Annotated in this window: 191 protein-coding genes, 1 tRNA gene and 1 pseudogene; 126 read left to right on the forward strand and 67 right to left on the reverse strand. The window is 33.9% G+C overall.

Translation table 11 applies throughout. The features are described 5' to 3' along the window. Window positions 1-198: 198 nt before the first annotated feature. From E0W73_RS13230 to E0W73_RS13305, 16 genes are all read left to right on the forward strand, one after another. Window positions 199-1128, forward strand: a complete 930-nt coding sequence (locus E0W73_RS13230; RefSeq protein ID WP_135222553.1) for a UDP-3-O-(3-hydroxymyristoyl)glucosamine N-acyltransferase — start codon at window positions 199-201, stop codon at window positions 1126-1128. Window position 1129: 1 nt separating this feature from the next. Next, complete coding sequence (locus tag E0W73_RS13235; protein WP_135222554.1) at window positions 1130-1492, forward strand: nuclear transport factor 2 family protein; 363 nt, start codon at window positions 1130-1132, stop codon at window positions 1490-1492. 86 nt (window positions 1493-1578) lie between these two features. Further along, on the forward strand, window positions 1579-2451 hold the full coding sequence (sucD, locus tag E0W73_RS13240; protein ID WP_115887225.1) for a succinate--CoA ligase subunit alpha: 873 nt from the start codon (window positions 1579-1581) through the stop codon (window positions 2449-2451). A gap of 139 nt (window positions 2452-2590) precedes the next feature. Beyond that, window positions 2591-3019 carry a hypothetical protein gene (locus E0W73_RS13245; RefSeq protein ID WP_135222555.1) on the forward strand — a complete coding sequence of 143 codons (429 nt, stop codon included), beginning with the start codon at window positions 2591-2593 and terminating at the stop codon, window positions 3017-3019. Between the two features lie 405 nt (window positions 3020-3424). Beyond that, window positions 3425-4036: an RNA polymerase sigma factor gene (locus E0W73_RS13250; protein WP_135222556.1), complete on the forward strand. Its 612-nt coding sequence runs from the start codon at window positions 3425-3427 to the stop codon at window positions 4034-4036. A gap of 81 nt (window positions 4037-4117) precedes the next feature. Beyond that, window positions 4118-5224, forward strand: a complete 1107-nt coding sequence (locus tag E0W73_RS13255) for a FecR family protein (RefSeq protein WP_135222557.1) — start codon at window positions 4118-4120, stop codon at window positions 5222-5224. Between the two features lie 209 nt (window positions 5225-5433). After that, window positions 5434-9159 carry a SusC/RagA family TonB-linked outer membrane protein gene (locus tag E0W73_RS13260; RefSeq protein ID WP_135222558.1) on the forward strand — a complete coding sequence of 1242 codons (3726 nt, stop codon included), beginning with the start codon at window positions 5434-5436 and terminating at the stop codon, window positions 9157-9159. An 11-nt stretch (window positions 9160-9170) separates the two neighbouring features. Then, window positions 9171-10655, forward strand: coding sequence for a RagB/SusD family nutrient uptake outer membrane protein (locus E0W73_RS13265; protein ID WP_135222559.1), 1485 nt, complete (start codon window positions 9171-9173; stop codon window positions 10653-10655). 24 nt (window positions 10656-10679) lie between these two features. After that, window positions 10680-11540, forward strand: coding sequence for a zinc-binding metallopeptidase (locus E0W73_RS13270; protein WP_135222560.1), 861 nt, complete (start codon window positions 10680-10682; stop codon window positions 11538-11540). A 33-nt stretch (window positions 11541-11573) separates the two neighbouring features. Next, window positions 11574-12929 carry a DUF4302 domain-containing protein gene (locus E0W73_RS13275; RefSeq protein WP_135222561.1) on the forward strand — a complete coding sequence of 452 codons (1356 nt, stop codon included), beginning with the start codon at window positions 11574-11576 and terminating at the stop codon, window positions 12927-12929. Window positions 12930-13237: 308 nt separating this feature from the next. Then, on the forward strand, window positions 13238-13921 hold the full coding sequence (locus E0W73_RS13280) for a hypothetical protein (RefSeq protein WP_135222562.1): 684 nt from the start codon (window positions 13238-13240) through the stop codon (window positions 13919-13921). A gap of 35 nt (window positions 13922-13956) precedes the next feature. Next, on the forward strand, window positions 13957-14142 hold the full coding sequence (locus E0W73_RS13285; protein ID WP_135222563.1) for a hypothetical protein: 186 nt from the start codon (window positions 13957-13959) through the stop codon (window positions 14140-14142). Between the two features lie 258 nt (window positions 14143-14400). Next, complete coding sequence (gene fabG / locus E0W73_RS13290; protein ID WP_135222564.1) at window positions 14401-15147, forward strand: 3-oxoacyl-[acyl-carrier-protein] reductase; 747 nt, start codon at window positions 14401-14403, stop codon at window positions 15145-15147. A 129-nt stretch (window positions 15148-15276) separates the two neighbouring features. Continuing rightward, window positions 15277-17304: a hypothetical protein gene (locus E0W73_RS13295; protein WP_135222565.1), complete on the forward strand. Its 2028-nt coding sequence runs from the start codon at window positions 15277-15279 to the stop codon at window positions 17302-17304. Between the two features lie 79 nt (window positions 17305-17383). Beyond that, a complete protein-coding gene (locus tag E0W73_RS13300) occupies window positions 17384-18280 on the forward strand; it encodes a LysR family transcriptional regulator (protein ID WP_135222566.1) in 897 nt (298 codons plus the stop codon). Window positions 18281-18354: 74 nt separating this feature from the next. After that, a complete protein-coding gene (locus E0W73_RS13305; RefSeq protein WP_135222567.1) occupies window positions 18355-19320 on the forward strand; it encodes a YeiH family protein in 966 nt (321 codons plus the stop codon). Between the two features lies 1 nt (window position 19321). Here the strand turns inward: E0W73_RS13305 and E0W73_RS13310 are convergent, their stop codons facing one another. Continuing rightward, window positions 19322-20278, reverse strand: coding sequence for a hypothetical protein (locus E0W73_RS13310; protein ID WP_135222568.1), 957 nt, complete (start codon window positions 20276-20278; stop codon window positions 19322-19324). Window positions 20279-20455: 177 nt separating this feature from the next. On the opposite strand from E0W73_RS13310, the gene E0W73_RS13315 reads away from it, so the two are divergent. Continuing rightward, a complete protein-coding gene (locus tag E0W73_RS13315; RefSeq protein ID WP_135222569.1) occupies window positions 20456-21454 on the forward strand; it encodes a zinc dependent phospholipase C family protein in 999 nt (332 codons plus the stop codon). A gap of 69 nt (window positions 21455-21523) precedes the next feature. Here the strand turns inward: E0W73_RS13315 and E0W73_RS13320 are convergent, their stop codons facing one another. Then, the gene (locus E0W73_RS13320) at window positions 21524-23665 is read right to left on the reverse strand and encodes an LTA synthase family protein (RefSeq protein WP_135222570.1); all 2142 of its coding nucleotides are present in this window, start codon (window positions 23663-23665) and stop codon (window positions 21524-21526) included. A 200-nt stretch (window positions 23666-23865) separates the two neighbouring features. Here E0W73_RS13320 and E0W73_RS13325 point away from each other — a divergent pair, with 200 nt between their 5' ends. The 11 genes from E0W73_RS13325 (at window position 23866) to E0W73_RS13375 (ending at window position 34913) form a co-directional block, all read left to right on the forward strand. Further along, window positions 23866-24528, forward strand: coding sequence for a response regulator transcription factor (locus tag E0W73_RS13325; protein ID WP_135222571.1), 663 nt, complete (start codon window positions 23866-23868; stop codon window positions 24526-24528). A gap of 2 nt (window positions 24529-24530) precedes the next feature. Beyond that, window positions 24531-25931, forward strand: coding sequence for a sensor histidine kinase (locus E0W73_RS13330; protein ID WP_135222572.1), 1401 nt, complete (start codon window positions 24531-24533; stop codon window positions 25929-25931). Between the two features lie 306 nt (window positions 25932-26237). Then, the gene (gene hisG / locus E0W73_RS13335; protein ID WP_026729805.1) at window positions 26238-27095 is read left to right on the forward strand and encodes an ATP phosphoribosyltransferase; all 858 of its coding nucleotides are present in this window, start codon (window positions 26238-26240) and stop codon (window positions 27093-27095) included. A gap of 176 nt (window positions 27096-27271) precedes the next feature. Then, window positions 27272-28570, forward strand: a complete 1299-nt coding sequence (gene hisD / locus E0W73_RS13340; RefSeq protein WP_135222573.1) for a histidinol dehydrogenase — start codon at window positions 27272-27274, stop codon at window positions 28568-28570. A gap of 82 nt (window positions 28571-28652) precedes the next feature. Then, window positions 28653-29702 carry a histidinol-phosphate transaminase gene (hisC, locus tag E0W73_RS13345; protein WP_135222574.1) on the forward strand — a complete coding sequence of 350 codons (1050 nt, stop codon included), beginning with the start codon at window positions 28653-28655 and terminating at the stop codon, window positions 29700-29702. A 162-nt stretch (window positions 29703-29864) separates the two neighbouring features. Beyond that, complete coding sequence (hisB, locus tag E0W73_RS13350; protein WP_135222575.1) at window positions 29865-31001, forward strand: bifunctional histidinol-phosphatase/imidazoleglycerol-phosphate dehydratase HisB; 1137 nt, start codon at window positions 29865-29867, stop codon at window positions 30999-31001. A 193-nt stretch (window positions 31002-31194) separates the two neighbouring features. Continuing rightward, complete coding sequence (gene hisH, locus E0W73_RS13355; RefSeq protein WP_135222576.1) at window positions 31195-31776, forward strand: imidazole glycerol phosphate synthase subunit HisH; 582 nt, start codon at window positions 31195-31197, stop codon at window positions 31774-31776. An 85-nt stretch (window positions 31777-31861) separates the two neighbouring features. After that, window positions 31862-32587 carry a 1-(5-phosphoribosyl)-5-[(5-phosphoribosylamino)methylideneamino]imidazole-4-carboxamide isomerase gene (hisA, locus tag E0W73_RS13360; RefSeq protein WP_135222577.1) on the forward strand — a complete coding sequence of 242 codons (726 nt, stop codon included), beginning with the start codon at window positions 31862-31864 and terminating at the stop codon, window positions 32585-32587. Window positions 32588-32684: 97 nt separating this feature from the next. After that, complete coding sequence (hisF, locus tag E0W73_RS13365) at window positions 32685-33440, forward strand: imidazole glycerol phosphate synthase subunit HisF (RefSeq protein ID WP_135222578.1); 756 nt, start codon at window positions 32685-32687, stop codon at window positions 33438-33440. Window positions 33441-33522: 82 nt separating this feature from the next. Then, complete coding sequence (gene hisIE / locus E0W73_RS13370) at window positions 33523-34125, forward strand: bifunctional phosphoribosyl-AMP cyclohydrolase/phosphoribosyl-ATP diphosphatase HisIE (protein ID WP_317129331.1); 603 nt, start codon at window positions 33523-33525, stop codon at window positions 34123-34125. Between the two features lie 140 nt (window positions 34126-34265). After that, window positions 34266-34913 (forward strand): hypothetical protein, encoded by a 648-nt coding sequence (locus E0W73_RS13375; protein ID WP_135222580.1) that lies wholly within the window; start codon window positions 34266-34268, stop codon window positions 34911-34913. Here the strand turns inward: E0W73_RS13375 and E0W73_RS13380 are convergent. After that, entirely contained in the window at window positions 34910-35611 is a 702-nt protein-coding gene (locus E0W73_RS13380; RefSeq protein ID WP_135222581.1) for a carbohydrate-binding family 9-like protein, read from the reverse strand. The two genes, E0W73_RS13375 and E0W73_RS13380, sit on opposite strands and share 4 nt — an antisense overlap. Window positions 35612-35776: 165 nt before the next feature. Between E0W73_RS13380 and E0W73_RS13385 the strand changes: the two genes are divergently transcribed. Then, window positions 35777-37432, forward strand: a complete 1656-nt coding sequence (locus tag E0W73_RS13385) for a M1 family metallopeptidase (RefSeq protein WP_135222582.1) — start codon at window positions 35777-35779, stop codon at window positions 37430-37432. A gap of 315 nt (window positions 37433-37747) precedes the next feature. Here the strand turns inward: E0W73_RS13385 and E0W73_RS13390 are convergent, their stop codons facing one another. Then, complete coding sequence (locus E0W73_RS13390) at window positions 37748-39292, reverse strand: hypothetical protein (protein ID WP_135222583.1); 1545 nt, start codon at window positions 39290-39292, stop codon at window positions 37748-37750. Window positions 39293-39447: 155 nt separating this feature from the next. On the opposite strand from E0W73_RS13390, the gene E0W73_RS13395 reads away from it, so the two are divergent. From E0W73_RS13395 to E0W73_RS13430, 8 genes are all read left to right on the forward strand, one after another. Then, window positions 39448-40623: a 2-isopropylmalate synthase gene (locus E0W73_RS13395; RefSeq protein WP_135222584.1), complete on the forward strand. Its 1176-nt coding sequence runs from the start codon at window positions 39448-39450 to the stop codon at window positions 40621-40623. Window positions 40624-40674: 51 nt separating this feature from the next. Next, complete coding sequence (leuB, locus tag E0W73_RS13400; RefSeq protein WP_135222585.1) at window positions 40675-41793, forward strand: 3-isopropylmalate dehydrogenase; 1119 nt, start codon at window positions 40675-40677, stop codon at window positions 41791-41793. Window positions 41794-42064: 271 nt separating this feature from the next. Continuing rightward, a complete protein-coding gene (gene ilvD / locus E0W73_RS13405) occupies window positions 42065-43738 on the forward strand; it encodes a dihydroxy-acid dehydratase (RefSeq protein ID WP_135222586.1) in 1674 nt (557 codons plus the stop codon). 53 nt (window positions 43739-43791) lie between these two features. Then, window positions 43792-45489 carry a biosynthetic-type acetolactate synthase large subunit gene (gene ilvB, locus E0W73_RS13410; RefSeq protein ID WP_135222587.1) on the forward strand — a complete coding sequence of 566 codons (1698 nt, stop codon included), beginning with the start codon at window positions 43792-43794 and terminating at the stop codon, window positions 45487-45489. A gap of 82 nt (window positions 45490-45571) precedes the next feature. Next, window positions 45572-46093: an acetolactate synthase small subunit gene (ilvN, locus tag E0W73_RS13415; protein WP_135222588.1), complete on the forward strand. Its 522-nt coding sequence runs from the start codon at window positions 45572-45574 to the stop codon at window positions 46091-46093. A gap of 73 nt (window positions 46094-46166) precedes the next feature. Beyond that, entirely contained in the window at window positions 46167-47636 is a 1470-nt protein-coding gene (gene ilvC, locus E0W73_RS13420; protein ID WP_135222589.1) for a ketol-acid reductoisomerase, read from the forward strand. A gap of 479 nt (window positions 47637-48115) precedes the next feature. Continuing rightward, window positions 48116-50023, forward strand: a complete 1908-nt coding sequence (gene acs / locus E0W73_RS13425; RefSeq protein ID WP_135222590.1) for an acetate--CoA ligase — start codon at window positions 48116-48118, stop codon at window positions 50021-50023. Between the two features lie 238 nt (window positions 50024-50261). Beyond that, window positions 50262-50693: a hypothetical protein gene (locus E0W73_RS13430; RefSeq protein ID WP_135222591.1), complete on the forward strand. Its 432-nt coding sequence runs from the start codon at window positions 50262-50264 to the stop codon at window positions 50691-50693. Between the two features lie 98 nt (window positions 50694-50791). Here E0W73_RS13430 and E0W73_RS13435 read toward each other — a convergent pair whose 3' ends face one another. Together E0W73_RS13435 and E0W73_RS13440 are read right to left on the reverse strand one after the other, a co-directional pair. Then, window positions 50792-51388 (reverse strand): 3'-5' exonuclease, encoded by a 597-nt coding sequence (locus E0W73_RS13435; protein ID WP_135222592.1) that lies wholly within the window; start codon window positions 51386-51388, stop codon window positions 50792-50794. Between the two features lie 3 nt (window positions 51389-51391). Further along, window positions 51392-53305: a DUF294 nucleotidyltransferase-like domain-containing protein gene (locus E0W73_RS13440; RefSeq protein ID WP_135222593.1), complete on the reverse strand. Its 1914-nt coding sequence runs from the start codon at window positions 53303-53305 to the stop codon at window positions 51392-51394. Window positions 53306-53967: 662 nt separating this feature from the next. Here E0W73_RS13440 and E0W73_RS13445 point away from each other — a divergent pair. The 11 genes from E0W73_RS13445 to E0W73_RS13490 all read left to right on the forward strand — a co-directional run bounded on the left by E0W73_RS13445 (window position 53968) and on the right by E0W73_RS13490 (window position 62391). Beyond that, complete coding sequence (locus E0W73_RS13445) at window positions 53968-54294, forward strand: hypothetical protein (protein WP_135222594.1); 327 nt, start codon at window positions 53968-53970, stop codon at window positions 54292-54294. 292 nt (window positions 54295-54586) lie between these two features. Beyond that, complete coding sequence (locus tag E0W73_RS13450; RefSeq protein ID WP_111369150.1) at window positions 54587-55780, forward strand: hypothetical protein; 1194 nt, start codon at window positions 54587-54589, stop codon at window positions 55778-55780. A gap of 277 nt (window positions 55781-56057) precedes the next feature. Then, entirely contained in the window at window positions 56058-56777 is a 720-nt protein-coding gene (locus tag E0W73_RS13455) for a hypothetical protein (protein WP_111369149.1), read from the forward strand. A gap of 3 nt (window positions 56778-56780) precedes the next feature. Further along, a complete protein-coding gene (locus tag E0W73_RS13460) occupies window positions 56781-57260 on the forward strand; it encodes a hypothetical protein (protein ID WP_111369148.1) in 480 nt (159 codons plus the stop codon). Between the two features lie 111 nt (window positions 57261-57371). Beyond that, on the forward strand, window positions 57372-57767 hold the full coding sequence (locus E0W73_RS13465) for a hypothetical protein (protein WP_111369146.1): 396 nt from the start codon (window positions 57372-57374) through the stop codon (window positions 57765-57767). A 103-nt stretch (window positions 57768-57870) separates the two neighbouring features. Next, window positions 57871-58047 carry a hypothetical protein gene (locus tag E0W73_RS21440; RefSeq protein ID WP_162614853.1) on the forward strand — a complete coding sequence of 59 codons (177 nt, stop codon included), beginning with the start codon at window positions 57871-57873 and terminating at the stop codon, window positions 58045-58047. Further along, the gene (locus tag E0W73_RS13470; RefSeq protein WP_208730540.1) at window positions 58040-58585 is read left to right on the forward strand and encodes a hypothetical protein; all 546 of its coding nucleotides are present in this window, start codon (window positions 58040-58042) and stop codon (window positions 58583-58585) included. Before E0W73_RS21440 ends, E0W73_RS13470 begins: the two co-directional genes overlap by 8 nt. 157 nt (window positions 58586-58742) lie before the next feature. Beyond that, window positions 58743-59264 carry a hypothetical protein gene (locus E0W73_RS13475; protein ID WP_135222595.1) on the forward strand — a complete coding sequence of 174 codons (522 nt, stop codon included), beginning with the start codon at window positions 58743-58745 and terminating at the stop codon, window positions 59262-59264. Window positions 59265-59270: 6 nt separating this feature from the next. Continuing rightward, on the forward strand, window positions 59271-60122 hold the full coding sequence (locus E0W73_RS13480; RefSeq protein ID WP_135222596.1) for a hypothetical protein: 852 nt from the start codon (window positions 59271-59273) through the stop codon (window positions 60120-60122). Window positions 60123-61185: 1063 nt separating this feature from the next. Beyond that, window positions 61186-61629 carry a hypothetical protein gene (locus E0W73_RS13485; RefSeq protein WP_135222597.1) on the forward strand — a complete coding sequence of 148 codons (444 nt, stop codon included), beginning with the start codon at window positions 61186-61188 and terminating at the stop codon, window positions 61627-61629. A 468-nt stretch (window positions 61630-62097) separates the two neighbouring features. Then, window positions 62098-62391, forward strand: a complete 294-nt coding sequence (locus tag E0W73_RS13490) for a type II toxin-antitoxin system RelE/ParE family toxin (RefSeq protein WP_135222598.1) — start codon at window positions 62098-62100, stop codon at window positions 62389-62391. Window positions 62392-62475: 84 nt separating this feature from the next. Here E0W73_RS13490 and E0W73_RS13495 read toward each other — a convergent pair whose 3' ends face one another. The 3 genes from E0W73_RS13495 to E0W73_RS13505 form a co-directional block, all read right to left on the reverse strand. Beyond that, a complete protein-coding gene (locus E0W73_RS13495) occupies window positions 62476-62790 on the reverse strand; it encodes a hypothetical protein (RefSeq protein WP_135222599.1) in 315 nt (104 codons plus the stop codon). A gap of 101 nt (window positions 62791-62891) precedes the next feature. Continuing rightward, window positions 62892-63275: a hypothetical protein gene (locus tag E0W73_RS13500; RefSeq protein WP_135222600.1), complete on the reverse strand. Its 384-nt coding sequence runs from the start codon at window positions 63273-63275 to the stop codon at window positions 62892-62894. A 75-nt stretch (window positions 63276-63350) separates the two neighbouring features. Next, window positions 63351-63767: a hypothetical protein gene (locus E0W73_RS13505; protein ID WP_135222601.1), complete on the reverse strand. Its 417-nt coding sequence runs from the start codon at window positions 63765-63767 to the stop codon at window positions 63351-63353. Window positions 63768-63906: 139 nt separating this feature from the next. On the opposite strand from E0W73_RS13505, the gene E0W73_RS13510 reads away from it, so the two are divergent. Beyond that, window positions 63907-65136 (forward strand): multidrug effflux MFS transporter, encoded by a 1230-nt coding sequence (locus E0W73_RS13510; protein ID WP_135222602.1) that lies wholly within the window; start codon window positions 63907-63909, stop codon window positions 65134-65136. A gap of 215 nt (window positions 65137-65351) precedes the next feature. Here the strand turns inward: E0W73_RS13510 and E0W73_RS13515 are convergent, their stop codons facing one another. From E0W73_RS13515 to E0W73_RS13530, 4 genes are all read right to left on the reverse strand, one after another. After that, complete coding sequence (locus E0W73_RS13515; protein ID WP_135222603.1) at window positions 65352-66617, reverse strand: NAD(P)/FAD-dependent oxidoreductase; 1266 nt, start codon at window positions 66615-66617, stop codon at window positions 65352-65354. 78 nt (window positions 66618-66695) lie between these two features. Continuing rightward, the gene (locus E0W73_RS13520; RefSeq protein ID WP_135222604.1) at window positions 66696-68030 is read right to left on the reverse strand and encodes a DEAD/DEAH box helicase; all 1335 of its coding nucleotides are present in this window, start codon (window positions 68028-68030) and stop codon (window positions 66696-66698) included. 203 nt (window positions 68031-68233) lie between these two features. After that, window positions 68234-69772: a DEAD/DEAH box helicase gene (locus tag E0W73_RS13525; protein ID WP_135222605.1), complete on the reverse strand. Its 1539-nt coding sequence runs from the start codon at window positions 69770-69772 to the stop codon at window positions 68234-68236. 109 nt (window positions 69773-69881) lie between these two features. Continuing rightward, entirely contained in the window at window positions 69882-70415 is a 534-nt protein-coding gene (locus E0W73_RS13530) for a DUF6155 family protein (RefSeq protein ID WP_135222606.1), read from the reverse strand. A 186-nt stretch (window positions 70416-70601) separates the two neighbouring features. Between E0W73_RS13530 and E0W73_RS13535 the strand changes: the two genes are divergently transcribed. After that, on the forward strand, window positions 70602-70889 hold the full coding sequence (locus tag E0W73_RS13535; RefSeq protein ID WP_135222607.1) for a DUF3817 domain-containing protein: 288 nt from the start codon (window positions 70602-70604) through the stop codon (window positions 70887-70889). Continuing rightward, window positions 70882-72138, forward strand: coding sequence for a mechanosensitive ion channel family protein (locus E0W73_RS13540; protein WP_135222608.1), 1257 nt, complete (start codon window positions 70882-70884; stop codon window positions 72136-72138). The genes E0W73_RS13535 and E0W73_RS13540 overlap by 8 nt, the downstream gene beginning before the upstream one ends. 62 nt (window positions 72139-72200) lie before the next feature. Here E0W73_RS13540 and E0W73_RS13545 read toward each other — a convergent pair whose 3' ends face one another. Continuing rightward, entirely contained in the window at window positions 72201-72614 is a 414-nt protein-coding gene (locus E0W73_RS13545; RefSeq protein ID WP_135222609.1) for a hypothetical protein, read from the reverse strand. 151 nt (window positions 72615-72765) lie between these two features. Here E0W73_RS13545 and E0W73_RS13550 point away from each other — a divergent pair, with 151 nt between their 5' ends. Then, window positions 72766-73167 (forward strand): glyoxalase, encoded by a 402-nt coding sequence (locus E0W73_RS13550; protein WP_135222610.1) that lies wholly within the window; start codon window positions 72766-72768, stop codon window positions 73165-73167. Window positions 73168-73269: 102 nt separating this feature from the next. Here E0W73_RS13550 and E0W73_RS13555 read toward each other — a convergent pair whose 3' ends face one another. Together E0W73_RS13555 and E0W73_RS13560 are read right to left on the reverse strand one after the other, a co-directional pair. Then, window positions 73270-75012: a DUF885 domain-containing protein gene (locus tag E0W73_RS13555; RefSeq protein ID WP_135222611.1), complete on the reverse strand. Its 1743-nt coding sequence runs from the start codon at window positions 75010-75012 to the stop codon at window positions 73270-73272. Window positions 75013-75051: 39 nt separating this feature from the next. Further along, window positions 75052-77028 (reverse strand): alpha-ketoacid dehydrogenase subunit alpha/beta, encoded by a 1977-nt coding sequence (locus E0W73_RS13560; RefSeq protein ID WP_135222612.1) that lies wholly within the window; start codon window positions 77026-77028, stop codon window positions 75052-75054. Window positions 77029-77213: 185 nt separating this feature from the next. On the opposite strand from E0W73_RS13560, the gene E0W73_RS13565 reads away from it, so the two are divergent. The 15 genes from E0W73_RS13565 (at window position 77214) to E0W73_RS13635 (ending at window position 90172) form a co-directional block, all read left to right on the forward strand. Beyond that, entirely contained in the window at window positions 77214-78164 is a 951-nt protein-coding gene (locus E0W73_RS13565) for an isopenicillin N synthase family dioxygenase (protein WP_135222613.1), read from the forward strand. A gap of 110 nt (window positions 78165-78274) precedes the next feature. Next, window positions 78275-78607 carry a translation initiation factor gene (locus E0W73_RS13570; protein WP_135222614.1) on the forward strand — a complete coding sequence of 111 codons (333 nt, stop codon included), beginning with the start codon at window positions 78275-78277 and terminating at the stop codon, window positions 78605-78607. Window positions 78608-78710: 103 nt separating this feature from the next. Next, window positions 78711-79580, forward strand: a complete 870-nt coding sequence (locus tag E0W73_RS13575; protein ID WP_135222615.1) for a nucleoside phosphorylase — start codon at window positions 78711-78713, stop codon at window positions 79578-79580. Window positions 79581-79623: 43 nt separating this feature from the next. Then, on the forward strand, window positions 79624-80001 hold the full coding sequence (locus E0W73_RS13580) for a VOC family protein (RefSeq protein WP_135222616.1): 378 nt from the start codon (window positions 79624-79626) through the stop codon (window positions 79999-80001). Between the two features lie 12 nt (window positions 80002-80013). Next, window positions 80014-80490, forward strand: coding sequence for a DUF4265 domain-containing protein (locus tag E0W73_RS13585; protein WP_135222617.1), 477 nt, complete (start codon window positions 80014-80016; stop codon window positions 80488-80490). A 39-nt stretch (window positions 80491-80529) separates the two neighbouring features. After that, window positions 80530-81381, forward strand: a complete 852-nt coding sequence (locus E0W73_RS13590; RefSeq protein WP_135222618.1) for a substrate-binding domain-containing protein — start codon at window positions 80530-80532, stop codon at window positions 81379-81381. Window positions 81382-81400: 19 nt separating this feature from the next. Further along, window positions 81401-82333: a transglutaminase-like domain-containing protein gene (locus tag E0W73_RS13595; protein ID WP_135222619.1), complete on the forward strand. Its 933-nt coding sequence runs from the start codon at window positions 81401-81403 to the stop codon at window positions 82331-82333. A 188-nt stretch (window positions 82334-82521) separates the two neighbouring features. Then, window positions 82522-82890, forward strand: coding sequence for a hypothetical protein (locus tag E0W73_RS13600; RefSeq protein ID WP_135222620.1), 369 nt, complete (start codon window positions 82522-82524; stop codon window positions 82888-82890). A 215-nt stretch (window positions 82891-83105) separates the two neighbouring features. Beyond that, window positions 83106-84692 (forward strand): ribosomal protection-like ABC-F family protein, encoded by a 1587-nt coding sequence (gene abc-f, locus E0W73_RS13605; RefSeq protein ID WP_135222621.1) that lies wholly within the window; start codon window positions 83106-83108, stop codon window positions 84690-84692. A 141-nt stretch (window positions 84693-84833) separates the two neighbouring features. After that, entirely contained in the window at window positions 84834-85886 is a 1053-nt protein-coding gene (locus tag E0W73_RS13610) for a linear amide C-N hydrolase (RefSeq protein WP_135222622.1), read from the forward strand. 97 nt (window positions 85887-85983) lie between these two features. Beyond that, window positions 85984-86301: an ArsR/SmtB family transcription factor gene (locus E0W73_RS13615; RefSeq protein WP_135222623.1), complete on the forward strand. Its 318-nt coding sequence runs from the start codon at window positions 85984-85986 to the stop codon at window positions 86299-86301. Between the two features lie 3 nt (window positions 86302-86304). Next, window positions 86305-86772: an SRPBCC domain-containing protein gene (locus tag E0W73_RS13620; protein ID WP_135222624.1), complete on the forward strand. Its 468-nt coding sequence runs from the start codon at window positions 86305-86307 to the stop codon at window positions 86770-86772. Window positions 86773-86776: 4 nt separating this feature from the next. Continuing rightward, window positions 86777-87157: a DoxX family protein gene (locus E0W73_RS13625; RefSeq protein WP_135222625.1), complete on the forward strand. Its 381-nt coding sequence runs from the start codon at window positions 86777-86779 to the stop codon at window positions 87155-87157. 12 nt (window positions 87158-87169) lie between these two features. Further along, a complete protein-coding gene (locus tag E0W73_RS13630) occupies window positions 87170-87727 on the forward strand; it encodes a DUF4256 domain-containing protein (protein ID WP_135222626.1) in 558 nt (185 codons plus the stop codon). A gap of 201 nt (window positions 87728-87928) precedes the next feature. After that, the gene (locus tag E0W73_RS13635) at window positions 87929-90172 is read left to right on the forward strand and encodes a tetratricopeptide repeat-containing sensor histidine kinase (RefSeq protein ID WP_135222627.1); all 2244 of its coding nucleotides are present in this window, start codon (window positions 87929-87931) and stop codon (window positions 90170-90172) included. Between the two features lie 67 nt (window positions 90173-90239). Here the strand turns inward: E0W73_RS13635 and E0W73_RS13640 are convergent, their stop codons facing one another. From E0W73_RS13640 to E0W73_RS13655, 4 genes are all read right to left on the reverse strand, one after another. Then, window positions 90240-90977 carry an SDR family NAD(P)-dependent oxidoreductase gene (locus E0W73_RS13640; RefSeq protein ID WP_135222628.1) on the reverse strand — a complete coding sequence of 246 codons (738 nt, stop codon included), beginning with the start codon at window positions 90975-90977 and terminating at the stop codon, window positions 90240-90242. Between the two features lie 78 nt (window positions 90978-91055). After that, window positions 91056-91625 carry a Crp/Fnr family transcriptional regulator gene (locus E0W73_RS13645; protein ID WP_135222629.1) on the reverse strand — a complete coding sequence of 190 codons (570 nt, stop codon included), beginning with the start codon at window positions 91623-91625 and terminating at the stop codon, window positions 91056-91058. A gap of 87 nt (window positions 91626-91712) precedes the next feature. Then, complete coding sequence (locus E0W73_RS13650; RefSeq protein ID WP_135222630.1) at window positions 91713-92063, reverse strand: DUF2200 domain-containing protein; 351 nt, start codon at window positions 92061-92063, stop codon at window positions 91713-91715. A gap of 28 nt (window positions 92064-92091) precedes the next feature. Further along, window positions 92092-92829 carry an XAC2610-related protein gene (locus E0W73_RS13655; protein ID WP_135222631.1) on the reverse strand — a complete coding sequence of 246 codons (738 nt, stop codon included), beginning with the start codon at window positions 92827-92829 and terminating at the stop codon, window positions 92092-92094. Between the two features lie 46 nt (window positions 92830-92875). Between E0W73_RS13655 and E0W73_RS13660 the strand changes: the two genes are divergently transcribed. The 4 genes from E0W73_RS13660 to E0W73_RS13675 all read left to right on the forward strand — a co-directional run bounded on the left by E0W73_RS13660 (window position 92876) and on the right by E0W73_RS13675 (window position 95085). Beyond that, complete coding sequence (locus tag E0W73_RS13660; RefSeq protein WP_135222632.1) at window positions 92876-93259, forward strand: hypothetical protein; 384 nt, start codon at window positions 92876-92878, stop codon at window positions 93257-93259. A gap of 57 nt (window positions 93260-93316) precedes the next feature. After that, window positions 93317-93982, forward strand: a complete 666-nt coding sequence (locus E0W73_RS13665; RefSeq protein WP_135222633.1) for a hypothetical protein — start codon at window positions 93317-93319, stop codon at window positions 93980-93982. A 111-nt stretch (window positions 93983-94093) separates the two neighbouring features. Beyond that, on the forward strand, window positions 94094-94492 hold the full coding sequence (locus E0W73_RS13670; protein ID WP_135222634.1) for a VOC family protein: 399 nt from the start codon (window positions 94094-94096) through the stop codon (window positions 94490-94492). A 26-nt stretch (window positions 94493-94518) separates the two neighbouring features. Beyond that, the gene (locus tag E0W73_RS13675; RefSeq protein ID WP_135222635.1) at window positions 94519-95085 is read left to right on the forward strand and encodes a hypothetical protein; all 567 of its coding nucleotides are present in this window, start codon (window positions 94519-94521) and stop codon (window positions 95083-95085) included. 3 nt (window positions 95086-95088) lie between these two features. On the opposite strand, the gene E0W73_RS13680 is transcribed toward E0W73_RS13675, so the two are convergent. Then, entirely contained in the window at window positions 95089-95637 is a 549-nt protein-coding gene (locus tag E0W73_RS13680; RefSeq protein ID WP_135222636.1) for a hypothetical protein, read from the reverse strand. Between the two features lie 100 nt (window positions 95638-95737). Between E0W73_RS13680 and E0W73_RS13685 the strand changes: the two genes are divergently transcribed. Further along, window positions 95738-96460, forward strand: a complete 723-nt coding sequence (locus tag E0W73_RS13685) for a hypothetical protein (protein ID WP_135222637.1) — start codon at window positions 95738-95740, stop codon at window positions 96458-96460. Window positions 96461-96534: 74 nt separating this feature from the next. On the opposite strand, the gene map is transcribed toward E0W73_RS13685, so the two are convergent. Next, window positions 96535-97299: a type I methionyl aminopeptidase gene (gene map, locus E0W73_RS13690; protein ID WP_135222638.1), complete on the reverse strand. Its 765-nt coding sequence runs from the start codon at window positions 97297-97299 to the stop codon at window positions 96535-96537. A gap of 240 nt (window positions 97300-97539) precedes the next feature. Between map and E0W73_RS13695 the strand changes: the two genes are divergently transcribed. From E0W73_RS13695 to E0W73_RS13705, 3 genes are read left to right on the forward strand one after another with little or no spacing between them, the layout of a single operon-like run. Next, the gene (locus E0W73_RS13695; protein WP_135222639.1) at window positions 97540-98022 is read left to right on the forward strand and encodes a hypothetical protein; all 483 of its coding nucleotides are present in this window, start codon (window positions 97540-97542) and stop codon (window positions 98020-98022) included. A 16-nt stretch (window positions 98023-98038) separates the two neighbouring features. Continuing rightward, window positions 98039-98752: a DUF6882 domain-containing protein gene (locus E0W73_RS13700; protein WP_135222640.1), complete on the forward strand. Its 714-nt coding sequence runs from the start codon at window positions 98039-98041 to the stop codon at window positions 98750-98752. Continuing rightward, window positions 98745-99284 carry a hypothetical protein gene (locus E0W73_RS13705; protein ID WP_135222641.1) on the forward strand — a complete coding sequence of 180 codons (540 nt, stop codon included), beginning with the start codon at window positions 98745-98747 and terminating at the stop codon, window positions 99282-99284. The genes E0W73_RS13700 and E0W73_RS13705 overlap by 8 nt, the downstream gene beginning before the upstream one ends. 42 nt (window positions 99285-99326) lie before the next feature. Here E0W73_RS13705 and E0W73_RS13710 read toward each other — a convergent pair whose 3' ends face one another. The 3 genes from E0W73_RS13710 to E0W73_RS13720 form a co-directional block, all read right to left on the reverse strand. Further along, window positions 99327-99554, reverse strand: a complete 228-nt coding sequence (locus tag E0W73_RS13710) for a hypothetical protein (protein ID WP_135222642.1) — start codon at window positions 99552-99554, stop codon at window positions 99327-99329. Between the two features lie 501 nt (window positions 99555-100055). Further along, the gene (locus tag E0W73_RS13715; RefSeq protein ID WP_135222643.1) at window positions 100056-100307 is read right to left on the reverse strand and encodes a hypothetical protein; all 252 of its coding nucleotides are present in this window, start codon (window positions 100305-100307) and stop codon (window positions 100056-100058) included. A gap of 189 nt (window positions 100308-100496) precedes the next feature. Further along, window positions 100497-100571, reverse strand: a tRNA-Val gene (locus E0W73_RS13720). Window positions 100572-100837: 266 nt separating this feature from the next. Here E0W73_RS13720 and E0W73_RS13725 point away from each other — a divergent pair. Then, window positions 100838-102622 (forward strand): ABC transporter ATP-binding protein, encoded by a 1785-nt coding sequence (locus E0W73_RS13725; protein WP_135222644.1) that lies wholly within the window; start codon window positions 100838-100840, stop codon window positions 102620-102622. A gap of 170 nt (window positions 102623-102792) precedes the next feature. Here E0W73_RS13725 and E0W73_RS13730 read toward each other — a convergent pair whose 3' ends face one another. Further along, the gene (locus tag E0W73_RS13730; RefSeq protein ID WP_135222645.1) at window positions 102793-103962 is read right to left on the reverse strand and encodes a proline dehydrogenase family protein; all 1170 of its coding nucleotides are present in this window, start codon (window positions 103960-103962) and stop codon (window positions 102793-102795) included. 241 nt (window positions 103963-104203) lie between these two features. On the opposite strand from E0W73_RS13730, the gene aroB reads away from it, so the two are divergent. From aroB to recQ, 6 genes are all read left to right on the forward strand, one after another. Then, entirely contained in the window at window positions 104204-105271 is a 1068-nt protein-coding gene (gene aroB / locus E0W73_RS13735; RefSeq protein ID WP_135222646.1) for a 3-dehydroquinate synthase, read from the forward strand. A 56-nt stretch (window positions 105272-105327) separates the two neighbouring features. After that, window positions 105328-105507: a hypothetical protein gene (locus E0W73_RS21445; protein WP_162847707.1), complete on the forward strand. Its 180-nt coding sequence runs from the start codon at window positions 105328-105330 to the stop codon at window positions 105505-105507. A gap of 64 nt (window positions 105508-105571) precedes the next feature. Next, window positions 105572-106975, forward strand: a complete 1404-nt coding sequence (locus E0W73_RS13740; RefSeq protein WP_135222647.1) for a type III PLP-dependent enzyme domain-containing protein — start codon at window positions 105572-105574, stop codon at window positions 106973-106975. A gap of 107 nt (window positions 106976-107082) precedes the next feature. After that, entirely contained in the window at window positions 107083-108051 is a 969-nt protein-coding gene (locus E0W73_RS13745; RefSeq protein ID WP_135222648.1) for a deoxyhypusine synthase family protein, read from the forward strand. Window positions 108052-108059: 8 nt separating this feature from the next. Next, window positions 108060-108470, forward strand: coding sequence for a DNA primase (locus E0W73_RS21450; protein ID WP_162847708.1), 411 nt, complete (start codon window positions 108060-108062; stop codon window positions 108468-108470). Window positions 108471-108605: 135 nt separating this feature from the next. Then, entirely contained in the window at window positions 108606-110723 is a 2118-nt protein-coding gene (recQ, locus tag E0W73_RS13755) for a DNA helicase RecQ (protein ID WP_135222649.1), read from the forward strand. Between the two features lie 201 nt (window positions 110724-110924). Here the strand turns inward: recQ and E0W73_RS13760 are convergent, their stop codons facing one another. From E0W73_RS13760 to E0W73_RS13775, 4 genes are all read right to left on the reverse strand, one after another. Beyond that, window positions 110925-111440, reverse strand: coding sequence for a DinB family protein (locus tag E0W73_RS13760; RefSeq protein ID WP_135222650.1), 516 nt, complete (start codon window positions 111438-111440; stop codon window positions 110925-110927). 22 nt (window positions 111441-111462) lie between these two features. Further along, complete coding sequence (locus tag E0W73_RS13765; protein ID WP_135222651.1) at window positions 111463-114048, reverse strand: phosphoenolpyruvate carboxylase; 2586 nt, start codon at window positions 114046-114048, stop codon at window positions 111463-111465. 92 nt (window positions 114049-114140) lie between these two features. Continuing rightward, a complete protein-coding gene (locus tag E0W73_RS13770; protein WP_008468989.1) occupies window positions 114141-114620 on the reverse strand; it encodes an Lrp/AsnC family transcriptional regulator in 480 nt (159 codons plus the stop codon). A gap of 77 nt (window positions 114621-114697) precedes the next feature. Next, window positions 114698-115852, reverse strand: coding sequence for a M14 family metallopeptidase (locus tag E0W73_RS13775; protein WP_135222652.1), 1155 nt, complete (start codon window positions 115850-115852; stop codon window positions 114698-114700). A 301-nt stretch (window positions 115853-116153) separates the two neighbouring features. Here E0W73_RS13775 and E0W73_RS13780 point away from each other — a divergent pair, with 301 nt between their 5' ends. After that, the gene (locus E0W73_RS13780; RefSeq protein ID WP_135222653.1) at window positions 116154-116606 is read left to right on the forward strand and encodes a helix-turn-helix domain-containing protein; all 453 of its coding nucleotides are present in this window, start codon (window positions 116154-116156) and stop codon (window positions 116604-116606) included. Between the two features lie 122 nt (window positions 116607-116728). Here the strand turns inward: E0W73_RS13780 and E0W73_RS13785 are convergent, their stop codons facing one another. Beyond that, on the reverse strand, window positions 116729-117733 hold the full coding sequence (locus E0W73_RS13785) for a hypothetical protein (protein ID WP_135222654.1): 1005 nt from the start codon (window positions 117731-117733) through the stop codon (window positions 116729-116731). A gap of 53 nt (window positions 117734-117786) precedes the next feature. After that, window positions 117787-118368, reverse strand: coding sequence for a 1-acyl-sn-glycerol-3-phosphate acyltransferase (locus tag E0W73_RS13790; protein WP_135222655.1), 582 nt, complete (start codon window positions 118366-118368; stop codon window positions 117787-117789). Between the two features lie 63 nt (window positions 118369-118431). Between E0W73_RS13790 and E0W73_RS13795 the strand changes: the two genes are divergently transcribed. The 5 genes from E0W73_RS13795 (at window position 118432) to E0W73_RS13815 (ending at window position 121406) form a co-directional block, all read left to right on the forward strand. Further along, window positions 118432-119097, forward strand: a complete 666-nt coding sequence (locus E0W73_RS13795) for a spermidine synthase (protein WP_135222656.1) — start codon at window positions 118432-118434, stop codon at window positions 119095-119097. A gap of 10 nt (window positions 119098-119107) precedes the next feature. Continuing rightward, entirely contained in the window at window positions 119108-119785 is a 678-nt protein-coding gene (locus E0W73_RS13800) for a peptidoglycan DD-metalloendopeptidase family protein (RefSeq protein ID WP_135222657.1), read from the forward strand. 6 nt (window positions 119786-119791) lie between these two features. Next, a complete protein-coding gene (locus E0W73_RS13805; RefSeq protein ID WP_135222658.1) occupies window positions 119792-120268 on the forward strand; it encodes a hypothetical protein in 477 nt (158 codons plus the stop codon). A 9-nt stretch (window positions 120269-120277) separates the two neighbouring features. Beyond that, entirely contained in the window at window positions 120278-120802 is a 525-nt protein-coding gene (locus E0W73_RS13810; protein WP_135222659.1) for a hypothetical protein, read from the forward strand. 133 nt (window positions 120803-120935) lie between these two features. Next, window positions 120936-121406, forward strand: a complete 471-nt coding sequence (locus E0W73_RS13815; protein WP_135222660.1) for a nuclear transport factor 2 family protein — start codon at window positions 120936-120938, stop codon at window positions 121404-121406. Between the two features lie 216 nt (window positions 121407-121622). Here the strand turns inward: E0W73_RS13815 and E0W73_RS13820 are convergent, their stop codons facing one another. Further along, the gene (locus E0W73_RS13820; RefSeq protein ID WP_135222661.1) at window positions 121623-123110 is read right to left on the reverse strand and encodes an aminotransferase class V-fold PLP-dependent enzyme; all 1488 of its coding nucleotides are present in this window, start codon (window positions 123108-123110) and stop codon (window positions 121623-121625) included. Between the two features lie 184 nt (window positions 123111-123294). Here E0W73_RS13820 and msrA point away from each other — a divergent pair, with 184 nt between their 5' ends. Both msrA and E0W73_RS13830 read left to right on the forward strand, forming a co-directional pair. Continuing rightward, window positions 123295-123828, forward strand: a complete 534-nt coding sequence (msrA, locus tag E0W73_RS13825) for a peptide-methionine (S)-S-oxide reductase MsrA (RefSeq protein ID WP_135222662.1) — start codon at window positions 123295-123297, stop codon at window positions 123826-123828. 21 nt (window positions 123829-123849) lie between these two features. Continuing rightward, on the forward strand, window positions 123850-125418 hold the full coding sequence (locus tag E0W73_RS13830) for a protein adenylyltransferase SelO (RefSeq protein WP_135222663.1): 1569 nt from the start codon (window positions 123850-123852) through the stop codon (window positions 125416-125418). Window positions 125419-125464: 46 nt separating this feature from the next. On the opposite strand, the gene E0W73_RS13835 is transcribed toward E0W73_RS13830, so the two are convergent. Beyond that, window positions 125465-126436 (reverse strand): YpdA family putative bacillithiol disulfide reductase, encoded by a 972-nt coding sequence (locus tag E0W73_RS13835; RefSeq protein WP_135222664.1) that lies wholly within the window; start codon window positions 126434-126436, stop codon window positions 125465-125467. A gap of 1 nt (window position 126437) precedes the next feature. Continuing rightward, window positions 126438-126914 carry a CYTH domain-containing protein gene (locus E0W73_RS13840; protein ID WP_135222665.1) on the reverse strand — a complete coding sequence of 159 codons (477 nt, stop codon included), beginning with the start codon at window positions 126912-126914 and terminating at the stop codon, window positions 126438-126440. A gap of 224 nt (window positions 126915-127138) precedes the next feature. On the opposite strand from E0W73_RS13840, the gene E0W73_RS13845 reads away from it, so the two are divergent. After that, a complete protein-coding gene (locus E0W73_RS13845) occupies window positions 127139-127672 on the forward strand; it encodes a hypothetical protein (protein WP_135222666.1) in 534 nt (177 codons plus the stop codon). Window positions 127673-127688: 16 nt separating this feature from the next. Here the strand turns inward: E0W73_RS13845 and E0W73_RS13850 are convergent, their stop codons facing one another. The 6 genes from E0W73_RS13850 to E0W73_RS13875 form a co-directional block, all read right to left on the reverse strand. Beyond that, complete coding sequence (locus E0W73_RS13850; protein WP_135222667.1) at window positions 127689-128744, reverse strand: o-succinylbenzoate synthase; 1056 nt, start codon at window positions 128742-128744, stop codon at window positions 127689-127691. Window positions 128745-128767: 23 nt separating this feature from the next. Then, the gene (locus E0W73_RS13855; protein WP_135222668.1) at window positions 128768-129949 is read right to left on the reverse strand and encodes a tetratricopeptide repeat protein; all 1182 of its coding nucleotides are present in this window, start codon (window positions 129947-129949) and stop codon (window positions 128768-128770) included. 264 nt (window positions 129950-130213) lie between these two features. Then, window positions 130214-130891, reverse strand: coding sequence for a metal-dependent hydrolase (locus E0W73_RS13860; RefSeq protein WP_135222669.1), 678 nt, complete (start codon window positions 130889-130891; stop codon window positions 130214-130216). Between the two features lie 31 nt (window positions 130892-130922). Then, window positions 130923-131885 carry a 1,4-dihydroxy-2-naphthoate octaprenyltransferase gene (menA, locus tag E0W73_RS13865; protein WP_135222670.1) on the reverse strand — a complete coding sequence of 321 codons (963 nt, stop codon included), beginning with the start codon at window positions 131883-131885 and terminating at the stop codon, window positions 130923-130925. An 89-nt stretch (window positions 131886-131974) separates the two neighbouring features. Beyond that, a complete protein-coding gene (locus tag E0W73_RS13870) occupies window positions 131975-132808 on the reverse strand; it encodes a 1,4-dihydroxy-2-naphthoyl-CoA synthase (protein ID WP_135222671.1) in 834 nt (277 codons plus the stop codon). An 803-nt stretch (window positions 132809-133611) separates the two neighbouring features. After that, window positions 133612-134463: a CvfB family protein gene (locus E0W73_RS13875; RefSeq protein WP_135222672.1), complete on the reverse strand. Its 852-nt coding sequence runs from the start codon at window positions 134461-134463 to the stop codon at window positions 133612-133614. 155 nt (window positions 134464-134618) lie between these two features. Here E0W73_RS13875 and E0W73_RS13880 point away from each other — a divergent pair, with 155 nt between their 5' ends. Continuing rightward, the gene (locus E0W73_RS13880; RefSeq protein ID WP_135222673.1) at window positions 134619-135968 is read left to right on the forward strand and encodes a M20/M25/M40 family metallo-hydrolase; all 1350 of its coding nucleotides are present in this window, start codon (window positions 134619-134621) and stop codon (window positions 135966-135968) included. A gap of 96 nt (window positions 135969-136064) precedes the next feature. Here E0W73_RS13880 and menD read toward each other — a convergent pair whose 3' ends face one another. Further along, complete coding sequence (gene menD / locus E0W73_RS13885; protein ID WP_135222674.1) at window positions 136065-137726, reverse strand: 2-succinyl-5-enolpyruvyl-6-hydroxy-3-cyclohexene-1-carboxylic-acid synthase; 1662 nt, start codon at window positions 137724-137726, stop codon at window positions 136065-136067. Between the two features lie 169 nt (window positions 137727-137895). Between menD and E0W73_RS13890 the strand changes: the two genes are divergently transcribed. Next, a complete protein-coding gene (locus E0W73_RS13890) occupies window positions 137896-139074 on the forward strand; it encodes a thioredoxin family protein (protein ID WP_135222675.1) in 1179 nt (392 codons plus the stop codon). 6 nt (window positions 139075-139080) lie between these two features. Then, on the forward strand, window positions 139081-139578 hold the full coding sequence (locus E0W73_RS13895; RefSeq protein WP_135222676.1) for a GNAT family N-acetyltransferase: 498 nt from the start codon (window positions 139081-139083) through the stop codon (window positions 139576-139578). 82 nt (window positions 139579-139660) lie between these two features. Here E0W73_RS13895 and E0W73_RS13900 read toward each other — a convergent pair whose 3' ends face one another. After that, entirely contained in the window at window positions 139661-140245 is a 585-nt protein-coding gene (locus tag E0W73_RS13900) for a glutathione peroxidase (protein ID WP_135222677.1), read from the reverse strand. Window positions 140246-141034: 789 nt separating this feature from the next. On the opposite strand from E0W73_RS13900, the gene E0W73_RS13905 reads away from it, so the two are divergent. Both E0W73_RS13905 and E0W73_RS13910 read left to right on the forward strand, forming a co-directional pair. After that, window positions 141035-141565: an RNA polymerase sigma factor gene (locus tag E0W73_RS13905; protein WP_135222678.1), complete on the forward strand. Its 531-nt coding sequence runs from the start codon at window positions 141035-141037 to the stop codon at window positions 141563-141565. Beyond that, window positions 141565-142353 (forward strand): anti-sigma factor, encoded by a 789-nt coding sequence (locus E0W73_RS13910; protein ID WP_135222679.1) that lies wholly within the window; start codon window positions 141565-141567, stop codon window positions 142351-142353. Before E0W73_RS13905 ends, E0W73_RS13910 begins: the two co-directional genes overlap by 1 nt. Window positions 142354-142701: 348 nt before the next feature. Here E0W73_RS13910 and ccsA read toward each other — a convergent pair whose 3' ends face one another. After that, window positions 142702-145923, reverse strand: coding sequence for a cytochrome c biogenesis protein CcsA (ccsA, locus tag E0W73_RS13915; RefSeq protein ID WP_135222680.1), 3222 nt, complete (start codon window positions 145921-145923; stop codon window positions 142702-142704). Between the two features lie 313 nt (window positions 145924-146236). On the opposite strand from ccsA, the gene E0W73_RS13920 reads away from it, so the two are divergent. The 13 genes from E0W73_RS13920 (at window position 146237) to E0W73_RS13980 (ending at window position 161139) form a co-directional block, all read left to right on the forward strand. Then, a complete protein-coding gene (locus E0W73_RS13920) occupies window positions 146237-146998 on the forward strand; it encodes a Rossmann-like and DUF2520 domain-containing protein (RefSeq protein ID WP_135222681.1) in 762 nt (253 codons plus the stop codon). Continuing rightward, on the forward strand, window positions 146982-147509 hold the full coding sequence (locus E0W73_RS13925; RefSeq protein WP_135222682.1) for a KdsC family phosphatase: 528 nt from the start codon (window positions 146982-146984) through the stop codon (window positions 147507-147509). The genes E0W73_RS13920 and E0W73_RS13925 overlap by 17 nt, the downstream gene beginning before the upstream one ends. A gap of 55 nt (window positions 147510-147564) precedes the next feature. Next, window positions 147565-148491: a geranylgeranylglycerol-phosphate geranylgeranyltransferase gene (locus E0W73_RS13930; protein ID WP_135222683.1), complete on the forward strand. Its 927-nt coding sequence runs from the start codon at window positions 147565-147567 to the stop codon at window positions 148489-148491. Further along, window positions 148484-149068 (forward strand): Maf-like protein, encoded by a 585-nt coding sequence (locus E0W73_RS13935; protein WP_135222684.1) that lies wholly within the window; start codon window positions 148484-148486, stop codon window positions 149066-149068. Before E0W73_RS13930 ends, E0W73_RS13935 begins: the two co-directional genes overlap by 8 nt. 12 nt (window positions 149069-149080) lie before the next feature. Beyond that, window positions 149081-149611, forward strand: coding sequence for a mechanosensitive ion channel domain-containing protein (locus E0W73_RS13940; protein WP_135222685.1), 531 nt, complete (start codon window positions 149081-149083; stop codon window positions 149609-149611). A gap of 102 nt (window positions 149612-149713) precedes the next feature. Further along, entirely contained in the window at window positions 149714-150820 is a 1107-nt protein-coding gene (locus E0W73_RS13945; RefSeq protein ID WP_135222686.1) for an AI-2E family transporter, read from the forward strand. 65 nt (window positions 150821-150885) lie between these two features. Next, entirely contained in the window at window positions 150886-152715 is a 1830-nt protein-coding gene (locus E0W73_RS13950; RefSeq protein ID WP_135222687.1) for a BamA/TamA family outer membrane protein, read from the forward strand. Between the two features lie 176 nt (window positions 152716-152891). Then, window positions 152892-153404, forward strand: a complete 513-nt coding sequence (locus E0W73_RS13955) for a hypothetical protein (protein ID WP_135222688.1) — start codon at window positions 152892-152894, stop codon at window positions 153402-153404. Between the two features lie 212 nt (window positions 153405-153616). Then, complete coding sequence (locus tag E0W73_RS13960; RefSeq protein WP_135222689.1) at window positions 153617-155239, forward strand: LVIVD repeat-containing protein; 1623 nt, start codon at window positions 153617-153619, stop codon at window positions 155237-155239. A 186-nt stretch (window positions 155240-155425) separates the two neighbouring features. Then, entirely contained in the window at window positions 155426-157957 is a 2532-nt protein-coding gene (locus E0W73_RS13965) for a PIG-L family deacetylase (RefSeq protein WP_135222690.1), read from the forward strand. A 113-nt stretch (window positions 157958-158070) separates the two neighbouring features. Continuing rightward, window positions 158071-159795 carry a sodium:solute symporter gene (locus tag E0W73_RS13970; RefSeq protein ID WP_135222691.1) on the forward strand — a complete coding sequence of 575 codons (1725 nt, stop codon included), beginning with the start codon at window positions 158071-158073 and terminating at the stop codon, window positions 159793-159795. After that, a complete protein-coding gene (locus E0W73_RS13975; protein ID WP_135222692.1) occupies window positions 159795-160283 on the forward strand; it encodes a hypothetical protein in 489 nt (162 codons plus the stop codon). The genes E0W73_RS13970 and E0W73_RS13975 overlap by 1 nt, the downstream gene beginning before the upstream one ends. A gap of 229 nt (window positions 160284-160512) precedes the next feature. Further along, a complete protein-coding gene (locus E0W73_RS13980) occupies window positions 160513-161139 on the forward strand; it encodes an MCP four helix bundle domain-containing protein (RefSeq protein WP_135222693.1) in 627 nt (208 codons plus the stop codon). Between the two features lie 181 nt (window positions 161140-161320). On the opposite strand, the gene E0W73_RS13985 is transcribed toward E0W73_RS13980, so the two are convergent. The 5 genes from E0W73_RS13985 to E0W73_RS14005 form a co-directional block, all read right to left on the reverse strand. Then, window positions 161321-162163, reverse strand: coding sequence for a DUF2911 domain-containing protein (locus tag E0W73_RS13985; protein WP_135222694.1), 843 nt, complete (start codon window positions 162161-162163; stop codon window positions 161321-161323). 70 nt (window positions 162164-162233) lie between these two features. Then, complete coding sequence (locus E0W73_RS13990; protein WP_135222695.1) at window positions 162234-162896, reverse strand: HAD family hydrolase; 663 nt, start codon at window positions 162894-162896, stop codon at window positions 162234-162236. A gap of 49 nt (window positions 162897-162945) precedes the next feature. Beyond that, window positions 162946-163665 carry a tRNA threonylcarbamoyladenosine dehydratase gene (locus E0W73_RS13995; RefSeq protein ID WP_135222696.1) on the reverse strand — a complete coding sequence of 240 codons (720 nt, stop codon included), beginning with the start codon at window positions 163663-163665 and terminating at the stop codon, window positions 162946-162948. 85 nt (window positions 163666-163750) lie between these two features. After that, on the reverse strand, window positions 163751-164407 hold the full coding sequence (locus E0W73_RS14000) for a TatD family hydrolase (RefSeq protein ID WP_135222697.1): 657 nt from the start codon (window positions 164405-164407) through the stop codon (window positions 163751-163753). Further along, the gene (locus tag E0W73_RS14005; RefSeq protein ID WP_135222698.1) at window positions 164407-165006 is read right to left on the reverse strand and encodes a DUF1684 domain-containing protein; all 600 of its coding nucleotides are present in this window, start codon (window positions 165004-165006) and stop codon (window positions 164407-164409) included. Before E0W73_RS14005 ends, E0W73_RS14000 begins: the two co-directional genes overlap by 1 nt. A 100-nt stretch (window positions 165007-165106) precedes the next feature. On the opposite strand from E0W73_RS14005, the gene E0W73_RS14010 reads away from it, so the two are divergent. From E0W73_RS14010 to E0W73_RS14045, 8 genes are all read left to right on the forward strand, one after another. Beyond that, on the forward strand, window positions 165107-166321 hold the full coding sequence (locus tag E0W73_RS14010; protein ID WP_135222699.1) for an MDR family MFS transporter: 1215 nt from the start codon (window positions 165107-165109) through the stop codon (window positions 166319-166321). Between the two features lie 166 nt (window positions 166322-166487). Further along, window positions 166488-166856, forward strand: a complete 369-nt coding sequence (locus E0W73_RS14015) for a BlaI/MecI/CopY family transcriptional regulator (RefSeq protein ID WP_135222700.1) — start codon at window positions 166488-166490, stop codon at window positions 166854-166856. A 7-nt stretch (window positions 166857-166863) separates the two neighbouring features. Beyond that, window positions 166864-168516: a M56 family metallopeptidase gene (locus E0W73_RS14020; protein WP_135222701.1), complete on the forward strand. Its 1653-nt coding sequence runs from the start codon at window positions 166864-166866 to the stop codon at window positions 168514-168516. A gap of 25 nt (window positions 168517-168541) precedes the next feature. Further along, the gene (locus E0W73_RS14025; RefSeq protein WP_135222702.1) at window positions 168542-168910 is read left to right on the forward strand and encodes a BlaI/MecI/CopY family transcriptional regulator; all 369 of its coding nucleotides are present in this window, start codon (window positions 168542-168544) and stop codon (window positions 168908-168910) included. Window positions 168911-168919: 9 nt separating this feature from the next. Beyond that, window positions 168920-170749: a M56 family metallopeptidase gene (locus tag E0W73_RS14030; protein WP_135222703.1), complete on the forward strand. Its 1830-nt coding sequence runs from the start codon at window positions 168920-168922 to the stop codon at window positions 170747-170749. A gap of 96 nt (window positions 170750-170845) precedes the next feature. Beyond that, a complete protein-coding gene (locus tag E0W73_RS14035; RefSeq protein WP_135222704.1) occupies window positions 170846-172288 on the forward strand; it encodes a serine hydrolase in 1443 nt (480 codons plus the stop codon). Window positions 172289-172351: 63 nt separating this feature from the next. Next, window positions 172352-172492 carry an SsrA-binding protein gene (locus E0W73_RS14040; RefSeq protein ID WP_135222732.1) on the forward strand — a complete coding sequence of 47 codons (141 nt, stop codon included), beginning with the start codon at window positions 172352-172354 and terminating at the stop codon, window positions 172490-172492. A gap of 76 nt (window positions 172493-172568) precedes the next feature. Then, window positions 172569-173414: an EamA family transporter gene (locus E0W73_RS14045; RefSeq protein WP_135222705.1), complete on the forward strand. Its 846-nt coding sequence runs from the start codon at window positions 172569-172571 to the stop codon at window positions 173412-173414. 76 nt (window positions 173415-173490) lie between these two features. Here the strand turns inward: E0W73_RS14045 and E0W73_RS14050 are convergent, their stop codons facing one another. Next, entirely contained in the window at window positions 173491-174045 is a 555-nt protein-coding gene (locus tag E0W73_RS14050; RefSeq protein ID WP_135222706.1) for a fasciclin domain-containing protein, read from the reverse strand. A gap of 212 nt (window positions 174046-174257) precedes the next feature. Here E0W73_RS14050 and E0W73_RS14055 point away from each other — a divergent pair, with 212 nt between their 5' ends. Genes E0W73_RS14055 through E0W73_RS14065 form a run of 3 tightly spaced genes read left to right on the forward strand, consistent with a single transcriptional unit; the run spans window position 174258 to window position 175895 of the window. Further along, window positions 174258-174791, forward strand: coding sequence for an ExbD/TolR family protein (locus tag E0W73_RS14055; protein ID WP_135222707.1), 534 nt, complete (start codon window positions 174258-174260; stop codon window positions 174789-174791). 30 nt (window positions 174792-174821) lie between these two features. After that, window positions 174822-175355 (forward strand): ExbD/TolR family protein, encoded by a 534-nt coding sequence (locus tag E0W73_RS14060; protein WP_135222708.1) that lies wholly within the window; start codon window positions 174822-174824, stop codon window positions 175353-175355. Between the two features lie 12 nt (window positions 175356-175367). Continuing rightward, window positions 175368-175895, forward strand: a complete 528-nt coding sequence (locus E0W73_RS14065) for an ExbD/TolR family protein (RefSeq protein ID WP_135222709.1) — start codon at window positions 175368-175370, stop codon at window positions 175893-175895. Between the two features lie 171 nt (window positions 175896-176066). On the opposite strand, the gene rpsA is transcribed toward E0W73_RS14065, so the two are convergent. From rpsA to E0W73_RS14110, 9 genes and pseudogenes are all read right to left on the reverse strand, one after another. Continuing rightward, on the reverse strand, window positions 176067-177842 hold the full coding sequence (gene rpsA / locus E0W73_RS14070; RefSeq protein ID WP_135222710.1) for a 30S ribosomal protein S1: 1776 nt from the start codon (window positions 177840-177842) through the stop codon (window positions 176067-176069). A 165-nt stretch (window positions 177843-178007) separates the two neighbouring features. Further along, on the reverse strand, window positions 178008-178886 hold the full coding sequence (locus E0W73_RS14075) for a hypothetical protein (protein WP_135222711.1): 879 nt from the start codon (window positions 178884-178886) through the stop codon (window positions 178008-178010). A gap of 480 nt (window positions 178887-179366) precedes the next feature. Further along, complete coding sequence (locus E0W73_RS14080; RefSeq protein WP_135222712.1) at window positions 179367-180743, reverse strand: nucleoside permease; 1377 nt, start codon at window positions 180741-180743, stop codon at window positions 179367-179369. A gap of 68 nt (window positions 180744-180811) precedes the next feature. Continuing rightward, window positions 180812-181504, reverse strand: coding sequence for a (d)CMP kinase (cmk, locus tag E0W73_RS14085; protein ID WP_135222713.1), 693 nt, complete (start codon window positions 181502-181504; stop codon window positions 180812-180814). Between the two features lie 214 nt (window positions 181505-181718). Further along, window positions 181719-182604: pseudogene (locus E0W73_RS14090) on the reverse strand (IS982 family transposase). 90 nt (window positions 182605-182694) lie between these two features. Next, a complete protein-coding gene (locus E0W73_RS14095) occupies window positions 182695-183294 on the reverse strand; it encodes a murein L,D-transpeptidase catalytic domain-containing protein (RefSeq protein ID WP_135222714.1) in 600 nt (199 codons plus the stop codon). A gap of 5 nt (window positions 183295-183299) precedes the next feature. Next, window positions 183300-184319, reverse strand: a complete 1020-nt coding sequence (porQ, locus tag E0W73_RS14100) for a type IX secretion system protein PorQ (RefSeq protein ID WP_135222715.1) — start codon at window positions 184317-184319, stop codon at window positions 183300-183302. Between the two features lie 200 nt (window positions 184320-184519). After that, entirely contained in the window at window positions 184520-186973 is a 2454-nt protein-coding gene (gene lon / locus E0W73_RS14105; RefSeq protein ID WP_135222716.1) for an endopeptidase La, read from the reverse strand. A 233-nt stretch (window positions 186974-187206) separates the two neighbouring features. Next, window positions 187207-187902, reverse strand: coding sequence for a hypothetical protein (locus tag E0W73_RS14110; RefSeq protein ID WP_135222717.1), 696 nt, complete (start codon window positions 187900-187902; stop codon window positions 187207-187209). A 170-nt stretch (window positions 187903-188072) separates the two neighbouring features. Here E0W73_RS14110 and E0W73_RS14115 point away from each other — a divergent pair, with 170 nt between their 5' ends. Genes E0W73_RS14115 through E0W73_RS14130 form a run of 4 tightly spaced genes read left to right on the forward strand, consistent with a single transcriptional unit; the run spans window position 188073 to window position 191036 of the window. Next, the gene (locus tag E0W73_RS14115; protein ID WP_135222718.1) at window positions 188073-188639 is read left to right on the forward strand and encodes an RNA polymerase sigma factor; all 567 of its coding nucleotides are present in this window, start codon (window positions 188073-188075) and stop codon (window positions 188637-188639) included. A 58-nt stretch (window positions 188640-188697) separates the two neighbouring features. Then, window positions 188698-189234 (forward strand): anti-sigma factor, encoded by a 537-nt coding sequence (locus E0W73_RS14120; RefSeq protein WP_135222719.1) that lies wholly within the window; start codon window positions 188698-188700, stop codon window positions 189232-189234. Continuing rightward, a complete protein-coding gene (locus tag E0W73_RS14125; protein ID WP_135222720.1) occupies window positions 189218-190276 on the forward strand; it encodes a DUF4097 family beta strand repeat-containing protein in 1059 nt (352 codons plus the stop codon). The genes E0W73_RS14120 and E0W73_RS14125 overlap by 17 nt, the downstream gene beginning before the upstream one ends. Before the next feature lie 19 nt (window positions 190277-190295). Next, window positions 190296-191036 carry a head GIN domain-containing protein gene (locus E0W73_RS14130; protein ID WP_135222721.1) on the forward strand — a complete coding sequence of 247 codons (741 nt, stop codon included), beginning with the start codon at window positions 190296-190298 and terminating at the stop codon, window positions 191034-191036. A 129-nt stretch (window positions 191037-191165) separates the two neighbouring features. On the opposite strand, the gene E0W73_RS14135 is transcribed toward E0W73_RS14130, so the two are convergent. The 6 genes from E0W73_RS14135 to E0W73_RS14160 form a co-directional block, all read right to left on the reverse strand. Then, window positions 191166-192473 carry an MFS transporter gene (locus tag E0W73_RS14135; RefSeq protein WP_135222722.1) on the reverse strand — a complete coding sequence of 436 codons (1308 nt, stop codon included), beginning with the start codon at window positions 192471-192473 and terminating at the stop codon, window positions 191166-191168. Window positions 192474-192637: 164 nt separating this feature from the next. Next, entirely contained in the window at window positions 192638-193447 is an 810-nt protein-coding gene (locus E0W73_RS14140; protein WP_135222723.1) for a M48 family metallopeptidase, read from the reverse strand. 83 nt (window positions 193448-193530) lie between these two features. Beyond that, window positions 193531-195930: a glycoside hydrolase family 31 protein gene (locus tag E0W73_RS14145; protein WP_135222724.1), complete on the reverse strand. Its 2400-nt coding sequence runs from the start codon at window positions 195928-195930 to the stop codon at window positions 193531-193533. Window positions 195931-196117: 187 nt separating this feature from the next. Next, complete coding sequence (glgB, locus tag E0W73_RS14150) at window positions 196118-198022, reverse strand: 1,4-alpha-glucan branching protein GlgB (RefSeq protein WP_135222725.1); 1905 nt, start codon at window positions 198020-198022, stop codon at window positions 196118-196120. Window positions 198023-198071: 49 nt separating this feature from the next. After that, the gene (locus E0W73_RS14155) at window positions 198072-199352 is read right to left on the reverse strand and encodes a glucose-1-phosphate adenylyltransferase (RefSeq protein WP_135222726.1); all 1281 of its coding nucleotides are present in this window, start codon (window positions 199350-199352) and stop codon (window positions 198072-198074) included. Further along, complete coding sequence (locus tag E0W73_RS14160; protein ID WP_135222727.1) at window positions 199342-200769, reverse strand: glycogen synthase; 1428 nt, start codon at window positions 200767-200769, stop codon at window positions 199342-199344. Before E0W73_RS14160 ends, E0W73_RS14155 begins: the two co-directional genes overlap by 11 nt. Before the next feature lie 130 nt (window positions 200770-200899). Between E0W73_RS14160 and E0W73_RS14165 the strand changes: the two genes are divergently transcribed. Both E0W73_RS14165 and E0W73_RS14170 read left to right on the forward strand, forming a co-directional pair. Continuing rightward, window positions 200900-201766, forward strand: a complete 867-nt coding sequence (locus E0W73_RS14165; protein WP_135222728.1) for an alpha/beta fold hydrolase — start codon at window positions 200900-200902, stop codon at window positions 201764-201766. A 36-nt stretch (window positions 201767-201802) separates the two neighbouring features. After that, window positions 201803-202447 carry an endonuclease III domain-containing protein gene (locus E0W73_RS14170; RefSeq protein WP_135222729.1) on the forward strand — a complete coding sequence of 215 codons (645 nt, stop codon included), beginning with the start codon at window positions 201803-201805 and terminating at the stop codon, window positions 202445-202447. Here E0W73_RS14170 and E0W73_RS14175 read toward each other — a convergent pair whose 3' ends face one another. Continuing rightward, window positions 202448-202882, reverse strand: a complete 435-nt coding sequence (locus E0W73_RS14175) for a nuclear transport factor 2 family protein (protein ID WP_135222730.1) — start codon at window positions 202880-202882, stop codon at window positions 202448-202450. 13 nt (window positions 202883-202895) lie between these two features. Then, on the reverse strand, window positions 202896-203348 hold the full coding sequence (locus E0W73_RS14180; protein WP_135222731.1) for a DUF1569 domain-containing protein: 453 nt from the start codon (window positions 203346-203348) through the stop codon (window positions 202896-202898). Between the last annotated feature and the right edge of the window lie 229 nt (window positions 203349-203577).

The raw sequence follows: 203577 nt of genomic DNA on the forward strand, positions 1-203577 counted from the left end.
AATGAGACAATCAGATAATTTTCGGATTGACACAATTTGTGTATTGATTTTCTAATTGACTCATTTTCTAATTGACAGTTTTTTTAATTAAGATAATTTGACAATGAGACAATCAGATAATTTTCGGATTGACACAATTTGTGTATTGATTTTCTAATTGACTCATTTTCTAATTGACAAATTTTCTAATTATACTATATGAAATTTCAAAAGAGTCATTCTTTACAAGAAATTGCTGATTTGCTTAGTTGCGAATTTATTGGCGACAAAGATTTTCCCGTTTTAGGCATGAACGAAATCCATGTGGTTGAGCCGGGAGATATTGTATTTGTTGACCATCCAAAATATTATGATAAAGCTTTGCAATCTGCAGCTACAATTGTTTTGATTAATAAAAAAGTAGAATGCCCAGAAGGTAAAGCGCTTTTAATTTCTGATGATCCTTTTAGAGATTTCAATATTTTAACGAGACACTTCAAACCTTTTCAATTTGCAAATGTGGCGATTGCACCTACAGCTGAAATAGGAGAAGGAACTATCATACAACCTAATACTTTTGTTGGTAACCACGTAAAAATTGGAAAGAATTGTTTGATTCATTCCAATGTTTCCATTTATGATCATACAGTAATTGGTGACAATGTAATTATTCACGCAGGAACTATTTTGGGAGCTGATGCTTTTTATTATAAAAAGCGACCTGAGGGTTTTGATCAGCTTGTTTCGGGCGGAAGAGTGGTTATAGAAGATAATGTAGGCATTGGTGCTCTTTGTACAATTGACAAAGGAGTTACTGGTGACACTACTATTGGTGCAGGAACTAAATTAGACAATCAGGTGCATGTTGGTCATGATACTGTTATCGGAAAAAAATGCCTAATTGCATCACAGACTGGTATCGCTGGTTGTGTTGTTATCGAAGATGAAGTTACGTTATGGGGGCAGGTAGGAACTACGAGCGGCATTACAATTGGAGCAAAAGCAGTTGTAATGGGGCAAACGGGGGTTACTAAATCGGTTGAAGGCGGAAAATCATATTTTGGCACTCCAATCGAAGAATCAAGAGAAAAGTTAAAACAATTAGCCAATATTAAGAAGATTCCTGAGATTTTAAGTAAATTGAAGTAATATGTCAATAAAAGAATTTGTTCAGAAATTTTATAAGTCAGATGCCTTAATTGATAGCGAAATTTTAAAAACATATTTGCATCCTGACGTTTTGCTGGATTGGAACAGCAGCAAAGGTTTTATTCAGATGGATTATGATGCCATTATTGAAAAGGCAAATGAGCTGAGCCGTGCGTATGTACGTTCTAAGGTTAGGATAAGCCACATTTTAGAAGATGGAGATTTGGTTTCTGTGCGTTATTCTCACTTTGTAAAAACAATCGAAAATCCTCGCGAAGAAATGTTATTAGCCCATTTTGCGACAATCTGGCAAATCAAAGACGACAAATTGTTTCGTGGTTATCAAATGAGTCAATTTTCTTAATATTTTTTTGACAATAAAAGGGCTAAAATCGATTACAAAACCTTATTTTTGCAACACAAATTTAAAAACTACATAAAATATATATCATGAGTGTTTTAGTTAATAAAGATTCCAAAATAATTGTTCAGGGATTTACAGGAAGCGAAGGAACTTTCCACGCTTCTCAAATGATTGAGTACGGTACTAATGTTGTTGGAGGTGTTACTCCAGGAAAAGGTGGAACAAGCCACTTAGACCGTCCGGTTTTTAATACAGTAAAAGATGCTGTTGATCAAGCTGGAGCAGATACTTCTATCATTTTCGTTCCGCCAGCTTTTGCTGCTGATGCAATTATGGAAGCTGCTGATGCTGGAATTAAAGTAATTATTGCTATTACAGAAGGAATTCCTGTAGCAGATATGATTAAAGCAAATAACTACGTAAAAGAAAGAAATTCAAGATTAATCGGACCAAACTGTCCAGGTGTAATTACACCAGGAGAAGCTAAAGTTGGTATCATGCCAGGTTTCGTTTTCAAAAAAGGAAATGTTGGTATCGTTTCTAAATCTGGAACTTTAACTTACGAAGCTGCTGACCAAGTTGTAAAACAAGGTTTAGGTATCACTACAGCTATTGGTATTGGTGGTGACCCAATTATTGGAACTACAACTAAAGAAGCTGTTGAGTTATTAATGAATGACCCAGAAACTGAAGCAATCATTATGATTGGTGAAATTGGAGGTCAATTAGAAGCTGACGCTGCTAAATGGGTAAAAGCTGATGGTAACCGTAAACCAGTAATTGGTTTTATCGCTGGAGAAACTGCTCCTGCTGGTAGAACAATGGGTCACGCAGGTGCTATCGTTGGTGGTTCTGATGATACAGCGGCCGCTAAAAAACAAATCATGAGAGACAACGGAATCCACGTTGTTGATTCGCCAGCTGAAATTGGTAAGAAAGTAAAGGAAGTACTTGGATAATAAATTCCAATATTTAAAATAACAATTCCAAAAAGTCTCAATATTTTCTTGAGACTTTTTCCATTTTAAAAGCTGAGGCAGAAAATAGAAAAACTTAGCATCTTAGTACCTCAGTATCTTAGAGGCTTAATAAAGAAATATGTATAAAGATTTAGAAAAATTCAAAGTAAGCGGCAGTTTTACTTTTACGGTTGAAGATAGTTTAGAACAAGTTTGCAATGCTCCCGAAGGAAGTGCTGGGATTTTTGTGGTTTATGCTGTTGAAGGAAATGAGAAAGAACTAATTATGGTTGGTTCTACAGGAACAGTTCAAAACGATGGGACTTTAAAAACTAAAAATGGCGGTTTGTATGATAAAATTGTAAATGGTCATCAATTTGCAAAAACAGGAAGAAAATACTCTTGGCCGGCTCAAATGAAATTAGAAGGTATTGCTTCTCTTGAAGTTTTTTGGTATGAAACTTTTAATACAGATGTAAAAGCAATTCCAACTGCAGTTGAGGGGCAGGTTTTGCAAAATTTCTTAGACAATAGCGAGAAATTGCCTAAATGGAATGTCGCATTCTAGAAATAATTTTTCATGACATTAAATAAGCCTTGCTAATTTTTAGCAAGGCTTATTTTTTTACAGCCAATTTAATGCAAAAAAAATAGTAATGTTTTTCATAATAAGAATTTATAAATTAAAATAAAGTTAATTTAAGATTAAGAAAAAAAAAGACCCTTAAAATGTTAAATTTGAAAAACAACCGCTTTTTTTATCTTTTAATTGGTTTTTCAATTTAAGCTTTTATATATTTATCGAACAAAAACAAAAAAAAATGTTAAAATTTACATTTTAAGCTATATTAATTTTTGCTGCCAAAATGTAAACTAATGTTTATTTTTCGAAACTCAACTTAATTACAGGGAGCATAGATGTTGTAATTTTTAATCTATGAACACTCTTATCTTGTTTTTAAATCCATAAATTATGAATCATACTTTGAAAAAAAATGCGGTAGACGACTTTACTCTTTGGAGTAATTTGAAAAATGATGATCAGAGGTCTTTTTCGATGCTATTTGAGAGATATTATAGCGATTTGGTTAATTATGGAAATTCTCTTTCTCCTTTTTCAGAAAAAGTCCAAGACTGTGTACAAGATGTCTTTGCTGATATCTGGCTTTATAGAAATTCGCTTCAAGACCATGTGGTTGTAAAAGCTTATTTGTTGTCTAGTGTTCGAAAAAGAATTGCACGTTTATTTGAGCGTGATCATATTTTTAGAAAAACGACCTCGACAGATGTTATTGAGTTTTTATTCGACTTTTCTATAGAAAATGATCTCGTTGAAGACGAAGTAACGGCAGAAAGAGTTTTGTATCTAAACAAGCTTTTAAACGAACTACCTTCACGTCAGAAAGAGGCGTTATATCTTCGCTATCATCAAGGGTTGTCAGTTGATCAGATAGCAGAACTTTTAAACATAAATTATCAATCTGCTAACAATTTAGTGTATCGTGGTTTATTAACGCTGCGAAAAGAATGGAAAGGCAGCATTCCGCTAATTGTACTGTTTTCAGGGGTTCTTCATATTTCTTAAAAAAATATTAAAAAAAATCACAATTTAGTGAGTATATAAAAAGAAAGCTGTCCTCTATGTTTTTGTAACCTTAATCATAAGATGCAAAAACGTAACACATATACAGATATAGAAGACTTCCTGTCTGATGAATCTTTCCAATTATGGATTTTATCCAAGGTAGATGAGCAAGGCTGGGAAGATTGGACTTTGGAGAATCGCCAAAGGGCAAAGCTGGTAGAAGACGCAAGGCTTTTACTGCTTGCTATGAAAGTTCCAAATACTGATTTGACTTCGAATCAAATTCATGAAGCACTTAAATCTACTTGGAGAAAAATTGAAGAAAAAGAAACTGATCTTCGAGAAAATACCTCTTATTCATATACCTTCAGATATTGGCTAGCAGGAGCTGCAGCAATTTTGATTTGCTTTTTATCTGTTAAGTTCTATCAACGAAATATTCTTGCAGACGATTCTGTAATAACCTATAATGAATTGATTGAAGACAACGTAGAGGGGTTAGTCGAACAGACCAATAATACAGAAAAAGCACAAACAATCACACTTTCAGATGGGAGTTCTGTTTTACTGCAGCCGGATAGTAAATTGAGCTATCCCAAAATATTTTCTGAGAACGAAAGAAAGGTGTACCTGTCTGGTGAAGCTTTTTTTGAAATCAGCAAAAATCCTAAGAAACCTTTTTTTGTGTATGCAAACGAAATTGTCACACGAGTAGTAGGAACAAGTTTTAGAATTAAAGCTTATCCTGATCAGCAAAATGTAGAAGTATTGGTTCGTACCGGAAAGGTAAAAGTAAAGTCAAATGATTTGATTGAGACATCAAAAAAAGAAGAAATTGAATTGTTTCCAAACGAAGCGGTTCGTTTTACAAGAAATAGTTTAGCCTTTAACAAAATCACCAATATTACAGAAGATCAAATCTTAGTAAAAAGTGTCGGGAATATCGAGCAATTGAGTTTTGAATTTACAGACATCCCTGTTGATCAGATTTTTAAAACAATAGAGCAGGCTTATCAAGTAAACATTGATTTTCCGAAAGACAAATTACAGGATTGTCGACTGACCACTTCGTTAAGCGACCAGCCATTACCGGAAAAACTTAAAATAATCTGTAAAAGTATTGGGAACGATACGAATTATGAAATGAACGGAAATCAAATCGTAATTACCTCGCAAGGTTGCAACTAACAAGAAAATAAAAATTTCCAAAATAAAGCTATTGTCAAAACTAAAAAAACATGTAAATGCCTATGTAAAAAACTAATGCGCTAAAAAAAGTGCCGAAAATGCTGTAACATTTCCGACACTTAAATGGAGTAAATAACTTTCTGTAAAAAGTTATTTATGATGTTTCTTAAAATACACTCGAATAGTATTAATCAAAACAAACCAAAATTATGAAAAAACCAGTTGTCAAGCAACGATTACTCCACCAAATCATGAAAATAACGCTATTTCAGTTTGTCTTAGCACTTGTATTTTCAAGTGTTACTATGGCAAATAACGTAAATGGGCAAAAAAAATTAGACACTAAAGTTACAATTACAGTTGAAAATTTAACTTTAGATAATGCATTGTCTAAAATTGAAAAATCTGCTCGTGTAAAATTTTCTTACAATTCAAGACTTCCTCAGCTTAGTCAAAAAGTCAGTATAGAGGCAGATCAGGAAACTTTATCAAGTATTCTGAGCCGCATATTAGTTCCTTTTAATATCACTTTTTCTGAAGTAAGCAATCAGATTGTGCTTCAGAAAGGAAGCGCAGAACCGTTTACAAATTTAAACAATCCAGATTCTTTGTTTGATGTTTTAGTTCCGGGACCGATTATTAAAGGAAAAGTAACAGACCAGACAGGAAGTCCGCTTCCGGGTGCAAACGTTACCGCAAAAGGAACCAAAGTGACAGTTTTAACCGATTTTGACGGAAATTTTACAATAGAAATGCCTGCAAATTCAGACAGACTTGTTATTTCATATGTGGGTATGGAGACCAAGGAAATTGGTATTTCTAATACCTCTCCAACTATAGTGCTAGCAGAATCTGGACAGAATTTAAAAGAAGTTGTAGTTACGACAGGTTACGAAAAAACTTCAAAAAGAACATTTACTGGAGCAATCAGCAAAATCTCTGCGACAGAGCTAAAGGTAGATGGGGTAGTAGACGTAAGCCGTATGATTGAAGGAAAAGCAGCAGGGGTTACAGTGCAAAACGTTACGGGAACTTTTGGTACGGCTCCAAAAATTACAGTTCGTGGATCTTCTTCTATATTTGGAGATACAAAACCACTATGGGTTATTGATGGTGTTGTTCAGGAAGATATTATAAATTTAACATTTGCAGATTTAGCTTCAGGAAACTCTGCAACGCTCTTAAGTTCTGCAGTTGCAGGTCTTAATGCAAATGATATTCAAAGTATTGAAATTCTTAAGGATGCTTCTGCGACATCAATTTATGGTTCAAGATCATTAAATGGGGTAGTGGTTGTTACAACAAAACAAGGACGCAGGGATTCACCTCTTAAAATAAATTACTCTGTTGAAAACACAGTTAGAACAGTCCCAAATTATTCGCAATATGATATTTTAAACTCTCAGGAGTCGATGAGCATCCTAAAGGAGATGGAGCAAAAAGGATTTTTAGATATGCCATCAACCTTGCAAGGAAGGTATGGTGGAGTTTATAATATTATGAGTAGAGCAATAAATACTTACAATCCAGAAACAGGTACTTATTTGGTTAATAATGATCCGGTTAGTAGGAATAATTTTTTAAGAAAGTATGAATTAGCCAATACAGATTGGTTTAAAGTTTTGTTTAGACCTTCTATCACTCAGAATCATTCCTTAAGTTTTTCTGGTGGAGGAAAAAATAATACATTTTATGCTTCTTTAGGATATTATACAGATCCAGGATGGACAATTGCAGATAATGTGAAACAGCTTTCAAGTAATATCAAAGGAACTTTCTATGTAAACGATAAGTTGAATATAACGCTTTCTACACTTGCATCGATTCGCGATCAAAATGCTCCAGGAAGCTATGACAGTCAAAAAGACGAGGTTTTTGGAAATGTAACGCGAGACTTTGACATTAATCCATTTAATTATGTGTTGAGCACAAGTAGAACTTTAAGACCGTACGACGAAAATGGTAATTTAGAGTACTACCGAACCAACTGGGCTCCAATGAACATTATTAATGAGTTAGAAAATAATATTTTGGATATCAAAGTAAAAGACATCCGTTTCCAGCTTGATTTAGACTATAAAATCAATAAAAACTTGACTTACAATCTTATTGGTTCTGCTCGTTATGCCAATACTTCAAGAGAACATAAAATTTATGAGAACTCGAATGTAGTAGGAGCTTACAGAGCTGGAACGGAATATGGAGCAGATGGGGTTAATACTACAGTTAGGAATGCTAATATTTTCTTGTATAAAGATCCAGATGATCTAACAGCTCAAGCAGTATCTGTTCTTCCTAATGGTGGATTTTTAAGAAAGTTTACCAACGATATGACTTCATATAATATTAGAAACAGTTTAACGTACAGAAATACGCTTGCAGAGAAACACGAGTTAGAAGGTTTTTTTGGAACTGAATTACGTTCTGTTGACAGAAACAGTGACAATTTTACAGCTGCAGGCTTACAATACGACCGAGGATTAACTGCATTTACAGATCCAAGGATTATAGAAAAAATCATAAACGAAGGGAATTCTTATTACGGTTTTAATGAGGAAAGAGAAAGAACGGTTGGTTTCTTTGGCAAAGTAGGTTATACTTACGATCGTCGATATACAGCTTCTATTACAGGACGTTATGATGGATCTAATAGACAAGGAGACAGTGGCTCTTCAAGATGGCTTCCGACTTATACATTTAGTGGTAAGTGGAACATAAAAGAAGAAAGTTTTATGCAGAAAAATGAAACTATTAATAATCTCGCATTAAGAGCTTCTTATGGGCTTACAGCAACTGCGGGTCCGGCAACAAATTCACTAGCAATTTATAAAAGCTTTATTACTGATCGTTTAGGAATAAGTGATAGAGAAACAGGTATTGACATCGAGGAATTGCAAAACCGCGATTTAACATGGGAAAAACAGTATGAAACCAACGTAGGTGTTGATTTAGGAATGTTTAACAATAGAATACAGTTTACTACAGATGTTTACAGCCGTAAAGCTTTTGATTTAGTAGATTATGTGGTTACTTCAGGTATCGGCGGCCAGAGAATTAAACAAGGTAATAATGCGAATATGGAAACCAAAGGTATCGAGGTTGGTTTTACTACTCAAAATATTGCTGGCAAAGATTTTAAATGGTCAACTACCCTAAATTTTTCTGTTTTCGATCAGAAAATTACAAAATTAGAAAACCAGCCGACAGCATTTGATTTGGTTGATGGAAACGGAGGAAATGCTTTAGGGCATCCAAGAAATTCCATTTATTCTTACCAATTTACAGGTTTAAATAATCAAGGTCTTCCAACTTTTATAATGAAAGATGGTGAAGAAGATAATATTACTGGTGCTAATTTTCAGGATAATGAAAACGTAACCGATTATTTGAAATATGAAGGTTCTATTGAACCAAATAAATCAATTGGTCTTGCAAATACATTTACTTATAAAAACTGGTCACTGTATGTTTTTGTAGTGGGCTCAGGAGGAAATAAAGTCCGTTTAAATCCAGCTTTCAGCAGTCAGTATGACGATTTAACTGTATTTACAAAAGATTTTACCAATCGCTGGATTAATCCTGGTGATGAGCAATTTACAAATGTGCCAGTTATAGCCGATCAGAGATTGCTTACTAATTATGATGGTTTTGATACTTTAGGACGCGCCTATAATACGTATAATTTTTCTGATGTAAGAATTGCAGATGGTGATTTTGTAAGGTTAAAAAATGTGTCGTTAAGCTGGGAGTTTCCAAATGACTTTAAAAGAAGGTTAGGCGTGAGCACTTTTACTTTAAAAGGTTCTGCAGTTAATCCATGGCTGATTTATTCAGATAAAAGATTAAACGGACAAGATCCTGAATTCCGTAATACAGGAGGAGTTGCTTTCCCAATTACGTCACAGTACAGTTTTACAATTAATCTTTCATTTTAATATAATTGATTATGAAAAATACAAAATACTTAAAAATAACATTCGCACTCTTATTACTTATCACTTTTAGCAGTTGCGATGAGTTTCTTTCAGAAATTCCAGATAACAGGACACAGATAGATACACCTGAAAAGATTTCTGAAGTATTGGTTAATGCATATCCCCAAGCATCATATCTTGATCTTGCAGAGACAATGTCTGACAATGTGGGTGATGGTGAATTGGCGACCAAAATTTTGAGAAATGAACAAAACTATAATTGGGAAACGAATACAGAAACCAATTGGGATACAGAAACATTTTACTGGGCGGCTTGTTATAATGCAATTGCACATGCCAATCAGGCTTTAAAATCAATTGAACAATTAGGAAACCCAGCAAGCTTGAATCCTCAGAAAGGGGAGGCACTTGTAGCGAGAGCATACGCTCATTTTATGTTAGTTTCTTTTTGGTCAAACCGTTATAATCCAGCAACGGCCTCAACAGACTTAGGAATTCCCTACGTGAGAGAACCTGAAACAGAATTAATAAAATCATACAAAAGAAATACTGTTAAAGAAGTTTTTGATTTTATTGAGGAAGATTTAGAAGAAGGCTTAAAGCATGTAACAAACAATTACAAACAACCAAGATTTCATTTTAATATTGATGCAGCGAGATCTTTTGCAAGCCGTTTCTATTTGGTAAAAGGAGACTGGGATAAAGTGCTTGAAGTATCTGAAAGCCTCGGGTCAAAACCTGTTGGTAAGCTAAAAGATTATGCAACGTTATCAAGCCTTGCGCCAGATATCCAATTTATAGAATATGGAAGATCGACTTATGAAACCAATTTATTGATTGTATCTGCCAGTTCACGTCTAGGAAGATCGGCAAGTACCTTCAACTTTTATCTTTCAGATGATAAGCAGACAGAACTTTTTAGAATACAGACAAATCCATTTAACAAGAATTGGCTTTTCGATTTCTACTCTTACAATAGCAGTAGAACATTGTTTACGCCAAAATTTGAAGAATATTTTAAGTACACTAATTTGACAGCAAATATCGGAGAACCGTATGTAGGTATCGTGTTGGCGTCTAATGATGAGTTTTATTTAAATCGAATTGAAGCGCTGGTCATGAAAGGAAGGATTGCAGAAGCAAATACAGAATTAGAATACTTTTTAGGCACACGTACAACAGGGTATAATCCAAATACAGATAAATTAACAGAGGCAAAAGTGGTTTCTATGTACCCAGTAATTGCCGACGAATATACTCCGTTTTATCAAATGACGCCTGTTCAGACTTCTTATGTGAAAGCAATTGCTGAAGCAAAAAGAAGAGATTTTGTTCACGAAGGACTAAGATGGTTTGATATTAAACGTTTTAATATCGTTGTAGAACATGCAACATTTGGAAAACCAGTGAATAAGCTTGTGAAAGATGATAAACGACGCGCATTACAGATTCCGTTAAGCGCCTCTAATTATGGTGTTGAAAAAAATCCTAGATAAATTTTAATTAAAATTTTTAGACCTATGAAAATAGTAAAACAATATAAAGCGATATTCTTGCTTTTCGGGGTGTTATCAATTGTATCATGTGCTCATGAAGATCAACCTGGAGAAAGCCGACTAGATTATACGCAACCTCAAAAAACGGAATTAGATAATTGGATTACGGTAAATTATCTGAATCCTTACAATATCAATGCGCAATATAGATGGAATCAAAATGCGGTTGATAATAATCGTTTCTTATTTCCTCCGATGATTGATAAAGTTCAACCAGCATTAGAAGTAGTAAAACAAATCTGGTTAGACAGCTACTCTGCTGTTGGGGGAGCTGATTTTGTTAAAAAGGTGGCGCCAAGAGAAATTGTTTTAGTGGGTGGAGTAAACTCAAACACAAACGGAACCAGAACACTTGGTATTGCAGATTCTGGGCAAAGAATTACTTTGTTTGAAGTAGATTACTTGAACAAAAAAAATCGTGCCAATGTAACAGAATTTGTTCACACTATTCAACATGAGTATGTGCATATCTTAAATCAGAACAAACCATTTGATGAACAGGCTTGGCAAAAAATAAGTCCTGGTGATTATACAGGAACATGGCATTTAGAAGTACTAGAAGACTCGAGAAATCTTGGATTTGTAACAAATTATGCCAGAAATAATGTTACCGAAGATTTTGCAGAAACAGCTTCTACAATTTTAACGAGTTCTAAGGCAGAGTATGCTGCAATTCTGGCAAGCATAACAGATCCTATTGGACGAGCAAAACTTCAGATGAAAGAAGCTATGGTGGTAAAATATTATAAAGATGCATTTAATATAGATTTTTATGCATTAAGAGATGCTGCGGAGAAAAACACAACCAATGTTATCAATAATTAAACTCATTTAATGTATAATTTAAATATTAAGTTTATGAAAGTTAAAAATATCCTTAAGTTCCTGACAGCTTGCTCGGTGCTACTGCTTTTAGGTTCTTGTAACAATAATACCGATGCGGAAGATATATTTAATAAAACTCCAACAGAACGTTTAAACGAACAGAAAAGCGAATTAAAAGACGCTTTACTTGCATCAGAATTTGGCTGGAAAGCCGTTTATTTTACTGATGACACACAGTTGGGAGGTTATACTCATTTATTCAAATTTTCAGCAGACGGAAAAGTTCAAATGGCATCAGATTTTGATGATGACACTGCAGTTTACCAAAGTGATTACAGCATAGCTCTTGGAAGTACTGTTAGCCTTTTGTTTGAAACTTATAACAGAATTCATCTTTTGTCGGACTCTAACAGCTATCCGACAACTGCTTTAAGAGGAAAAGGTTATTTGGGTGATTTTCAATTTCTGTACTATGGACAGGAAAATGGAGACATACTTTTCAAAAGTAACAGATTGGTAAGAGATATCCGTTTCGTAAAAGCAACTGCACAGGATTGGGCAGATTTATCTAAAAATCTTGTTACAGAAGAAAATCTTGTCGGAAACATCAATAGTCCGTTGTATAAATTATTGGAAATCAATGATGGAGCTAATGTAAAAAAGTACGATTTTTCATTTTCATCAATAACAAGATTTGCAGTAGCAAAATCAATTGATGCAGGTTCATCTGAAGCAATTAGTGTTGGGGTAGGTTATACACCGACAAGTATTGTATTAAGTCCAGCTTTAGAGGTCGGAAGTCAAAAATTATCTAATTTTGTATATGATGCTGCTACTTCTAGTTTTACAGCAACCGGCACAGGAGGGGTTACAGCCTCGATTAAATATAGCAATGCACCACTTGTGTTAACAGATGATTATAAAGTAGCATTACCTGCAGCAGGGTCTCCCACAAATGCGTTTGGATACATAGCTGCTAACTTAGCAAATGCACCAACGAATTCTCCGTTGTGTATTCAGTTGTTAAATGAAATTAATGCATCGCTTCCAGCTACTCAAAAAGTAAACCGCGTTCAAATTACGTTTGCACCGGGAGGAATAGCTGATATTATGTACAGTTTCACGGGAGGAAGAGCTACAGTTTACCACCGAGTAACCGTAACAGAAGACGCTGTGAATAAGACAATTATTCTTAAAAATTCATTCTGGCATAATGGAAGCGCAATTGTTACTGCGCCAGCCTTATTGAAAAATATTGATGACAAGCTATTAGATCCAAAAGGATTATACGTAATTAAGGAAAGTTTTAGAATTCAGTTTGTTAATACAATTTATACTTTCTCTGGTGCATCAAGTAGTTTTAGAATAACAACATATGCATTCCAGTAAAATTACAATTGAATAAATAATAGATAAAAAAAAAGTATAATGTTTATTTCAAAAAACAGCTCATTTACTTGAGCTGTTTTATAACTTGGAAAAATTTAATATGAGAAGCATTTAAAATCAATTACGATTTCTATCTTCTTTTGGGGCTTAATACTAATTTTCTTTTCAAATTATTATTATTAATTTGTGAGATACTTTCTCTATGCTTCTGTATTGATAATATACGATAAAGTCGCAAACAAAAAAAAGTAAGTAGTGATGACCCAGTAGCTGTTGAGTTTGTACAAAGTATTGAACAAAAAGCTTTAATGCTTATTAAGTCATATGGTGTAACAGAACAAGGAATTATTTCAGAATTTGGATCATTATATCCTGGAAAAATTGCTTTGACAGCGCAATTAATAGTTGTTGAAGAAGAACTTATAGATCAAGGTAAAACATTATCAATTTTTGCTGAAGAAGATTATTCTTTAGCTGCATTATCTTTACTAGGAATGAATTCGGTTGCAGCTCAAAGCGATACTTTCGGAGGTTGTATTGCTGATGCAATTGGAATAACTGCCGCTTTTGAAGTTATAGAGTCTGGTATAGCGGGTCTGGGAAGAAAAGGGGTTTTGAAATTGGTAAGAAAAATAGGTGGAAAATATCTTGGTGCTGTTGGTATGGTATTGGCTGCATATGACTTTGCAAATTGCATGGGATGGTTAACTCAAGTTGATGGTCCCTTACCTGGTAATGTATCATCTTGTAATGATCTTGTAATGATAGATAGAATATCGACATCTTTTCAGGCTACTTATTATATATCCAAGGAAAGTATCAGTTATAAATCTCAAGACGATTTTAAGATTGATAGACATCAACTTTATAAGGTATATAATGTAGATTTTGGAAGTTTTCAAAATCCAGAATGTAATATTTCGTATTCTAACGAAACTGTTAATGGAACACATTTGGATTTGTTAACAGTGAGAGAAATAAATTTATACTAAAGCGAAGAATAATATTAAAGAATTAATAAAAAAAAATGGTACAGTTAGTAACTTGGAATAATTTTGTATTAATGATTTATGTATTGGCAATCGTACTGAATGGATATTCATGGTTTCAATACAATAAAAATGTAACCTTAGAACAGCGAAAAAAAGAAGGCTGGACTAGTTTTTACAGAGTTTCTACTTTATTGATTATTATATTATTTTGTCAAAGATAATGTATATAAGGTAACAATTCACCAAAATTAACCTTTGGAGTGGTTAGTCAATCATTTAAATTTATTAGAAAACAAAATCCTCCTTAAAAATTTAGTTTTATTTTTTTATTTTGGAGAAGGCGGTTCAAATTTTTGAACCGCTTTTGCTTTTATATTAAGGTCTTAATATAAGAAACGGCAATTTTTACATTTCAAATTTTATTAAACGCCCAAATAATCTATATTTGTATTGAAAAAAATAAAAACGAATACCTTAATATGAAATTACTAGAAGGAAAAGTAGCAATCATTACTGGCGCTAGTCGCGGAATCGGGAAAGGAATTGCTGAAGTTTTTGCTAAACACGGAGCAAACGTTGCATTTACATACAGTTCTTCTGCTGCTTCGGCTGAAGCTTTAGAAGCAGAATTAAACGCTCTAGGCATAAAAGCAAAAGGATACCAATCAAATGCAGCTGATTTTAATGAAGCTCAAACTTTTGTAGATGCTGTTTTGGCAGATTTCGGAACTGTTGACATCTTAATCAATAATGCTGGAATTACAAAAGACAATTTATTGATGCGTATGTCTGAAGCAGATTTTGACCAAGTAATCGATGTAAACTTGAAATCGGTTTTTAATATGACAAAAGCAATTCAGAAAACGTTCTTAAAGCAACGTGCTGGCTCTATCATCAACATTAGTTCTGTTGTTGGAGTTTCTGGAAATGCTGGTCAGACAAACTACGCTGCTTCAAAAGCTGGTGCAATCGGATTCACTAAATCTGTAGCTCTTGAATTAGGTTCTCGTAACATTCGTTGCAATGCAATCGCACCGGGTTTTATCGAAACCGAAATGACTGCAAAATTATCTGAAGATGTTGTAAAAGGATGGAGAGAAGGTATTCCGTTGAAACGTGGTGGAAGCCCTGAAGATGTTGCAAATGCTTGTCTTTTCTTAGCTTCAGATTTAAGTGCTTATGTTACTGGACAAGTACTTAATGTTTGCGGGGGAATGCTTACATAATAGTTTTCAGTGTTCAGATTTTAGTATTCAGTTTTTTCCAATTCTTGAATAACTGAACACTTTAACAGTCGTAGTCACGGCTTTTTGAATCTGATCACTAAAAAACTGATTACTGAATACTAAACAAATATGACGACAAACACGATTCTTTTATTATTGCTTTCTTTAGTAATTGCTGGTGGTTTATCGTACTTTCAATACTTTTTTAAAGCCAAAAACAAATCGAATCTGATTTGGTTTTTGGCTTTTTTACGTTTTATGGCGATTTTCGGATTACTGCTTTTATTGATAAATCCAGTGATTTCTAAAAGTTCGCTCGAAATAACCAAAACACCTCTTGCGATTGCGGTCGATAATTCCAGCTCGATTGCTGCTTTAAAATCAGATAAAAAAGCTGTCGAATTATATCAAAAGCTGGTTTCGAATCCTGCCTTAAAGGAAAAATTCGAAATTCAAACTTACCAATTTGATGCTGATTTCAGGAGTTCGGATAAATTTGATTTTAAAGGAAATCAGACCAATTTAGACGAAGTTGCTAAAAATCTAAAAAGCATCAATAAAAATCTCCTGTTTCCAACTGTAATTATTACCGATGGAAATCAAACTACAGGAAACGATTACGTTTATCGATTTGATTCTGCCAATAAAGTTTATCCTTTGGTTGTGGGAGATACTACCACTTTTTTTGATTTAAAAATCAATCAACTAAACGTTAATAAATACGCTTTTCATAAAAATAAATTTCCAGTAGAAGTTTTTCTTCAATATGCGGGAACTAAATCCGTTACTGCCGACTTTACTATTTCTCAAGGAAATTCTGTTGTAGCAAAAGAGAAAATGACATTTTCTCCATCAAAAAAAACAGCTTCTTTAAACATATTGCTGCCAGCGGATAAAGTAGGTCTACAGATTTTTAGGGCGAATATATCGTCTAATGAGAAAGAGAAAAACAGCTATAACAATATCAAGAATTTTGCTGTCGAAATCATAAATCAAAAGTCAACTATTGCAATAGTTTCTTCAATCAATCATCCGGATATTGCGGCCCTCAAACGTGCCATAGAAGTTAATGCACAACGTAAAGTAATATTGGTTAAACCTAATGATCTAAGTCAGTTGCAAGAAGTTTCTGTGCTTGTTTTGTACCAGCCGAATACAGCTTTTAAAGCAATCTTTGAGAATAACAAAGTTGCAGGAAGGAATACTTTTATTATAACTGGAAATAATACAGATTTCAATTTTCTAAACCAGCAGCAGTCTAATTTAGTATTCAAAATGAGTAATCAGCGAGAGGACTATTTGAGCGAATTTAAATCTGATTTTAATCTGTTTGCTATTGAAAACATAGGTTTTGAAAATTTCCCGCCTTTACAAAATCCTTTTGGGACAATTACAACCAACGGAAATGTTTCTGTACTTCTTTCGTCAAAAATCAGAAATGTCTCTACAAATGCTCCTATGTTGGCTTTTGCTGAATACCAAGGAAAAAGAGTTGCTTTTCTTTTAGGAGAAAATAGCTGGAAATGGCGTCTACAAAGTCATATCGACAATCAGTCATTTGAGAAATACGATGTCTTTATCGATAAAGTAATACAGTTTTTAGCAACTTCGACTTCAAAAAAATCACTGGTAGTTACTCATGAAAGCTTTTATAATTCTGGAGAAGAAATTATAATCAATGCGCAATACTTTAATAAAAATTACGAGTTTGACGAAAAAGCAAGATTGACAATTTCTGTTACAAATGCCGTAACCAAACAAAGTAAAAACTATGATTTGCTGAAAGGGAATAATTCTTTTTCTGCAAACTTAGAAGGCTTGCCAGCGGGAAAATATAATTTCACAGTAAAAGAATTAAATTCAAATACTTCTTATTCAAGTCATTTTGAAATATTGGATTTTGATATCGAGAAACAGTTTGTAAACCCTGATGTATTAAAATTGAAGCAATTGGCGCAACAAACAAGCGGAAAAGCGTTTTTCGAAAATCAAGCAGATGATTTAATTAATACACTTTTGGAAAGTAAAGAATACAAATCAATCGAAAAAAATATCACTAGTAAAACCCCAATAATTGACTGGGTTTGGTTGTTGATTTTAATTGCTGTTTTATTGGCTACAGAATGGTTTGTGAGAAAGTATAATGGGTTGCTTTAAGGTAGTGCAACAAAGATTCCAAGTGAAAATGGTGACACAAGTTTGAAAACTGTCGCTGAACCAAAACAACAAAAAATAAATGGATTTCAGGTTAAAAGTATTTTACACCGTGGCAGTGCGTCTTAATTTTACTAAGGCCGCTACCGAATTGTATATATCACAGCCTGCAGTTTCGAAACACATTCAAGAACTTGAAGAAACTTATAAAACTAAGCTATTTGAGCGAAAAGGTCCTAAGATTGCCTTAACTCCTGCAGGAGAAATTCTTCTAAAATACACCAAGGCTATTTCTGAACTCTATCGTGAAATAGATTTTGAAATGAGTTCTTTCGTTAATGAACGCCAAGGTTCACTGAGGCTGGGAGCCAGCACGACTATTTCGCAGTATGTTATTTCTCCTGTACTGGCCCGTTTTCATCAGAAACAGAAAGATATAAAAGTCAATTTGCTCAACGGAAATACAGAACAAATCGAGAGTGCTCTTATTAATAAAGAAATCGAAATCGGAATTGTAGAAGGGCAATCTAAAAATCAGAGCATCAAATATATTCCGTTTTTAAAAGATGAATTGGTTTTGGTGTGCAACACTACAAACCCGCTGGCAAAACAGAACGAGATTCTTATAAATGATTTAAAATCAATGAAATTCATAACGCGTGAACGCGGTTCAGGTACACTTGAAGTTATTGAATATGCTTTGAAAAATAAAAATCTAAAACTGTCCGATTTGCAAATTGAAATGCAGTTAGGAAGTACTGAAAGCATAAAATCCTATTTGCTGAATTCAGACTGTTTTGCCTTTATGTCAATTCATGCTGTTAGTAAAGAGCTTAGGAATAAGGAGTTGATTGTTTTAGATGTTGAAAATTTGGCAATCGAAAGGTATTTTTACATTATTACCCTTCTTGGAAAATCGGACCCTTTGTCTGAATTGTTTATTCAGAATATCTCTTCTTATTATAATTTAAAGTTATAGCGGATTGTAATTTACGATTGGCAAATCTAGTATAAAGAATAGAAATTTGCAGGGTAATTATCAATTATCCTATTTTGAAAACAAGTCAGCACGCAGCGTCACAATTATTTGAAATTAATCATTATTTACAACAAGCCATTTTTGTTGTAGTAGTGCTACTGTGTTTGTTCTCAATCATTTCTCCGCCAATCGCCTTGTTGATTGGAGTGGTAATTGTAAATGTCTTCGGGAATCCGTTTATCGAATTCAATCATAAAGCAATTACATTTTTATTGCAATTTTCTGTCGTAGGTTTGGGATTCGGAATGAATGCCTCAAGTGCATTTTCAGCAGGAAAAGAAGGATTCGTACTGACAATTGCTTCAATTTTCAGTACATTGATTTTTGGTTTTTTGCTAGGCAAATGGCTTAAAACGGAGAAAAAAACCTCACATTTGATTTCATGCGGAACCGCAATCTGCGGCGGAAGTGCCATCGCAGCTATATCTCCCGTAATCAAGTCTAATGAAAATCAGACTTCCATTGCTTTGGGGGTTATTTTTATACTGAATTCTGTTGCGTTATTTGTCTTTCCTTTTATCGGACATCAACTTGGTTTGTCTCAAAAAGATTTTGGTTTATGGTGCGCCATTGCAATTCACGATACAAGTTCTGTGGTTGGAGCTGCAAACAAATATGGGGCGGAGGCTTTGCAGATTGCCACAACCGTAAAACTAGCAAGAGCATTATGGATTATTCCTATTTCAGTTTTGACAGCAGTAATTGTCAAAAACAAAAACAGCAAAATTAAGATTCCTTATTTTATTGGATTATTTATTTTGGCAATGCTGTTGAATTCGTATGTTCCAAAAATTTCTACAATTGCGCCTTATATAGTAAACATCGCTAAAATCGGATTAACCATAACACTATTTTTAATTGGAGCAACACTTAATGTGAATACTTTAAAATCAGTAGGAATAAGGCCTTTATTGCAAGGAGTTTTATTATGGGTGTTTATCTCGGTTTTAAGTTTAGCAACAATAATTTATATAAGCTGATTTATTGTTTTATTTTCGAAAACTTAACAGATGGTTTGTCAACAAGTGTATATTTTTTTCCTTTAAAAGAAAAACGTTTTTCGATGACAAAATCAAATTCTTTTTTAGTTTTTGCCATTGCAGCAATTTCTTCAGGAACGTCAACTTCATAATCGTCCTCAGTATTTTTTGCTTTTCTGTAAGTGCCAGATGTTGTAATAATAAAATCGCGAAAAAACTTTTTGCCATTATCAGTAACAATAGTATAAGAGCTTGACCAATCTGAATTAGGACTGTTAGAAAGTGAATAATAATCTACTGTCATTAAAGTCTGGTATTTACCATCAAATCCAGCGATAAGATACAGATAACCGTAGTAAGGTGCGCCTGGACCGCCATTAGAATGTCGTATGGTAAAGGCATATTGATCTTCGCCAATTTGTACCAATTTCGGTTTTGGAGATTGTGAAAAAGAGCCAAATGCTGTAATGGCAGGTTGAAAAGATTTCATTTCCCAAGAATTTCCATTTTTAGCAAATTTTGCCAAACCTAATAATCCACCTGTAAAACGACTGACTTGTGAACCATCTTCGTCACCTATTGAATGATTAAAAAACAGTAATTTAAATTGATTCCCTTTTGAATCTGAATAGTCAATTTTTTCAAGTATTCTTGTTGCAACACCTTCAGAGTAAGGAAATGATTGGTCTCCATTTATTTCATTAACATCAAGATACGTTTCAGATTTACAGGTTTTACAAATCCAGTTTATGAATGTGTTTTTGTCAGGATAATGAAATAATTTACCTGGAAACAATTTCTCTGTGGTTTTTTCAGCATTAAAAGGATCCGTGACTTTTAATGTTCTTGAAGTATTTAATATCGTATCGCTAACTTTTTTTAGATATGTTTCTTCACTTTGAGAAAGAATAGAAGTAGAAAATCCGAACAAGAAAAAAACTATATATATAAGGCGCATAAAATTTTATAAAAGTAAAAGTATTACAAAAATAGATAATTGTTTTGGAGTATAGTTTAGAAATACATCAATAAAATAACCTGAATTGATTAAAATTGAAAATATCATAATATTCGTTCCCATAATTTTGAATTATGTGCATAAATAAGGTAAATTTGGCCCCTCAAATAAAAACAAATGAAAAACTTCAAAATGAAACCAAAACTAATCGTCTTATTAGCATCAGCAATTGGTTTTTTAACCTTATCGTGGGGAATTGTTGGCCACGAACGTATTAACAAAGCAGCTGTAATGGCTTTGCCACAACATCTTAGAGTTTTCTTTTACAATCATATCGATTTTATCACTCAGGAAGCTTCTGTTCCGGATATTCGAAAATACGCTCTAAATTACAAAGACGAGAACCCAAGGCATTATTTTGATATGGAGAATTTTGGAGCTGTTGACAGTTTTCCTAAGACTTTGGAGGAAGCAAAGAAAAAGTACGATGCCAAATTTTTGAATGATAATGGAATTTTGCCTTGGTATATCGAAGATATGATGGTAAAATTGACTAAAGCATTTAAAGACAAAAATAGAGCAGAAATTTTATTTCTTGCAGCAGATTTGGGACATTATATCGGCGATGCTCACATGCCGTTGCATACCTCTGCCAACCATGACGGTCAATTAACCGACCAAAAAGGAATTCATTCTCTTTGGGAAAGCAGGCTGCCTGAATTATTTGCTAAAAACTACAAACTAAATGTTCCAGAAGCTCATTATTATGAAGATGTTCATAAAGCAACTTGGGATATGATTCATGATACGCATAGTCTGGTGAAACCTTTGTTGGATATCGATAAAAAATTGAGAACTTCAACTCCGCAAAATCAGGTGTTTAAAATGGATGCTGAAGGAAAAGTGATGAAAAGCAAATACAATACTGCTGTTTTCTCTGACCAATATGCTGAAAGATTACACAAAGAATTGAACGGAATGGTAGAAAGCCAAATGAAAAAAGCGATTACAGCTACAGCAAGTTTCTGGTATACTGCGTGGGTAAATGCAGGCAAACCAGATTTAAGTGATCTAGATTCGCCAGCGGTTACACAAAGAAACTTTCAGGCCTTAAAAGACGATGTACAGCTGTTTCAGAGCGGTAATCTTTTTGGAATGAAAAATCAGAATGATTAGATTTTGTTTCAGATTTTACTGAAACATTACAAAAAAACTCAAGTTACTAAGACTTGAGTTTTTTTGTTTTTAGTGAATCCTTGCGTATAACTTAGTATTTTTTTTGTTTAAACTTAAGTCATTAAACTGATAATCTTTTTCTTTTAATAAATAAGAAGCCGCTTGGTAGTATGAAATTGCATCATCGACTAAACTAGTTTTTTCTGATTTTAAAGGAATTTCGTCATAATAAATCTGACATTCAGGCGAGACATTAAGCTTTAGGTTTGGTTTGAGCTGAAATTGTTTTATTTCTTGTTTTGGTGACAAAACAGTCAGCACATCATCTTTTATCAATCCTAAGTCTTGATAAGTTGCAATTAGTGCTCTTGGCTGATAATCATCTTTAAGTACATCTTGTCCGAAAAATTTGCTTTCATAATCAAAATTCAGTAAACCGAACAAGGTTGGCATAAGGTCGATTTGAGACATTAATTTTGTGCATTTTTCAGCTTTTATATTTGGACTGTAAATCAAAGCAGGGATTCTGTATTTGTCCAGTGGTAGTTCTGTTTTTCCAGCACTTGAAGCGCAATGATCGGCTACAATTACAAAAACAGTATTTTGGTACCATGTCTGTTTTGCAGCCATTTCAAAGAATTTTCGCAAAGCATAATCGGTATATTTTACGCCGCCGTCACGAGATTTAATATTTCCAGGAATATCAATTTTATGGTTTGGATAAGTAAAAGGCCTATGATTACTAACTGTCATAATGTGATTAAAGAAAGGCTTGTGCTGCTTTGCTTCAGCATTCATAATTTTAATTGCTTTCTTGTACATGTCTTCGTCACAAACGCCCCACACATTTGAGAAGCTAATTTCGTCAGGATCGAAACTAGATTTATCAATAATCTGATAGCCGTTTCCGGAATAAAAATCCTTCATATTGTCAAAAAAAGCATCACCGCCGTAAAGGAATTTTACATTATATCCTTTTTCTTTAAAAACGGCACCGGTAGAAAATTTGTTTTTATTGTCTTCTCTTTTTACCACACTTTCGCCAGCCGTTGGAGGAAGACACAAAGTCACAGCCTCAAGTCCACGAACGGTTCTATTTCCTGCCGCATAAATATTGGTAAATGCAAGACTTTTTTGTGCTAAACTATCTAAGAATGGTGTAATGTTTTGTTGATTTCCGTACATTTTCATGAAATCTGCACTAAGGCTTTCAATGGTGATTAAAACTACATTTTTGCGTTTTTCGAGAGAATCATTTTTAACTTCATGTATAGTGTTAGTTCCTGAAATTGTAGGTAGTTGGTGTTTTAAAAGAGCAAATGCTTTTTGATTTGGAATGGTTTTATAGAATTTAAAATAATCAAGTTTGTTATTCTGAAAAGCCAGATAAAATTTGTAAATCCCGTTAGATTGTAATTCATTGACAAAAATATTTTTAGAATTTTCTGTTTTGGCTAAACTCGGAATTGCGAGTAAAGAGAAAGCAAACAAGGTACAGTAAACTGCAGAGATTTTTAGTTTTTCTGAAACACTTGGAATCTTATCGATATAGTTTCGGGAGTTTTTTACGATAAAGTACGTTATGATTGCAGTAATAGTAAATAGCACTGAAAAGATTGGGACAACAGGGTAAGATTGCATTATATTGCCAATAACTTCATTGGTATAAATCAAGTAATTAACGGCTATGAAATTGTATTTTACGCCAAATTCGTTCCAAAAGAAATATTCGCTTAAAGCATTTTGGAGAATCAGTAAAACGTATAGAAAGATTACAAAAGTAAAAAGCCAGAATCTGATTTTGTCACGATGTTTTGGAAGAAAAATAAATAGAGAACACAAAAACGTTTTAATTAAAACAAAAATTAATACGATTTTGGGTAAAGCGCCTCCATATTCGTCGAAAATGCTTTTTCCAGATGCAATATAAATGAGAAGCGCAATAAAACCTCCAAGAATGCTATATCCGTAAGGTTTGTTGTATTTGGAATTGGAAACAAAAATAAGATAGAGCCACAAAAATAACGAAGCCAACATAAATACAAAAAAATCCGAAATTAGGCCGAAGCTAAAGATTTTCAGGCTTTCAAGAAATGTAAATGAACTCTGCGTAATCGGATGAAATAGAAGCACTATCCTTAGGACGAAACTCACAATAAAGTACAACAGGGCCAGATTGTAAAAAGGCGAAAGTTTTTTGTAAAAAGTCATTATGAATATTTTTTTACAAAATTAATTTCGCTTGATTAACGACAGATTAAGTTTACTTTTGCCTTACTTAGAGTTGTCTTAATATTTGCTTAAGATGTTGATTTTCTTTAACTACGTAATTTTGGTTTTCATTTCTGTTTTTTAAATGTCCTATCTTTGGGGGCAAAAATCAATGCGAATCTCTTAATTTAATACGATAAATGCATATTTTAATAGTTGAGGACGAATTAGGTATTGTTCAATTTCTAAAACAGGGATTGCAAGAAGAAGGTTATCAGATAACTACTGCTGGCGATGGTTCAAAAGGCTTTGAGCTCATTCAAAACCAGAAGTTTGATTTGATTCTTTTAGACTGGATGCTTCCAAAAATTAACGGATTAGATCTGTGTAAAGCCATCAGGGTTAAAGATCAGCAGACGCCGATTATTTTTTTAACTGCCAAAGACACTGTTCAGGAAACTATTGAAGGCTTAAAAGCCGGAGCAAACGATTATATCAAAAAGCCATTTAGTTTTGAGGAGTTGGTGGAGCGCATTAAAGTTCATTTTAGGAACAAAAAACAGGCAGCAAACCTGACGCTTGGCAATATTACAATGGATTTGACCAGACACATTGTGCTAAAAGACAAAGAAGAAATAGCTTTGACACAACGTGAATTCGAACTGCTGGCATATTTAATAGAAAATAAGGGAAAAGTCTGTAACAGAAATCAGATATTGAGAGACGTTTGGGAAATCAATTTTGAATACGATACAGGAGTTATTGATGTTTTCATGAATGCAATTCGCAAAAAGCTCAATCTTAAAATCGAAGAAGATTATATAAAAACCGTTCGTGGCATCGGTTATATCGCAAACGATTAAAAATGAAGTCATTATCCTTTAAAAATAGAATTGCCTTAAATTACATTTTAACTACGGGGCTTTTAGTTTTGGTAGTTTTTTCTGCTATTTACTTTATTGTAAGACTGACTGTTTACACTCACATTGACGAGAACTTAAATATTGAAATTCAGGATCATTTAAAAGAAATCAAGGTAGAAAACGGAAAAGTGATTCTTATGGATGCCGAAGAATGGGAGGAACGAGAACATAATTCTGTAGATGTAAATCCTGTTTTTGTTCAGTTTTTAGATTTGAATAAAAGAATAATAGAGAAATCTCCAAATCTAAAGAATGAAAAATTAATTTTTCATGAAAGCAAAGAGTATTTTCAGCTTTTTGACACTAAATTATTGGGCAGTAAAATTCGCCAGATTCAGGTGCCGCTTCATGTAAAATCTCAGAAAATTGGTTACTTAATTATAGCAATGTCGCTTTCAGATTCGTCTAAAGTTCTGGATAATTTGATGGATACATTACTGATTGCTTTTCCGGTCATTTTGTTGATTTTATTCTTTCTTGCTAGATTTTTTGCCGGCAGAAGCATAAAACCGATAAACGATATTATTCAGACCTCAAAAATTATTACAAAAGACAATCTCAAAACAAGGATTCCGTTGCCAAAAACACGTGATGAATTGTTTATACTTTCTAAAACAATCAATAATTTGCTGAACCGAATTGAAGACGCCATAGAACGTGAAAAACAATTTACGTCAGACGCTTCTCACGAGTTAAGAACTCCTCTAACAGTTATTAAAGGAACACTTGAAGTATTAATTCGTAAACCTCGAGACAATAAGGAATATGAAGAGAAGATAAACTATTGCATTAACGAAGTAGATCATCTGAACTCTTTGGTGGATCAGTTACTTTTAATGGCAAGATTTGAAAACCAAAAACAAAATATAAATAGAGAAAACATCTATTTGAACGCAGCTGTTTTGGATGTCTTGACTCTGAATGGAGAGAAGATTAAAACGGCGAAAATCAATGTAATTTTAGAAGCGCAGGAAGAATTTTACGTTTATTCTGACAATTATTTAGTGGTCACTATTCTTCGGAATATTATCTCCAATGCTGTCAAATATTCTAATGAAAATACCGAAGTCAAAATTTCATTGACAAGGGAAGATGATCATATAATTTGTACTGTTTCAGATCAGGGAATCGGAATAGCAAAGAAGGATCTCGAATCTATTTTGATTCCGTTTTTCAGGTCAGACTCCTTAAATCACTCAGAAATCAAAGGAACGGGTCTCGGATTATTTATCGTCAAGCGAATGACAGATTTGCTTCAGATTAAGTTTAAAATCGAAAGCGAAATAGGAAAAGGTACAAAAGTAGTATTGGTTTTTGACGCAGATGATAATTCGTTAAAGTAATTTTAAATTTATTAAGCAAAATGGGGTCAAAACCGTTTTTTAACAATAAACTGCTGTTAAGTTAAAATAAAAATTGCTTTTTAATTATTTTATCTAGTATATTTGCAACCGAATCAAAGAAGTAAAAAACACAAATCATGATTTCATTTCAATTACATCATCATCATCTACATTATTGCTCTCAAGCGATGTGTTAATGGTATGCGTGTAAATCATCATATTTTAAAACCCGTTTGAGTACATCAAACGGGTTTTTTAATTCCACCTCTTTGTACTCAAACTATTAATCTAACAAACAACTAAAAAATGAGTACTTTAAAAATTGCAATTCAAAAATCAGGTCGTTTAAACGAAGACAGCATTCAAATTCTAAAAGACTGCGGTATTTCTATCAACAACGGAATCGATCAGTTAAAAGCAGAAGCTTCTAATTTTCCTCTTGAAGTTTTATATCTACGAAATTCAGACATTCCTCAATATTTAATCGACGGCGTTGTAGATTTGGCTATCGTCGGTGATAATCTTTTAGTAGAAAAAGGAAAAGGAATCGAAGTGGTTCAGAAATTAGGTTTTTCTAAATGTAAAGTTTCGGTAGCGGTTCCTAAAACATTCGAATACAATTCGGTACAGGATTTAGCAAATCTTCGTATTGCTACATCTTACCCTAACACAGTGAACGAATATTTTAGTAAATTCGGCTTAACTGTAGACATTCACCAGATTTCGGGTTCTGTAGAAATTGCACCAAATATCGGACTTGCAGATGCTATTGTAGATATTGTTTCGAGTGGAAGTACATTATTCAAAAATAACTTAAAAGAAGTTGAAGTTATCTTAAAAAGTGAAGCCGTTTTAGCTGTTTCTCCAAAAGTTTCTCCGGAAATCCAAAAACACATTGATACATTAAAATTCAGAATTCAGGCCGTTTTAAGAGCGAGGAATTCGAAGTATATCTTGATGAACGTTCCAAATGATAAAATTGACGCAGTTGGAAAAATCCTTCCGGTTTTAAGAAGTTTAACGGTTCTTCCATTAGCACAAGAAGGTTGGAGCAGTGTTCACTCTGTAATTGATAAGGATACTTTTTGGGATGTAATTGATCAATTAAAAGAAGTAGGTGCAGAAGGAATTTTAGTTTGTCCAATAGAGAAAATGGTACTATAAAGAAAAGAAATTCCAATATGAAAATTCCAAATTCCAGTAATCGAGTTTTAGACAACAGCTTTGCGAACTTTATTTTAGACAAAGAAAAAAAAGACCTTGCGCACTTTGCGATATAAATTTTAGACAAAGAATTGGAATTTGTAATTTAAAAATTGGGATTTAATATTTAAAATATTATGAATAAAATAGACAATCCAAAACCAGAAACCTGGTCAGAAATATTAAAAAGACCAACCAAGACTGTTGATGATATTGAGGTTACAGTAAAAGAAATCTTCAGAGAAGTTCAGAAAAAAGGAGATGAAGCTGTAGCAAAATACACTTCTATTTTTGACGGAATTTCATTAGAAAATTACGAAGTAACTCCAGAGGAAATCACAGAAGCAATTAATCTGATTCCGAGTGAATTAAAAGAAGCGATTGAATTAGCAAAAAACAATATTTATAAGTTTCACAAAGCACAGAAAACCGATAGAGTTGAAGTGGAAACTATTGAAGGTGTCAACTGCTGGCAGGAAAAAAGACCAATTCAGAAAATTGGTTTATATATTCCTGGCGGAACAGCTCCTTTGTTTTCAACGGTTTTAATGCTGGCTGTTCCTGCTGAAATTGCTGGTTGTAAAGAAATTGTATTGTGTTCTCCTCCTGACAAAAAAGGAAAAATTAATCCGGCTATTTTATACGCGGCGAATTTATGCGGTGTAACCAAAATTCTAAAAGTAGGTGGAATTCAGGCGATTGCCGGAATGACATTTGGAACACAGTCCATTCCTAAAGTATATAAAATTTTCGGGCCAGGTAATCAGTTTGTGACGGTGGCTAAGCAATTAGCGACTCAGTTTGGCGTAGCAATCGATATGCCGGCCGGGCCATCAGAATTATTAATTGTAGCCGATGATACTGCAGTTCCAGCTTTTGTAGCTTCAGATTTATTATCACAGGCAGAACACGGAACAGATAGTCAGGTACTATTAGTTTCGACTTCAAAAAAACTGATTGACGAAGTAGAAAAAGAAGTGCAAACACAGTTAGAAGTATTGCCTAGAAAAGCTATTGCAGATAAAGCGATCGAAAATTCGAAATTGATTTATGTACAAAACGATCAAACGGCTTTAGATTTAATCAATGAATATGGGCCGGAGCACTTTATTATCTGCTCGGAATACGATGATTTCTATTGCAACGGAATCGTAAATGCGGGTTCGGTTTTCATTGGAAATTATACTCCAGAAAGTGCTGGAGATTATGCTTCAGGAACAAATCATACGCTTCCAACCAATGGTTATGCGAAAAATTACAGCGGTGTAAATCTGGATAGTTTTATGAAATCGATGACATTCCAGAAAATATCTGAAAAAGGAATTCAAAATATTGGAAAAGCGATTGAAGCTATGGCTGAAGCCGAAGGATTGCAAGCGCATAAAAATGCTGTAACATTACGCCTACAGTCCTGCGAGGTTTCCAAAACCTCGTAGGTCTAAATAGATTTCCGATTTAGAAGCTTAATAAACAATACCTACAAGGTTTTGGAAACCTTGCAGGAATAAAGAAAATAAAATGAGTACGTTCGATATAAATACAATTACAAGAGAAAACGTAAAATCCTTAAAACCTTATTCTTCTGCGAGAGATGAGTTTGAAGATTTTGATACAGCCGATATGATTTTTCTGGATGCCAATGAAAATCCATATCAAAATGGGGTAAATCGTTATCCAGATCCACAGCAGAATTCGGTTAAAGCGATTTTAGCTAAAAATAATAACACCAAACAAAGTCAGATTTTGTTAGGAAACGGAAGCGATGAAGTTTTAGATTTGCTTTTCAGAGCTTTCTGTGAACCTAAAAAAGATAATATTATTTCGTTACCGCCTACTTATGGAATGTATGGTGTTTTGGCAAATATCAACGCAGTAGAAAACAGAGAAATTCTTTTAACTACAGATTTTCAGCCACAAGTTGAAAAGATTCTGGAAGCGGTTGATGAAAATACAAAAATCATCTTTTTATGTTCTCCAAACAATCCAACAGGAAATTCATTTTCAGATGAAAGCGTGGTGAAACTGCTTCAAAACTTTAATGGTTTAGTGGTGATTGACGAAGCTTATATTGACTTTTCTGAAAAAGAAAGCTGGCTGACAGAAATTGATGAATATCCAAATTTGGTCATTACGCAGACACTTTCAAAAGCATATGGTTTAGCTGGAATTCGTTTAGGAATTTGTTATGGTTCAGAGGAAGTAATTTCGATTCTGAATAAAATCAAACCGCCTTATAACGTAAACGAGCTAACACAGCAAAGAGCCAAAGAACGTTTAAAAGATTCAGAAAAAATAAAAGAAGAAATAGCTTCTATTATTGAGCAAAGGGAAGAATTACTTAAAGTTTTACTTGAAGTGAGTTTTGTCGAAAAAGTTTATCCAACAGAAGCTAATTTTATCTTAGCAAAAGTGGATGATGCCAATAAAAGATACGATCAATTAATAGAAAAAGGAATCGTAATTCGAAACAGAACAACACAGCCGTTATGCGAAAATTGTCTCCGTTTTACAATTGGAACAAAACAAGAAAATGCAGTTGTAATAAAAGAATTAAAGTTGTTGAGCTAAAAAAATATTAGCCACAGATTATAGATTAAAAAGATTTTTTATTCTGTTTGAGTTTATTTTTTCACCACGAATTACACAAATTAAATTAGTGAAAATTAGTGCAATTAGTGGCAAAAGAAAAATCCTTTTAATCTGTATGATCTGTGGCAGAAAAAATAAATTATGAAAAAAGTACTTTTTATCGATCGTGACGGAACGATTGTTTTAGAACCTGAAAATTATCAATTAGACAGTTTGGATAAATTGGAGTTTTACCCAAAAGCGTTTCAATATCTGGCTAAAATTGCTAATGAATTAGATTACGAATTTGCAATGGTAACCAATCAGGACGGATTAGGAACAGACAGTTTTCCAGAAGATACGTTTTGGCCAACGCAGAATTTTATCCTAAAAGCCTTTGAAAACGAAGGGGTTGTTTTTGATGAAATTTTCGTAGATAGAACTTTTCCTCACGAAAATGCGCCAACTAGAAAACCAAGAACCGGTATGTTGACGAAATATCTAAATAATCCAGAATATGATTTGGCTAATTCTTTTGTTTTAGGAGATCGTTTAACGGATGTTGAATTGGCTAAAAACCTTGGTGCCAAAGCTATTTTCATGAATAACACGGATGGAATTGGAAGCAATGAAATTTCAGGAAAACGAGAAGAATTGAACGAAACAATCGTTTTGCAGTCAATGGACTGGAAAACAATTTATGAGTTTTTAAAATTAGAAGCACGTTCAGCTTCCATTACAAGAAAAACAAACGAAACCGATATTTACATCAACTTAAATCTTGACGGAACTGGAAAAAGCAAAATAGATACCGGAATTGCCTTTTTCGATCATATGCTAGATCAAATCTCACGTCACGGTCAAATGGACTTAGAAATCCTTGTAAAAGGAGATTTAGAAGTCGATGAACATCATACAATCGAAGATACGGCAATTGCTTTAGGAGAAGTTTTTGCCAAAGCATTAGGAAATAAATTAGGAATTGAGCGTTACGGTTTCTGTCTTCCAATGGACGATTGTTTAGCGCAAGCCGCAATTGACTTTGGAGGAAGAAACTGGTTGATATGGGAAACGGAATTTAAACGTGAAATGGTGGGTAAAATGCCAACAGAAATGTTCTATCACTTCTTTAAATCATTTACAGACGGAGCAAAAGCAAACTTAAATATCAAAGCAGAAGGAATCAACGAGCATCACAAAATCGAAGCGATTTTTAAAGCTTTCGCGAAAGCCATAAAAGTAGCCGTAAAAAGAGATACCGAAAAAATGATTCTTCCTTCAACGAAAGGGATGCTTTAATGAATTTTGTTTCAGGTTTTTAACCGCAAAGAACGCAAAGTTTTACGCTAAAGTACGCAAGTTTCACACCAAGCTTTGCGAACTTTTTAAAGGTTTGCATAGAAAAAAATCTTGCGTTCTTTGCGGTAAAATTATACGCAAAGGTGAGCAACTTGAAACTTTAAACCTGAAACAAAACAAACAAAAAAATCAAATGAAAATAGTAATTATAAATTACGGAGCAGGAAATATTCAAAGCATCATGTTTGCTATTGAAAGATTGGGTTTTAAAGCTGTTTTGAGCAATAATCCAGATGAAATTAAATCGGCTGATAAAGTGATTTTTCCTGGTGTAGGCGAGGCGAGTTCGGCAATGAGTAAACTACGCGAAAGCGGTTTAGATAGTTTGATTCCGCAATTAAAACAGCCCGTTTTAGGAATCTGTCTCGGAATGCAGTTGATGTGCAACAAAACAGAAGAAGGAAATACAGAAGGTTTAGGAATTTTTGACGTAGATGTTTTAAAATTTTCCAACAACGTAAAAGTGCCACAAATGGGATGGAATCAGATTTATGATTTGAAATCGGATTTGTTTAAAGGGATTTCAGAAAACGAATTTATGTATTTGGTTCACAGTTTCTATGCGCCAAATTGCGAGTATGCAGTTGCTAAAACAAATTATGATGTTGAATATGCATCGGCTCTGCAAAAAGATAATTTTTACGGAACTCAATTTCACCCAGAAAAAAGTGGTGATGTTGGAGAAAAGATTCTAGGTAATTTTTTAAAAATGTAAGTTTTCAATATCAATCAAAATATCAAAAATCAATTTCAATTTTTAGAATCTAAAATCTAAAATCAGAAATTTAAAATAAAAAAGAATGAGAATAATACCAGCCATAGATATCATTGAAGGAAAATGCGTTCGTTTGTCCAAAGGTGATTATGATACCAAGATAATTTACAACGAGAATCCGCTTGAAGTAGCAAAATCATTTGAAGCACACGGAATTGAATATCTGCATTTAGTAGATCTAGATGGTGCAAAATCAAGCAAAATTGTCAATTATAAAATATTGGAGCAAATCGCAACACAAACCACTTTAAAAATTGATTTCGGAGGCGGATTAAAATCGGATGACGATTTGAGGATTGCTTTTGAAAGCGGTGCAAACCAAATTACTGGAGGAAGTATTGCCGTAAAAAACAGAGCAATTTTTGAAAAATGGATTTCAGAGTATGGTTCGGATAAAATCATTTTAGGCGCTGATGCAAAAGACGAAAAAATTGCGGTTTCTGGGTGGTTGGAAGAGTCAAATGAAGATTTAGTTCCTTTTATCCAAGATTATCAGTCAAAAGGAATTGATTATGTTATTTGTACGGATATTGCTAAAGATGGAATGCTTCAAGGACCAAGTTTTGATTTGTACAGCAAAATTTTGGCTGAAGCTAAAGGAATAAAACTAATCGCTTCGGGAGGAATTTCTACTTTCGATGAATTGCCAAAATTGGCTGAATTAGGCTGTGAAGGAACTATTATTGGAAAAGCAATTTACGAAGGCAGAATTACGTTAAAGCAACTCGAAAATTATATTTTAAATAAATAGATATTCCGCAAAGATGCACAAAGCAAAACGCAAAGATTCACAAAATTTTGCGTAGCTCTGAGAATCTTTGTGAATCTCTGTGAAACAACAAAAGAAAATGCTTGCAAAAAGAATCATACCTTGTTTAGATATAAAAAACGGAAGAACCGTAAAAGGCGTTAATTTCGTTGATTTGCGTGATGCCGGAGATCCTGTGGAATTGGCAGCAATTTACTCGGCTGAAGGCGCAGATGAACTGGTTTTTCTGGATATTTCGGCAACCGAAGAAAGACGCAAAACACTTGTGAATATGGTGCGCAGCGTGGCAGAAAAAATCAATATTCCGTTTACAGTTGGTGGTGGAATTTCATCTGTGGAAGATGTTGAAGTTCTGTTGAATAACGGAGCTGATAAAGTTTCTATCAATTCATCAGCAGTGAAAAATCCGCAGTTGATAAACGATTTGGCACAGAAATTTGGAAGTCAATGTGTTGTTGTGGCTATCGATGCCAAACAAATTGACGGACAATGGATAGTGCATTTAGTTGGTGGAAAAGTGCCAACAGAATTAAATTTATTTGATTGGGCAGTAGAAGTGGCTGAAAGAGGTGCAGGAGAAATTTTATTCACCTCGATGGATAATGACGGAACCAAAAACGGATTCGCAAACGAAGCTTTGGCTAAACTTTCAGAATTGGTAAATATTCCGATTATCGCTTCTGGTGGTGCTGGAAATATACAGCATTTCGTAGATTCATTTCAAAAAGGAAAAGCAGACGCCGCTTTGGCAGCAAGTGTTTTTCATTTTAAAGAAATTGAAATCAAAAGTTTGAAACAAGAATTAAGAAACAACAATATAGAAGTTAGAATTTGAGAAGAAATTCCAATTTTTTAAATTCCAAATTCCAATAATCTGAGTTAGAGATTAATCTAAAATCTGAACTCTAAAATCTAAAATAAAAATGGAAATCGATATCAAAAGCGCACACGGATTAATTCCGGCTATAATTCAGGATTCAGAAACTAAAAATGTGCTGATGCTGGGGTATATGAACGAAGAATCGCTTCAAAAAACAATAGAAACGCAAAAAGTAACTTTTTTCAGTCGTTCCAAACAAAGACTTTGGACAAAAGGCGAGGAGAGCGGTAACTTTTTAAATTTAGTAAGCATCAAAAATGACTGCGATGGCGATACACTTTTGATTCAGGCAAAACCTGTTGGACCAACTTGTCACACCGGTGCCGATACTTGCTGGCAGGAACCAAATGATGCGAATTATGGTTTTATTTCTCAGTTAGAAAACACCATCAAAACACGAAGAGAAAATGCTGATTCGGAAAAAAGTTATGTTGCTTCTTTATTCGAAAAAGGAATCAATAAAATTGCACAGAAAGTTGGTGAAGAAGCAGTAGAAGTGGTGATTGAAGCTAAAGATGATAATGATGATTTATTCCTTAGCGAAAGCGCCGATTTGCTTTTTCATTATCTAATTTTATTGCAAGCAAAGGGATATCAATTGAATGATGTTGTTGAAGTTTTGAAAAAGCGTCAAAAGTAATATTTAGAACAAGTTTTGTCATTTCGACCGAAGGGAGACCCGAGCGATAGCGAACAGGCGAAGCAAATCACACTAGTTAATCGACAAAGATTGGAGATATCTTTGCGGAGTTTCTAGTGTGATTTCTCCCTTCGGTCGAAATGACAAAAAAATATGTTATTTTAGTATTAAATAATATTGATATGAGATTAGTTGTATGCCTGCTTTTATTTTTAGTTCCGACTTTAAACTATGGCTTTAAAAAAAATGTTATGCCATATTCAATAGTGATTTCTAGAGCAATTTTAATTGTTGACGGAACAGTCTCGAAAGTCTCAAAAAATGATTATCAATTTACAATAAGTCAGTTCATAAAAGGGAAATCAAGTTCGAAAATCAATGTAAATATTTGGAAGGAATGGATTTGTGATTCCAGAATAAAAGAATTAAAAGCAGGTCAAAGATTAATTTTGTTTTTGGAAAAGTCATCAAATGGCAATTATTATCCAATTAATGATAGTACGGGAGAATTGTATGTAGATGATAATACTTTTCCAAATATATTTCTCCCAAAAGATTTTTCAAATCCAACAGTTTTAAAGAAAGGTATCGCTATGTTTTTGGAAACCTATACGTATTATGGAAATTTTAATGATAGATTTTATCAAAATTTGTATTTTGTACGCAATAAATCTATTTTTGAAGTTTATAGAATAGCAAAAAATAATACAGCTTTTATGTTTTTAGTTAATGATGCAGAGTATTTTAAGCCAACAGAATTTACAGCAATTTTTCTACCAAATAATTAATATTCTACAAACTCAAAAACAGCAAATTCTTCTGGTTGATGAAAACCAAATTTAGCACTGTTATACGGTTGTAAAGCTTGGTATTCAATTATTTTTCCATAATCAATCCTAAAAAGATTTCCCTTCCATTTTGTTCCGTTTTTCGGTATCTTAAAACCACTATCTTTAATTTTCACTAGACCGGCAAAAGGAATTTTTATTTCAGTGGTAAATCCGTTAATTGTTGTTTTACTGGCAGTTTCTAAGCCGGAAACATCAAAATCGATAGAGGTATTCCATCCACCGCAATCGGGCGAAATACATTTTATCAGCATATCGTAGTAGGTTGAAAAGGCATTTACGCCAATTTCAAGATAATTTTTTCCGTCTCCATCCGGATCAATAAAAATTTCAACCAAATCATCTGTTTCATAGATTTTAGAATCTTTCGGCTGTAATTTCCCTATAATTTCAGCATCTTCAACGCGATACGCTACATAAAGATTGTTTTCATTCCACGAAAGTGCAACAAAAGTATTTTGCGAGGCTTTTTCACCTGAGTTGTGAATCTTGAAAGTACCTAAAAATGGAGCTTTCCACTCTGATAAATCTCCATCGATTCTGATTTCTTTACTCGTTTTATAAATAGGGATATGCTGTGCGTAATTTGCAAATCCAGTAATTATAAGGCAAAGACAGTAGAAGACTTTAGTATTCATGAAAATGGAAAAACTTTTAAAACTGCTAAAATAGAGAAGTTTAATGAAATTTTACGTCAGGAGCTTTAAATCAAAACTGTTAAATTCTCAAAAAAATGGCAATATTGTTTACATTTGTCAGAATTATCAAATGGTATACGTTTACATTTTTTTAAAACTGCAATAATGAAAAAATATTTTAATAGCGCTTTAATTGCCTTTTTTATTGGTCTGATTTCCAACGCTCAAGGGCTTTTAAATAAATCAGAAACCGTTTTCACGCATCAGGACACATTGCGTGGCAGTATTACCAAAGAAAGAGCTTGGTGGGATTTAAAATATTATCATTTAAATGTAAAAGTAAACCCAAAAGAGAAAACAATTTCAGGATCAAATACTGTTCGATATACTGTTTTAACGGAAAACAACAGAATGCAGATTGACTTGCAGGAACCCATGAATATTACAAAGGTTACTCAAAACGGCAAAGAGCTAAAATTTGAAAGAGATGGAAATGCTTTCTTCATCACTTTAACTGAAAAACAAAAAGTAGGAGACACAAAAGAAATTGTGATTTCATACAATGGAAAACCAAAAGAAGCAGTTAGAGCACCTTGGGACGGAGGATTTTCATGGAAAAAAGATAAAAACGGAAAAGATTTTATCGCCACATCTTGTCAGGGTTTAGGCGCAAGTGTTTGGTGGCCATGTAAAGATCATATGTACGATGAAGTAGAAAATATGTTAATTAGTGTAAATGTTCCTGGAGATTTAACAGAGGTTTCTAACGGAAGACTACAAAGCGTTAAAAAAGAAAAAGACGGAACTAAAACTTTTAACTGGTATGTTTCCAACCCGATTAATAATTACGGCGTAAACATCAATATTGGAGATTATGTAAATTTTTTTGAAGTATTTAAAGGAGAAAAAGGCAATTTGGATTGTAGTTATTATGTGTTGAGAGATAATTTGGCTTTAGCTAAAGAACATTTCAAAGATGCTCCAAAAATGCTGAAAGCCTTTGAAAATTGGTTTGGACCTTATCCATTTTATGAAGACAGTTACAAATTGGTTGAAGTTCCTTATTTAGGTATGGAACATCAAAGTTCTGTAACTTACGGAAATCAATACAAACAAGGATATTTAGGAAAAGATTTAAGCGGAACCGGCTGGGGATTAAAATTTGATTTTATTATTATTCACGAATCTGGCCACGAATGGTTTGCTAATAATATTACCTATAAAGATATCGCTGACATGTGGATTCATGAAAGTTTTACCAATTATTCTGAAAGCTTGTTTTTGGAATATTATTACGGAAAAGAAGCTGGTGCAGAATATGTTATAGGCTGCAGACAAAATATCGAAAATGACAAGCCAATTATTGGTCATTATGATGTGAATAATGAAGGTTCAGGAGATATGTATCCAAAAGGTGCTAATATGCTTCATACAATTCGTCAAATTATTAATGATGATGCCAAATGGAAATCGATTTTAAGAGGTCTTAATAAGACTTTTTATCATCAGACCGTAACTTCTAAGCAGATTCAGGATTATATAAATGATCATTCGGGAGTGAACTTTAACCGCGTTTTTGCTCAGTATTTGACGACAACTAAGATTCCGGTTTTTGAATACATGTTTAAAAACGGTACTTTGGGCTATCACTGGACCAATTGCGTAGCTAAATTTGATATGCCAGTAAAAGTTAAAATCAACGGAGAAGAAACCTGGTTGATACCAACAACAGAATGGCAGTCTATCAAAACAGATAATGAAGACAGAAAACTGGAAGTAGATAAAAATTTCTATGTAACGACTTCTAATATAATCGAATAAAAAATTCGATAAATTCCAATTTTAAATCCCAAATTCCTCCCGAAGTTCAGGAGTGGAGTTTGGGATTTTTTTTACGGATTTTTGGATAAAATCCGAAAGGTTTTAATATCTGTCAGATTTGTTGCTATTAAGAGCAGTTTGTCATTTCGACCGAAGGGAGAAATCGCACTAGCATTTCCGCAAAGTAAATGACCAATCTTTGCAGAGTTTCGAGTGTGATTTCTCCCTTCAGTAGAAATGACAAAAGGTTTGAAAACTATAGTTTTTTCAAACCTTTTTGGAATTTGGATTTTTTTTATTGGAATTTTTAAAAAATCACCTATTGTTCAACTTTGCTTTTTCCTTAATGATGTCAGCAATTTTTCGGTTTTCTATTTTGCTTTCAAGCCATGAAATAATGTCAAGATACAAAAATGCTCTTTTTTCATAGGTGCTTTTTTCTAATTCAACAAAGCGGGCGTGCATTTTCTTAAACTCTTTTTTGATATCAGCTGGGTAAAAATTATTTAAGTTTCTTAAGAATTTAATGATCTCTTTTTGCACTTCATGAAGATCATTCATTTTAATCAAAAACTTATACGTGTTTTTAAGATGATTTTCTAAATAATAATCTTTTCCGATTTCGTAATGAGCAATCAATGATAACAATCTGGCAAAACACATCAGGTCTTCACGCATAGTCAAGTTCTTGTTGTTGATGATTTTGTCTAGATAGAAAATACATTCATTATATTTCTCAATCCCGAAGTAGATAGAGGCTATTTTGTAGAAAAACAACATTTCGTGATGTTCATCAAGATGGTCGCTGTGCAACTTTAGTTTCTCTAAAATTTCTGGAATTAGATATTCGCTTTCAGCGAAAGTTCCTGCCAAAATATGCAAATTCAGCTTGTTGTTATAAACATAAAGAAAAGACAACGAAGCAATATTGTCATTTACCGGAAATTTAGGGTCGACAATAGTTTCCTCCAGTTTGTTCAAATATTTTTTGAAATTAGATTTGTACTTCAGCATATAAAGTGATTCCAGAAAATAATGATTTCCTTTTAGAAAAAACACAGGATTAAGATAAATCATATTAGGATTATCATAAAACAGTGTTACCCATTTATAGGCAAATTTATAGCTGGCCAGAAAATCCTGAACCAAAAAGCTTCTCCAAAGACTAGCATTATAAAACCAGTATTTTTCTCTAAAACCAAACTTGCTTTCGTCTAGTTTTGCGATATGCCTGTTAAAATAATCGTCTATATATTTGTACTCGGCATCACTTTTTACATAACCAGTTTTCAGCATGATTCCATACAACTGAAGAGATAAATTCGATAATTTGCTTGAAATTGTATTTCGGTAATTCAATTCTTTTGCCTGAATGACAAGCTCGTCGGCTCGTCCTTGGATACTTCGAGTAATATACTGCGATTCTATTAATTTTTCGAATTCAACAATTTCATACGCCATATATTTTTCGTCATTCTCCAAAGCTTGCTGTTTTGTCTTGTCTAAAATCTTCAAACTCTGCTTGTACAACCCTTTATTGTAGAGAATAACGGCAAAATCCATTTGCTCTCGAAGTTGATAACGAATGTTCTGACTTGGAATATTCAGTCTGATGCTCACTAGAATCTGTTTGTACAGGTATGATTTTAAGTTAGATAACTGTACTTTTTGTATAATGCCACTTTTAAGAATAAGCTTTTCATCGTAAGTTTCAGATTTATCCAAAATATTAAACAATTCAATAAATTTTGTATTAGAGCTGGTTTCTAATCGGCTTGCGAAAATTTTAAATTGTCTTTTTTCTGATTTTGATAGTGATTTTATTAATACAAATAAGAAATCTTTTTGATGGTTAGCCATTGTAAAAAATAATAATATAACTTATTGATATTCAAATATTTGATATGCTATAAATTGTTTTATGAACAGTATAATTTCATTAAAATGAATTTCGTACTGCATTACTTCAATATATATTTGTTATCAAGATGTGAAATTACATTAAATAAATGAATATGAATAGAGAGAAAGTTCAAATTTTTGACACCACTTTACGCGACGGCGAACAGGTCCCAGGATGTAAGTTAGATACTAAACAGAAATTAGTTATCGCAGAACGACTAGATCAAATGGGGGTTGATATCATCGAAGCAGGCTTTCCTGTGTCAAGTCCAGGCGATTTTTTATCGGTCTCTGAGATTTGTAAAATTGTCGAAAACGCAACAGTTTGTGGCCTTACAAGAGCCGTAAAAAACGATATTGACGTTGCGGCGGCAGCACTTAAAAATGCTAAAAAACCTAGAATCCATACCGGAATCGGAACTTCAGAATCTCATATCCTCCACAAATTACAAACCACTCCAGAAGATATTATTGCTAGAGCAAAATTTGCTGTTGCGCATGCAAAATCATATGTAGAAGACGTTGAGTTTTATGCAGAAGATGCAGGTAGAACAGATAATGCTTTCTTGGCCAAAGTATGTGAAGAAGTTATTAAGTCGGGAGCAACTGTTTTAAATATTCCGGATACAACTGGATATTGCTTGCCGGAAGAATATGGAGCAAAAATCAAATATCTTAAAGAAAACGTAAAAGGAATTGAAAATGTAATCCTTTCGTGCCATTGCCATAACGATTTAGGAATGGCTACTGCAAACTCAATTGCGGGAGCTATCAACGGAGCAAGACAAATAGAATGCACCATCAATGGTATCGGCGAAAGAGCCGGAAATACAGCTCTTGAAGAAGTAGTAATGATTTTTAAACAACATCCTTACTTAAATCTTGATACAAATATTAATACGAAAGAATTAAACGCAATGAGCCGTTTGGTTTCTGAAAGCATGGGAATGATTGTACAACCAAACAAGGCCATTGTTGGTGCAAATGCATTTGCTCACAGCTCAGGAATTCACCAAGACGGTGTTATCAAAAACAGAGCAACATACGAAATCATGGATCCGCTTGATGTAGGAGTAAATGAATCGTCAATTATATTAACTGCCAGAAGCGGAAGAGCGGCTTTGGCTTACCGTGCTAAAAAAGTAGGGTACGAACTCACAAAAGTACAATTGGATATTGTATACATTGAGTTCTTGAAATTTGCGGATATCAAAAAAGAGGTTTTAGATTCTGATATTCATCAAATTATTGAGGCATCTAAGATAGAAGGAGACTTAATTAGAAGCTAATTATTAAAGTAGGAACAATAAAGGATTTAAATACATAAAGAACGAGACGTTATGAATTTGAAAATTGCAGTTTTGCCGGGAGATGGAATTGGGCCTGAAGTTATTTTACAAGCTAAGAAAGCATTATATGCTATTGCTGAAGTTTATAATCATGAATTTGTTTTTGAAGACGCACTCATGGGAGCTGTTGCAATTGATAAAACTGGAAATCCGTTGCCGGAGCAAACATTAAATCTCTGTCTAAATACAGATGCAGTTCTGCTTGGCGCTATTGGTGATCCAAAATATGACAACAATCCAAATGCAAAGGTTCGTCCGGAACAAGGATTATTAAGACTTCGCAAAGAATTGGGTTTGTTTGCTAACATCCGTCCGATTAAGCCATACAAAGCGTTAATCGAAGCTTCTCCTTTAAAAAGAGAAATTATTGAAGGAGCTGATTTTACAATTTTCAGAGAATTAACAGGTGGTGCTTATTTTGGTGCAAAAACACTGAATGAAGAAGGAACACACGCCTCAGATTTATGTGAATATACAGAAGAAGAAATCACCAGAATTGCACATCTGGCTTTTAAAGCGGCTCAAAAACGACGCAAAAAGCTAACAATGGTTGATAAAGCAAATGTTTTGGAAACTTCAAGATTGTGGAGAAAAGTAGTTCAGAAAGTGAGCGAAAATTATCCAGACGTTAAGCTTGATTTCTTATTTGTGGATAATGCGGCAATGCAGTTGATTTTAAATCCAAAACAATTTGATGTGATTTTGACTGAGAATTTGTTCGGAGATATTCTATCGGATGAAGCCAGCGTAATTACAGGATCTATTGGTTTATTGCCATCTGTATCTTTAGGAGAAAAAAATGCTTTGTTTGAGCCGATTCATGGATCATATCCTCAGGCAAAAGGAAAAAATATCGCAAATCCGATTGCTTCAATTTTAGCTGCAGGACTTTTATTAGAGCATTTTGGATTGACCAAAGAAGCGAATGTTGTCTTTAAAGCGGTAGAAAAAGCAATTGAATACAAAGTAGTTACAATCGATTTAAAGCCAGACTCCAAATTCGGCACAAACGAAGTAGGAGAGTTTGTTTCGAACTTTATTTTCAGCAAAGACGATTTGCTGTATTTTAATAATGACAATGTTACTATTGGACAATCTACAATTGTTTAATATTTTCTGTTAAAAAGTAAAGATAATAACAAGAAGTATCGAAAATGTTGAGATTTTATTTTTTTAGTTCCCTGAGTTTTTATACTTTTGTAACGCTAAAAAAATGAAATGATGCAAATCTCAATTATTATTATTTCTGTCGTTGTTGTCAATGTGATTCACACATCTGCATCGGGAATGTTATAAATATAATTGAAAAACTATATTACAAACCTTCCAAATACTGGAAGGTTTTTTTTTGAATAAAAATTAAAAAATAAAATAAACAATAATGGAATTAAATAAGTACAGCAAGACCATCACTCAAGATCAAACACAGCCTGCGGCGCAAGCGATGTTGTACGGAATTGGTTTAACTGAAGAAGATTTGAAAAAAGCACAAGTCGGGATTGTGAGCATGGGTTACGATGGGAACACGTGTAACATGCACTTGAATGATTTAGCAAAAGATGTTAAAAAAGGTGTTTGGGATGCAGATCTTGTCGGACTTATTTTTAATACCATTGGTGTCAGTGATGGTATTTCTAACGGAACTGAAGGAATGCGTTACTCATTGGTTTCTAGAGATGTAATTGCCGATTCTATCGAAACGGTTGTTGGTGCGCAATGGTATGATGGCGTAATTGCAATTCCAGGTTGTGATAAGAATATGCCTGGAGCATTAATCGCTATGGGAAGACTGAATCGCCCTGCAATGATGGTTTACGGAGGTTCTATTCATTCAGGAAAATGGAAAGGTGAATCACTGAATATTGTTTCTGCTTTTGAAGCTTTAGGAAAAAAAGTGAGAAACGAAATTACTCCAGAAGATTTTAAAGGTGTTATCCAAAACTCTTGTCCTGGTCCAGGAGCATGTGGCGGAATGTACACTGCAAATACAATGTCTTCTGCAATTGAAGCTTTAGGAATGAGTTTGCCTTATAGTTCTTCAAATCCAGCTTTGAGCCAGGAAAAAAGAGACGAATGCGCCGCTGCCGGAGCTGCAATCAGAATTTTATTAGAAAAAGATATTAAGCCAAGAGACATCATGACTCGCAAAGCTTTCGAAAATGCGATTACTATTGTGGCTGTTTTAGGAGGTTCTACAAATGCGGTAATGCACTTGATCGCAATGGCACATTCTGTTGGAATTGAAATCACTTTGGATGATTTTCAAGCTATTAACGACAGAACACCAGTATTGGCAGATATGAAGCCAAGTGGCAAATATATGATGGAAGACATTCATGCTGTTGGAGGTATTCCAGCAGTAATGAAATATTTATTGAAAGTTGGACTTATTCATGGAGACTGTTTGACGGTTACTGGAAAAACAGTTGCTGAAAACTTAGCTTCAACTCCAGATTTACAAGACGGTCAAGAAGTAATTCACGAAATACAAAAAGCCTTAAAGCCAACAGGAAATATTCAGGTTTTATACGGAAATCTTGCTTCTGAAGGTGCTGTTGCAAAAATCAGTGGTAAAGAAGGGGAGTATTTCGAAGGGCCAGCTGTTGTATTTGAAGGTGAATTTGAGGTAATTCCAGGTCTTCAAGCCGGAAAAATTAAACCAGGTAATGTAGTCGTCATTAGAGGTTGTGGACCAAAAGGTGGTCCGGGAATGCCTGAAATGCTAAAGCCTACATCTGCCATTATCGGAGCTGGATTAGGAAGCAGCTGTGCACTAATTACAGACGGTAGATTCTCGGGCGGTTCGCACGGTTTCGTGGTAGGGCACGTTACACCAGAAGCATATGACGGTGGAGGTATTGCGCTAGTAAAAGATGGAGATTTGATTGCTATCGATGCGGTGAAAAATACAATCGACCTGAAGATATCTGACGAAGAGTTTGCAGCCAGAAAAGCAGCTTGGGTTAAGCCGCCATTAAAAGTTGACAGAGGAGTTTTGCTTAAATATGCCAGATCGGTTTCAAGTGCATCTACAGGTTGCGTAACCGATAAATAATCGACAAAAAGAATGAATTTGATAAAACTCAGATTCTAAAAAATATTACCACAATGGGAAAAATAAGAATATCAGGCGCTGAAGCCGTTATTAGATGTTTACTAGAAGAAGGCGTAGATTTAATTTATGGTTATCCAGGAGGAGCTATAATGCCGGTTTACGACGAATTATATAAATTTCAAGATCAACTGCACCATGTATTAGTGCGTCACGAGCAAGGTGCAACTCACGCCGCTCAAGGATATGCAAGAGCAACAGGAAAAGTAGGAGTGGCTATTGCTACTTCGGGACCTGGAGCTACAAATTTGGTTACTGGAATTGCTGATGCACAGATAGATTCTACACCAATGGTTTGCATTACAGGTCAGGTAGGAAGACATTTACTGGGTTCTGATGCTTTTCAGGAAACTGATATTATCGGAATTTCGACTCCAGTTACAAAATGGAATTTTCAGGTTACTGAAGCTTCTCAGATTCCTGAAATTATGGCCAAAGCATTTTATATTGCACGTTCAGGCCGTCCAGGTCCTGTATTGGTAGATATCACTAAAAATGCTCAGTTTGACGAGTTCGATTTTAGTTATGAAAAATGTACTGGAATTAGAAGCTATAATCCGGTTCCGAAATTAAAATTAGATAAAGTTGCCGAAGCCGCGGCGCTGATTAACAGTGCTAAAAAGCCTTTAATCGTTTTCGGTCAGGGAATTATCCTTGGAAGAGCTGAGGCTGAATTTAAAGCGGTAGTAGAAAAATCTGGAATTCCTGCAGCTTGGACTATTTTAGGGCTTTCGGCACTTCCGACCGATCATCCTCTAAATGTTGGGATGCTGGGGATGCATGGAAATTACGCTCCAAATATTAAAACAAATGAATGCGATGTTTTAATTGCATTTGGAATGCGTTTTGACGACCGTGTTACTGGAAATTTGAATACCTACGCAAAACAGGCAAAAGTAATTCATTTCGAAATCGATCCAGCTGAGATTGATAAAAACGTAAAAACAGAAATAGCTGTTTTAGGAGATGTAAAAGAATCGTTAGCGGCGCTTTTACCATTGATCGACCAAAAATCTCATGAAGCTTGGCATAATGAATTCAAAGAATTGCATAAAATCGAATATGACACTGTAATTAAAGACGAATTGAATCCGAGTGAAGATAAAGGAATTTCAATGGGCGAAACTATTGAAATGATCAATAAACATTCAAAAGGTGATGCTATTATCGTTTCTGATGTTGGACAGCACCAAATGTTTGCTTGCCGTTACGCAAAATTCAATTCAACAAAAAGTAATATTACTTCTGGTGGGTTAGGAACAATGGGTTTTGCGCTTCCGGCGGCAATTGGAGCAAAAATGGGGCAACCTGAAAGAGAAGTGGTAGCGATTATTGGTGATGGAGGTTTCCAAATGACTATTCAGGAACTTGGAACAATTTTTCAGACACAAGTACCGGTAAAAATCGTGATTCTTAATAATGAATTTTTAGGAATGGTGCGTCAATGGCAGGAATTGTTCTTTGACAACAGATATGCTTCAACAAGAATGACAAACCCAAATTTTGTTGCCATTGCAGAAGGTTATCATATTAAATCTAAAAAAGTGACACAAAGAGAAGATTTGGATGCGGCTGTAGCAGAAATGCTTGCTTCAAAAGATTCTTATTTCTTGGAAGTTATGATTGAAAAAGAGAATAACGTCTTCCCAATGATTCCAACGGGAGCATGTGTTTCTGAGATTAGATTAAGCTAAAAAAGTTTCATGTTTCAAGTTTCAAGTTTCAAGTTCAATAACCTGAAACTTGAAACCTGAAACAAAAATAAACTAAAACAAAATGGAAGATAAAACATTCACCATATCAGTATATTCAGAAAATAATGTAGGTTTATTAAATAGAATATCAGGAATATTCTTAAAGCGTCACATTAACATACTAAGTCTAAACGTTTCAGAATCAGAAATAGAAAATGTTTCAAGATTCATCATAGTAGTAAATACTACAGAAAAATGGGTTCAGAACATTGTTGGTCAAATAGAAAAGCAGATTGATGTTATAAAAGCATTTTATCATACAGACGAAGAGACTATTTTTTTAGAAAATGCTTTGTTCAAGATCGCTTCAAGTTTGTTGTTTGACGAAAAGCAAATACAAAACATTATTAAAGAAAGCCAGTCAACGATTGTTACTGTTTCTAGGGATTTCTTTGTGATTTCTAAATCAGGAAGACGTTCAGAAATAGAAGAACTGTACAATAAATTCAAACCATATGGAATCATGCAGTTTGTACGTTCAGGCAGGATTTCGGTTTCTAAAGAAAAAATGGAAATTTCATCACTTTTAGAAACATTCAAATAGTATCATTTTACAAACAGTTTAGCTGTTATATTAATCATTTTAAATTACACAACATTAAATATTTTAAAACAAAATGGCAAATTATTTCAATACATTACCACTTAGGTTACAATTAGAACAATTAGGAGTTTGCGAATTCATGGAGCAATCAGAATTTGCAGACGGAATTGCAGCATTGGCTGGAAAAAAAGTTGTAATTGTGGGCTGTGGAGCGCAAGGTTTGAATCAGGGATTAAATATGAGAGATTCTGGTTTGGATATTTCTTATGCATTACGTGCAGATGCAATAGCTGAAAAAAGAGCTTCTTTTAAAAATGCTTCAGAAAACGGTTTTACTGTAGGAACTTATGAAGAATTGATCCCAACTGCAGATTTAGTTTGTAACCTTACACCAGACAAGCAGCATACAGCAGTGGTTAATGCAATTATGCCATTAATGAAACAAGGTTCTACTTTAGCTTATTCTCACGGATTCAACATTGTAGAAGAAGGAATGCAGATTCGTAAGGATATCACTGTAATTATGTGCGCTCCTAAATGTCCAGGATCAGAAGTTCGTGAAGAATACAAAAGAGGTTTTGGTGTACCAACACTTATTGCGGTTCACCCAGAAAATGATCCAAACGGATTTGGTTTAGATCAAGCAAAAGCGTATGCAGTGGCAACTGGCGGGCATAGAGCAGGAGTTTTAAGATCATCATTTGTAGCTGAAGTAAAATCAGATTTAATGGGTGAGCAGACCATTCTTTGCGGTTTACTTCAAACGGGATCTATTTTATGCTTTGATAAAATGGTTGAAAAAGGAATCGACGCTGCTTACGCTTCAAAATTAATTCAGTACGGATGGGAGACTATCACAGAGGCGTTAAAACACGGTGGTATCACCAATATGATGGATCGTCTAAATAATCCTTCAAAAATTAAAGCTTACGAAATTGCTGAAGAATTAAAAGAAATCATGCGCCCATTATTCCAGAAACATCAGGATGATATTATTTCTGGCGAATTTTCAAGAACTATGATGATTGATTGGGCTAACGATGATGCTAACTTGTTGAAATGGAGAGCTGCAACAGGAGAAACTAACTTCGAAAAAACAGCACCACAAGAAGCTCCAATCGCAGAACAAGAATATTTTGATAATGGCGTTTTGATGATTGCAATGGTTAAAGCCGGAGTTGAGTTGGCTTTTGAAACTATGACAGAAGCAGGAATTATCGAAGAATCTGCTTACTATGAGTCATTACACGAATTGCCATTAATTGCAAATACTATCGCTAGAAAGAAATTATTCGAAATGAATCGCGTAATTTCTGATACTGCTGAGTACGGATGTTATTTGTTTGATCATGCTTGCAAGCCGTTGTTGACGGATTACATGAAAAAAGTAGAAACAAATATCATCGGTAAACCGTTTTCAACTTCAAATGGTGTAGATAATACAGTACTTATTGCGGTAAACAAAGCAATTCGCCAACATCCTATCGAAGAAGTAGGAGAGTGGTTAAGAGAGTCAATGACCGCAATGAAAAAAATTGGATAATTAAGAAATTGGGAATTCCCGAGCTTTTACAGACCGGGATTTGCACTGTATCGTAGTTTTATATAATATTTTGAATTAGTAAGCACTTATTAATGAAATGGATATAGATGCAAAATTGCATTCACTTAACTTCAATATGTAAGTTAAGTGAAGCAGCTCCCTATCAGGAGTATATAAGTATACTTGTTGAAATTTCTGTTTTGATTAATAAAAGTGCTGCTATGTTCAAAAGATTTGTTTTGGATGCACTGTATAATATTAATTGTTATTGAAATTTGTTAAATTTAAAAGGCATAATATCATAATTATTATGCCTTTTTTTCGATTCTAATTTTGACCGAAAAAACATTTTTTTATAAAAATCATATAAATATGTCTTATTTTATTAAAGAAATGCTTTTTTTTGATAAAATTAATAGAATAAATAATTTTAAGAATACGAGCAGATTTAATACTTTTATAAAAAAATTCAACAAACGATGAGCTATTACAAAATAGAAAACTTAGAACAGTATTTTAAGCATTATAACAAGTCAATAAGAGAACCAAGAAAATTTTGGGGAAAAATAGCTGAGGAAAATTTTACGTGGTACCAGCAATGGGAAAAAGTTGTTGATTTTAATATGGCTGAAGCTGAAGTAAAATGGTTTACTGATGCCAAAGTTAACATTACTAAAAACTGTATTGACAGACATTTAAGCAAAAGAGGAGATAAAACGGCGATTATTTTTGAGCCAAATGATCCTGCTGAAGATGCTTTACATATATCGTACAATGAATTGTACGAAAGAGTTTCAAGAATGGCAAACGTCTTGCGTGATCAAGGTGTTCGCAAAGGAGATAGAGTTTGTATTTACCTTCCGATGATTCCTGAGCTTGCGGTTGCGGTTTTAGCTTGTGCAAGAATTGGAGCTATTCACTCGGTTATTTTTGCAGGATTTTCTGATTCTGCCGTTGCTGCGAGAATCAATGATTGCGAGTGTAAAATGGTGATTACTTCAGATGGAGGTTATAGAGGAAACAAAACAATTGATTTAAAAGGAATTGTAGATGAGGCGTTAAAAACTTGTCCTTCTGTTTCTAAAGTTTTGGTTGTAAAAAGAACCAATACTGAAGTAAAAATGACAGAAGGTCGCGATGAATGGCTACAGCCACTTTTAGATGCTGCTTTAGATAACAGTGTTGCTGAAATTATGGATGCTGAAGATCCGTTGTTTATTCTGTATACCTCTGGATCTACTGGAAAACCTAAGGGAATGGTGCATACTACAGCCGGTTATATGGTGTATACGGCCTATACTTTTAAAAATGTTTTCAGCCACGAAGAAAATGACATTTTCTGGTGTACTGCAGACATCGGATGGATTACAGGACATTCTTATATATTATACGGACCTTTATTAAATGGAGGAACCACTGTAATTTTTGAAGGAGTGCCGTCTTATCCTGATTTTAGCCGTTTTTGGGAAATAATCGAAAAACATAAAATTACGCAGTTCTATACTGCACCGACTGCAATTCGTTCGTTGGCAAAAGAGAGTTTAGATTACATCCAAAAATATCCACTTAAATCTCTTAAAGTAATTGGTTCTGTAGGAGAACCGATTAACGAAGAGGCTTGGCACTGGTTTAATGATCACGTTGGTGATAAAAGATGTCCAGTGGTTGATACTTGGTGGCAAACAGAAACTGGTGGCATCATGATTTCACCAATTGCTTTTGTAACTCCGACAAAACCAACGTATGCTACATTGCCGTTACCGGGAATTCAGCCTGTTTTGATGGATGAAAAGCGTAACGAAATTGAAGGAAATCAGGTAGTTGGTAGTTTGTGTATCAAATTTCCATGGCCTGGGATTGCGAGAACAATCTGGGGTAACCATGATAGATACAAAGAAACCTATTTCTCAGCGTTTCCTGGAAAATATTTTACAGGAGACGGTGCATTAAGAGACGAAGTTGGGTATTACAGAATTACAGGAAGGGTAGACGATGTTGTAATTGTTTCTGGTCATAATCTAGGAACGGCTCCAATTGAGGATGCTATTAATGAGCATCAGGCCGTTGCAGAGTCTGCAATTGTTGGATTCCCTCATGAAATCAAAGGAAATGCTTTGTACGGATTTGTAATTTTGAAAGAAACTGGAGAAGTTAGAAATAAAGAAAACTTAACAAAAGAAATCAATCAGTATATAGCAGATCACATTGGTCCAATTGCTAAACTGGATAAAATTCAGTTTGTATCGGGTCTGCCAAAAACACGTTCTGGAAAAATTATGCGTAGAATTTTACGTAAAATTGCCGAAGGTGATTTTTCTAATTTCGGTGACACAACTACTTTGTTAAATCCTGAAGTTGTGGAGCAGATTATGAACGAAAGAGTTTAATTCGTTTAATATCGATACATAAAAAACAAAAATGCCTCTTGTAACTAAGAGGCATTTTTTTTATGTTTTGATGAGAATAGATTTTCTTTTTTTTTGAATATAAATTCTCTTATTTTTTAATGATTTATCCAAAGTGTTGCTGAAAATTTAAGAAAATTTTACTTTCACAAGAAAAAAATCCAATATAATTTTCTAATAAAAAAAAACTATTTTAGCTTTAAACTTCAATAGTATTAAGATGAGTAAAACAAAAGATTTTTTAGATAGCCTTTCAGATCATGAGCTGTCATTTTTTGTTACTTACAAGTTGAGCGACTATATGTACGATACACAACAAGTAATTAAAGATTATGTTCAAGCCAGAAATTTGAGTCAGAAAACTATAAAACAATTTGTTGCAAATCCTATATCGCATAATTATGAAAATGCAAAATGTTGTCCTAGATGCGGCAGTGATAAACTTCTGAGAACTGAGGTACAATGGACACAAACGCAAAATAAATCTGAAATAACTTGGATTGAAATCGATAGATTCAACGAAGGAGGAATGGTTTATAGAGATGAAATCGTTTGTAATATCTGTAATTTTTGCCTACAAGATCCAAACCATAAAAAAAGTGGAAGAGAAAAATGGTTGTTTTGGGATTTTTTTAGCTCAATTTTTGATTAAATTAAAGCTTGAAAATTTGAAACTACTGTATTCAAAACAGAAAAAACCTTTCTGAATTTTATTTCAAAAAGGTTTTTCTATTAGTAAGAATTATAAATCTATTTAATTCCCAATCTTGATTTTAATTTCAAAAACAAAAGTCCGATTCGGTATGCATCTTCTGAAGATGAATTTCTGTCGCTTTTTGGAATCTTATAGATTTCACATAAATCATCAAGGGAAAATTGTTTGTCGTTAATATCGGTTAACTTTCTATACATCACATCAACATCCAGAGCTTCGTTTTTTAAACGTCCGCAATCTAATCTTTCCAAAGCAGCGTTCAGCATTTCGATATCAAAATTAATATGATGTCCAACAAGTACGGCATTTCCAATAAAATTTACAAATGCTTCAAGCGCATCAGACTCAGGCATTTTTATCATTTTACTTTCAATAATAAATTCGTTTGAAAGTCCATTGTCCTGTAAAAATTTATATTGAAGGAGGACAGTTTCAAAATTCTCTTTTATAACAATACTGTCGTCAATAACAGAAAAAGCCCCCAAAGACAAAATGACATCCTTATTCGGATTCAAGCCAGATGTTTCTGTTGACAAGACAACAAATTTATTTGGTTTGGTTTCGAATTTTGTCAAATAATCTTTCCAGAATTCCGGATAATCTTTATTAATATTTTTAAGCCAGTCTAGCATATTTTATGAGAATTGTGTCAATTGAAATTTACTCTTAATCAGTTCCTCAAGATCCCTCATTGGGGCTAAAGCATTTTTTAATTTCTCTTTATCTGTTTTTGACATTTCTCTTAAATTAATATATTGGCCAGAATCGTCATTTTTTAATCCTTCAACAGTTCTAAATTTCGATAACGTCAGAAAAGCTTCGGCACAGCTCAAATAAATCTCGGCATTTTTAGAATCTGTTATAGCTAATTGTTTGAATCTTAGGTAGGTATTTTGAACTCCCTTAATATTCGCATTTAATATTAGTAAACGGGCGCTATCAATTAATGGCATTAATGCGCGAGTTTTAATGTCGAATTTGTCCTTATGCGGACCATCTTCTTCAACGATAAATTTCTTAAAGAAACTTAATGGAGAATTTCTCTTTAAAGCATCATTTCCTAAGAAATCAAAAAATAAGGTATTATTTACAGCATTCTTGAAAATAACGCTTTCAATCGCTTCTTCAATTTTTGGTTCGCCAAAAACAATTTCGTAATCAAAGAATATACTGCTTAAGTCATTACTGTTTTCACCTGGAGTATTCATCCAACTGTTGTATTGTTTTGTCCAGTCACTCAATGATTTACACCATAACATATTGCTTCCCATGTGACCATTCGGACAATATTCGTAACCAACTTTTTCCAGAATTGCAGTAGTTCTTTTGGCGAGTCTCAAGAAATAATCTTTTACTTCGCGATATTTTTCAGGAGTAACATCTTCAAAAATCAAAATGCTGTCTTGGTCGGTAAGTAAAAGTTGCTCTTTACGCCCCTGGCTTCCAATACTTAACCAAGCAAAACGAGCGGGAGGAGAGCCTAAGTCTAAAATTGAAAGCTCTACAGAACGCTTAATGATGGCCAAATTTATTTCGCTGGCAATATTGCTCACATGCGAAATCGGAATATTTTTTTGAATTGAATTCTGAATTAAATCAGATAATCGATCACGAATTTGCTTTAAGTCTTTCGGCAATTGCGAACGCTTAATTTCTTTGATTAAAACGCCCGGATTACTGGCTTGTGCCACAATAAGATCGTGCTCAGAAATAATTCCTTTTACCACAGATTTACTAGTTCCGTCTTTAGTTACGCATAAATGGGTAACATTGTGTTTCAACATTAATAATTGTGCCTCTGCAAGTGAAACATTTTCGATTACAGTTACAACAGGAGACGACATTATTTTGTCAATTGTATCAGTAATCTGAAATCGACCCGTCGCAATTTTTGAAGATAAATCGGCATTTGTAACTATTCCAATCGGATGATTTTTTTCGCAAATTACAATGTTGTCAACCATAGAGTCTGTCATTAAGATAGCAACCTCTTTGATTATATGATTGGCCTCAGTTGTTAACGGAGAATTGTTGTAATTTAATGACTGAATGTATTGCATTTCAGTTTGTTGATCAATAAAGTCAACATCTGAAATAAGTTTTCCATTGTAAGAAACATTATCCTTTGTATGTCGTGAATTTACTGCAAAACTTTCAAGCAAAAAATTCAAAACATCAGAATTGTTGGCAACAAAAGGCCTAAAAACTGCGATCGGAATAGCATAAATAATGCTTTCTTCACGAGCTTTGGCCGTCATCATATAGTTATTTTTTGCAAAAAAAGGACGAAGACCAAAAATATCGCCTTCATGGCATTTGTTTATAATGGTTTCTTCGGCATCTGCAATTGTAGTAAGATTTATGACACCAGAAGCTACAACATAAAAGCTTTCGTGGAGTGGATCATTATTCTGAAAAAGCACAGCATGCTTTTCTAAATTTATAACACGGATATTTGTAGCAATATCTGATAATTCTTTAAAAGTTAAATTATCAAATGGTTTGTATTCTTTCAAAAAATCCGCAATGTGCTCAGCGACTGTATTCATACGTCTGATAATTTATTTTTGAGTATTCCATTGTAAAAATAATAAAATAAACCCTTACAATGAAAGTATCTTCCTGAGAATCTATAGATTATTAAAAAAATGTTAAAGCTGAATGTTTTTAAATGCTATAAAATCTTTTTAAAATTTATAATTCTCAAATATCGCAAGGAGAATGACCCAGTGGTTTGGTTTTAAAACTTATTTTTTTTGATTTTATTTCGTAAGCGATGAAGTTGTTAGAACAATATGTAGTAGTGATTTGATGCGGGTAATCTACGATTTGAAAATATTCTATTTTACATAATATAAATTATAGTTCATTTGTGGTATAACTAATTAACAATTACCACATGGCCTTAAAACGTACATCTTTAGAGAATTATACTCTATTACTTGTAGAATTAAACAAAATGCGTCACACAAATTTCAATGCTAAAACATTCTTGAAAAAGATGCGCCCTTTTTGTAAAACCTCACACTTAAAGTTTAAAACATTATTTCTAAGAATCCGTGGTTCAAATATAGGAATTACAATTAAAGTTTGTACGGATTGCTTTATAGTAACTCAATCTTTTTGTGTTCATGAATTCATTTTTTACTGCAATTCGCAAAAAACTTTGATTTCAAAACTTCTTAAACATAATCTCCTAATACCTTAATATATGTCTGAAATTCTAAAATTAATTCAAAAACGAGAAAATTTAATTTTTGAATTAGCCAGTTTAAATTTTGATTTGAATGAATATTCAAAAAATCCTGTGGAAACTGTAGACTTAATTGGCTTAAAATATCAGCATGATTTTATAATTAATGAAATTCAGCAGATTGCTCAGAAAATAAATGTTTTGTCCAATTCTCAGATAACTCTTTACAAAGCTAAATTCCTAGAATTTGAAAGGAAAATTTCTGAAGCAATTTCCAAAAAGCAGTTTACTGTCAATGATTTACCAAAAAATCATTATTCGTTGTGGCAAAACGTAACCTCTTAAATAAATAAGTTATGGAAGTAAAAATTTATAGAAAGCTTCATTATGAAGTATTAAAAGATATAGCGACTGAGAATTTATGTTTTTTAAAATTCAAATATAAATCTCATACTCAGGATGGTAAATTATTTTACTGCTATGAAATTAAAACTATAGGACTCCCCCAATACATTAAAGATACATTTTTCACCTTTCTAGATTGGGTCAAAAACGAATCAAAAAATTATTAGTTCAATCTTTTAGCGTTGCCGTTGGGTATAACGGCAACTAACTCACTCAAAACCTACTAAAAATAATGATTTCATATAAAGAAAGGCATCAAGCTCAAACTAAATTTAGAAACAATAATTTAAAACCTACTCTTATAAATATAGACTATTTAATTATTAATCTTGAGGGTCAGCCGTTTGGAGAATTTCCAGAAGATTCAAAATTTCGTTTAAAACCATACGAATACGGAACTAAGATTTTTGAGATTAGAGCAGACTTATATTATGAAGATTTAAAAATCGGTGTTTACACTGCAAAACCTCGTTCTGCGATTATGAGCGAACAATTTGCACAGCTTCAATTTGAAAACAATTTATTTTATACATTATCTAACGATGCCTTAAAAGGTGTCATAAATGCATTTTGCGATGAAACGAACTACTTATTTAAGTCTGTTAATAGACTGGATATATGCCTTGACAAGTCTGATATCAACAATTCTTACCGTAATTTATATAGTAATGTGGTTGCAGGTAACTACCTTATTTCAGGGCGTCCGAAAAATCTACAAAGCTATTTTGAAACGTACAAAGGAAAATCAATTCTTAACGGTTTCCAAATAGGAAAAAGAACATCAGACAAAATAATACGATGCTATAACAAAACGCTGTCTTTACAGCTAACTGAGAAACCTTATATAAATGAGTATTACGCAAACAACGGTTTGAAAAATGAGAATGTTTGGCGTTTTGAATATCAGTTAAATTCTGCGTTTTTTAGAGGTCTTAACGAACATTCCAAAGGAGATATAAAAGTTAGTCAATCAATGACTTGGGGTATTTTTGATAAAGCTAACCTTTATGAATTGTTGAAGATTGCAAATAAAGGTTTTTTTGAACTTCGTGAGAATACTGGTAAAAGCCAAATCAATAAAGAAAAGCTAATTGTTTTGTTTGATTTTGATTTTTTACAATCCCAAATTACCAAATTCAATCCTATAATAAAACGCTTGAAAAAGGTTGTTCTTTCTTCGACAACCATTAAAAAACGTCTTGCAAAATCTCTGTTTAGAGAGTATTACGCAAGTAATCAGGATATATCTTACATCGTTGCTTTAAATCTTTTACTTGAAGATTTAGACATGATTACCGAAAAACCACTTATAAATTGGTTCAGAAACAAATTACATTTCTATATGCATGAGTTTAGAACAAAGGAAAAATTAGTAAATGATTTTGATTTTGAATTATTCCACGAACACCAACTTTTATTTTTATAAGCCATGAAAACACAGAATACAAGCCAAAAAGTAACTAAAACCCAGTTAATGCATATTCTTGAATTAAGCTATAAAACGGCTTGCAAAGAATATCAAGTTATACTCGATTCCTTGGAATTAAAAAGGAGTTATTTAACTGTCCAAGACCTAATTAAGTACGGCATATTATAGGGAAAATTAGGGAAAATTGTGGAATTATAGGGAATTTTAGGGAACGTCAAATAATAGTTGCAATAACCTTTGTGAAAGAAATTTAAACAAATAAAATTTATAACAAATGAAAATTGCAACTATTACAGGCGTTACAAAATCGCCAGAATTACAAGTAACAAAAGCAATCGGTGCTTTAATTCTTTCAAGTGACCTGCCATTATCAGGCTTAACTACTGAAAAAATTAGTATTTACATTGAACGTGGAAATGGCTCGAATGTCATTTTAGCAAATAAAGTTTTGCTTAAAGATTTCATTTTAGCAAGTACTTACGGAACTGAATGTACACAGTCGGATGAAGATAATGCTTTGATTGCATTGTGTGAATTGGCTGACGAAGGTTCGATTTATCTTGCAGATAAAGAAAGTATTAAAATTACTCTTGAAGATTTAATTGCAGGTAAACGCTATGATTTGCACGGTATTGAAGAACCACAGCAAACAAACAATTTGTATTTCTTCGAACAAAAATCTGTTGCTTCTGAGGAGTTCAACAAAAAAATTGATGTTCAAGGCTTTGATTTGGCTGTTATGACTGTAGATAATTCAGTAAGTGATTTGTCTTACCAATATTCAAACGGTCAAGTGGTTAAATATCTTCCTTTTGAATTGCAGACTTTAAGCCGTGATATTGACCCAATCCAAGCTGTGCTTTCAGACGGAAAAGTTGTTCAAGGTTTAGCGGATAGATTAACCCTGCCTTTGGTGGCTGTCGTTGGAATTGAGATTAATAAGTCTCAAGGCTCGATTATTAATTTCGTCGTAAGATGTTTAAAAACTGTGTAAGCTATGGGATTTTTCAAAAAAATTGGAACAGCGATTAAGAAAAACGTTTCGTTCAAAAATTTGGTAAAGGTTGCTACTCCAATTATGGGCGCAATTCCTTTCGTTGGCGGAACTGTTCAAAATATATCGCAGAATTTGCAAGATGCTCACGAAGCTAAAAAGGCAAACAAACAAGCTGAGGAAGAATACAACAAACAACTGGCATTAAATACTGCAAGTCAAACGGTTGGTGCTGTAGCAAATGCAGGTTCTCAGATTTTTGCAAAAGCTGTAACAACTGGAATAAATGACGGTTTAAGTACTGGTTTTGTTCAGGGTTCAGGTCAGGTTGGTGCTACTGTGGTTAGTTCAACTATTAAGGTTTGGTTCGAAAGAAACTGGAAAATTGTCTTAGGTGCTGTCGCTGGTCTTATTGCATTGATTTGGTTTTTAAGACGTGATAGCAATAATTCAGGAAAAAGAGTTGCTCGAAAAAGATCGTAAGCCGAAAAATTACTATCGAATCTATCTTATTGTATTTCTGATAGATTCGGCAGTAATCATAATTAAAAAACTGGCTGAAATCATATTATTAATTAAACACATTATAAAGTAATGGCACAAAATAGAAAAAGTTATAATTACAATAATCAGAATTATAACAATAATAAGCAAAAAGTAAAGCATTCAGGCGCAAAGTATACTACTTACACCCCTGTTTCGGGTCCAAATAAAGGTGTTGAACAGCATCTAACAACTGGTTGGAGATTAGCTAAAGGAGAATTGATTGCAATTAAATGTGTGACAACAACAAAGTCAAATCTTTCAGACAAAGGTTGGTTTGGTTCGGTGGCATGCACTTTTACTAACACTAAAACTGGTGTTCAATCTTTTCATTGGGGAACAATGCAGAAAAACGGCGGTAAGGTAGTAATTGACAGTATGGCGTTTGTAATTAATCCACGTGCAAAAAACGGTGGTTATGCAGGAACATTTATTCGTTCGAACTAATGTTTAGGTTTATTTTAAAGTTCCTCCCTCTTATACTTCACGAGGGAGTTGATTTACTAAAAGAGCATTTAGAAAAAAGAAAACAATTAAAACAAAATAAGTCATGAAAAATTTGAAAGGAATTGTTTCGATAATTGGTATTATCGTTAAATATGGTGCGGTTGTTACTGCTATTTTAAAAGGTATTCAGGTTGTTTCTGATGAATTAAGCAAACTTGATTTCGGAAAAGACGAGCCTGAAACCTCTGCTAAACCTCAAATTGTAGAAGAAAATGAGTAATTTTTTAGGTAGAAAGGACTTAACACGAGGTATTCGAAATAATAATCCGGGTAACTTGGTTTTGACAAATATTGCTTGGCAGGGAAAAATACCAAATGCACAAAATACCGACAAACATTTTGAGCAGTTTACAGAAGTAAAATATGGTATTCGTGCTATGTTGCGAGATTTGACAAACGATATTGATAAAGGAAAAAATACCGTAAGAAAGCTTATAACTGAATATGCACCTCCATTTGAAAATGATACACAAAAGTATATTGAGGTTATTTCAAAAGCTGTCGGTTTAGACCCTGACCAAACAATCAAAATTGTAGATGCAAAGTTTTACATGGTTATTGCAAGGGCTATTATCAAGCACGAATGCGCTCCCGACCATAATCTAATTTATGATTCGGATATTCAGGATGCAATTGACATTATGGGAGATTACAACCTTGCGAGTGTCACAGTAACGGCTAAAAAGAAATTCAAATTCAATTATTTGATTATTCCCGTACTGCTTTTTTTTTATACTGTTTACAGCGTTACAGTCTAAACAAACGCCCAAAACGATAGAAATTATTAATTCAAAATTTAAACAAGATGTTAGATAAAATCAAACTTTTTTACGCAAACAATAAAACTATTGCAAATGTTGTATTAGTTGCTTTAGCAGGATTTTTAGCTTATAAATTATTCAAGAAAAAATAATTATGGCTCAAAGAGAGATAGTTAATAGAACAAAGAGCCAAGCCAATACTGTTTGGCTCTTTGATTTTCTGCAAAAATATTGGCTTTTGTGTGTTGGTATCATTGTGTGTTATCCATTATTGAAAAAATGGTATGCTAAATTTACACAAGATGCTGAGGAAAAAGCTTTAGAAGATGCAGAAAAAGATTTAAAAATTGCTGTTTCTAACCCAATGACGAAAGAAATCGAATTGAACAAAATTACACCTCGTAAAGAAGTTCATAACATAGCAGAATCTTTAGCGGTTTGGTTAGGAACAAATAAGCAGACGAAAGACGCTCCTTGGTACACTTGGATAACTGAACCGATGTCTAATTTCGAAAATGAAAAAGAGACGATTAATGAGTTATTAAAAGTAAAACAAGTTACAACTGTTCCATTAGTAATTGGCTGTTATTATGTTATTACAAGACGTGATTTAAAAGCTGATTTGAAAAAATATTTATCAACTTCGGACTTGAAAAAAGTTCCGTTATTTAATTAATCCAGTATGAATTTTATTCAATATATAGATGACACTTACGCTGTCAAAGTTAAAGAGATTGAATCTTCTGAGGGATATTTAATTAGAGGAATTCAAACGCCATTTTTCATTTTATCTGTATTTGTCGACAATAAACGTGTTCAGGGTGTAGATTTTTTGAATTACGATAGTTTACCTATGTTATCAGTTATTAATGATTTAGGCAATGTCGATTTAAATGTTATTCCAGAAAATTACTTTGCTACTGCATTTACAGAAATTTATTTTATCATTCCTAATGGAAGTAGCTCATCAAGTGTAGAAATTTCAAATTTTAGTGATTTTCAGAAAAAACCTTTGAGATACCTTAAAGAATATAAGCTACCTCAATTTCGTATCGATGGCAGATTTTCTCAGGGCTCAGGCTATACATTTGATCGTAGGGTTTATTCAATGCTTAATCTCGGAACAATTCAGGGGGATAACAAATTTTACATTGGTAGTTATGATACTTATCCTAATTCTACTCACGTAGATACAATTGAATTTCAGGGTGAAACTCCAAATTATATTCGAAATGGTTATGATTTGGTTACTTCATTTCCTGTTCAGAATAACGGTGGTATTGTTCAGTTTGGTGATTTTTATGTAAAAATGACAACTGGTAAAACATCATATCCTTACGGATTACGGGTTTATATATTTACAGATATAAGAACCAATGAATTTTGGGTTTTAACAAGCTATATAGAGCAAGGTACAAGTATTATCAAAAAAGGAGAATTTGACATTTCAACATTTGTTTGTGTAAATGGCGGTTTCAAAATTAAGAATCTTCTTCAAGATGTAGAAATACAAATCAGTACGATTTATGGCTAATACTACCCCTACTCCTTATAGCTGTACAATCTTTAATAAAGATAAATCTATAAGACCAATAAAAGTTGAGTTTTGTAAATCAATATTTTACTTGCATAACTGGTGTAAGAATATCAAATTCGATTACCATTATATTAATATTTATAATCGTAAAACAGGTAAGTATTTATCAAGACAGTACTTTAATGAATATATAATTGATAAGCCTTTGTATTAATTTACAAAGGTTTATTTTTTTACTGTTAGAAATTAAAAATATCGAAGTTTAATAAAGAGATAAAACATATAAAAGATATTAAACTTAATAAAGAGATAAAACTTATAAGACACATAACGTTAATTAAAGACATAAAACTTATAAGATACATAACGTTAATTAAAGACATAAAAAACAATAAAAGCATTCTTTTATATAAATAAAGTTATATATTTGTGCAAGTTTTAAATAATGACGATAAAAAAATTGTCAACTAAAGCAGTAATAAAAAGTACGGTTTTCCGTAATTTTATATAAAAAGAAAAACCTAGCTCAAAGGCTAGGCTCTCCTACTATCAGATGTATTGCAACTACATCAGTTAGTTAATAATGAAGGATACCAAATTCAACTATGTGCCATGCAAGCTTTAGAATTGAATAGGTAATTACAAGTTTTTGCCAAAAAGGCGATAGCTTTTTCATCAGCTTTAAAACTCAAGAACTTCTATCCCAAGTACTCCATTGTATTTGGGGGTTCTTGGTTTTGTAAAAATACATATTCTTCTTCTTAAATTCAAGGCTTCTATATTTCCTAATTTGGTGAATTTATCAACAATATTTTGTTTTCTTAAAATTCAGTTAAAATGTGAATTAAGTCATGTTTTTATATGTAAATTCCTGCATTTATTACTCATGGCAATTATTGCCTATGACTTATTAACAATTATCTTTTGAATTTTACTATTTCCCTTTCATTATTAAGGTATAATTATTTATTCTTTTATAGCAATTGACAAAGTGAAATTAAAATTATTGGCATTATATTTGGAATTATATTTGTAATTATAAACTCACAAACAAAACCACATGAAAAAAATTACTTTATTGCTTTTTATTATACTTTCTGTTCCTGCTTTTTCTCAGGATTCAGATATGAAAATTTTTTTAGAGAAAAAAGAACCTATTAGTATTGATGAATATGATTTGATTAAACAAGTAAATATATTTTATTCTGACATTCTGATTTCTAAAGAAGTTAAAACAAATTATAAGAATAATTTAAAAGTAAACGAATTTTTATCTGCTGAATTAATTTATCCAAATAACAGCAAGTTTAAACTTTACAATGTTACAATAATGGATAAAAGACATTTAACTTATACTTTTTTATCAAATGATGATATTTTGACTTATGGTGATGTAAGAATATTTGATGGTAAGACGGTTCGAACGTTGTATCGCTTGTCGGGTGCAAATTCATTAATGCAATATTTTGTCGATGGCAAATTGATTAATGAAGTAAAAGGATAATTTTCATTTTAGACCAATAAATAAGCCCCAATAAAACGGGGCTTTTTTTATGTTCCAAATTTTTATATATTTAGATTTCTTCAAAAATAGGGCTTTATATTACTGTTGATAAAGTTGTTAACATCTTCTTGGACATTCTGTGATTCATACTATAAATTATAGGTCAAAACGGGATAGTGGTGCTTGTAGCGTAAGGCTTCGTAAAATCAGGCTTTCTATATTGTATAATATATTCTTTATTATTTTCTCGCAAAAAACAGTGTCGGGACACTCGCTAGTGCCTTCTTTTGAGAAAACAAATAATCGATTCTAACGCAAAAGAAACATTTCAAAAAATGAATCTTTAATTGATTCTTTTCTGTCATATTTGATTGATAAAATTTGTACGAATTATTAAAAGTTAAAAAATAAGTTTATTCTTATATAAAAACAATTAAAATTATATTTGCAATCAAAAATGATAGTTAAATGAAAGTAGTTTGGTCTGAAAGAGCACAAGATACATTTGATGAAAATGTTGCGTATTTATTAAAAAAATGGGGAGAAAATGTAACTCAAAACTTTGAAAATGAGACTATAAGAGTAATCGATATTATTTGTAACAATCCTCATCTTGGGAGATTTGATAAAAAGCTAAACTGTAGTATAATAACGATTGTAAAACAGGTTTCTCTCTTTTACGATGTAATTGATGGGAAAATCGTTCTAATTGCATTCTGGGATAATAGGCAAAAACCATTAAACTACTTAGAAAAGTTTTAGAATTAAAAAAAAGCAAAGCTAAAATGAATTTTGACTTTACTTTTACTTTATATAATTTATTTTAAAATATTAAAAATCAAATATTTATTTATTTTTAACTCTTCCTTTTATTCTCTTGACCATTTCTTCATGAGAAATGTATTTTCCATCCTTAAAATCAATTTTTCCTTGCTCAATATCAGCTTGTAGTTCCATCATAAAATGCTCCTCAGGAGAAATAACTTTTGCTATTGAAAGCATTTCATCAGCAGTAAAAGCAAGTGTTTTTAATTTTCTATAAAACGATGCTTCTGGAAGACCGCATTGTTCAATAATGTAGCTCTTTTTGTAAGGGGATTTATTCATCAAATCGTCAATTTCACTAACAATTTTTTTATAAGTTAAAATCTCTGCTATCATAATTAAGAGTTTATATTTATATTTGTAGGGCAAATATACAATAAAAAATGAGAGTGCATACTAAAAATTATCGGTCAAATGGATTTACTCAAAACACAGCATTATTCATATAATTTACTTAAAATAACTTCTTTAGGTACAATATCTGCACCGCCTCGTTTTGAAAACTGCATAGCTTCATCACTTATAAATAAAACTGCGCTGGCAGAAATATTATTTTTTCCTTCAATTTTTATCTGTGCTTTATCTCCAAGTGTATAAACGACGCCGGTTATGTCAAAAATTTCAGATTGCAGTTTCTTGTTGTCGCTTACAACTTCAGCAGTTCCAGAAATTTTGTAGTTTGATTGTGCAATTGTAATTTTAAGAAAATATTCTTTACTGCAGTTCTTGCAGTTTTCTGAACTCCAGGTTCCAGTAAATTTATTGGTTTGAGAAAATGATGTTGTGGAAATTAATAACAGCAGTAAAATAAAACTTCTCATCTATTTTTTTTAAGTCTTTCAAATATATAAAAAAAAAGCACCACAATTGTGATGCTTAAGCTGTATTGCCTCAACTTATAATTTTTTCAAATAAACCGATTTTCCGTTTAAGGAAACCTCAATCTGATTCGTTTTTTCGTTGAAAGTTGTTCGTAATGCATTTCCTTTAAAAATGGTTACATCTCCATAAACTTTTCCAGTTTCATCAGATACATATTCAAAAACTACTTTTTTATTATCGGGCTCTATTCCTAGCTTATAACTGGAAAATTTTGTGCCCCTTAAGTCAAAATTTTGTTGAGAATCAATTATTTTTCCATCAGCGTAGAAATTAGTGATAGATTTGTTTAATGTGATGTCGGGATAATAACTGTTTACTTTTTTTAATAATTCATATTGCGCAATGCTCACTTCTTCGTTTTTTGACGAGATATTTTGAGCAAATGAAATATTTGTATATACAAATAATAGGAGTAAAATGCATTTTTTCATAATGTTTACATTAAAGGTTAATAAATTGATGTTTCCTGAATCAATAATTCGGATTTGTTTACTGCTTTACACAGTAAATTACCATACAATTTACGAAATCTTTACCTTTGCAGAAAATTAAAAGCCTTTTTTTAAGATAATGACAACAAAAAAATACCTAAAACTAATTCTCATTTTGGGCTCTCTAACTGCATTAGGGCCTTTTTCTATAGATATGTATCTTCCTGGCTTTTCGGGAATTGCAAAAGATTTAAATACTACAGTTGCAAAAGTTTCTATGAGCTTGTCGAGTTATTTCATCGGAATCTCTGCTGGCCAATTATTATATGGTCCGTTATTGGATCGTTTCGGTCGTAAAAAACCTTTATTTATAGGACTTCTGGTTTATATTCTTGCTTCATTAGGCTGTATATATGTAGCTGATATTGATGCTTTTATATTGCTTCGTTTTGTTCAAGCTATCGGAAGCTGTGCGGCGACCGTTGCTTCTGTGGCTATGGTTCGCGATTTATTTCCTGTTAAAGATATTCCGAAGGTTTTTTCACTTTTAATGCTGGTTGTTGGGCTTTCGCCGATGTTGGCTCCTACGATTGGCGGTTATGTAACTGAAGATTTGGGCTGGCATGCTGTATTCTTTATATTAATGTGTATGGGAATCGTGATTTTAGTTGCATCACAAATTGGCCTTCCAAATACTTATAAGCCAGACACTACTATTTCATTAAAACCAAAACCGATTATTACGAACTTTTTATCCGTTTTAAAAGAGCCTCAATTTTATACTTATGCTTTTACTGGTGCAATCGCATTTTCGGGCTTGTTTTCGTATGTGGCCGCATCACCAATCGTTTTTATGGATATTTATAAGGTTGATGCGAAAATATATGGTTGGATTTTTGCCTTTATGTCTGTAAGTTTTATTGGGTCTAGTCAATTGAATTCTATGTTGTTGAAGAAATTTTCAAGCGAACAAATGATTTTTGGAGCCTTAATTTCACAGTCTGTAATTAGTATCGTTTTTCTGATTCTGTCCTTGAATGATCTGTTAGGATTGTATGAAACAATCGTAATGTTGTTTTTATTCTTGGCGTGTTTAGGAATCTCAAATCCGAATACGGCTGGATTAACATTAGCTCCTTTTGCTAAAAATACCGGAAGTGCCTCAGCCTTAATGGGTGCTATTCAATTAGGATTAGGTGCTTTGGCTTCATTCGCCATCGGAGTTTTTGTAAAAGACTCTGTAACTCCAATGGTTGCCATTATGACAACAACGACAATTGTAGCATTTGTGATTTTGAATATCGGAAAACGTTTTATTAAAAATAAAGTAACACTTTCAGAAAGTGATGATGTTATGATTGCTCATTAAATGTAGAAATTCCAATATTAAAATTGCTTCGCCTGTTCGCTATCGCTCGAGTCCAAATTCCAAAACTTGAAAAGTTTATTTTAGTTACAATAATCGAAAAGCCGAAATCTTAGATTTCGGCTTTCTTATAACGCATTCCTTTGGAATTTGAAATTTTAGTATTGGATTTTTTACAATGTATTCCTTTAGAATTTTAAAAGTTGGAATTTTAAAAATTAGTTTTGAGTTTTCTTATCCGGTCTGATGATCATTCTAAGTGATTGGTCTTTTGCAAAATAAGCAACCATCCAATTCCAGAAAGTATTTAATCTGTTTCTGTAAGTGATCAAGGAAATTAAGTGAATGAACAGCCAAATGATCCAAGCAAAGAAACCTTTAAAATGCCATTTCGGACTTGGTAAATCCACAACAGCTTTTGCTTTTCCAATAATTGCCATTGAGCCTTTGTCTTTGTAAGCGAATGGTTTAAGTGGTTTGTTTGCAACCATGGCTTTAAAGTTTTTAGCTAGATTCAATCCTTGCTGAATTGCTACTTGCGCAACTTGCGGATGTCCATCAGGGAAATTCTTGTCTCCTGCTGTAATCGCAGTGTCGCCAATCGCATAAATATGATCTAAGCCATTAACTTTGTTAAATTCATCTGTTGCCATGCGACGCCCACGACCGTAACTTTCTTTAGGAATTCCCTCAAAAATTTTAGCAGAAACTCCAGCAGCCCAAATTAAGTTTTTGGTTTTAATCGTTTCTCCGTTTTCAAATACTACGGTATCGTCAACATAATCAACAACTTTGGTGTTTAGTTTTACGACAACCCCTAATTTTGTCAAAGCATCGTAAGTATCTTTTTGAGATTGTTTGCTCATGGGAGCCAAAAGGGCATCACCACCATCAACCAAATAAACGTTGCTTGCAGAAGTGTCTAATTCGGGATATTCTTTTAACAGAATGCTTTTTCGCATTTCGGCAAACATTCCAGAAACCTCTACTCCTGTCGGCCCTCCTCCTGCTACTACAATTGTAAGTAATTTACGTCGTTTGCGCATGTCTTTGCAAATTGCAGCCTTTTCAAGATTTTTAAGCAACGTATTGCGCATTACGATGGCATCATTTAAGGTTTTCATCGGAATGGCGTTTTTCATTACATTTTCCATACCAAAATAGCTCGTTTCTGCTCCGGTAGCAAAAACAAGATAATCGTATTCTAAATCGCCGTTGCTTAAAGTGATTTTCTTTTCGGCTGGCGAAACGGAAATCAATTCGCCTAAACGAAACTGCAGATTCTTTTTTCCTGCAAAGAATTTTCTAAAAGGATAGCTGATGCTAGAAGGCTCTAAAAATGCCGTAGCAACTTGATATATAAGTGGAGGGAAAAAGTTATAATTATTCTTGTCTACAAGGGTGACTTGTATTTGAGGCTGATTTACAAGCTCTTTCGCCAGATTGATTCCTGCAAATCCACCTCCAATAATGACTATTTTCATATATGTTGTATTAAGTAGGATTATAATAATTCCTTATAAATGTACAACTTTAATACACAATGACAAAAGTCATCTTTATTACTTTTTAAATTTTTTAACTGTTTTATCAACTATATCGATTTTGTTTTGCAGGACATAACTCGCCATTAGTTTTTCGATTAGTTCTTCTTTTGTTAAATGGTGAAAAACGGTTTTTACTTTCGTTTTTAAATCAGCTGAAAGTTCGTGATTTGGTTTTGTTTTGAAGATTTGCCTAGCCCACAAAAGCATATTGTTTTCTTCAACACTTGCCGCAGAAGGTTTTTTGAACTCAGAAAATTTAATTCCCAGTTCTCGCTCAAAATCGGCAATTTCAAAAACTTCTTCTTGCTGTAAAACGGTCAAGGAAAGTCCTTTTGCCCCTGCCCTTGCGGTTCTTCCGCTTCTATGAACGTAGTTTTCGTAAGTATCTGGCAGATGATAGTTGATTACAAACGAAATTTCTTTGACGTCAATTCCTCTCGCAGCTAAATCGGTTGCAACCAAAATATTGATATACCCTTCTCGAAACTGCTCCATAATTCGATCTCGAATTCCCTGTGTTAAGCTTCCGTGAAGTGCTCCAGAAGAAAATTTATTGATAGCCAGATTTTTGGCCAATTTATTGACTGCAGCTTTGGTCTTGCAAAAAATAATTCCTCTTTCTCCTTCTTTTGAATTCAAGAAATGCATCAAAACTTCCAATTTTTCAATAGGGTCAACAACAATATATTCGTGATCAATGCCTTCATTTCCAACAATTTCCATATTAGCGCTTATCTGAACTGCATTTTTGTTCAAATAATTCTGAATCAATTGCTTAATGGTTCCGGGAAGCGTCGCCGAAAATAATAATGTACGGTGTTTTTTGGGCAATTCTGCGATGATTTCATCTAAGCTTTCTTTTAAGATAGCTACCATTTCATCGGCTTCATCCAAAATTAAATATTCAGTTTGTTTTAGATCAATTGCTTTTCGCTGCATCAAATCTATTAAACGTCCTGGAGTGGCCACAACAATTTGGGCGCCTTCTTTCAGTCTTTCGATTTGTGGTTTTATCGGGGTTCCGCCACAGATTGAGGCAATAGAGATATTTGGAATGTATTTTGAAAAATTTTCTAGATTTCTAAAAACCTGTTGTCCTAATTCTCTTGTCGGAACCAATATTACCGCTTGTACCGTAACTGATTCTGTATTTACCAATTGCAGTAATGGTAATCCAAAAGCGGCTGTTTTTCCTGTTCCGGTTTTGGCCAAACCTACAATATCATGAGTTTCGTCCAGAAATAACGGAATCGTTTTTTGTTGAATTTCTGTTGGTTCAACTATATTTAAGTCACTTAAGGCTTTTAGAATTGGAGCCGAAATTCCTAATGTTGAGAATGTTTTAGACATATTCTTTAAATTGGTTTAAAGTTTCAGGTTTCAAGTTACACCAAAAACTTAAGAAGTTGAAAGGAGAAATTGCATTTGTTCTGAAATGCGATTTCTCCTTTATATTATAATAATGTTTAGATTCCAACAACTTGACTCAAGGCTAAAAGCCGAACAGCCAAAGCAAACATGAAACCTGAAACAATTTAGAACTCAAAATTTTATCAATCCGGCTCATTCATGATTTTCTCGCGATATTTTTTACCGATTAACAAAGTCAATCTTTGTTTATAATCATCAACTAGCCATTCACGATAGTTTTTACTGCACTGACTCAAACATTTAGAGTAACGCTTTATTCGATCTTCAATATCATCTTCTAATTCTTTAGAAAGCATTTTGGCTTCCTGAAGCGTTTCTGTATTGTCTACACACATGCTTGCATGTTGGTCGAGTGATTTATCCAAAACTACTTTTGAACGAAGATTTTGTTTGATTATCAGTTTATGCTCTTCATCAACATCAAAACTAACATCTGCCGTTTTGCTGAATTTTGCGCGCAATTCTGGTGGCATGCTGTATTTGAAGAACATCTCAATTTCGTGATCGTCACGAAGGTTTTCCAAATAAAATTCAGGAGATTTAAAAATATGTTGCCAGTTTACAGGATCGCTCCATAAACCAAAACGAGCCGCATTGTTTCCTAAGTCGATTACTGTAAACTCGTCTTTACCAGGAAGTTTACGGGAGCCACGGCCGATCATTTGGAAATAAAGCGTCAACGATTTTGTAGCTCTGTTCAAAATAATGGTTTCTACAGTTGGTTCATCAAAACCGGTCGTCAAAATTCCGACAGAAGTCAAAATTGCATCGGGAGTCTTTTTAAACCATTGTAAAATATCTTTACGTTCTTCGGCGCTGCTAGTATTATCAAGATGTCTAATGTCATAACCTGCTTCTCTAAACGTTTCATACACATATAAAGAAGTATGGATACCATTATTGAAAATCAAAGTTTTCTTACCTAAAGAACGCTCTGTATATGCATGAAGCAATTTTTCCTGCATTAAAGTATTGGTGTACAAATCATCTGAAGATTTTACCGTATAATCTCCATTGATACCAACCTTTAGCGATGTAAGACCAACATCATAGCTGTATGTTGTAGCTCTAGCCAAAAATCCTTTGTCGATTAGCGAAGCAATAGTATCTCCGACAATAAGTTCGTGATAACTTTGGTGCATTGGCAATTTAATGTTCGAACTTAAAGGAGTCGCTGTAACACCAAGAATAAAAGCATTCTTAAATGAATTCAGCAATTTTCTGAATGAATTATAATGCGCTTCATCGATAATCACCAAACCAATATTGTCAAGGTGAAGCTTTTCATCATTAATACGGTTTTTCAAAGTTTCCACCATCGCCACAAAACATGAAAAATCGTTCTGATCTGGCAGTTCTTTTACTTTGCTATTAATGATTTTATTGGTAACTCCAAAGCCTGTAAGCATTTTTGAAGTCTGTTTACACAATTCAATACGATGTGTTAAAACCACTACCTTCTTATCATTGTTAGATAAATAACGTCGAACAATTTCCGAGAAAATCACCGTTTTTCCACCTCCTGTCGGAAGTTGATATAACAAGTGATGTTTTGGAGGTGCATTGTCTAAACGGTCAAAAATGGCGTCGATGTCGCCTTTTTGGTATGCATAAAGTTCTTTTTTATCTTCTCTTTCTATTTCTAAAGTGTTTTGAGACATTGTTTATTTTTGGATTTTTGCAAAAATACACCTAAAAAACAGTTATTCATCCTATTTTAACCTAAAATAATGTTTTTTTTAAAAGAAGATTTTTTTATGGGAAGTGTTTTTATAAGTCGATTTTATCTAAAAGTGCTTCAAAATCACGTTTGTTTTTCCATTTTTGTTGCGAAGTTTCTTGTTCAATACTCGAAATTCTTTCCTTAAAATCATTAAAAATTCCGTTAGAGATAATAAAATTTACAGCTTGCTCAAAAGAATTAAACATGCTTTTGTAAAATAATTCCTGCTTAATAAAATTTTGAGAAGAAAATGTCTGCGCAATTTCGATATTATAAAGCATAATATCTGCAATAATAAACGAATCGACACCCAACATTATGAAATGTTTAATTATTTTCTGTGCGACAGAGCGGCGCATTTTGGCTTTTGGGCGCCATTTTGCATTGGGTTTCTTTACAGGAAAATATTCATGCGAGATTTTTACTTTGGCTTCCTGCTCCAGCTTGTCTTCTTTCGGATTAAAAACAAAATCATAGTATACTTTCACGGGACTGAATTTTTCATACAGCTCTATAAGCTGTTCTTCAAGCTGTTCCTTTGTCAATTCGCCCAAATATTTTTTTAAATCTCTTTTACTCATACAATAAAGGTAATTCTCAAATTCTTAAATTCCAAATCCCCATTTTTCAATTAAAATATATAGGAGGATATGAAAAGATAAACGTTGTGATCATACAAGTTAAAACTAATGTAATTTTGATTTTTTGAATTCTAAAATCAAACCATAATCGTTAATTTTGCGGGCATTAATCCTAAAAATAAATACATGCTCAAGATTTTCAAAGTTACAGCAATTTTAGAGGGAATCTCTTATTTAGTTTTGTTTGCCAACATGCTGCTTATAAAAAACAACAACCCAGAACTTTATCATACTTTATTGCGTCCGTTGGGAATGACACACGGAGTTCTTTTTATCGGATATATCATTTTAGCATTCCTGCTAAAAAAAGCAATGAATTGGGACTTAAAAACCTTTGCGATTATTCTAATTGCTTCACTTATTCCGTTCGGAACTTTTTATGTTGAGAAAAAATATCTAGAAAATAATGCATAAGCTTTTGGATAAAATTTTCAATTTTCTCTATCCTCTTTTTAGAGACTGGGGAATGAGCCGTAATTTTGCGTCATATTTCAGTCTCTTTCTCAATATCATAATTTTAATCGTTCTAGCATACCTAATTTATTATGCTGCTAAATTTCTTTTGGTAACACTGACAGCTGTTTTTGCGCAGCGCACCAAAACAAAATTCGACGACTATTTAATTCAGAACAAAACCACTCGTTATACGGCATATTTAATTCCGTTTTTCTTTATCTACAAAGCTGTTCCTGTTATTTTGGATAAATACGAATATTGGGAACTGATTTTCGGTAAAATCGTAGGTGTTTATATTGTATTGCTGGGCTTGTGGATTGTTCGAACTATTTTTAATTCACTTCGAGATTATCTAAAGCAGAAGCCTGAATACAGCGATAAGCCAATTGACAGTTTTGTTCAGGTCATCATGATTGTACTTTGGATTTTTGGGGTTGCTATTATCATTTCGACCTTATTCGGAATCAAGAAAGGCGAATTGCTGACCATCCTTGGAACGCTTTCTGCAATTATCATCTTGATTTTTAGAGATACCATTCTGGGTTTTGTATCAAGTGTTCAGGTTGCGATAAACGACATGGTGCGTATTGGCGACTGGATTACAATGGATAAATTTGGTGCAGATGGCGATGTGATCGAAATTAATCTCACAACGGTAAAAGTTCGAAATTTTGACAATACCATAACCACAATTCCAACTTATGCCTTGAGTTCTGATTCTTTTCAGAATTGGCGTGGTATGCAGAAATCTGAAGGACGACGAATTAAAAGACATGTTTTGATTAAAAGCAGTACAATTCGTTTTTTAAATGATCAAGATTTACAACAATTGCGCAAAGTACAACTTATAACGTCTTATATCGACAGTAGGCAAGCAGAAATTGACAGGTACAACGATTTGAGAGGTGTTGACAAAACGCTTTCGCTGAATGGCCGTAATATGACCAATTTAGGTTTGTTTCGGAAATACATTATGCAGTATCTCGTAAATCATCCTGGACTGAATAAAGATATGCATATTATGTGCCGTCAGTTACAATCGACTGCACATGGCGTTCCGTTAGAAATTTATGTATTTTCAAGCGATAAGCGTTGGGCCAATTACGAATATATTATGGCCGATATTTTTGACCATGTCATGGCATCTGTTCGTTATTTTGATTTGGAAATTTTCGAACTTCCGTCTCAAATCGGTCGATTGGATTAAGATTTTGAATGAATAAAGTTTTGCCTCAAAGAATCCATAAAAAAGTATTGGATTGTTTGAGGTTATTTTTTCACTTCTTCAAAAGTAAATTCAGGATTTTTATAAGTCAGTGTTCCGTTGATAAAACACGGAAGATTCATATAGATTCCCACTACTCCTTTTCCCTGAATGAGTTTGTTTTGGTGTCGTAATAAAGCTAGTGGTACTCTCTTCCAGCTCCCGCCATTTGAAATATAATGGAAATCGCCCCTCAAAGTGTCTCCATTTATATTTCCTCTTACATCACCAGAATCTTTTCCTATTTTGTAGTAAGATCTTTCATATCGTCCAAAAAAACGTTTTTCGCTTATTTTAAGAGCCAGTTTGGCAGTATCTTTTCCGTTAACTGCTATATAATAAGTCTCCTTGTACTGATTTTCTTTGGAGGTGCAAGAAACAATTGCTATCAGTAAAAGAAACATCAAAAATTTTCTCATCTCAAATTAATTTTTAACCCTATAAATTATATAAGAATGAAGCATTAAAACTTAAATTTCTTACATTAATTTTAAGCTTCATTTTTTTTCGTCTAAAGCAAAAATAGCACATTTTGTATTTGATTTTTTCTTAAATTTAAATAAAAACCCCATGGAAGACAGAGACACTTTTTTAAGAGAATTCAGAGGCGAAACTTTAGGAACCGTAAGTGCTCAATCTTCACCCGATGAGATCTTTCAGAACCAGACAATCAGACCCATTCTAAAACTTCAAAATGATTTGTTCGTTGCCGTTTTTATAAACTACGTCAATAAAAACAAAAGAGATTTTTATTCGTATTCTGTAGAAAAGAAACTTCAGACTATCGAAAACTCAATTCAAAAAGATATCAAATTCAGAAATTCGCTTAAAGGAATTGTAATGGCGCTTTTTACAGTTGATGAATACGATATTTACATTCAAAATTCATCTAATCTAAATAAGCGTATGATGAATTTATTGATTGAAAGATTGAAAAGCCAAGTGCAGTTGTTTGAAGTTGCATCGAATTAAACAAGCTTTATTTAAATGTTTTTGACAGAAGAACATCTTGCTTTTGAAAAAAGGGTTTGACACTTTAATTGTCAAACCCTTTTTTTTTGATTAATTATAAAATTATTCCTCAGCCAGCATCAATTCCTTGATGTATTTGACTGGAGCGCTTCCATAACTTAAGAATTTTTCGTGGAATTGTTTTAGATTAAATTTATCTCCCTGTCTCTTTTTGAGTTCTTCTCTAAGATTGTAAATCTCTGTGTAACCAGTAAAATAAGAACAAAGCTGTACTTGAGATAAAGTTACCCGTTTCCATTTTCCATCGGCTTCTGCTTGTTGCTGAAAAGCTTCTTTTGTAAGCAATTTTATAGCATCTTCCTTTGACATATTTTTGGTGTGGACACTAATGTCTAAGATAGTGTTGCAGGTGGTTCTTAAATTCCATTTGTAATACATCAACCACATTTCGTCTGAGTTTTTATAACCGCTTTCCAGCATCATTTTTTCAGCATACACGGCCCAGCCTTCAATCATTGCTCCGTTTCCTAATATAGATTTTATAATGCTCGGCGACTGATTACTGTAAACCAATTGTGTATAATGGCCTGGAATGGCTTCGTGAATGTTTAAAATCTGAAGAATATAATTGTTGTATTCTCTTAAATAACTTTCAGCATTTTCTTTGGTCCAGCCAGATATGCTGCCCACATTGTAATAGGTATTTGCGTTTTTGTCGTACGGTCCCGGTGCAGATATGGACGCACCTGCAACACCAGCCATATAAGCAGGTTCTTTGCGAACAACCAATGGTTTTGAAGGATCAATGTATAATAAATCTTTTGCTTTGACATATGCAGTAAGTTCCGGAATCTGTTTTTCAATTTCTGACTGGAATTTCTCTGGAGTGGTATGTTTGAGCGAAATCTGATCGATCACCTGTCTAATTAATTCTAACTTATCAGCAGGTTTTGCCGCATTTCCTTTGTACTTAGCCCAAAGTTTGTCTGCCAACACAAACATCTTGTCATGCAGGTCTTTTTTATGATCAATAGCGATTTTATATATTTCATCTGCATTATAACCCGATTCAATATCAAAAGCGAATTTTTTGGCATATAATTCATTCCCCAACCTAAAAGATCGAGGAGTTTTGTTTGGCAGTTTTTTTAGCCAATCGGTGAAATCTATTATCGCTTTAAGCGAAACCGCTGCTTTTGCTGTTAATTCTTTTTTCTCTTCTTCTGTAAGTTTGCTTTTTTCTAAGGCAGATTTCAAATCTTCCTTAAATGTCGACGAACCTCCAAGATTTTGGGCAATCGCTAGTTCAGTATGCTCTATAGTCGGGTTTTTGATATTTTTCTTGGCTGCTTCGTAATAAGCTGTCACATTGTTCATTTTTGTGTTGAAAGTACGAAGTCTCGCTTCGAGGGAATCATAAGTTCCATTCAAGATTTCAGCAAACATACCGCAGACATTGTATTGCGAAGGATCCCATTCGCCCGATTTCAACTCATTATTATAGAAAATGGAACTTTCCAACTGATTTTTGATCATCTTTAAATCAGTTTTATTATTGTCTGAAAGTTTTTCCAAATCAAACTGTTTTAGCGAATCTAGATTTGATTTTGCAAAAGCTATTTCTTTGGCGTCCTGCTCTTCATTCGGAACAACCAAAACACTATCCAGTTTATGATAACCAGCCCCTGATGCCCAACTCGGATAAACATTCCACAATGCAATCACAAATCGGTCCTTATACTGATCGAATTTTTTGTTTACCTCTTGGTCTTCGGCAGTTTTAGCGTTTTTATTGCAAGAAAACAAAAGGAAAATAGCAAAAAACGGAATGCAGAATTTTTTCATAAGTCTAATTTTAGTATAGGTTTTTAGGAATCAGAATAATTAATATTCTAATAATTCTTTTAAAGCTGTTGCAAATCGATCTCTCGGTAAAAATTGATCTTCAAGTGCTTTTGTAAATGGAATTGGCGAATCTAAACTAGCTACTCTTTTTACGGGAGCATCCAGATATTCAAAACAATTTTCCATAATCAAAGCAGAAATGTCACTTGCAATTCCACCAAACAAAGTATCTTCTTGATAAATAATGACTTTTCCTGTCTTTTTTACAGACTCAAAAATAGTTTCGGTGTCTAGCGGCTGTAATGTTCTCAAATCGATTAAGTCAGCGTCGATATCTGGGTTTTGTCCCAAAGTATCTAAAGCCCAGTGAACAGTAGCGCCAAAAGCAATTATAGTAATGTTTTTTCCTTCTTTAACTAAAGCCGCTTTTCCTAGGGGTATCGTATAATAATCTGTCGGAACATCTTGATAGATACTTCTATACAATAATTTATGTTCGAAGAACAATACAGGATTCGGGTCGAGTATTGAGGTATTTAATAGTCCTTTTGCATCATACGGAAATGCAGGATAAACCACTTTTAACCCTGGAGTTTTGGTAAACCAGGCCTCATTGGTCTGAGAATGAAAAGGTCCAGCCTGTGTTCCAGCTCCGCAAGGCATGCGCACCACAACATCGGCTTTTTCGCCCCAGCGGTAATGCGATTTTGCTAAAAGATTCACAATCGGATTAAAACCAGTCGAAACAAAATCAGCGAACTGCATTTCTACGATAGCCTTGTAGCCATTTATCGATAATCCCATTGCTGTAGAAACAACCGCACTTTCGCAAATTGGAGTGTTTCTAACTCTGTCTTTTCCAAAAGCATCAGCAAAACCTTCCGTTATTTTAAAAGCGCCTCCATATTCAGCAATATCTTGGCCCATAATCACTAAATTTCTATGGCGCCACATAGACTGCTCCAAACCATTTCTGATGGCGTCTATAAAACGAATATTTTTAACTTCTTCTCCGTTGCTATATTCTTCGTATTCAAAAGGTTTGTAGACATCATCTAATTCTCCGTTGTAAGTTGGAACAATTTCTGGTTCTGCATTAGCAATCGCGAGATTTTCATCAATTTCTTTTCTGATTTCCTCCTTCCATTGCTGGTCCAGTTCTTCTGTTAGGATTTTGTTCTCAATTAAATAGTCTTTATAATTATTAACAGGATCTCTTAATGCCCATTCTTTCATTAATTCGTCGGGAACATATTTGGTGCCGCTTGCCTCTTCATGCCCACGCATCCTGAAAGTTTTAAATTCTAATAAAACCGGATGCGGATTCTCCTGCATTTCTTCTTTTAGTTTCTGTATTTTATTATATACTTCTACTATATTATTTCCATCAAGAATATAGCTTTCAATTCCATAGCCAATTCCTTTATCTGCAAGGTTTTCACAATAATATTGCTCTTTGGTAGGAGTCGAAAGTCCGTAACCATTGTTTTCGATTACAAACATGACCGGAAGCTGCCATACCGCTGCGATATTAAGCGCTTCATGAAAATCGCCTTCGCTTGTAGCGCCTTCTCCCGTAAAAACGGCAGTAACCTTATTATTCTGTTTTAGTTTATCAGCCAAAGCGATTCCGTCTGCAATCCCTAACTGCGGGCCAAGATGCGAAATCATTCCGATAATATTATATTCTTGAGTTCCAAAATGAAAACTGCGGTCTCTTCCCTTCGTAAATCCGCTGGCTTTTCCCTGCCATTGTGAAAACAAACGATGCAACGGAATCTCTCTGGTAGTAAAAACCCCAAGATTACGATGCATTGGCAATATATACTCAGATTGATTTAATGCAGCTGTAATTCCTACCGATATCGCTTCCTGCCCTATTCCAGAAAACCATTTAGAAACTTTTCCCTGACGAATTAAGATCAGCATCTTTTCTTCGATCAAACGTGGTTTCAGCAGTTTTTTATATAAATCTAATAATTGATAATCGCTTAAATTTTGTCTGTAAAAAATCATTTATTTTCTTGTTTTTTGTGTTTCAAATATAACAATTTACTCCAGTTTTATGCATTTTGCAATAAGAATTTTGTCAGAAATAGGCTTTTAATGAACAGGCAGCTTATAATTTTCTAAAATATTCTCTACCTTTGTTAGCCGAAGGCGCTTATGAGGCCTTCTTCTTTAAAATAAAAATGTAAAGTATGCAAAACATTCCTAGTGTAGACTTACGTGATTTCCTTTCGGACGACCCGAAACGTAAACAAAAATTTGTAAATGAAATCGGCAGTGCATTTGAAAACATTGGCTTCGTAGCCCTAAAAGGTCATTTTCTTGATGATCAGTTGGTAGACGAACTTTATAGCGAAATAAGAAAGTTTTTCGCTTTGCCAATCGAAACTAAGCATAATTATGAAATTCCTGGAATTGGCGGTCAGAGAGGTTATGTTTCTTTTGGAAAAGAACATGCTAAAGGACGCAAGGAAGGAGACTTGAAGGAGTTCTGGCATTTTGGCCAGTATGTAGACAAAGATTCTAGATGGGCTTCTGAATACCCAGACAATGTTGAAGTTAAAGAGCTTCCTCGTTTTAATGCTGTTGGTAAAGAGGCGTATCAAAAATTAGAAAAAACAGGTGTTTATGTTTTAAGAGCTTTGGCTTTGCATTTAGGTCTTGATGAGTTTTATTTTGATGAATATGCAAAAGAGGGAAACTCAATTTTAAGACCGATCCATTACCCGCCAATTACTTCTGAGCCAGAAAATGCTATTCGTGCGGCGGCTCATGGAGACATCAATTTGATTACTCTGTTGATGGGAGCTCAAGGAAAAGGATTACAAGTGCAAAATCATGACGGCGAATGGATTGATGCTATTGCCGCAGATGACGAGCTTGTAATTAATGTTGGAGATATGCTTTCAAGACATACCAACAACAAACTTAAATCTACCATACACCAGGTGGTAAATCCGCCAAGAGAATTATGGGGGACTTCCCGCTATTCGATTCCGTTTTTTATGCATCCAGTAAGCGATATGCGTTTGGATTGTCTTGAAAATTGTATTGATGAGGAAAACCCAAAGAAATATGAAGACATTTCGGCAGGAGAATTTCTGCACGAACGTCTGGTAGAATTAGGATTAATCAAAAAATAAACGTAATTTAAATTCTAGTTTTTATAAATTCCAAATTCCAAACTTCTAAAATTGGAATTTGGAATTTAATTTTTAAGCTTATAGTAGTAGTTATTTTATAATAGAAGTATATGGACTTTAAAGATCAGTTGAAGAATTTATTTCCGGATCACGTAGAATCAAATGAACCTGAAGAAGTTCAGGAAAACGAACATGTGTTGTATGTTCAAAAAGAACCTATGATTTGCAAGTTCGAAAAACGCAAAGGAAAACCGACAACCATAATCGAAGGTTATGAAGGAACAGACGAAGATTTTAAAATTCTGGCAAAGGAAATCAAGACAAAATTGAGCGTTGGAGGTACATTTAAAGATGCTTCAATTATAATTCAAGGCGATTACCGTGACAAGATAATGGCGATTCTAAAAGAAAAAGGATTTAAAACCAAACGTGTTGGCGGTTAGAATATTTAAATTCCAATTTTAAAAATTCCAAATTTCAAGTTGAAAAACTTAGTCCCGATAGCTATCGGGATAGTATCTTAGAACCTTAGCAAATTAAAAAGAAATGATTCAATCATCAGAATTAATACTAAACCCGGACGGGAGTGTTTACCATTTAAACCTTCGTCCTGAACATATTGCACACGATATTATTTTTGTGGGCGACCAAAACAGAGTTGAAAAAATCACCCAATTTTTCGATTCAATCGAATATTCAACTCAAAAAAGAGAATTTAAAACGCAGACCGGAATTTATAAAGGGAAAAGAATCTCTGTAATGTCTACCGGTATTGGACCAGACAATATTGATATTGTTTTAAACGAATTGGATGCGTTGGTAAACATAGATTTAGAAACGCGTCAGCCTAAAGAAAAACTTACCTCGCTAAATATCATTAGAATTGGAACTTCAGGCTCTCTTCAAGAAGATATTCCGGTTGACAGTTTTGTGATGTCGAAGTTCGGATTAGGCTTAGACAATATGCTTCGTTCTTATCTGATTGACGGCGTTTCGATTACAGCAATAGAAGATGCATTTGTAAATCATACAAATTGGGATTCCAAAAAAGGAAAACCATATGTAACTGAGTGCTCCGAAAAGCTGGAAAAGCTAATCGAATCTGATAAAATATTTAAGGGAATCACCGCTACTGCTGGTGGATTTTACGGTCCGCAGGGGCGTGTTTTGCGTTTGAATATTCAAGACGAAGAATTAAATAATAAAATGGATAATTTTAGTTTCGAGGGAACTAAAATCACAAATCTTGAAATGGAAACTGCTGCAATTTACGGACTCTCAGCGCTATTAGGCCATAATGCTTTGTCCTTAAACGCAATTATAGCCAATCGCGCATCGGGAACCTTCAGTACAGATCCTTATAAAGCTGTTGACGAGCTCATTGCCTACACTTTAAATAAGTTGGCGGGTAATTAATTGATATGGTATTAACGGAAATTGTCTTTTTGAATTTTTGAATATGGTTTTACGAGTTGCCAGGCATACCGATAATTTAGATGAAATTGAAAAATTCTATGTTCAGATTTTAGGCTTTGAACGATTGGGAAGTTTTGAAAACCATGACAATTATGATGGTATTTTTATTGGAAAACCTGATTTAGACTGGCATTTTGAATTTACAAAGTCCAAAACAAAAGCTAATCATATCTTTGATGAAGACGATGTGATTGTGCTTTATCCTAAAGAAATATTAGAGTATAATCATTTGATAGATAACATTTTAAGAAACAATATCTCAACTATTAGTTCTGTAAATCCTTATTGGAATGAAAACGGAACAATGATTCAAGATCCAGACGGCTATCGAATTGTGATATCTTCGTTAAAAGCAAAATAATAAATATAAATAATGGAAAAAGAAACGCATAAAAAGATACTTTTCAAATATTACAGCGATTATTTAGACGAAGTAGTTTCAGAGACTATGTGGGCAGAAATTATTGACCTTGAAAAAGGACTTTTTAAATTGGATAACATTCCGTTTTTCGGACCTTTAATCGCAACTGACGATCTTTTTTATGCAGAATACGATGAAGACGAAGAGCGCTATATGCACAGAAAAACAATCCAGAATTCTGGTAATTCAATTGTGCAGATTGCCATTCTGGAAAAGGGATTTGACAAGGAAATAATTCGTGAAAAGCTCAAAATGCTAAATTGTTTATCTGAAGGATTGAACGAAACGTTTTTTGCGGCCGAAATCACCAAAGATGTTGATTATTCGCTGGTAAGAAGCCTTTTGAACGAATATGAATCGCAGGAAATTATTGAGTATGCAGAACCGTGCCTTTCTGAAAAGCACAGAGCAGACTTATTAAAAAACTAATTTTTAAGAATACGAAACAACTTAACTAAACTTGAATAAATGAAAACTGTAAAAATTGCAGGTGTTCCTGAACACTTCAATCTGCCATGGCATCTATGTATTGAAAATGGTGAGTTTGAAGAACAAAATATCGATTTGCAATGGAAAGATATTCCCGAAGGTACTGGTAAAATGTGTCAGATGCTAAGAGATGGAGAAACTGATATTGCTGTAATTTTAACCGAAGGAATATTAAAAGATATCGCAGCCGGAAATCCGAGCAAGATTGTACAGATTTATGTGCAGTCGCCTCTTATTTGGGGAATTCATGTTGCCGCAAAATCAGATTTTCAAAGTTTAGAAGATCTTAAAAACAAAAAAGTCGCAATTTCTAGAATCGGGTCTGGTTCGCAACTTATGGCTTATGTGAATGCCAATGAACAAGGCTGGGAAACTGATGCAATTGAATTTGAAATTGTCAATACAATTGATGGTGCTGTTGAAGCTCTTACGAATAAAAAGGCTGATTATTTTATGTGGGAACGTTTTATGACCAAACCGCTTGTTGATCAGGGAATTTTTAGACGTATTGCCGACTGCCCTACTCCATGGCCGTCATTTGTGATTGCTGTTCGCGATGAATTCTTGAAAAAGAATCCTAAAATCGTTGAAAAAATCCTTGAAATCATCAACAAAACGACTGTAGATTTTAAGGCAATTCCGGAAATAGACAAAACCTTAGCAGAGCTTTTCAAACAAAAGCCTGAAGATATCCGCGAATGGCTGCAGCTGACACAATGGTCACAAAAAAATCTGACCGAAAAATCATTTGATAAAATTCAAAATCAACTTTTTGATCTGGGAATTATTGATAAAAAAAGTATTTTTGTAGAAACTGTCAAAGCTATATAATACTGGCTTTTTGATTCGTATGATGAAATTCCCTAAAATTGACTTTCCGCGCTTAAAATCCAAGCTTCAGGTGAAATCACCCTGGGACAGGATTATTATTATGTTGCTGAGTCTGTTAATTACCATTCCGATTTTCATCATACTGCATCAAAATTTAATCGATCTGGAGTGGGCTTTCAATCTTGATCGTGTTTTTATTTTTATTTTCGTTTTTGCGGCAGTATTTTTTCTTTTGATGTTGCTCAGAACGATAATAATTCTTTGTATTGCGGTTTATTTGCTGGTTTTATTCTACGGAACAGTAATTGGGAATTATGGTTTTAGTGAAATTTCAGAAGACTATAATTCGATGATCTACACCATGTCGGACAATCCATATCCGCAAGATATTGTTGTAGCGAAACTGTTGCCTTTTCCAAATAAATCAAAAATTATCAGTGCTATCGAATACCAAAATCCGAAAGTGCGAAATTTTGCGATCATGGCGACTTCAAAACATTTTAAAAAGATTAAAGGTTACTCCGACTATCGTACTATTATACAATGTTTTGCTGTGTTTAAGGAAATAAACAGCCGATGGAATTATGTAAATGATCCCAAAGACGGCGATTATATTGCCACGGCAAGCGAATCACTAGAATATTTTTCTGGAGATTGCGACGACCACTCTATTTTAATGGCGGCCGCGATTCGCTCTATCGGAGGCACACCAAGGCTCATTCATACAAAAGGACATATTTATCCTGAAATTTTAATCGGTTCTTCCTTGGATTTAGAAAAGGTCAATTATCTAATAAAAAATGTGTTATTCCAGCGAGAAAGCTACGGCAAAAAACTGCATTATCACATTGACGAGCGCGGACAAGTCTGGATGAATCTTGATTATACGGCAACCTATCCCGGCGGACCCTTCATGTACGAAGAAATTTTGGGGGCGCTTACTTTGAATTAGGTTTTTTTGTTTCAGGTTTCAGGTTTCAAGTTTCAAGTTTCAAGTTTTAGGTTTTTAGGTTTTTAGGTTTTAGGGATTGCACACAGGAAAACTACAAGTCCAAAAAGTTTATAAATATTTGGCTGTTAATAATTTACTAATGTTTTTTTTTGTATCTTTTTGGTGTTTAACCTTTTAATCACAAAATCATGAGAAATTCTAAATTGTTTACTATCGTAATTGCCATTGCTGTTGTATTGTTAGTTTCATGTACAGGAAAAAGAAATAAACTGATTAATTCGTGGAAAGTAACAGCAGTTGAACCCAAAATGACTCTTTCTGATTCTGCTAAAAATGCAATCATCACCAACGGAATGTTGACCTTTACAAAAGATGGGCATGTTACAGGATATTTATTCCGCGAAATAACAGATGGGACTTATGCGCTGACAAAAGGTGGAAAAAGTCTTGTTATTAAAGACGAAGTCGGCACTCCTTATCCTTGTGAGAGTACAATAACAAATGATGAATTGATTTTGGATACCAAAGAAATGAAGTTAACGCTCAAAAAAATATAAACCAATATAATAGCTCGCTCAGAGCAGGAAAATCAATACAAAAAACCATTCTTTATCCTATAAAGAGTGGTTTTTTGATTTTTAAAACTTATTAATATCTTTGCACCACTTCAAAAGAATAGTAAGCAAATGTGAAAATCAATTTCTTTCAGGCAATTTAAAGCGTAGCCATAATTTGGCTTGCTTGATTATTAATGTTAATTCAGAAAGAAATTATGCTTATTATTCACGATTTATGCTGTCAGCATGAAAATACAGACGTATTGTTTAAAAACATCAGTTTTACCGTTAATCAACACGAAAAAGTTGCTTTAATTGGCAGTAACGGCGTTGGGAAATCTACTTTATTAAAAATTGTTGCCGAAGAATCGAGCTATTTTTCGGGCGAAATTATATGTTCTTCAAAACCCTATTTTGTGCCTCAACTGTTTGGGCAGTTTAATGATTTTACTATTGCAGAGGCATTAAAAATAAAGTCTAAGCTCGAGGCACTTAAACAAATACTTGAAGGTGTAGTGACCGAAGAGAACCTCGAAGTCTTAAACGATGACTGGACTATAGAAGATCGATGTGCAGAAGCCTTGAAGTACTGGAAGCTAGAAAAGCTAAACTTGGATCAAAAATTAGCAACGTTGAGCGGAGGTCAGAAAACAAAGGTTTTTCTTGCTGGCATCATGATTCATCAGCCCGATTTTGTTGTTCTTGATGAACCCAGCAATCACTTGGATTTTGAAGGAAGGCAATTGCTTTACGATTTTATAAAATCGACTTCTTCTGCGTTGCTTGTTGTGAGCCACGACAGAACATTGCTCAATATTTTGAATAAAATACTGAAAATGAATAAGAACGGAATTACCGTATACGGCGGCAATTACGAATTTTATACGCAGCAGAAACAAATAGAGCAGAATTCGCTGAAGGAAGATTTGCAAAGCAAAGAAAAAGCTCTACGAAAAGCCAAAGAAAAAGAAAGAGAAAGCTTGGAAAGGCAACAAAAGCTAGATGCGCGCGGAAAAAAGAAACAGGAAAAATCTGGAACAGCACGAATCATGATGAATACGTTGCGTAATAAAGCAGAAAACAGCAGTTCTAAAATGAAAGAAGTCCATTCGGAAAAAATCAGTGGTTTGTCACAGGATTTAAGAGAATTGCGTTCGGCTCTTCCGGTCTTGGAACAGATGAAATTCGGTTTTGATAATGCTTTGCTTCATAAGGGAAAAATGCTTATAAAGGCAGTGGGCATCAACTTTAGTTTTGGAAATGAGCCACTGTGGAAAAACAATCTTGACTTCGAAATCAACAGCGGTGAACGTGCAGTCATAAAAGGCTTGAATGGTTCCGGAAAAACCACTTTAATCAAAATTATTCTAGGAGAAATAATTCCGACGAAAGGAAATATATATTTGGCAGATAAAAAAGCGATTTATATTGATCAGGATTATTCTTTACTACAAAAGAATTTAAAAATTTATGAACAAGCACAGGCTTTCAATGACTCAGGATTAGAGGAACACGATGTTAGAATGCGCCTTAATCGGTTTTTATTTTCTCAAAATGATTTGGATAAACCTTGTAACGCTTTAAGCGGAGGAGAAAGAATGCGTTTAATGCTCTGTTGTTTGACAATGAGTAAAAAAACACCAGACTTAATTATTTTGGACGAACCGACCAATAATCTTGATATTCAGAATATTGAAATTCTAACGGCAGCTGTTAATGAATATGAAGGAACCTTAGTCCTGGTTTCTCATGATAATCATTTTCTTGATGAAATAGGCATAACGAAAACTATTTTGCTTTGAAGTTTATGTGGAAAGTTTGTTTACTATCTAACTGATAATCAAAATTCTGACAAAAAAAAGCGTAATTTGCAGTAAAAAGAATTCCCAAGTCTTCGGATGAACCAATCTGCTAGCAAGTAATTAAATTAAATTTGATTAATTATGAAATCACGAAACAGAATTTTTACGGTTATACTTTCGGTTAGTTTAGTAATCAGCCCAATAGCTTTTCCTTGTACAAGGGTCGTTTATGAAGGACTGAATGGCACCATTATTACAGCAAGATCCATGGATTGGCGAGGAGAAATTCCCGCTAATTTGTGGATTTTCCCTAGAGGAATGGAACGTTCTGGCGAAGTTGGCACCAGCTCTATAAAATGGAAATCGAAATATGGGAGTGTAATAACCAGTTCATGGGATATTGCTTCTTCGGATGGGATGAACGAGAAAGGACTTGTAGGCAATCTCTTGTGGCTGGTTGAGTCACAATATCCGAAATTTGAGAAGAACGGAAATGTAAAAGGTCTTGCAGTTTCTTTATGGCTGCAGTATGTTTTGGACAATTTTTCTACTGTTTCTGATGCTGTAACGGCATTAAGCAAAAATGAATTTGTGATCACTTCCTCGCATATTCCGGGTACCAATATTTTTGCGACTGTACATTTATCAATTTCTGATTCGTCTGGAGACAACGCTATTTTTGAATATATCAACGGAAAATTGGTCATTCATCATGACAGGAAATACACCACGATGACCAACTCGCCTATTTTTGACGATCAGTTGGCTATTAACACGTATTGGAAAAGTATTCCCGGAACTGTAATGCTTCCCGGAACTAACAGAGCTGCAGATCGTTTTGTGAGGGCTCATTATTATATAAATGCCATTCCGAAAACAGATAACGTAAGAACTGCGCTGGCAAGTGTTTTTGGTGTTATTCGAAATTGCTCTGTGCCACTAGGAATTTCCTCTGAAACCGAACCAAACATCTCCTCTACCCGCTGGAGAACGGTTGCCGATCAAAAAAATCTGGTTTACTATTTTGACAATGTGCTGAACCCCAATGTGATTTGGGTGGAATTCAGTAAAATTGATTTTAGTGAAAAAGGAAAAATCAGAAAGTTAAGTTTAGCAAATAATGAGAATTATTCTGGTGAATCGTTGATTAATTTTAAAGAAGCAAAACCGTTTCAGTTTGCGGGCTTGGATTGAACTTATCATCTTGTTTTCAAATAATTCATCAAAAAGTTGCTAAAATATATTGTGCAGTCAAATGACTTCATTATATTTGCAGTCAAATAACTGCACAATGGAGACTAGAAGAGATGTTTTTCAGGCAATAGCCGACCCTACACGAAGAGCTATATTAAGTTTGGTAGCTCTACAAGCAATGACGCCAGGAGCAATTGCTGCGAACTTTGATTCGTCTAGACAGACCATTTCAAAACACATTCAGATTTTAAGCGAATGCGAATTACTGCATCAAACACAAAACGGCAGAGAAATTTATTATCATTTGAATCCGCAGAAAATGAAAGAAATCGACAGTTTTATTGAGCCGTTCAGAAAAATGTGGGACGAACGTTTTGACAAGCTTGAAGCAATTATGAAAAACTATAAAAAATAAACCATGGAAAAGAAAACCAAAATTCACGCAGAAGAGAACCGACAGGATCTTATAATTACAAGAGAATTCGATTTACCAGTAGAACTTTTATTCAAAGCGTATACTGAACCAGAAATTGTAGCGCAATGGATGGGTACGAAAGTCGTAAAACTGGAAAGCAAAAAATACGGAGCATGGCAGTTTGAAACCAGTGATCCTAACGGAAATATAGTTTTTAAAGCCAATGGTGTAATTCATGATTTTATTCCAAACGAAAAAATTGTACGCACTTTTGAAATGGACAATAGCAATTTTGCGCCTCAACTTGAATTTTTGGAGTTTGAAAAACTAAGTGATGATACTAGTAAACTAACCATGCAGATTATTTACAAATCGATTGAGCATAGAACCACGCAACTTAAACTGCCATTTGCACAAGGATTGAATATGGCCCACAATCGACTTGAAGAAATTCTTTTAAACCTAAAATAAGATTATGAGTAAACGAAACAAGATTATTTATTGGATTGCTACGCTCTGGCTGGCATTAGGGATGACATCGACCGGAATCGTGCAATTAATGCAGTTGCCAGAAGAAACTGAAATGATGAAACATCTGGGTTATCCGCTTTATTTTTTGACGCTTTTAGGTGTTTGGAAACTTTTAGGTGTTATTGCTATACTTATTCCGAAATTTGTTATCTTAAAGGAATGGGCTTATGCAGGCTTTTTCTTTGCTATGTCTGGTGCGGTTGTGTCGCATTTGGCTTCTGGGGATGGCGTTATGGAATTGTTTGGTCCATCATTATTAATTATATTGACTCTGATTTCGTGGTTTTTTAGACCAGAAACCAGAAAATTTGTTTCTGTTAATTAAAATTATAAAAACATGAAAAAAGAATTGACTAATGACCAGCAAGAAGAGCTTTTAAAAGTGATTCAGATACGATTTGAAAAAAACATGCATCGTCATCAAAATCTTGAATGGGACGTTATTGAAGAGAAACTATTGGCCGCTCCTCAAAAATTATGGTCACTAGATGAAATGGAACGAACTGAAGGCGAACCAGATGTAATTGGCTTTGACGAAAAAACAAAAGAATATTTATTTGTCGATTGTTCGCCTGAAAGTCCAAAAGGACGCAGAAGCGTTTGTTATGACCATGAAGCGCTTGAAAAAAGAAAAGAAAATAAACCCAACGACAGCGCTGTAAATATGGCACAAGAAATGGGGATTGAACTTTTAGATGAAGAAGAATATAGAGCATTGCAAAAAACAGGAAAATTTGATTCTAAAACATCAAGCTGGATCAAGACCCCTTCAGAAATTAGAAAATTAGGCGGTGCTGTTTTCTGTGATTTTCGTTACAATACCGTATTCCTGTACCATAATGGAGCTGATTCGTATTATGCCGCGCGTGGATTTCGTGGCATGCTAAGAGTGTAATCTTAGTATACAGAAAATATTTTGGTCATTTATAAAGTTTGTTCATGCTAAATGAATTTGCTTGAACCGTAAAATAAAACCTTCGGAATCCTTGCAATGCCGAAGGTTTTTTTGTGCGTAATCTGGAATTTAGCTACTTTTAAAAACTTTAAGACATTTATCGATTAAAGTTTTTCCGAACCAATTGTTTTCAGCCCGTTTATGACCAGAATTTGCATTACATTTTTATTATTGTTTTCTGCGTATTGTAATGCATCTCAGTATCCTGCCGCTTCTGGAGCCTCTAAAAATCGAGAAAAAAAGCTTTTCTTGGCTAGAACAAAAATTAAGCTTTTGTTAGATAAAGGAAATGATTTTCTGTACAAGCCCGAAAGCTTTAAAAAAGATATGGACAGCGCCAAATCTAATTTTGATAAGGCTTTTGCTCTTAGCAACAAAATTAAGGATCAAAACCTGATCAACGAATGTATAGTAGGACATTCTGAGATTTTATTTGAAGAAAACAATTATCTGCAAGCAGAAAAAAAGCTGCACAATGTGATCAATTATTACCACGAAACAAAGCAGTTTAAAAAGGAAGCGAAAATATGGGAGATGCTCGGCGCGAGATTATTTTGGCAGACTCCAAGAAGTTTTGCAACTTTTGAGAATGCGGTAAAAACCTTTGACAAAGCTGCGCTATTATATAAAAATCTTGGTCTTCAGGAAAAATTTGCCTTCATTCTTAAATACAAGGCTGATGCACATTTAAATCAGGGAAGATTGGATCTTGCGGAAAAGGAATTGCTGCAAGTCTTAGAAGTTTACAACAAAATCGGTTATAAGAAACTGCATTTTACTTACGACCTTCTAGCTGATGTGTATCGCTTAAAAGGCGACCTGGGAAAAAGCCTTTATTATTCGCAGGCTTGTGTAAACAGCATGGAAAACGCGGGAGATTTTCGTTTTGCGCCTGTTTTCTACCAGCAGCTTGCAATTGCCTACAAAGATTTAGGTAAACACAACACTAGCATTGATTTGCTTAAGAAAGCAATCGGATTTCTAAAATCTGAAAATGAAATAGATTACTCAAATTTATACGAGTTTATCGATTTGTTGAGTAAAGAGCTTGTACAAGAGAAAAGATACACTGAGGCGTTGCATCAGGTACAGAAAACGATTCAAGAATATCCGCCCAAAAAGAAAACTGATCAAGCCAGGATGCATGGTTCGTTGGCTTACTGTTACAATAAAATTGGTCAAGCGAAACTTGCAGAGGATCATTTTAAAAAGATGATTAATTTGTATGAAGAAAATACTTCTTCAAATATGTACATAATCAATTTATCGGCTGCATATTTTGAATTTGGCAAATTCTACGAAGAACATAAAAAATACGACAAGGCGAAGTATTTTTTTCAGAAATCGCTTAATTTTTCTAACGGAATCGTTGAGCTTTCACAAGTTAAGGATGCGAATTTATATTTGTTTAAAATTGATTCTGCAAACGGAAAATACAGCAGCGCAATCAAATATTTTCAAACGTTCAAAAACCTGAATGATTCTATTTTTAATGAAAAAAAGAATAAACAGATTGAAGAACTTCAAATTTTATACGGAATTGAAAAGAAAGAAAAGGAATTTTCTAATCTAAAACTTGCAATGGATGCCCAAAAAACAAAAAACATCCAGGCACAAAGCACTATTAAATTTGGTGTCTGCATTGTGGTTTTTCTTTTTGTAAGCACGATGCTGTTTTGGATCAGTTATCAGTCAAAACAAAAAAACAACAAACTTTTGGTCAGTCAAAAGAACGAAATTGATCAAAAAAATTTGGCGTTGCAAAAACTGCTAAGCGAGAAAGAATCATTGATGCAGGAAATTCATCATCGAGTAAAAAACAACCTTCAGATTGTAATGAGCCTTTTAAATTCACAGTCTTCAACTTTAAAAAACCAAGAAGCTTTTGATGCGATCCAAAAGAGTCAACATCGATTATTTGCTATTTCACTGTTGCATCAAAAACTATATAGGACAGATATTGTCAGAGAGATCGAAATGGAAAATTATATTAGCGAATTGATGGTAAATTTCACTTTAACGTTTGATATGCAAAATATTGATTTCCAAACTCAGATTGACCCGATACTTCTTGATGAAGCTCAGGCAGTTTCTGTCGGACTTATTTTGAATGAAACAGTAACCAACTCCATTAAATACGGTTTCCCAGAAAACAGAAAAGGTTTAATTTCTATAAAATTGGAATCGTTGGAAAATTATAGAGTAAAACTTCAAATCAAAGATAATGGAATAGGTTTTCCGAAAGATTTCAACTTTGACTCCACAGCTACTTTAGGAATAAGCCTAATAAACGGTTTAGGACAACAGCTTGACGGTGAAGTTTCTATTTATAACGATAACGGCGCTGTTGTCGAAGTTGACTTTGTGAGGAATACCATTTCATAAATCGATATTAAAAAAGAAACCTTCAAAATTAAAATATGAAGGTTTCTTTTTTTGATTGTATCGCTATTTACCACGGACTTTCTTCGCTTTCGTCTTCAATATCATTGCTGAAGAATTTTCCAGTCGGCCCATTTTCATCAGTTATAGTATGTTTGACGATGAAACTCGCCGCACTTTCTACAGAACCAGGTCCACTGAAATGATTGAAATCGGTTGCTGTATAACCTGGATCTATCGCATTTACCTTAAAAGGTAAATCTCTTAATTCGTATGCCAACGTAATAGTAAAAGCATTTAATGCCGCTTTGGAAGAAACATACGAAACCGCTTTAATGGCATGATATTTCCAGCTAGGATCGCTATGTAATGTTAAAGAACCCAATCCGGAAGTAATATTGCTGATTCGCGGATTTTCAGATTTTTTAAGCAACTCGATAAAGATTTGCGTTACGTTGATTACTCCAAAGAAATTGGTGTCGAATGTATCACGAATTCCGCTTAAGTTTGCTAGAGACGCTTCTTGTGGCAAAGCACCCAAAACTCCTGCATTGTTAATTAGAACGTCAAGCTTTCCTTGCTCCTGCTCTATTATGTTTTTGGCACCTTGAATACTTTCTGTATTCGTAACATCAATCTGAATAGCTTTTATATTCGCAAAACCGTCTTGATTTAAGTTTTTTACCGCCTCTTCGCCTTTTGAAAGGTCACGGCTTCCTAGGTAAACAAAAAATCCTTTTTCTGAAAGCTGTTTGGCTGTTTCTAGTCCAATGCTTCTATTGGCGCCTGTAATCAATACTGAATTCATTTTTTATCTTTTAAAATTATCTGATGCAAAGTTTCATCAATAAAAAACGAAAACATTTGCCATATGGCAAAAAGCGACTTAACGAATGTTTTTTCTGATACGACTTAAGGAAGATTGCGTGATTCCGAGGTAAGAAGCCAGATAAGAAAGAGGAATCTTATTGATGACATTTGGGTATTTTTCCATAAACGAAAGATAACGAGTCGTTGCATCTTCAGAAACGAGCGGACTTCTTCTTTCAATTTTCAGCATAAGCGCTCTCGAAATTATCTTGTGCACAATTGCATCCCAGCCTATAATGGTTTGCAGCAGTTCTTCCCAGTCAGCTTTAGAAAAAACAATCATCTTGCAGTCGGTAACGGCTTGGACATAGGCCGAAGAGCAAATACTGTTATTAAAACTCTCTAAGTCAACCACCAAATTGTTTTCTTCAATAAAATATTTGGTGATCTCGTCGCCTTTATTGTTGTAATAGCAAACTCGCATTATTCCTTCTAAAATAAAACCGACTTGTACGGAAACCTTTCCGGCTTCCGAAAAATAATCGTCTTTTTTGATTTCAATTTCCTCAGCTTTTCTTGAGATTAAATCGATTTGCTGTTGGTTCAGACTTCCAAACTGCAAAATATAGTCTACTAGTTCTTTCATGACCGAAAGTTAGGAATAACTTTTGGGCGAAAATTTGTCATTTGGCAAAAAATGATAAAAATTATCGTTTCCTATTCTATTATGTATTTAGGTTCTTAAAATCTTTTCCATTTTTTTGCCTTTCGCCAACTCATCAACTAATTTATCTAGATATCTGATTTTTTGAATCAGTGGGTCTTCAATCTCTTCTATGCGATAACCGCAGATTACACCGGTAATTTTTACCGCATTCGGATTGAGTTCAGGGGCTTCTTTAAAGAAAGTTTCAAAATCAGACTTTTTTTCAATCTGTTCTTTAAGTTGTTCATCATTGTATCCTGTTAACCATTTGGTTACAGTGTCTACTTCCTCTTTGGTACGTCCTTTCCTTTCAGCTTTTTGAATGTATAAAGGATACACACTCGAAAACAATAATCTATATATTCTTTCGCTATTCATCTTTGCTTAAATTAATTCAACAATTGACTTATTCTTCGATTGGATTATAATTACTAAATCGCACCAGATAATCATTAGAACCCTGATATTTTCCGGAATAAAGTTTTATTTCTTTATTGTTGCGAATGATAAAACTTTCTACGTCACCATCCATAAAATTAACTTTCGCAAATTCAGTCAGGCTGTCTTTTGTCAGTTTTAGAAATGATGTCGTTGATCCTCCGTAAACGCTCAAAGCATCTATGCAATTCAACTTTTTGTTATACTCCAGATTTGGATAGTTGTCGGAATTCTTTATCTCTACAAACTTATTTTCTTTTTTAGAAAAAATAAACAATTTCCTGACGTCATTTGAACCTCTGGCTGCTGTGGCGTAATGAATTGTAAAATCATTTAAACCATCATTATTAAAATCTTCTATATCTGGAAGCATCGGAATATCGCTTTCTTTGTTTAAAGTATAATTTTGAATACTTTTCCAACGCCGATTTTGCTTCTGAAAAAGCTGAATCGAAACCTTCGTAATCGTATCAGTCGTATTTTGAGTAATTTCAATTTTATATTTTCCTTTTGCAGCAATTGTAGAACTGTCTACAAAAGTTTCAGTAAACCCACTGATTATTTCGTCATCTTCATAAGGTGCGCTTTTGATGACAGTTTCTTCTTTAATGCTGTCTGTTAGGACTGTGCTATTATTAGCTTTCTCCGTTTTGTCTTTGCAAGCAATAAATAAAGTAAAAACAATAAGTAACAGCAAATTTTTCATTTATATATTATTAATTTGTCTTAAAATTATAAAAATTAGTAAAGTGATGGTTCTAGAATGTTATAAATTATTTAAAGATATCGAAAAACGTCCGGGAATGTTTATTGGTGAAGTTTCGCTTGACAGAATTAAGCTTTTTGCTACAGGATATTATACTGCTCTTGTTGAAAATAAGTTAATTATTGAATCAAAAAATGAAGCTTTCTTTGATTGGATTGCCCGCAAACTAGGTTATTATGAATCGACAGCTGGCTGGGGCAATATGATTTTGGCATACAGTCTTGGTTTTGATCCAGAAGAAATTATTTGGGAAGAGGTTTTTTCTCGTCACATAACAAAGGAAGAACATATTCAATCTATAAAAATGTTTTACGAACTTCTTGAAGAATATAAAAATGAGATGAAGAACGAAAATAATACTACACTATAATAGAATTAAAACTATATTTATAATTCCAAATCTATTTTTTAAATGCCACTGCTGCTTATGAGAAAAAATATTCTTTTTGTACTGTTAATAATTATAATATTGGTAATTGGAATCGTAATCGGCAAAACCAAAGTCTTTGAAAAACAGGCTGTGGAAGAACATAAAAAAGCGGTTATTGATTCCGAAAGCGTAAATGCAGAAATAAGATTAGAAAATAAATACCCAACCTACACCGTTTTTGGCGGACCTCCCGACCCAAAAGATCAATACAGATATATAATTGCTAGATGGTATAATTTTCGTTTTTCTGTAAACGGAACATCCTGTACCAATATAGTTGACCATAGTGCAGATGTAAGGCACAACAATAGAACCGACAGCATTTTGCAAAGAAGAATCGGAAAGAATTGGAGAGATCTTTTTGAAAATAGCGTCGACAGTTTATATAAAGTGGATTCTTTAGCGATTTCGATTACTGAAAAAAGCATTCTAGTCAAAAACGCAATCAAACAAAAGGAAAAAACGAATAAAGCAAAATACATTAGCTACAAAACGTATCCTACAACTGATAAAAATTTAAAAATAGTAAGCGTAGAATGGTACGGCATGATTTATAGAGACTCTACGAAAGTTAGTTTTTTAAGAGCAATTGTTGATGTCAAAAATAAAAAAGTAACTCAAATTGAAAAAGCAGAAAGAGAAGGAAATCTATTTATGTTTTAAGGATAAATAATTCTTGTAAAATATTGATTTTAAATAATAATTCAATATTTGTTCTATAATTAATTTAACTTTATTACACAAAACTAACTTCATTAAATTCAAAAATAAGTTATGGAAAATTCATCAAATGATAAAACCCCAAAAGTTACCGGAATTGGCGGTATTTTCTTTTTTTCGGACAATCCTAAAGAAACTCGTGATTGGTATTCTAAAAATTTAGGAATCGAAACCAATGACTGGGGAGCAACTTTTGAATCAAGAAAATTGGCAAATCCAGATGAAACGGAATCACTACAATGGAGCCCGTTCAAGAAAGATGATTCCTATTTTTCTCCTTCTAAAAAAGAGTTTATGATCAATTATCGTGTCCGGAATATTGAAGGACTTGTTGAACAGCTCAAACTAAATGGTGTAACAATTCTGGATGCAATTGAAACTTATGATTACGGAAAGTTTGTACATATAATGGATGCAGAAGGAAATAAAATAGAACTTTGGGAACCGGCTTAAATAACCTAATCTTAGAACGAAAAAGTATGATAATTACTAAAAATAATAAACTTCCGCTTTACCTAGCTTCTGTTTTAGTGCTGTTGTTTGTGATTGTATTTTCGTTTTTGAGATTATTCCCTAAAACAGAAGAAATAGAAAATGTAACTTTTCATCTTTCGAATAGTTCTTACGGAAACTACAAAGCTTCAATTCTAGTGAAACTGAATGACTCTATTATTGCTAAATCGGAAGATATCAAAACAATGAAGGATCCTGTTTTGAGTTTAAAAGATGGTTTGTATACCATTGAAGTTTCAAATCTTGAGCATGAATTTACAATCAAAAGGGAATTCAAAATTATAAATAATCAGGAAAAGTATATTTATATCAGCTTTACTAAGCTTTCGTATGATGAATTTCTGCCTGTCTATAAACAGGAATATTTCAAAAGATATATAAAAAAGAAAAAGTATACTCCTGAAGAAAAAACAGAAATCTGGAAACAAATCGACCAAAAGCTCACGTCAAAGTCTCTTAAGTTATTAGGATATTTAGAAGAAAATCCTTCTTTCAAAATAAAGATTTTTGATGAGAGTAGTATGATAGATTAGCAATTAGCTTCTAGAAACAAGTTCTTTACCGCCACAGTTAAGTACAAAAACATCAAAAGTTTTTTTGTTTTTCAATAATCTGAGAACTTTGCTTTTTTGTTTTTCAAAGATGCACGAATTGACATCAATCATAAGCATTGTTTTCTCAATTTTATTAAAAGCAATAATAAATCCACGCTGTACAAATATCGTGTACGTTTTATAATCAAAATCTTCGTTGAAATTATTGTAGTTTTTCAATGCAAAATTTTGAATTTTATATTTCTGTTGTACAAAACCTTCATCACTTGTAAAAGTACATTCCAATAGAGATCCTGAATTTGAATCAATGACAAATTTATCCTTATAGGTTTCAATATAAAATGATGTTATCTTTCTGAAATTAAGATTATCAAATAAAAAATTAGGAAAAGCGGCATTTAGATCCTCTTGCGTGAGCGTCAATTCATTGGTTTTTAACTCTTTATTGAATAATATTTTTTTATAAAGACTTTCTTGAGAAAAGGCTGTAAAACCTGCTAAAAGCAATACTAGAAAACTGTTCTTTATCATATAGTTATTAAATGATTCAAATGTAAATTATTAAATATTCTAATACTAATAATTCTATATATTCGCAGCAAAATAACGACAACCCCAAATAATTAACCTAATGAATGAAATTTTTAGAATAAAAGAAAATGGTTTCGATGAAGTCAGGAAGCAGGTGCTTATAAAAATATTGGTAATTGCGCTAATGGCAATGTCCTTTGGACTTCTGATTTCATTTTTTAATACAGAAAGTACAGAAGAATTCTTTGAAACGCTTCCTATCATAATGCTATTTCTTGTTGTAAGTATGTTTATCGGATTCCGATCAGCAATTAAAAGATACAAGTCTTTTTTTGAAAGTTATCAGTTGAACTTTGCAGATAAGAATATTACTAGAGAACAACAAAAAACACCAGCATTAACAATTCAGTTCTCGGATATCCAGTCGATTTCCCAAAATAAAAAGGGAGATTATACCATAAAAGGAAAAACGGCGCACGAGACAATCTATATTCCGTCTCAAATCGAAAATAATGAGAGATTGCAGTCAAAACTAAATCAGATAAGACCTGTAACAGAGCAAAATCAGAAAACATTTGATCAAAAATATGCCATTCCGCTCATGATTATAAACTTGGTCTGTATGGCAGTGGTGTACATTTCTTCTAATAAAATCCTTGTCGGAATCTGTGCGGTTGCTGTAAGTTTTATTTTGATCCGATCATCAATCATCATTATAAAAAACAAAAATATTGACAGCAGAACCAAAAGAGGCGTTTATTATACAGGATTGGTGTTGCTTTCCATCATAATTGTTGCAATAATGAAAATTGCTGCTTTTTAAAAACACAAAGACCGAATGACTTTAAAAGCATTCGGTCTTATTTTATTGTTGTAATTTCTGTGAATTGAAGAATTCTAATTCCAAATTCCGTTCATTTCGGTCAATATGATCGGTTTTCCTTCGGTCACTACAATTGTATGTTCGTGTTGCGCCATAAAACCGCCTTTATTTCCGACCATTGTCCAGCCGTCCTGCAAGGTTTCTGCATAAGTAGAAGTCGTGGCTATAAAGGTCTCAATTGCAACAACAGAATTTTTCTTAAATCGCGCTAAATTGAATCGGTCTCTGTAATTGGCAATTTCGTGCGGTTCTTCGTGAAGACTCCTTCCTACGCCGTGTCCGGTGAGGTTTTTAATCACTTTGTAGCCTCTTTTTTTGGCTTCGGTTTCCATCAAAAAGCCAATATCAGAAATGCGTACACCGCCCTTGATGTTGTAGATTGCTTTATGCAGAATTTCCTTAGACGCTTCAATCAATTTTTGATGTTGATTGATGTCCTCTCCTATCACAAACGACGCTCCGTTGTCTGACCAAAAGCCATCTAATTCTGCCGAAACATCGATATTGATTAAATCTCCTTCGTTAAGAATTCGTTTTTCAGACGGAATTCCATGGCAGAATTCGTTATTTACGCTAATGCAGGTGTAACCCGGAAAACCGTACGTAACGTAAGGTGCCGATTTTGCTCCTAAATCATTGAGAATCTGTGCTCCGTAATTATCAATTTCTTTTGTAGACATTCCGGGTTTGGCATAATTTCTCATTTCTTTTAAAGCAAAAGCGACCGCCTCGCTCGCTTTCTTCATTCCGATTAATTCCGCTTCTGTTGTTATTGACATGCTTTTTTATTTTATGCTCCTAAAATAATACTTTTTATTTGAAATATCTTTTATAAATTGGCAAACGTGAATCCGATAAATCGCACTAATGGTTATCAAAGCCTTAATTCATAAAAAATATATGATATCTGAACTTTTAAGCCAACATAAATTAGCAAATATTCTATAAATATGGCCCAGAGGAAGGCATCAAAAATAAAGACATGGAGCGTATTGCTTTTTCTTTTTTTTCCACTTTTAATGCAATCACAGATTGACAGCGTTAACATTCAAGGCGTTATGCATTGCAATAAAGAATTTCTAGACATTATTAAGAAAGATAAAAAGACAATTACTTATTTCATGCCAGATGATTTTGTTTGCGATTCAGTAAAATTTAAAATGGATAGTTCCTATGTTACTGTGGAAAATAAACTTTATTTGCAACGAGTTTATTGTACGAATAGTTTTAAATTTAAAACACTAACAGACAAAGCAAATAAAGTATTTTATATTCACAATCTAGTAAATAATCAAAAGAGGAAGATTGAATTTACCGAGCCTTGTGAAATCACATTCAAAGGAGTAAAACTCAATAATAATGTAATTCACAAATATTATTTTAGAGCATTCTACGATATTTATGGACAAAACTTTAGCCTTGCTCTTGGTGAAAAGGAAAGAATTATAATAAACAGAGATTTTGCGGAATATCCGCCTTGTAAACAAACAAATTCAAGATAAAAAAAATATAAAAACTATGGGATTTTTTGACAAAATTTTTAAGCAAGACAAAACCAAAACATCAAGCAATACTGCACAATTAAGAACAGAACAGCAACTTCTCGAACGATATGCTGGAATTGTAATGGATAGACAATTGGATTTTGGAGATTTGATTGGAGAGAATAATTGGAATATCAATATTAGCAATCAAGAAATCAGTTTTGGAGCTGATTTTGTTTTTCCGATTCAGGTTTTGGGTACTGTTTCGCATTCTTCGCAAACTTGGCTTTGGTCTTGGGCCAATAAGCAATCTGGGCTTCCGGAGAGCATTATTCAGGATGCTTTAAAACTGAAAAAATACGGCGAAGAGAATGAAATTGATCTTTTGCGCAAAGACACATTCAGTTTTACCAAAGACGACCTGCATTTAATGGGAATCATAGCTTCTGGGATTAACAATTCAAGCGGTTATTATATTTGCGATTATGGCCAGGGAGCCATGGTTGTAACTATAAAAAGTGAGCAGATAGACAAAGCTCGAACAGAGAATCATTTGAGAATTATGACTGTTTTTCCGCAATTGATATCAGAGTTTGAGGTAAATCATAATACAGCCCTAACCTATTACCTAACAGACAAAGGTTATTCTATTTCTGAAAACGGAAGCCGACTAATAGCTTCAAAAAATGGAGAAACGGTTACAGCCGAATTTGATGAATTGAGCAGACTTACAAAACTGAATGGATAAGAATTTTAAATATCAATTAACACGAACCTGTAAAGACTACCAAAACAAAGATGTTTTTGAGCTCACCAAAATAGAATGCGCATTTAGTCTTTATAATTTTAAAGAAATTTGGAACAAAGAATGTTCAAACTGTTTTAGCACAGCTTGTTATTCGTTGTCAAAATCTTTCGTCGCAGTAGATCAGGAAATCTTAGATCTTTGGGGCAATAACGAAAAATTGCATTTGGACGAACAGGACGAAGAAATAATTCTAGCAGAAATGGATTATCTGCCTTTGTTATTGTCTTCTGTACACGAAAATAAGTATTTGAAAAGAAAAACAGAAATACTACTAGAAGCCTTGTGTGTGCTTTTGTATGACAATACTGTTGCATCAGAAGAATTTACAAGGGAAGAAAATAAAGAAAGAGAAAAAAATGCAACACTTATTAGATTGGAATTGATAAGACTAAAAGACCAAATAAAGGCTTCTGAAAAATACATGATGGATTATATCAAAGAAGTTGCTTTCCCTCAAATCGGAATTGAATAAATAATAGGACAATTAGTTTTAAAAATTTATTTTAGACATTTACTAATCAATCGTGATAGTAACGGGAAAACTAGCTAAAAAGTCTACTTTTTTTCCATTATTAATAGCGGGTTCTATTACCTTCAGTTTGTTTATACTGTTGGCTACATCTTCACAAAGTTTCTTGTTCGGGTGGGTTACCGTAATGTTGATAATCTCATTTTCCTTGGTAGCAATAAATTTTAACCAAAATTTGTAGCTACCAGGAACCAAATAAGATTCGTCAACCATAATCTGTCTTGAGATGCTTATTTTAAAGCAATCTAATGATTTTTCGTTTTTAATTGAACATTCGTTAGTGATAGGGATCTTTTCTACATTATTGAATTGAAACAAATCTTGTTTGCTTATTTCTCGATATACTAATTCTTTCTTTGGAACAAATTGGCGTAAGAGTTTTTTTTCTCCTTCATTTCTTTCATATTCTAAGGTAACAACGTATTCTAGTCCTTGCTTTTTAAGTTCAATAGAAATTTTTCTATTATTATCGTTATCATCAATTTTATCACCAAATCCTGTTTCTACATCGTGGTTAGAGTCAGAGTAATGAAGAGGTTTTTTAGGCGTTATTTTTTCCAGCTCTATTTTTTTCTCTTTTAAGAATTTTCTAGCATCAATACCATTTGAAAAATGATAATAGCTCCATAAAATAAGAGAGTTTTGATAGTATTTATCAATTTCTGTAAAAGAACTTGAGATAGATAATTGAATTTTTATGCTGTCTGCGCTAGGCTAAACATCTTTGGCTATTTTTGGGTCTAGATAACCATAAAATGTTTTAATGGTAACATCATTTTGAGTTAAAATACCCTTGGTTCCCTTTTTTATGAACCCATATTGTTTGATTGCATCGTAAATGGTGTCTCTGCTTGCTTCTAAAGGAAGGTTAAAGAACAATTTATTAACATCGCTTTGAGCATACGAATTCAATAAACTAAAAAAGTATATCAAAATGGCTGTAAGTTTTTTGTTCTGTGATTTCATATTTTACAAATAAAACTTAAAGATGCTTACGACATTATCAGGTAGATTTTTGGTCAATTATAAATGTTTTTGATCAATACAATAGTACAGAAAAAAGAAACGCTTTGAGGATTTTTTTGTGTTAATCCGCCAAAACTCCTGCAAAAAAGGCAAAAAAAAACTCCTTAAATTTCTTAAGGAGTTTTTTTGTGGGCGATGAGGGGTTCGAACCCCCGACCCCCTCGGTGTAAACGAGGTGCTCTGAACCAGCTGAGCTAATCGCCCTATTTTATTAGGTTGCCATCATTTGTGATTGCGAGTGCAAATATACAGCTAGATTTTATATCTACAAGCATATTTTAAAAAAAAATGAAATAAATTTTAGTTCTTCTGTTTATAATCTTATTTTTCAGACTCTTAAAAAACAAAGAGTTTTTTCTCTTTTCTTATAATTTCGTTAAAAAGCCAAATTCAATCCTCTAATTCTTATTATTCCTTTGTAGTGATTTGACTTAGTCATACATTTGCATACCTAAAAATAGTAAAATCTAATGGCACGATTAAAAGAAAATGATTTACCAAAATCAAAAATAACGGCTACCTCACTTAATAAAGCAAAAACAATATTTACATACGCAGGGCATCATAAATGGAAATTCTTCATTGGTTTGATTTTTCTACTACTTACCGGTGCCACTGCCCTTGCCTTTCCAAAATTAATGGGAATGCTGGTAGATTGCGTAAAAAACAAAGACAACGACCAAGCAAATACAATAGCGTTAGGTTTAATTGTTATTCTGTTTTTGCAATCCTTCTTCTCTTTCTTCAGATTATCATTGTTTGTCAACTTTACCGAAAATACACTGGCCAACCTTCGTTTAGCTTTGTATACTAATTTGGTAAAACTGCCAATGACTTTCTTTTCGCAGAAAAGAGTCGGCGAACTAAACAGTCGTATCAGCGCGGATATCACGCAAATTCAGGACACTTTAACCACAACAATTGCAGAGTTTCTGCGTCAGTTTATTTTAATTATTGGAGGAATTATCCTTTTAGCAACCGAAAGCTTTAAACTTACTTTGTTAATGCTTTCCGTTGTTCCGTTAGTCGCAATTGCAGCAGTAATTTTTGGTAGATTCATTAGAAAATACTCCAAAAAAGTACAAGATCAAGTTGCCGAAAGTCAGGTAATTGTTGAAGAAACAATGCAGGGAATCAGCATCGTGAAGGCTTTTGCTAACGAATGGTACGAAATAGCGCGTTATAAAGGTAAAATCAGCGATGTTGTAAAACTGGCCATCAAAGGCGGTAAATACCGTGGTTATTTTGCTTCTTTCATCATTTTCTGCCTGTTTGGAGCAATTGTAGCAGTAGTTTGGTATGGCGTTCGCTTGAGTATTGCTGGCGAAATGAGTGTCGGGCAATTAATTTCGTTTGTATTGTATTCTACGTTTGTAGGAGCTTCTTTTGGAGGCATAGCCGAATTATATGCACAAATACAGAAAGCAATCGGTGCAACAGAAAGAGTTTTTGAATTATTAGACGAAAGTCCAGAAAAAATCGCTTCTGATTCTAAGAGAAATCAGGAGAAAATTAAAGGAAATGTTACCTTCAAAAATGTTGCGTTCAGTTATCCGACCCGTCAGGAAATCCAAGTTTTAAAAGACGTTAATTTTAAGGCCGAATTTGGGCAGAAAATAGCAATCGTTGGGCCTAGTGGCGCCGGGAAATCTACCATATCATCTTTGTTGCTTCGTTTCTACGATATTACTTCGGGGGAAATAACCGTAGACGAAAAAAATATTTACGATTACGATTTGGAAACCCTTCGCGGCAACATGAGTATAGTGCCTCAGGATGTCATTTTATTTGGCGGAACGATTAGAGAAAATATCGCTTACGGAAAACCAGATGCGACCGACGAAGAAATTATTCAGGCAGCAAAACAAGCCAATGCCTTTAATTTTGTTGATGGCTTCCCAGAAAAGTTTGAAACTTTGGTTGGAGAGCGCGGCGTAAAATTGTCTGGCGGGCAACGTCAACGTATTGCAATTGCACGAGCTTTGCTTAAAAATCCAAGTATTCTGATTTTAGATGAAGCAACTTCATCTCTAGACAGCGAAAGCGAAAAACTGGTTCAGGAAGCTTTGGAAGTTCTGATGGAAGGAAGAACCAGCATCATTATTGCTCATCGTCTCTCAACTATCAGAAACGCAGATAAAATCTTAGTTCTTGACAACGGAAAAATCTCTGAAGAAGGAACACATCAAGAATTAATAAACCTAGAAAACGGAATTTACAAAAACCTAAGCAATCTGCAGTTTAGTAATTCTTAAATGTTTAAAATTCCAATTTTTAAATTCCAAATTCCAATAAAAAACTCCGTTTGCAATAAACGGATTTTTTATTGTATTATTTAAAGCAAACCCGACACGTTTTAAAAACTTGTCGGGTTATAAATATTTTGGAATTTGAATTTAAAAAATTGGAATTTACAACTAAAATTTTATTTTCCTTTTCTTCTATTGCGTTCTGTCTTGATCATAGATAATTCACGGCTTGTCTGACCGGCAACAGAAGTATTTTCTTCTGCACGACGAATTAAGTACGGCATCACATCTTTAACAGGTCCGAAAGGAAGATATTTAGCAACATTATAACCGTTTTCGGCTAAGTTGTAGCTAATGTTGTCGCTCATTCCGTACAATTGCCCAAACCATATTCTAGAATCGTTTTTAGCCATTCCTTTTCCTGCCATCATCTCCATTAACTTGTACGAACTTGCCTCATTGTGAGTGCCGGCAAAAATGGCCATTTTGTCAATATGGTCTAACATATAATGAACAGCGCTGTCGTAATTTACATCAGTTGCCTCTTTAGAGACACAGATAGGAGAAACATAACCTTTCTCTTCAGCACGTTTGTTTTCCTTTTCCATATAAGCACCACGAACCAGTTTCATTCCGATGTAGAAACCTTCTTTTTTAGCGGTTTCGTGTAGTTTTTTCAAATAATCCAAACGATCCCATCGGTACATCTGTAATGTATTAAAAACAATGGCCTTCTCTTTATTGTATTTACGCATCATATCAGTAACCAAATCATCTGCTGCGTCCTGCATCCAGCTTTCTTCTCCATCAATTAATAATGCTACATCTTTTTTATAAGCTTCGCTGCAGATTTTATCAAAACGCTCCACCACTCTATTCCATTCTGCTTGTTCTGCCGGAATCAAAGTTTGTTTTTCTCCAAGTTTCTCATACAATTCGAAACGTCCTAAACCGGTCGGTTTAAAAACGGCAAACGGAATTGCAAGACGTTCTTTGGCAAATTCTACTGTTCTTAATGTCATTTCCAGAGCAGCGTCAAATTGCTCCTCTTCTTCTTTTCCTTCAACAGAATAATCCAATACAGAAGATACGCCTTTGGTAAACATTTTGTCTACTACCGTTAAGCAGTCATTTTCGTTTACGCCGCCGCAAAAGTGATCAAACACCGTAGCGCGAATCAGTCCTTCAACCGGAAGATGCGCTTTAATAGCGAAGTTAGTAACAGCCGTTCCGATTCGTACCAAAGGTTCGCTGTCAATCATTTTAAAAAGAAAATAAGCCCTGTCAAGTTCTGTATCGCTTTTTAAAGCAAATGCAACCTGAGTGTTATCGAATATTTTTTCCATTAAGTCTAGTTTTTCATGCAAAGATATAGAGAGTTTTGAATATTATTTATCAAAACATGTCATATTTTTTAATATCTTTAATATGATTGTTGTTTTGGGAAGCTTATAGCCCGAATTTGAGAATAACTAATTTAATCTCCTCCAAATCAAAACAGAATTTTAAACAAATTAGAATCAAAGTTTGAATATTAATTAGCCAAAATTGCCTTATTTTTGCGCTTTTCAAATTAACTAAAGAACTATGCAGTCTATTCAAGCCAATAACTACCTCGTACATTTCAACCAAAATGCTTACGAAGCTTTAAATAATCATTTAAGAGAGAATAAGTATTCTAACATATTTATAATCGTAGACGATCAGACAAATGAATATTGTCTTCCTAAATTTATTTCACATTTAGAGACTGATTTGGCTATAGAAATTATTGAATTTGAATCTGGAGAAGCCAATAAAAATATCGAAACTTGTATTGAAATCTGGAATATCCTAACGGAGCTGGGAGCAGATAGAAAAACATTGGTTATTAATGTTGGCGGTGGCGTGGTTACAGATTTAGGCGGTTTTGTGGCTTCTACCTTTAAAAGAGGCGTAGATTTCATCAATGTTCCTACAACTCTGCTTTCTATGGTTGATGCTTCTGTTGGAGGAAAAACCGGAGTCGACTTAGGGAATCTTAAAAACCAAATTGGCGTAATTAATGTGCCACAAATGGTCTTAATTGATACCGAATACCTCGAAACCTTGCCTCAGACCGAAATGCGTTCTGGTTTGGCCGAAATGCTAAAACACGGACTTATATATGATGCCCCTTATTGGAGACAGTTTTCTGATTTAAAATCGATTGTTTTCGACGAATTGGATCAATTGATTTATCGTTCAGTCGAAATCAAAAACGAAATTGTAATTCAGGATCCTACCGAGAAAAACATTCGTAAAGCCTTAAATTTCGGACATACTTTAGGTCATGCGATTGAAGGATATTTTTTAGAAAACGAAGAAAAAACTACGCTACTGCACGGAGAGGCAATCGCGGTTGGTATGATTCTGGAAAGCTTTATTTCACTCCAGAAAAACCTGATTTCCGCAGAAGAGTATCGTGAAATCAAAACCATTATAAAAGGTATTTATGACGATGTAGTTTTCGAAGATAATGATATTGATCCGATCTTGGAATTACTTATTCACGACAAAAAAAATGAGTACGGAATGATTCAATTTGCATTGATTGAAGGAATCGGAAAAATAAAAATTAACCAATCTGTTGAAAATAAATTGATTCTAGAAGCGTTTCAAGATTATAAATCTTAAACTTTTTTTAATCGAAAGCGTTGCATTTGGTATATTTTATTTTTTACATTTGCCCCATGAAAACAAACAAACAGCGAAGACAATTCAGCTCTTACAGAAACCGCCTCAACAGTTCTTTATTAAGAATGTTGAACCGTTTTTATAATAGTAAAAGTCCGTTCTGTTTTGATGTTTTCCAATGTTCAAAAGCCGAGCACGAAAAACTGCCGATTATATTTGCCAATATTAGAGTTTGAATCAAGATTTAGCCCCAAAACAGCACTAAATTATCCATTCACAATTCTAAATTTTGACAACTAAATGAATACAAAATATTCTGATCTTATAAACCAGACATACTACTTTCCGCAAGAGGAATTCAAATTAAACAAAGACAACCTTCTGTTTCATAATATTGATTTAATGAAATTGGTTGAACAGTATGGCACCCCTTTAAAATTCACCTATCTTCCTCAGATTTCTGAAAATATCAATAAAGCCAAAGCTTGGTTCAGAAAATCAATGGAAAAAAATAAGTACGATGCAAAGTACTACTATTGTTATTGCACAAAAAGCTCTCATTTTGAATATATAATGAATGAAGCTTTCAAGAACAATATCCATATCGAGACTTCATCTGCGTTTGACGTAAATATTGTTGAGAATTTGCTCGAAAACGGCAAAATCAACAAAAGCACTTATGTAATCTGCAACGGTTTTAAAAGAGACGAATACATTACTAATATTGCTAGATTGATCAATAACGGACATAAAAACACTATTCCGATTATTGATAATTACGAAGAGCTTGACCTTCTTCAAGCAGAAATTAAAGGAAAATTCAAAATTGGAATCCGTATTGCCGCTGAAGAGGAGCCTAAATTCGAGTTTTATACCTCAAGATTAGGTATTGGTTACAAAAACATTGTTTCTTTTTATAAAAAACAAATTCAGGAAAATGACAAATTAGAGCTTAAAATGCTTCACTTTTTCATTAATACCGGAATCAACGATACTTCATACTATTGGAACGAGCTTGTAAAATGTATTAAAGTTTATATCGCTCTTAAAAAAGAGTGTCCTACTCTTGACGGATTAAATATTGGTGGAGGATTCCCTATCAAAAATTCGCTTGCTTTTGAATACGATTATCAATATATGATTGACGAAATCATCAATCAGATTAAAATTGCTTGTGATGAGGCTGAAGTAGATGTTCCTAATATCTTTACAGAATTCGGATCATTTACCGTTGGAGAAAGTGGTGGCGCAATTTACCAGATCTTGTATCAGAAACAACAAAATGATAGAGAAAAATGGAATATGATAGATTCTTCATTCATTACCACTCTGCCAGATACTTGGGCGATAAACAAACGTTTTATCATGTTGGCAATCAATAGATGGAATGATACATACGAACGGGTTTTGTTAGGAGGCCTTACCTGTGATAGTGACGATTATTACAACTCAGAACAAAACATGAACGCGATTTATCTGCCAAAATACAATAAAGAAAAACCTTTATATATTGGTTTCTTCAATACAGGCGCTTATCAAGAAACTATCGGAGGTTATGGCGGTCTTCACCACTGCTTGATTCCGCAACCTAAACATATTTTGATCGATCGCGATGAAAATGGAATTCTGGCAACCGAAGTTTTCTCAGAACAACAGACTTCTGATGACGTTTTGAAGATATTAGGCTATAAAAAAAAGTTATAAAAAACGACAAATTAAGTTAGATAAATATTTAGAAAATTCTTAATTTGCAGAAACATCTAAAAGGTTAAACTTTTTAATTCAAAAAAAAAAAAAATAAAGACAAGAAAATGAAAGGACCAATCAGTCAGTTTATAGAAAAACATTATCTGCACTTTAATTCTGCTTCTTTAGTTGATGCTGCAAAAGCTTATGAAGATCAGCTTAATAACGGCGCTAAAATGATGGTGACTTTGGCTGGCGCAATGAGTACAGCAGAAATTGGTAAAATTTTTGCCGAAGTTATTAGACAAGATAAAGTACAAATCATTTCGTGCACAGGAGCAAATCTTGAAGAAGATATCATGAATCTGGTTGCGCATTCTCATTACGAGAGAGTACCGCATTACCGCGATTTAACTCCAGAAGATGAATGGGCTTTGCTAGAAAGAGGACTAAACCGTGTTACAGATACTTGTATCCCAGAACATGAGGCTTTCCGTCGTCTTCAAAAACACATCTACAAAATCTGGAAAGATGCCGATGACAAAGGAGAACGATATTTTCCGCATGAATTCATGTATAAAATGTTGTTGTCAGGCGTTTTAGAAGAGTACTACGAAATTGATTTAAAAGATAGCTGGATGTATGCAGCTGCAGAGAAAAATTTACCTATTATTGTTCCTGGATGGGAAGACAGCACAATGGGAAATATCTTTGCTTCATACGTAATCAAGGGAGACTTAAAAGCTTCTACAATGAAATCTGGAATTGAATACATGACATTCCTTGCAGACTGGTATTCAAAAAACAGCAGCAATGGTGTTGGTTTCTTCCAAATCGGTGGTGGTATTGCGGGTGACTTCCCTATCTGTGTAGTTCCTATGCTGTATCAAGATATGGAAATGCACGATGTTCCGTTCTGGAGTTATTTCTGCCAAATCTCAGATTCTACAACTAGTTATGGTTCGTATTCTGGAGCAGTTCCAAACGAGAAAATCACTTGGGGTAAATTAGACATCAAAACCCCTAAATTTATTATTGAGTCGGATGCTACAATTGTTGCTCCGTTAATTTTCGCATATTTATTAGATTTATAAAATAATTTATGAAAAGAGTTATAGTTGACTACGCTAAACTAACCAACGAAATTTTAAACCTTTTGGTTGAAAAGTTTCCTGATGGTTATGATGATTCGGATGTAATCCGTTTTAGAAATGCTAAAAACGAATTGGTTGAAGCTGTTGAAGTACGTACTGAAGATACTATTTATTTGGTGAAAATCAGTACTAAATTGGCAGACAGAATTGAAAACTACGATGAAGATGATGATTTAGATGTTGATGTAGATGCAATTGCACCAGTAAAAGGACTTGATCTTGATGATGACATCAGCGACGACGATGATGATGAGGATGAAAATCTTGACAAACCGGATACTGATGGCGATGATGACGATGACGATGATGACAAAGCCGATACTGATTATGATGAAGACGACGAAGATGATGAAGATTAATTCATTTTCTTTCAAATAATTTAAAGGAACTCTATTGGGTTCCTTTTTTTATATTTTGAATCAAACCTTAACAAAATTTATATTTTTATATTTGTAAGATTATATTTATTTTACAGACATAAAAATTATACGCCAATGACTTCAGAAACTTTACACGCTACTTTAAAAGAAAATTTTGGTTTTGAAAAGTTCAGACCAAATCAAGAAACCATTATATCTACGATTCTTTCGGGACAAGATGCTTTAGCGATTATGCCAACTGGTGGAGGAAAATCAATATGTTTTCAGCTCCCGGCTCTTGTATTGCCAGGAATTACGATTGTAATTTCGCCCTTGATTGCTTTAATGAAAGATCAAGTGGACAGCTTAAAAACCAACGGAATAGCAGCTTGTTATATCAATAGTTCGCAATCTGCGCAGGAACAATTGTATTATATCGACAACTTAAAATCTAATAAATTTAAATTAGTTTATATTGCTCCCGAAAGTCTTTCTTATTTGGATATGGCTTTCAATGAACTAACAGTTAGTCTGATAGCTATTGATGAAGCTCACTGTATATCTTCTTGGGGACATGACTTCAGGCCTGCTTATACTAATTTAGGTTATTTGAAGAGCCGCTTTCCTGCTACCCCAGTTTTAGCATTAACTGCCACTGCCGATAAAGCAACTCGTACCGATATTATTAAGCAATTGAATCTAACCAATCCTAAAACTTTTGTTACTTCGTTTGATAGAAAAAATTTAAGTTTAGAGGTTCGCCCCGCACTGGATAGAGTAAAACAAATAATTGATTTTGTTGAAAACAAGCCGAATGAATCGGGAATCATTTACTGTTTAAGCAGAAAAACTACTGAAGAACTAGCAGAAAAACTAAAGAAAAATGGAATCACAGCCAAAGCCTACCATGCTGGACTTGATAATACAACTCGTGCCAAAACTCAAGATGAGTTTATCAATGATGATTGCCAAGTGGTCTGCGCTACGATTGCTTTTGGAATGGGAATTGACAAATCAAATGTTCGTTGGGTAATTCATTATAATCTTCCAAAAAACATTGAAGGTTATTATCAAGAAATCGGACGTGCTGGCCGAGACGGCTTACCGGCAGAAACTGTTTTGTTTGAAAGTTATGCTGATGTTATTCAGCTTCAGAAATTTGCTTCTGAAGGATTGAATGCTGATGTGCAGCTTGCAAAACTCGAACGAATGAAGCAGTATGCAGATGCTGTAAGCTGCAGAAGAAAAATTCTGCTTTCGTATTTTGGTGAATTGGTGACCGAAAACTGTGGTAACTGCGATATTTGCAATAATCCGCCAACTTTTTTTGATGGTACGATTCTCGCGCAGAAAGCTTTGTCTGCTATTACCCGCTTAAAAGAATCGGAACCTCTAGCCGTTATTATCGATTTTTTGAGAGGCTCAAGAAATGCATATATCTACGAAAAAAATTATCAGGAGCTAAAAACGTACGGAATTGGAGCTGATGTTTCTTGGTATGACTGGAATCAGTATCTTATTCAGCTTATCAATCTTGGTTATTGTGAAATAGCTTTTCATCAGCACAATAAAATATTGCTTACTCCTTTTGCCAAAAAAGTTTTGTTTGAAGGTGAGAAAGTCAAACTGACCACAGTTGTCAAGAAAACAATCGACAAAACAGAAATTAAAGAAACAAAACCTAAAGCCGTTAAAAATTCGCTGTTTGAGACACTTCGAAAATTACGTTATGAAATTGCGCAGGAAGAAGAAGTTCCTGCCTATGTTATATTTAGTGATGCTTCTTTGCGTCAGATGGAAATTTTAAGACCAATGAGTGATGAAGAGTTTCTTGCTGTTGAAGGGGTCGGTAAAGCAAAACTAGAAAAATACGGAGAAGATTTTATCAAAGCAATTATTGAATTTGAAAGAAATAAATCGGTCGTTAAAAAAGAAAAAAAAGAAAGTACGTATGCGCAAACATTAGAACTGTTTAAGAACGGACTTTCGGTAGAAGAAATTGCAGGACAACGAAATCTAGGAGAAACGACGATTATTTCGCATTTAGCAAAATTATATGTTGATGGAAATGACATAGATTTAAGTAAGTTTGTTTCGGACGAAGAAATTCTGAAAATTGAAAAGGCTAAAACAGAATTAGAAAATCCAAGTGCATTGAGACCTTACTTCGATTATTTTGAAGAAAAAATGTCGTATGACAAAATTCGTTTCGGATTGGCATTTTTGGAGAGAAAACTTCAAATAACTAAATAAAAACTTCATTTTTTGTCATTTCGACGAAGGAGAAATCTACACAAGTAGCTCGACACAGAAAATTGCCAATCTTTGTAGAGTTTCTCGCGAAGATTTCTCCTTCGTCGAAATGACAAGATTATGCAAATAGAAGAATTATCAAATAACAAAACCCGACAGGTTTTAAACCTGTCGGGTTTGATTTATCATTAAATTCGAACTTTACAAATATCTTTCTTCAAAAACTTTTTGGTGGTGTTTTACGTGTCCGATCATAACAAAACCTAAAGCTCTTACAGAAATCTGATTGTTTGAAGCCGTCCCTAGTCTTTTAAGTTGTTCTTCAGATAGGCTTTTGTAAAACAATAAGGTTGAATGTCTTACCGCTGAAAACTCAGTTAACAATTCTTGAATACTTCTGCTGTTCGAATCGGTATTATCTGCGTAATCATTTTCCTCAAAACTAGGCAAAGGCGTTTTGTCATTTCTAGAAAAACGCAAGGCACGATAACAAAAAATACGTTCAGTGTCAATTACATGCTGAATAATATCTTTAATGGTCCATTTTCCTTCTGCATACCGATAATCAAATTTATCAAGCGGAATATTTTGAACAAATTTGATAAACTCATGAAGCGAAATTTCAAGTTCTTCAATCAATTTTCCGTCTCCGGCTTGTTTAATGTAAGTTCCAAAATGACCTGAATATTCATTTTCTAATAACTGGTTTGCGTACATTTTTTTCTAATTAAAGTTTTTCTTAAGCAGAATTTCTACTTGCATTAGTATTTCCAAACAATGACCTTGTTACGATCTTTTCGTAAACTTTTACAAGTTCCTCGTTTACTGAACTTTCTTTGTTTAATTCATTGATTCTCAGTAATGCATACTGCTGAATTGTCAATAATGGCAATACAATACGTTCTCTTATTTGAATAGAAGCAATACCGTCTGGATAATTTTCCATCAGCGTTTTGTGATCTGCGATTTTAAGCAACAGACGTTTTGTTTCCTGAAATTCGTTATTGATAATCTGCCAAAACTCTCCAAATTCTGGATCTTTTTGCATATAGGCCGTTAATGGCAAAAATGATTTAGCCAACGACATCATACTGTTTTCCAAAAGCGTTCTAAAAAACAACGAATTATGGTACAAGTCGCTTACTTTATTCCATTGTCCGGTTTCTTCAAAATGTTTCAAAGCGGTTCCTACACCAAAAAATCCAGGCACATTTTGTTTTAACTGGCTCCATGATCCCACAAACGGAATTGCTCTAAGATCAGCAAAATCTAAAGCTTCTGATTTGCTTCTTTTAGAAGGACGGCTTCCTATGTTGGTTTTTGAGTAATATTTCAAAGTACTCATTTTTTCTAAATACGGAATAAATTTAGGGTGATTCTTTAAACCTAAATATTTGTTATATCCCAAATCAGCCAATTCAGTTAAAATCTGAGTTTCTTCTGCAGTCAACTCATTTTTCTCTTTACTGAACACCTGATTAGTGACACCTGCACTTAATAAATTTTCGATATTATATCGACAAGAATCTAATGTTCCGAAATTCGAGCTAATTGTCTGGCCTTGAACTGTGATTTGAATTTCGTTGTTCTCAATTTTTGGTCCCAACGAAGCGTAGAATTTATGTGTTTTTCCACCACCACGTGCTGGAGGTCCCCCTCTACCATCAAAGAAAATCACTTTAATTCCATATTTTCTAGAAATTTCTGTCAATGAGATTTTTGCTTGATAAATACTCCAGTTTGCCATGAGATATCCTCCATCTTTGGTTCCGTCAGAAAAACCGAGCATAATGGTTTGCTTATTTCCACGAGCTTTAAGATGTTTCGAATATTCTGGATTAGTATATAATTGCTCCATAACCTGATGCGCATTCTGCAAATCATCAACAGATTCGAAAAGCGGAATGATATCTACAGTTGGATTTTCCCAATTATGAAGGCGAATCATAGCAAAAGTTTCCATTACATTCAGAGCGCTTTCGTTGTTACTAATGATATAACGATTTGCTCCCTCTTCTCCATTGTTTTGCTGAATGGTTTTAATTGCCTGAACAGATTCTAAAGTAGATCTTGTAATTTCATTTTCAAAATCAGCAGGATTCAAATCTCCTTGAACTTTAGATAAAACTACAAGTTTCTCTTCCTCCGATAAATCAAAGTAATTGGCAGGGAAAATCGTTGAGCCAGAATTTAGGTAATAATTCACAACATCCTTAAAAACAGCGTTATGAATTTTGCTATTCTGGCGAATATCTAAAGTTGCAAAATGGAATCCAAACAAATTGATTTTTACAAGAAGGGCTTCTAATTCATCTAAATAAAGAGACTGGTGTTTCTCAATAATTATAGCTCTAATTTTATTTAGCTGCGTTAATAATTCCTCTAAAGTGATAAAAATTTCACCTTTGGAATAAAATACAGAACGATAAAGTTTATGTTCAAGATCCGACACCAAAGTATCTACTCCTGAGAAAGTTAGCTTACGCTTTAAATTCCTCATTTCGACATAATAACACTTTAAAATAGAGGTGCGAAGACGGTCTGCTACTTTAAGCGTAATATCTGTTGTTACAAAAGGATTTCCGTCACGGTCACCTCCTGGCCAGAATCCTAATTTTATTAGTTGATTCTGAATCGCATTTCCGTCTAGAATGTTTTTCTGAAGATAATGTACTATTTCTCCAGCTGTAGCATAAAATACATTCTCTAAATACCATATCAAGCTAACAGCTTCGTCATACGGATTTGGTTTTTCTTTTTGTATGAAAGGAGTTTTCCCTAACTGAGCTAGTAATTGTTTGATTTTCAATAAATCATTCTGACGAATCGCCTCGGTCAAGTCGTTGATAATTCCTAAAACTGGACCAGGATAAAATTGAGTTGGGTGCGCAGTTAAAACGGTACGAACATTAAAGTTTTCTAAGAAATCTATCAATTCATCATCTTTTTCCCTCGCATCCGACTTTTCTTTAATATCTCGTAAAGATCCTCGCCCTTCCATATTGTTTACTACCGGAAATGCGGCGTCTTCAATAGCGTCAAACAGTACAATCTGGCGTTCTATATATTGAATAAATCGAAACATAAGCTCGATTTTTTCCTGTTCAGAAGCATTGTTTAGAAATTTATTTGAGAAAAAATCAAAGATTTCTTTTGGCGTTTCTTGTTTTTTAAATCCAGTTTCACAAGTTTCTGTAAATAATGGCAGCAAAACTCCCGTATTATCTATAGAATCAAAAGGCAATGTTATAAAAACACTATTATAAATGTGGTATTTTGAGAGAACATCTTGATTAAAACGCTCAATTTTTGGCAACGTATACATAATCGTGTTATAGTTGGTTGGTTAATTAGTCATAAAAAAACCCCAAGAATAAACTTGAGGTTATATTGTAATATAGCATTCAAGAAGAGTTCTTACATATTTTTGAAAATAGTATGCATCAAACGCTTCTTATCGTTAATACTTTCCTCTAATGAAATCATTGTTTCTGTTCTGTAAACACCATCAATGTCGTCAATCATAAAGATAACTTCTTTAGCGTGTTTAGTGTCTTTTGCTCTAATTTTACAAAAGATATTGAATTTTCCTGTAGTTACAGATGCTACTGTTACGAATGGAATTTGATTGATTCGCTCTAATACAAATTTTGTTTGAGACGTATTATTCAGGAATACACCCACATAAGCAATAAACGAATACCCTAGTTTATCATAATCTAAGGCCAATGAAGAACCCATTATAATACCTGCGTCTTCCATCTTTTTTACTCTAACATGTACTGTTCCAGCAGATATCAATAACTTTTTTGCAATGTCAGTAAACGGTACTCTCGTGTTGTCTATTAACATATCTAAAATCTGGTGATCTACTTCATCTAAACGAAATTTACTCATAATTCTTTAATTAATATTACTAATTGCTATTACAAAGTATAAAATTATATATAAAAAACAACAAATTCACATAAAAATTAACTTTTTATTGATCCGTTAACAAATTTAACATTTTTATTTAAATAAAAATTTGCTTTTTGATTCGATTTCGGAATATTATCAGAATCATCTGAATATAATGCACCTTGAGCATCATATTCGTAATGACCGAAATAATTTTCTAATTCACCAGTTTCAACTATATAAGCGTTAAATTGAATCTTATTTTCGATTAATTCTTCTTTGTATTGTGCGACAAAATTCGTAATAATTTCGATACCATCATAATTTATTTTGACATTTTTATACATAAAATCATAAAAAACCACTTTATTTTGTGAAATATTCAAATAATCATTAATTCGATTGTCTACTAAAACGTTTTCGGAAATTAGCTGAAAGCTCGTAGTAAGTGAGAAAAATATGAATTTTCGAGTCACTTCCCTATCGTAGTCCTCTGGAAAGTGGCCCGCTTCGAAAAGTATAGTGGGTACGCCCAAAAACTGAAAAGTGTCTCCTATACAATTGATATTAAATGAGTCATCAAATATACCTACTTGTCCAGGTATATACTTTTGCAGCATATCATTTAGACCTGCAATAAGATTTACAGCAATGAGTCTGTTTTCATTCATGTCGCGAGCTTCATTAAATGAAGGCGCCAAAAAAGAAACAGTTGCGGGCTTGCCTGTATCTCCAGCGCCAAAAATAGTACGCTGATCATGAAGATTAAAACAGAAATGAGGGTTGAAACTTTCAAAAACCTCTCTCAGAATCTGGCTTTCTGGCTGAGTTAAAGCTTGCGAATCACGATTTAGATCTACTTCGTTGGCATTGACACGTGTATATAGTCTTGCACCATCTGGATTTAGCATCGGAATCGCATAAAAGGTAAAGGATTCAAGCATTCTACGAGCATATTCAGATCCGCTATTTAGCACATTTATAAAATCAAATAAAGCTTTTGTAGTCGTGCTCTCGTTGCCGTGCATCTGCGACCATAGGTAGATACGAGTTTCTCCTGTTCCGATTTGATAACTATATATAGGTTCGCCTAAAACGGATTTTCCAATTACCTTAACTTGATTATCTGTATTTAGTTTATCTAATAAAGGTGTTATATGATCTAAAGTCAGATATCTTCCTGAAATTGACTTTTCTTTGTTTTGATTAAAAAGTTCTTCTAAATTCATTGTGTTTTGATTAGTTTACAAAAGTAAACATCTTTATTTTTACAATTGTAAACTTGAAAAATTAAAGGGAATTTAGATTTGTAAACAGTCGTTTTTGCTGTGAGGTGATTTATGAGTTAACAAATGTTATTAGATTATTATTTAGTATTCTAAATATTAATAATCAATAAGTTAAAATAAATATTTAAAGTCTTTGTTTAATTAAAATCCAGTCTTGTAAATGATAGTTTGAATATAAATTGCTTTTCTTTTCTTTTTTAATTACATTTGTAAACAGCGTAATTTAAAACGATAATTTACAATGGTAAACATCGATGATTTTGTAAAGAGACTTGAAGCAATACTGGATTACTATGGCTTGAACGCATCTGCTTTTGCTGATAAAATTGGTGTACAGCGATCTAGTATGTCGCATCTTCTTTCGGGAAGAAACAAACCTAGTCTAGATTTTATAATGAAAATAATAGAAGTTTTTCCGGATGTAGATCTGTATTGGATTTTAAACGGAACTGGAAATTTTCCTAAATTATATAACGACGACTCATCTAAAAGTTCTAAAATCTCTACTCCTATTGAATCAGAAATTTCAGGAGTACAGGATTTGTTTTCATCAATTGATTTTGGTAAAGAATCAAAACCTTCAGACAAAGTAGTAGCAACTGAAAATTTAAACATCATTTCAAAACCCGACGAGCAAATTGAGAAAATTGTCTTTTTTTATAGAAATGGTACTTTTAAGGTATATAATCCGTAGTTTAAAAATTAGCGCATATTCGGAGATTGGTTCAGAAAATTTTCAAATACGCGATTCTCACGCATTTGAAAAAAAACCTGATTCAGAATTCTGAATCAGGCTAAATAGTATTTTTTTGAAAGTTATTTTCTAAAAACAAAAACAGACGTCACACCCGCTTCTAATCTTACATTAGTTGGAGCAAAATCACCAGACGCTGTTGGATAGGTATAAGTTAGAACTTCTCCTCCCGCATTTAATCTTTCAGCAACATAAACCTTTTTTGTAACATGATCGTAAGCGACATCAACAGGATTTCCTAAAAGCGAGTTTGACCCATAAATTCTTATTTGATTTGTCTGTGCAATTGTTCCTCCAGCAGAAGTTGAGTTAAATACGCTTGTAAAGTTTTTTATAAAAATCAGTCCACCATCAGTTCCAGAAGTTGCGCTTCCCACATCTGTTAAAATCATAGTATCATCTGAAGCAGAATAAGTAATTCCGTGAGTACGAACGAGACCTGCAATAGTTACTCTTTTTGTTGCTGTAATTACTCCAGATGCATTATTCATATAATCTTTAAACAAAACAATGTCACCAGTTAGATCGGCTACAGCATACAAATCATTTCCATTTAGATGAATTCCCCATAATTTAAAATCGGTTGTAAATGTTTTTAAAAGAGAAAAGCCAGTTGCGGTTTTTTTATAAACAAAAAGTTTATTTGTCATTCCGTTTGAAGCAAGCTGATCTTGTGCAACGATAACTATATCTCCGGAAACAGCAGTTTCTCTTGCATTTGTAAATTCAGTATTCAAGCTACTCAAAGTCAACTTTAAATTATCAAGACCTGTTTTTACTGCTTCTTTTACACCAGTGTAAGTTTCTAGTTTATTATTAGTTCTTGAAGCAACAATAATTGCATCTGTATCGCTATTGTATGAGACCCCCTCAGCGTCTAATGATGCAATAGTAAAGGATTTAACCATTGCTGAAGTTGATAATAAATCTTGATAAGTAATTTTTCCAGATGTGTTGCTGGATGTTACTAGAACAGCTTCAGTTGAATTTGTGTTCTCAGAATCATTGCTGTCGCACGACGTAAAAATGATAAATAAAAAGGCCGATGTAATAAAAAGTTTTTTCATATATATAATTTTTGATAGTTAATTATACTTACGAAAAACTTGTTTGATTGGTTTTACTGATTTAATAAATGCTGTTCTTCTTCTTTAAATGAATAACCATTTTCAGGAATTTTCCCCAAAACACCTCGATAGTGTTTTTTTATGATTTCAAAATCAGAGTCAAAATTTCCGGTTGGCCAAAATTCCTCCCCGAAACTAACTGTCTTTTTTCCCCAATCAAAAGCTACTGGTACAATTGGCACATTCGCTTTAAGCGCAATATAATAAAATCCAGTTTTTATTCCTTTAACAACTTTTCGAGTTCCTTCTGGAGCAACTGCAAGACGAAATATTTCTTTGCGGTCAAAAATTGCTGCAATCGAATCCACTTTATTCAAACCGCCCGAACGATCCAGCGGCTCACCTCCTACATTTCTAAAGTAATATCCGAAAGGAAATCTGAAAAGCTCTTTCTTTCCGACCCAATTCATCTGAAGGCCTGAGATACCACGAGTCAACAATCCGATATAAAAATCATGATTACTGGTGTGAGGCATAACCATAAGAATACATTTTTTAACTTTAGCATTTTCCATTCCTTCTATCTTCCAGCCCATTAGCTTAAAAAATATAAACTTATAGAGTATTTTTTTCATTTCTGATATTTTTTTGATGCAAAATAAAAGATTTAATGGTAAATTTGAGAAAAAGCATTCAAAATGATTCAGAAATTGTTCAGTTATTTCATTCCTATAAAAATATTCAAAAAGAAATCATCAAGAAGTAAAACAATAGAAGTTACATGGGCAAATGGAGAACTAGTTTTAGATTCTCAAAACACAAACTACTCATACGGAAGCCTACAAAGAATTTTACGATACGGTCTCAGAAATATTGGTTACCAAAAAATTATAGAAATGGATCATATTTTGCTACTTGGCGTTGCTGGCGGAAGCGTAGTAAAAACACTAGTAGACGAAATTGAATATAAGGGAAAAATTACTGGAATAGAGATAGATCCTGAAATGATCGAGGTTGCAAATAAATATTTCAACCTAAATGAAATTAAAAAGTTTGATATCATTATTGACGATGCGTTTGAGTTTACTTTAAAAACAAAAGAAAAGTACGACCTTATTATAATCGATATTTTTGAGGATACGCATATGCCGAATTTTTTGTTTGAGAAATTTTTCAGCGAAAGGATTTGCTATCTTCTAAAAGATGAGGGTTTTGTTTTATTCAATACCATGATTCTGGATGAGGCTCATAATGTTCGGAATCGCAAGTATATTTCTGAGATTAATCCGAAACTGTTTAAAACCAAAACGCTTCCTCGCATCGAAGATCATAATGAATTAATTATAATAGAAAAAGTCGCCTAAAATAGTACATATGAAACCTTTAACTTCTATTTTGAACAACCTTCCTCCTGCCAAAATAATCGATTCTTCTATTGATTTTTCAGAATATAAACCTCTAGATTTATCGATTACTAATCAGGAATTAGTAAAACAAAAACCGGAAACTGCTCAAGATTTTGAAAATTTCATTTCAAACTATCTTGAAGAAACCAATGCGAAAGTTGCTTTTGGAGGTTACATAGAAGGACGTTCGTTGTATAAAAGGAGTTCAATTTTTAAAAACGATTCTATTCCGGAACGCAATATTCATATAGGCGTAGATTTATGGACAAAAGCAGGCACTTCAGTTTTAGCCGCGATAGACGGAAAAGTGCACAGCTTTAAAAATAATGTGGGCTTGGGAGATTACGGCCCGACTATAATTTTGGAACACGAAGTAGAAAATGAAAAATTTTATACTTTATACGGACATTTGTCGTTAGAAAGTATAGAAAACTTAACCGTTGGCGACAGTTTTAAAAAAGGAGAAAAGATTGGATCTCTTGGAAATGCTTCAGTAAATGGAGATTATGCACCGCATGTCCATTTTCAAATCATAAAAAATATCGAAGATTATTGGGGAGATTACCCAGGAGTTTGCAATACAAGCGATCTTAATTTTTACATAGAAAACTGCCCCGACCCTAACTTATTATTAAAAATTACTTAAATAGTTATGAAGAAAGCAGGATTGATTATATGTTTGTTGTTATTAATTGGATGTAAGTCTAAAAACATTAGCAGAGATACCGAAGATTTAAAAATAAAAAAAATCACGGGCGCAGAAATAAATGCAAATCAACAGCAAAAAGCTTACGAATTAGGAAAAAGGGTTCTCGAGACTTGTAACACTTCAAAGTTTAAACCTTTTAATGAAACGGAAGTTACACAATCTGTACGAGAAAATACGACAGAAGAACGTCTTACAAAGACCTGTACAAGATTTAGACAGTACTACGGAAGCTTTATTGATTTGAAATTGGATGGTGTCTACAAAACCAAAAATGAGGTGATCTACCGCTACCGTGCTTTGTACACTAAAAAAGTTGCCAATAAGGAACTACGTGTTTTTGTAAATGACGAAAATTTGGTCTCAGCTATTAAATCTATGGATTGGGACGAAAAATTTGATGCCAAACTAAATGAACAATAAAGTATATCTATGAAATTAAAACTGTCTCTTTTATTTGCAATATTATTTGTAAGCTTCACAAATGCACAAGAAACCATCAGCGTAAAAGGTTCGGCACCATTTCCAGCAACTAAGACGTATACTTTTATTTGTGAAAAATATGCTTATACAGGAGAAATAAATGTTCAGATTGCAAAAACAGACAAGGGCGGCATTTTAAAACTTACTATAACTACAGCAAACAGCCAAGCAAGGATAGCTGGTGGTGTCTATGTAGATCTTACCAATGGCGACGTAATTGCCTGCACTGACAAAAATGTAAAAGAATCAGCAGACGGCACCACAACTTCTTATTATTATTTTACTCCGGCAGAATGGCAAAAACTCAGAAAAACAGATATTTACGCTGTACGCTTTATCATAGCCGGAGGGCCAAATAATTTAGGAAGCCAAACCGGACACTTTACAGCTTACAACAGAATGAATTATTTCTCAACAGCCTTCGATAAGTCTAAAAAAACTTTTGATACTGCAAAAGAAATTAGTAACTTATAACCTGTTGGGTGAAATTAATTTAAACACATAGAAACGTACATTTAGAGCTGCAAAAATCTATGTGTTCAATAAAAAAAAATAGGAATTACACCAAACAGGTTAATTTATAATAATTTCTTTATATGCTATCTCAATGAATGCAAACGAGGCCCTAATTACAAAATTTTATACAGCTTTTGCCAATTCTGATGCTGCAACTATGTGCGAATGCTATCATCCGAAAATTCATTTTGTTGATCCTGCATTTGGTTTGTTGAAAGAAAATCAGGTGTGCAAAATGTGGGAAATGCTCCTTTCGAGAGGCAAAGGAAATATCAAAATCCAATTTTCAAATGTTAGAGCTGACAATGAAACCGGCTCTGCGAATTGGACCGCTGAATACAATTTTAGCAAAACAAATAGACAAGTTGTCAATAAGGTTGCGGCAGAATTTGTATTTAAAGACGGGCTCATCATAAAGCACACCGACAATTTTGATATGTGGAAATGGTCAAAACAGGCTTTCGGCACTACTGGATATCTTCTTGGTTGGACAGGTTTTTTTCAAAAGAAAGTTCAAAAACAGGCTTTATTATCGCTCAGGAAGTTTCAGCAAAATAAATAATATTTAGAGCAGTACGTTTCATTTTTTTTAAAATCGTAAAGTCCTGCTATCCGTTCCAATCTTTTATGCTGAACCCCAGCATAAAAGAATTTCCTCTTCTATCAGGGCTAAAAAAGAACAGATAATTTTCATAAGAAAAAAGGCAAACCCCGAAAACTTACGATTTTTCGGGGTTTGTTTTTATTTTGAGATTCTATGTTGAAGTATTTGGTTTCCTTACGATTTGAACCAGCTTGCTACAAGCTCATCCTCAAATGAAGTGGCATTTTTATGAATAAATTCGTTTGTATTTTTATTATAAGAATAGTCTAAAGCCCAATTTTCATGGTTCGCCGCTAATTCTTTAATGCTTTTGCATACATAAGCAATTTCTTCATCTGTCGTAGTCGGATGTATAGACATTCTGATCCATCCTGGTTTTTTAATCAAATCGCCGATTGTGATTTCGTTTACCAATTTGTTAGAAGTTTCTTGGTCAACATGCAGTAAATAATGGCCGTAAGTTCCAGCACAACTACAGCCTCCTCTAGTCTGTATTCCGAATCTATCGTTTAAAATTTTAACCCCCAGATTAAAATGAAGATTTTCAATAAAGAAAGAAACAACACCAAGACGATCTTTATGCTGTCCCGCCAATATTTTGATATTTGAAACAGGTTCCAACTCAGAGAAAACAAAATCGACAATTTCGTGCTCGCGCTCCAAAATGTTTTCAATTCCCATTTCTTCTTTCAGTTCAATTGCCAAAGCGGTCTTGATCACTTGCAAGAATCCTGGTGTTCCACCATCTTCACGATCTTCAATATTGTCAATATATTTATGCTCACCCCATGGATTTGTCCAACTAACCGTTCCTCCACCCGGACAATCCGGAATCATATTATTGTATAATTTTTTATTAAAAATCAAAACTCCAGAAGTCCCAGGGCCTCCCAAAAATTTATGTGGCGAAAAAAAGATAGCATCCAAATAAGCCTCTTGATCTTCAGGATGCATATTGATTTCAACATACGGACCTGAGCAAGCAAAATCGACAAAACAAACACCATGGTACTGATGCATCAATTTTGCGGCTTCATGAAAAGGCGTTTTTAAACCCGTAACATTAGAACAGGCGGTTATAGATGCGATCTTGATAGTTCTGTCGTTATATTTCTGAAGAAGAATTTCTAAATTCTCCAGGCTGAAAAGTCCTTTCTCGCAAGAAGGAATAATTTCAACATCCGCTATAGTCTCCAGCCAAGAAGTCTGATTCGAATGGTGTTCCATATGAGAAATAAAAACAATAGGCTTTTTCTCAGCAGGAATAGTCGTAAAGCTTTTTAGGTTTTCAGGAACTTTCAAACCTAAAATACGTTGAAACTTATTGATTACACCAGTCATTCCTGTTCCATCGGTAATAAGCACATCATCATGATCGGCGTTTGTATGACGCTTAATGATATGTCTAGCATGATGATACGCTTTTGTCATGGCAGTACCTGACACAGTGGTTTCTGTATGAGTATTGGCCACAAATGGGCCAAAGTGATTCAATAGTTTTTCCTCAATCGTGCGATATAAGCGCCCGCTGGCAGTCCAGTCTGTGTAAACTATTTCTTTTTGTCCAAAAGGAGAAGTAAACTGCTGATTTATGCCAACAATATTTTTTCTAAACTGCTGAAAATAAGTTTCTAGCGTGATGGTACTATTTTTGTTATCCATTAGTGTGCCTGTCTGTTTGACTGCAAATATATTGTTTTTTTACAAAATTGCGAATTTATCAATACTAAACTTCAAATATTAGATAACCCGTTAGTATATTTAACTAAAACAATCTTTTTTTAATAATTTATCATAATATTCTATCGGATTAATAGGCAATTAAAAATCTTTAAAGTTTTTATTTATGGGAAATTTATCAACTGCTACGTTCGGCGGAGGCTGTTTTTGGTGTATAGAGGCTGTAATTCAGCGTTTAAGAGGTGTTGAATCAATAAAATCTGGTTACTCAGATGGGTTTATCAAAAATCCGGCATATCGAGAGGTATGCACTGGCAGAACCGGACATGCCGAAGTTATCCAAGTAACATTCGACCCTGACATAATTTCATATCATGACTTGATTTTCATTTTCATGACAAGCCATGATCCAACTACATTAAATCGCCAAGGTGGTGACAGCGGAACACAATACCGTTCTATAATTTTGTATCACGATGAAACACAGAAAGAAATTGCAGAAAAGGTTTTCAATGAAGTACAGCCGATATATGCAGATCATATTGTGACGCAATTAAAACCATTTGAAGTTTTTTATGAAGCTGAAGAGTATCATCAGAACTACTATAATGAAAATCAAGAAGCTGGATATTGCCAAGTGGTGATCGATCCGAAAATACAAAAGCTTAAAAAACTCTATGCTGACCGATTGGTCGATTGATTTAGTGAATAAATTTATAAAATGAAAAATCTAAAAATAAAAAACCGATTTACAGCCGAATTACCCGCTGATCCAGAACTGACAAACGAAGTACGTCAGGTAAAAGATGCGTTGTTTTCCTTTGTGAATCCGACAAAGCCTTCTAGTCCGGAACTGATTCATGCCTCTTTGGAAACCGCTCAAATGGTCGGAATAACCGCGGACGAAATTCAGACGAAAGAATTCGTTAACGTTTTTTCTGGTAATGAAATTCTAGAAGGCACGCGCCCTTTTGCAATGTGTTATGCCGGACATCAATTCGGAAATTGGGCGGGACAGCTGGGCGACGGACGGGCTATTAATTTGACTGAGGTTGAAAATGACAATGAGTTTTTTACGCTGCAATTAAAAGGTGCTGGAAAAACTCCTTATTCGAGAACTGCCGACGGCCTTGCTGTTTTAAGGTCTTCGGTTCGTGAATATTTGTGTGCCGAGGCTATGCATCATTTAGGTGTTCCAACTACCCGATCTCTTTCTCTGATTTTATCTGGTGATCAGGTTCTGCGTGACATTTTATATAATGGAAATCCGGCATATGAAAAAGGCGCTGTAGTTTGCAGGGTCGCACCCTCATTTATCCGCTTTGGAAGTTTTGAAATGCTGACTGCCCGAAATGAGCTTAAAAACTTAAAAAATTTCGTGGAGTTTACGATTAGACATTATTTTCCGGAAATCACAGGAGAACCAAAAGAGCAATATCTGCAATTTTTTAAAACCGTAGCCGACAAAACACGTGAAATGATCCTGCATTGGCAACGTGTGGGTTTTGTGCATGGCGTAATGAATACTGATAATATGTCGATTCACGGAATTACGATTGATTACGGTCCTTACGGTTGGCTTGAAAACTATGACCCTGACTGGACTCCTAATACTACAGATTCTCAAAACAGAAGATATCGTTACGGAAACCAACCTCAAGTTGCACAATGGAATTTATTTCAGTTAGCTAATGCTCTTTATCCATTAATCAATGAAGCGGCTCCTTTGGAAAAAATCCTAGATGACTTTATGATTAATTTCGAAGAAGAATACAAAATAATGTTTTTAAGCAAATTAGGAATATTTACTTCAAGTGAAGCTGATGATAAAATCATAAAAGGATTAGAAGAAATTTTGCAATTATCCGAAACCGATATGACAATCTTTTTTAGGAATCTAAGCCAAATTCAAAAAACTGACTCAGCAGATTTGGCCATAAAAAAGATTGAATATGCTTTTTATCTTCCAGAAGAAATAAGGGATAAAACGCTAGACGCATGGCAAAAATGGTTTTCGGTTTACTTAAAAAAACTGAATTCTGAACTACTTTCTGATGAAGAAAGAGCGATAAAAATGAACGCCATTAATCCGAGATACGTACTTCGAAATTATATGGCGCAACTAGCAATAGATGCTGCAGACAAAAATGATTATTCACTAATTGATGAGTTATTTCAACTTTTGAAAAATCCTTATGATGAGCAGCCGGAATCTCAAAAATGGTTTGCAAAACGTCCTGATTGGGCAAGAACCAAAGTCGGTTGTTCTATGCTTTCCTGCAGTTCTTAATAGTAAAGCCTCGTATTTTGATAATCAACTACGAGGCTTTACTTTTTTATTTAGATTTTATATAATCGACAATCAGATTGGCGTGAATTCTTGAATTTTCTATAAACCACTTATGGGTCTGCATACCGCCGCAAACAACCCCTGCCAAAAACAATCCTTTAACATTTGTCTCCATGGTTTCTGTGTTATAAACGGGAATCTTTAATTCATCATCAGAAAGCTGCACTCCTATTTTTTCCAGAAAAGCCAAATCAGGTTTATATCCGGTTAACGCAAGTACAAAATCATTCTCAATAATTATTTTTCCGTTTGGAGTATCGATTTCAACTTCGTTTTCTCTGATTTCGGTAATATTTGATTCAAAATAGGCCGTGATGCTTCCTTCAGCTATTCTGTTTTCAATGTCAGGTTTTACCCAGTATTTAACGCGATTATTAATTTCGTTTTTACGAATAACCATTGTCACATCAGCGCCTTTCCTCCAACATTCTAGAGCTGCATCAACAGACGAATTATTGGCACCCACCACTACGATTTTTCTAAAGGCATATTCATGAGCTTCTTTGTAATAATGGCGTACTTTCTGCAGATTTTCTCCAGCAATATTCATTTCTATCGGAATATCATAAAATCCGGTGGCTATTACCACATTTTTAGCTTGGTATGTGTTTTTATCAGTACTAATTTCAAAAAGTTCATTTTGCTTTTTTTGAACAGCAGTTACCTTTTCAAAAAGATTGATATTGAATTTAAAGTAACGGTGAATATTTCGGTAGTATTCCAATGCTTCCTGTCTTCCCGGTTTTGGAGCTAAGCAGTTAAATGGTATATCGCCAATTTCCAGACGTTCGGCAGTAGAAAAAAAAGTCATATACAGCGGATAATTGAAAATACTGTTTACAATAGCTCCTTTTTCTATAATCAAATAATTTAGATTTTTCTTTTGTGCTTCAATGGCGCAAGCCAGTCCGATTGGGCCACCTCCTACAATTATAAGGTCGTATGTTGGTACTGTCATTTTATAGTTTTTGCCAGTCTTTAAAAGGATTTTTACTTAAGTACGCATTATAGTAACGTTCGTCGTTGGTTACTTCTTCTCCCAGCCAGTCAGGTTTTTCAAAAACATCATTTTCAGATTTAAGTTCTATTTCTGCCATAACAAGGCCTTGGTTTTCACCATAAAATTCATCGACTTCGTAAATATGCGAACCCGATTTTATTTCATATCTGGTTTTTTCGATTTTTCCTTTTTCACAGAGCTTTAATAGCTCTGTAGCCTCTTCGAGCGGAATCTCATTTTCCCACTCAAAACGAGACATACCGCCACTTTGGCTTATTCCTTTTATAGTAATAAATCCTTTATTTCCTTTAATTCTTACCCGAACTGTACGTTCAGGAACCGAACTTAAATAGCCCTGCGCAATCTTATTTTGTGCAAAAGCTTGGTTCTTAAAGTCGTCAGATTTTACAAGAAACTTTCTTTCTATTTCGACCATTTTATGCTGCAATTAATTTTTATGCAAGTTACTTAATTTAATCCATTTTTAGGGATGAATTGCCAGATTCAACAAGGAGATTTTAGAGAAAAATTAAACCATTATTCAAAATTAATATAACTGATTTTTAACCGATTATGTGTTTTTTATTGACTAAATTTATAGTACTTAAATAAATAACCAGACTTCTTGCTCAATTTGTCATCAATTAAAATTAATTCATCATGGATATAACATATTTACTAATACCGGTGCTGATTGGATTAATCTGTGGTATTGCAGGCTATTTTATAGGAAAAATGAATTCAAGAAAAGACGATACGCTAAGTGCGTCGCTTCAATCTGATTTAGATGTTTGTTATGCGAATACTAAAAATCTTCTCAACCGCATTAAAGCTCTAGAAACAGACTTGGCTTTTAAGACAAAAACTCATTCTGCCAATCATAAGCATTTTGTACTATTTGACAGCGAAACCGCCACAGTAGTTATGGGGAAAAGAATAAAGGAAAATGACATGAAAATTATCGAAGGAATCGGAATAAAAATCGAGTCGCTGTTTCATCACTCGGGTATTACGACATGGTACGAACTTTCGGAAACACCTGCAGAAAAATTACAATCAGTATTAGATGCTGGAGGTGAAAATTATGCTATTCACAATCCCATCACTTGGCCCAAACAAGCTTCGCTCGCTTACCAAGGAAAATGGAAAGAATTAAAAGATCTTCAGGAAAACTTGCTTAGCGGAAAAGAATAGTCTGAATCCAGTGTTTTCAGGAATTTGAAAGTAAATTTAAGAATCCAAAATCCCAGTTGTTTGAAGTTTCATACCAAAGTTTTCCATCTCGTACTTCAAGCGGACAATTAATGTTGTTGGTGTAAAGCGCTCCTGTCCCCAAACCTTGTGGCATAACCGAATTTTTCATAAAAGTCCATTGTGCTATTGCATTGAGACCAATATTGCTTTCTAGCGCAGAAGTAATCCACCAACCAATGTGGTGTTTTTCTGCAAGGTCAATCCATTCTTGCGTACCTCGAAATCCTCCAATAAAACTTGGTTTAAGTATAATGTACTGAGGTTTGATTTCTAGCAGCAGTTTTTCTTTTTCTTCAAATGAAAATACTCCAATTAATTCTTCATCTAACGCAATCGGAAATGGCGTTTGCAAACACAAGGATGCCATTTCTTTTTTATTTCCCTTTTTTATAGGTTGTTCAATGCTATGTAACTGAAATCTATTTAGTTTAATAAGTTTATCTAAAGCTTCAGTTTCAACAAAAGCACCATTTGCATCTACTCTAATTTCGATTTGTTCTGCCGTAAAATGGCTGCGTATAAATGCCAATAATTCTAATTCTTTCTGAAAATCTATGGCGCCAATTTTCAATTTTATACAGTTGAATCCCGTAGCCAGTTTCTCTTCTATCTGATCTTTCATAAAAGCAGCTTCTCCCATCCAGACCAAGCCGTTTATGGTAATAGATGCTGCATTGTCAGTAAAATCTGAAGGAAACAAGACAAACGGATTCTCGCTTTTTAAGGACAAAAATGCCATCTCGATTCCAAACTGTATCGAAGGATACTCTAATAGCGATTCCCAAAGAACCTTTTCTCCTAAATGAATATTAGTACAAACCCACTTAAGTTTTTCCTCGTAATCATCTCGGTCATCTGCACTTAAGCCTCTTAAAATTCCACATTCTCCAATTCCTTTTTTTCCATTTTCTTCCAAAATCAGAAACCAGGTTTCTTTTTCCGTCATCACTCCTCTTGAAGTGCCAGAAGGTCGTTTAAAATTTAAAAGATATTTGTGGTAAGATGCTTTCAAAATGATTTATTTTAAACTGTCTGTTAATTGTAAAGTTTCAAGATTTTATCAAAATCTTGCGACGGAAGTCCGGCTTTCTTGAATACCTCAAAATCAGCTTTTGTTTTTTCAAGCCAACTTAAGCTGTCGGTTACGTTTTGTGATTGGTATTTTTTATAAATCGCCTTTGCTTCGCTGTATTTGTCGCTCACAAGATAGGTGTGCGCGAGATTTAGTTTTACGGCCAGTTCGGTATCATCGAGCTTTTCTCCTTCTTGCAAAGACTTTAAGGCTTTTGCATATTGTTTGGTTAAGATATAACAATATCCAATAGAACTGTAATCAAGAGCTGTGGCTTTTCCTTCGCTAATGATGGTGTTTAGTTTTTGAATAGCTTCGTTGTATTTCTGATTTTTAATCAATGATGCGGACTGCACTCTTAAATCATTAAAAATCTTTTTAGAAATGTCTGCGTCTTTATAGCAGGCGTTTCCAAAATCTTTGTAAATTTTCGTTTTTTCAACCGCTAATAATTTTTGATATTCGTCATAACGGTATTCTTTCATGATTTTATTCAGAATACAGACACAGAAGTCGTCAGAATCGGCCATTTTTTGAGCCATCGTTGACGTTTTGCACAAGCCGATGATCTCATTTTTGTTGTCTTGATTCCATCCTCTATTGAGTTTTGTGTCTACCCAAGGAACAACTTCTAGGACTATTTTTTGGTTCAAAAGCCAGTTTTTGCTTTCAAAGCCAAACCAGATTGTTGTGGTGTTTTGCTTTAAACAAGAAGATTTATCGAGCGACAATCGTTTAGCATCTTTGCTTACAGGTTCAGCTTGAGAATAACACGCTTTGTCGATTTTGCCATCTGCGACATATTTTTTAGCATTTTCATTTGATGTGAAAACAGAGTAAGTGCATTCGTCATCACCAGAAATTTTAGACATCAAAAATACAGCGCCAGCCGATCCTTGACCAATTCCGTATGGGTCCGGAATAGATTTTAGAACCGAGACAAGACTATTGGTCATTTCTTGATTTTTGTCTAAAAGTGTAATTCTGTATACAATTTCGGTTGTTCCAACCGGAAGGTCTTCTGTAGCAACCGTAATCCTGTCGCGCGCAGAAACAATTATTTCTTTGGTCGTAGCTCTTTCTTTGTCCCAAAAACCATCCTTTTGCGCAAAAGAACTATAGGTAAATATCAGTAGAAAAAACAAGATACACTTTTTAAAAACCCAGATAAGGTTTATTGCTCTTTTAGCCACAGATTGAACAGGTTTTAAATGATTATTTTACTAATTTTTATACATTCTTAGATTGTCGTGCAGCATACACCATGCCAAATATCTTATTAGGAAGACTTATCGGCAATCCCTATTGAATTATTTTGTTTAATTTAAATGGAATTCCACAAACCTGTTTTTGACTGCATCTTTTAAGACGTCGAAAATGCTTGAAAGATGCAGGCAAGGTAGGATTACTTATAACTCGATAGACTCTCCTATTTCTAGAAGCATTAAATCTTTTCCTTTAACAAAAAATTTACGAATTGATTCTTCGTGATTGATTTCGATGTATCCGAAAGTATCGAAGTGATAACCTAGAATTTTATCGCATTCAACAAAATCAGATGCAATAATGGCATCTTCTACATCCATTGTAAAATTGTTTCCAACAGGAAGAATCACCAAATCCAATTTAGTTCGTAGCGGAATCAGTTTCATATCATAAGTCAATGCTGTATCGCCCGCTATATAAATATTTTTATGTTCTCCCTCGATAACAAAACCGCCTGGATTTCCGCCATATTTCCCATCGGGAAAACTGCTGGAATGAATTGCGGCTACGTATTTCACTTTGCCAAAATCAAATTTCCAGCTTCCGCCATGATTCATAGGGTGCGACTGAAAACCTAATGCAGCATAATGATCTGCAATTTCGACGTTTGACACGATAGTCGCATTGGTACGTTTCGCAATAGCTTCTATATCAAGAACATGATCGGTGTGGGCATGCGTTACTAAAATATAATCAGCTTCTAGCGTATTAATGTCGATTGAAGAGGCTTTTGGATTTGCTGTTATAAAAGGATCTACAAGAATATGTTTTCCTCCAACTTCAATGCCTAGAGAGGCGTGTCCGTAGTATGTAATTTTCATTTTTATAATTTTTTTAATGTTAAACCGTAAATTATCTACCTCCTAAAAATAGGTTTACTATGATATCTGAAAGTAAAGATGTCATACAAATCGTTAACAAAATAGATAATAAGAATGTGCTTAATGCTAGTTTTTTTAGTTCGGGATCTAAAAGTTTAGGATTCTGATTTTTATAAACGGTAATTAAATTTTTGGTTAATGGGATAAAAGCCAATGCAAACAAATATTGATCAAAATTATAATCGCTTAAAATGGCAAAAACAACTACTCCAATCATCGCCGTTATGATTAAAGTATAATGATAGATTTTTGCTTTTGCTGCTCCAATTTGCACCACTATAGTATTTTTTCCCGCTTTTTTATCAGATTCCTGATCACGCATATTGTTAAGATTCAATACGCCAACGCTCAACAAACCAACAGAAACTGCAGGAAGTATTAAAAGCGCATCAACTTCTTTCGAGTATAAAAAATTAACTCCCAAAGTACTTACCAGTCCAAAAAAAACAAAAACAAAAACATCTCCAAATCCTCTGTATCCGTAAGCCGAATTACCTACAGTGTAGCGAATTGCAGAAACAATTGCCGCAATCCCTAATGCAAGAAAAAATAGAGAATATCCGAAATTATCACGCCCAAAGGCAAAATAAATCAATGTTACAGCAGACAATAAAGTTAAAAGTGATGTGATGATTATGGCTTTTTTCATGGCTTGAGGCGTAATCACACCACTTTGAATCGCACGTTGTGGTCCTACACGATCAGCATTGTCGGTACCTTTTACACCATCTCCATAATCATTTGCAAAATTGGATAATACTTGCAATCCTAAAGTGGTTAATAACGCAAAGCCGAAAATTTTCCAGCTGAAAACTTCGCTTGGCGTTGCAATAGTTTCTGTTGGATGTATTAATGCATAGATACTGCCGACGATTATTCCGGAAACTGATAATGGTAATGTGCGCAGTCTTGCTGCTTCAATCCAGTGTTTCATTCTATTTTTTAGTTTATTTAGTTTCAAGTTTTAGGTTTCAAGTTGTTAGTTAGCGTGATAATATGAAACTTGAAACAATTTTATAAATTTTAAGGTATCCACTTATTTTCTCCGAAGTTCGGTTTTCTTTTTTCTAAGAAAGCGTTTCGTCCTTCTTTGGCTTCTTCTGTCATGTAGGCTAAACGCGTCGCTTCACCGGCAAAAACTTGTTGTCCCACCATTCCATCATCAGTTAAATTCATCGCAAATTTCAGCATTTTGATAGAAGTTGGTGATTTTTGAAGAATTTCCTGAGCCCATTCGTAAGCAGTAGCTTCCAATTCGTCATGAGGGACAACAGCATTTACCATTCCCATTTCAAAAGCTTCTTGCGCAGAATAATTTCTTCCTAAAAAGAAAATCTCGCGCGCCTTTTTCTGACCTACCATTTTAGCGAGATAAGCAGAACCATAACCACCATCAAAACTAGTTACATCGGCATCTGTCTGCTTAAAAATTGCGTGTTCTTTGCTTGCAAGAGTCATATCGCATACCACATGTAAACTATGTCCGCCTCCAACAGCCCAACCAGGTACAACAGCAATAACGACTTTTGGCATAAAACGAATCAAACGCTGCACTTCTAGAATATTTAGGCGGTGCTGACCGTCGTCGCCAACGTAACCTTGATGACCGCGTGCATTCTGATCCCCACCACTGCAAAAAGAGTAAACTCCGTCTTTTGTCGATGGGCCTTCAGCAGAAAGCAACACTACTCCTATCGAAGTATCTTCCTGAGCATCATAAAAGGCTTGATATAATTCTGAAGTTGTCTTTGGACGGAAAGCATTTCTAACATTTGGGCGGTTAAAAGCGATTCTCGCAACTCCATTGCATTTTTTATAGGTTATATCTTCAAATTCTCTGGCTGTAATCCAATCCATTTCTTTTTTGTTTTTTGTAAAATAATTATTAGGTAAAAATAAAGCATTTTTATTTTTTTACCTACTCAAATTCATTTTAGCGTTGGCTAAATTTGCTTCAAATGTTAACAATTGGGATTTACTTACAAAAAATAACACTTTTTAACATTTGATTAGAAAAATAATGAGTAATTTTACATCCTAGAAATCAATGAGATACATTTTATTTCTTGAGTTTTAGATTGATTTTCTTTCACTGATTTATTAACCTAAAAAATGATTTTTTTGAGAAAATTTAAAAAAATTGTCGCTCATTTTTTTTCTGTTTTTATACCAAGACCACAAATTGATGAGCAAATGATTTATGTGTTTGTCAAAACTTCAAGAAAGAAATAGTAACACCTAAGGTTAAATGTTAGAATAGTATAAATGATTAGTATAAAATTGAATGCGAAAAGGAAAATACTAAGTCACACTTTCTAAAAGTTATTTTATCAACCAATGGAGCAGCCGTGAAATTGCTTTTTGCTTTTGAGATAAATGCATCAATTATTTAAAAGACATACCATCATCAGAATAACTTCTAAAATTCGTAAAGCTGTTGATCTGTGATGGATTCGAATTTATTTTATTTCTGTTTTTTTTTAATTACAATTTTTTTTAAAACTAGAATAAAAAGCGAAAGGCTGCTTGTAATGAGCAGCCTTTTGTATTATTTTGAAAAATTAAAAAACAAAATTCCAACTTAGAGTTTGAAATTTAAATTTTGAAATTTAAATTTTGAAATTTGAATTTTGAAATTTGAATTTAAAAGCATTGTAATTTTAATTTACTAGATAAATCCCGTCTTCCTTAATTTCAATCAGTTTTTCTTTGTACAAACTTCCGATTGCTTTTTTGAAGGATTTCTTACTCATTTTCAGTACCGTTTTAATGTCTTCGGGATGAGAATCATCATTTAAACGTAAAAAGCCACGACTGGCTCTAAGTTCGTCCAAGATTTTCTCCGCATTTGGTTCGATGCTCTGAAAACCTTGTGCTTGAAGCGCCACATCAATCTTATTATCAGGACGGATATTCTTGATATAACCGCGCATTCTGTCGCCTGTTCTTATCGAATCGTCATAAACTTCATCTTTATACAAAAGACCTTTATGTTTTTCGTTGATAATTACATTTATTCCCATTTCAGTTATATGAGATACAATTAAATCTACCTCTTCACCTTTTTCTACAGTTAGTTTTTCGTTGCTCAAAAACTGATTGGTTTTGCTTGAAGCCACGAGTCGGTTGGTTTTCTCATCCATATAAAGATAAACCAGATAACGCTTTCCTTTCTCCATAGGACGTGCTTGCTCTTTAAAAGGAACCAAAATATCCTTTTCCATTCCCCAGTCCATAAAAGCGCCGACATTGTTAATGTAGTTTACACGTAAAAGCGCAAATTCATTCAAAAAAATATACGGTTCCAGCGTAGTTGCAACCGGACGCTGTTCATGATCGAGATACACAAAAACGATTAATTCCTCTCCTATTTCAAATTCATTTGGAACATATTTATTAGGCAGAAGAACATCGTGTTTTCCGTCCGGATCATTTTCAGGATCTCCTAAAAACAAACCCACTTTAGTATCACGTAATATGGTGAGTGTATTGTATTTTCCTATTTCAAGCATTGTATTAAGTTTCTAAGTCTTAATCGACTGTGTTTTCAGGTGCAAAGGTACGAAGTTTGAAAATGGTAACCGAAAAATGTTTTGCATATAAAAACACTTTATCTATTGCACTTTTTTTAGTTACATTTGAGAATCTCTAAATTAATTACAAATTCATGAAAAAGAGCCTGTTTTATTCTGTATTTGCACTTTTGTTTTTTGGACAAATCTGCGTTTCGCAAGTTTCTGAAGATCCGGAAATCAGAAAAATGATTAGTGAAATAAAAACCGAAAACCTCGAATCTACAATACATAAATTAGTTTCATTTGGAACACGTCATACTTTGAGCGATACCAAAAGCAAAACCAAAGGAATCGGGGCCGCACAGCAATGGGTAAAATCTGAATTTGAAAAGTTTGCTTTGGAATCTAATGGGAGGCTTACCGCTACAATTGATTATTTTACCGTTAAAGCAGACGGAAAAAGAATTCCGGTAGACAGCCAGCTTGGTAATGTCATGGCGACACTTAAAGGAACAGATCCAACAGATGATCGCGTTCTTATCATCAGCGGTCACCTTGATTCGAGAGTTTCTGATGTTATGAATGTAAAATCTAATGCTCCTGGTGCCAATGACGACGGATCTGGTGTAGCTGCTGTTATTGAACTTGCAAGAGTTATGAGCAAAAGATCTTTTCCCGCTACTATCATATTTGTAGCTGTTACCGGTGAAGAACAAGGCTTGTACGGTGCTCGTCATTTGGCGGAAACTGCAAAAGCCGCAAATTGGAATATTATCGGAATGCTTAACAATGACATGATTGGAAACAGTTTGTCAAGCGGAACTAATTTGAGAGACAATACGCAAGTACGCGTTTTTAGCGAAACAATTCCGTTTTTAGAAACCGAGGAAGAAGCTAAAATGAGAAAAGCAACAAGCCGTGAGAATGACAGCCCATCACGATTATTGGCAAGATATATTAAAACGGTTACTGAACAATATGTAGACCAGCTTAGCGTAAAATTGGTTTACAGAAATGACCGCTACCTTCGTGGTGGCGACCATACGCCTTTTTGCCAAAACGGCTTTACAGCAGTGCGTTTGTGTGAAATGAATGAAAATTTTAACCACCAGCATCAGGATTTGCGAACTGAAAACAATATTAAATACGGCGATCTCCCTGAATTTATGGATTTTGAATATCTTAGAAAAAATACTTACGCCAATCTAGCAGTTTTAGCTAATTTAGCTTGGTCCCCAAAAGCGCCAGTGAATGTGGGAATTGAGGTAAAAAAACTTTCGAACTCCTCTACTCTAATCTGGTCGGCTACTGAAGGAAAGCCCCAATATGGTTATCAGATTTTGATTAGAGAAACTGCTTCTTCGCATTGGGAAAAGACATTATTTACTAAAGAAACTCACATTGAAATTCCATATTCAAAAGACAATTATTTCTTTGCGATTCAAACTGTAGATGCACTCGGACACGCCAGCATTCCTGTTTTTCCGATTCCGATTCGTTAGAATAAAAAAGCGCAATAATAGATTTACTTATTGCGCTTTTTTTTATCTGGTCAAAAATTATTTATTTTTTGTGTAATGCCAAAATTCAGAACCATTCTAAAGCAATTCTTTAAAGTATTGTTTTAGAATTTTATCATTTTCTGCAGTTGGTGTGAAAATCTCCAAGATTGAAGGATATTCGTTTTGGCTGTACATTTCTGTCAGATTTTCATGCAAAGATTTTTCGTCAAAAGCCTGATAATAATTAAAATGGTACATTTTTGACAAATGCTCGGCCGTCAGCTGGTGTGATGTTTCAAAATAAGTATTAAAAACAGGTTTCTCTTCATGACCGGGAAGTATTCTAAAAATGCCTCCTCCTCCATTATTAATCAAAATAATTTTGAAATTTTTTGGGATGTACGAATTCCACAAAGCGTTGCTGTCGTACAAAAAGCTTATATCGCCAGTTATAAAAACAGTTTGTTTTGTGCTTTCCACTGCTGCTCCAACTGCTGTAGAGGTACTTCCGTCGATACCACTAGTGCCGCGATTGCAAAAAACTTCTATTGATTCGTCAATTTCAATTAATTGCGCATAACGAATCGCTGAGCTGTTGCTGATTTGAAGCTGACTGTTTTTAGGAAGTGATGCTATAACTTTTTCAAAAACCTTAAAGTCTGAAAATTCGATCTTACTTAAAAAATTTTGCTTTTTAATTTTTCGTAAGCTGTAAACGTCATCGATATTTTTAAAATAATTGCTTTCTGTTATAATCGTTTTTGAAAACAGATCAGTAAAAAAATCATTAGGTTTCATAACAAAATGCTTCGTCAAGGCGCCAAATGTATCATAAGCACGAAGTGTATCAATATGCCAGTGCTGTTGTGGTTTATATTTTCTGAGAAAACCTTTTATTCTTTTTGATACTACCATGCCTCCGAAAGTAACCAAAATTTCTGGATTAAAATCTTTAAAATCAGCATCATCAAAAGGTGTAATTAAAGTATCAATACTATTGATAAAACTTGGATGATGAAGATTTGAAGTCGTTTCAGTCAATACCACCACAGACGGATCTTTAGCTAAATTATCAATTATGTTCTGATCTAAGATGCCGGATTCGTTTACTCCTACTAAAATCAACTTTCTTTTCGCATTATTCCAGATTGAAATAAACTCCTCACTGTTTTCAATAGTATTAGCAAAAACTTCCTCTTCATTATTCGTGATTACAGGATGTACAGAAAGCTCTGAAACCGTTTCATACAAAGGTTCCTCAAAAGGTGCATTGATATGTACAGGACCTTTGAGCTTAATAGACTCTTCAATCGCTTTATTGATTTTAAGATCATTTTCTTCAGAAGCATCTTCTGTTAAATTAGCATTAAATACAGAATGATTCAAAAATACATTTTCTTGGCGAATGGTTTGCCCGTCGCCAATATCGATCTTGCTCTGCGGTCTGTCTGCCGAAATCACAATTAAAGGAATCTGACTGTAAAACGCTTCTGCAAGAGCCGGATAATAATTGAGAAGTGCAGAACCCGATGTGCAAACAATTGCAGCTGGTTTTTTGGTCTGCTGCGCTATTCCTAAAGCAAAAAAAGCGGCGCATCTTTCATCGGCAATGCTATAACATTTAAAATTAGGATTTTGTGCAAAACCAATCGTTAATGGCGCATTTCTTGATCCGGGAGAAATTATAATATTAGAAATGCCTTTGGCTGATAAAATTTCAATAATGCTTTGTGCAAGCGGTATTTTGGGGTAAATCATTCTGACCACGTATTATTTTATAAAAGAATTTTCTTAACGAAAACCTCTTTTTTGTATGCTACAAAGTTACAAACTTCGCAGTTGATTTAACTTATAAATAGGATTTTATTAGAGCTCTTTATTGAAAAAGGGAATATATTTGTAAAATCGAATCTATTGAACATTATTTATGCGTTTTTTATCTTTTCTTTTCCTTCTTATTTCACTTCAGACCGTCTATTCTCAAAAGCAGTTTTTATCCAATGATATTCCGTACAAAACCGCTTTGGAAAATGCCAAAAGTCAGGGAAAACCGGTTTTCATAATGCTTTATGCCGATTGGTGTCCGCATTGTAATGTGATGAAAAGCGAAGTTTTAAGCGATCCAGCAGTAATCGATTTTCTTTCCAAAAATTATATTTGCACTTTTAAAAATATAGAAAAGGATGAAGGTATTTTTTTAAAGAATAAATTCAACACCAAATCGCTGCCCACTTTTTTAATTCTTGACGATAAAGAGACACTATTGTACATTCTTAAAGGAGAATTTAAAAAAGCGGAATTTCTGAACGAAATAAAATATGCCTTAAATCCAAAAATGCAGCTTCCTGCCTTAGAAAAAGATTTTCTTGCAGATCCTTCTAATTCGGAGAAATATTTTACGTATCTAAATACCTTAAAAAAAGGAAAAGATAGAACCGAATTGTCGATTCCGACTCATATTTATCTTGCCACTCAGTCAGATGCTCAGTTGATAAGCGAAACCAACTGGCGTGTAATCGCAAATGGCGTTACCGATATAAAATCGAAGGAATTTCAGTTTGTCTTAAATCATCAAAAAGAATTTGCGGCGGTGGCTTCTCAAAGCAGGGTCGATAGAAAAATAGAAAGTATTGTAAACGAACTGCTTCGACCGTTGGTTGATAATTTAGACACCGTAAACTATTATAAGCAAAGAGAAATCGCTAAATCAATTCGATTGCAAAAAACAGATTCCTTGGTTTTTAAATATGATTTGACCCTAGCTGAAAGAACCGAAAAATGGGATTTTTATAGAAAAACGACTCTCGAAAACACCGAAAAACTGGTTTGGAAAGACGCTAGTTTCCTAAAAGACATTGGACAGACTTACCTAAAGCATATTAACGATGCCGAAAGTTTGAAAAAGGCAATTTTCTGGGTAGGCCATTCTTTGGAGCTAAATGATTCGTACGATGGAAATCTGCTTCAAGCGAAACTTTACAACAAAATAAAAGAAAAAAAGAAAGCTTTAGAATATGCCAAGAACGCCAAAGCAATTGCAGACGAAATGGGGTGGAATTCTAAAGATGCTGAAAATCTATTAGCAGAACTAAAAAGAAAACAATAAAAACAAATGAGCATTATCTTAAGACAAGCATCTGAAAATGATTTACAAAAAATACTGGAAATTGTAAATTATTCTATCCTACATACTACAGCCAATTACAGTTATGAAATTCAGACAATCGAAGTTCAAAAAAAATGGTTTGACGACAAAAAAGCAAAAAATCTTCCTGTCGTAGTAGCTGAAATGGATGGCGAAGTAGTCGGATTTGGGAGTTATGGTCAGTTTAGGGAAAAAATCGGATATCAATACACTGTCGAGCATTCTGTTTATGTAGTTGACAATATCATTGGCAAAGGAATTGGATCTAAACTTTTAACCGAATTGATCCGTCTCGCAAAAGAACAAGGTTATCATGTCATGATTGGAGCAATTGATGCCGATAATGAGGGAAGTATCGCTTTTCATGAAAAATTCGGTTTTGTAGCTACTGGAACGATTCGTGAAGTTGGATACAAATTTGACCATTGGCTGGATTTGGTTTTTATGCAGTTGATTTTGAAGTGATATACTGTAAAGCATCTTCGTATATAAAATAAAACCCGACAGGTTTAAAACTTGCCGGGTTTTAAATGCTAAACCAATAAACTTAACTTTTTATCCAATTAATAACTTCAGGATCTGTTGGTAAAGTTCTTGGTTTAATTACTTTTACTAACTCGCCTTTTTCATTAAGCAGGTATTTTTGAAAATTCCATTCTACTTCAGAATCTTGTAAACCATTTTTAGATTTTTCGGTAAGGAATTTATACACTTCGCACATATCGTCACCTTTTACCGAAACTTTGCTCATCATCGGGAAAGTCACTCCGTAATTCTGCTGGCAAAAAGATTCGATTTCTTTGTTTGTTCCTGGTTCTTGAGCAGCAAAATTATTGGCAGGAAAACCAATAATAACAAAGTTTTTGTCTTTATATTCTTTGTAGATAGCTTCTAAATCTTTGTATTGAGGTGTCAGTCCGCATTTTGATGCTGTGTTGACAATCATGATTTTTTTTCCTTTAAGAGAAGCAAAATCAAAAGTATCTCCTGATAAATCTTCTACTTTATATTGATAGATTGTTTCTTTTGCCATAGCGTTTTCTGTTTTAGATTTCTTTTTACTCGTTTGAGCCTGAATCTGCGAGCCTAATAAAATAGCTGCGCCACACATTATGAATAATAGTTTTTTCATCTTTAAATTTTTTATAAAATTAGTCAAAAACATCATTTAAAAATGTATCATCATCCTTAATTTTTATTAATCAAAAGTTAAATAAAAAAATGAAGCCTAACGTTAATCAGACGTTAGGCTTCCCCCCATACAAACAAATCAAACCATGAATTAATTATTATGCAATGTCTTCTAGTAAAATGAATCCAAAAAAAGCTTAGTGCTTTTTGTCTTTATGTTTTAAATCATAGTTGATGTCTCGGTTATGTTGAAATTTTCTGAAACTAGATTGCTAACATTCAAAATATTTTCAATGGCGTTTATATGTATAAAATCTTAACTAATTCTGTCAGCGTATAAATAGCAAATTAAATTTCGGTTTGGAAGTCCGAGAGCATCAACTATTAACTTTTATAACTTCGATATTTAAAGAACTCCTCTTACAGCGTAAATCTGAATGAAATCTGAATGAAAAACCATCAAAGCCAAGACACTAGTAAGGCCTATAATTAATATTTTCATAAGAAATAGATTTTTCATCACATACATTTAAAAAAATCGACACGCTGTACTTCTGTAAATTTTGAAAATTAATTTTTTACTAATTCTCTTATAAATCTATTTACGTAAACGGATTTATTTTGGTTTTAAAAAAATGAAAAAAAATCTAACTTTTTTCAAATCCCCTTATTTTACTTGGTTCTTAGACGTTAAAAAAAATATAATTTTCCAAAAAAAATAATATATCTTTATAACAGGTTAATGAATAACATCTAATATTTTTTATCCAAACTTAAATTTCCACCACCTATGAGTCAAGAAGAACTGTTAGTTTTAATTTACAAAAAAGACGAAAAAGCTTTTACGCATTTGTATGATATGTATTCTAAAAGTCTATTTTCTGTCATTAATGTACTGATTAAAAATCGAGAAGAAGCAGAAGATGTTCTACAGGAAGTTTTTATTAAAATCTGGAAAAACATCGACACTTATAATGAAAGCAAAGGGCGATTTTATACCTGGATCTTAAATATCGCTAGAAATACTTCTATCGATAAGCTTCGATCAAAGAATTTTAATAACAGTCAAAAAAACCTTTCCTCAGATAATTTCGTAAATCTGTTAGACGAAAGCAATAAACTGAGCAACAAGCTAGATGCGATAGGAATTCAAGAATTTGTAAAGAAACTCAAACCTAAATGTATCGAGATTATCAATTTATTGTTTTTTAAAGGATATACGCAGCAGGAAGCTTCAGAAGAACTGGCGTTGCCTCTGGGAACTATCAAAACCCAAAACAGAAACTGTATTAACGATTTAAGAAATTATTTGAAAGTATAATGGAAGCACAAGAATATATAGAATCAGGAATTCTCGAACTGTATGTGTACGGTTTGTTGAGCGAGAAAGAAAATATAGAAATCACCGAACTGGCAAAAAACAATGACCAAGTAAATCAGGAAATAATCTCGATTGAAAAAGCCATAATCGCTTTGTCATCAAGTTTTTCTCCATTTCATTCTGTTGCTAACTTTGAAAAAATCAAAGCGCGTCTGGAACTGAAACACGGAAAATTAGTAGACATGAAACCTGCCTCAAACTGGACACAATATGTGGGTTGGGCAGCCTCTGTACTTTTGCTTTTAGGATTAGGATATCAGACTTTGGAATTAACAAAAACTAAAGAAGCAATTTCTACTGTTGGCAATGAAAAAAACAAAATTGAGCGCAATTATGCCTATTTAGGACAACAGAACGAAGAAATGAAAAAGAGCCTCAATATCGTTAGAGATATTAAAAATACAAATGTAACTCTTGGCGGACAGGCAGTTTCTCCAACATCCTACGCAAAAGTGTATTGGAATCAAGAAACCAAAACCATATATATCGATGCCAAAGGTTTGCCAACACCTCCAAAAGGCATGGTTTATCAGGTTTGGTCCTTAAAATTGAGTCCGGTTCTTACGCCAACAAGCATTGGTTTATTGGATAATTTTGAAGCAAATTCACAAAAAATCTTTGCTGTAAGCCAAACTGATTCAGCAGAAGCTTTTGGAATCACCTTGGAGCCCGCAGGCGGAAGTCCGACACCAACAATGGAACAACTTTATACTTTAGGAAAAGTTTAAAATCTAATTTTGTATAAACATAAAAGGAGCAGTTTTAAAACTGCTCCTTTTTTATGCTTCAGAGAAGCAAAATATTTATAGAATAAATAGAATATCGTTACAATTCAAAGCTCCAGAGGAGCGACATATTTTCTTGTTTTAATGTATGTTGCTCCTCTGTAGCTTTTTGTATGTTGGCTTATTGAATCTATAAATATTTAACCCCGTCTGTGTCTTTTATAAACAAAAAAGTTTTTCAATGTTTAGCTCATTGAAAAAGGTACTATTTCAAACAAACGTTATTAACAAAAAAAAGCTCAATGTAAACACTGAGCTTTTTTGATACGAATCAATAACTAATTTGATGATTTATTTTTTTACTTTTTTAGTCTTGTAGTATTTTCTATATTTTGGATAAGTAATTGCTCCAATTACAGAAATTGTAATCAAGCAGTAATAAATCCAGTTTAAAGAATGTGCTTCTCCGCTTGCATAAGAGTGCAGACCAACCAAATGGAAATTTACTCCATAATAAGTGAACAAAATCGAAACAAAGGCATACATACTCATTAAATTGAAGAACCATTTGCCTCTTAAAGCAGGAACAAAACGAGCGTGAATTACAAAAGCATAAATCATAATAGAAATTAAAGCCCAAGTTTCTTTTGGATCCCATCCCCAATAACGCCCCCAGCTTTCGTTTGCCCATTGTCCGCCTAGGAAGTTTCCGATAGTAAGCATAATCAAACCAATAGTTAAAGACATTTCGTTGATATAAGTGATTTCTTTAATGTTTAGTTCCATTTTTGCCTTGTTCTTCTCAGTTGTAAAGAGAATCAGTAACAATGATACAAAACCTAAAATCATTCCTAAAGCCGTCGGCCCATAACTACCAACAATAACTGCAACGTGAATCATTAACCAATACGAATTAAGAACCGGCTGCAAGTTTGCAATTTCTGGGTCAATCCAGTTCATGTAAGCGGCCATTAAAATCATAGCGGTCACGAAAGCAGATGAAGCCACTGTTAATTTTGATTTTCTGTCAAAAGCCAATCCGAAGAACATTGTTGACCAAGCCACATATACTATAGATTCGTAAGCATTACTCCAAGGTGCGTGACCAGAAATATACCAGCGCGCTATTAGTCCTAAAGTATGAAGCGCAAATAACAATCCGATCATAATATGAAAAGCATTGATTGTTATGCGAAGCCATTTTTTCTCGAAGAAAATATTGGTAATTATAAAAATGAACATAAAACTTGCTACTGTAATATACCAGTAAGGCAACACTTTAAAAACATCGTATTTATTATAAGCAATTTCAGCATCGATCTTATCTTCGCTAGGTCTTACTTTGGAACCAAATTTCTTCTGGAATCCGTTAATGCTTTCTACAAGATTATCAGCTGTATCGAAATTTTTCTCGATTGAACCGTTATTCAAAGCACTAAAATATAAAGGCAGAATTTGTTTTACGTATGTAGAATCCATTCCCTTAAATCCAGCACCTTCACGCTCCAAATACGAAACCCATTTATGATTTGGATCATTTGGAACAGGGAATATCTTTAAAATACTACCGCTTAAAGCAGATTCCATCAAGTTTACTTTTTTATCGGTTTCGATAAAATCTTTCTCAAACTGGTTTGGATTTGCAGCTTTGTAAGCGCCATCTAAATAAGGCGACAACTTATAATTTCCTTGTTCGTCAAAGAATTTTACAAATGGAGCATATTTATCTTTTGAATCAATACCAATAATTTTTCTGATACTGTCATTTCCTGATTTGATATAAATTAAGGGAATCTGAATCCAAACCTGAGCATATTGCGTCATCGACAAGAACACTTGATCAGAATTCATACCGTTATAGGTATCATTATGACTTACTTTACGAAGTAATTCAGAAGAAAACGTATTAATAGGTTTCATTCTACCACCAGCATCTTGAATAATCAAACGCCCGAACTTTGCAGCATGAGCTTCTGGAGCTTTGTAAATAGTTAATAACGAATCCAATTGTTTTTTGCTTGGCGGAGCGGTAACATGATTTGCATGATCGTTTGGATCTGCAGCATGTTCGTGATCATGATTATGATCGTGCGAGTGAACATGTGGCGTCTGTTGTGCAAAACCACTTAAACTCAACATTAAAACCAGAATCGTAATTAATTTTTCTTTTTTCTTTTTAACACTTTCCAATTTCTTTTTCAAATCTCCAAAACGAGAATGTTTCGTAAACATTATCGCCATTAAACCTATGTATAACAGAAAATAACCTAAGTAAGTAATATTCGTTCCCCAAAAATCATGGTTTACAGACAATACAGTTCCTTTTTCGTCTGGGTCAAATGAAGACTGAAAGAAACGGTAGCCTTTATAATCTAAAACGTGATTCATAAAAATATCTGCGTCAAAAGTTTCTGTAGAATCTTGAACGGTCACCTTGCTTTTAAAAGACGAATAACTTTTTTCTGTTCCCGGATATTTATCAGCAATAAAATCATTCAATTTAATTTTGAATGGCAAAACATAAGCTTTGCTTCCGTAAAATAAAGAATATTCTATATTTCCGATTTTTACGGTTTTTGGTTCACCAACCTGTCCTTTAGAGCCAAAAAGCCTTACTTCCTTCTCTTGTCCTTCGGCCTTAACCTTAACAATCAAAGCGTCTGAATGCGATTTAGCTTTAAAATCATTATTAGATTCGTATTCGACTCTTCCTTTCATTGCAGGTTCAGGAAAAACAATTCGAATATCACCAATACTGTAAAGAGAACGCATCATTAAAGGTTGTACATTGTCTTTAGTAACTTTACCTTTAAACTGATCAGCCATTCTCATAAATTCACCTTCAAAAGGAGTTTGAATCGTGTAAGCCTCGCCTTTTGTATTAATATTGATTGCGCCGTCTGTTGGCTTATTCAAAGCAAATAAGACGTTATGGATATTCTGTACTTCACCATCTTTCAGGTAATGCTCTTCTCTTCCGCCTGCTCCTGCTTCAACCATTTTTAAGTAAACAGTTCCGTTTGGATCCTCTTTTACCACTTCTTTTGCTCCCATGATATAGTTTGAATAAGTCACTTCAAAAGGTGTTTCATCAAATTTTCCGGTAATTGAAAAATCATTATCGGTCACAGGTGAAAGTAAAAGGCTTTTTTCGAAAACTCTGCGCTTCATTTCGCCTTTATATTCGCCGTCTACAAAAATGGTCAAAAAAGTCTTGTCTGAATACACTTGGTTTTCTGCCGCTCCTTCTCGAATCGGCATCATTCCTTCATAACTGATATAACGTGTAATAAAAGCTCCCAAAAGGATAAAAACAAAGGCAATATGCAGTAAAAGTGTTGCCCATTTTTCTTTTTTTAATAATTGATATCGTTTGATGTTTCCAAAAAAGTTAATCATAAAAATGGCCATAATTGCTTCAAACCACCAAGTATTGTAAATTAGGATTCTGGCCGTATCGGTGTTGTATTTACTTTCGATAAAAGTTCCGATACCCATTGCTAAAGCGAATGTTAAAAAAAGAACGGCCATTAATCTTGTAGAAAACAAAAAAGAGAATATTTTTTTATCCATTTCTTAGGAATTACATTGTATAAAAGTGGCACAAAAGTACTTAAAAATGTTGAGTTCCAATATTTGAGTTTTGTTAATAAAAACTAAAAAATGTCAACCAATTTTAAATAAATCCGCAATATTGAAAGTTTAAGTTTACAAAATCATCAAGTATTTATTATCCTCCTACTAAAGCAAACTTCATACTTAAAATATTGATATTTTTTTAGCAAATTTTGAAATTAGGATTAGTGCATTTACAAGTACTTTAATCTTTGGCAAAACATTTGATCTGCCAAAGATTCTTTATGAAAATAATATTAATTTTGCGAACATGATTCAGATAACTATAATAGGCTCCGGCAACGTTGCCCAGCATTTAATTAAAACCTTTACAGCAAGTAAATTTGTTGAAATAAAACAAGTTTTCTCGAGAAAAAAAGAGGCTTTACTGCACTTAATTGATGCAGAAAAAATCATCACAGACTTAAATGAGCTTCAAACTGCTGATCTGCACATTATATCAGTTTCAGACAATGCCATAAGCGAAGTTTCGTCGTTATTGCCATTCAACAATCAGCTTGTTGCACACACTTCTGGGACTTCTTCAATAGAAATTTTAGACAATAAAAACAGGCGTGGCGTTTTTTATCCGCTGCAGACATTTTCAAAAAGCAAAGAAGTCGATTTTACGATTATTCCGTTCTGCTTGGAAGCAGAAAACACTGCCGATTACAAACTCTTAGAAACCGTCGCAAAAAGCGTCTCGACAGTTGTTTATCCTATCAATTCAGAACAGCGAAAAGCGCTTCATGTTGCAGCCGTTTTTGTCAATAATTTCACTAATCATCTTTACCAGATTGGTCAGGAAATCTGCGAAGAAAATCAGATACCGTTTGAGATTTTAAAGCCTTTAATTCTCGAAACTTCAGATAAAATAAAAACGCTCAGTCCGGCAGAAGCACAAACAGGCCCAGCAAAACGTTTTGATTCTAACACAATCGATGCGCATTTGGCCTTTATACAAAATGAAAATCAAAAAAATATCTATAAAATCCTAACACAATCTATACAGCATAATGGCAAAAAGTTATAAAGAAATAATGAATGACATCAATACCTTTATTTTTGATGTAGACGGCGTACTTACAGACAGCTCAGTTTTTGTAACCAGCGAAGGAGAAATGCTTCGCACAATGAACATACGCGACGGATATGCGATAAAAGCTGCCGTAGATAGCGGCTATAATGTTTGTGTTATTTCTGGTGGCAGCAACGAAGGCGTACGAATCCGTCTTAGCAATCTGGGTATGAAAGACATTCATCTCGGAACTCCTGACAAAGTGAAAGCTTTTAAGGAATATGCCGATCTTTATAAAATTAGCCCCGAAAATGTATTGTACATGGGCGACGATATTCCCGACTTTCACGTAATGAAATTAGTCGGACTTCCTACTTGTCCTCAAGATGCAAGTCCAGAAATCAAAAATATCTGTCGTTATATATCGCACGTAAAAGGCGGACGAGGCGCCGTTAGAGATGTTATAGAACAAGTAATGAAAGTGCAAGGTAAATGGATGGAATATTTTGATGCCAAATACGATTAAGCGCTACCCTTAATCCAACTGATAAAAAACAATCTTCCCCTAGCACCTTAAAAAAATGAAATTCCTCAAACTCATCCGTTACAAAAACCTATTAATGCTTGCTTTTATGCAGCTTCTCTTTCGATATGCCTTTCTAAAACAACAAAATATCCCGCTTGCATTGGCAGATTGGCAATACGCGCTTTTGGTACTAAGCACAGTCTTAATTGCAGCTGCTGGTTACGTCATTAACAACATTTACGATGTTGCTAGCGATTCTATAAACAAACCAAATGATGTTGTAGTAGGAAAAGGAATATCTGAAACTGCGGCTTACAACATTTATATCGGGCTCAATGTAACTGGCGTTGCTGTTGGTTTCGTTTTGGCCAATATCATAATGAGACCAAGTTTTGCTTCACTTTTTATATTAATTGCCTCACTTCTTTATTTTTATTCAACCACATTGAAGCAAATTATGATTTTAGGAAATTTTGTCGTTGCTGCTTTGCTTGCTATCAGTGTTTTGATTATCGGTGTTTTTGACCTTTTTCCTGCAACAATGGCAGAGAATCAGGCGCAGATGGCGAGTTATTTTTCAATTCTTACTGATTATGCGCTGTTCGCTTTTATGATTAATTTTATTCGTGAAATCATAAAAGATATAGAAGATGTAAATGGAGATTATAATCAAGGAATGAACACTTTGCCAATTGCAATCGGTATCAGCAGGGCTGCAAAAATTGCTTTAGGATTTGCTGTGGTTTCCTTTGTTTTATTAGTGCTGTACATTCATACTTATTTCTTTCAAAATAAACTTTTTGTCGTTACAATTTACGCTTTTGCACTGATCCTGGCGCCATTGCTCTATTTCATTGTAAAAATCTTCACCGCAAAATCGCAAAAAGATTTTCATCATTTGAGTATTGTCCTCAAGCTTATTTTGTTTTTCGGAATTTTGTCTATCCTAGTAATCGCTTTAAATCACAGAATAAATGCTTAGAGAAAAATTAAAAAAATGCAGCATCATATTGGCTTCAGGTTCGCCTAGAAGACAACAGTTTTTTAAGGATTTAGATCTTGATTTCGAAATTCGATTAAAAGAAATCGAAGAAGTTTATCCGCCCGAATTAAAAGCGGCAGAAATTACGGATTATCTAGCCCAGCTTAAAGCAAATGCATTTGAAGGCGAACTGGCAGAAAATGAAATCTTGGTAACGAGCGACACCATTGTCTGGCACCAAGACAAAGCCCTTGGAAAACCTAAAAACCAAGAAGAAGCTTTTAAAATGATTAAGTCAATGTCAAATACTACTCATGAAGTATTTACGTCTGTTTGTTTTAAAACTTGCTCCTCTTCTACCCTTATCAATGATGTTACTAAAGTTACTTTTAACGAGCTTTCTGATGAAGCCATTTTGTATTATGTAGAAAAATACCAACCTTATGATAAAGCTGGAGCTTATGGGATACAAGAATGGTTCGGTTTTATGGCTGTTGCAAAAGTTGAAGGCTCTTATACCAATGTTATGGGGCTTCCGACAGCTAAAGTTTACAATTATTTGAGTACTTTAGTATAAATTTAAATTATTATGTTTTCTATTAAAGAGTATAGCCGAGAAATATTAGCCTCCATCATCCTTATTGCAATTTTAGTTGTACTGCGAATGGTTGTTGCAAAACTGATAAGACGTTTTGCTGCTTCAAGTCAATTATTTGAGCATCGTACCAATCTTATAATCAAGTATATAAATATTTTGATGAATATTTTGGTTACGACTTCTTTGATTGTAATCTGGGGAGTTGAAACTCAGGATATTTTTATAACCATTTCGTCTATTGCTACCGTAATCGGAGTTGCTATGTTTGCGCAATGGTCTATTTTAAGCAATGTAACTTCGGGAATGATTTTGTTTTTTTCGTTTCCGTTTAGAATTGGAGACACTATTAAAATTCACGATAAGGATTTCCCGATAGAAGCCGAAATCGAAGACATCAATACCTTTCATGTTAGTTTAAGAACGAAAGAAGGAGAAAGAATTATTTTTCCGAACAACCTTCTGCTTCAAAAAGGAATTTCAATAGTTCCGACCCATTACGAAGACAAAGAATTTTTCGATTAAGGACTTAATGGGAATTTTATAAAGTACTGAAGAAAAGCTAAAACAGAATTGCATAAATAAAGTGTAATATTTGTTTTATAATTTAGACAAATCTTCAGTACAATGATTCGAACAATACAATTGCCTTTTTACGCAAAACTTTGCTTTATTCTTGTAAGTTTAATTTCTTTCGGATTTATTTTCTGCACCGGCAAAGATATTATTACACCAGTGCTAATGGCATTTTTATTTGCCGTTTTGCTGCTTCCCATCTTTACGCTTTTAAACGGAAAACTCCGAATTCCGCGTCATATAGCGGCAGGTTGCTGTGTTTTGCTTTTTGCAGCGTTTGTGGTCGGAATTTTAGTTTTCATCTCCTATCAGGTCAAGGATATTGCCAATGATTTTGATACTATAAAAAAGAACATAAATGCTTTTATTGTCGAAATTCATAAGTTTATAAAGGAAAACTTTCATGTAAGCATTGGCGAACAGAAAAAATACCTGGATACCGTGACCAGAGATTCTGTTAAGAACAGCAATGCCTCTATAGGAACGGCGATTGTTTCAATATCAGACCTGCTGCTAGATTTTACTATTATCCCAATTTATACCTTTTTATTTCTGATTTATAAAGATCATTTTATTCTTTTTCTTGCTAAACTGATTCACAAAGAAGATCATGGCAGGCTTAAAGAAATATTATCTCAAATAAAAGTTTCTATAAACAATTATATCGTAAGCCTGATTTTGGAAATGATAATTGTTTCTATACTTACAGGTCTGGGGCTATATATTGTTGGCGTTAAATATTTCATTCTGCTCGGACTTATAACCGGAATCCTCAATCTTATTCCGTATATCGGAATTGCTATTGCAGGAATTATTACACTGTTTGCTTCATTATCAGGAACTGGAGAAACATCCATTATACTCAGCATATTAATAGTTAATGTAATTGTACAGCTAATAGATAACAATTTACTCGTACCTTTAATAATCAATTCAAAAGTAGAAATCAATGCTTTTGTGTCGATTATCGGAATTATAGTCGGAGGCGCCGCTGCAGGTATTTCGGGAATGTTTTTGGCAATTCCGCTTTTGGCAATACTCAAGATTATTTTTGAAAGAATTGAATCGCTCGAACCCTGGGGTTATCTTATGGGAAATCATGTTCCGCGGAAATTTACGTGGAGAATCAGACGTGCAAAAGCACAGCTTAAAGACTAAATTTAATTTAATAGCGTTTTTATCACTATTCACAACAATCTATTATTTGTTCAAGAAAACTATCCATGCCTGTAAACAAAAAAATATTCGTTTTGCTATTGTTGAGCTTTTGCCTACAGGGAGTTTTTGCACAAGTTAAAGAGCCAAAAGAGCCAAAAACCAAAAAGGATAGTGCTGAAATTTATAATAAGATTAAAGATTATTCTAAGAAAAATAAATTTACACAGACGCTTCATAAACTTTTTTTCAGATCTAAAAAGCCGAAGAAAAAAGAAGAGCCGTTAATCATAAAAGATTCTGCTCGTTATGACGGAAAAATAATTAGAAATATAAATGTAATTACCCTTGATCCTTTTGGCCATTCTCTATCAGACACCACGCAAAAACCCAAAAATTGGGGAGAAAGAATGGGAAACCGGCTGCATTTGAAAACAAAAAAGATTGCCATCTACAATTTATTGCTTTTTAAAAGAAACCAGCCTTTTGATAGCTATAAAGTACAAGAATCGGAGCGTTTGATTCGTTCGCAACGTTATGTTACCGCTGTACGAACTTCTTATAAACTTGCCAGTCCGGCTTCAGATTCTGTAGATGTGACGATTAGAGTTTTGGACTCATGGAGTACGATTCCGAGGTTTTCTATTTCCAGCAATCAGGTTATGCTCGGATTTAAGGAAAAAGATTTTTTTGGAAGCGGGCAACAGCTTGAATATCGATTTTCAAATCGATTCAGCGACGGAAGAAACGGCAACGATGTTACTTACACTGTACCCAATATCAAAAATACATATATAGGTGCCATATTGCATTATAGAATTGACCTTGATAACAATTACATAAAAAGCATAGACATTGAACGCGACTTTTACTCTCCTTTGACCAAATGGGGAGGGGGTCTTTATTTGGATGAGAATTTTAGGAAAGATACGCTTCAGGCTCCCGATTCGACTTTTGCTTTTCAGCCATTCAAATACACTTCCCAAGATGTATGGGTTGGACGGGCGTTTAAAGTTTTTGAAGATTCGCATAAAGCTATAACCAATCTTATTGTAACAGGACGTTTCCTGAATCTAGATTATAGCGAATCTCCTTCAGACACTTACGACCCGACCGATTTCTATTCGGATGAAAAATTAATATTAAGCGGTATCGGACTAAATACACGTCGATTTATAAAGGACCGCTATATTTTCAGAAATGGTCAGACAGAAGACGTTCCGATTGGCCGAATATATGGTATAACGCTGGGTTATCAATACAAAAATACTTTTTGGAGGCCTTATCTCGGCGCGCAATTTTCTTTTGGAAATTATTATAGGTTGGGCTTTTTGAGTATGAATTTTGAAGCTGGAACTTTCATTCACCAATCCAAAACTTATCAGACCGCTTTTCTATTAGAGGCTAATTATTTCACCAAGCTATTCAATATCGGAAATTGGAAAATCAGGCAATTCGTCAATCCTAAGTTTGTCTTGGGTGTTAATCGCCAAGAAATAATTGGTGATGAACTTAATATTAATGAACAAAACGGACTAGCCGGCTTCAACGCTGCATTATACGGAACGAGCAAAGTGCTTCTTTCGCTTCAAACACAAACGTATTCTCCGCATGCTTTATGGGGTTTTCGTTTAAATCCATTTTTTAATTACACCGCTGCAGTTATGGGAAGTCCGTCAAATGCAATGACTAATAGTAAATTGTATTCAAAAGTAACTTTGGGGTTAGTAGTTAATAATGACTATCTGGTATTCAGTTCCTTCCAGCTTTCACTCTCTTATTATCCTAGCATTCCGTTACAGGGAGACAATGTATTTAAGACCAATACTTTTGAAACGACCGATTATAGACTTCAGAATTTTGAACTAAATAAGCCTAGAGTTGTAAATTACAGATAAAAAAAAACAAAAATAAATAGTCTAAAAATCTACTTTAAATCAGCTACTTACCTTATTGTACGGCCCTTCTTTAAATCGGCACAACGAGTTTTTAATCGACGAATTACATCTTTTTTATATTTTTGGCACAGTATATGAATATCCCTATACAAGAATAACATTAAAAAACAAAAAAGATGAAAACGATAAAATTAGCAATCGCCGGATTATTTCTAATGATTGCAAACGCCACGCAAGCTCAGGTATCAGTTAATGTTAATATCGGAACTCCTCCTGCATGGGGACCAGCAGGATATACAGAAATGGAATACTACTACCTTCCGGATATAGAAGCCTATTATGATGTAAGGGCTGCTCAGTTTATCTACTTCGGAAGAGGAAAATGGGTTAGAACTACTTACTTGCCAAGACAATATAGAAATTATGATTTATACAGCGGTTATAAAGTGGTCTTGACAGATTATCACGGTAGAACTCCTTACACTTATTTTGACCGTCATAAAGTAAAATATTATAGAGGATATCATGGAGCACCTCAAAGACCATATAAAGCAAGACCTGTTTATGGATACAGCGAACGCCGTGACAGAAGAGATTACAAGCATTATGATAAAAAACACCATCATAAACACGATAAGCATGATAGACACGACAGAGATGATCATCGTGGACCTGGAGGCAGAAGATAGCAATTACTAAATAGCTAATTTTCAACACAAAAGAGCATCTTTATTAGGATGCTCTTTTTGTTTTTAACATTTTTTTCTGCGAACAATTGTTAAAACAATGATTTTTTCAAATAAATCACTGTTAGGCAATAAGTTTCCTTGAAAAAATGTCTTATTTTAATATAAATATGACTTACATTTGCAGCGAATTTTAAAAATCTTATTACGCAAGTATGAAAAAGTATGCTTATTTACTATCGTTTTTTACTGTCTCTCTTTTAATTAGCTGTGATGACAACAACGATTCCAATGACAATCAGTCAATAAATAACATTACCATTACTTCGGATCAAAACACGTTAAATCAAAGACTTGATTTAACGAATGCTGGGGTAATTTCATTAGAAAACAATACTGCAACAGGAAAATTTGCAGCCGAAACGGTTTCGACATCTTTTCCGCTTGTACAGATTGCAGAAGTAAAACCGCCAGTTGACGGTAACGGAAAAACATTACAAGCCAGTCATGTTGCAGTAAACGGAAACTATGCGTATGTTTCTTATATTATGAGAGGCGATGTATATTCTGGAGCAATCGACGTAATCGATGTCTTTGATCCGTACAAACCGAAATTGGTTACCTCTGCGTTAATTGCCAATACAGACATTACATCTCTTACCTACTCTAACGGAAACTTGATTATTGGAGCTGCAAAAGATATCGATAAAGATGCCTCTATAAAAAATCCTGCCATTGTAATTAATATGCAATTGAGTTCTGGTTTGCTTACTGATAAATATACTGTTAATGCTTTAGAAAGCAGGGTTACGACAGATGTTGCCGCTAATTCTTCTTCCTATTTTGCAGTAACTGGAGACCAAGGAAGTCTTTTTAAGATAAACAGCTCGTCTAAAGCAATCGAATCAAAAGCTACTGTAGCCGATTTGCGTTCTATTGCCTTAAGCAGCGATAAAGTTGTGACGTTGAGCGGTACAAAAGGCGTAAATATTTACAATCCGTCTACGCTTGCTTTGCAAAAAAGTTTTACAACCTCTACAGACGTGAGCGGTGCCAAAAGAACGATGGATTTTGATGGAAGCAAAATTTTAATTTCTGAAGGCGCTAAAGGTCTAGGAGTTTATGACGTAAATAGCGGTTCAAAACTACAAACTATTGGTATTGCAACAGCAGGAGAAGATAATGTTACCAATGCAGTTTCTGTAAACGATGGTTATGCATTCGTAGCAAACGGCGCTTTGGGGCTAAATGTTTACCAATCTGGTTCACAATACAGCTTATTAGGAGCATTAGGAATTGCTGGTTCTACAAATTACGTAAAATCTAGCGGTAACTACATTTATGTTGCAAGCGGAACGGGTGGTTTGAAAATCATTAAAATGGAAAAACCAAACGCTACTTTTGCCAATTGCACCTCTTACGCATTATACAATCAGGGAGCTAATCTGATCTTAAATTCAAACGAAGTAAAATCATACCAAGGAGCAACAGCTATCAACTCAGCAATAATAAATTCTGGCGCTGTTTTAACTCACTGCGGTTCTATAGCTGTTCTTAGCAATTTAACCTTGAACAGTGGCGGTACCTTTAATATGACGGGAAGTTTGTCTCAAGGTAAATACATGCAATCAAATGCTACGGTACTTACTATCAACAGTAATGCAACTTTACAAATTGAAGGTTCTGTTGTAATCTGGGGCGATTTACTACTAAACAGCGGTGCAAAAATCAATTTCATCGGAAATAATTCGTCTATTACCATTTACGGAAAAGTAACAAAAGGAAGTAATGTTGCCATTACTGGAACCTATAAAGACACAGAAAACAAATTGAAATAATTTCTGTCATCCTAAGAATACCACAAAATACCACAGATCTTTTGTTGATCTAAGAAACTGTCCGCCTAAAGCGGGCAGTTTTTTTATTATTACTACCCATTAAACAAACATTAACATTTCATTTAAATACTGTTCAAAGATATAATTACTATTTTTGAAGCTCTTTCAAAAATACTACTTAACCCTATGAGAAAAATTCAGGTCAAAATTCTTCTTTTATTCTTCGCGACTATTTCAGCCTTATTTGCACAGCAGCCACAAAAACCAAATTCTGTAGAAATTTACAATCAAATTAAAAAGCTTAATTTCTTAGGTTCGGTGTTGTATGTTGCGGCTCACCCTGATGATGAAAATACACGTCTTATTTCTTATTTTGCTAACGAAATGAATGCAAGAACGGGATATTTATCGTTGACCCGAGGCGATGGAGGGCAAAATTTAATCGGACCTCAATTGCGTGAATTATTAGGCGTTATAAGAACCCAAGAATTGATTGAAGCGAGAAAAATAGACGGAGGTGAACAGTTTTTTTCTCGTGCAAATGATTTTGGTTTTTCTAAGAATCCAGATGAGACTTTGGAAATATGGGACAAAGATAAAGTTTTGGCAGATGTAGTTTGGACAATTAGAAAATTTCAACCTGATGTAATTATAAATCGTTTTGACCACCGTTCGCCAGGCACCACGCATGGACATCATACTTCCTCGGCTATGTTGAGTGTTGAAAGTTTTACGCTTACCAACGATTCAAAAATATATCCTGAACAATTAAAATTTGTAGCGCCATGGCAAGTAAAACGTCAGTTTTTTAATCCTTCATGGTGGTTTTACGGCAGTCAAGAAAAATTTGATGCCGCAAACAAATCAAAATTTACAAAACTAGAAACAGGGGTTTATTATACCGGTATCGGAAAATCAAATCAGGAAATTGCGGCCTTAAGCCGAAGCCGTCATCAGTCTCAAGGCTTTGGCAGCACTGGGGTTCGTGGTTTAGAAAGTGAATATCTTGAACTGATAAATGGAGATACCCCAAAAGATCGCGACAATTTATTTGACGGAATCGATACTTCGTGGAATCGTGTAAAAAACGGGAAGCCAATCGGAGATCTTATTTCTAAAGTTATAGAAAAATACGATTTCAGCAAACCCTCTGCCAGCATTCCAGATTTAATAAAAGTTTATGCAATGATTGAATCTTTGGATGACGATCATTGGAAAAAAATCAAATCTGAAGCTGTAAAAAATATTATCGCATCTTGCTCGGGTCTTTATTTAGAAGCTGTTAGCAATGAGCAGGAAGCAACACCAGGAAGTGCTTTAAAATTAAGCTTGGAAGCTATTAACAGATGTAACCTTGACATGCAGCTTGTAAGCGTTACTACACTTCCTGATCAAAAAACTTTTCCGCAAAATGCGGTTTTAAAAAACAACAACGATCAGAAAATCAGTATTGAAGTAAAACTTCCTGAAAATTTACAATATACACAACCTTATTGGCTAAAAGAAAAAGCGACTGTCGGAATGTACACCGTCTCCAATCAAGAAATTATTGGTATTCCAGACATTATCCGTCAGGTGAAAGTCGTTTTTACTATTAAAATTAATGATATTGAATTTCCTTTTGAACGTACAGTCGTTTACAAATATAATGACGGTGTAAAAGGCGAAATGTATAATTTTCTGGATATTGTTCCCGATGTTACTACTTCTATCGTAGAAAAAGTACTGATTTTTAGAGATACGAAAAGCAAAATGGTTCCGGTCAAAGTTCGAGCTGGAAAAGATAACGTAAATGGCAATTTAAAGCTTGAACTGCCGAAAAACTGGATGGTTTCTCCAAAAGAAATTCCGTTTGCGTTAGACAAAAAAGGAAGCGAACAGACTTTTTATTTTGAAGTTACGCCACCTGTAAATCCAGAAGAAAGCATTCTAAGAAGTATTGTCACCGTTAACAACAAACGTTTTGACAAGGAAGTGACTTTTATTGATTTTGACCACATAACCAAGCAGATGGTTTTGAAGCCGGCAGAATCGAAAGCCATTCGAATTGATCTAAAAACCAGTGGGGACGCTATCGCTTATATTATGGGCGCTGGCGATGAAGTTCCTGAAAGCCTTGCGCAAATGGGGTATAAAGTTACCATCCTAAAACCAGAAGAAATTACTCCTGAAAGATTGGAATCTTTTAATGTTGTAATGACGGGAGTTCGAGCTTACAATACCGTAAATGCTTTGGCAAACAAACAGAACATTCTTTTTAATTTTGTCAAAAGCGGCAAAAATATGATTGTGCAGTACAATACGTTTGGCAGAACAGTTACCAACCAGATTGCGCCATATCCGCTCAAGATTTCAAACGACCGTGTGACAGAAGAGAATGCAAAAGTTACCTTCTTAGCACCCAATCATCCTGTTTTAAATACACCGAACAAAATTTCGTCTAAAGATTTTGAAGGCTGGAAGCAAGAACAAGGATTATATTATCCAAATGAATATGATGATGCCTTTACTCCTATTATTTCATCTCATGATAAAGGAGAATCTGCTAAGAAAGGCGCACTACTTGTGGCTCCATACGGAAAAGGATATTATATTTACACTGGTTTGAGCTTTTTCAGAGAATTGCCAGAAGGTGTCGCAGGAGCTTACCGATTGCTGTCTAATATAATTTCGCTAAAGCAGCCTGTAGAAGCGCCGAAACAAGATATAAAACAATAACAATGGAAACAAAAAAACAAAAAAAATGGAAAAAGAGCTACACGTATGTGCTGGTTGCCAATGCCATCTATATTGTGATTTTTTTCTTAATCATGCAATTATACTCATAAGTTATGCAGCTATTTGACTGGATCGTACTCATTGTTACGCTTTTATTTATTGTTGGATACGGTTCATGGAAAACCAAGGGCAGCAAAAATGTCGAAGATTTTATTCTAGGAAACAACGAAACTCCTTGGTACACCGTAGGCCTTTCTGTTATGGCTACTCAAGCCAGTGCCATAACATTCTTGTCGACACCAGGACAAGCATATCATGACGGAATGGGTTTTGTGCAGTTTTACTTTGGTCTGCCAATCGCCATGATTGTTATCTGCCTTACTTTTATTCCGCTATATCATAAGAGCAAAGTTTTTACGGCGTACGAGTTTTTAGAAAAACGTTTTGATATCAAAACACGATCACTCGCAGCTATTTTATTCTTGGTGCAGAGAGGATTAGGTACTGGACTAACCATTTATGCTCCTGCCATTATTCTGTCTGCGCTTTTAGGATGGAATCTAACGATAATGAATATCATCATCGGACTTTTAGTAATCATTTATACTTTTTCTGGCGGAACAAAAGCTGTTAACGTAACACAGAAACAACAGATGTTCGTAATCATGTCTGGAATGTTTATTACGTTTTTCTTGATTCTGCATTATCTTCCAAACGATATGACATTTACAAGCGCACTGCATATTGCAGGAGCAAACGACAAAATGAATATCGTAGATTTCTCTTTTGATCCTGAAGAAAAATATACTTTTTGGAGCGGAATTACGGGAGGATTCTTTTTGGCCCTCGCCTATTTTGGTACCGATCAGTCTCAAGTTGGTCGTTACTTATCTGGAAAATCTGTCAAGGAAAGTCAGATGGGATTAATTATGAACGGTCTTTTAAAAGTTCCGATGCAATTTTTTATACTGCTTACCGGAGTTATGGTTTTTGTCTTTTTTCAGTTTAATCCCGTACCGCTGAATTTTAATCCGAACAACAAGATAGTGATTGAGAAATCGGCTTACAAAGAAGAATATGCTGTTTTAGAAAAAAAACTCGTTAAACTTTCTGAAGATAAAAAAGTCATCAATTTATTGTACATCGACCAGTTGAATCAAGATTACGATAATCCGATTCTAAGAAAAGAACTGGTTGCGCTTTCAAACAAAGAAAAAGACCTACGCGACAAAGCCAAAGACATTATTTCTAAAGCCGACAGCAACAGCGAAACCAATGACAAAGATTATGTGTTTTTTCATTTTATCTTGCACTATCTCCCAAAAGGGCTAATTGGATTGCTCTTGGCCGTTATTCTTTCGGCAGCAATGTCCTCGACAGCGTCTGGTCTAAATGCTTTGGCTTCTACAACAGCTATCGATATCTACAAACGAAACCTGAAAACCGAAAAATCAGAAAAACATTATTTGAATGCTACTAAATTCTTTACGCTTTTCTGGGGAATTGTTGCCATACTTTTTGCTTGTGTTGGAACATTGTTTGAAAATTTGATTCAGCTAGTAAATATTATCGGTTCCATATTTTACGGAACGGTTCTGGGGATATTCCTAGTCGGATTCTATTTAAAGAAAGTTCAGGCAAAACCAATGTTTTACAGTGCTATAATCAGCCAGCTGACGATTTTTGTAATTTATTATTTTATGATCTACAGTCAAGAAAAACTGGGTTATTTATGGCTTAACTTTATTGGAGCTATTTTGACCATTGTTCTGGCTCTGTTGATGCAGATTTTATTCTTTAGAGGAAGATCGGATGACAATGAAATAATTTTGGAATAATGATTCTGAAATTAGTAGGTCTTCTCTTTTTATTCAACTGTTTTTGCATCAATAGCCAAAACACAGATCACAATCAAACTGTTGAAGGCATGCCACTTTCGGACCAACTTTACACAAAATGCTTTGAAAACCTGAATCAAGGTTCTGAGATATTCGAGAAATATGCTTCTCTTAAAAATATGAAGTTTTGCTCTTTGCTAGAGTGCATGTTTTTATTTTCCTGTAAAGAAGAAGACATAAAACGTATTGCAGAACAAAGATTAATAGGTATTGCTACACAACTCTATAACGCTGGAACTCCTGTATATTTAATTATGGGACTAGACAGTTATTTGAACGCGAAAAAAAAGAATGAGAACTTAGAAGATGACAACCATATTGTTTACATAGATTATGGAGAATGCACAAATCCTCCTTTTCTGATTGAAGCTGCTGCCATAGTAAATAAACAGACAAATCTGTTAGTAAATCAACCTGTTGGCCAATAATCCTACTGCCCTAGCCCTGATGGAAGCGACATCCTTTTGTGGCGGAGTTCGACACAAAAGATATAGCGGACAGCAGGTATAAGCTTCTAAAAATCATTATTTAAAATCATTTCAAAGCCAATTTTTGATTTTAACTGCATAACGGCATTGTTGAACTTGGGCAAGTTTCTTTTTAAAATCTGATGTTTAAAATCGCTATCTTTGAGAAAGTCATCTCAAATAATGCATTATGAAAGATCATAAAAAATACAGCAATAAAACCAAAGCTGCTTTTGTATTGCTTATCGTAATGTTGGTAATTCTACTTGGAAATTTTAATACACTTCAAAATTCTAAAAATGTCAACGATAATATCAATGCAATCTACAAGGACAGGTTGGTTGTGGCGCATTATATTTTTCAGTATTCAAAACAGCTTCATTTTATTAAGGCTGAAGCCGAAAAACTAGATTTGAGTGACAATATCAAAAAAGATGAGATTATCCATACTCTGGATATCATACACGATATAGATAATTTGTACGCCAAAACTGTTCTTACCAATAAAGAAAAACAATATTTTGATGCTTTTTTACTTTCATGCAAAGAAATCAATAAACAAGTTGCAAATAAAAACTGGAATAAAATTGCTGCTTCAAGTGCCCAAGCTTTAAAAACATTAGAATCTTTATCACAAATTCAGATTGAAGAAGGAAAAGCAAAACTGGCCGTCGCAAATGCAATGTATAGTAAGAACAATGTAATAGGGCAATTTCAAATAGCTTTGCTTATTATTTTAGGCGGCATAACGTTTTATCTTCTTATAAAGAAAATCAAAAAAACTGTAAAAATTCCAGAACCACCAAGTCTCAATTGAATTTCCAAATTATTAATCGCAAACACAAAGGAATACGCAAGGTCCGCAAAGTTAATCGCCTATAGTTTTGCGAACTTTGCGTTATTAATTCTTGAGTCTTTGTGGTTAAATAAAAGCATAAAAAAATTCCAAAACCCGAAAGTTTTGGAATTTAGAATTTATATTTTGGAGCTTTAAAACACTATCTGCTCCATTCAGCGATACTGTCTTTATTCAATTTTACGTAATCGGCATTATTTGCTGCTTCTGCTGCTGCTAGAGATGCTTTTGCGGTTTCTACAGCTCCTTTTTTATCACCTTGTTTTGCCTGAATCTGAGATTTCAATCTTAGTACATAATAAGGCTTTTCTGTGCTCATGTCCAAAGCTTTGTCAACATAAGTTTTGGCTGTTTCGATATTCCCATTTGATGAAAACAAATATTGCGAAGCAGCAAAGTAATCGTTCCAGCTTGGTCCTGCTAATGTTTTTTCGATACTTGCTGTTGCAGTTTTAGCGGTCGGCACTTCAAATTTAAGAGCTACATGAGAGTTCTCCCAAGCCATTTCCAAGTAACCGTAGTTTGGATCCAATCCGTTGATTCCGATTGTGAATGTTTCTACTGGGGTTGGTAATGCATCTTCTTTAACAGTAGTCTTAAGGACAACATAGTTTTCGTTCCAGCTTTCAGGAAGTCCCCAGTTGTCTGTAGAAAGGTAGAAAATTACATCCCAACTTTCGATTCTCGGAACTGTGTAAAGGGCATATTTACCTTTTTTTAATGTTTTCCCGTCAATTACAACATCATCGCTAAAATTAACTATCGTATTCTCATTAGCTCCTGTTCTCCATAATTTCCCGAATGGCACCAAATTACCAAAAACAGCTCTTCCTCTTGCTCCTGGTCTAGAATAGGTCACTTCTACATCTGTTAAACCAACAGTTTGTTTGATATATCCTTTAGGACTGGCTTGCGGCGTTTTCACTTGTGCTTCTGATGCTAACGGCGCTAAGATGAGAGCCATAGCAATAAGTAGTTTTTTCATTCTTGTACGTTTATTTGTTTTTTCAAATTTACAAATTCAATTAGCTATGAACTGTTAAATTTTATATAATTCAGGACTTCAACTGTGATATTTTTTCAGCGTTTAGCTCATTAAAATGGTTAATTACCAAATCAGCTTGCGACAAGTCCTGCATATTAGAATTTGCGCTTCTATAGCCAACACAGTAAATTTTGGCCGCTTTTGCTGCTTTTATTCCGTTTGTACTGTCTTCTATAATAATGCAATTTTCTTTTGGAGCAATTGCTAATGAGGCCGCATGATTAAAAATAGCCGGATTTGGCTTTGACTGCGGAAAATCTTCGCCACTTACAATATGAGAAAAATACTGATGCAAATCGAATCTAGTAAATACACGCTCAATTGTCACTTTTGAAGCAGACGAAGCTAAAATCAGCTGTATTCCACTTTGATATAAGTCCTTAATCAAATTTTCAACACCTTCTAAAAGATATAAGTCTTCTTTAGTATCAAAAGCATCATTAAAAATGTTCCGCTTGCGCTGAATTAAATCTTCAACTTCTTGTTCTATAGATGGGAAATGACTTTTTAAGGTCTGAAACGTATTTTTTGTAGAAAATCCTGTAAAAGATGTGTACATTTCTTCAGACACTTCTATATTCAATTCTGAAAACTGCAGATAATAGGCATAACGATGAACAGGCTCTGTATCTACAATTACGCCGTCCATATCAAAAATTACTGTTTTAATCATTTCTTTTTTAAAGTTGCTAAGGTTCTAAGGGGCTGGGATTCTAAGTTTTTTATTCTTCTTTTTTAATCAAATAACGGATAACCGTCTCAGCGGCGTGAAGACCGAAAAGTCCTGGCATATAACTGTTGGTTCCGTAAAAAGATTTTTTGAAGTTTTTTCCGTCTGTCAATTTCAAACTTTTTTCATCCTGAATTTCAGAAGAAAAAACCACCTTTAATTTGTTTATCTTAAGTTCTTTTAAGCGTTTGCGTATGGTTTTAGAAAAATAACAGTTTATCGTTTTAGAAATATCAGCAACTTTAACTTTAGAAGCCAGCATTTTGCCACCAGCACCCATGCTGCTAATAATCTTAACTCTTTTGCGTTTAGCAGCAAGAATCAAGTTTAGTTTAGGAGTAATACTGTCGATGCAATCCAAAACGTAATCAAACTCAGGAGAGACAATTTCAAAAGCACGCTCTGGAGACAAAAATTCCTGCACTCTTGTTAATTTCAATTCCGGATTTATATCCATTAAACGATCACCTACAATTTTTATTTTTGGTTCTCCAACCGTTGAATGCAGCGCTGGCAATTGTCTATTTATATTGGTAATATCTACCACATCTCCGTCTACAATTGTCATGTTTCCAACTCCAGCTCTTGCTAGAAATTCGGCTGCGAATGAGCCCACGCCTCCTAAACCAACTACTAATACATTAGAGTTTTGCAGTTTTTGTAATCCTTCCGTAGTAAATAAAAGCTCGGCTCTTTCCGTCCATTCTGCCATATGTTCTTTTTTATTTTGTTTTAATTTGTTTCACTTTTCAATTTTCACGTTTCAAGTCTCAAGTTTCAAGTTCAGGTTTCAAGTTTCAGGTTTTAGGTTGTTCAAAAACATTTTTATAGTTACTTGAAATTATGTCCTGTAAATCTTTAATTGTTATATTTTTATAATTTGATGCAATTTTATAAACCTGCTGAATTGTTTCTTCAATGCTGTCGGTTTCTAGAAAAAATCTGTCATTGGGCATATTCTGAAAAACAGGCTTTAAATCTGGATTTTTCAATAAATATTTTCCAAACGAAAGATAAAATCCTTCCTTGACCAATTGCATCGCAATCTGATTCTTTTTTGAAAATCCATGAATTATCATCGGAACCGAAATTTTCATCTTTTTCTTAATTTCACTCACTTCCTGATAAGCCGCAACACAATGAATGATGACAGGCTTTTTATATTTTGCAGCCAACAGCAGTTGTTGCTCAAAAACCTTTAGTTGCAGGTCAAACGGAACTTCGATACGTTTGTCTAAACCGCACTCCCCAAGTGCCAGACAATTCTCGCGCTGCAGTTTTTCTTCAATAATTTTCAGTTCCGCAACAATGTTGTTTTCTACTATATGCCAAGGATGGATTCCTATAGAATAAAAAGGAATTGATTCGTCAAACTCATTCGGATACTGATTTACCAGTTCCAAAACCGATGTTTGGTTTTTAAATTTATGAGTATGAAAATTAAAATATTCCATTAATGAAAACTTTTTACGCCAGCCTTAATCTCTACGTTCAGATCATTTTCAAGCGGCACAAGCGGACAAGAATATTTGTGATTATAAGCGCAATAAGGGTTGTAAGCCTGATTAAAATCTATCGCAATTGTTTTTCCTTTCGGAATCTCGAGATCGATATAACGGCCGCCGATATAACTTTCTTTGCCCGAAGTTAAATCTGAAAATGGTAAAAACAAATGATTTTTGTACTCTTCTTTTTTTGAAAGTTCTATATTTCGATACACATTTAGCTTACAGTCAACACCATTTATCTTAAAATAAAGGGTTCCGTATTTAATGTATTGAGGAGTTCTGGTTCCGGTTGTTTTCATTTCGAAGACTTTTTCGTTATTTGCCTTGACGAAAGAAGCATTCACAAAATAATTTTGATTTATCGGATAGAAATCTAAACTTTTAAAAGTCCGTAAATCCTCTTCCATGAGCGGACTAATTTTTGGATCGGCATATTCTGAATTGATTTTTTTCTGGAATTTTTCTGATTCGCTTTTGTCAAATTGTTTTTGTCCGAAACCAAAATTAAAAACCAGCAATAAAACCAATAAGTTCACAGTTTTCATCTTCGAAATTTTATGCAAAAATAGTTCAAAAGTTACAAAACAACAACCACTTAACGAGCCAAAGTTTTCTAACTTAGCTGCGATAAATCACCATTCAAAAATGCTTAAAAACGCTTTCGCCAATTACATCAACAATTTTAGAGGATTTTCAAGAGAAATCTGGATACTTGCTATAGTGACCTTTATTAATCGTGCTGGTACAATGGTACTTCCTTTTTTGTCAAAATACTTAAAAGAAAATCTCCATTTCGACTACCATCAAGTTGGTTCTATCATGGTTGCATTTGGTTGTGGCTCTATGCTGGGTTCTTGGTTAGGTGGCAAATTATCAGATAAAATAGGATTTTATAAAATAATGATTTTCAGCTTGTTCACTAGTGGGCTATCGCTGTTTTTCATTCAATACATTACCTCATTTTGGGCGCTTTGTTTGGCGATGTTTTTATTAATGACCATAGCAGACATGTTCAGACCTGCCATGTTTGTGTCGTTGAGCGCTTACGCAAAACCTGAAAACCGAACACGTGCTTTGTCTCTGGTACGTTTGGCTGTTAACCTCGGATTTGCGGCAGGTCCGGCTTTGGGAGGTTTGATAATCATGGGGATAGGGTATCCTGGATTGTTTTGGGTCGACGGAACTTCGTGTATTGTTTCTATCTCTATTTTTGCTTTTTTGGTAAAAGAAAAGAAAAAAACAGTGCTTACGGATAAAATAGAAGGAGCTTTAGCAAAATCTGTTTTTCATGACAAAATTTTCTGGGTTTTCCTTTTTGTGAGTTTTATTACGGCGATGATTTTCTTTCAGCTTTTTACAACATTACCTTTATATCATAATGAAAAATTCGGGCTAAGCGAATTTCAAACGGGATTGTTAATGACACTCAACGGACTTTTGATTTTTTCATTGGAAATGCCAACGGTTGGTTATATGGAAAGAAAAGGTTTCAAAAAAATAAGAATTATCATTGCCGGTTCATTTCTAATGGCCTCTAGTTTTTTTCTGCTATTAATTAACTTTTGGGCCGGAATGCTGGTGATTAGTATGATTTGCATTTCTCTTGGAGAAATTCTAGCCTTTCCGTTTTCTAATGCATTTGCCTTAAGCCGTGCGCCTCATGGCCACGAAGGGCGTTATATGGCGCTTTATACAATGAGTTTCAGTCTCGCACACATAACAAGTTCTAAGCTTGGGTTCGAAATTATTGGCCGTTTCGGTTATCAGGAAAACTGGCTTTTTATGGCGGTCATCGGTATGATTGCTGTTGGGTGCTGCATTTGGATCAATAATGCTTTAACACGGGAAAAAGTATCCTAAATTATTTTTACGCAATAAACAACTGTAATTCAGATTTTTAGCTTTAAATTTGAATGACTTTTTTTTTGCATTGTCGCAATTTCAAACTTAATTTTTAGTTAAATAACTATTTTTATAGTTGCGTAACTAAAAAAATAGTTGTACGTTTGAATTAAAATTAGAAACAATGCAAAAGTTAACCAACAAAGAAGAAGAAATCATGCAGATTTTATGGAAGCTGAAAAAAGCTTTTGTAAAGGAGATACAAGCAGAAATAAAAGAGGATCAGCCTCATTACAATACATTATCTACAATTGTACGCAATCTTGAAGAAAAGGGATACGTAAGCCACAATGCGTTTGGAAACACGCATCAGTATTTTCCAGTTGTAAAAATTGAAGATTACAGAAAAGGATTTATGAAAACCGCGATAGACAATTACTTCAACAGCTCCTACAAAAGTATGGTTTCGTTCTTTGCCAAAGAAGAAAAAATTTCTGCAGACGAATTACGTGAAATTCTAGAAATGGTCGAAAACTCAGAAAAAGAAAAATAAGAAGATTATGGAAGCACTTATTATCTTTATTGCCAAATCAAGCGGTCTACTGCTATTGTTTTACTGTACGTACTTTTTTTTACTACGAAAAGAAACTTTCTTCAATAGCAACAGATGGTTCCTTTTGGCAGGCTTAATAATTTCGATAACACTTCCATTACTCGTCTTTACTAAAACCGTATGGATTGATCCCGCGCCTGCAACCGATTTGAACACGACAATTTTTAATTCTTCCTCAAATGCTGCAACTGAAAATTTGTTCCTGAACTGGGAAAATCTATTAATTCTTGTTTACGGTATCGGTTTCTTGGCTTTAGCAATCAAATTTGCTATAGATTTTTACAGACTTAGCTTGGTTTTAAAAGGAAAAAAAATCAAGCAACAAGCCGATTTTAAGTTTATTGATACTAACGAAAATATCGCTCCCTTCTCCTATTTTGAATATATCGTGTACAACTCATCAATGTACAGCGCGACAGAATTGGAAAGTATTCTCGAACATGAAAAAGTTCACAGTGATCAAAATCATACTATAGACGTATTGATTTCTAGAGCTTTCTGCATATTGTTCTGGTTCAATCCGATAGCTTGGCTTTACAAAAAAGCAATTACTCAGAATTTGGAGTTTATCGCAGACAATGAAGCGGCCAAAAAAATCACAGATAAAAAAGCGTATCAATACACGCTTTTAAAAATAACAACACATAGTAATTGTGTTGCCATCACCAATCATTTTTATCAATCATTAATCAAAAAACGAATCGTCATGTTAAACAAAAATCAATCAAAGAAAAGAAATTCGTGGAAGTACTATGTCGTAATTCCAGCACTTGCGGCCTTTGTATTATTGTTTCAAATTGAAGTAGTCGCAAAAGAAAAACAACAAACTACTAAAGAGTCTTCTGGAGACATTAAATCAGTCGATGTTTACAAAATCAAAAAGAGTTCTACCGATGCTCAATTACAAGAAATCAAAGAAAAATTAAAATCAATTCATAATATTGATTTTGAGGCTTCTGAAATCAAAAGAAATGCCGATAACAATTTGATTTCCATCAAAATTGACATCAAAAACGGTAATCAAAAGACACAATCCATCCAGACGTCAAGCAAAGTCATTGAAGATTTCGGAGTTTTAGTTATTACCGACAAGAACGGAGTTAAAAGAGTAGGCATTCAAACTGACGACAAAGATCCTTCAAAAGGATCGAAAGTTGCGGTAAGCAAAAAACTAAAGACGGAAGATAACGAAGATTCTGAAAAATCTACTAATTCTCATATTGTAATAACTAATAATCAAAATTCTAAAACCGATACCAATGTCAACATTAATTCTTCTACTAGTACAAAAGTTAACAGCGATACTAATGCAAATATTAGCACTATTATAACCACAGACTCAGATAATAAAGTAACTACCAAAGTAATTACCGTTGGGGGAAAAACAAAAGTTGCTGTTTCAAATTCTGGAAAAAACGCTAATCAATCAGGCAATCCACTTGTGATTATTGACGGCGAAGAAATGCCTTCTGATTTTAATCTACAAAGGATCGATTCAAAAAATGTTGAAACTATAAGTGTTTTCAAAGGAACCGAAGCTGTTAATAGATATGGCGAAAAAGGCTCAAATGGCGTAATTGAGATTGAAAGCAAAAAATAAACGTTTCAAATTTAAATTATTCAAAATGCAGAAGCTAACCAATAAAGAAGAAGAAATCATGCATATTTTATGGAAGCTCAAAAAAGCTTTTGTAAAAGAAATTCAGGCAGAGATTCTCGAAGAACAGCCACATTACAATACGCTTTCTACAATTGTCCGCAATCTAGAAGAAAAAGGTTATGTTGCCCACAATGCATTTGGAAATACGCACCAATACTATCCAATTGTAAGTATTGAAGATTACAGAAAAGGCTTTATGAATACTGCAATCGACAATTATTTTAACAGTTCTTATAAAAGTATGGTTTCATTTTTTGCTAAAGAAGAAAAAATCTCAGCAGACGAATTACGTGAAATCTTAGCAATGATCGAAAATCCAAAAGAAGTAAAATAACCCCAAACCATGGAAGCACTTTTCATATTTATTCTAAAATCAAGCGGATTGTTGGCAACTTTTTATTTTGCTTACGTTTTACTGCTTCGCAAAGAAACATTCTTTAACAGCAGCCGTTGGTTTTTGCTTGCCGGCTTGTTGACTAGTGTAATATTGCCCTTTGTAGTTTACACCAAAGTAGTCTGGGTCGACCCTGCTCCTGCTCCCGATGTCATGACTCAAAATGTTTCTATGCCAGAAAAAAACACCAATTTGGCTGTAGATGCTGTTGAATATCGAAATGTTTCAGCACCACAACAGATTGCAACGCAAGAAAGTTTTGAAATCAATTGGAACTGGGTTTACCTGTCTATTTACTGCCTTGGATTTATAGCATTTATGATCAAATTTGCTTTGGATTTTTACAGTTTAAATTCGGTTTTGAAAAATAGAGAAATCAAACAGCAGGAAGATTTTAAATTTGTAGATGTAACCGAAAACATTGCGCCTTTTTCTTACTTCGATTATATTGTGTACAACTCATCACTGTACACTGCAAATGAACTTCAGAATATCTTAGAACACGAAAAGGTACATAGTGACCAAAAGCACACTATAGATGTACTGTTTTCTAGAATTTTCTGTATTCTGTTTTGGTTCAATCCGATTATGTGGCTTTACAAAAAGGCAATTCTTCAAAATCTTGAGTTTATTGCCGACAGTGAAGCTACAAAGAAAATCAGCGACAAAAAAGCGTATCAGTATACGATGTTGAAAATCACAACGCACGACACCTGCGTTGCCATCACCAATCATTTTTATCAATCATTAATCAAAAAACGAATTGTCATGTTAAACAAAAATCAATCAAAAAAGACGAACTACTGGAAATATTACGCCGTGATTCCTGCACTTGGAGCCTTTGTATTATTGTTTCAAATAGAAACCATCGCACAGGAAAGAAAACTCAAAAACGGAACCGAAACTGTTATTGAAAAAGATACCGTAAAAGAAACAAAAGAGCTAATTACAATTACCAAAAAAACTTCTGATAAACAGTTACAGGATCTAAAAGAAAAATTAAAAGCAAACCATAATTTAGAGCTTAAGGTTTCTGATGTTAAAAGAAACGCAGACGAAGAATTGACTTCGATACAACTTCAGGTAAATCCTGAAAACGGGAAAAAACAAATTGTTAGCATGAACAGCAACAAAGCCATTAAGGACTTTACACTAGTAATCGGTACCGATACTAATGGTTCTAAAAACATCAGTATCGATGGTCTTAAGCCGCCAACGCCACCTAATGCTCCAACAGCGGTAAACTCAGAAAGAGTCGTGGTAAGAACGTATTCAGACTCTGACATAACGCCTCCTGTCGCGCCTGTAGCACCAGTTTTCCCGCAAGGACCAATGCCAAAAGCTCCAGTTGTAGATATGTCTAAAATGCCAAAAGCTCCTTTAGCCCCTTCAAATCCAAATGATAAGGCGGCCATGAAAAAGTTTGAAACTGATATGGCCGAATTTGAAAAGAAAATGGCGTCATTTGAACCTGACATGAGAGCTTTTGAAAAAGAAATGGAAGAAGTGATGTCTAAACGTACTGCTATCTTTGAAAAAGAAATGGCTAAATATGAAATAGCTATGGAAAAATACGCAGCTGAGATGGAAAAATATCAAGGAGAAATGAATCAGACTTTTAGCTACAATTTCAATATGAACTTTGATGAAAAAGAAGCAAGAATTCAAGCTGATGAAATGAAAAAACAGGCAGAAATCATGAAGCAACACGCAAAAGAAATGAGAAAACATGCCGAAGAGATGAGAAAACAAGAGAGAAAATACAACAGTAAATCTTAGTTTTTAGAATTTTAAAATAAAAATAAAACCAGTGCGTTAAAAACACTGGTTTTATTTTTTTCTACTCACTTCTATACTTAATTGAATCAAATCAAGATGAAAAAAAATTTTTTGCTCCTTGTTTTATTTATATCATTATTCGTTACTGCACAACAAAAAAAGACCGAAGCCGAAAAAAGCATATTTACCGCTATGGATAAGACGGCTTCGGTTTTAATTCAGAAATCAAAAGCCAATTCGATTTCTATCGGAGTTGTGAAAAACGGAAAAACTTATACCAGGCATTATGGCGAAATTGACAAAGAAATGGACAATATCGCAACAAATGCTACTATTTTTGAAGTCGCATCAATCACTAAATTGTTTACTGGTTTGCTTATGGCTCAGGCTGTGACAGAAAAAAGGATTAGTCTAGACGATGACATTCGAAAATACATCACAGGTTCTTATCCTAATTTAGAATACAACGGAACACCAATCACAATAAAAGATTTGGTATCGTTTAGAACCGGTTTCGACAAAGATCTTCCTGATAATTCTGAACTGAGAAAAAATCGCAACGACACTAGTTATATTGGTTTCAAGAAAATGGATGAAGAGTACAACAGAGCAAAATTCTTTGCAGATTTAAAAAACATCAGACTGGATACTTTACCCGGAACTAAATTTAAATACAGCAACGGAAGCGTAAACCTAGCGGCTCATATCTTAGAAAATGTATATGCTAAAAGTTATGAAACCCTGTTGAAAGAAAACATATTTTCAAAACTCGATATGCAGTCTACTGGCTTAAATTTGAGTGAAAATGCTGTTGTTGCAAATGGTTATAATAAAAAAGGCGTAGTAATGCCAAGAATTTCGGACAATCTCTGGAAAGCTGCTGGAGGCTTAAAATCTACTTTAGATGATCTTGCTAAATTCATTAAATATGAATTGGATACAAAAAATAAGATTGCAAATGAATCACAGCGAAATCTGCTCGACAGTCCGACTACGTGGAATGGTTATTTTTGGGATTATATAGAAGTTGATGAAAATGGACAAAATTGCTGGAAACACGGAGGTGCTTTCGGTACCCAAAATATGATGTTGCTGTATCCTGAAAGAAATCTTGGCTTGTCGATTATCGTAAATATAAGCGACGATGATACTGCCAATTCTTTAGGAGAAGCTGTAATCAAGCTCTCCAATGAACTTTTGGCAGCAAACAACCTTCAAACCGGAATTTATGGTTATAAGCTAATCAACGATGATGTAGTTTTTACGTATATTCACGATAAAAAATTGAACCCAGATCTGGTAAAATCTGTATCAATTGCTGGCTCTTTTGATAATTGGAATCCAAGCGATAAAAATTTTCAGATGGTGCAGAAAAACAAAAACACATTTGAATTGAAAATTCCAATGAAGCAATTCGAAAAAAACAAAACGCATCTTTTTAAGTTTGTTATCAACAAATCGGGCTGGGTCGAAGCCCCGTCAAATGCCATAAATGCAGAAAAAGGGGGCGATAGAAACCTTATTATGATTTTGCAATAAGCTAAAACACCAAAGACTTTGTTAAACAGCAAAGTCTTTTTTATATCTTTGAAAGAAAATCCTATGTTTAAAATCTTAGCCAAAATAAATAAATTGATTCTGCCTAGTTTTACAAAACAAGGTTTAGATATTTCTAAAGCAAAAAAATGGCAAATGGCTATTATTGGCTATCGAGCATATGTAACCAAACGCGCTTTAGGATAATATTTCCGATTTTACATTTCCAATCAGTAGCAATGTTTCTTATGAATGTTGCCAATTGCTATTTCGAGTTATCTCCATGAAAAATAAAGATTTTAATATTCCTGCGATTCCCGCAGTTTTACTGGCTATTCTAAGTGTTCAATGTGGTGCGGCAATTGCAAAAACTTTGTTTCCTGCCCTTGGCGCTGCGGCCACAGCATCTATAAGAATTGGAGTTTCTGCAGTCATTCTTCTTATCGCGTATCGTCCGAATTTAAAACAAATTACACCACAACAATGGAAAATCATTGTTCCTTACGGTTTATCATTAGGCGCAATGAATTTGGTGTTTTATTATGCTATAGAAAGAATTCCGATCGGACTTGCAGTAACCTTAGAATTTATAGGTCCATTATTGGTGGCCATAATTGGTTCTAAAAGATTAATTGATTACTGTTGGGTGCTTTTGGCGGCCATAGGAATACTGTTGATTGCGCCGTGGAACAACACAAAAATTGATTCCATAGGAGTTGTTTTTGCTTTATTAGCTGGTGCCTTTTGGGCTGCTTATATTGTTTTAGGAGGTAAAATTTCTAAGATAATGAACAGTGGTCAAGCCGTCTCGACCGGAATGTTATTTGCCGGAATCTTAATACTGCCTTTTGGTTTCTTTACAAACGGACTGGCGAATCTTACTCCTACTTTCTTAGGAATGGGAATTGCTTTGGCGCTTTTGTCTAGTGCGATTCCGTTTACATTAGAAATGAAAGCTCTTGGACAATTGCCTCCGAGAACTTTCAGTATCTTGATGAGTTTAGAGCCCGCCGCAGCTTCTATCTGCGCTTTTATCTTTTTGCACGAAAAATTAAGCTTCTACGAAATTCTGGCCGTGATTTGTGTCGTTATTGCATCTGCAGGAAGTACACTTACGGCTAAAAAATGAAAAATTCACAAAAAAAGACCTGCAGCGATATTACACCACAGGTCTGAAAATTGGGAGTTATGTTATTTTATGAATTTTACATTTTTGGAAGCAATACAGTATCTACAACATGAATTACTCCGTTTGACTGATTCACATCCGCAATCGTAACTTTAGATTTATTGCCGTTTTCGTCACTAATGTATAAATCTTTTCCTTTCATCCAGGCAGTCAAAGTACCGCCACTTACTGTTTTAATAGTAGCTTTTCCTTTTCCCTCTTTTATTGCCTTTGCAATATCTGCAGCATTCCATTTGCCAGCGGCAACATGATAGGTCAAGATAGTTTGCAGTTTCTTTTTATTTTCTGGTTTTAATAAAGATTCCACAGTTCCTTTCGGAAGTTTATCAAAAGCCGCATTTGTTGGTGCAAAAACAGTAAACGGACCTTTACCTTTTAAGGTTTCTACTAAATCAGCCGCTTTTACAGCCGCAACCAAAGTAGTATGGTCCTTAGAGTTTACTGCATTTTCGATGATGTTTTTATTTGGATACATTGCAGCGCCGCCCACCATTACAGTTTTTTGTGCGAATGACGTAAATCCGAATGCTAGAGCTAAAATAATAGTTGCTAAAAATTTGCTAGTTTTCATAATAAATTGTTTTTAAGTTATAAGCTCATTTACGCTGTTATATCTATTTTGGTTTTCGGTAAAGCGAAATTTAATATTATAAATCATTACAAAACTTTAAATGACCAGCAATTACAAGCGCTGAAACATTCTAATATTTTTTATTAAAATTATACTAACACTAAAAAAAATCATTATTTTTATTATCAACTTCTAACCTAAAACCAGACATCATGAAAAACCTACCTCAAAAAGTACGAAGTAAAAAACTTAGTTCAAGAGTTGATTTAACGGCAATGGTCAGTGTTTCATTTATGCTGATTATATTTTTCATGGTTATTGGAGAATTATCGAAATCGAAAGCTATGGATTTGAGTTTGCCTGAAAAATATCCAACATGTTTAGGTGATTATTCGTCTGATTGTTACAGCGGAAATAGGCTTTATACTGTTCTATTAGGGGAAAATAATAAAATAGTAACATATGCTGGTTTATTATATTCTCCAATTCAAGAACCAAAAGAAACCAATTACAGTAAAAATGGATTTCGAGCAGATTTAAATTTTGTCAATAAAAGAATTCTTGAATATTCTGCAGCTACGGGCAGGCCGAATCGTGGAGCAATTGTTTTTATAAAACCATCCAATAAGAGTAATTACGGAAATTTAATCGATGTATTAGAAGAATTAAGATTAGCAAATATTGATACTTATGCAGTTATAGATGATTTTACTCCAGAAGAAACAAAACTATTAGCATGTAATTAGAATTATCAAATAACCAAAACGTAAAAAATCATGAAAAACCTTCCTCAAAAAGTTAGAAGCAGAAAACTAAATTCAAGAGTCGATTTAACCGCAATGGTAAGCGTTTCTTTTTTATTGATTATATTTTTTATGGTTGTTGGTGAATTGTCGAAACCAAAAATAATGGATTTAAGTCTTCCTGATAATGAGTGGACAGGTACAGGAAACTATAGCTGCTACAAGGGAGTTGAGAATCGTATAATTACTATTATGCTCGATGAAAATGACGAAATAATAATGCACAAGAGTATTTTTGATTATCCAGAAATTGCTCCCAAAAAAATTGAATTTGGTTCTAACGGAATACGTAAGGAATTAAAAAAAATTCAAACCTCAATTCTTAATTATTCTGCATCAATGGGAAAACCTAACCGAGGAGCAATAGTTATTGTTAAACCAAGCAAAAAATCAAATTTTAAAAACCTAGTCGATATTTTAGACGAAATTGCAATAGCAGGAATTGATACGTATTCTATTGTAAATGATTTCAGTCTTGAAGAAGAAAAACTATTAGCATCAAATTAAAATATAGATTTTATGAAAAACCTACCGCAAAAAGTTAGAAGCAGAAAACTTAATTCCAGAGTTGATTTAACCGCAATGGTAAGCGTTTCCTTTCTGCTGATTATATTTTTTATGGTTGTTGGAGAATTGTCGAAAGCTAAAAGTATGGATTATCCATTCTATAATGATGGCTGCGGACCAGATCATGGTTGCAACAAACCTGATGAGAATCGTATTATGACAATACTTTTAGACGATGACAACAAAATTATCACCTATACAGGATTATTATTACTTCCTATTGACGCACCGAAAAAAGTAGAATATGGTAGAAACGGAATAAGACAAAAAATATTAGAAAGAAACAAAAAAGTCTTAGATTATTCAGCTCAATTAGGTAAGCCCGGAAAAGGAACTACAGTCATTATAAAGCCAAGCAAAAAATCTAATTATGGAAATTTAGTCGAAATTTTAGATGAAATGAAAATCTGTGGAATAAATTCGTATTCAATTGTTGATTATTTTACTCCCGAAGAATATAAATTAATGGCATCAAATTAATTCAAAAAAAAATGATTTAGCCAAGATTCCTAGTTTTTAGTAACATTAACAAGAAACAGTTTTAAAAGTCCAAGAAAAAAAAACTTTGTGCCTTAGTGCCTTCGTGGCATTTAAACATAAAAAAAAGTCCCGCATTTCTGCGGGACTTTCTATTTACAAAAAAGCTAAGAATTATTTTTTCTCAGTTTTTTCCATTTTAGCTTTAAGAGCAGCTAACACATCGTTGTTGTCACCTAAAGTCGCAGCTGGTGCGTTAGTAGATGTAGCAGAAGTGTTTTCAGCAGCAGCTTTCACGTTTTTCTCTTCTTCTTCTCTGAAGATAGCAGTGTGAGAAGCAACAACTCTTTTGAATTCTTTGTTGAACTCGATTACTTTGAAATCAGCTGTATCACCTTTTTTCAATTTCTTTCCGTCTTCTTTTTCAAGGTGACGAGTAGGAATGAAAGCAACGATATCATCTCCGAATTCTACAGTAGCTCCTTTGTCAACGATTTCAGAAATCTCACCGTTGTGGATAGTTCCTACAGCGAATGAATCTTCGTATTGATCCCAAGGATTAGCAGTAGTTTGTTTGTGACCTAAAGATAATTTACGTCCTTCAACATCTAATTCTAATACAACAACATCAAGTTTTTCTCCAACGTTTACAAACTCAGATGGGTGTTTGATTTTCTTAGTCCAAGAAAGGTCAGAAATGTAGATTAATCCATCAATTCCTTCTTCTAATTCTATGAAAATACCAAAGTTTGTGAAGTTTCTAACGATACCTGTATGTTTAGAACCTACTGGGTATTTAGAAGTAATGTCAGTCCATGGATCTTGAGTCAATTGTTTGATACCTAATGACATCTTACGATCTTCTCTGTCAAGAGTTAAGATAACTGCTTCAACAACATCTCCAACTTTCACGAAGTCCTGAGCAGAACGTAAGTGAGTTGACCATGACATTTCAGAAACGTGGATTAAACCTTCAACTCCTTCAGCAACTTCGATAAATGCACCGTAATCAGCGATTACAACTACTTTACCTTTTACTTTATCACCAACAGTTAAGTTAGCATCTAAAGCATCCCATGGGTGAGCGTTTAATTGTTTCAATCCTAATTGAATTCTTGTTTTCTCATCATCGAAATCAAGGATTACAACGTTTAATTTTTGGTCTAATTCAAGAACTTCACTTGGGTGGTTGATTCTGCTCCAAGAAAGGTCAGTAATGTGAATTAATCCGTCAACACCACCTAAGTCAATGAACACACCATAAGAAGTAATGTTTTTAACAACACCTTCTAATACTTGTCCTTTTTGTAATTGACCGATGATCTCTTTTTTCTGTACTTCAATATCAGCCTCGATAAGAGCTTTATGAGATACAACAACGTTTTTGAATTCGTGGTTGATTTTTACCACTTTGAATTCCATCATTTTGTTTACATATACATCGTAGTCTCTAATTGGCTTAACGTCAATTTGAGATCCTGGCAAGAACGCCTCGATACCGAATACGTCAACGATCATACCTCCTTTAGTTCTGCATTTAACAAAACCGTTAACGATTTCTCCAGTTTCATTTGCTGCAATAACTCTATCCCAAGATTTGATAGTACGTGCTTTTCTGTGAGATAATACTAATTGACCTGTTTTGTCCTCACGGATGTCGATTAATACTTCTACTTTGTCACCTACTTTTAAATTTGGGTTGTAACGAAATTCGTTTAAAGAAATAACACCTTCAGATTTAGCATTGATATCAACGATAACGTCTCTATCTGTAATTCTAACAACAACTCCTTCAACTACTTCTTCTTGATCTGTAGCGATGAAAGTTTTTGATACTAGTTCCTCAAACTCTTGCAAGTTTTTCTCATCTACTGCATCGATTCCTTCTTGGAAATTGTGCCAGTTAAAATTTGCTAAAAACTCTTCTTGTGATTTTGTTTGTTCAGACATGCTGATAAAAAAATTTGTATTCTGCTTTTCTCGAGTTTCTCTATGCGATAGAAAATACAGAAGTTGTTTTACATAAATAGTTGATTCCTAATGGAAACTCTTCTCTGCCAAAAGGTCTGCAAAATTACTACAAATATTTGAAATTACAAATAGTTACGTCGCTTATTATTTCTCCAACAATAATTTTGACAAATCATTATTAATTAAAATGTATTCTACAATTTGATCACTATCAAATGAAATGTTCCCTTTATCATCTACTTTAGATGTTTTGTTCTCCACAGACAAATAGTTTTTCCCAGATTTAGATTTATAAAGCGTAAACACACTGTGGCTGTCTACCTTCTTGTCGACATCAATGTTTAATGCATCAAAATCAGTGTTGTTGTTAGCTAAAATGGCGGCAACTATTTGATTTTTATTTTCTATATAACTAAAAGCAGGCAACACAACCTCTTCATACCAAGAATTAGTAGATTCCGAAAAAGGTTTTTTCGATTCTAAGTAAGGAAGAAAACCCGAAATTCCAATTACAACAATAGCTTCTATCGCCCAAATAACCCAAAGCAAAGTCCCGCTTACAGTTGCTCCACGAATACCCCATGTACCGTATTGATTTACTTGACCAATGTATTCAAAAACAACATCTGGCCTGAAAATCAATGAAAAAACCTGTAGAAACTCTATATTACTGACCGTAATTCCAAGTTTTTCATCACCATAACTTTCTCCGGCATTAATCACCAAATCAATCCAAACAGCCCAGTGAAAATACAATGCTACAAATGCTCCTGCCAGTCCAATAACAAATCCTAAAAGCGGATTTCTCACCTTGCCTTTTTTGATTACCAACCAAGACAACACAAAACCGACCAAAAAACCAAAACCAATAGTGATAAAGAAATTTACATATATAATAGGAATATACCAGATACAGTAAGCATAAATTAATCCGATTATCGGAAATGCTGTAACACTGGCCAGCAAAAAGCATAAAATAAACATTGGCGAGAACTTGCCAGATGGTTTGTAAAATTTGTCCATAAATTATTAATTATTTGAGTTGATTACAGGCTTTAAATGATTCAAAAGTATAATGTCGTTTTTAAAACAATCAAAAACTTATTAAAAACTTTCTTACCAAAACAGCTACAAGAATAAGACTAAAATATGAACTTACAAAATCGAAATTATTATTAATTTGACAAGAAGCAGCTGTAAGAGGTTCTCAAGATCGAATGTCCCGCTTTCACCCATATCTTTTATGCCGAACCCCGGCACAAAAGGATATTTGGCTCTATCGGGGCTAGATTAGAAAGTTTTGTTTTTATAAGTTCCTTAAATTAAATAAACCCGACAGGTTCTAAAACCTGTCAGGTTTACCTTGTGTGACTATCGTGCCAAATTTCAGACATAACAAAAACACCACAAAAGTTTCTAAATTTAGAAACATTTGTGGTGTTTAATATTTTATTATTATTTTACTTATTCAACAAATAACTTCGAAAAAGTTCAAGTCTCATTCTAATGGCTAAATTTTTCAATCTCCTTAGGATTATGTTTATGCTTAAATAAAACAGCAAACGCAATTGCAATAACCAAAGCATAAGCCGCAAAAGACAGCCATATAGTGTGCCAGTCCTTCATTAGAACAGGATTTGAAAAAGCGCCATCTGCAGCAATTGAATGCCCTTGACTTTTTACGAATTCTGCCATTTTTTCATTAGCTGGGTCAGTTTGTAAAAACCCTGCTAATTCTATTGTGGTGTTAAACGATTTGGTAAAGAAACGATCGATTGCCCAGCCAGAAGTTAAACTCCCCAAAACTGCACCTACTCCATTGGTCATCATCATAAATAATCCTTGAGCTGACGAACGAATTTTAGAATCGGTATTGCTTTCTACGAATAACGAACCAGAAATATTAAAGAAATCAAACGCCATTCCGTATACAATACAAGACAATATGATCATCCATAAACCGCCGACTGGGTCTCCAAAAGCAAATAATCCGAAACGCAGTACCCAAGCCAGCATACTGATGAGCATTACCTGTTTGATACCGAAACGTTTAAGAAAAAACGGAATCGCCAAAATAAATAACGTCTCAGAAACCTGAGAAATCGACATGATAATCGTAGAATATTTGATTACAAACGAATCTGCATATTTAGGAAAATGTTTGAATTCGTCTAAAAACACATCTCCATAAGCATTTGTCAATTGGAGCGCACCACCTAAAAACATTGAAAAAACAAAAAACAATGCCATTTTGTAATTTCCGAATAATTTAAACGACTCCAAACCAAGAGTTTCTATCCAGGATGCATTTTCTTTTATTAAACGTTGTGGTTCGCATTTTGGAAGTGTAAAAGCATAAAACCCTAACACCAAAGCACCGATTCCGGCAATATAAAACTGATATTCAGTTGCTTTACTTCCAGTTAAATTGGTAATCCACATAGCAGCGATAAAACCAATTGTTCCCCAAACACGAATTGGAGGAAAATCTTTCACAACATCTTTATTGTTTAATTTTAGAGCCGTGTAAGAAATAGAGTTGCTTAACGCAATAGTTGGCATATAGCAACACATTGCCAAAAGCATTACAGCAATAAAAGTATCTGGTGTTGTTACTTGTGTGATTCCGAACAGAACCACAGCATACAAAATATGAAGAAAACCGTATAATTTTTCAGCATTGATCCATCTGTCAGCTATTATACCTGTTAGCGTAGGCATAAAAAGAGAAGCAATTCCCATGGTTCCAAAAACAAGTCCAAACTGAGTTCCTTCCCAATTCTTTGTACCAAACCAATAATTTGCTATTGTGATAAGCCATGCTCCCCAAACAAAAAATTGAAGAAAGCTCATTAAGATCAATCTGTTTTTAATTCCCATAAAATGAATTTGTCTTTAGTAAAAAATGAAGCGGTAAAACTAACATTAAAAATATTATCTGCAAAAAATTAGGCTGTTTTAACAATATCTTCCACTAATTCCAAAACAGCCTGAAACTGTTCGTCTTTGCTCAAATAAGAATTATCAATTTCAATCGCATCTTCGGCTATTACAAGTGGAGAATCTTCACGATGTGTATCCAAGTAATCTCTTTCTTCAACATTTTTTAAAACTTCTTCATAAGATACGTTATCTCCTTTTTGCTGCAATTCATCAAAACGTCTTTGTGCGCGGGTTTCTGCGCTTGCAGTCATAAAGATTTTCAACTCAGCATTCGGAAAAACCACAGTTCCGATATCTCTTCCATCCATTACAATTGCTTTGTTCGTTCCCATTTCTTGTTGCTGTTCAACTAATTTTGAACGCACTTCAGAAACTTCTGCAACTTTGCTCACAAAACTGGAGACCTCAATCGTTCTGATTGGTTTTTCAACATTTTCTCCATTCAAATACATTTCTGCAAAACCCAAATCAGGATTAAACTTAAACTCCAACTGAATTTTGGGTAAAGCTTCTATCAGCGCTTTTTTGTAAAAAAAATCAGCTCCAATATATTGATGCTGCATTGCAAAATAAGCAACTGCACGGTACATTGCTCCAGTATCTACATATACATATTCCAATTGTTTGGCCAATTGTTTTGCCAAAGTGCTTTTCCCTGTTGATGAAAATCCGTCTATCGCAATTGTAATCTTTCTCAATTTATAAGTTTTAAAATTCTTAGTTCTAATTAAAGAAATAAAGCAGTACCTGCTTTTAAATCTTCCGCAAAGATAATCATAGTGTGCTCAAAGATTCATAAAAATAAAAGACAATGTGCAAAAAAACAATCCAAAAAAAATGCTACTCCCAAATGACAAATTTGTCAATGACAATAGCATCTATTTTTATAATTGGATTTTAACCCGTAGTGCATTATTGAATTAAATTAATTTTCAAATTATTGATGTTTCTATCGAAAACGAATTTATTCAAATACTGTATGGTAGTTAAAGTGGTTATTTTAGAAAGAATCCTTGTTTTAAATCCTTGAAATGATTTAGCATAATTTCGTCTAATCATAAACTGGTCGCATAGTTGAGAGAACAAAGTTTCTATTCGTTTTCTGAATTTTTTAAATGAATAGAACTGGGGGTTTATAATCTTTTTGATTTATCCTTTTTGGGGTTTCTAATTGAATGTTTACTTCATTAAACAAATCAAGTTGGATGGTTTGAGAAAGATAACCTCTGTCACCAAGCAGCACACAATTTGACAGTTGCGTCTTTATATCTTTCAGATAATGAATATCATGAACCGAAGCAGGTGTTAAATCAAAACTTTGAAAAACACCTTCAATTGAACATACTGCATGTAATTTGTAACCGTAATAATGTAGATTTTGAGAAGCACAAAATCCTTTATTTGGTCGTGCGTAATCTTCTTCTTTACATATTTTACTTCTTGAACAACGGGCTATTTTACAAACTTCTAAAGGCATGCTATCGACCACAAAATAATTTTCAAACTCATTAAATTTTTCAACCATCTTCATCCTGATCTCTTCAATAAAAGGAAATAATTGTCGTTTTCTCCTATTGTAAACACTGCGTTCGATTTTTGAACCAATTTCAAGGTCTTGTATTTCTCTAAAAAGCTGATGTTCAGAATCTATAGATTTAAATTCAGCCAATATAATTAGGCTAATCAGTTCAATGTCAGACATTTTTGGCTTTACAGGTTTGAAATAGAAATTTTCAGTTTTCATTAATTTTCGTAATTCCGTAAGAATTAATTCGTAATTTGCCTTTAAGTTGCTCATAGTTGTAATTGACTGGTAATCATTACAAATTAACACTTTTTAGTGTTTTGAGCAACTTCTTTTTATAATGCACTACGGGTTTGGATTTTACTAATAGTAGATATCCATAATAATGTTCGACTTAGAACTATCAATTATCTTTTCTATCCTCTTGAAAAACTGCTCATTTACCATTGGACAACCGTGACTATTGCTTATGTAGTAATCTTGTTCAGCATACGGAACAGCCGAATAGTGATGAAGCACGATTGCACGTTTCACGGCATTGTTATTTGTTTCCTCCAGACCCGCTAGTCTATAGGCTTTTCCAAAAATGCCTTTATAGTTCTTCCCGATTGCATATCTTCCAAGAGCTGTGCAATTAGAGTTTGGAGTATTACTAAATTTCAGAACACCTTTAATTCCTGTCTCAGAACCAGAACCATGCGCCACTAGACCTTGGTCTATAACTTCATTCTTTTCTAAATCATATACAAAAAAGCGGTTTTTTCCCGATGGAACCTTCATATCTATCAGAAACGCAATTTTCGAATTGTATTTAGATCCAGAACTAACCATATTTTTAATATCGATTATTCTAGTGTTTATTCTTTCAATCTCGACGGTTGAAAGTGTCTCATCTTTAAAATAGAGGTTTGAACCCGTAAAAAAACCCACAGTCATAAACAGAAATAAACTGATTATTTTCATAAAAGCTACTGAAAATTTAAAATTAGACCAAAAAGACTTGTATTCGCTGCCAATGTATATCTAGAATAAGAATAGTTGAATTTTAACTTATTCATTTTTAAACCAAATCCTAATGAGACTCCCGAAAAATTGCGTTGTTCTTCAACTCTTAACTCTTCTGCTCTTCTAAAATTATATCCCAAACGAAAATTAAATGCTTTTTTAGGAAAAAGTTCGACACCAAAAACCACATGTCTTAGAGCATTATTTACAAATGAAACTTTTTCGTTGCTTTTTGACCCGTCAATATTGGTTTCTCCACGTACAGGATTCGAGAAAGAGATGTTCCATTGTTGCAAGTTTTCCAACGAAAGATGCCAGCGAATCGGTACATGTTCCAGTTCTTGCGAAACACCAGCAACAATTTCAAAAGGTAAATTTTCTTTAATTCCTGAGTAAGTTGTAAACTGTGTGCCAATATTTCGAACTACCAGCGCCATATTTAAATCATTCTTTTCATTCAAATACAAAAAACCTAAATCTACAGCACCACCAATAGAATTATAACTTTCTAAATTTGAAGTTATTAACTTGACATTTGACCCAATATAAAAATCAGTGTAAGGAATATTATAAGCATACCCAAGTGTCAGCGCACCTTCGCTTCCTGTAAAGTTCGAAGTTGCCTGTCCGTTTTCGTCATAGCCTTCAAACGAACCGTAATTTATATAACTGACTCCTGCATAGAATGTTTGCACATGACGGTCATAAGTATATGCATACGAAGCGGTTCCGTATGAAGCCTCTCCATAATAACTACCGTAATTCATTGCCAGATGATTATCCATATCTGCGTTTATAAGTGCAGGATTAGACATGGCCTGATTAACATCTTCATCATATATCGTAATAATATCTCCTCCCAACGCTGCCTGTCTTGGCGAAGTACTCAAATTCAAAAATTGATAAATTGAACGCCCTCCAATCTGCCCGAACGAAATCGAACAAATCATTAGCATAAAAAACAAAACATAGTGTTTTAACATTCTTTTTTTGGCGTTCCTATATGGGAATAACGCAAATGCAAATATAAAATTATATAACTTATAAAATAATTTTTATAACTAGCTGTTTTTCAATAATCATACCAAAAAAATCAAGAAAATCACGAAACAAAAAAAATCCAAATCCCAGTCTAAAGTTGGAATTTGGATTTTGAGATTTTGGAATTATAAAATTCAATTTTTTACTTTATCGCTTTAGCGTTCTTAACCGGTTGGTCTGTTACTGCCAAAGCCAACACTTCGCTCATTTCTTTTACGTAATGAAAAGTAAGGCCTTCCAGGTATTCAGCTTTTATTTCATCAATATCACTTTTGTTTTCGTGGCATAAAATGATTTCTTTGATATTGGCTCGTTTTGCTGCTAAGATTTTTTCTTTAATTCCACCTACAGGCAAAACTTTGCCTCTTAATGTAATTTCGCCAGTCATAGCAATACTTTTCTTTACTTTCTTCTGCGTCAAAAGAGACACTAAAGAAGTCAGCATAGCAATCCCTGCACTTGGTCCGTCTTTTGGAGTTGCACCTTCCGGAACATGCAGATGAATGTTATATTTTTGAAAAATTTCTGAGCTAATGCCTAATTTCTTAGCATTGGCCTTTATATATTCTAATGCGATTGTAGCAGATTCTTTCATTACAGTCCCTAGGTTTCCTGTAATGCTCAAAGATCCCTTACCTTCAGAAATCAATGATTCTATAAACAAAATATCGCCTCCAACACTTGTCCACGCAAGACCAGTAACCACACCAGCAACATCGTTATTTTCGTACTTATCTCTTTCTAATCTTGGAACACCCAAAATGGCAACAATATCTTCGTCTGTAACCTTTTTATTGTACTCCTCTTCCATCGCAACCGATTTTGCCGCATTTCTGATTACTTGCGCAATTTTTGTTTCAAGATTACGAACACCAGATTCACGCGTATAGCCTTCTACAATTTTCTCTAATTGTTTTTTGCCTATAGTCAAATCTTTTGCTGTTAACCCATGTGCTTCGAGCTGTTTTGGAAACAAGTGTCTTTTGGCAATTTCGACCTTTTCTTCAATAGTATATCCAGACATTTTGATTACTTCCATTCTGTCTCGCAATGCTGGCTGAATCGCTCCCATATTGTTAGAAGTTGCTATAAACATCACTTTAGACAAATCGTAACCCATTTCGAGGAAATTATCATAGAAAGCATTGTTTTGTTCTGGATCTAAAACCTCTAATAAGGCTGAAGACGGATCGCCACTATGACTGCTCGAAAGCTTATCAATTTCATCCAGAATAAAAACAGGATTTGACGTTCCTGCTTTTTTAAGACTCTGAATGATTCTTCCTGGCATCGCACCAATATAGGTTTTTCTGTGTCCGCGGATTTCTGCTTCGTCACGTAGACCTCCAAGAGAAATACGTACATATTCTCGACCCAATGCTTCTGCAACAGAACGCCCGATAGAAGTTTTTCCTACTCCGGGAGGTCCTGTCAAACAAATAATTGGCGATTTCATATCGTTTCGCAGCTTTAAAACCGCCAAATGTTCAATCATTCTTTTCTTAACTTCATCAAGTCCGAAATGATCTTTATCTAAAATTTTCTGAGCATTTTTCAAATCAAATTTATCTTTAGAATATTCTCCCCAAGGAAGTTCTAAAAACAATTCTAAATAATTTCTCTGAATTCCAAAATCAGGAGACTGCGGATTCATACGACGCATTTTAGACAATTCTTTTTCAAAATGTTTCTGCGTTTTTTCATCCCACTTTTTAGTTTTGGCCTTCTGCCCCATTTCGTCCATTTCCTCTTCCTGAGAAACGCCTCCCAATTCTTCCTGAATGGTTTTCATTTGCTGATGAAGAAAATATTCTCTTTGTTGCTGGTCCAAATCAAAACGCACTTTTGACTGGATATCATTTTTTAACTCCAGTTTTTGCAGTTCGACATTCATATAGCGTAACGTCTCAAGCGCTCTGTCCTTAAGACCGTTTATTGATAAAAGACCTTGTTTTTCTTTTACCGTAAGATTCATGTTTGAAGAAACAAAATTGATTAAAAACGATTGGCTTTCAATATTTTTAATCGCAAAAGTAGCTTCAGAAGGAATGTTTGGACTTTCTTTAATAATCTGAATAGCCAGCTCCTTTACCGAATCTAAAATTGCAGTAAACTCACTGTCATTTTCATCTGGACGCACTTCTTCAACCTCTTTGACTTGTGCGGTCATATAAGGGTCTTCTGAAACTATCTCGTCAATCTCGAAACGTTTTTTTCCTTGCAGAATAACGGTTACGTTTCCGTCAGGCATTTTCAAGACTCTTAAAATGCGTGCAACAGTTCCAATTTTATGAATATCATCTTTTGAAGGGTCTTCGTCTTCTTCATTAATTTGAGAAACAACTCCAATTATTTTTCCTCCGGCATTTGCATCATTTATTAAGCGAATTGATTTGTCTCTACCCGCAGAAATCGGAATCACAACTCCTGGAAACAAGACAGTATTGCGTAATGGCAGGATCGGAAGCGAAACAGGAAGTTCCTCATTATTCATTTCCTCTTCGTCCTCGGGAGTTAATAATGGAATTAATTCTGCCTCCGAATCAAATTCCTGAAGTGACAGATTGTCAATAGTGAGTATTTTATGGTTTGACATAATAAAATATAAGTCTTTTTGTCATTAAAAAATTATCGCTGTCTGTAAAAACACCTTATTCATGCATTTTTTTCTTAAAATGTATAGTAAACATTTCATATACAAGGCAGGTCGTAAAAATAGACAATGATTATGCCAAATCCAAAAACATGCGACGTGAAATGACCCAAAAAACCAATTGCATAAAAAAAGCCGAAACTTAATTTCGGCTTTTAAAATCATATATCAGAATTTTAGTTCAATTTGTACGAAACCAAATCTGATGCGACTTTATTAAAAATAAATTTAACAAGCCCAACATCTTTAGACATCCAATATTCAGCTTCAGAAGTGCCTGCCGCTTTTCCTTCTACAGAAGTTTCAAGCTTAAGTTTAAATTTGATAACATCTTTATAAGTAACATTCTTAACAACAGCCGTTGCTCCTTTCTCTAAAATGGTTCCTGTATATTTTACATTCATTTTTATAGCAGGAACACCTGGAATATCAATTGTGGTAGTTTGTGTGTAGGTTCCAGTCCATGTACCATTTACCTCTAGATTATCTTTAAAAAATGTATATTCGTAACCACTAATTTTAGAGGAAATCCCACCACTATTTGTAACAATGTCATCTAATTTAATATAATAATCTCCACCAGTTTTTTTTAACCATGCCGTTGCAGAACCCGTAATATCGCTACTAGAAGGTGTAAGGAACTTATCGAATTTGTAATAAGTACTTTGGCCTATTTTTTCAGTACCGATTATTTTCATAGAAATATCAGAGCCGTTGTTTAGAACCCACTGGTTACCTACTGCCGCTGGCCAGTAATCTCCTTGAGAAGGCTCATTTCCTTGGTCATCACTTCCAGAATCACTTGAACATGATGTTAATAATGATGTAGACACAAACAATGTCATCAAAGCAAAGCTTTTAAATTTTTTCATAGTTTTAAATTTCGTTAATGGTAAATTGTAAGTAATTTTTATCAAAAATATATCGATACTTTTATTCTTCCTTACGCCTTTACGTAAAACAGAAAAAAAATATTTTTTTTTTCGTAAAACTGTAACAAACCAAAAATGTAGAAGTCATTAGTATAAATCAACAATCAAAATTGAGCATAACCAATCAAAATATCGAGGAATTAATTGCGCTTTGCAAGGCCAACAACCAAAAAGCGCAGTTTGAGGTGTACAACCGCTATTCTAAAGCGATGTACAATGTTGCTTATCGTATTGTAAAAGACGAGCATTTTGCACAAGACGTCATGCAGGAAGGTTTTTTAAAGGCTTTTACAAAAATAAACGATTATAAGCAGGAAGTCGCCTTCGGAGCGTGGCTTAAACGAATCGTAATCAATTATAGTATTGATTTTTATAAAAAAAACAACGCTTTTCAGGCCGAGGATTTAAGTAAAAGCCTTTACAAAATTGAAGAGAACGACAGTATTGTCTCGGACAGTATTGACATGGAAAATCTTAAAGTAAAACAGGTATTAGACACTATTTTAGATTTAAAAGACAATTATAGAATGGTGCTTACGCTTTTTTACATTGAAGGATATGATCAGGAGGAAATCTGCGAAATTTTGAATATCAGTTATGCCAATTGCAGAACGACTTTAAGCCGCGCAAAAGAAAACTTACGAAAAAAATTAGAGGAAATAAAAATTACAGTTTAGGCTCGATGCGCAAGAAACTAGACAGTCTTATATAAACCTCTGAAATTAATTTAGATATATGAAAAAGGAGAATGAAAATTTAGACCAATTATTTGAAAAATTTGAAAATCAATGGGATATCCAAGAATTAAATCCGGGACACCAGAATGATTTTCTTGAGAAATTAAATAAAAAACAACCTAAGAAAAAATATTGGCTGATCACCTCTGTTGCCGCATCGATTGTGCTACTGTTAGGCGTGTCAATTTTTTATAATACAGAAAAAAAACCAAAAGATTTTAAGTTTGCTTCAAAAGAAACACAACGAACTGATTCTATTTTCAACATTTTGATTGATAATGAACTGGTGAAATTAAAAGAAAAGAATTCACCTGAAAATCAACAAATCATTAACGATGCCTTAAATCAGATGAAAGTTTTTGACGCTGATTATCAAAAAATAATTAACGAACTGCAGAAAAACGGAGAAAACAAGCAGATTATTTATGCAATGATTAGTAATCTACAGACCAGAATCTCCTTTTTGCAAACGGTGCTGCAACGAATCGAAGAAAATGAAAATTTAAAAAATACAAGTCATGAGAAAACTCTATAAAATATTATTCTTACTAGCACTAATTCCATATTTAGGATTAGCAAACGATGATACCTTTATTTCAAAACAAAAAAATATCAAAAAAACCTATATCGTGAACTCAAACGCCGGAATAGACATCGACAACCGATACGGAAACATCACTGTCTCTACATGGGACGAAGACAAAATTGATCTTGACATCACAATCAAAGTTTCTGGGGCGGATGAAAATTGGGTAAACGAACGCCTAAACAGTATTAATGTCGATATAACTGCACTAAAAACTCAGGTTTTGGCCGTAACTTCTATCGGAAATTCTTCGCTTAAAAGTAGAGGAAGCGGTAACAGTTTTGAAATAAATTATGTGATTAAAATACCAAAAAATGGAGGCGCTAAACTCTTTAACAAATATGGGAACATCACAACTCAAAATTTGGAAGGATTTGCAAATATAAGTTGTAAATACGGAAAGATTAATCTTGGAAAATTGAATGCTCCTAACAACAAAATCGAAATTGCTTACTGCCAAGGTTCTAATATTGATTATATCAAAAGCGGTTATATTCATGCGCGCTACTCTGGACTTAAAATAAATGAATCTGGAAATCTCAATATTGACACTAACTATACTGATTTGACACTCAATGAAGGGCAGAACTTAAAGTATGACTGCAATTACGGAACATTCAAATTTCAGAAAGTAAACAGTGTTTCTGGTTCGGGAAATTACTTAACAATCAATATAGCCGAAATTTCAAACAATCTTAATCTAGATACCAACTACAGTAAAGTGAGTGTCGGAAATCTGAACGAAAAAGCAGGAAACATCAACATTAATTCAGGCTACACAGATGTTTATCTAGGTTATGACACAAATTATTCTTTTGACTTTGATATTTCTACCCGATACGGTGGCATTAAGCATGATAACTCACTCGACCTTTCCGTTTCTGAAACTAAAAGCAATTCAAAGCGAATAAGCGGTTATTACAGAAAAAAAGGCCAAAACAAAATGTACATCTCTTCTAACTACGGAAGCGTAACTCTAGTAAAAAAATAACAATCAAAAAATCAAAACCATGAAAAAAATAACTCACTTATTAGTTTTGGCCGTTTTTTTAGCAGCTTATACGGCTGTTGCCCAATGGCCTGATAACACCAATAACAAAATTAAAGGAAATGGAAATGTAGTTACACAGACCCGAAATACTGGGGATTATGACGAAATTAAGGTTGGTGGTCCTTTTAATGTAAATTTGGTCGCAGGAAAAGAAGGAAATATCACCTTAAAAGGGGAAGAAAACTTGCTTTCGGCTATTAAAGTCGAAATAGTTGATAATGCTCTAAAAATTTATGTTCAGCATGGCACTAACATAAGAACCAGTGAAGGAAAAGCTATAGAAGTAACTGTTCCTTTTGAGAAAATTTCAGAAGTTAGCTTAGCCAGTTCAGGAAATATTCAGACTAAAGACAAAATCAAAAGCGACAATTTCACCGCAAAACTGGCGGGCTCGGGTAATTTTAAACTAGATGTTGAAGCCGTAAATTTTGTTGTGAATGTTAGCGGTTCTGGAGATGTAGTTTTGAAAGGAAAAGCGCAAACGTTTACTTCAAAAGTTTCGGGTTCCGGAAATATAAACGCTAATGATCTAAAATGTAAAAATGTTGAAGCAAATGTTTCTGGTTCTGGAAATAGCAGGATAAATTGCGAAGAAAGCTTAGTTGCTAAAGTCTCAGGTTCAGGAAATATTAAATACAGCGGTAATCCTGAAAAAAGAGATGTAAAAGTTTCTGGTTCGGGAAGCATCTCTAAAGTATAAGTAATAAAAAGCGTACTAACAAAAACAACTAAAAATGCTTTTTCGTTAGTACGCTTATTTCTTTGAGTCACGAATTTCCACAATTAATCATCAATCAAATTAATCTTAATGGAAATTCGTGACTTTTATTTATTTAGAAGTGGCATTTTTCGGTATTCGTCTTAAAAGAAATATTGCTGTGATAAAAAATAAAGCCAAAACCACAATCGCAGCACGCGGGCTTCCTGTTCTTTGATCAATAATCCCGTACACACACATTCCGATTACGATTCCGATTTTCTCTGCAACATCATAAAAACTAAAGAATGATGCTGTATCTTCTGTTTCTGGCAATAATTTGGAATAAGTAGAACGGGACAAAGCCTGAATTCCTCCCATAACAAGTCCGATTACGGTTGCCATAGCATAAAATTGATTTGGAAGAGTTATAAAATAAGCCAAGGCACAGAAAATAGTCCACAATATATTTATAAAAATTAAGGTTGGAATATTTCCCCATTTATCTGAAGCTTTAGAAGTCAAATAAGCTCCTAAAACAGCTACTAACTGAATCAATAAAATACACTTGATGAGCCCTATAGTGCTTTCTTCTTCTGATGCCCATTTAATTTCCTGTGCTCCAAAATAGGTAGCTACCAGCATAACAGTTTGTACGGCCATGCTTGAAACAAAAAAACCTCCTAAATATCTTCTTAATGGGATATTTACTTTTAACAAAGCCCAAACTTTCCTCAATTCTTTAAAGCCATTAAAAATCACATCTTTAGTTAATTTTCTTGTAGAATCCTTACTCCCTTTAGGAAGATAATAATAGGTATATTGACTGAATATAATCCACCATGCTCCAACCATAATGAAAGAATAACGCATTGCTTGCATTTTTAATGAATCATTCTCCGCCCCCATTATCATAACTAAATTGATCACCAACAAAATAACACTTCCTACATATCCTAGAGAATATCCTTTTGCACTAATTTTATCCTGCTGCTCTGGATAAGCAATATCAGGCAGATAAGAATTGTAAAAAACCAAACTTCCCCAAAATCCTATCAAACCAAGAAAATAAAAAGCAAGTCCTGGATAAATGTTGTTAATGTCAAACCAATAAAGTCCCATGCATGAAAAGGCTCCTAGATAGCAGAAAAATTTCATAAAAGCTTTTTTATTACCAACATAATCAGCAATACCAGAAAGTAAGGGAGAAATAAAAGATACAACTAAAAAAGCGCCCGCTGTGGTAAAACTGATTAGTGCAGAATTTTTCAAATGGAGTCCAAAAACATCAATATAATGATCGTTTCTTTTTGAAAATAATGCTTCATAAAATATTGGGAAAACCGCTGATGCAATCGTTAGTGTATAAACAGAATTGGCCCAATCATAAAATGCCCAAGCATTTAACAATTTTTTATCGCCTTTTTGTAAGTTTTTCATTTTAATGGTTTGGTTTTAAGAAGCTACGAATTTATCTATTTTTTACGATAATCAAAGGGATTTTTTTCAAATCGTCTATTATTAAATTATTATCAAATATCTGATTTGGAAACAAAAAAAGCTATTCTTTTCAGAATAGCTTTCTTTATAAAAGTTTTTTTATATTATCTGACAACGCCAACTTTCAATGCTGTCGCTTTCGCCTCTGGAATTAGAGCTTTAATGTTGGCAATTCTCGTTGCATCAGACGGGTGCGTACTCATAAATTCAGGCGTTCCTGAACCGCCAGATTTAGCAGCCATTCTGCTCCAGAAAGAAACAGCATCTTCCGGATTATAACCTGCAATTGCCATTAGTGTTAAACCGATTTTATCTGCTTCTGTTTCATTGCTTCGACTAAATGGTAGCATTACACCAACTTCTGTCCCCATACCGTAAGCTTGGGAAAATATTGCTCGCGTTTGTGCTGTTTTATTGCTAGTTGCAGCATCTAAAACGGCACCACCAATCTGTTGCAATTGTGCGGCACTCATTCTCTGCGCACCATGATTAGCCAATGCATGCGAAACTTCATGTCCCATTACGGTTGCTAGACCAGGTTCGTCTTGTGTAATTGGAAGTATCCCTGAATAAACCACAATTTTTCCTCCCGGAAGACACCATGCGTTAACTTCTTTATTTTCAACTAGCTTATATTCCCATCTATAATCTTTAAGATATTGTGTCTGACCAAGATAAGCTAAGTACTTTTCTGCCGCCGCTTTAATTCTTGAGCCAACCAATTCCACACGTTTTGCATCTGCTGTTCCAGTAATTACTTTGTTTTCAGACAAAAAAGTGCTGTATTGCTGAAAAGAAGTTGGAAATAATTCACTGTTTGAAACAAAATTCAGGTTTTGTTTTCCTGTAATCGGATTTGTAGCGCATGCCATTACAAGCGCTCCAAAAATTCCTAAAAACAAATATTTTTTCATAATCACGCTATTTTTATATCAAAAATACGATTAAAAAAAATGAAATAATTTATAGAATAAGTCAAAAAAATATCAAAATTTAACTACTCCCCAACAATATGAAGTTCATTGAACTCTTTATCAACGATTAAGAAATTATTATGCTCAAAACTATTTTGATCAAATTCAATTTTTTCATTGTCGATTTCGATTTCTGACACTTTAAACGGCAATCCAATCAAATTGATTTTGTATTTGGTATATGGTGTTTCGTATTTGCCTTCCTTATGGAGCTGGATGATTAATTCTTTTTCTTTTCCGATTGTCCTTAGCGATACAAAACTGTAGCGCCCTTTTTTATAATCATAACCATCTTGCGCATCTTCATAAATAACCGATTTTTCCTTGCCCAGTTTAAAATAAACATCTAAAGTCAATTCATCAAAATCAAGCTCGCCAACATATTGCTGCACTGGATATTTTGGAATTACTGAGCCTGCTTTGACAAATAATGGAATTTCATCAAATTTTGTATCAATCCACACTTCTCTGCCACCGTAGGCATACTCGTTTGTCCAATAGTTATACCATTCGCCTCTAGGGATGTACATACGTCTACCTACAGCATTAGGTTCAAGAATCGGGCATACTAAAATGTGATTTCCAAAAATGAATTCATCGTTTCTATAATGTGTTTGAGTATCATCCTGATCATAGTACACTAAAGGCTTCAACATCGGAATTCCTTCTTCAATATACTGCCAGAACATCGTATACAGGTAAGGCAATAATTGATAACGAAGACTCACAAACTTTCTAGTTATGTTTATTACTTCTTCATCAAAAGCCCAAGGTTCCTGATTTCCATGATCTCCAGAAGAATGCGTTCTGCAAAACGGATGAAAAACACCCAACTGAATCCAGCGTGCGTAAAGTTCTCCCGTTGGTTGCTCAGCAAAACCACCAATATCCGATCCTGTAAAACCCATTCCGGAAATAGACATTCTCTGTACTTGAATGTTGGCAATCCATAAATGTTCCCATGTGGCTACGTTATCTCCGGTCCAAGACGACGTGTAACGTTGCGCACCCGAATATGCCGATCTCGTTATCACAAAAGGACGCTTAGGATAAACAAAACGTTTTACGCCATGGTAAGTCGCCCTTGCCATTTGGGTTCCATAAATATTATGCGCTTTTCTATGACTACACGGATTTCCGTCGTAAACATGACGCACATCCATCGGAAAAGTTTTGTTCGGAACTTCCATTACGGCCGGTTCATTCATATCGTTCCATACGCCTTTAACTCCAATATCTGAAATCAATTCTTTAAATAATCCTGCCCACCATTCTCTAACTACGGGATTTGTGTAATCAGGAAAATTGCATTCCCCTGGCCAGACTTTTCCTTTCATGTAAGGACCATCGGCTCTTTTGCAAAAATAATCTTTTTCAAGAGCTTCTTTGTAAACCCAGTAATCTTTGTCAATTTTGATACCTGGATCTATAATGACTACCGTTTTAAAACCATCCTCTGCTAGTTCGGTTACCATTTTTTTGGGGTCGGGAAAATAATTTTTATTCCATGTAAAACATCTAAAGCCATCCATGTAATCGATATCCAGATAAATAGCATCGCACGGAATCTTAAGTTCCCTGAATTTTGAGGTAATTTCTTTAACCTTGCTTTCTGGATAATAACTCCATTTACATTGATGATAGCCCAGAACCCACAAAGGAGGCAATTCTGGCTTTCCTGTCAAATCAGTATAAGTCGTCACGACATCCTGCATTTGCGGACCATAGATAAAATAATAGTTCATTTCTCCACCTTCGGCCCAAAAACTGGTTACATTTCTTCTTTCCTGACAAAAATCAAAGAAAGTCCTAAAAGTATTGTCGAAAAAGATTCCGTAAGATTGTTTGTTGTGAAGGCCAATATAAAACGGAACCACTTTATACAAAGGCTCCTGATCTTTTTGATAAGCATATTGATCTGTGGCAAAATTTTCTACTCTTTTGCCTTTCAAATTCATTTGGGTCGCTTTATCACCAAGTCCGTAAAAACATTCTCCATCTTTAGAAGATTTGCTCATTTTTACAATGTTGCCTCCGTATTCGTAACTTTCTTCCCAGTGAAAACCTTGCTCGTCTTCTAAAATCAGGAAATCATTAAGATCAAAAATGGTTACACGCAAACCTGATTTTTGTATTCTGCACTTGACTTTGCTAGTTCTGATCTGAAAAAAAGATTCTTCATCTGTAACTTCCAGAAAATTATAGCCATGAAGCTGAGTTTTATCAATTGCATATGAAAAATCATTACTAAAATAGCCTTTGGTCGTAAAACGAAACCTAATTAAACTATCTCTTAGAATTGTAACTTTTAAGATCACATTGTTATCTGTATGAAAGAAAACCGAATCGCCTTCGTGCTCATAAGAAACAATTTTTGATGGATATAAATTTCCTTTATATTCTAATGATGTATTTGTAATCATAGTGTAATTGATTTAATTCGCGAACTTTATCTTACTTTCAAACATACAAAAAAAGTTCCTAAACCTCTATGAATATGAGGTTTATTAACGAAAACGTTTTTCTTTAAAGAGTAATAATTGAAGGCTGTCAAAATCTTATAATTGACAATTTTTAAATCGAAAAATAACAAAAACTCATTCAAAGATTTTAGACAATTGAATAAACTGTTACACTCAACGGCGGTAATATTAATTCGACAGAATAATTATGACTATCATATGAAGTTTCATCAATTCTCAAATCATTTAGATTGCCCACGCCACTTCCGCCATATTCAAGATTATCCGTGTTGAAGATTTCTTTTAAAATTCCTTTTTTAGGAATTCCTATTCGGTAATTTTCACGTACAATCTGAGTGAAATTACAAACCACTATAAGTTGTTCTTCCTCTTTATTTCCCTTTCGGATATACGATAAAACAGCATTTTGATGATCTGAATAATTGATCCACTCGAAACCATCTCCTGTAAATTGTTTTTCATATAAGGATGGCTGCGACCTATAAAGTTTGTTCAAATCCGTAATCAGTTTCTGTACACCGCTGTGAAAATTGTACTGAAGTAAATGCCAGTCAAGGCTTTGCTCGAAATTCCACTCTGAAGTTTGCCCAAATTCTGCTCCCATAAACAATAATTTTGCTCCGGGATGTGTAAACATATAGCCGTAAAGCAACCTAAGATTTGCAAAACGTTGCCACTCGTCTCCAGGCATTTTATAAATGAGTGATTTTTTTCCATACACTACTTCATCATGAGAAAAAGGCAACATGAAATTTTCAGTAAAAGCGTAAGTCATCGCAAAACTAAGCTCATTCTGATGGTATTTGCGATAGACCGTATCACGCTGAAAGTATTTCAAAGTGTCGTGCATCCACCCCATCATCCATTTCATTCCAAAGCCTAGCCCTCCTGTAAAAGTGGGTCTTGAAACCATCGGAAAAGAAGTGCTCTCTTCTGCAATTGTTTGTACATCAGAAAAATTAGCATAAATTACTTCATTAAATTCTCTAAGAAAACTAATAGTTTCTAAGTTTTCTCTGCCACCGTATATATTTGGTTCCCATTCTCCCTCTTTACGAGAATAATCTAGATATAGCATTGAAGCAACAGCATCAACTCGCAAACCATCTGCATGATAATTTTGAAGCCAAAACACAGCATTACTTATTAAAAATGCTCGAACTTCGTTTCTTCCGTAATTAAAAACCAAGCTTTTCCAATCTGGATGATATCCTTTACGTCGATCAGGATGCTCATAAAGATGTGAACCATCAAAAAATCCTAAACCATGACTGTCATCCGGAAAATGCGAAGGAACCCAGTCCAGAATTACGCCAATTCCTGCCTGATGCAATTTATCCACCAGAACCATAAAATCTTGTGGTTTGCCAAAACGCGAAGTTGGTGCAAAATAGCCCGTTAACTGATATCCCCATGAAGGATCATACGGGTATTCCATAATCGGCATGAATTCGACATGCGTAAAACCAGTTTTTTTTACATAATTGACCAAATCATCTGCTAATTCCAGATACGTTAAAAACCGATTGTGATCAGCGCGTTTCCAAGATCCCAAATGGACTTCGTATACAGAATAGGGCTTGTCTAGACTATTGTGCTGTTTTCTTTTCTGCATCCAATCGTTATCATTCCAATCATAGTTTAAATCCCAGACCACAGATGCTGTATGAGGTGGCTTTTCACAATAAAGAGCAAAAGGGTCTGCTTTTTCAGTGATAATTCCGTTATTATGCGATTGAATTTTATACTTATAAAGCGTTCCTTTATCTATATTTGGTATAAAACCTTCCCAAATTCCAGACGAATCCCACCTTACTTGAAGCGTATGCTCACCTTGAGTCCAGTAATTGAAATCTCCAACAACCGAAACCGAAGAAGCTGTTGGAGCCCATACCGCAAAATAAACACCTTTTACTCCATTTACTTCGATCAGATGTGCCCCTAATTTTTCATACAATTTAAAATGCTTTCCAGCTTTAAATAAATCAATATCAAAATCAGTAAACAGAGAATGTGGAATTACTTTAGACATATTAGTTTTTTATATAAAATGGATTTTGGAATTGTTCTTTTTTTTTTGTTTACTCTATTCTGAAATTATCCGAAAGTACAACTCCTTTTTTGACAACAACTATACCGTCTTTAATACTGTATAACTCGTTTGAAAAATTATCGAGATGTTTGCCACCGTTGATATGCACATTGTTGCCGATTCTTACATTCTTATCTATCAATGCATTTTTTATAAAACAATTTTCTCCAATTCCGACATGTATTTTATTGATGCTGCTTTCGTAATTCATTTCATCCAAATCCTGATAAAAATCGTTCCCCATCACATAGCAGTTTTCTAAAACTGTACCTACGCCAATTCTAGAACGAATTCCGATTACCGAACTTTTGATCTCCCTAGCATTTATAATGCATCCTTCCGAAATCAAGGACTGATTTATGATAGAATTTCTAAATTTAGAGGGTGGCAGTAAACGAGGACGAGTGAAAATCTTATTATCGTTATCAAATAAGTTAAATTCTGGAATATCAGCGGTTAATCCTATGTTGGCTTCAAAAAAGGACTCGATATTTCCAATGTCGGTCCAATAACCCTCATATTGATAACTCAAAATCTTATGTTTGCCTACCGCCTGCGGAATGATTTCTTTCCCGAAATCTTTGGTTTCTTGATTGGACATCAATTCTTCTAATAGTGATTTATTGAAAATATAAATTCCCATAGAAGCAAGATATTTCTTCCCTTTTGCTTGCATTTCTTCGCTCACCTCCGACTCCCATTCAGGTAAAAGTGAAGCATGTGGTTTCTCGATAAAAGCTTCGATGCAACTTTCATGATTTGTTTTTAAAATTCCAAACTCTGGTGCATCTTTAGCATTTACTGGAAGTGTAGCAATAGAAATTTCTGCATTACTAGCAATATGCGCTTCTAGCATTTCATTAAAATCCATTTGATACAGCTGATCTCCCGACAGAATCAAGGCGTGATCAAAATCGTGTTTTAGAAAATGCGACATACACTGACGTACTGCATCTGCAGTTCCCTGAAACCATGTTGGATTGTCTGGGGTTTGTTCGGCTGCCAAAATATCAACAAAAGATTGACTAAAAATACTGAAATTGAATGTGTTTTTTATGTGGGCATTTAGAGAAGCAGAATTGAACTGAGTCAAAACGAATATCTTAAAAATATCCGAATTAATACAATTCGAAATGGGAATATCTACCAACCTATACTTTCCTCCTATCGGTACAGCAGGTTTTGATCTGGTTTCTGTTAACGGGAACAAACGCGAGCCTTGTCCTCCTCCTAAAATAATGGCAACTACATTTTTCTTTTTAAATTTCATTTTGCTGAATTATTAAGTTGTATATTTCGATGTATTCCTCACAAACTTTTTCCCACGAATGATTGGCAGTCATTCCTTTTTTAATAATCTCATTAAAAGTCACTTTGTCGTCATAGAGTTTCAGAGCTCGATAAATAGAATAACAAATATCATCGACCGAAGCCTGATCGTGACAAATTCCGTTTCCACTATCACCAAAGTCTATTACCGTATCTCTAAGACCGCCAGTTCTTCTCACAATCGGAACTGTTCCGTATTTTAGCGCATACATTTGATTCAGACCGCACGGCTCAACACGTGACGGCATTAAAATAAAATCTGAACCTGCGTATATTAAATGTGCCAACTCTTCATTATAACCTATAAAAACATTATAATTACCTTTATAATCATTTCTCAACTGCTGTAACTGAGTTTCAATTTCAGGATTTCCAGATCCTAAAATAAGTATATTCATATTTTCGAAATTTTCAGATAAAGACAATGCCGAAGCCTGAGGAAGCAAATCACCACCTTTTTCTTCAAATAAGCGTCCGATAAAACTAAATAATGGCTTAGAAGGATCTAAGTCAAATTGTTCGCATAACTTTTCTTTATTTATTCTTTTTCCAATTTCGAAATTCTCTAAAGAATAATTTGCAGCGATCATTTTGTCTTTAGAAGAATCCCAGATTTCAATGTCAATTCCATTTAAAATGCCTCGCGACTTAAACCGTACAGAATTAAACAACGATTCCAAACCATTTGCAGCAATATTAATCTCGTTTAAGTAACTTGGAGACACAGTAGTTACAGCGTTTGCACATTTAATTCCAACTGCCAATGAATTGATAGAGCCGTTCCAATCTAAAAAACCAACATGTATCAAATCAAAATCAGGAATGTAATATAGTTTATCATACCCGAACCATCCCTGATAGAGGCCGTTGTGAATTGTTAATACTGTTTTCACATTTTTTAAAGCGTCATAGTCGTACGCAAATTGCATTAAAAAAGGAATAAGCGCTGTATGATGATCATGGCAGTTTATAATGTCTGGAATTTGGTTCCTAGCCATAATCCAATCTAATACAGCAATCTGAAAAGACAAAAATCTCTCGATATCATCTTCATAGCCATAAATATTTTTCCTGTCAAAAAGTTCCTTAATCTCAATTAAATAAAGCTCGTATCCGAGTTTATTAGTGGTTTCTTTTAAAACACTGAAAGGAAAAATGTATTTACCAAGTTTTACATCGCCCCAATGTACGCATTCAAACTCATTTTCTAACTTGAATTTATTATCATAACACGGAATTACTACACGTAAATCATTACCGGCAAGCTGCTGATATTTTGGCAAAGCACCAACTACATCAGCTAAACCACCAACTTTTGCTATCGGATAGCATTCTGCGCTTATATGAAATATTTCCATTATGAATTATAAAGAGTTATTGCAATAATTACTTATCATTTGAATAACATTCTTCTAAAATGTTACTTTTATGCTTTTTAAATTTATGAAAAAATAAGCAGAATATCACTTCTGCAAAAAATTTATCGATATGGCAAAAAAGACGACTAATCCTACTAAACCATTAAAAATTCCATATTTAATTAGATTATCTTGCAAAATTTGCGCTTTTATATCTACAAAACTGTCTGTTAGATATAGCGCCAGATTGTTTACCACACCTGTAAAGCACAAAATTCCGAAGAGAGAATTGGCAATGGATCATAATAGTAGACAGCAAACGATCAATGTTCCCAAGATAAATAAAAGTATAAACATCTATCACTACGGTGCCAATTCTAAGAAAGCATTGCTTGTTCATGGATGGTCTGGAAGAGGCACACAACTTTTCAAAATAGCTGAAGAACTAATTGCTAATGATTATTCAGTAGTAAGTTTCGATGCGCCCGCACACGGAAAATCAAAGGGCCGAACTACCATTATGTCTGAATTTATAGCTTCAATTTTGGAAATTGAAAAACAATTCGGTCGATTCGATATTATAATCGGTCATTCTTTAGGCGGTATGTCGGTTTTAAATGCAATTCGAGAGGGATTTCAGGCTAATAAAGCAATAATCATCGGAAGCGGTGATGTTATTCAGGATATATTGGACGAGTTTATAGCAAAAATTGAATTAAAAAAAGAGAATAGCGCACGTCTTAAAGATTTTTTTGAAGAGAAATACCAGCTTAAAATGGATGACTTTTCTGCATACCGTTCGGCACAGAAAGTCAAAATACCTGTATTAGTTATTCATGACAACGATGATCCTGAAGTTCCTGTAAGTGCTGCAATACACATTCATAAAAACCTAGAAAAAGGAACTTTGTTATTAACCGAAGGATTAGGACATCGAAAAATACTTGGAAATCATAATGTTATAAAAAACATAATTAATTTCATTAAAAGTGATTAACTTTATTATATAACATTAAATTTAAACACAAGCAAAATGGATTTATTTGCAGAAACAACAGAATGGGAGAAAAAACTTAAACCGCTTATTAAAAAGTACAAAGGCAAAAAACATCCTTTGGACTACCATAATACTTATCAGCTATTGGTCATGGTTGTTTTATCTGCACAAGATTCTGATGCCAATATTAATAAAATTGCTCCAGCTGTATTTGAAAAGTTCCCAACCCTAAAAAGTTTATCTAAAACTGATATTGATACATTTATTCCTTATATTTCTAAGGTTAGAAACTATCCTACTAAAGCCAAGTGGTTATTAGAGATAGCTCAAACTATAAAAAATGACGATAATATTTCACTGACAATGAATGGATTAACTAATCTAAAAGGAATTGGAAGAAAATCTGCTAATGTTATATTAAGAGAAACTGGTCAAGATGCTGAAGGAATAATTGCCGATCTGCACGTGATACGTGTAGCTCCGAGGCTAGGAATAATAAAAGAAAGTAAAGACGGAAATAAGGTAGAAAAAGATTTAATGAAAGTATTGCCAAAGAAAATGTGGTCAGAAATCGGAATGGCCATTTCTTTTTTAGGACGAGAAATCTGCAGACCAACACCAAAATGTGAAATCTGTTTGATGGCAGATGATTGTGAATATTATCGTACACATTTTTCCTAATTATTTTCTCCTTGTATCAATTAGATAAATGATTTTCCAATTGTCTTTTTCTCGAAACAATGTGAAGGTATTTACTCCAGAATGACTTAACTTATCATTAATATAAAACTCATAAGGAGTCCAAACATGAGCCATAGACCCATCTATTTGTATATTGTAACTGATTATTTTCTCAAAAAATTTTAGATTAGCTGGTATTTTAGCTATAGAGCGAAAGAATTCTTTCGGACTTTCACTAGAAAGTTTATTTCCCTTTATGGCACTCTCAGTAATTGATTGCAAAATAATTTTATCAGAACAAGTTGATTGTAATACTAAGGTATCACGCTTATGAAACCCTTCGAAAAAAGTTTCAATAACTTTTTGCACGTCTTGCTTCTGAGCCAAAGAAGGGTATGTTATAATAAAAAAAATAATGCAGAAGTATTTTTTCATATTGAATACAAAATTAAACATTAAATTGTTGCAAATGATGCTCTAGGTGTTTTGCAAACATATTGTTCCACTCTGTTGATTTTAACTTTCCGAAAGATAAGGATTCTTTACCTTCAAATTCGTTTTTTCCTAATTCCTGCGTTTTAATGATATAGTTAATAAGTCTAGATTTCTCGCTCTCAAAATCTCGGTTACCATTAATAATAAATTGAGGAGCAGTTCTAATATTTTTAGGATATGGTTTTTCGCTTACTACACCTGGTTTCACAAATAATTTCAATAAAAGCCTAAATAATCCATTAGGTTTTGGATAGATAGAATCATAAACCATTTCATAAGTAACATTGCAATGTGCCAGCATTTGTGAGACATTCATTTTGCCCCAAACTGGTTGAGAATCATATCTTAATTTACTAATGCGGTTTATAAAATCCTGAGAGTCTTCTAATTGAAAAACATTTTTCATGCTCTAACCTTATTTTTGTGTATATAATACGTCAAAAATAATAATTATTCTTTTTCGTTTTAAACTCACTAATATTTATGCTTAAATTTTTTATAGCTCCAAAAAAGGGATCAGAGCAAAATAAACATTTATGGCGTTTCCCTCCGGGCCGGGCTGTCCGCTGTATCTTTTGCTTTTTAAAGAAAAAGCAAAAGGATGCCGCTACCATCCCTAACGCAAGCAGTCCTTA

The organism is Flavobacterium foetidum (genome assembly GCF_004634245.1).
Classification (GTDB): domain Bacteria; phylum Bacteroidota; class Bacteroidia; order Flavobacteriales; family Flavobacteriaceae; genus Flavobacterium; species Flavobacterium foetidum.

What these genes read in the sequence shown, in the direction of transcription:
- E0W73_RS13535 (WP_135222607.1), top strand. Translation starts at nt 70,602, where the DNA reads ATGCTCAAGATTTTCAAAGTTACAGCAATTTTAGAGGGAATCTCTTAT.
- menA (WP_135222670.1), bottom strand. Translation starts at nt 131,885, where the DNA reads ATGAAACACTGGATTGAAGCAGCAAGACTGCGCACATTACCATTATCA.
- E0W73_RS13310 (WP_135222568.1), bottom strand. Translation starts at nt 20,278, where the DNA reads ATGCGCCTTATATATATAGTTTTTTTCTTGTTCGGATTTTCTACTTCT.
- E0W73_RS14010 (WP_135222699.1), top strand. Translation starts at nt 165,107, where the DNA reads ATGCTTAAAAACGCTTTCGCCAATTACATCAACAATTTTAGAGGATTT.
- E0W73_RS14175 (WP_135222730.1), bottom strand. Translation starts at nt 202,882, where the DNA reads ATGAAAAAATACTTCTGCATTATTTTTTTTATTATAACATACCCTTCT.
- recQ (WP_135222649.1), top strand. Translation starts at nt 108,606, where the DNA reads ATGACTTCAGAAACTTTACACGCTACTTTAAAAGAAAATTTTGGTTTT.
- E0W73_RS13830 (WP_135222663.1), top strand. Translation starts at nt 123,850, where the DNA reads ATGAAAAATCTAAAAATAAAAAACCGATTTACAGCCGAATTACCCGCT.
- E0W73_RS13300 (WP_135222566.1), top strand. Translation starts at nt 17,384, where the DNA reads ATGGATTTCAGGTTAAAAGTATTTTACACCGTGGCAGTGCGTCTTAAT.
- E0W73_RS13325 (WP_135222571.1), top strand. Translation starts at nt 23,866, where the DNA reads ATGCATATTTTAATAGTTGAGGACGAATTAGGTATTGTTCAATTTCTA.
- hisD (WP_135222573.1), top strand. Translation starts at nt 27,272, where the DNA reads ATGAATAAAATAGACAATCCAAAACCAGAAACCTGGTCAGAAATATTA.
- ilvB (WP_135222587.1), top strand. Translation starts at nt 43,792, where the DNA reads ATGGGAAAAATAAGAATATCAGGCGCTGAAGCCGTTATTAGATGTTTA.
- E0W73_RS13775 (WP_135222652.1), bottom strand. Translation starts at nt 115,852, where the DNA reads ATGAATTTAGAAGAACTTTTTAATCAAAACAAAGAAAAGTCAATTTCA.
- E0W73_RS13580 (WP_135222616.1), top strand. Translation starts at nt 79,624, where the DNA reads ATGGTTTTACGAGTTGCCAGGCATACCGATAATTTAGATGAAATTGAA.
- E0W73_RS14165 (WP_135222728.1), top strand. Translation starts at nt 200,900, where the DNA reads ATGGCAAAAAAGACGACTAATCCTACTAAACCATTAAAAATTCCATAT.
- E0W73_RS13320 (WP_135222570.1), bottom strand. Translation starts at nt 23,665, where the DNA reads ATGACTTTTTACAAAAAACTTTCGCCTTTTTACAATCTGGCCCTGTTG.
- ilvC (WP_135222589.1), top strand. Translation starts at nt 46,167, where the DNA reads ATGGCAAATTATTTCAATACATTACCACTTAGGTTACAATTAGAACAA.
- E0W73_RS13265 (WP_135222559.1), top strand. Translation starts at nt 9,171, where the DNA reads ATGAAAAATACAAAATACTTAAAAATAACATTCGCACTCTTATTACTT.
- E0W73_RS14025 (WP_135222702.1), top strand. Translation starts at nt 168,542, where the DNA reads ATGCAGAAGCTAACCAATAAAGAAGAAGAAATCATGCATATTTTATGG.
- E0W73_RS13875 (WP_135222672.1), bottom strand. Translation starts at nt 134,463, where the DNA reads ATGCTTGAAATAGGAAAATACAATACACTCACCATATTACGTGATACT.
- E0W73_RS13890 (WP_135222675.1), top strand. Translation starts at nt 137,896, where the DNA reads ATGCGTTTTTTATCTTTTCTTTTCCTTCTTATTTCACTTCAGACCGTC.
- E0W73_RS13375 (WP_135222580.1), top strand. Translation starts at nt 34,266, where the DNA reads ATGACAAAAAAATATGTTATTTTAGTATTAAATAATATTGATATGAGA.
- E0W73_RS13965 (WP_135222690.1), top strand. Translation starts at nt 155,426, where the DNA reads ATGAGAAAAATTCAGGTCAAAATTCTTCTTTTATTCTTCGCGACTATT.
- E0W73_RS13990 (WP_135222695.1), bottom strand. Translation starts at nt 162,896, where the DNA reads ATGATTAAAACAGTAATTTTTGATATGGACGGCGTAATTGTAGATACA.
- E0W73_RS14005 (WP_135222698.1), bottom strand. Translation starts at nt 165,006, where the DNA reads ATGAAAACTGTGAACTTATTGGTTTTATTGCTGGTTTTTAATTTTGGT.
- E0W73_RS14035 (WP_135222704.1), top strand. Translation starts at nt 170,846, where the DNA reads ATGAAAAAAAATTTTTTGCTCCTTGTTTTATTTATATCATTATTCGTT.
- fabG (WP_135222564.1), top strand. Translation starts at nt 14,401, where the DNA reads ATGAAATTACTAGAAGGAAAAGTAGCAATCATTACTGGCGCTAGTCGC.
- E0W73_RS13725 (WP_135222644.1), top strand. Translation starts at nt 100,838, where the DNA reads ATGGCACGATTAAAAGAAAATGATTTACCAAAATCAAAAATAACGGCT.
- E0W73_RS13760 (WP_135222650.1), bottom strand. Translation starts at nt 111,440, where the DNA reads ATGTACGCAAACCAGTTATTAGAAAATGAATATTCAGGTCATTTTGGA.
- E0W73_RS13295 (WP_135222565.1), top strand. Translation starts at nt 15,277, where the DNA reads ATGACGACAAACACGATTCTTTTATTATTGCTTTCTTTAGTAATTGCT.
- E0W73_RS13815 (WP_135222660.1), top strand. Translation starts at nt 120,936, where the DNA reads ATGAATGCAAACGAGGCCCTAATTACAAAATTTTATACAGCTTTTGCC.
- E0W73_RS13555 (WP_135222611.1), bottom strand. Translation starts at nt 75,012, where the DNA reads ATGAAAAAATTCTGCATTCCGTTTTTTGCTATTTTCCTTTTGTTTTCT.
- E0W73_RS13675 (WP_135222635.1), top strand. Translation starts at nt 94,519, where the DNA reads ATGATAATTACTAAAAATAATAAACTTCCGCTTTACCTAGCTTCTGTT.
- E0W73_RS13395 (WP_135222584.1), top strand. Translation starts at nt 39,448, where the DNA reads ATGAATAGAGAGAAAGTTCAAATTTTTGACACCACTTTACGCGACGGC.
- E0W73_RS13685 (WP_135222637.1), top strand. Translation starts at nt 95,738, where the DNA reads ATGAATGAAATTTTTAGAATAAAAGAAAATGGTTTCGATGAAGTCAGG.
- E0W73_RS13585 (WP_135222617.1), top strand. Translation starts at nt 80,014, where the DNA reads ATGGAAAAAGAAACGCATAAAAAGATACTTTTCAAATATTACAGCGAT.
- E0W73_RS13260 (WP_135222558.1), top strand. Translation starts at nt 5,434, where the DNA reads ATGAAAAAACCAGTTGTCAAGCAACGATTACTCCACCAAATCATGAAA.
- E0W73_RS13975 (WP_135222692.1), top strand. Translation starts at nt 159,795, where the DNA reads ATGATTCTGAAATTAGTAGGTCTTCTCTTTTTATTCAACTGTTTTTGC.
- E0W73_RS14170 (WP_135222729.1), top strand. Translation starts at nt 201,803, where the DNA reads ATGGATTTATTTGCAGAAACAACAGAATGGGAGAAAAAACTTAAACCG.
- E0W73_RS13630 (WP_135222626.1), top strand. Translation starts at nt 87,170, where the DNA reads ATGAAAAAAGAATTGACTAATGACCAGCAAGAAGAGCTTTTAAAAGTG.
- E0W73_RS13590 (WP_135222618.1), top strand. Translation starts at nt 80,530, where the DNA reads ATGAAAACTGTAAAAATTGCAGGTGTTCCTGAACACTTCAATCTGCCA.
- E0W73_RS13790 (WP_135222655.1), bottom strand. Translation starts at nt 118,368, where the DNA reads ATGAAAAAAATACTCTATAAGTTTATATTTTTTAAGCTAATGGGCTGG.
- hisG (WP_026729805.1), top strand. Translation starts at nt 26,238, where the DNA reads ATGAGTACTTTAAAAATTGCAATTCAAAAATCAGGTCGTTTAAACGAA.
- hisF (WP_135222578.1), top strand. Translation starts at nt 32,685, where the DNA reads ATGCTTGCAAAAAGAATCATACCTTGTTTAGATATAAAAAACGGAAGA.
- rpsA (WP_135222710.1), bottom strand. Translation starts at nt 177,842, where the DNA reads ATGTCTGAACAAACAAAATCACAAGAAGAGTTTTTAGCAAATTTTAAC.
- E0W73_RS14120 (WP_135222719.1), top strand. Translation starts at nt 188,698, where the DNA reads ATGAAAAAGGAGAATGAAAATTTAGACCAATTATTTGAAAAATTTGAA.
- E0W73_RS13610 (WP_135222622.1), top strand. Translation starts at nt 84,834, where the DNA reads ATGAAATCACGAAACAGAATTTTTACGGTTATACTTTCGGTTAGTTTA.
- E0W73_RS13575 (WP_135222615.1), top strand. Translation starts at nt 78,711, where the DNA reads ATGATTCAATCATCAGAATTAATACTAAACCCGGACGGGAGTGTTTAC.
- E0W73_RS13945 (WP_135222686.1), top strand. Translation starts at nt 149,714, where the DNA reads ATGATTCGAACAATACAATTGCCTTTTTACGCAAAACTTTGCTTTATT.
- E0W73_RS13860 (WP_135222669.1), bottom strand. Translation starts at nt 130,891, where the DNA reads ATGAAAATTACATACTACGGACACGCCTCTCTAGGCATTGAAGTTGGA.
- E0W73_RS13680 (WP_135222636.1), bottom strand. Translation starts at nt 95,637, where the DNA reads ATGATAAAGAACAGTTTTCTAGTATTGCTTTTAGCAGGTTTTACAGCC.
- E0W73_RS14130 (WP_135222721.1), top strand. Translation starts at nt 190,296, where the DNA reads ATGAAAAAAATAACTCACTTATTAGTTTTGGCCGTTTTTTTAGCAGCT.
- E0W73_RS13480 (WP_135222596.1), top strand. Translation starts at nt 59,271, where the DNA reads ATGAATTTTATTCAATATATAGATGACACTTACGCTGTCAAAGTTAAA.
- E0W73_RS13485 (WP_135222597.1), top strand. Translation starts at nt 61,186, where the DNA reads ATGAAAAAAATTACTTTATTGCTTTTTATTATACTTTCTGTTCCTGCT.
- E0W73_RS13715 (WP_135222643.1), bottom strand. Translation starts at nt 100,307, where the DNA reads ATGAAATCACAGAACAAAAAACTTACAGCCATTTTGATATACTTTTTT.
- ccsA (WP_135222680.1), bottom strand. Translation starts at nt 145,923, where the DNA reads ATGGATAAAAAAATATTCTCTTTTTTGTTTTCTACAAGATTAATGGCC.
- E0W73_RS14080 (WP_135222712.1), bottom strand. Translation starts at nt 180,743, where the DNA reads ATGGGAATTAAAAACAGATTGATCTTAATGAGCTTTCTTCAATTTTTT.
- E0W73_RS13770 (WP_008468989.1), bottom strand. Translation starts at nt 114,620, where the DNA reads ATGAGTAAATTTCGTTTAGATGAAGTAGATCACCAGATTTTAGATATG.
- E0W73_RS13670 (WP_135222634.1), top strand. Translation starts at nt 94,094, where the DNA reads ATGGAAAATTCATCAAATGATAAAACCCCAAAAGTTACCGGAATTGGC.
- E0W73_RS13280 (WP_135222562.1), top strand. Translation starts at nt 13,238, where the DNA reads ATGCTTATTAAGTCATATGGTGTAACAGAACAAGGAATTATTTCAGAA.
- E0W73_RS13745 (WP_135222648.1), top strand. Translation starts at nt 107,083, where the DNA reads ATGAAAGGACCAATCAGTCAGTTTATAGAAAAACATTATCTGCACTTT.
- E0W73_RS13440 (WP_135222593.1), bottom strand. Translation starts at nt 53,305, where the DNA reads ATGAATACAGTCGCTGAGCACATTGCGGATTTTTTGAAAGAATACAAA.
- E0W73_RS13620 (WP_135222624.1), top strand. Translation starts at nt 86,305, where the DNA reads ATGGAAAAGAAAACCAAAATTCACGCAGAAGAGAACCGACAGGATCTT.
- E0W73_RS13980 (WP_135222693.1), top strand. Translation starts at nt 160,513, where the DNA reads ATGAAAGATCATAAAAAATACAGCAATAAAACCAAAGCTGCTTTTGTA.
- E0W73_RS13920 (WP_135222681.1), top strand. Translation starts at nt 146,237, where the DNA reads ATGATTCAGATAACTATAATAGGCTCCGGCAACGTTGCCCAGCATTTA.
- E0W73_RS14030 (WP_135222703.1), top strand. Translation starts at nt 168,920, where the DNA reads ATGGAAGCACTTTTCATATTTATTCTAAAATCAAGCGGATTGTTGGCA.
- sucD (WP_115887225.1), top strand. Translation starts at nt 1,579, where the DNA reads ATGAGTGTTTTAGTTAATAAAGATTCCAAAATAATTGTTCAGGGATTT.
- E0W73_RS21445 (WP_162847707.1), top strand. Translation starts at nt 105,328, where the DNA reads ATGAAAACAAACAAACAGCGAAGACAATTCAGCTCTTACAGAAACCGC.
- E0W73_RS14040 (WP_135222732.1), top strand. Translation starts at nt 172,352, where the DNA reads ATGTTTAAAATCTTAGCCAAAATAAATAAATTGATTCTGCCTAGTTTT.
- E0W73_RS13910 (WP_135222679.1), top strand. Translation starts at nt 141,565, where the DNA reads ATGGAAGCACAAGAATATATAGAATCAGGAATTCTCGAACTGTATGTG.
- E0W73_RS14110 (WP_135222717.1), bottom strand. Translation starts at nt 187,902, where the DNA reads ATGAAAAAATTTAAAAGCTTTGCTTTGATGACATTGTTTGTGTCTACA.
- E0W73_RS13845 (WP_135222666.1), top strand. Translation starts at nt 127,139, where the DNA reads ATGGATATAACATATTTACTAATACCGGTGCTGATTGGATTAATCTGT.
- E0W73_RS13695 (WP_135222639.1), top strand. Translation starts at nt 97,540, where the DNA reads ATGCAATCACAGATTGACAGCGTTAACATTCAAGGCGTTATGCATTGC.
- E0W73_RS13795 (WP_135222656.1), top strand. Translation starts at nt 118,432, where the DNA reads ATGATTCAGAAATTGTTCAGTTATTTCATTCCTATAAAAATATTCAAA.
- E0W73_RS13550 (WP_135222610.1), top strand. Translation starts at nt 72,766, where the DNA reads ATGGAAGACAGAGACACTTTTTTAAGAGAATTCAGAGGCGAAACTTTA.
- E0W73_RS13870 (WP_135222671.1), bottom strand. Translation starts at nt 132,808, where the DNA reads ATGGATTGGATTACAGCCAGAGAATTTGAAGATATAACCTATAAAAAA.
- E0W73_RS13460 (WP_111369148.1), top strand. Translation starts at nt 56,781, where the DNA reads ATGGGATTTTTCAAAAAAATTGGAACAGCGATTAAGAAAAACGTTTCG.
- E0W73_RS13515 (WP_135222603.1), bottom strand. Translation starts at nt 66,617, where the DNA reads ATGAAAATAGTCATTATTGGAGGTGGATTTGCAGGAATCAATCTGGCG.
- E0W73_RS13700 (WP_135222640.1), top strand. Translation starts at nt 98,039, where the DNA reads ATGGGATTTTTTGACAAAATTTTTAAGCAAGACAAAACCAAAACATCA.
- E0W73_RS21440 (WP_162614853.1), top strand. Translation starts at nt 57,871, where the DNA reads ATGAAAAATTTGAAAGGAATTGTTTCGATAATTGGTATTATCGTTAAA.
- E0W73_RS14095 (WP_135222714.1), bottom strand. Translation starts at nt 183,294, where the DNA reads ATGAAAATAATCAGTTTATTTCTGTTTATGACTGTGGGTTTTTTTACG.
- E0W73_RS13595 (WP_135222619.1), top strand. Translation starts at nt 81,401, where the DNA reads ATGATGAAATTCCCTAAAATTGACTTTCCGCGCTTAAAATCCAAGCTT.
- E0W73_RS13235 (WP_135222554.1), top strand. Translation starts at nt 1,130, where the DNA reads ATGTCAATAAAAGAATTTGTTCAGAAATTTTATAAGTCAGATGCCTTA.
- E0W73_RS13640 (WP_135222628.1), bottom strand. Translation starts at nt 90,977, where the DNA reads ATGAATTCAGTATTGATTACAGGCGCCAATAGAAGCATTGGACTAGAA.
- E0W73_RS13385 (WP_135222582.1), top strand. Translation starts at nt 35,777, where the DNA reads ATGAAAAAATATTTTAATAGCGCTTTAATTGCCTTTTTTATTGGTCTG.
- E0W73_RS13505 (WP_135222601.1), bottom strand. Translation starts at nt 63,767, where the DNA reads ATGAAAAAATGCATTTTACTCCTATTATTTGTATATACAAATATTTCA.
- E0W73_RS13925 (WP_135222682.1), top strand. Translation starts at nt 146,982, where the DNA reads ATGGCAAAAAGTTATAAAGAAATAATGAATGACATCAATACCTTTATT.
- E0W73_RS14145 (WP_135222724.1), bottom strand. Translation starts at nt 195,930, where the DNA reads ATGATTACAAATACATCATTAGAATATAAAGGAAATTTATATCCATCA.
- E0W73_RS13765 (WP_135222651.1), bottom strand. Translation starts at nt 114,048, where the DNA reads ATGTATACGTTGCCAAAAATTGAGCGTTTTAATCAAGATGTTCTCTCA.
- E0W73_RS13840 (WP_135222665.1), bottom strand. Translation starts at nt 126,914, where the DNA reads ATGGTCGAAATAGAAAGAAAGTTTCTTGTAAAATCTGACGACTTTAAG.
- menD (WP_135222674.1), bottom strand. Translation starts at nt 137,726, where the DNA reads ATGATTTACCCCAAAATACCGCTTGCACAAAGCATTATTGAAATTTTA.
- E0W73_RS13495 (WP_135222599.1), bottom strand. Translation starts at nt 62,790, where the DNA reads ATGATAGCAGAGATTTTAACTTATAAAAAAATTGTTAGTGAAATTGAC.
- E0W73_RS13520 (WP_135222604.1), bottom strand. Translation starts at nt 68,030, where the DNA reads ATGTCTAAAACATTCTCAACATTAGGAATTTCGGCTCCAATTCTAAAA.
- E0W73_RS13940 (WP_135222685.1), top strand. Translation starts at nt 149,081, where the DNA reads ATGTTTTCTATTAAAGAGTATAGCCGAGAAATATTAGCCTCCATCATC.
- E0W73_RS14000 (WP_135222697.1), bottom strand. Translation starts at nt 164,407, where the DNA reads ATGGAATATTTTAATTTTCATACTCATAAATTTAAAAACCAAACATCG.
- E0W73_RS13545 (WP_135222609.1), bottom strand. Translation starts at nt 72,614, where the DNA reads ATGAGAAAATTTTTGATGTTTCTTTTACTGATAGCAATTGTTTCTTGC.
- E0W73_RS13895 (WP_135222676.1), top strand. Translation starts at nt 139,081, where the DNA reads ATGAGCATTATCTTAAGACAAGCATCTGAAAATGATTTACAAAAAATA.
- E0W73_RS14180 (WP_135222731.1), bottom strand. Translation starts at nt 203,348, where the DNA reads ATGAAAAATGTTTTTCAATTAGAAGACTCTCAGGATTTTATAAACCGC.
- E0W73_RS13530 (WP_135222606.1), bottom strand. Translation starts at nt 70,415, where the DNA reads ATGAGTAAAAGAGATTTAAAAAAATATTTGGGCGAATTGACAAAGGAA.
- E0W73_RS13380 (WP_135222581.1), bottom strand. Translation starts at nt 35,611, where the DNA reads ATGAATACTAAAGTCTTCTACTGTCTTTGCCTTATAATTACTGGATTT.
- E0W73_RS13560 (WP_135222612.1), bottom strand. Translation starts at nt 77,028, where the DNA reads ATGATTTTTTACAGACAAAATTTAAGCGATTATCAATTATTAGATTTA.
- E0W73_RS14060 (WP_135222708.1), top strand. Translation starts at nt 174,822, where the DNA reads ATGAAAAACCTTCCTCAAAAAGTTAGAAGCAGAAAACTAAATTCAAGA.
- E0W73_RS13315 (WP_135222569.1), top strand. Translation starts at nt 20,456, where the DNA reads ATGAAAAACTTCAAAATGAAACCAAAACTAATCGTCTTATTAGCATCA.
- E0W73_RS13780 (WP_135222653.1), top strand. Translation starts at nt 116,154, where the DNA reads ATGGTAAACATCGATGATTTTGTAAAGAGACTTGAAGCAATACTGGAT.
- acs (WP_135222590.1), top strand. Translation starts at nt 48,116, where the DNA reads ATGAGCTATTACAAAATAGAAAACTTAGAACAGTATTTTAAGCATTAT.
- E0W73_RS13785 (WP_135222654.1), bottom strand. Translation starts at nt 117,733, where the DNA reads ATGAAAAAACTTTTTATTACATCGGCCTTTTTATTTATCATTTTTACG.
- E0W73_RS13455 (WP_111369149.1), top strand. Translation starts at nt 56,058, where the DNA reads ATGAAAATTGCAACTATTACAGGCGTTACAAAATCGCCAGAATTACAA.
- hisC (WP_135222574.1), top strand. Translation starts at nt 28,653, where the DNA reads ATGAGTACGTTCGATATAAATACAATTACAAGAGAAAACGTAAAATCC.
- E0W73_RS13705 (WP_135222641.1), top strand. Translation starts at nt 98,745, where the DNA reads ATGGATAAGAATTTTAAATATCAATTAACACGAACCTGTAAAGACTAC.
- aroB (WP_135222646.1), top strand. Translation starts at nt 104,204, where the DNA reads ATGCAGTCTATTCAAGCCAATAACTACCTCGTACATTTCAACCAAAAT.
- E0W73_RS13900 (WP_135222677.1), bottom strand. Translation starts at nt 140,245, where the DNA reads ATGAAAAAACTATTATTCATAATGTGTGGCGCAGCTATTTTATTAGGC.
- E0W73_RS13905 (WP_135222678.1), top strand. Translation starts at nt 141,035, where the DNA reads ATGAGTCAAGAAGAACTGTTAGTTTTAATTTACAAAAAAGACGAAAAA.
- lon (WP_135222716.1), bottom strand. Translation starts at nt 186,973, where the DNA reads ATGTCAAACCATAAAATACTCACTATTGACAATCTGTCACTTCAGGAA.
- E0W73_RS13660 (WP_135222632.1), top strand. Translation starts at nt 92,876, where the DNA reads ATGGTTCTAGAATGTTATAAATTATTTAAAGATATCGAAAAACGTCCG.
- E0W73_RS13935 (WP_135222684.1), top strand. Translation starts at nt 148,484, where the DNA reads ATGCTTAGAGAAAAATTAAAAAAATGCAGCATCATATTGGCTTCAGGT.
- E0W73_RS13275 (WP_135222561.1), top strand. Translation starts at nt 11,574, where the DNA reads ATGAAAGTTAAAAATATCCTTAAGTTCCTGACAGCTTGCTCGGTGCTA.
- E0W73_RS13570 (WP_135222614.1), top strand. Translation starts at nt 78,275, where the DNA reads ATGGACTTTAAAGATCAGTTGAAGAATTTATTTCCGGATCACGTAGAA.
- E0W73_RS13960 (WP_135222689.1), top strand. Translation starts at nt 153,617, where the DNA reads ATGAAAAAGTATGCTTATTTACTATCGTTTTTTACTGTCTCTCTTTTA.
- E0W73_RS14140 (WP_135222723.1), bottom strand. Translation starts at nt 193,447, where the DNA reads ATGAAAAAATATTTGTTTTTAGGAATTTTTGGAGCGCTTGTAATGGCA.
- E0W73_RS14135 (WP_135222722.1), bottom strand. Translation starts at nt 192,473, where the DNA reads ATGAAAAACTTACAAAAAGGCGATAAAAAATTGTTAAATGCTTGGGCA.
- E0W73_RS13500 (WP_135222600.1), bottom strand. Translation starts at nt 63,275, where the DNA reads ATGAGAAGTTTTATTTTACTGCTGTTATTAATTTCCACAACATCATTT.
- E0W73_RS13230 (WP_135222553.1), top strand. Translation starts at nt 199, where the DNA reads ATGAAATTTCAAAAGAGTCATTCTTTACAAGAAATTGCTGATTTGCTT.
- porQ (WP_135222715.1), bottom strand. Translation starts at nt 184,319, where the DNA reads ATGTTAAAACACTATGTTTTGTTTTTTATGCTAATGATTTGTTCGATT.
- E0W73_RS13955 (WP_135222688.1), top strand. Translation starts at nt 152,892, where the DNA reads ATGAAAACGATAAAATTAGCAATCGCCGGATTATTTCTAATGATTGCA.
- E0W73_RS13255 (WP_135222557.1), top strand. Translation starts at nt 4,118, where the DNA reads ATGCAAAAACGTAACACATATACAGATATAGAAGACTTCCTGTCTGAT.
- E0W73_RS13805 (WP_135222658.1), top strand. Translation starts at nt 119,792, where the DNA reads ATGAAGAAAGCAGGATTGATTATATGTTTGTTGTTATTAATTGGATGT.
- E0W73_RS13565 (WP_135222613.1), top strand. Translation starts at nt 77,214, where the DNA reads ATGCAAAACATTCCTAGTGTAGACTTACGTGATTTCCTTTCGGACGAC.
- ilvN (WP_135222588.1), top strand. Translation starts at nt 45,572, where the DNA reads ATGGAAGATAAAACATTCACCATATCAGTATATTCAGAAAATAATGTA.
- E0W73_RS14055 (WP_135222707.1), top strand. Translation starts at nt 174,258, where the DNA reads ATGAAAAACCTACCTCAAAAAGTACGAAGTAAAAAACTTAGTTCAAGA.
- hisB (WP_135222575.1), top strand. Translation starts at nt 29,865, where the DNA reads ATGAAAAAAGTACTTTTTATCGATCGTGACGGAACGATTGTTTTAGAA.
- E0W73_RS13625 (WP_135222625.1), top strand. Translation starts at nt 86,777, where the DNA reads ATGAGTAAACGAAACAAGATTATTTATTGGATTGCTACGCTCTGGCTG.
- E0W73_RS13950 (WP_135222687.1), top strand. Translation starts at nt 150,886, where the DNA reads ATGCCTGTAAACAAAAAAATATTCGTTTTGCTATTGTTGAGCTTTTGC.
- E0W73_RS13810 (WP_135222659.1), top strand. Translation starts at nt 120,278, where the DNA reads ATGAAATTAAAACTGTCTCTTTTATTTGCAATATTATTTGTAAGCTTC.
- E0W73_RS13510 (WP_135222602.1), top strand. Translation starts at nt 63,907, where the DNA reads ATGACAACAAAAAAATACCTAAAACTAATTCTCATTTTGGGCTCTCTA.
- E0W73_RS13470 (WP_208730540.1), top strand. Translation starts at nt 58,040, where the DNA reads ATGAGTAATTTTTTAGGTAGAAAGGACTTAACACGAGGTATTCGAAAT.
- E0W73_RS13995 (WP_135222696.1), bottom strand. Translation starts at nt 163,665, where the DNA reads ATGGCAGAATGGACGGAAAGAGCCGAGCTTTTATTTACTACGGAAGGA.
- E0W73_RS13285 (WP_135222563.1), top strand. Translation starts at nt 13,957, where the DNA reads ATGGTACAGTTAGTAACTTGGAATAATTTTGTATTAATGATTTATGTA.
- E0W73_RS13635 (WP_135222627.1), top strand. Translation starts at nt 87,929, where the DNA reads ATGACCAGAATTTGCATTACATTTTTATTATTGTTTTCTGCGTATTGT.
- hisH (WP_135222576.1), top strand. Translation starts at nt 31,195, where the DNA reads ATGAAAATAGTAATTATAAATTACGGAGCAGGAAATATTCAAAGCATC.
- E0W73_RS13430 (WP_135222591.1), top strand. Translation starts at nt 50,262, where the DNA reads ATGAGTAAAACAAAAGATTTTTTAGATAGCCTTTCAGATCATGAGCTG.
- E0W73_RS13465 (WP_111369146.1), top strand. Translation starts at nt 57,372, where the DNA reads ATGGCACAAAATAGAAAAAGTTATAATTACAATAATCAGAATTATAAC.
- glgB (WP_135222725.1), bottom strand. Translation starts at nt 198,022, where the DNA reads ATGTCTAAAGTAATTCCACATTCTCTGTTTACTGATTTTGATATTGAT.
- E0W73_RS13820 (WP_135222661.1), bottom strand. Translation starts at nt 123,110, where the DNA reads ATGGATAACAAAAATAGTACCATCACGCTAGAAACTTATTTTCAGCAG.
- E0W73_RS13835 (WP_135222664.1), bottom strand. Translation starts at nt 126,436, where the DNA reads ATGACAGTACCAACATACGACCTTATAATTGTAGGAGGTGGCCCAATC.
- E0W73_RS13600 (WP_135222620.1), top strand. Translation starts at nt 82,522, where the DNA reads ATGAGAAATTCTAAATTGTTTACTATCGTAATTGCCATTGCTGTTGTA.
- E0W73_RS13615 (WP_135222623.1), top strand. Translation starts at nt 85,984, where the DNA reads ATGGAGACTAGAAGAGATGTTTTTCAGGCAATAGCCGACCCTACACGA.
- hisA (WP_135222577.1), top strand. Translation starts at nt 31,862, where the DNA reads ATGAGAATAATACCAGCCATAGATATCATTGAAGGAAAATGCGTTCGT.
- E0W73_RS13740 (WP_135222647.1), top strand. Translation starts at nt 105,572, where the DNA reads ATGAATACAAAATATTCTGATCTTATAAACCAGACATACTACTTTCCG.
- E0W73_RS14160 (WP_135222727.1), bottom strand. Translation starts at nt 200,769, where the DNA reads ATGGAAATATTTCATATAAGCGCAGAATGCTATCCGATAGCAAAAGTT.
- E0W73_RS13250 (WP_135222556.1), top strand. Translation starts at nt 3,425, where the DNA reads ATGAATCATACTTTGAAAAAAAATGCGGTAGACGACTTTACTCTTTGG.
- E0W73_RS14065 (WP_135222709.1), top strand. Translation starts at nt 175,368, where the DNA reads ATGAAAAACCTACCGCAAAAAGTTAGAAGCAGAAAACTTAATTCCAGA.
- E0W73_RS14050 (WP_135222706.1), bottom strand. Translation starts at nt 174,045, where the DNA reads ATGAAAACTAGCAAATTTTTAGCAACTATTATTTTAGCTCTAGCATTC.
- E0W73_RS13490 (WP_135222598.1), top strand. Translation starts at nt 62,098, where the DNA reads ATGAAAGTAGTTTGGTCTGAAAGAGCACAAGATACATTTGATGAAAAT.
- E0W73_RS13650 (WP_135222630.1), bottom strand. Translation starts at nt 92,063, where the DNA reads ATGAATAGCGAAAGAATATATAGATTATTGTTTTCGAGTGTGTATCCT.
- E0W73_RS13970 (WP_135222691.1), top strand. Translation starts at nt 158,071, where the DNA reads ATGCAGCTATTTGACTGGATCGTACTCATTGTTACGCTTTTATTTATT.
- E0W73_RS13985 (WP_135222694.1), bottom strand. Translation starts at nt 162,163, where the DNA reads ATGAAAAAACTACTTATTGCTATGGCTCTCATCTTAGCGCCGTTAGCA.
- E0W73_RS21450 (WP_162847708.1), top strand. Translation starts at nt 108,060, where the DNA reads ATGAAAAGAGTTATAGTTGACTACGCTAAACTAACCAACGAAATTTTA.
- E0W73_RS13525 (WP_135222605.1), bottom strand. Translation starts at nt 69,772, where the DNA reads ATGTCTCAAAACACTTTAGAAATAGAAAGAGAAGATAAAAAAGAACTT.
- E0W73_RS13270 (WP_135222560.1), top strand. Translation starts at nt 10,680, where the DNA reads ATGAAAATAGTAAAACAATATAAAGCGATATTCTTGCTTTTCGGGGTG.
- E0W73_RS13435 (WP_135222592.1), bottom strand. Translation starts at nt 51,388, where the DNA reads ATGCTAGACTGGCTTAAAAATATTAATAAAGATTATCCGGAATTCTGG.
- E0W73_RS13730 (WP_135222645.1), bottom strand. Translation starts at nt 103,962, where the DNA reads ATGGAAAAAATATTCGATAACACTCAGGTTGCATTTGCTTTAAAAAGC.
- E0W73_RS13445 (WP_135222594.1), top strand. Translation starts at nt 53,968, where the DNA reads ATGTCTGAAATTCTAAAATTAATTCAAAAACGAGAAAATTTAATTTTT.
- ilvD (WP_135222586.1), top strand. Translation starts at nt 42,065, where the DNA reads ATGGAATTAAATAAGTACAGCAAGACCATCACTCAAGATCAAACACAG.
- E0W73_RS13645 (WP_135222629.1), bottom strand. Translation starts at nt 91,625, where the DNA reads ATGAAAGAACTAGTAGACTATATTTTGCAGTTTGGAAGTCTGAACCAA.
- E0W73_RS13880 (WP_135222673.1), top strand. Translation starts at nt 134,619, where the DNA reads ATGAAAAAGAGCCTGTTTTATTCTGTATTTGCACTTTTGTTTTTTGGA.
- E0W73_RS13665 (WP_135222633.1), top strand. Translation starts at nt 93,317, where the DNA reads ATGAGAAAAAATATTCTTTTTGTACTGTTAATAATTATAATATTGGTA.
- E0W73_RS14020 (WP_135222701.1), top strand. Translation starts at nt 166,864, where the DNA reads ATGGAAGCACTTATTATCTTTATTGCCAAATCAAGCGGTCTACTGCTA.
- E0W73_RS13475 (WP_135222595.1), top strand. Translation starts at nt 58,743, where the DNA reads ATGGCTCAAAGAGAGATAGTTAATAGAACAAAGAGCCAAGCCAATACT.
- E0W73_RS13450 (WP_111369150.1), top strand. Translation starts at nt 54,587, where the DNA reads ATGATTTCATATAAAGAAAGGCATCAAGCTCAAACTAAATTTAGAAAC.
- E0W73_RS13710 (WP_135222642.1), bottom strand. Translation starts at nt 99,554, where the DNA reads ATGGTTGACGAATCTTATTTGGTTCCTGGTAGCTACAAATTTTGGTTA.
- E0W73_RS14155 (WP_135222726.1), bottom strand. Translation starts at nt 199,352, where the DNA reads ATGAAATTTAAAAAGAAAAATGTAGTTGCCATTATTTTAGGAGGAGGA.
- E0W73_RS14125 (WP_135222720.1), top strand. Translation starts at nt 189,218, where the DNA reads ATGAGAAAACTCTATAAAATATTATTCTTACTAGCACTAATTCCATAT.
- E0W73_RS13655 (WP_135222631.1), bottom strand. Translation starts at nt 92,829, where the DNA reads ATGAAAAATTTGCTGTTACTTATTGTTTTTACTTTATTTATTGCTTGC.
- abc-f (WP_135222621.1), top strand. Translation starts at nt 83,106, where the DNA reads ATGCTTATTATTCACGATTTATGCTGTCAGCATGAAAATACAGACGTA.
- map (WP_135222638.1), bottom strand. Translation starts at nt 97,299, where the DNA reads ATGTCAATAACAACAGAAGCGGAATTAATCGGAATGAAGAAAGCGAGC.
- E0W73_RS14045 (WP_135222705.1), top strand. Translation starts at nt 172,569, where the DNA reads ATGAAAAATAAAGATTTTAATATTCCTGCGATTCCCGCAGTTTTACTG.
- E0W73_RS13245 (WP_135222555.1), top strand. Translation starts at nt 2,591, where the DNA reads ATGTATAAAGATTTAGAAAAATTCAAAGTAAGCGGCAGTTTTACTTTT.
- E0W73_RS13540 (WP_135222608.1), top strand. Translation starts at nt 70,882, where the DNA reads ATGCATAAGCTTTTGGATAAAATTTTCAATTTTCTCTATCCTCTTTTT.
- E0W73_RS13330 (WP_135222572.1), top strand. Translation starts at nt 24,531, where the DNA reads ATGAAGTCATTATCCTTTAAAAATAGAATTGCCTTAAATTACATTTTA.
- E0W73_RS13390 (WP_135222583.1), bottom strand. Translation starts at nt 39,292, where the DNA reads ATGGCTAACCATCAAAAAGATTTCTTATTTGTATTAATAAAATCACTA.
- E0W73_RS13800 (WP_135222657.1), top strand. Translation starts at nt 119,108, where the DNA reads ATGAAACCTTTAACTTCTATTTTGAACAACCTTCCTCCTGCCAAAATA.
- E0W73_RS14075 (WP_135222711.1), bottom strand. Translation starts at nt 178,886, where the DNA reads ATGGACAAATTTTACAAACCATCTGGCAAGTTCTCGCCAATGTTTATT.
- msrA (WP_135222662.1), top strand. Translation starts at nt 123,295, where the DNA reads ATGGGAAATTTATCAACTGCTACGTTCGGCGGAGGCTGTTTTTGGTGT.
- E0W73_RS13930 (WP_135222683.1), top strand. Translation starts at nt 147,565, where the DNA reads ATGAAATTCCTCAAACTCATCCGTTACAAAAACCTATTAATGCTTGCT.
- E0W73_RS14015 (WP_135222700.1), top strand. Translation starts at nt 166,488, where the DNA reads ATGCAAAAGTTAACCAACAAAGAAGAAGAAATCATGCAGATTTTATGG.
- leuB (WP_135222585.1), top strand. Translation starts at nt 40,675, where the DNA reads ATGAATTTGAAAATTGCAGTTTTGCCGGGAGATGGAATTGGGCCTGAA.